172 protein-coding genes, 1 tRNA gene and 36 pseudogenes (1 of these 209 cut by a window edge) are annotated in these 230,686 nt (G+C 60.1%); 102 read left to right on the top strand and 107 right to left on the bottom strand.

Features of this window, described 5'->3' with window-relative positions; all coding sequences use genetic code 11:
- Together ACW4PC_RS11700 and ACW4PC_RS11695 are read left to right on the top strand one after the other, a co-directional pair.
- Positions 1-43: pseudogene (locus ACW4PC_RS11700) on the top strand (carbohydrate ABC transporter permease) (it extends 948 nt beyond the left edge of the window).
- 20 nt (positions 44-63) lie between these two features.
- A pseudogene (locus ACW4PC_RS11695) lies at positions 64-1,172 on the top strand (ABC transporter ATP-binding protein).
- A 6-nt stretch (positions 1,173-1,178) separates the two neighbouring features.
- Here ACW4PC_RS11695 and ACW4PC_RS11690 read toward each other — a convergent pair.
- The 4 genes and pseudogenes from ACW4PC_RS11690 to ACW4PC_RS11675 form a co-directional block, all read right to left on the bottom strand.
- Positions 1,179-3,430, bottom strand: a pseudogene (locus ACW4PC_RS11690) (glycoside hydrolase family 2 TIM barrel-domain containing protein).
- A gap of 50 nt (positions 3,431-3,480) precedes the next feature.
- A complete protein-coding gene (locus ACW4PC_RS11685; protein ID WP_455873932.1) occupies positions 3,481-4,392 on the bottom strand; it encodes an SMP-30/gluconolactonase/LRE family protein in 912 nt (303 codons plus the stop codon).
- 101 nt (positions 4,393-4,493) lie between these two features.
- Positions 4,494-5,315, bottom strand: a complete 822-nt coding sequence (locus tag ACW4PC_RS11680) for an SDR family oxidoreductase (RefSeq protein WP_455873931.1) — start codon at positions 5,313-5,315, stop codon at positions 4,494-4,496.
- Between the two features lie 191 nt (positions 5,316-5,506).
- Positions 5,507-6,694, bottom strand: coding sequence for a phytanoyl-CoA dioxygenase family protein (locus ACW4PC_RS11675; protein WP_455873930.1), 1,188 nt, complete (start codon positions 6,692-6,694; stop codon positions 5,507-5,509).
- 92 nt (positions 6,695-6,786) lie between these two features.
- On the opposite strand from ACW4PC_RS11675, the gene ACW4PC_RS11670 reads away from it, so the two are divergent.
- Together ACW4PC_RS11670 and ACW4PC_RS11665 are read left to right on the top strand one after the other, a co-directional pair.
- Positions 6,787-7,809 (top strand): LacI family DNA-binding transcriptional regulator, encoded by a 1,023-nt coding sequence (locus ACW4PC_RS11670; protein ID WP_455873929.1) that lies wholly within the window; start codon positions 6,787-6,789, stop codon positions 7,807-7,809.
- A gap of 60 nt (positions 7,810-7,869) precedes the next feature.
- Positions 7,870-9,087 carry an adenylate/guanylate cyclase domain-containing protein gene (locus ACW4PC_RS11665; RefSeq protein WP_455873928.1) on the top strand — a complete coding sequence of 406 codons (1,218 nt, stop codon included), beginning with the start codon at positions 7,870-7,872 and terminating at the stop codon, positions 9,085-9,087.
- A 2-nt stretch (positions 9,088-9,089) separates the two neighbouring features.
- On the opposite strand, the gene ACW4PC_RS11660 is transcribed toward ACW4PC_RS11665, so the two are convergent.
- From ACW4PC_RS11660 to ACW4PC_RS11645, 4 genes are all read right to left on the bottom strand, one after another.
- Positions 9,090-9,869, bottom strand: a complete 780-nt coding sequence (locus tag ACW4PC_RS11660; RefSeq protein WP_455873927.1) for an SDR family oxidoreductase — start codon at positions 9,867-9,869, stop codon at positions 9,090-9,092.
- Between the two features lie 89 nt (positions 9,870-9,958).
- Positions 9,959-10,357 carry a DoxX family protein gene (locus ACW4PC_RS11655; protein WP_455873926.1) on the bottom strand — a complete coding sequence of 133 codons (399 nt, stop codon included), beginning with the start codon at positions 10,355-10,357 and terminating at the stop codon, positions 9,959-9,961.
- Positions 10,358-10,457: 100 nt separating this feature from the next.
- A complete protein-coding gene (gene dgoD / locus ACW4PC_RS11650; protein WP_455873925.1) occupies positions 10,458-11,606 on the bottom strand; it encodes a galactonate dehydratase in 1,149 nt (382 codons plus the stop codon).
- Between the two features lie 54 nt (positions 11,607-11,660).
- Positions 11,661-12,416, bottom strand: coding sequence for a FadR/GntR family transcriptional regulator (locus ACW4PC_RS11645; RefSeq protein ID WP_455873924.1), 756 nt, complete (start codon positions 12,414-12,416; stop codon positions 11,661-11,663).
- Positions 12,417-12,721: 305 nt separating this feature from the next.
- Between ACW4PC_RS11645 and ACW4PC_RS11640 the strand changes: the two genes are divergently transcribed.
- From ACW4PC_RS11640 to ACW4PC_RS11625, 4 genes and pseudogenes are all read left to right on the top strand, one after another.
- On the top strand, positions 12,722-13,153 hold the full coding sequence (locus ACW4PC_RS11640) for an OsmC family protein (RefSeq protein WP_455873923.1): 432 nt from the start codon (positions 12,722-12,724) through the stop codon (positions 13,151-13,153).
- Positions 13,154-13,298: 145 nt separating this feature from the next.
- Positions 13,299-13,904, top strand: coding sequence for a TetR family transcriptional regulator (locus ACW4PC_RS11635; protein ID WP_455873922.1), 606 nt, complete (start codon positions 13,299-13,301; stop codon positions 13,902-13,904).
- 49 nt (positions 13,905-13,953) lie between these two features.
- A complete protein-coding gene (locus ACW4PC_RS11630) occupies positions 13,954-15,090 on the top strand; it encodes an efflux RND transporter periplasmic adaptor subunit (RefSeq protein WP_455873921.1) in 1,137 nt (378 codons plus the stop codon).
- Positions 15,091-15,117: 27 nt separating this feature from the next.
- Positions 15,118-18,262: pseudogene (locus ACW4PC_RS11625) on the top strand (efflux RND transporter permease subunit).
- 38 nt (positions 18,263-18,300) lie between these two features.
- Here ACW4PC_RS11625 and ACW4PC_RS11620 read toward each other — a convergent pair.
- From ACW4PC_RS11620 to ACW4PC_RS11610, 3 genes and pseudogenes are all read right to left on the bottom strand, one after another.
- Positions 18,301-19,240: pseudogene (locus tag ACW4PC_RS11620) on the bottom strand (ROK family protein).
- Positions 19,241-19,299: 59 nt separating this feature from the next.
- Positions 19,300-20,634, bottom strand: coding sequence for an ATP-binding protein (locus ACW4PC_RS11615; RefSeq protein WP_455873920.1), 1,335 nt, complete (start codon positions 20,632-20,634; stop codon positions 19,300-19,302).
- A complete protein-coding gene (locus tag ACW4PC_RS11610) occupies positions 20,631-21,290 on the bottom strand; it encodes a response regulator (RefSeq protein WP_455873919.1) in 660 nt (219 codons plus the stop codon). The genes ACW4PC_RS11615 and ACW4PC_RS11610 overlap by 4 nt, the downstream gene beginning before the upstream one ends.
- A 266-nt stretch (positions 21,291-21,556) precedes the next feature.
- On the opposite strand from ACW4PC_RS11610, the pseudogene ACW4PC_RS11605 reads away from it, so the two are divergent.
- From ACW4PC_RS11605 to ACW4PC_RS11565, 9 genes and pseudogenes are all read left to right on the top strand, one after another.
- A pseudogene (locus ACW4PC_RS11605) lies at positions 21,557-22,136 on the top strand (exopolysaccharide biosynthesis protein).
- Positions 22,137-22,275: 139 nt separating this feature from the next.
- The gene (locus ACW4PC_RS11600) at positions 22,276-23,229 is read left to right on the top strand and encodes a sugar-binding transcriptional regulator (RefSeq protein WP_039846186.1); all 954 of its coding nucleotides are present in this window, start codon (positions 22,276-22,278) and stop codon (positions 23,227-23,229) included.
- A gap of 144 nt (positions 23,230-23,373) precedes the next feature.
- Positions 23,374-24,684, top strand: coding sequence for an ABC transporter substrate-binding protein (locus tag ACW4PC_RS11595; protein ID WP_455873918.1), 1,311 nt, complete (start codon positions 23,374-23,376; stop codon positions 24,682-24,684).
- Between the two features lie 132 nt (positions 24,685-24,816).
- Positions 24,817-25,689 (top strand): carbohydrate ABC transporter permease, encoded by an 873-nt coding sequence (locus tag ACW4PC_RS11590; RefSeq protein WP_455873917.1) that lies wholly within the window; start codon positions 24,817-24,819, stop codon positions 25,687-25,689.
- Position 25,690: 1 nt separating this feature from the next.
- Entirely contained in the window at positions 25,691-26,521 is an 831-nt protein-coding gene (locus ACW4PC_RS11585; RefSeq protein WP_455873916.1) for a carbohydrate ABC transporter permease, read from the top strand.
- 18 nt (positions 26,522-26,539) lie between these two features.
- Positions 26,540-27,538: an ABC transporter ATP-binding protein gene (locus tag ACW4PC_RS11580; RefSeq protein WP_455873915.1), complete on the top strand. Its 999-nt coding sequence runs from the start codon at positions 26,540-26,542 to the stop codon at positions 27,536-27,538.
- Positions 27,539-27,640: 102 nt separating this feature from the next.
- Positions 27,641-29,122 carry a mannitol dehydrogenase family protein gene (locus ACW4PC_RS11575; RefSeq protein WP_455873914.1) on the top strand — a complete coding sequence of 494 codons (1,482 nt, stop codon included), beginning with the start codon at positions 27,641-27,643 and terminating at the stop codon, positions 29,120-29,122.
- 93 nt (positions 29,123-29,215) lie between these two features.
- Positions 29,216-29,906, top strand: a pseudogene (locus tag ACW4PC_RS11570) (HAD family hydrolase).
- A pseudogene (locus tag ACW4PC_RS11565) lies at positions 29,906-31,487 on the top strand (FGGY-family carbohydrate kinase); the annotation flags it as partial. The pseudogenes ACW4PC_RS11570 and ACW4PC_RS11565, both read left to right, overlap by 1 nt.
- Here ACW4PC_RS11565 and ACW4PC_RS11560 read toward each other — a convergent pair.
- Positions 31,488-32,347, bottom strand: a pseudogene (locus ACW4PC_RS11560) (MurR/RpiR family transcriptional regulator).
- A gap of 240 nt (positions 32,348-32,587) precedes the next feature.
- Between ACW4PC_RS11560 and ACW4PC_RS11555 the strand changes: the two are divergent.
- Positions 32,588-33,306: pseudogene (locus tag ACW4PC_RS11555) on the top strand (sulfate transporter family protein).
- A gap of 27 nt (positions 33,307-33,333) precedes the next feature.
- Here the strand turns inward: ACW4PC_RS11555 and nth are convergent.
- A pseudogene (nth, locus tag ACW4PC_RS11550) lies at positions 33,334-34,138 on the bottom strand (endonuclease III).
- Here nth and ACW4PC_RS11545 point away from each other — a divergent pair.
- A pseudogene (locus tag ACW4PC_RS11545) lies at positions 34,137-34,635 on the top strand (DUF2244 domain-containing protein). The pseudogenes nth and ACW4PC_RS11545 sit on opposite strands and share 2 nt — an antisense overlap.
- A gap of 70 nt (positions 34,636-34,705) precedes the next feature.
- Positions 34,706-35,582: pseudogene (locus ACW4PC_RS11540) on the top strand (methylated-DNA--[protein]-cysteine S-methyltransferase); the annotation flags it as partial.
- 272 nt (positions 35,583-35,854) lie between these two features.
- On the opposite strand, the pseudogene ACW4PC_RS11535 reads toward ACW4PC_RS11540, so the two are convergent.
- Positions 35,855-36,820: pseudogene (locus ACW4PC_RS11535) on the bottom strand (sugar-binding transcriptional regulator).
- 327 nt (positions 36,821-37,147) lie between these two features.
- Here ACW4PC_RS11535 and tal point away from each other — a divergent pair.
- Together tal and ACW4PC_RS11525 are read left to right on the top strand one after the other, a co-directional pair.
- Positions 37,148-38,128: pseudogene (gene tal, locus ACW4PC_RS11530) on the top strand (transaldolase).
- 93 nt (positions 38,129-38,221) lie between these two features.
- The gene (locus ACW4PC_RS11525) at positions 38,222-38,890 is read left to right on the top strand and encodes a DUF1345 domain-containing protein (RefSeq protein WP_455873913.1); all 669 of its coding nucleotides are present in this window, start codon (positions 38,222-38,224) and stop codon (positions 38,888-38,890) included.
- Positions 38,891-38,906: 16 nt separating this feature from the next.
- Here the strand turns inward: ACW4PC_RS11525 and ACW4PC_RS11520 are convergent, their stop codons facing one another.
- The 7 genes from ACW4PC_RS11520 to ACW4PC_RS11490 all read right to left on the bottom strand — a co-directional run bounded on the left by ACW4PC_RS11520 (position 38,907) and on the right by ACW4PC_RS11490 (position 45,775).
- Positions 38,907-39,080: a DUF1328 domain-containing protein gene (locus ACW4PC_RS11520; protein WP_022715956.1), complete on the bottom strand. Its 174-nt coding sequence runs from the start codon at positions 39,078-39,080 to the stop codon at positions 38,907-38,909.
- 108 nt (positions 39,081-39,188) lie between these two features.
- Complete coding sequence (locus tag ACW4PC_RS11515; protein WP_455873912.1) at positions 39,189-40,616, bottom strand: gamma-aminobutyraldehyde dehydrogenase; 1,428 nt, start codon at positions 40,614-40,616, stop codon at positions 39,189-39,191.
- Between the two features lie 13 nt (positions 40,617-40,629).
- A complete protein-coding gene (locus ACW4PC_RS11510) occupies positions 40,630-41,445 on the bottom strand; it encodes an ABC transporter permease (protein WP_455873911.1) in 816 nt (271 codons plus the stop codon).
- Positions 41,435-42,403: an ABC transporter permease gene (locus ACW4PC_RS11505; RefSeq protein WP_455873910.1), complete on the bottom strand. Its 969-nt coding sequence runs from the start codon at positions 42,401-42,403 to the stop codon at positions 41,435-41,437. Before ACW4PC_RS11505 ends, ACW4PC_RS11510 begins: the two co-directional genes overlap by 11 nt.
- Positions 42,400-43,386 (bottom strand): ABC transporter ATP-binding protein, encoded by a 987-nt coding sequence (locus ACW4PC_RS11500; RefSeq protein ID WP_455873909.1) that lies wholly within the window; start codon positions 43,384-43,386, stop codon positions 42,400-42,402. Before ACW4PC_RS11500 ends, ACW4PC_RS11505 begins: the two co-directional genes overlap by 4 nt.
- A 198-nt stretch (positions 43,387-43,584) precedes the next feature.
- Positions 43,585-44,745, bottom strand: a complete 1,161-nt coding sequence (locus tag ACW4PC_RS11495; RefSeq protein WP_455873908.1) for an ABC transporter substrate-binding protein — start codon at positions 44,743-44,745, stop codon at positions 43,585-43,587.
- Positions 44,746-44,866: 121 nt separating this feature from the next.
- The gene (locus tag ACW4PC_RS11490; RefSeq protein ID WP_455873907.1) at positions 44,867-45,775 is read right to left on the bottom strand and encodes a LysR family transcriptional regulator; all 909 of its coding nucleotides are present in this window, start codon (positions 45,773-45,775) and stop codon (positions 44,867-44,869) included.
- 181 nt (positions 45,776-45,956) lie between these two features.
- On the opposite strand from ACW4PC_RS11490, the gene ACW4PC_RS11485 reads away from it, so the two are divergent.
- Entirely contained in the window at positions 45,957-46,646 is a 690-nt protein-coding gene (locus tag ACW4PC_RS11485) for a hypothetical protein (RefSeq protein ID WP_455873906.1), read from the top strand.
- A 55-nt stretch (positions 46,647-46,701) separates the two neighbouring features.
- On the opposite strand, the gene lysS is transcribed toward ACW4PC_RS11485, so the two are convergent.
- The 6 genes from lysS to ACW4PC_RS11455 form a co-directional block, all read right to left on the bottom strand.
- Positions 46,702-48,198: a lysine--tRNA ligase gene (gene lysS / locus ACW4PC_RS11480; protein ID WP_455873905.1), complete on the bottom strand. Its 1,497-nt coding sequence runs from the start codon at positions 48,196-48,198 to the stop codon at positions 46,702-46,704.
- A gap of 16 nt (positions 48,199-48,214) precedes the next feature.
- Complete coding sequence (gene gltX, locus ACW4PC_RS11475) at positions 48,215-49,672, bottom strand: glutamate--tRNA ligase (RefSeq protein WP_455873904.1); 1,458 nt, start codon at positions 49,670-49,672, stop codon at positions 48,215-48,217.
- 192 nt (positions 49,673-49,864) lie between these two features.
- Positions 49,865-51,634 (bottom strand): SLC13 family permease, encoded by a 1,770-nt coding sequence (locus ACW4PC_RS11470; protein ID WP_455873903.1) that lies wholly within the window; start codon positions 51,632-51,634, stop codon positions 49,865-49,867.
- Positions 51,635-51,936: 302 nt separating this feature from the next.
- Entirely contained in the window at positions 51,937-52,686 is a 750-nt protein-coding gene (locus tag ACW4PC_RS11465) for a TerC family protein (RefSeq protein ID WP_455873902.1), read from the bottom strand.
- Between the two features lie 100 nt (positions 52,687-52,786).
- A complete protein-coding gene (locus ACW4PC_RS11460; protein ID WP_455873901.1) occupies positions 52,787-53,626 on the bottom strand; it encodes a GyrI-like domain-containing protein in 840 nt (279 codons plus the stop codon).
- A 103-nt stretch (positions 53,627-53,729) separates the two neighbouring features.
- Positions 53,730-54,404: a TetR/AcrR family transcriptional regulator C-terminal domain-containing protein gene (locus tag ACW4PC_RS11455; protein WP_455873900.1), complete on the bottom strand. Its 675-nt coding sequence runs from the start codon at positions 54,402-54,404 to the stop codon at positions 53,730-53,732.
- Positions 54,405-54,554: 150 nt separating this feature from the next.
- Here ACW4PC_RS11455 and ACW4PC_RS11450 point away from each other — a divergent pair, with 150 nt between their 5' ends.
- The 5 genes and pseudogenes from ACW4PC_RS11450 to xylA all read left to right on the top strand — a co-directional run bounded on the left by ACW4PC_RS11450 (position 54,555) and on the right by xylA (position 61,481).
- Positions 54,555-55,769 carry an efflux RND transporter periplasmic adaptor subunit gene (locus ACW4PC_RS11450; protein ID WP_455873899.1) on the top strand — a complete coding sequence of 405 codons (1,215 nt, stop codon included), beginning with the start codon at positions 54,555-54,557 and terminating at the stop codon, positions 55,767-55,769.
- A gap of 21 nt (positions 55,770-55,790) precedes the next feature.
- The gene (locus tag ACW4PC_RS11445) at positions 55,791-57,380 is read left to right on the top strand and encodes a DHA2 family efflux MFS transporter permease subunit (protein ID WP_455873898.1); all 1,590 of its coding nucleotides are present in this window, start codon (positions 55,791-55,793) and stop codon (positions 57,378-57,380) included.
- 131 nt (positions 57,381-57,511) lie between these two features.
- Complete coding sequence (locus ACW4PC_RS11440; RefSeq protein WP_455873897.1) at positions 57,512-58,537, top strand: LacI family DNA-binding transcriptional regulator; 1,026 nt, start codon at positions 57,512-57,514, stop codon at positions 58,535-58,537.
- A 16-nt stretch (positions 58,538-58,553) separates the two neighbouring features.
- Positions 58,554-60,009 (top strand): annotated as a pseudogene (gene xylB / locus ACW4PC_RS11435) (xylulokinase).
- 158 nt (positions 60,010-60,167) lie between these two features.
- A pseudogene (gene xylA / locus ACW4PC_RS11430) lies at positions 60,168-61,481 on the top strand (xylose isomerase).
- Between the two features lie 46 nt (positions 61,482-61,527).
- On the opposite strand, the gene ACW4PC_RS11425 reads toward xylA, so the two are convergent.
- Positions 61,528-62,559: a LacI family DNA-binding transcriptional regulator gene (locus tag ACW4PC_RS11425; protein WP_074069722.1), complete on the bottom strand. Its 1,032-nt coding sequence runs from the start codon at positions 62,557-62,559 to the stop codon at positions 61,528-61,530.
- A 169-nt stretch (positions 62,560-62,728) separates the two neighbouring features.
- On the opposite strand from ACW4PC_RS11425, the gene ACW4PC_RS11420 reads away from it, so the two are divergent.
- The 10 genes and pseudogenes from ACW4PC_RS11420 (at position 62,729) to ACW4PC_RS11375 (ending at position 76,029) form a co-directional block, all read left to right on the top strand.
- On the top strand, positions 62,729-64,252 hold the full coding sequence (locus ACW4PC_RS11420; protein WP_455873896.1) for a sugar ABC transporter ATP-binding protein: 1,524 nt from the start codon (positions 62,729-62,731) through the stop codon (positions 64,250-64,252).
- Between the two features lie 72 nt (positions 64,253-64,324).
- On the top strand, positions 64,325-65,335 hold the full coding sequence (locus tag ACW4PC_RS11415) for an ABC transporter permease (RefSeq protein ID WP_455873895.1): 1,011 nt from the start codon (positions 64,325-64,327) through the stop codon (positions 65,333-65,335).
- Between the two features lie 68 nt (positions 65,336-65,403).
- Positions 65,404-66,354, top strand: a complete 951-nt coding sequence (locus ACW4PC_RS11410; protein ID WP_455873894.1) for a substrate-binding domain-containing protein — start codon at positions 65,404-65,406, stop codon at positions 66,352-66,354.
- A gap of 245 nt (positions 66,355-66,599) precedes the next feature.
- A pseudogene (locus ACW4PC_RS11405) lies at positions 66,600-67,656 on the top strand (sugar phosphate isomerase/epimerase family protein).
- Positions 67,657-67,822: 166 nt separating this feature from the next.
- Positions 67,823-69,021 (top strand): annotated as a pseudogene (locus ACW4PC_RS11400) (Gfo/Idh/MocA family protein).
- Positions 69,022-69,308: 287 nt separating this feature from the next.
- A complete protein-coding gene (locus tag ACW4PC_RS11395; RefSeq protein WP_455873893.1) occupies positions 69,309-70,682 on the top strand; it encodes a GH1 family beta-glucosidase in 1,374 nt (457 codons plus the stop codon).
- Between the two features lie 427 nt (positions 70,683-71,109).
- Positions 71,110-72,183: a methionine ABC transporter ATP-binding protein gene (locus ACW4PC_RS11390; protein WP_455873892.1), complete on the top strand. Its 1,074-nt coding sequence runs from the start codon at positions 71,110-71,112 to the stop codon at positions 72,181-72,183.
- Complete coding sequence (locus ACW4PC_RS11385) at positions 72,173-72,838, top strand: methionine ABC transporter permease (protein ID WP_455873891.1); 666 nt, start codon at positions 72,173-72,175, stop codon at positions 72,836-72,838. The genes ACW4PC_RS11390 and ACW4PC_RS11385 overlap by 11 nt, the downstream gene beginning before the upstream one ends.
- A gap of 34 nt (positions 72,839-72,872) precedes the next feature.
- Positions 72,873-73,650, top strand: a pseudogene (locus tag ACW4PC_RS11380) (MetQ/NlpA family ABC transporter substrate-binding protein).
- Between the two features lie 171 nt (positions 73,651-73,821).
- Positions 73,822-76,029, top strand: a pseudogene (locus ACW4PC_RS11375) (EAL domain-containing protein).
- A gap of 2 nt (positions 76,030-76,031) precedes the next feature.
- Here the strand turns inward: ACW4PC_RS11375 and trhO are convergent.
- The 3 genes and pseudogenes from trhO to ACW4PC_RS11360 all read right to left on the bottom strand — a co-directional run bounded on the left by trhO (position 76,032) and on the right by ACW4PC_RS11360 (position 78,416).
- A pseudogene (trhO, locus tag ACW4PC_RS11370) lies at positions 76,032-76,963 on the bottom strand (oxygen-dependent tRNA uridine(34) hydroxylase TrhO).
- 78 nt (positions 76,964-77,041) lie between these two features.
- Positions 77,042-77,950 (bottom strand): CHAD domain-containing protein, encoded by a 909-nt coding sequence (locus tag ACW4PC_RS11365; protein ID WP_455873890.1) that lies wholly within the window; start codon positions 77,948-77,950, stop codon positions 77,042-77,044.
- Positions 77,928-78,416 (bottom strand): CYTH domain-containing protein, encoded by a 489-nt coding sequence (locus ACW4PC_RS11360; protein ID WP_455873889.1) that lies wholly within the window; start codon positions 78,414-78,416, stop codon positions 77,928-77,930. Before ACW4PC_RS11360 ends, ACW4PC_RS11365 begins: the two co-directional genes overlap by 23 nt.
- A 151-nt stretch (positions 78,417-78,567) precedes the next feature.
- Between ACW4PC_RS11360 and ACW4PC_RS11355 the strand changes: the two genes are divergently transcribed.
- From ACW4PC_RS11355 to ACW4PC_RS11340, 4 genes and pseudogenes are all read left to right on the top strand, one after another.
- Positions 78,568-79,206 carry a 2-dehydro-3-deoxy-phosphogluconate aldolase gene (locus tag ACW4PC_RS11355; RefSeq protein WP_074069709.1) on the top strand — a complete coding sequence of 213 codons (639 nt, stop codon included), beginning with the start codon at positions 78,568-78,570 and terminating at the stop codon, positions 79,204-79,206.
- A gap of 102 nt (positions 79,207-79,308) precedes the next feature.
- Positions 79,309-80,029 (top strand): annotated as a pseudogene (locus ACW4PC_RS11350) (tellurite resistance TerB family protein).
- A gap of 64 nt (positions 80,030-80,093) precedes the next feature.
- Positions 80,094-80,786, top strand: coding sequence for a GNAT family N-acetyltransferase (locus tag ACW4PC_RS11345; RefSeq protein WP_455873888.1), 693 nt, complete (start codon positions 80,094-80,096; stop codon positions 80,784-80,786).
- The gene (locus ACW4PC_RS11340; protein WP_455873887.1) at positions 80,783-80,989 is read left to right on the top strand and encodes a hypothetical protein; all 207 of its coding nucleotides are present in this window, start codon (positions 80,783-80,785) and stop codon (positions 80,987-80,989) included. Before ACW4PC_RS11345 ends, ACW4PC_RS11340 begins: the two co-directional genes overlap by 4 nt.
- Before the next feature lie 4 nt (positions 80,990-80,993).
- On the opposite strand, the gene ACW4PC_RS11335 is transcribed toward ACW4PC_RS11340, so the two are convergent.
- The 3 genes from ACW4PC_RS11335 to ACW4PC_RS11325 all read right to left on the bottom strand — a co-directional run bounded on the left by ACW4PC_RS11335 (position 80,994) and on the right by ACW4PC_RS11325 (position 83,698).
- Entirely contained in the window at positions 80,994-82,067 is a 1,074-nt protein-coding gene (locus ACW4PC_RS11335) for a nickel/cobalt transporter (RefSeq protein ID WP_455873886.1), read from the bottom strand.
- A complete protein-coding gene (locus ACW4PC_RS11330) occupies positions 82,061-82,702 on the bottom strand; it encodes a DUF1007 family protein (protein WP_455873885.1) in 642 nt (213 codons plus the stop codon). The genes ACW4PC_RS11335 and ACW4PC_RS11330 overlap by 7 nt, the downstream gene beginning before the upstream one ends.
- Positions 82,703-82,804: 102 nt before the next feature.
- Positions 82,805-83,698, bottom strand: a complete 894-nt coding sequence (locus ACW4PC_RS11325) for a LysR family transcriptional regulator (protein ID WP_022715917.1) — start codon at positions 83,696-83,698, stop codon at positions 82,805-82,807.
- Positions 83,699-84,223: 525 nt separating this feature from the next.
- On the opposite strand from ACW4PC_RS11325, the gene odc2 reads away from it, so the two are divergent.
- Positions 84,224-85,357 (top strand): ornithine/lysine decarboxylase, encoded by a 1,134-nt coding sequence (gene odc2, locus ACW4PC_RS11320; RefSeq protein ID WP_455873884.1) that lies wholly within the window; start codon positions 84,224-84,226, stop codon positions 85,355-85,357.
- Between the two features lie 89 nt (positions 85,358-85,446).
- Complete coding sequence (locus tag ACW4PC_RS11315) at positions 85,447-86,037, top strand: GNAT family N-acetyltransferase (protein ID WP_455873883.1); 591 nt, start codon at positions 85,447-85,449, stop codon at positions 86,035-86,037.
- An 87-nt stretch (positions 86,038-86,124) separates the two neighbouring features.
- Here ACW4PC_RS11315 and ACW4PC_RS11310 read toward each other — a convergent pair whose 3' ends face one another.
- Positions 86,125-87,081 (bottom strand): NAD-dependent epimerase/dehydratase family protein, encoded by a 957-nt coding sequence (locus ACW4PC_RS11310; protein WP_455873882.1) that lies wholly within the window; start codon positions 87,079-87,081, stop codon positions 86,125-86,127.
- 151 nt (positions 87,082-87,232) lie between these two features.
- Here ACW4PC_RS11310 and ACW4PC_RS11305 point away from each other — a divergent pair, with 151 nt between their 5' ends.
- The gene (locus ACW4PC_RS11305) at positions 87,233-88,243 is read left to right on the top strand and encodes a serine hydrolase domain-containing protein (RefSeq protein WP_455874990.1); all 1,011 of its coding nucleotides are present in this window, start codon (positions 87,233-87,235) and stop codon (positions 88,241-88,243) included.
- Between the two features lie 53 nt (positions 88,244-88,296).
- Here the strand turns inward: ACW4PC_RS11305 and ACW4PC_RS11300 are convergent, their stop codons facing one another.
- The 3 genes from ACW4PC_RS11300 to ACW4PC_RS11290 all read right to left on the bottom strand — a co-directional run bounded on the left by ACW4PC_RS11300 (position 88,297) and on the right by ACW4PC_RS11290 (position 91,303).
- Positions 88,297-89,286 (bottom strand): WD40 repeat domain-containing protein, encoded by a 990-nt coding sequence (locus tag ACW4PC_RS11300; protein ID WP_455873881.1) that lies wholly within the window; start codon positions 89,284-89,286, stop codon positions 88,297-88,299.
- Positions 89,286-90,389, bottom strand: coding sequence for a CobW family GTP-binding protein (locus ACW4PC_RS11295; RefSeq protein ID WP_239596891.1), 1,104 nt, complete (start codon positions 90,387-90,389; stop codon positions 89,286-89,288). The genes ACW4PC_RS11300 and ACW4PC_RS11295 overlap by 1 nt, the downstream gene beginning before the upstream one ends.
- Before the next feature lie 122 nt (positions 90,390-90,511).
- Entirely contained in the window at positions 90,512-91,303 is a 792-nt protein-coding gene (locus ACW4PC_RS11290) for a creatininase family protein (protein ID WP_455873880.1), read from the bottom strand.
- A gap of 81 nt (positions 91,304-91,384) precedes the next feature.
- Between ACW4PC_RS11290 and ACW4PC_RS11285 the strand changes: the two genes are divergently transcribed.
- From ACW4PC_RS11285 to ACW4PC_RS11275, 3 genes are all read left to right on the top strand, one after another.
- Positions 91,385-91,903 carry a MarR family winged helix-turn-helix transcriptional regulator gene (locus ACW4PC_RS11285; protein WP_455873879.1) on the top strand — a complete coding sequence of 173 codons (519 nt, stop codon included), beginning with the start codon at positions 91,385-91,387 and terminating at the stop codon, positions 91,901-91,903.
- 122 nt (positions 91,904-92,025) lie between these two features.
- The gene (locus ACW4PC_RS11280) at positions 92,026-93,048 is read left to right on the top strand and encodes a LacI family DNA-binding transcriptional regulator (RefSeq protein ID WP_022715909.1); all 1,023 of its coding nucleotides are present in this window, start codon (positions 92,026-92,028) and stop codon (positions 93,046-93,048) included.
- Between the two features lie 16 nt (positions 93,049-93,064).
- Complete coding sequence (locus tag ACW4PC_RS11275) at positions 93,065-94,021, top strand: 2-hydroxyacid dehydrogenase (RefSeq protein ID WP_455873878.1); 957 nt, start codon at positions 93,065-93,067, stop codon at positions 94,019-94,021.
- 4 nt (positions 94,022-94,025) lie between these two features.
- On the opposite strand, the gene ACW4PC_RS11270 is transcribed toward ACW4PC_RS11275, so the two are convergent.
- From ACW4PC_RS11270 to ACW4PC_RS11260, 3 genes are read right to left on the bottom strand one after another with little or no spacing between them, the layout of a single operon-like run.
- Positions 94,026-94,538, bottom strand: coding sequence for an N-acetyltransferase family protein (locus tag ACW4PC_RS11270; protein WP_455873877.1), 513 nt, complete (start codon positions 94,536-94,538; stop codon positions 94,026-94,028).
- 37 nt (positions 94,539-94,575) lie between these two features.
- Positions 94,576-95,349 carry a gamma-glutamyl-gamma-aminobutyrate hydrolase family protein gene (locus tag ACW4PC_RS11265; RefSeq protein ID WP_283069588.1) on the bottom strand — a complete coding sequence of 258 codons (774 nt, stop codon included), beginning with the start codon at positions 95,347-95,349 and terminating at the stop codon, positions 94,576-94,578.
- On the bottom strand, positions 95,346-95,570 hold the full coding sequence (locus tag ACW4PC_RS11260) for a hypothetical protein (RefSeq protein ID WP_455873876.1): 225 nt from the start codon (positions 95,568-95,570) through the stop codon (positions 95,346-95,348). Before ACW4PC_RS11260 ends, ACW4PC_RS11265 begins: the two co-directional genes overlap by 4 nt.
- Before the next feature lie 72 nt (positions 95,571-95,642).
- Here ACW4PC_RS11260 and ACW4PC_RS11255 point away from each other — a divergent pair, with 72 nt between their 5' ends.
- On the top strand, positions 95,643-96,749 hold the full coding sequence (locus tag ACW4PC_RS11255; RefSeq protein ID WP_455873875.1) for a TRAP transporter substrate-binding protein: 1,107 nt from the start codon (positions 95,643-95,645) through the stop codon (positions 96,747-96,749).
- A gap of 80 nt (positions 96,750-96,829) precedes the next feature.
- On the opposite strand, the pseudogene ACW4PC_RS11250 reads toward ACW4PC_RS11255, so the two are convergent.
- Together ACW4PC_RS11250 and ACW4PC_RS11245 are read right to left on the bottom strand one after the other, a co-directional pair.
- Positions 96,830-98,393: pseudogene (locus ACW4PC_RS11250) on the bottom strand (TRAP transporter large permease).
- Positions 98,394-98,414: 21 nt separating this feature from the next.
- A pseudogene (locus ACW4PC_RS11245) lies at positions 98,415-98,954 on the bottom strand (TRAP transporter small permease subunit).
- A 320-nt stretch (positions 98,955-99,274) separates the two neighbouring features.
- Here ACW4PC_RS11245 and ACW4PC_RS11240 point away from each other — a divergent pair.
- From ACW4PC_RS11240 to ACW4PC_RS11215, 6 genes are all read left to right on the top strand, one after another.
- A complete protein-coding gene (locus tag ACW4PC_RS11240) occupies positions 99,275-101,578 on the top strand; it encodes a putative bifunctional diguanylate cyclase/phosphodiesterase (protein ID WP_455873874.1) in 2,304 nt (767 codons plus the stop codon).
- Between the two features lie 142 nt (positions 101,579-101,720).
- Entirely contained in the window at positions 101,721-102,473 is a 753-nt protein-coding gene (locus ACW4PC_RS11235; RefSeq protein WP_455873873.1) for an N-acyl amino acid synthase FeeM domain-containing protein, read from the top strand.
- Between the two features lie 118 nt (positions 102,474-102,591).
- Positions 102,592-102,816 (top strand): aa3-type cytochrome c oxidase subunit IV, encoded by a 225-nt coding sequence (locus ACW4PC_RS11230; RefSeq protein WP_455873872.1) that lies wholly within the window; start codon positions 102,592-102,594, stop codon positions 102,814-102,816.
- A gap of 98 nt (positions 102,817-102,914) precedes the next feature.
- A complete protein-coding gene (locus ACW4PC_RS11225) occupies positions 102,915-104,072 on the top strand; it encodes a Re/Si-specific NAD(P)(+) transhydrogenase subunit alpha (RefSeq protein WP_455873871.1) in 1,158 nt (385 codons plus the stop codon).
- Positions 104,062-104,460 carry a proton-translocating transhydrogenase family protein gene (locus tag ACW4PC_RS11220; RefSeq protein ID WP_455873870.1) on the top strand — a complete coding sequence of 133 codons (399 nt, stop codon included), beginning with the start codon at positions 104,062-104,064 and terminating at the stop codon, positions 104,458-104,460. The genes ACW4PC_RS11225 and ACW4PC_RS11220 overlap by 11 nt, the downstream gene beginning before the upstream one ends.
- A gap of 10 nt (positions 104,461-104,470) precedes the next feature.
- A complete protein-coding gene (locus ACW4PC_RS11215) occupies positions 104,471-105,865 on the top strand; it encodes an NAD(P)(+) transhydrogenase (Re/Si-specific) subunit beta (RefSeq protein ID WP_455873869.1) in 1,395 nt (464 codons plus the stop codon).
- Positions 105,866-105,963: 98 nt separating this feature from the next.
- Here ACW4PC_RS11215 and ACW4PC_RS11210 read toward each other — a convergent pair whose 3' ends face one another.
- From ACW4PC_RS11210 to rpsU (ACW4PC_RS11190), 5 genes are all read right to left on the bottom strand, one after another.
- Positions 105,964-106,443 carry a DUF992 domain-containing protein gene (locus tag ACW4PC_RS11210; RefSeq protein WP_455873868.1) on the bottom strand — a complete coding sequence of 160 codons (480 nt, stop codon included), beginning with the start codon at positions 106,441-106,443 and terminating at the stop codon, positions 105,964-105,966.
- Positions 106,444-106,504: 61 nt separating this feature from the next.
- Entirely contained in the window at positions 106,505-108,163 is a 1,659-nt protein-coding gene (locus tag ACW4PC_RS11205) for a sensor histidine kinase (protein WP_455873867.1), read from the bottom strand.
- A 218-nt stretch (positions 108,164-108,381) separates the two neighbouring features.
- The gene (locus ACW4PC_RS11200) at positions 108,382-109,446 is read right to left on the bottom strand and encodes an NAD(P)/FAD-dependent oxidoreductase (protein WP_455873866.1); all 1,065 of its coding nucleotides are present in this window, start codon (positions 109,444-109,446) and stop codon (positions 108,382-108,384) included.
- Between the two features lie 27 nt (positions 109,447-109,473).
- Positions 109,474-110,343, bottom strand: a complete 870-nt coding sequence (locus ACW4PC_RS11195; protein ID WP_039846119.1) for a tetratricopeptide repeat protein — start codon at positions 110,341-110,343, stop codon at positions 109,474-109,476.
- 138 nt (positions 110,344-110,481) lie between these two features.
- On the bottom strand, positions 110,482-110,694 hold the full coding sequence (gene rpsU, locus ACW4PC_RS11190; RefSeq protein WP_003585885.1) for a 30S ribosomal protein S21: 213 nt from the start codon (positions 110,692-110,694) through the stop codon (positions 110,482-110,484).
- Between the two features lie 367 nt (positions 110,695-111,061).
- Here rpsU (ACW4PC_RS11190) and ACW4PC_RS11185 point away from each other — a divergent pair, with 367 nt between their 5' ends.
- From ACW4PC_RS11185 to ACW4PC_RS11165, 5 genes are all read left to right on the top strand, one after another.
- Complete coding sequence (locus tag ACW4PC_RS11185) at positions 111,062-111,271, top strand: cold-shock protein (protein ID WP_028739741.1); 210 nt, start codon at positions 111,062-111,064, stop codon at positions 111,269-111,271.
- Between the two features lie 107 nt (positions 111,272-111,378).
- Positions 111,379-111,681, top strand: coding sequence for a cold-shock protein (locus tag ACW4PC_RS11180; RefSeq protein ID WP_455873865.1), 303 nt, complete (start codon positions 111,379-111,381; stop codon positions 111,679-111,681).
- A gap of 52 nt (positions 111,682-111,733) precedes the next feature.
- Positions 111,734-111,970 (top strand): 30S ribosomal protein S21, encoded by a 237-nt coding sequence (rpsU, locus tag ACW4PC_RS11175; RefSeq protein ID WP_022715889.1) that lies wholly within the window; start codon positions 111,734-111,736, stop codon positions 111,968-111,970.
- Between the two features lie 53 nt (positions 111,971-112,023).
- Positions 112,024-112,254: a hypothetical protein gene (locus tag ACW4PC_RS11170; RefSeq protein ID WP_455873864.1), complete on the top strand. Its 231-nt coding sequence runs from the start codon at positions 112,024-112,026 to the stop codon at positions 112,252-112,254.
- Between the two features lie 180 nt (positions 112,255-112,434).
- On the top strand, positions 112,435-114,606 hold the full coding sequence (locus ACW4PC_RS11165; RefSeq protein WP_455873863.1) for a CHASE2 domain-containing protein: 2,172 nt from the start codon (positions 112,435-112,437) through the stop codon (positions 114,604-114,606).
- 4 nt (positions 114,607-114,610) lie between these two features.
- Here ACW4PC_RS11165 and ACW4PC_RS11160 read toward each other — a convergent pair whose 3' ends face one another.
- A complete protein-coding gene (locus ACW4PC_RS11160; protein WP_455873862.1) occupies positions 114,611-115,645 on the bottom strand; it encodes a FecR domain-containing protein in 1,035 nt (344 codons plus the stop codon).
- Between the two features lie 244 nt (positions 115,646-115,889).
- Here ACW4PC_RS11160 and ACW4PC_RS11155 point away from each other — a divergent pair, with 244 nt between their 5' ends.
- The 4 genes and pseudogenes from ACW4PC_RS11155 to ACW4PC_RS11140 all read left to right on the top strand — a co-directional run bounded on the left by ACW4PC_RS11155 (position 115,890) and on the right by ACW4PC_RS11140 (position 121,044).
- Positions 115,890-117,143: a sarcosine oxidase subunit beta family protein gene (locus ACW4PC_RS11155; RefSeq protein ID WP_455873861.1), complete on the top strand. Its 1,254-nt coding sequence runs from the start codon at positions 115,890-115,892 to the stop codon at positions 117,141-117,143.
- A gap of 26 nt (positions 117,144-117,169) precedes the next feature.
- Positions 117,170-117,511 (top strand): sarcosine oxidase subunit delta, encoded by a 342-nt coding sequence (locus tag ACW4PC_RS11150; protein WP_074069685.1) that lies wholly within the window; start codon positions 117,170-117,172, stop codon positions 117,509-117,511.
- Positions 117,508-120,503 (top strand): annotated as a pseudogene (locus ACW4PC_RS11145) (sarcosine oxidase subunit alpha). The gene ACW4PC_RS11150 and the pseudogene ACW4PC_RS11145 overlap by 4 nt, the downstream one beginning before the upstream one ends.
- Positions 120,496-121,044, top strand: coding sequence for a sarcosine oxidase subunit gamma (locus ACW4PC_RS11140; protein ID WP_455873860.1), 549 nt, complete (start codon positions 120,496-120,498; stop codon positions 121,042-121,044). The pseudogene ACW4PC_RS11145 and the gene ACW4PC_RS11140 overlap by 8 nt, the downstream one beginning before the upstream one ends.
- Before the next feature lie 30 nt (positions 121,045-121,074).
- On the opposite strand, the gene ACW4PC_RS11135 is transcribed toward ACW4PC_RS11140, so the two are convergent.
- The 15 genes and pseudogenes from ACW4PC_RS11135 to ACW4PC_RS11065 all read right to left on the bottom strand — a co-directional run bounded on the left by ACW4PC_RS11135 (position 121,075) and on the right by ACW4PC_RS11065 (position 145,804).
- Entirely contained in the window at positions 121,075-121,554 is a 480-nt protein-coding gene (locus ACW4PC_RS11135; protein WP_455873859.1) for an HIT family protein, read from the bottom strand.
- Positions 121,555-121,565: 11 nt separating this feature from the next.
- Positions 121,566-122,053, bottom strand: a pseudogene (locus tag ACW4PC_RS11130) (MaoC family dehydratase).
- 89 nt (positions 122,054-122,142) lie between these two features.
- Positions 122,143-124,122 carry a glycogen debranching protein GlgX gene (glgX, locus tag ACW4PC_RS11125; RefSeq protein WP_455873858.1) on the bottom strand — a complete coding sequence of 660 codons (1,980 nt, stop codon included), beginning with the start codon at positions 124,120-124,122 and terminating at the stop codon, positions 122,143-122,145.
- A gap of 10 nt (positions 124,123-124,132) precedes the next feature.
- The gene (locus ACW4PC_RS11120; protein ID WP_455873857.1) at positions 124,133-125,764 is read right to left on the bottom strand and encodes an alpha-D-glucose phosphate-specific phosphoglucomutase; all 1,632 of its coding nucleotides are present in this window, start codon (positions 125,762-125,764) and stop codon (positions 124,133-124,135) included.
- Positions 125,765-125,769: 5 nt separating this feature from the next.
- Positions 125,770-127,212, bottom strand: a complete 1,443-nt coding sequence (glgA, locus tag ACW4PC_RS11115; protein WP_455873856.1) for a glycogen synthase GlgA — start codon at positions 127,210-127,212, stop codon at positions 125,770-125,772.
- A 4-nt stretch (positions 127,213-127,216) separates the two neighbouring features.
- Positions 127,217-128,479: a glucose-1-phosphate adenylyltransferase gene (gene glgC / locus ACW4PC_RS11110; protein ID WP_455873855.1), complete on the bottom strand. Its 1,263-nt coding sequence runs from the start codon at positions 128,477-128,479 to the stop codon at positions 127,217-127,219.
- A 22-nt stretch (positions 128,480-128,501) separates the two neighbouring features.
- Positions 128,502-130,709 (bottom strand): 1,4-alpha-glucan branching protein GlgB, encoded by a 2,208-nt coding sequence (glgB, locus tag ACW4PC_RS11105; RefSeq protein WP_455873854.1) that lies wholly within the window; start codon positions 130,707-130,709, stop codon positions 128,502-128,504.
- Positions 130,706-133,168: a glycogen/starch/alpha-glucan phosphorylase gene (locus ACW4PC_RS11100; RefSeq protein ID WP_455873853.1), complete on the bottom strand. Its 2,463-nt coding sequence runs from the start codon at positions 133,166-133,168 to the stop codon at positions 130,706-130,708. Before ACW4PC_RS11100 ends, glgB begins: the two co-directional genes overlap by 4 nt.
- Before the next feature lie 272 nt (positions 133,169-133,440).
- On the bottom strand, positions 133,441-134,562 hold the full coding sequence (locus ACW4PC_RS11095) for a pilus assembly protein TadG-related protein (RefSeq protein WP_455873852.1): 1,122 nt from the start codon (positions 134,560-134,562) through the stop codon (positions 133,441-133,443).
- Positions 134,563-135,009: 447 nt separating this feature from the next.
- The gene (locus ACW4PC_RS11090) at positions 135,010-135,897 is read right to left on the bottom strand and encodes a transglutaminase family protein (protein WP_455873851.1); all 888 of its coding nucleotides are present in this window, start codon (positions 135,895-135,897) and stop codon (positions 135,010-135,012) included.
- Positions 135,894-138,314, bottom strand: a complete 2,421-nt coding sequence (locus ACW4PC_RS11085) for a circularly permuted type 2 ATP-grasp protein (protein ID WP_455873850.1) — start codon at positions 138,312-138,314, stop codon at positions 135,894-135,896. Before ACW4PC_RS11085 ends, ACW4PC_RS11090 begins: the two co-directional genes overlap by 4 nt.
- A gap of 14 nt (positions 138,315-138,328) precedes the next feature.
- Positions 138,329-141,652, bottom strand: a complete 3,324-nt coding sequence (locus tag ACW4PC_RS11080) for a transglutaminase family protein (protein ID WP_455873849.1) — start codon at positions 141,650-141,652, stop codon at positions 138,329-138,331.
- Between the two features lie 110 nt (positions 141,653-141,762).
- Positions 141,763-143,145: a sensor histidine kinase N-terminal domain-containing protein gene (locus ACW4PC_RS11075; protein WP_455873848.1), complete on the bottom strand. Its 1,383-nt coding sequence runs from the start codon at positions 143,143-143,145 to the stop codon at positions 141,763-141,765.
- Entirely contained in the window at positions 143,142-143,819 is a 678-nt protein-coding gene (locus ACW4PC_RS11070; RefSeq protein ID WP_455873847.1) for a response regulator, read from the bottom strand. Before ACW4PC_RS11070 ends, ACW4PC_RS11075 begins: the two co-directional genes overlap by 4 nt.
- Positions 143,820-143,935: 116 nt before the next feature.
- A complete protein-coding gene (locus ACW4PC_RS11065) occupies positions 143,936-145,804 on the bottom strand; it encodes a TPR end-of-group domain-containing protein (protein WP_455873846.1) in 1,869 nt (622 codons plus the stop codon).
- 118 nt (positions 145,805-145,922) lie between these two features.
- Here ACW4PC_RS11065 and ACW4PC_RS11060 point away from each other — a divergent pair, with 118 nt between their 5' ends.
- The 5 genes from ACW4PC_RS11060 to ACW4PC_RS11040 all read left to right on the top strand — a co-directional run bounded on the left by ACW4PC_RS11060 (position 145,923) and on the right by ACW4PC_RS11040 (position 150,587).
- On the top strand, positions 145,923-146,987 hold the full coding sequence (locus ACW4PC_RS11060) for an ABC transporter substrate-binding protein (RefSeq protein ID WP_455873845.1): 1,065 nt from the start codon (positions 145,923-145,925) through the stop codon (positions 146,985-146,987).
- A 308-nt stretch (positions 146,988-147,295) separates the two neighbouring features.
- Positions 147,296-148,240 carry a Bug family tripartite tricarboxylate transporter substrate binding protein gene (locus ACW4PC_RS11055; RefSeq protein WP_455873844.1) on the top strand — a complete coding sequence of 315 codons (945 nt, stop codon included), beginning with the start codon at positions 147,296-147,298 and terminating at the stop codon, positions 148,238-148,240.
- The gene (locus tag ACW4PC_RS11050; protein ID WP_455873843.1) at positions 148,237-148,728 is read left to right on the top strand and encodes a tripartite tricarboxylate transporter TctB family protein; all 492 of its coding nucleotides are present in this window, start codon (positions 148,237-148,239) and stop codon (positions 148,726-148,728) included. Before ACW4PC_RS11055 ends, ACW4PC_RS11050 begins: the two co-directional genes overlap by 4 nt.
- Before the next feature lie 11 nt (positions 148,729-148,739).
- Positions 148,740-150,257 (top strand): tripartite tricarboxylate transporter permease, encoded by a 1,518-nt coding sequence (locus ACW4PC_RS11045; protein WP_455873842.1) that lies wholly within the window; start codon positions 148,740-148,742, stop codon positions 150,255-150,257.
- A gap of 159 nt (positions 150,258-150,416) precedes the next feature.
- The gene (locus ACW4PC_RS11040; protein ID WP_022715863.1) at positions 150,417-150,587 is read left to right on the top strand and encodes a hypothetical protein; all 171 of its coding nucleotides are present in this window, start codon (positions 150,417-150,419) and stop codon (positions 150,585-150,587) included.
- 104 nt (positions 150,588-150,691) lie between these two features.
- On the opposite strand, the gene ACW4PC_RS11035 is transcribed toward ACW4PC_RS11040, so the two are convergent.
- The gene (locus ACW4PC_RS11035; protein WP_455873841.1) at positions 150,692-151,813 is read right to left on the bottom strand and encodes a DUF475 domain-containing protein; all 1,122 of its coding nucleotides are present in this window, start codon (positions 151,811-151,813) and stop codon (positions 150,692-150,694) included.
- Between the two features lie 407 nt (positions 151,814-152,220).
- Here ACW4PC_RS11035 and ACW4PC_RS11030 point away from each other — a divergent pair, with 407 nt between their 5' ends.
- Together ACW4PC_RS11030 and ACW4PC_RS11025 are read left to right on the top strand one after the other, a co-directional pair.
- Positions 152,221-152,457: a hypothetical protein gene (locus ACW4PC_RS11030; RefSeq protein WP_455873840.1), complete on the top strand. Its 237-nt coding sequence runs from the start codon at positions 152,221-152,223 to the stop codon at positions 152,455-152,457.
- A 71-nt stretch (positions 152,458-152,528) separates the two neighbouring features.
- On the top strand, positions 152,529-152,711 hold the full coding sequence (locus ACW4PC_RS11025; RefSeq protein WP_455873839.1) for a hypothetical protein: 183 nt from the start codon (positions 152,529-152,531) through the stop codon (positions 152,709-152,711).
- A gap of 44 nt (positions 152,712-152,755) precedes the next feature.
- Here the strand turns inward: ACW4PC_RS11025 and ACW4PC_RS11020 are convergent, their stop codons facing one another.
- Entirely contained in the window at positions 152,756-153,274 is a 519-nt protein-coding gene (locus ACW4PC_RS11020) for an MgtC/SapB family protein (protein ID WP_455873838.1), read from the bottom strand.
- Positions 153,275-153,501: 227 nt separating this feature from the next.
- On the opposite strand from ACW4PC_RS11020, the gene ACW4PC_RS11015 reads away from it, so the two are divergent.
- On the top strand, positions 153,502-154,125 hold the full coding sequence (locus tag ACW4PC_RS11015) for a hypothetical protein (protein WP_455873837.1): 624 nt from the start codon (positions 153,502-153,504) through the stop codon (positions 154,123-154,125).
- A gap of 3 nt (positions 154,126-154,128) precedes the next feature.
- On the opposite strand, the pseudogene ACW4PC_RS11010 reads toward ACW4PC_RS11015, so the two are convergent.
- Positions 154,129-154,606, bottom strand: a pseudogene (locus ACW4PC_RS11010) (hypothetical protein).
- Between the two features lie 194 nt (positions 154,607-154,800).
- The gene (locus tag ACW4PC_RS11005) at positions 154,801-154,998 is read right to left on the bottom strand and encodes a CrpP-related protein (protein WP_455873836.1); all 198 of its coding nucleotides are present in this window, start codon (positions 154,996-154,998) and stop codon (positions 154,801-154,803) included.
- Positions 154,999-156,204: 1,206 nt separating this feature from the next.
- Between ACW4PC_RS11005 and ACW4PC_RS11000 the strand changes: the two genes are divergently transcribed.
- The 5 genes from ACW4PC_RS11000 to ACW4PC_RS10980 all read left to right on the top strand — a co-directional run bounded on the left by ACW4PC_RS11000 (position 156,205) and on the right by ACW4PC_RS10980 (position 163,252).
- A complete protein-coding gene (locus ACW4PC_RS11000; RefSeq protein WP_455873835.1) occupies positions 156,205-157,155 on the top strand; it encodes an acyltransferase family protein in 951 nt (316 codons plus the stop codon).
- Positions 157,046-157,282, top strand: coding sequence for an SGNH hydrolase domain-containing protein (locus ACW4PC_RS10995; RefSeq protein ID WP_455873834.1), 237 nt, complete (start codon positions 157,046-157,048; stop codon positions 157,280-157,282). The genes ACW4PC_RS11000 and ACW4PC_RS10995 overlap by 110 nt, the downstream gene beginning before the upstream one ends.
- Positions 157,283-157,472: 190 nt before the next feature.
- Positions 157,473-160,442 carry a S8 family serine peptidase gene (locus ACW4PC_RS10990; RefSeq protein ID WP_455873833.1) on the top strand — a complete coding sequence of 990 codons (2,970 nt, stop codon included), beginning with the start codon at positions 157,473-157,475 and terminating at the stop codon, positions 160,440-160,442.
- A gap of 83 nt (positions 160,443-160,525) precedes the next feature.
- Positions 160,526-161,104, top strand: coding sequence for a nuclear transport factor 2 family protein (locus ACW4PC_RS10985; RefSeq protein ID WP_455873832.1), 579 nt, complete (start codon positions 160,526-160,528; stop codon positions 161,102-161,104).
- A gap of 276 nt (positions 161,105-161,380) precedes the next feature.
- Positions 161,381-163,252 carry a hypothetical protein gene (locus ACW4PC_RS10980; RefSeq protein WP_455873831.1) on the top strand — a complete coding sequence of 624 codons (1,872 nt, stop codon included), beginning with the start codon at positions 161,381-161,383 and terminating at the stop codon, positions 163,250-163,252.
- 273 nt (positions 163,253-163,525) lie between these two features.
- Here ACW4PC_RS10980 and ACW4PC_RS10975 read toward each other — a convergent pair.
- Positions 163,526-163,600, bottom strand: a tRNA-Val gene (locus ACW4PC_RS10975).
- An 84-nt stretch (positions 163,601-163,684) separates the two neighbouring features.
- On the bottom strand, positions 163,685-164,035 hold the full coding sequence (gene cpdR1, locus ACW4PC_RS10970; RefSeq protein ID WP_455874989.1) for a response regulator CpdR1: 351 nt from the start codon (positions 164,033-164,035) through the stop codon (positions 163,685-163,687).
- 202 nt (positions 164,036-164,237) lie between these two features.
- Between cpdR1 and ACW4PC_RS10965 the strand changes: the two genes are divergently transcribed.
- Together ACW4PC_RS10965 and hisN are read left to right on the top strand one after the other, a co-directional pair.
- Complete coding sequence (locus tag ACW4PC_RS10965; RefSeq protein ID WP_022715854.1) at positions 164,238-165,119, top strand: N-formylglutamate amidohydrolase; 882 nt, start codon at positions 164,238-164,240, stop codon at positions 165,117-165,119.
- A 251-nt stretch (positions 165,120-165,370) separates the two neighbouring features.
- Positions 165,371-166,144, top strand: coding sequence for a histidinol-phosphatase (gene hisN, locus ACW4PC_RS10960; RefSeq protein ID WP_455873830.1), 774 nt, complete (start codon positions 165,371-165,373; stop codon positions 166,142-166,144).
- A 12-nt stretch (positions 166,145-166,156) separates the two neighbouring features.
- Here the strand turns inward: hisN and ACW4PC_RS10955 are convergent, their stop codons facing one another.
- Entirely contained in the window at positions 166,157-167,131 is a 975-nt protein-coding gene (locus ACW4PC_RS10955) for an alpha/beta fold hydrolase (RefSeq protein ID WP_455873829.1), read from the bottom strand.
- 402 nt (positions 167,132-167,533) lie between these two features.
- Here ACW4PC_RS10955 and ACW4PC_RS10950 point away from each other — a divergent pair, with 402 nt between their 5' ends.
- Positions 167,534-168,001, top strand: coding sequence for an Hsp20 family protein (locus tag ACW4PC_RS10950; protein ID WP_455873828.1), 468 nt, complete (start codon positions 167,534-167,536; stop codon positions 167,999-168,001).
- Positions 168,002-168,071: 70 nt separating this feature from the next.
- Here ACW4PC_RS10950 and ACW4PC_RS10945 read toward each other — a convergent pair whose 3' ends face one another.
- Complete coding sequence (locus tag ACW4PC_RS10945) at positions 168,072-169,076, bottom strand: bile acid:sodium symporter family protein (protein WP_455873827.1); 1,005 nt, start codon at positions 169,074-169,076, stop codon at positions 168,072-168,074.
- Between the two features lie 93 nt (positions 169,077-169,169).
- On the opposite strand from ACW4PC_RS10945, the gene ACW4PC_RS10940 reads away from it, so the two are divergent.
- Positions 169,170-170,033 carry a LysR family transcriptional regulator gene (locus ACW4PC_RS10940; protein WP_455873826.1) on the top strand — a complete coding sequence of 288 codons (864 nt, stop codon included), beginning with the start codon at positions 169,170-169,172 and terminating at the stop codon, positions 170,031-170,033.
- A gap of 58 nt (positions 170,034-170,091) precedes the next feature.
- Here the strand turns inward: ACW4PC_RS10940 and ACW4PC_RS10935 are convergent, their stop codons facing one another.
- Entirely contained in the window at positions 170,092-170,580 is a 489-nt protein-coding gene (locus tag ACW4PC_RS10935) for a BA14K family protein (RefSeq protein WP_455873825.1), read from the bottom strand.
- 353 nt (positions 170,581-170,933) lie between these two features.
- Positions 170,934-171,986 carry a threonine aldolase family protein gene (locus ACW4PC_RS10930; RefSeq protein WP_455873824.1) on the bottom strand — a complete coding sequence of 351 codons (1,053 nt, stop codon included), beginning with the start codon at positions 171,984-171,986 and terminating at the stop codon, positions 170,934-170,936.
- 524 nt (positions 171,987-172,510) lie between these two features.
- Between ACW4PC_RS10930 and gltB the strand changes: the two are divergent.
- The 3 genes and pseudogenes from gltB (at position 172,511) to ACW4PC_RS10915 (ending at position 178,945) form a co-directional block, all read left to right on the top strand.
- Positions 172,511-177,233 (top strand): annotated as a pseudogene (gene gltB, locus ACW4PC_RS10925) (glutamate synthase large subunit).
- A gap of 64 nt (positions 177,234-177,297) precedes the next feature.
- Complete coding sequence (locus ACW4PC_RS10920; protein WP_455873823.1) at positions 177,298-177,471, top strand: hypothetical protein; 174 nt, start codon at positions 177,298-177,300, stop codon at positions 177,469-177,471.
- A gap of 19 nt (positions 177,472-177,490) precedes the next feature.
- The gene (locus ACW4PC_RS10915; protein WP_455873822.1) at positions 177,491-178,945 is read left to right on the top strand and encodes a glutamate synthase subunit beta; all 1,455 of its coding nucleotides are present in this window, start codon (positions 177,491-177,493) and stop codon (positions 178,943-178,945) included.
- Between the two features lie 190 nt (positions 178,946-179,135).
- Here the strand turns inward: ACW4PC_RS10915 and ACW4PC_RS10910 are convergent, their stop codons facing one another.
- Both ACW4PC_RS10910 and ACW4PC_RS10905 read right to left on the bottom strand, forming a co-directional pair.
- Positions 179,136-180,347, bottom strand: coding sequence for an SGNH/GDSL hydrolase family protein (locus ACW4PC_RS10910; RefSeq protein WP_455874988.1), 1,212 nt, complete (start codon positions 180,345-180,347; stop codon positions 179,136-179,138).
- Positions 180,348-180,435: 88 nt separating this feature from the next.
- Positions 180,436-181,659 (bottom strand): lytic murein transglycosylase, encoded by a 1,224-nt coding sequence (locus ACW4PC_RS10905; RefSeq protein WP_455873821.1) that lies wholly within the window; start codon positions 181,657-181,659, stop codon positions 180,436-180,438.
- Positions 181,660-181,862: 203 nt separating this feature from the next.
- On the opposite strand from ACW4PC_RS10905, the gene galU reads away from it, so the two are divergent.
- Entirely contained in the window at positions 181,863-182,750 is an 888-nt protein-coding gene (galU, locus tag ACW4PC_RS10900) for a UTP--glucose-1-phosphate uridylyltransferase GalU (RefSeq protein ID WP_455873820.1), read from the top strand.
- 2 nt (positions 182,751-182,752) lie between these two features.
- Here galU and ACW4PC_RS10895 read toward each other — a convergent pair whose 3' ends face one another.
- The gene (locus ACW4PC_RS10895) at positions 182,753-184,327 is read right to left on the bottom strand and encodes an outer membrane beta-barrel protein (protein ID WP_455873819.1); all 1,575 of its coding nucleotides are present in this window, start codon (positions 184,325-184,327) and stop codon (positions 182,753-182,755) included.
- 145 nt (positions 184,328-184,472) lie between these two features.
- On the opposite strand from ACW4PC_RS10895, the gene ACW4PC_RS10890 reads away from it, so the two are divergent.
- Positions 184,473-185,465 carry a KpsF/GutQ family sugar-phosphate isomerase gene (locus ACW4PC_RS10890; RefSeq protein ID WP_455873818.1) on the top strand — a complete coding sequence of 331 codons (993 nt, stop codon included), beginning with the start codon at positions 184,473-184,475 and terminating at the stop codon, positions 185,463-185,465.
- Here the strand turns inward: ACW4PC_RS10890 and ACW4PC_RS10885 are convergent, their stop codons facing one another.
- The 10 genes and pseudogenes from ACW4PC_RS10885 to ACW4PC_RS10840 form a co-directional block, all read right to left on the bottom strand.
- A complete protein-coding gene (locus ACW4PC_RS10885; RefSeq protein ID WP_455873817.1) occupies positions 185,466-185,921 on the bottom strand; it encodes an NfeD family protein in 456 nt (151 codons plus the stop codon).
- Positions 185,922-185,924: 3 nt separating this feature from the next.
- Positions 185,925-186,935 carry an SPFH domain-containing protein gene (locus tag ACW4PC_RS10880; protein ID WP_455874987.1) on the bottom strand — a complete coding sequence of 337 codons (1,011 nt, stop codon included), beginning with the start codon at positions 186,933-186,935 and terminating at the stop codon, positions 185,925-185,927.
- A gap of 127 nt (positions 186,936-187,062) precedes the next feature.
- Positions 187,063-188,096 (bottom strand): annotated as a pseudogene (hemH, locus tag ACW4PC_RS10875) (ferrochelatase).
- Between the two features lie 123 nt (positions 188,097-188,219).
- Positions 188,220-190,081 (bottom strand): annotated as a pseudogene (locus tag ACW4PC_RS10870) (5'-nucleotidase C-terminal domain-containing protein).
- A 207-nt stretch (positions 190,082-190,288) separates the two neighbouring features.
- A pseudogene (omp10, locus tag ACW4PC_RS10865) lies at positions 190,289-190,653 on the bottom strand (outer membrane lipoprotein Omp10).
- 168 nt (positions 190,654-190,821) lie between these two features.
- A pseudogene (locus tag ACW4PC_RS10860) lies at positions 190,822-192,275 on the bottom strand (homospermidine synthase).
- Between the two features lie 208 nt (positions 192,276-192,483).
- Positions 192,484-192,768, bottom strand: coding sequence for a YciI family protein (locus tag ACW4PC_RS10855; protein WP_455873816.1), 285 nt, complete (start codon positions 192,766-192,768; stop codon positions 192,484-192,486).
- Between the two features lie 88 nt (positions 192,769-192,856).
- Positions 192,857-193,483 (bottom strand): aminotransferase class IV family protein, encoded by a 627-nt coding sequence (locus ACW4PC_RS10850; protein ID WP_455873815.1) that lies wholly within the window; start codon positions 193,481-193,483, stop codon positions 192,857-192,859.
- Positions 193,480-194,640 carry an aminodeoxychorismate synthase component I gene (locus ACW4PC_RS10845; protein WP_455873814.1) on the bottom strand — a complete coding sequence of 387 codons (1,161 nt, stop codon included), beginning with the start codon at positions 194,638-194,640 and terminating at the stop codon, positions 193,480-193,482. Before ACW4PC_RS10845 ends, ACW4PC_RS10850 begins: the two co-directional genes overlap by 4 nt.
- A 291-nt stretch (positions 194,641-194,931) precedes the next feature.
- Positions 194,932-196,791 (bottom strand): annotated as a pseudogene (locus tag ACW4PC_RS10840) (M3 family oligoendopeptidase).
- A gap of 209 nt (positions 196,792-197,000) precedes the next feature.
- On the opposite strand from ACW4PC_RS10840, the gene ACW4PC_RS10835 reads away from it, so the two are divergent.
- Entirely contained in the window at positions 197,001-198,548 is a 1,548-nt protein-coding gene (locus ACW4PC_RS10835) for a sigma-54-dependent transcriptional regulator (RefSeq protein WP_455873813.1), read from the top strand.
- 180 nt (positions 198,549-198,728) lie between these two features.
- Positions 198,729-200,552 (top strand): DUF882 domain-containing protein, encoded by a 1,824-nt coding sequence (locus ACW4PC_RS10830; RefSeq protein WP_455873812.1) that lies wholly within the window; start codon positions 198,729-198,731, stop codon positions 200,550-200,552.
- A 109-nt stretch (positions 200,553-200,661) separates the two neighbouring features.
- On the opposite strand, the pseudogene ACW4PC_RS10825 reads toward ACW4PC_RS10830, so the two are convergent.
- The 4 genes and pseudogenes from ACW4PC_RS10825 to ACW4PC_RS10810 all read right to left on the bottom strand — a co-directional run bounded on the left by ACW4PC_RS10825 (position 200,662) and on the right by ACW4PC_RS10810 (position 203,301).
- Positions 200,662-201,484, bottom strand: a pseudogene (locus tag ACW4PC_RS10825) (alpha/beta fold hydrolase).
- 353 nt (positions 201,485-201,837) lie between these two features.
- A complete protein-coding gene (locus ACW4PC_RS10820; protein WP_003585771.1) occupies positions 201,838-202,101 on the bottom strand; it encodes a DUF2312 domain-containing protein in 264 nt (87 codons plus the stop codon).
- Positions 202,102-202,192: 91 nt separating this feature from the next.
- Positions 202,193-202,498: a DUF1244 domain-containing protein gene (locus tag ACW4PC_RS10815; protein WP_455873811.1), complete on the bottom strand. Its 306-nt coding sequence runs from the start codon at positions 202,496-202,498 to the stop codon at positions 202,193-202,195.
- A gap of 11 nt (positions 202,499-202,509) precedes the next feature.
- On the bottom strand, positions 202,510-203,301 hold the full coding sequence (locus tag ACW4PC_RS10810) for an N-formylglutamate amidohydrolase (RefSeq protein WP_455873810.1): 792 nt from the start codon (positions 203,299-203,301) through the stop codon (positions 202,510-202,512).
- 215 nt (positions 203,302-203,516) lie between these two features.
- On the opposite strand from ACW4PC_RS10810, the gene ACW4PC_RS10805 reads away from it, so the two are divergent.
- The 3 genes and pseudogenes from ACW4PC_RS10805 to ACW4PC_RS10795 all read left to right on the top strand — a co-directional run bounded on the left by ACW4PC_RS10805 (position 203,517) and on the right by ACW4PC_RS10795 (position 206,178).
- Positions 203,517-203,984 carry a DUF1036 domain-containing protein gene (locus ACW4PC_RS10805; RefSeq protein ID WP_455873809.1) on the top strand — a complete coding sequence of 156 codons (468 nt, stop codon included), beginning with the start codon at positions 203,517-203,519 and terminating at the stop codon, positions 203,982-203,984.
- Positions 203,984-205,425, top strand: a pseudogene (gene pyk / locus ACW4PC_RS10800) (pyruvate kinase). The gene ACW4PC_RS10805 and the pseudogene pyk overlap by 1 nt, the downstream one beginning before the upstream one ends.
- Before the next feature lie 117 nt (positions 205,426-205,542).
- A complete protein-coding gene (locus ACW4PC_RS10795) occupies positions 205,543-206,178 on the top strand; it encodes a LysE family translocator (protein WP_455873808.1) in 636 nt (211 codons plus the stop codon).
- Between the two features lies 1 nt (position 206,179).
- On the opposite strand, the gene ACW4PC_RS10790 is transcribed toward ACW4PC_RS10795, so the two are convergent.
- Together ACW4PC_RS10790 and ACW4PC_RS10785 are read right to left on the bottom strand one after the other, a co-directional pair.
- Entirely contained in the window at positions 206,180-206,728 is a 549-nt protein-coding gene (locus ACW4PC_RS10790; protein WP_455873807.1) for a DUF4865 family protein, read from the bottom strand.
- Positions 206,725-207,153, bottom strand: coding sequence for a tautomerase family protein (locus ACW4PC_RS10785; protein WP_455873806.1), 429 nt, complete (start codon positions 207,151-207,153; stop codon positions 206,725-206,727). The genes ACW4PC_RS10790 and ACW4PC_RS10785 overlap by 4 nt, the downstream gene beginning before the upstream one ends.
- Positions 207,154-207,268: 115 nt before the next feature.
- Here ACW4PC_RS10785 and ACW4PC_RS10780 point away from each other — a divergent pair, with 115 nt between their 5' ends.
- A complete protein-coding gene (locus tag ACW4PC_RS10780; RefSeq protein ID WP_455873805.1) occupies positions 207,269-208,186 on the top strand; it encodes a LysR substrate-binding domain-containing protein in 918 nt (305 codons plus the stop codon).
- Between the two features lie 17 nt (positions 208,187-208,203).
- Here the strand turns inward: ACW4PC_RS10780 and ACW4PC_RS10775 are convergent, their stop codons facing one another.
- Complete coding sequence (locus tag ACW4PC_RS10775) at positions 208,204-209,178, bottom strand: threonine ammonia-lyase (protein WP_455873804.1); 975 nt, start codon at positions 209,176-209,178, stop codon at positions 208,204-208,206.
- A gap of 70 nt (positions 209,179-209,248) precedes the next feature.
- On the bottom strand, positions 209,249-210,319 hold the full coding sequence (locus ACW4PC_RS10770; RefSeq protein WP_455873803.1) for a helix-turn-helix domain-containing protein: 1,071 nt from the start codon (positions 210,317-210,319) through the stop codon (positions 209,249-209,251).
- Positions 210,320-210,476: 157 nt separating this feature from the next.
- Here ACW4PC_RS10770 and ACW4PC_RS10765 point away from each other — a divergent pair, with 157 nt between their 5' ends.
- Complete coding sequence (locus tag ACW4PC_RS10765) at positions 210,477-211,184, top strand: hypothetical protein (RefSeq protein WP_455873802.1); 708 nt, start codon at positions 210,477-210,479, stop codon at positions 211,182-211,184.
- A gap of 12 nt (positions 211,185-211,196) precedes the next feature.
- Here the strand turns inward: ACW4PC_RS10765 and ggt are convergent, their stop codons facing one another.
- The 7 genes from ggt to ACW4PC_RS10730 all read right to left on the bottom strand — a co-directional run bounded on the left by ggt (position 211,197) and on the right by ACW4PC_RS10730 (position 216,876).
- On the bottom strand, positions 211,197-212,942 hold the full coding sequence (gene ggt / locus ACW4PC_RS10760; RefSeq protein WP_455873801.1) for a gamma-glutamyltransferase: 1,746 nt from the start codon (positions 212,940-212,942) through the stop codon (positions 211,197-211,199).
- 68 nt (positions 212,943-213,010) lie between these two features.
- A complete protein-coding gene (locus ACW4PC_RS10755; RefSeq protein ID WP_455873800.1) occupies positions 213,011-214,021 on the bottom strand; it encodes an alpha/beta hydrolase in 1,011 nt (336 codons plus the stop codon).
- A 66-nt stretch (positions 214,022-214,087) separates the two neighbouring features.
- Positions 214,088-214,702, bottom strand: coding sequence for a hypothetical protein (locus ACW4PC_RS10750; protein ID WP_455873799.1), 615 nt, complete (start codon positions 214,700-214,702; stop codon positions 214,088-214,090).
- A 112-nt stretch (positions 214,703-214,814) separates the two neighbouring features.
- On the bottom strand, positions 214,815-214,940 hold the full coding sequence (gene ykgO / locus ACW4PC_RS10745) for a type B 50S ribosomal protein L36 (protein WP_003582204.1): 126 nt from the start codon (positions 214,938-214,940) through the stop codon (positions 214,815-214,817).
- Between the two features lie 157 nt (positions 214,941-215,097).
- The gene (locus ACW4PC_RS10740; protein ID WP_455873798.1) at positions 215,098-216,162 is read right to left on the bottom strand and encodes a 5-(carboxyamino)imidazole ribonucleotide synthase; all 1,065 of its coding nucleotides are present in this window, start codon (positions 216,160-216,162) and stop codon (positions 215,098-215,100) included.
- Positions 216,159-216,653 carry a 5-(carboxyamino)imidazole ribonucleotide mutase gene (purE, locus tag ACW4PC_RS10735; protein ID WP_028739727.1) on the bottom strand — a complete coding sequence of 165 codons (495 nt, stop codon included), beginning with the start codon at positions 216,651-216,653 and terminating at the stop codon, positions 216,159-216,161. The genes ACW4PC_RS10740 and purE overlap by 4 nt, the downstream gene beginning before the upstream one ends.
- Before the next feature lie 19 nt (positions 216,654-216,672).
- Positions 216,673-216,876, bottom strand: coding sequence for a YdcH family protein (locus tag ACW4PC_RS10730; RefSeq protein ID WP_027508067.1), 204 nt, complete (start codon positions 216,874-216,876; stop codon positions 216,673-216,675).
- Between the two features lie 228 nt (positions 216,877-217,104).
- On the opposite strand from ACW4PC_RS10730, the gene ACW4PC_RS10725 reads away from it, so the two are divergent.
- Positions 217,105-217,278, top strand: coding sequence for a YdcH family protein (locus ACW4PC_RS10725; RefSeq protein ID WP_022715810.1), 174 nt, complete (start codon positions 217,105-217,107; stop codon positions 217,276-217,278).
- Between the two features lie 160 nt (positions 217,279-217,438).
- Here the strand turns inward: ACW4PC_RS10725 and ACW4PC_RS10720 are convergent, their stop codons facing one another.
- Complete coding sequence (locus ACW4PC_RS10720) at positions 217,439-217,699, bottom strand: ArsR/SmtB family transcription factor (RefSeq protein ID WP_022715809.1); 261 nt, start codon at positions 217,697-217,699, stop codon at positions 217,439-217,441.
- A gap of 80 nt (positions 217,700-217,779) precedes the next feature.
- Positions 217,780-218,544 (bottom strand): sulfite exporter TauE/SafE family protein, encoded by a 765-nt coding sequence (locus ACW4PC_RS10715; RefSeq protein WP_455873797.1) that lies wholly within the window; start codon positions 218,542-218,544, stop codon positions 217,780-217,782.
- Positions 218,545-218,651: 107 nt separating this feature from the next.
- Between ACW4PC_RS10715 and ACW4PC_RS10710 the strand changes: the two genes are divergently transcribed.
- The 6 genes from ACW4PC_RS10710 (at position 218,652) to ACW4PC_RS10685 (ending at position 225,446) form a co-directional block, all read left to right on the top strand.
- Positions 218,652-219,305 (top strand): thiamine phosphate synthase, encoded by a 654-nt coding sequence (locus tag ACW4PC_RS10710; RefSeq protein ID WP_194728162.1) that lies wholly within the window; start codon positions 218,652-218,654, stop codon positions 219,303-219,305.
- Between the two features lie 10 nt (positions 219,306-219,315).
- Positions 219,316-220,395 carry a tetratricopeptide repeat protein gene (locus ACW4PC_RS10705; protein WP_455873796.1) on the top strand — a complete coding sequence of 360 codons (1,080 nt, stop codon included), beginning with the start codon at positions 219,316-219,318 and terminating at the stop codon, positions 220,393-220,395.
- A gap of 196 nt (positions 220,396-220,591) precedes the next feature.
- Complete coding sequence (locus tag ACW4PC_RS10700) at positions 220,592-221,392, top strand: inositol monophosphatase family protein (RefSeq protein WP_455873795.1); 801 nt, start codon at positions 220,592-220,594, stop codon at positions 221,390-221,392.
- A gap of 114 nt (positions 221,393-221,506) precedes the next feature.
- Complete coding sequence (locus ACW4PC_RS10695; protein ID WP_455873794.1) at positions 221,507-222,601, top strand: flagellar motor protein MotA; 1,095 nt, start codon at positions 221,507-221,509, stop codon at positions 222,599-222,601.
- A 3-nt stretch (positions 222,602-222,604) separates the two neighbouring features.
- Complete coding sequence (locus tag ACW4PC_RS10690) at positions 222,605-223,636, top strand: peptidoglycan -binding protein (protein WP_183926888.1); 1,032 nt, start codon at positions 222,605-222,607, stop codon at positions 223,634-223,636.
- Positions 223,637-223,808: 172 nt separating this feature from the next.
- Complete coding sequence (locus ACW4PC_RS10685; RefSeq protein WP_455873793.1) at positions 223,809-225,446, top strand: FAD-binding dehydrogenase; 1,638 nt, start codon at positions 223,809-223,811, stop codon at positions 225,444-225,446.
- A 30-nt stretch (positions 225,447-225,476) separates the two neighbouring features.
- On the opposite strand, the gene ACW4PC_RS10680 is transcribed toward ACW4PC_RS10685, so the two are convergent.
- Positions 225,477-225,665 carry a YegP family protein gene (locus tag ACW4PC_RS10680; protein WP_039846052.1) on the bottom strand — a complete coding sequence of 63 codons (189 nt, stop codon included), beginning with the start codon at positions 225,663-225,665 and terminating at the stop codon, positions 225,477-225,479.
- A 66-nt stretch (positions 225,666-225,731) separates the two neighbouring features.
- A complete protein-coding gene (locus ACW4PC_RS10675; RefSeq protein WP_455873792.1) occupies positions 225,732-226,715 on the bottom strand; it encodes a Bug family tripartite tricarboxylate transporter substrate binding protein in 984 nt (327 codons plus the stop codon).
- Positions 226,716-226,950: 235 nt separating this feature from the next.
- Between ACW4PC_RS10675 and ACW4PC_RS10670 the strand changes: the two genes are divergently transcribed.
- Positions 226,951-228,168 carry an adenylate/guanylate cyclase domain-containing protein gene (locus tag ACW4PC_RS10670; RefSeq protein ID WP_455873791.1) on the top strand — a complete coding sequence of 406 codons (1,218 nt, stop codon included), beginning with the start codon at positions 226,951-226,953 and terminating at the stop codon, positions 228,166-228,168.
- A gap of 3 nt (positions 228,169-228,171) precedes the next feature.
- On the opposite strand, the gene ACW4PC_RS10665 is transcribed toward ACW4PC_RS10670, so the two are convergent.
- Positions 228,172-229,974 carry an ABC transporter transmembrane domain-containing protein gene (locus tag ACW4PC_RS10665; protein ID WP_455873790.1) on the bottom strand — a complete coding sequence of 601 codons (1,803 nt, stop codon included), beginning with the start codon at positions 229,972-229,974 and terminating at the stop codon, positions 228,172-228,174.
- Positions 229,975-230,166: 192 nt separating this feature from the next.
- On the opposite strand from ACW4PC_RS10665, the gene rpmE reads away from it, so the two are divergent.
- Positions 230,167-230,388 carry a 50S ribosomal protein L31 gene (gene rpmE / locus ACW4PC_RS10660; protein WP_027508080.1) on the top strand — a complete coding sequence of 74 codons (222 nt, stop codon included), beginning with the start codon at positions 230,167-230,169 and terminating at the stop codon, positions 230,386-230,388.
- The last annotated feature ends 298 nt before the right edge of the window (positions 230,389-230,686 follow it).

Here is a 230,686-nt window from a genome sequence, read left to right as displayed (position 1 = left end):
CTATTTCGTGCGCGGCCTGATGGCCGGCGCCGTCAAGGGGTAGCCTCATGCCGTTTCCTCGAAATCTCCGGCCTGCGCAAAACGCTACGGCGCCGCTCGACATCCTCAAGGGCATCGATATGGAGCTCGAGAAAGGCGGATTCCTCGTGCTCGTCGGCCCGTCCGGCTGCGGCAAGTCCACGCTTGCTCAACACCATCGCCGGCCTTGAGCCGATCACCTCCGGCGACATCGCGCATCGACGGCCGCACCGGTCGACGGGCTTGGCATCCCTCTCAAGCGCGACATTGCCATGGTGTTCCAGTCCTACGCGCTCTATCCGAACATGACGGTCGCGGGGAACATCGCCTTCGGCATGGAAATCCGCGGCGTGCCGAAGGACGCGCGCGCAAAGGCGATCAAGGAAGTGGCCGACATGCTGCAGATCGGCCATCTGCTCGACCGCAAGCCAAGCCAGCTTTCGGGCGGTCAGCGCCAGCGCGTTGCGATGGGCCGCGCGCTGGTGCGCAATCCGCAGGTCTTCCTCTTCGACGAGCCGCTGTCGAACCTGGATGCCAAGCTGCGCGTCGATATGCGTACCGAGATCAAGCGCCTGCATCAGCGTATGAAAACGACGATCGTCTATGTCACGCACGACCAGATCGAGGCGATGACGCTGGCAACCAAGATCGCCGTACTGAAGGATGGCGTGCTGCAGCAGTTCGGCACGCCCGCCGAAATCTACAATAGCCCGTCCAATATCTTCGTTGCCGACTTCATGGGATCGCCGGCGATGAATCTCCTCAACGCGACGCTGGAAAACAGCGCCGGCGGCCTGCAGGTTTCACTCGACCGGCCGAACGCCGAAGCCTTAAAGCTGCCGGTTCCGGGCGCAAGCGACAGCCTGGCCTCCTATGCCGGCAAGAAGGTGATCTTCGGCATTCGCCCGGAAGCGCTGACCGATCCGGACGGCGCCGACCGCAAGGCAAAGTCGCTGGTGGAAGGCGACTGTGCGATCGAGGTGGTCGAGCCCGCAGGCTCGGACACTTTCGCCGTGACGAAGCTCGGCGGCAAGTCGGTCATTGCGCGGCTGCGCGCCGATGCCGGTATTCAGCCTGGTCAGAGCACGCGCCTTGCCTTCAATCTCGACAAGGCGGTGTTCTTCGATCCGGAGAGCCAGCTCCGGATCGCATAGCGTCCGTCAGACGGCCGTTACATGCAGGGTGACAGGTGCAAAGCGGGACGAGACTGCCTCGACCGTAATGTTGCCGGTGAGGCCGGTTGCTTCCAGCCAGAAGCCAGCCGTGCCGCCCTGCAGCGGAATGGTAGAGGGGCCGACGATCTTGGCCGGACCATCGACGCGCAGTGTCACGCTATCATGCAGAAAGGCAAGTCGCTGGCCATATTGGTCCAGCGCGCGAATGATGACGCGCGTCGTGTCGCGCTCGCGGGCTTTCAGCGATCCGCTGTCGGCCACCACGTCGAGCGTCGTCGGCAGCGGATCGGCGAGCAAGCCGCAGATCTGGCTACGGGCTGGCTGTCGATATAACCCGTAAAGCTCGCCGTCGAGCCACTCAAAACCCCAGGTGCCAAGCTCATCGGCTCGTGAAATGCCGATGGTCCAGCACGACGGGCGGGTGGGGTAGGTGTGGGAAATTTTCACGATCCGGACCGACGCGCTTGGTGATCGAGCCGTATTTCAGCTCGACCTCGTCGCAGTTCGTAAGAATGATCAGAGGCAGAACGCCGCCGATGTTGCGCTCCCCGCGCGCCCAGAAGGTCACCGGCTTCATGACGATCTCGTCAGACGGATCGCACTGGCTGGCATAGGCATAAGGCGGCGAATTTCGGCTCGCGGAACATGTCGAGCACACCGTGATAGCAGATGCGGTCGCCGGAGCCGAAATCCTTGTGGGTGTTGTAGTCGAACATGCACCAGCCGATCGCGCCGGAGATTTCCGGATCGCCATAGGCGGCGTTCAGCACCTCAAGGTGACGACGCACATGCTCTGCCTGGCGCTGCCTCCTGGTCGTAGATCTTAGTCGGATGCATGTGGCCATTGAACTCGGTGATGAGGTACGGCACCTTTCGATCAAGACCGGTGTTTTCCTGCTGGCTGCGAAGCGCCGTGCGTGGGCGATTGGCGCCGGGCAGTTCCTCGTTGCCGAGGATGAAATCGTTCATCGTGTAGACGTCTTCGAGCAACTCGCTTTCCGTGATGTAGCGCACGCCGCCGGTGTTGCGGGTCGGGTCGAGCTCGCGAGCGAGCCGGTTGGTTTCGGCGTAGAAGTCGTGGCTATCCTGCGATTCGTTGATGCGCACGCCCCATATGACGATCGACGGGTGGTTCCAGTCGCGTTCGATCATGCGGCGGACGTTGCGGATCGACTCCTGCTGCCATTCGACGTCGCCGATATGCTGCCAGCCGGGGATCTCCTCGAAAACCAGCAGACCGATGCGGTCGCACTGGTCCAGGAACCATTTCGACTGCGGATAGTGCGAGGTGCGGACGATATTGCACTTCAGCACCGATTTCATGATATCGGCATCACGCTCCTGCGCCGAGCGCCCGGCCGCGTAGCCGACATAGAGGAAATGCCTGGTGGCGGTTCAGGCCGCGCAGTTTCAGCGGCTTGCCGTTAAGCAGAAAACCATCCGGCGTGAACTCGGCGGTGCGGAAGCCGAAATGCGACGACAGCCGATCCGAGCCGTGGCTGGTTTTCAGGTCGACGGTGATTTCATAGCGCGCGGGGCTGGAAAGGTCCCAAAGCGAAATGTCTGTAAGGCCTTCGAAGGAAAGCGTCACGTCTTCGCCCGTCGTATCGCCGCTCGCGGTCGCGATGACGGTGCCGGATGTGTCCTTCAGCGAAGCCGCAACGGTGCCAAGAAACGCGGCATTTTGCGGGTTGGCGAGATCGCAGCGGACGCGAACGGATTTGACGTCGGAGAGTACATTTGCGGTTTCGATCTTGATGTTGCGCGATCGAAACCGCGTCGGTGACTTTAAGCCAGACATCGCGATAGATGCCGGCATAAGTGAGGTAATCGATACGGCCCCCAAAGGGCGGGATTGCGGGGTTCTCGCTGCCGTCAACCTTCACGGTGATCAGGTTGTCGCCCTTAACAAGCTTGCCGGTGAGGCGGGCCTCGAAGGGCGTGTAGCCGTCCTTATGAGCGATGATCTCTTCGCCGTTCAGGTAGACGACGCTATCGGCCATGGCGCCATCGAAGACGATCGATACTTCGCGGCCTTCGAATTCGGGCAGCCAGCGCAAGACTTTCTGATAAGTAAAGGCGCGCTGATAGCGCTTCTCGTCGAAATAGTTGAAGGGCAGCTCGACGGCGGTGTGCGGCAGGCTGACGCTCGTCATGCCGTCGAAAGCGTCGAGAAACTGCTGGCCGAAGCCTTCGTGGAAACTCCAGGATTCATTGAACGAGACGACGGACCGCATCCCGGACTCCTCTTTAAAGCATGTCTGATTGGCGCGGCCGGCAAAGCCGCTTACGGATACTGTGCGCCATTCGTCGCCGTGTAGATTGAATAGAGCGACTGTGTTGCGGTGATAAACAGGCGGTTTTTCTTCTGGCCACCGAAGGTGACGTTTGAGACGGTCTGCGGCACCTTGATCTTGCCGAGCAAGGTACCGTCCGGGGCGAAGCAATGCACGCCATCGGCGGCGCTGCTCCAGAGATTTCCGCTGGTGTCGAAGCGGAAGCCATCCGGTATGCCGTTGTCGAGTGAGCAGAAATAACGGCTATTGGCGAGCTTCTTGCCGTCGATGACGTCGAAGGCGCGGATATGGCGCGGCACGTCATGATCGGCGGAGCCGGAATCGGCAATGTAGAGCTGCTTTTCGTCGGAAGTGAAAGCAAGGCCATTCGGCTGGATGAAGTCGGTAACCACCGCTTCAACCACGCCGCTCTGCGCATCGATGCGGTAGACGTTGCGCGTCTCCTGTTCCGGCTCCGACTTGTGGCCCTCGTAGTCCGATTTGATGCCGTAGCTCGGGTCCGTGAACCAGATCGAGCCGTCGGACGCGACGACGACGTCGTTTGGCGAGTTGAGACGCTTGCCCTGATAGCTGTCGGCCAGCACCGTGATCTTGCCGTCGGGCTCCGTACGCGTGACGCGACGGCCGCCGTGTTCGCAGGAGATCAGGCGCCCCTGACGATCACGGGTGTTGCCGTTGACGTAATTCGATGGCGAACGGAAGACCGAGACGCCGCCATCCGGCACCCAGCGCAGCATACGCTCGTTCGGGATATCGCTCCAGATCAGGCAATTGAGATCAGAGAACCAGACAGGGCCTTCCGCCCAGCGGCAGCCGCTATAAAGTTCCTCCAGTCTGGCGCTTCCCGCAATCAGGCTGCGGAAGCGGTCGTCTCGAATGTCATAGAGGATATCTTGCGACACTGATTGGCTCCTCCCCAAAGCGATATGACGTTCTTCGTAAACATAAACGGCGATGCGTGCCAGAGCCCGGTGCGGCAAATGCGCCGGGCTCTGGCGATTTTTCAAAGGGCTGCCGCCGGATGCGGTGATCCGTCATATGCGCCCCATATCGACTGGTCGAAGCAGATGACCGAGCCAGTCATCAGGCCGGATTCGGCAGACGAGAGATAGGCGCAGGCGCGGGCAACTTCTTCCGGATCGACGAGGCGGCCGAAGGGCTGGCTTGCCGCGGCCTTCGCCAGCCAGTCGTCGGACGCGTCGTGATATTCTCTCTGGATGCGGTCCTCGCCCTCCGACGCCATCCAGCCGATATTGAGACCGTTGACGCGGATACGGTTTCGAAGCAGCGCATAGGCCGTGTTCTTCGTCAATGTTTCCAGCGCACCCTTCGATGCGCAATAGGCGGCAATAAAGGGCTGGCCGGCCTTGGCAGACATCGAGCCGATATTGACGATCGTGCCCTCGATTTTCTCGCGACGCATGACCTTGACGGTTTCCTGCATCAGAAAGAATGGCGCGCGGACATTGACGGCGAACATGGCGTCGAAGAGTTCCGGGCTTGTATCGAGGATCGTTCCGCGATCGGTAATCGCCGCTGCGTTCACCAGCGCATCGACGCGGCCGAAGGTCTGGTCGCAGACATGGACGACATTGCGCGCGTCCTCGACCGTGCCGAGATTGGCTTTGACATAGACGACCTTGGAGCCGGTTCTCGATGAGATCTCCTCCGCATTCGCCTTGCCCTTCTGTTCATTGCGGCCGCAGATAACGATGCCTTTTGCGCCGCGTTCCGCAAAGAGCCGGGCGATCGTCGCGCCGAGCCCCTGCGTGCCGCCGGTGACGATCGCGATCTTGCCGTCGAAACGGCCATGGTCTGTGGTCATGTGGTTCCTCCCTTGATGTGTGGCGATGATATGCGAATGGCCGCCCGTTGGGCGAGGGCCTCGTTTGCTGTCAGTGCGGACGCTCGCCCCTCATCCGCCTGCAGGCACCTTCTCCTCGGCGGGAGAAACGTGCCGACGATGGTTTGCCCGGAGGATCGGATGAAGGTTAGGCTTGCTCCGGCCTAACCTCCCTAGCTCAACTTCCTCTCGGCCTGTTCGGCCAGCGCCGTCACCAATGCCTCGTCGCTCCAGCCTTGCCTCAACGCCTCATGCATGAGCTGCGATTGCGTCTTCGGGGCAAGGCCGCCGAGGGGCGGGTCACGGTCAAGATTGGTGGGGAAGGAGTATCCCTCGGCGCAAGCGGCCACGGCATTCGCGATTTCTGCGTCGGAGAGCCTGCCCTTCAGCGCCTTTAGAGCCGGGAACAGCTTCGCGCTCATCCGTTCACGGTTTACCGTTTCCATCGCGCGGCCGAAGGCGGACGACACCTGCAGAAGATTGGCGACACGCCTGATATTTGCCGAGCGGTTGGTGCCTGCGGCATGGAAAAGGGCGGGATTGAAGAAGACCACATCGCCCTTTTCGAGCGGCAGCTGGACGTGGTTTTCCTCGAAATAGTCCCTGAACTCCTGCCGTTTCAACGCGAGGTAGCCGGGCACATAGGTCTGGCTGTGTGGCAGGAAGAGCGTCGGCCCGCTTTCGAGCGGCATGTCGCAATGCGCGACCGCGCCCTGCAACGTCAGCACTGGAGAAAGCCGGTGCACATGCGCCGGGAACTGCTCGATTACTTTCGAAGCCTGGAAGCCGAGGTGATAGTCGCGGTGGGCGGATTGCGCTGCACCGCCCGGGTTTACGCGGTTGACCTGGGCCGTCATCTGGTAGCACGGTCCGAGCCAGGCTTCGCTGGCGATGGCGACAATGGCACTGCCGTAATATTTAGCGAAATTTGCCGGATCAGCGAGACAATGCTTTTCCAACGAATTCCAGATGCGGTCATTGGCGCCGGGCTTGGCGAAATGGTCGCCGCCGGCGGTCGAGGTGCGATGCTGCTCCTCGATAAGGTCATCGAAGATCCTGCTGGCGCGATCGATAACGCTCGTGTCCTCATAGGCGTGCTTGAAGACGACCACGCCCGGACCTTCGCCGAAAGCTTCGCATATCTCGGCGAGAACGGCGCGGCGGCCATGCGGATCGGCGATCGCGGCGATAACCTTGTGGCTCTCGTAGATCAGCACGTTCTTGTCGATCCTGTCGGCCGTCGGATAGTCGGCGAGCAACGTGGTCTTCTCGGCGAGTGCACGAAAATCGCCGAGATCGCAGGCATCCTCGGTCAGCCAGACACGATCGGCACGGAATTTCTGTGGGTTATCGGTTTTCATCAGGCGGCTCCTCCATCTCTGATGATGGCACTATACGCCGAGGATGAGTGTGTTATAGATCAGAAATCCATCAAAAAACCATCAGTGTGGGCATGGCGCATATATTCCTCGTCAAGGATATTGCCTTTCAAGCGGGGTTGAGTACCGCAACAGTCGATCGCGTCTTGAATGGACGAGGCGGCGTACGGCGCCAGACCGAGATGCGTGTCAGGGCTGCCATCGGTGAACTCGAGAAGCAGCAGACCGGCGCCGAGACCGCGGGACGAAAGTTCGCGATCGATATCGTCATGGAGACGCCGGACCGTTTCAGCACTGCCGTGCGGGCGGCGTTCGAGGCCGAGGTTGCGACATTCCTGCCGACGGTTTTCCGCTGCCGCTTCCATTTTGCCGAGGTGATGAAGCCCGCCGAGCTGGTCCTGCTTCTCGACCGCATCAGGCTTCGCGGAACGCATGGGATCGTGCTGAAGGCGCCCGATGTCCCCGAGATCGTCGCGGCCGTAGCGCGCGCGGACGAAGCGGGCATTCCCGTTGTCACATTGGTGACGGACCTGCCGAATTCGCTGCGCGCCGCTTACGCGGGCGCAGACAACCGGGCAGCGGGACAGACGGCTGCCTATCTGATTGGCGAGCGCTTTTCCGGCGCTCCCGGCCAGGTGCTGGTGACATTGTCGAGCGGCCGCTTTCGTGGCGAAGAAGAGCGGGAGATCGGCTTTCGCCGCCTCATCCGGGACCGCTATCCGCAGATCGGCATTACAGAAATCAGCGAGGGACACGGAACCGATGCGGCGACCGGTACGCAGACGGCACGCGCCATCGCAGACGATCCGGCGATCAATGCCGTCTATTCGATCGGCGGCGGCAACAAGGCGGTTCTGGCGGCCTTCGAGGCGATGCAGCGGCGGATCCTGATCTTCGTCGCTCATGATCTCGATGCCGATAACCGGGCTCTGCTTGCTGCGCATAAGATCGGCTTCGTGCTGCATCACGACTTGCGCATGGACGCCCGCTCTGCCTTCCGGACCATCATCGGCCGCCAGCTTTCGGGCCATCCCGCGGCGCCTTCGCTGTCGACCGTCGAAATCGTGACACCTTACAATATGCCCGTACCTGGCTGAGTTTGTCTTTCCTTTGCCGGCGAAATCGGGGTACAGGTTTCAACAGTGAGGATCGGCGAAATGGAATACAGCGACGTCGGAACGGTGGCCGCATGGCTGACGGAACAGGGATTGAAGGGTGCCTCCGAAGCCGAGCTTTTGACCGGCTTTTGCAATTCCTGCCGCGAATTCGGCCTGCCGCTCGATCGCGGCATGGCGCTTATGGATACACTGCACCCGGTGCATGAGGGCCGTGCCTTCCGGTGGGACAGCCAGGAGGACATAGAGACCGAATTCGAATACGGTCCGACCGGCGAAGGCAGTGCGCGGGATAACTGGCAGCGTTCGGCCTTCTACTATCTCTGGTCCGGCAAAGAGAGCGAGGTGCGCCGCCGCATCGGCTTCGGCGACCCGACGGATTTCGTCATGCTCGACGAGATGGCCGAAGCGGGCCATACCGATTTCGTCGCCATGGTACATCGCTTCGCCAAAGCTGGTACGATCGGCGAGATGGATTGCTTTTTCTCGCATTTTACCACCCGGCATCCGCAAGGCTTTTGCGACCACGACCTCGCCATCCTGCGCAAGCTGGTGCCGGTCCTGGCGCTGGCAATCAAGTGCATCGCGCTCGGCCGCATCGCGCGCACGATCGCCGAGGTCTATCTAGGCGAGGATGCAGCGAAGCAGGTGCTGGAGGGCAAGATCACGCGCGGCAAGTCCGAGCGGATTTCGGCGGCACTCTGGTTTTCGGATCTTCTGAATTACACTAAGATATCGGATAGCGCGCCGCCGGAAGAAATTCTGCCGCTGCTCAACGCCTATAGCGAAGTGGTAATTTCCGCGATTCATGAGGCAGGTGGCGACGTGTTGAAGCTCATCGGCGACGGCGTGCTTGCGATTTTCAAGGATGAGGAGCAATCCGAAGCGTGCCGCGCGGCATTGCGCGCCGAGGGTCTGTTGCGCAAGAGGCTTTCGACGCTCAATCAAGAGCGCGCCGCCGATGGCAGGCCGACGACCGACGTTTATCTCGGTCTGCATATCGGTGATGTCTTCTACGGCAATATCGGCAGCCAGGAACGGCTGGACTTCACGGTCATTGGTCCGGCGGTCAACGAGGTCAGCCGCATCGCGTCGATATGCCGGTCGGTCGATCTCAACGTACTGATGTCATCGGATTTTGCAGCTGCTATTCCCGAGGCTCAGCGCAGCCGCCTTGCCTGCATCGGCCGTTATGCGCTGCGCGGCGTCAAGCGGCCGCAGGAGCTTTATACGCTGGAAACTGCGCGGCTCGGCGGCTGACCCTAGCGCAGCAGCCCTTGGCCGCCGTCGATCCAGATCGGTGTGCCGGTGATGTGACGCGAGCGCTCTGTCGCAAGAAAGAGGATGGCTTCGGCGACATCCGCGCTATGCCCTGCCTCGCCGCCGCTGATCGGAATTTCGCCGTCCGGCCAGACGACCGGGATTTCCGTCTCCTCGCGGTGGCGGCTGCGGGTATTATCGCTGATATTGGTGTCGATGGCGCCCGGGCAGACGGCATTGACGCGGATTCCGTGCTTGCCGAGTTCCAGTGCCAGCTGCTGCACCATCGCCACCTGGCCGGCCTTCGTGACGGTATAGGCGGTCGCGCCAGGCGTCGTGAAGGTTCGCGTGCCGTTGATCGAGGAGACGACGATGATGGAGCCGCCGTTCGATTTCATATGCGGGACGGTGAGATGGAGGGTGAGGTAGGTACCGCGCAGGTTGACGGCCATGGTCTTGTCCCACTCCTCCGGCTTCAGGTCGTCGATCGGCGCCCAGACGCCATTGATGCCGGCATTGGCAACGACGATGTCGATGCCTCCGAACTTGCCGAGAAGCGTTGCAATTGCGTCGCGCATCAGGCCTTCGTCGCTGGTGTCGGCCGTCAGCGAGATCGCCTTCCCGCCTGCGGAGCGGATTTCGTCGCGGGTTTGTTTCGCCTCGCGGCCGGTGCGGCTCAAAACGGCAACCCTGGCGCCTTCTGCGGCGAACTTTAGAGCGGTCGCCTTTCCGATGCCGGAACCCGCGCCGGTGACCAGCGCAGTTCTTCCCTGAAGTTCCATTTCCCAATCCCTCGTTCGGTTTTGCGTTAGGGCAATGTTCGAATGGGGGCATGGTTCCGGCGCGGCGGCGAGTTATCGGGCTTGCGGCCTTAAAGTCTCACCAGGCTGCGGCGGATCGCCCACTTCTCCGGCCCGTGCACGGCGGCAAATAGAAGTCCTGCGAAGAAGCTGAAGTGGTCGATAAAGAAGCCGAATTCCGCCTGGTTATCCGTCCAGCGTGACGGGCCATGAAAGGCGAATGCCAGGAAGACGACATAAGTGCCGGCAAGCAGGCTTGCCTCCGTAAAGAAGAGGCCGGTTATCAAGGCTAGCGCCAAAGCCATCTCGAAGAAGGCCGCGACCCATGCCAGGAAGCCGGCTATCGGAAAACCGGCGGAGGCGATATAGGTTGACGTGGCGCCCATGTCGGCAAACTTGAAGCCAGCCGCCATGAAGAAGATGAAGCTGAAGATAATGCGTGCGACGATCACTGCGATTGCTCTGGTCATCTGAAATCTCCTCCTGTGAGCTTTCACTATGACGGATGGCGCGCGCTGCCTCCTACACGGTGCAACAACAAGGGCCGCTCGACGCGACCCTTGTTGGTTCTCACCACTCGGCGAAGCTGCCGTCGGCATGACGCCAGATGGGATTGCGCCAGCGGTGGCCCTGCTTGGCGCGCTCGATGACATAGGCCTCATCGACCTCCACACCGAGACCCGGCCCTTGGGGAATGCTGACAAAGCCGTCGGCGTAATTGAAGACGTCCTTGTTGGTGATGTAGTCCAGGATATCGTTGCCCTGGTTGTAGTGAATGCCGAGGCTCTGTTCCTGGATGAAGGCGTTGTAGGAAACCGCATCGACCTGCAGGCATGCGGCAAGCGCGATCGGCCCGAGCGGGCAATGCGGGGCAAGCGCCACATCATAGGCTTCCGCCATCGCCGCGATCTTGCGGCACTCGGTGATGCCGCCGGCATGCGAAAGGTCCGGCTGGAGGATGTCGACATAGCCGTCGGAAAGGACTGACTTGAAATCCCAGCGCGAGTAGAGCCGCTCGCCCAACGCGATCGGCGTGGAGCAATGATTGGCGATCTCCTTCAGCGCTTCCCTGTTTTCGGAAAGGACCGGCTCTTCGATGAACATCAGTTTGTAGGGCTCGAGTTCCTTGGCCAGAACCTTTGCCATCGGCTTGTGGACACGGCCGTGGAAATCGACGCCGATACCGATATGCGGGCCGATCGCCTCGCGGATGGTGGCGATGGTCTCGACGGCCTTTTCGACCTTCTCGTTGGTGTCGACGATCTGCATTTCCTCGCAGCCGTTGAGCTTGATCGCCTTGAAGCCGCGCGCGACGACATCCTTGGCGTTGCGCGCGACGTCCGACGGGCGGTCGCCGCCGATCCAGCTGTAGACCTTGATCCGGTCGCGCACCTGGCCGCCGAGCAGCGAATGGATCGGCTGGCCAAGGGCCTTGCCCTTGATGTCCCAGAGCGCCTGGTCGATGCCGGAAAGCGCGCTCATGTGGATGGCGCCGCCGCGGTAGAAGCCGCCGCGATACATGACGTTCCAGTGGTCCTCGATCAGGAATGGATCCTTGCCGATCAGGTAGTCGGCAAGCTCGTGCACGCAGGCTTCCACGGTCAGAGCCCGGCCCTCGACCACCGGCTCGCCCCAGCCGACAACGCCCTCATCGGTCTCGACCTTCAAAAACAACCAGCGCGGCGGAACGATATAGGTGGTCAGTTTCGTGATCTTCATCGCTTCAGGCCTCATTCTTCTCGTGGTGCTCTACGGCTCGGCCGCCATTTCCAGTCATGATTTGGTTCTGCTGGCCGCCTTCTTGACGGCTGCAAGATCGCGCACTGCAAGATCCAGCACCCGGTTGGCGCATTCGCGTGCCCTTTTACGGTCGCGCATCCTGAGTGCCTCGACCAGTTCGCCGTGAACGGCAACTGCGTCCTTGCGGTTTTTAACCGCGACATTCGAGGCGTGCAGGGCATATTTCACCGCGGCGTGAATGGCGCTCGAAAGCCGCCGGAACACCTGGTTGTGGCTCGCGGTTAGCAGCACCGAATGGAACATGATGTCGGCATCGGTGAAGCTTTCCGGATCGTTGGCGCAATCGCGCATCTGTCGCCAGGCGCTGTCGAGATCGGCAATCTCCTGCGCCGTTGCGCGTGCGGCTGCGTATTCGGCGGCCGCAGGCTCGATGGTGCGTCGGGCTTCGAGGATGCAGCCGAGCAGGTCGAAATCCTCGATATGCCGTCCCATCCATTCGAGCACGTCGGCATCGAGGATGTTCCAGTCGTCCTTGTCGCAGACCGTCGTGCCGATACGCGGCTTGCCGCGCACGAGGCCTTTGGATTCCAGGATTTTCAGGGATTCGCGAACGACGGTGCGGCTGACGCCGTAGATTTCGCAGAGGTCGTTTTCGCGCGGCAGCGGCAGGCCTGCCGGATAACGGTCGGAACAGATATCCTGCGCGATCGAGGCCATGACGTTTCGGCGCACGCGCGGGCGGCGCTCGCGCGGGTTTTCGCCCTCACCCTGCTGCTCGATGGAGTCCACTGACCTCTAAGCCTCTCACCTGCGAAGCAAACCGAATCCTAGTGGAAATTCGGTTTTCCATGCGACGCCTCCTCGGCGCATGTACACAATCCTATACTGCAATCATCATACAAAGGCAATTTCCTGGTATGATGATTTGTCGCGCGGTCAGGCGACCACAGGTCTTCTACGGGACCGATTTTCTGATAGCTGTCGTCTTCTGCGGATAGAGCCTTATATTGCCGTTCGGGGAGGCTTTGGCCTCTCTGCGGCGGGAAGCGGCAAAAGTCCTTTCCGGATGAGTCCAATCGAAACAGGAGGACGGCATGCAGATCAATCGTACAGGTTCGGCTCAATGGTCCGGCGGCCTCAGGGACGGCAAGGGACGGATATCGACGCAGAGCGGCGCGTTGAAGGAGTATCCCTATGGTTTTTCGAGCCGCTTCGAAGGTATTCCAGGCACCAATCCGGAAGAACTGATCGGCGCGGCCCATGCCGGCTGCTTCACCATGGCGCTGTCGTTGATTCTCAGCGATGCGGGGCTTACGGCCGAAGACATGGAGACTACGGCAAAGGTAACGCTCGAGAGCGTCGAAGGTGGCTTCGCGATCACCGCGATCCATCTGTCGCTGACCGGCAAGGTTCCCGGCGCCGACCAGGCGGCGTTCACCGAGCTCGCCAATAAGGCGAAGGCGGGGTGCCCGGTTTCCAAGGCGCTTTCCGCCGTGCCGATCACACTCGAGGTCAAGCTGGACTGATTTCCGCAATGATTGATTTTAAATGCCGCGAGTCGATGCCGCGGCATTTTTTTGGCGGCGGCAGAATATTGACAAATGATGCTTGATGTTTTACGACTGACGAAATTCAAAATTCGTCAGTCGTAAGTAAGGCTTCTGAAAACGCATGAATGACACCGCACAAAACATACCGGACAGTACCCGCCAGGAAAACGTGACGCGCATTCTGGATGCGGCAGAGCGGATGTTCCGCCACTATGGCTACGGCAAGACGACGGTTGCCGATGTGGCCCGTGACCTCGGCATGTCGCCGGCCAATATCTACCGCTTCTTCGCCTCGAAAGTGGAAATCCACCAGGCGATCTGCGGCCGCATGCTGGCTGCCAGTTACAAGCAGGCCTACGACATCTGCCACCTGCCGATCAGCGCCTCGGAGCGCCTGCGACGATATGTGTATGGCCAGTATCAGATGACGCTAGACACCATGCTTGATGAACAGAAGGTGCACGAGATGGTCGTCGTCGCAATCGAACGCGACTGGCATGTCATCGAACGGCATATCGACAGCATTCAAGAACTGATCGCCGGCGTGATCCGCGAAGGGATCGCAGCCGGGGAATTCGCCGAGCAAGATGCAAATGTTGCTTCACGCTGCTTCGGTGCGGCCACCGTGACGCTCTGCCACCCGCAGATGGTGGCGCAATGTCTTGCCAAGACCAACCGCGCGACGGTTGACGAACTCATCGAGTATTCGATCAAGGCATTGAAATAACAGCATGGCCAGGCCGTCAGAAACACACGAAACGATCAGGAGTGCGAAGATGGTTTCGCTCAAGACACGCAATCTGCCGTCCGTTTTCAGCTTCGCGTTTGTCGGCATCATCAGCCTCGGCCTTGCCGGCTGCAGCGAGGAGGAGAAGGCAGAGACGAAAAAAATCGTCCGCCCCGTGAAGGTCGTGGAGATTGCCATGGCCGGCGAAACGCGCGCCCTCGACTATTCCGGCGCTGTAAAAGCACGCATCGAGATGAATCTCGGGTTCCGAGTTGCGGGCAAGATCACGGAGCGACTCGTCAATATCGGCGATCGGGTGAAGCCTGGGGATGTGCTCGCGCGCATCGACTCCACGGATTATCAGCTCGCGGTGAAGACGGCTGAAGCCAACTTGGCGGCGGCCGAGAAGGGCGTGCAGACGGCAGATCTCGCCAACAAGCGTGCCGGGCAGCTCTTTGACAAGAATGCCACACCGAAATCGCAGCTCGAGCAGGCTTCGCTTTCCTATGACCAAGCTGTTTCGACGCGCGATGCTGCGATCTCCTCGCTCGATCAGGCGAAGAACCAGGTGAGTTACACGGATCTGAAGGCCGATCAGAACGGCATCGTGACCGCAGTCAGTGCGGATACGGGTCAGGTCGTCGCCTCCGGTACGCCTGTCGTCGCCGTTGCCATCGATGGCGAGAAGGAAGTTCAGATCGCGGTGTCGGAAAACGATATTGCCGAATTCAAGCCGGGCAAGACGGTGAAGGCAACTTTCTGGTCGGATGACAAGCTGGTGCTCGACGGCAAGGTGCGCGAAGTCTCAGGAAGCGCCGATCAGCAGTCCCGGACCTTTTCCGTCCGCGTCAGCCTGCCAAATGATCAGCGTGTTCTGCTCGGTATGACGGCGACGATCGAGGCGGATGTTACGAATTCCGATCCCTATGTCGCAGTGCCGTTGAGCGCGCTTGCCGAGAAGGATGGGAAGAAGATCGTCTGGGTCGTCGACCGCGGCGCGGCAACCGTGCACGCACGCCAAATCCACGTCGGTGATTTCACCGGCGACGGCGTCAACGTCACCGATGGCCTGAAGAGCGGGGATCTCGTTGTTGCTGCCGGAACGCAATTCATGACCGAGAACCTGAAGGTCTCGGTGCCGGGCGAGCAGTCGGCTTCCGCCGAGCCCGCCGGCACCGTTCGATAATTGCTGTCCAGGAGAGGGAATACTGTCATGGACAACTCGACCACCGAGAAACGCCCCTTCAATCTGTCGCGCTGGGCAATCGGTCATCCCAGCATTGCACGCTTCCTCTTCGGTTTGATCATCATCACCGGTGCGCTCGGACTGATGCGCATGGGCAGAGGAAGATCCGGATTTCACCTTCCGTGTCATGGTCGTGCAAGCTATGTGGCCAGGCGCCTCGATCCAGGAAATGGAGGATCAGGTCGTCAACAAGATCGAGCGCAAGTTGCAGGAAACGCCGCACCTCGATTTCGTTCGCTCGTACACCCGTGCCGGCAGCGCGATCATTACGCTGCAGGTGAAGGGCGACACCAACTCCGCGGAAGTGGCGGATGCTTTCTATCAGGTGCGCAAGAAGGTCGGCGATATTTCGAACGAGCTGCCGGAAGGCCTGCTCGGGCCCTATTTCAATGACGAATTCGGCGATACCTTCATCACACTGCATTCGATCAGCGGCGACGGCTACTCCTATCCGGAACTGAAGAAATTCGCGATCCAGGCGCGCGACATGCTGCTTTCGACGCGGGGCGTCGAAAAGGCCGTCATCATCGGTGACCAGCCGGAAAAGATCTACGTCGACGTTTCCTCCAAGGCGCTTGCCGAACGAGGGCTTACGATCCTCGACCTGCAAAATGCCATCAAAGGCCAGAACACAGTCGATCCTGCCGGCTCTGTCGATACCGGGCTGCGTTCGGTGCGTATTTCCGTCGAAGGCGATGTGAAGAAGGCCGAGGATATTCGCGAACTGCGCCTGCGTTCCGGCAACCAGGTGACCCGTCTCGGTGATATTGCCACCGTTACCTCCGGGCTCGAAGACCCCTATCAACGCAAATACCGTTTCAACGGGCACGAAAGCGTGCAGGTCGGCGTGGTCATGGCCAAAGGCTTCAAGGTCACGGATGTCGGCAAGGATGTCGAAGCGACCTATCAGCGCTTCGATGAATCTCTTCCCTACGGCGTTTCCGTCGACCAGATATCCAATCAGCCGGATGTCGTGACCGACGCCATCAGCGAATTCATGCATGCGCTTGGCGAAGCGCTTATCATCGTGCTGATCGTCTCGTTCCTGTCGATCGGCTGGCGATCGGGCCTTGTCATCGCGATAGCGATTCCGCTTGTGCTGGCTGCGACCTTCGCCATCATGTACGAACTCGGCATCGACCTGCAGCGCATCTCGCTCGGCGCGCTCATTATTGCGCTTGGACTTTTGGTCGACGATGCGATGATCGTCGTCGAGATGATGGAACGAAAACTGGAAGAGGGCCTCGTGAAGATCGAGGCGGCGAGCTTCGCCTATTCCTCGACCGCCTTTCCGATGCTGACCGGTACGCTGATCACCACGGCAGGCTTCATTCCCGTTGGCTTTGCAGAATCGACGGCCGGCGAATATGTGCGCTCGCTCTTCTATGTGGTCGGCATCGCGCTCGTCGTCTCGTGGTTCGTCGCGGTCTATTTCACGCCGTGGCTGGGTTACATGATCCTCAAGCAGCGCAAGCACGCCGGCGAGCATCATGATGTCTTCGACACGCGCTTTTACCGCCGCCTGCGCACCACCGTCGCATGGGCTGTGCGTCATCGCATCATCGTGCTGGCTGCCACGCTCTTCACCTTCGCGACGAGTCTCTGGGCGTTCCAGTTCATTCCGCAGAACTTCTTCCCGCAATCCTCGCGTCCGGAAATTCTCGTCGATCTCTGGCTGCCGGAAGGCACCAGCATCAAGGAAGTCGAGACGCAGGCAAAGATGCTCGAAGCCAAGATGATGGATGACAAGGACAAGAAATTCATCGCCACCTATATCGGCGAGGGCGCACCGCGCTTCTTCTTGCCGCTCGACCAGCAGCTTCGCAATCCAAACTTCGCGCAGTTCCTGATCATCGCAAATGATGAACCCGCCCGCGAGCGGCTGATCGTCAAGCTGCGCAGCATCCTTGCGGACGATTTTCCGTCGATCCGCGGCAAGGTCGACCGTCTCTTCCTCGGTCCGCCGACGGGTTGGCCCGTGCAAATGCGCGTCATGGGACCGGATCGCCAGGAGGTCCGCCATATCGCCGATCAGGTGAAGGCGAAGTTTGCCGAAAATCCGCAGCTCGGCGCCGTCCACGACGACTGGCTGGAGCCGGTGCCGGCCATGAAGCTGGTGATCGACCAGGACCGTGCCCGCGCCCTCGGCGTCACTTCGCAGCGCGTCCGCCAGACGCTGCAGACCGCCGCGTCCGGCACGTCGCTTGACGACTTCCGCGACGGCGAAGAGACGGTCTCGATCGTGGCCCGGGAGCCGGATTCCAGCCGTTCGCTGCTGTCGGCGGTCAATTCGGTCTATGTCCCGACGGACTTTGGAGGTTTTGTTCCGGTCTCGCAGGTCGCCAAGGTCATCCCTGTCATGGAACAAGGCGTCGAATGGCGGCGTGACCGCCTGCCGACGATCACCGTCCGCGGGACGCTGCCAGATGGCATCCAGCCGAATGACGTGGCGATGAAGATGTATGCCGACATGCAGGGCCTGCGCGACAGCCTGCCTGCCGGCTACAAGATCGAGATCCAGGGCGGTGCGGAAGATGCCGCTGAAAGTCAGGCTTCGATCGCCGCCAAGGCGCCGATCATGCTCGTCGTCATCGTCCTGCTGCTGATGGCGCAGCTGCAGCATTTCGGCAAGGCGATGCTGGTGCTCGCAACCGGCCCGCTCGGCATCATCGGTGCCTCTGCCGCACTGCTGATCAGCGGCGCGCCCTTCGGCTTCGTCGCGATCCTCGGCGTGATTGCGCTGCTCGGCATCATCATCCGCAACTCGATCATCCTCGTCGACCAGATCGACCAGGATATCAAGGCGGGCATGGACCGGCAGGAGGCGATCGTGGGTGCGGCCGTGCGCCGTTTCCGGCCGATCATGCTGACGGCGCTGACGGCAGTTCTCGCCCTTATCCCGATCTCCCGCGGTGTCTTCTGGGGGCCGCTCGCCTACGCGATGATGGGCGGCATTCTGGTTGCGACCGTGCTGACCATCCTCGTGCTGCCAGCGGGTTATGCCCTCTTCTTCGGCCGCGAGCCGAAGACGAAGGACACGGAGACCGAATATGCCAATGCCAACCAGGAAGAGGCGGATGACCATCATCCGCCGGCATTGGCAGCAGAGTGAAAATGGCGGGTGAAAGCCCCGCCATTTTCATTTTCCAGTCAACTCACTCGAAAAAATGCTCTCAAGCCGCTTCCCGCTTTCAGGCCCAGAAGAGCCGCGCCGATGAGGCCCGGCTCTAAGCGGCATTCGCTGCGCACGATCAGCGGCCGGTCGAACCTGCGCAGCGTGCGGCCTCGTACGGCCTTGTCGAGTTCGGCAAGCAGCGGCTCGACATTGGAAAGTCCGCCGCCGACCGGGACGATGGTCGCGCCGGTGATATTGATCAGTGAGTGCCAAGGGCGAGGCGACGAGATCGGTATAGACGTCGATCGTGCTCGTCGCCTTTTCCTCACCCCGTTGCCATTGCGCGATGATTTCCTCGCTTGGGAAGTCGAGGTCGTGCAGCGTCTTGTGAAGCCGCTCGAGGCCGCGGGCGCCGCCGACTGTATCGACGCAGCCCTTCTGGCCGCAGCCGCAGGGAAGGGCTGGGATCTGTCACGGGCGGATTGCCGGCTTCGCAGGCGAGGACTCGGGCCGTGACCCCATTCGCCGGCGAAACCGCCCGAGGCGTTGACGAGCCGGCCGTCGGAAACGAGCCCGCCGCCGACGCCAGTGCCGAGGATCGCGCCGAAGACGATGCGGTGACCGCGCCCGGCGCCGAGTTCGGCTTCGGCCATCGCGAAGCAATCGGCGTCGTTGGCGATCAGGACCGGAAAGCCAAGTTCGGCCTCCAGATCAGCCGCAAGGCTGCGGTTGTGAATGCAGGGAATGTTGGCGCATGTCAGCCGTTGCGTATCCGGGTCGACGACGCCGGCAATCGAGAAGGCAAGGTACGAAGGTGTTTCGCTGGTCTCTGCTATGAAACTGCGGATCGTCTCGGCGAAAGCAGCAAAATCATCCTTGGGCGTCGGACGGCGACCCATAGGAACGATATCCGTTTCCGAGCGTGGCGATACCGCCTTTGATCGCCGAACCGCCGATGTCGAGTGAGATGATCATGCTTGTCTGCCTCGAAAGTTTCCGCGTCTGCTCGCACCCTTCGGGCGGATTTGCAAGTCCTATGCCGGCAGGTTCACCTTCGCCTCGAAGCCGGAAGTCTCGTCGCTTGCCGGGGAGAGGAGTTCCAGCGTGCCGCCCATCTGTGCGACGATGCGGTCGGCGATCGCAAGGCCCAGGCCGGAACCGGATGCGCTGGTCGTGCCGCGCCGGAAGCGTTTCTTGAGGCCAGTAAGATCGACTTCCGGGATCGCAGGGCCGCCATTGACGACACGGATGGTCCCGGCCTTATCCAGGCTGACCGTGGCGGGCCGATCCTGGTCGCCATGAAGAAGCGCGTTTTCGATGAGGTTGCGCATGACGATGCCGAAGGCATCCATGTCGGCATAACGGACAAGCGTTGCTCCGGCGTCGGGCACATAGTTGACGCGCCCCTTGGTGCGGCTGTCGCGCTCGTAGTCGCTGACGATCATCTCCAGCACCTTGCTGAGGTCGGCGGCTTTGTCGCTGGCACCGATGCCGGCTTCGGCGCGTGAAAGCTGCAGCAGTTTTTCGGCAAGGCGGCCGAGATCGACGAGCGAGCTTTCGACCTGCCGCGCCCGCGTCCTGGCGGCACCGGCCGACAGTTCTTCGGCCAAGCGCTGGGTCTGTGCCAGCGCGCCGGCAATCGGCGTGCGGAGCTCGTGAGCGCTGTTAGCGGTAAATTCGCGTTCCGCTTCAAGGGCCGACCGGAGACGAGCGAGCAGAAGATTGACCGAGCGAGCGATCGGCTTGATTTCTTTCGGCAACTCGTCGCCATGAATGGCTGCCATATTGCCGCTGTCCTTGGTGGCGATGTCCCGGCGTAGCGTTTCGATCGGCTTCAGCGCCCGGCCAAGGATGAGCCAGATGGCCAAGATACTCGCCGGGATCAGCATGATCAGTGGAAGCAGCAGCGTGACGGCGCTTTCGCGCACGGCTTCGCGACGATTGCCGAGGCGATCGGCGACCTGAATGAACAGGGCGCCGTCAGCGGTCGCTTCGGTATAGATGCGTTGGCGATCGTTGTTGTGAAAACCGCGGACGAGTGGCGCATCGAAAGGTTCGGGCGAAGCGTCATTGGAGCGGAGAACGACATTTCCGTCCTTGTCGCGGACTTGATAGGTCAGATATTCGCGGCTGGCTGGCGTTTTCAATATTGCGACGCCGGAAGGGTAGGTTTCGGCGCGCTGGTTCAGGTCCTCGACGATCAGCGCCAATAGGCGCTGGGCCGTCTCCTGCTGGGCGCTGTCGAAAAGCTCGTCGAATTCGTGCTGCATCACCTGGATGCCGAGCCCGATCGCGGCGAGCCAGAAGATGACCATAGAACTTGTGAGCGCCAGAATGAGCCGGCGCGTGATGCTCGGTTCGCGTCTCATGCTTCCGCCAGCGTGTAGCCGATGCCACGGGCGGTCTTGATCCTGTCGCGACCGATCTTCTTGCGCAGCCGGCTAACATAGACTTCAACCGTATTGCTTTCGATCTCCGAGCCGAAGGCATAAAGGGCTTCCTCGATCCGGTCCTTCGACACGATTGCGCCCGGACGGGCGATGAGCAGATCGAGCACAGCCCATTCGCGGCTGGTCAGCACGACCGGCTCGCCGGCGATGGCAAGTCTGTGCTGCGGCCGGTCGATCTCGATATCGGCAATGCGGATGATAGTCCTTGGATTGGCGTCGTAGCGGCGCGCGACAGCCATGATGCGGGCCTGCAATTCTCCGAGATCGAACGGCTTGACGAGGTAGTCGTCGGCGCCGGCGTTCAGTCCTTCGATACGATCGGAAATCTGGTCGCGCGCAGTGAGGATTATTACCGGCATTGCCATACCGTCGTTACGCAACCGTTTCAGCAAGTCGATGCCTCTGCCGTCGGGAAGCTGCAGATCAAGCAGGATCAGACCGTAGTCGACGGAGCCTGCAGCGGCCTCGGCATCGCCGATCGTACACATCCAGTCGATCGCGTGAGCGGCCGCTGCAACGTGATCGCGCACCGCTTCCCCAATCATCTTGTCGTCTTCAACCAAAAGAATGCGCAAGCAATCTCTCCTTGCCAAGAGCAGTAGCGCTGCTTTTTGCTAAGGGTCAAGCGAAGGGTGCCGGCGAAAAATCGCCATGCAATGGCCGTGATCCAGAACCCGCGCGGCCATGATGGCGGCGCATTCGACAGAGGAAGATTCACATTGGCGATGGTATCAGTCGCGAACCGACGAGCCGGGATGCTATGACAATCGAGGAAATGGAGACATCACGCAGGCGTTTTATCAGGAGTCCGCGCCCGAGGGGCCGACGGCTTTCGGCCATCCTGAGGCAGCTTGCCGGTGACAGGAGCCGTGAGCGCATTTCGATCGGCGATCTTTTCGAGGTGATGGGCGACCGTGCGACCGGTGCGCTCATGCTGGTCTTTGCCATTCCCAATCTGGTGCCGACGCCGCCGGGAACCTCCGCAATCCTCGGCGCGCCGCTACTCTTTCTTGCAGCGCAGCTGACATTCGGGCTGAAGCCATGGTTACCGAAGGTAATTGCCGGCCGGTCGATGAAGCGCGAGGATTTCGAGGCGATCGTCTCGCGCATCCACCGGTGGCTCGCCTTTGCCGAGCGCATGCTGCAGCCGCGGCTTTCTTTCCTCGTCGAGCCGCCTGCCGAATACCTTGTGGGCTTTCTTTGCCTAGTGCTTGCGGTCATCCTGACGCTGCCGATCCCGCTCGGCAACATCCTGCCGGCTTTTACCATCTGCCTGTTTTCCTTCGGCATATTGGGCAAGGACGGTCTCTCTCTCGGCGTTTGGAATGGTCATGGCCGGTATTTCACTGACCGTCGTTGGCGGCGTGATCTACGGCCTTATCAAGGCTGCGATCTTCTTCGTCACAAACTGGCTTGCCTGAGCGAATATTCGCCCATACGGCCGTTGCATTTTCTCAATGCACTCGACTTTTGCTCAATTTTGTTCTGATCTGGCGCGGCACAGACTCAAAGACATTCGTCCGGCAGAAAGCCGGCCCATTTTACGCGCGGTAGACCTCAATGGCGAAAAGAACCGAGACACCTGGACGGCTGGACGACGCAGCGCGTGCGGGCTGGCTTTATTACGTGGCTGGGCGCACGCAGGACGAGATTGCATCGGCGATGGGTATCTCGCGGCAATCAGCACAGCGCCTGGTGTCGCTGGCCGTCGCCGAAAAACTCATCAAAGTGCGGCTCGATCATCCGATTGCTGCCTGCCTCGAGCTCGCCAACCAGCTGCGCAAGAAATTCGACCTCAAGCATGTCGAGATCGTGCCGAGCGATCCGGGGTCTTCATCGAGGACGGTCGGCATTGCCGAAGCGGCGGCTGCTGAGATCGAGCGATGGCTCAAGCGGCCGGATCCGATCGTGCTCGCCGTTGGTACCGGCCGCACGCTGAAGGCTGCCGTCGATCAACTGCCGACGATCGAATGTCCGAATCATCGCATCGTTTCGCTGACGGGCAACATCACGCCGGACGGTTCAGCCGCCTATTACAATGTCATCTTCAGCATGGCGGATGCGGTGAAGGCGCGGCACTTCCCGATGCCGCTGCCGGTGCTCGTCACTTCGGCCGAGGAGCGTGAATTGCTCCATGGCCAGCAACTGGTGCGCTACACGCTTGCGATCAGCGCCCAAGCCGATGTGACCTTCGTCGGTATTGGCGAACTGGGCATCGACGGCCCACTCTGCGTCGACGGCTTCCTGGAGAAGGACGAGATGATGGAGCTGATGCGCGAGGGGGCCGTCGGCGAAATCTGCGGCTGGATTTTCGACGAGGAGGGCAGGCTTCTCGATAATCCGATCAACGAGCGCGTCGCGTCGGCCTCGATTCCTTCACGCGAAACCTCGACAGTCATTGGAATCGCCAAAGGCAAGCGCAAATTCAAGGCGATACGGGCCGCAATTGTTGGCCGTCAAATCAATAGCCTGATCACCGATGAACAGACTGCCGATTTTTTGCTCACTTCCTGAGCAAAAAATATCATATTTAAAATCAATCGGATAGCTTGTCATTTCGCAAGTGCAGCAACGATTCCAATTGACTTTGCACGTTCTCTAGTGAGTAATTGCTCACGAGCAAAGCGAATGCTCATACCCATCTTCTGGGAGGAAGATATGACATTGAGAACTATTCTGCTGGGCGCCTGCTCAGCATTGGCGTTTGCGGGCATGGCTTCGGCTGAAACGCTGACGATCGCGACCGTCAACAACGGCGACATGATCCGGATGCAGAAGCTGACGGATGACTTCAAGGCGAAGAATCCCGACATCGACCTTGAATGGGTTACCCTCGAAGAGAACGTTCTACGCCAGAAGGTCACGACTGACATCGCGACCAAGGGCGGCCAGTACGACGTTCTGACGATCGGCACTTATGAAGTCCCGATCTGGGCAAAGCAGAGCTGGCTCCTGCCGCTCGACAACTTGGGCGCCGACTATGACGCCGACGACCTGCTGCCGGCCATTCGCAGCGGCCTGACTGTAGACGGCAAACTCTATGCGGCGCCGTTTTACGGTGAAAGCTCGATGGTCATGTATCGGAAAGACCTCTTCGACGCCGCCGGTTTGAAGATGCCCGACGCGCCGACCTGGGACTTCATCGCCGACGCTGCGAAGAAGATCACCGACAAGGACAAGGAAATCTACGGCATCTGCCTGCGCGGCAAAGCCGGCTGGGGCGAAAACATGGCCTTCCTGACGGCGATGTCGAACTCCTTCGGCGCCCGCTGGTTCGATGAGAGCTGGAAACCCCAGTTCGACCAGCCGGAGTGGAAGGACACGCTCACCTTCTACGTCGACCTGATGAAGGAAGCCGGCCCTCCCGGCGCTTCGTCGAACGGCTTCAACGAAAACCTGGCGCTCTTCCAGACCGGCAAGTGCGGCATGTGGATCGACGCCACCGTTGCGGCCTCCTTCGTCAGCAACCCGAAGGAATCGAAGGTTGCCGACAAGGTCGGTTTCGCACTGGCTCCGGACAAGGGTCTCGGCAAGCGTGGCAACTGGCTGTGGGCCTGGAGCCTTGCCATCCCGGCGAGCTCGCAGAAGGTCGAAGCAGCTGAGAAGTTCGTCGCCTGGGCAACGAGCAAGGACTACACCAAGCTCGTCGCCGAGAAGGACGGCTGGCTGAACGCACCTCCCGGCACGCGTACCTCGCTCTATGAGAACGCGGAATACCAGAAGGCTGCGGCTTTCGCGAAGATGACGCTCGACTCCATCAATGCGGCTGACCCGACCAAGCCGACCGTAAAGCCGGTTCCCTATGTCGGCGTCCAGTTTGTGGCCATCCCCGAATTCCAGGGCATCGGCACGGCCGTCGGCCAGCAGTTTTCCGCGGCTCTCGCCGGCCAGGTCTCGGTCGACCAGGCGCTGCAGAGCGCGCAGCAACTGACGACCCGCGAAATGACCAAGGCTGGTTACATCAAATAATAACCTCCTGAGACGGTGGGATCGTTGACCTCCCACCCCTCTGGGCCGCCGAATGCCCGAATAGCGTCGGCGGCCCCTTTTTCTTAGCTGCCCTGCAGCCAGACGCCTCTCGAAACAGGATCGGTCATCGCCATGGCAACGTTACACACCCGCTCCGCAGCGCGAATGATGATCGCACCGTCCGTCGTGCTTCTCTTCGCGTGGATGATCGTCCCGCTTGCGATGACGATCTACTTCTCGACTTTGAACTACAACCTTCTCAGCCCGGGAATGGAGAGCTTCGTCGGCTTTCTGAACTACAGCTACTTCCTGTCCGATCCGGCCTTTTTCGCAGCACTCACCAATACGCTGCTGCTGGTGCTCGGCGTGCTGATCATCACGGTGGTCGGCGGTATCGCCTTCGCCTTGCTGCTCGACCAGGACATCTATGGCCAGGGCATCGTGCGCATCCTGGTGATTGCGCCGTTCTTCGTCATGCCGACGGTGGCAGCGCTTGTCTGGAAGAACATGTTCATGAACCCGGTCAACGGGCTCTTTGCGCATCTTGCCAAGGCGCTCGGACTGCAGCCCTATGACTGGCTGGCAAACGCGCCGTTGTTCTCGATCATTCTGATCGTCGCCTGGCAGTGGCTGCCGTTTGCGACGCTGATCCTGCTCACGTCTCTGCAGTCGCTGGACGAGGAGCAGAAGGAAGCTGCCGAAATGGATGGCGCCGGCGCGATATCGAGATTCATCTATATCATTTTGCCGCATATGGCGCGCGCCATCACGGTGGTGATCCTGATCCAGACGATCTTCCTGCTCTCGGTCTTTGCCGAAATCCTGGTTACCACCAACGGCGGCCCGGGCACGCAGAGCACGAACCTGACCTACCTCGTCTATGCGCAGGCGCTTCTTCAGTTCGATATCGGCGGCGCTTCGGCGGGCGGTATCATTGCGGTCATCCTCGCCAACATCGTCGCGATCTTCCTTGTCCGCCTTGTCGGCAAGAATTTGGAGGCTTGAGATGGCTAGAAAAGTCACAACTCAACGCAAGGTGATCACGACGGCGATCGCCTGGACGCTGGCGATCCTGATCTTCTTCCCGATCCTGTGGACGTTTCTGACGAGCTTCAAGTCGGAGGCCGACGCGATTGCCTCGCCACCGCAGTTCCTGTTCTTCCACTGGACGACGGAAAGCTACGCCGAGGTGCAGAGCCGCTCGAACTATCTCGGCCACTTCATGAATTCGGTGATCATTTCCTTCGGCTCGACGCTGATCGGCCTCATCATCGCGATCCCCGCCGCCTGGGCCATGGCATTCTCGCCGACCAAGCGGACCAAGGACGTGCTGATGTGGATGCTGTCGACGAAGATGATGCCGCCGGTCGGCGCGCTCATTCCGATCTACCTGATGTTCCGCAATTTCGGCCTGCTCGACAGCCGGATGGGGCTGGTGATCGTGCTGACGCTGATCAACTTGCCGATCATCGTCTGGATGCTCTACACCTACTTCAAGGAAATCCCTGGCGAAATCCTCGAGGCGGCGCGCATGGACGGCGCATCGCTCGCCAAGGAGATCATCTACGTGCTGACGCCGATGGCGATACCGGGCATTGCCTCGACGCTGCTCCTCAACATCATCCTGGCCTGGAACGAAGCCTTCTGGACGCTGAACCTCAGCGCCTCGAAAGCCGCGCCGCTGACGGCATTCATCGCCTCCTACTCCAGCCCCGAAGGTCTGTTCTACGCCAAGCTTTCGGCAGCATCGACAATGGCAATCGCGCCGATCCTGATCCTCGGCTGGTTCTCACAAAAACAACTCGTCCGCGGCCTGACCTTCGGCGCGGTGAAATAAGACATCAGGGAGAGAAACATGGGCAGCATTACCCTTCAGAGCGTTTCGAAGGTCTTCGGCGAAGCCAAGGTCATCCCTTCGATCGATCTCGACATCCAGGACGGCGAATTCGTCGTCTTCGTCGGCCCGTCGGGCTGCGGCAAGTCCACGTTGCTCAGGCTGATCGCCGGGCTGGAGGACGTTTCCGGCGGCAAGATCGTCATCGACGGCAAGGACGCGACCGAAAAGGCGCCATCCGAGCGCGGGCTTGCGATGGTGTTCCAATCCTATGCGCTTTATCCGCATATGAGCGTGCGCAACAATATTGCCTTCCCATTGAAGATGGCGGGCATGAACAAGACCGAGATCGACAGGAAGGTAAGCGATGCCGCACGCGTCCTGAACCTGACGGATTATCTGGAGCGCAAGCCGCGCCAGCTTTCCGGTGGCCAGCGGCAGCGTGTCGCGATCGGTCGCGCCATCGTGCGCCAGCCATCGGCCTTCCTCTTCGACGAGCCGCTATCGAACCTCGATGCCGCACTTCGCGTCAACATGCGCATCGAAATCAGCGAACTGCACCAGCAACTGAAGACGACGATGGTCTACGTCACCCACGACCAGGTGGAAGCCATGACAATGGCCGACAAGATCGTCGTGCTGAACCGCGGCAACATCGAGCAGGTGGGCTCGCCGCTGGAGCTCTACAAGAGCCCACGCAATCTCTTCGTTGCCGGTTTCATCGGCTCGCCGAAGATGAATTTCATCACCGGTCAGAATGCGGCTGCGCTGAATGCGCATACGATCGGCGTGCGTCCGGAGCATGTGCTGCTTTCGACCGAAAGCGGCGACTGGAAGGGCAGGGTCATCGTCGCCGAGCATCTCGGCTCCGACACGTTCCTGCATATCGACGTCGATGGTATCGGCTCGGTTACTGCACGCGGTGGCGGCGATTTCCCGGCGAAGGCCGGGGACACCGTCTACCTGACGGCGGACAAGACGCGTATCCATAAATTCAACGAGGGCGGCCTCGCCATCTGAGGCAAATGCCGGACGGGGTGAGAATGCCGGCCGGGCAAGGCGTCCGGTTTGCTGAGAGCAGAGCGGCGGACCCGCTTGGCAAGACCTCAAGAGGACTGAAACATGACGTGCAAATTATCGCTGGCAACGCTTACCGATGCGGCTAAAACGGCCGAAATCCCGGCTTATGACCGAGCGTCGCTTACGGCCGGCATCGTGCACTTCGGCGTTGGCAATTTCCACCGCGCCCACCAGGCTATCTACCTCGATGACCTTTTCAACCAAGGAAAGGATCACGACTGGGCCATCATCGGTGCAGGCATGCTGCCTTCTGATGCCGCGATGCGCGAGAAGCTTGCCGCGCAGGACTTCCTGACGACGGTCGTGGAGCAGGACAACAACAAGACGGCGGCGCGTGTCACGGGGCCGATGGTCGACATCCTGCCGGTCGGCGATTCCGGCGCTATCGTCGCCAAGCTCGCAGATCCTGCAATCCGCATTGTCTCGCTGACGATCACCGAGGGCGGATACTTCATCGACGCGTCCGGCAAATTCAATCCATCGCACCCGGCGATTGTTGCGGACGGAAAAAACCCGTCCGAGCCGAAAACCGTTTTCGGCCTTATCGTTGCCGGTCTCAAGGCGCGCAAGGAGAAGGGCATCGTGCCCTTCACCGTTATGTCCTGCGACAACATTCCGCACAACGGTGCCGTCACCAGAAACGCCGTCTTGGGCATGGCGGAGCTTTCCGATCCGGCGTTTGCCGTGTGGATCAAGGCGAATGTCGCCTTCCCGAATGCCATGGTCGATCGCATTACGCCGGCAACGGGCCAGCGCGAGATCGATTTGCTGACGGATACTTTCGGTATTGAAGACAACTGGCCGGTCTATTGTGAAGAGTTCAAGCAGTGGGTGCTGGAAGACAAGTTTACGGCCGGACGGCCAGCGCTCGATAAAGTTGGCGTCACCTTCGTGCCGGATGTCACGCCCTACGAGCATATGAAGATACGCATCCTCAATGGCGGCCACGCGGCGATCGCCTATCCGGCGGCGTTGATGGACATCCATTTCGTGCATGACGCGATGGAAGAGCCTCTGATCCGCGCCTTCCTCGCCAAGCTCGAAAACGACGAGATCATCCCGATCGTGCCGCCCGTGCCGAATACCTCGCTCAAGGATTACTTCGCGCTGATCGAACGCCGTCTTCTGAACCCGAAGATCGCCGACACGATCCCGCGCCTGGCGCAGGACGGTTCGAACCGTCAGCCGAAATTTATCCTGCCATCCACGCTCGACAATCTGCGCCAGGGCAAGGACGTCGTCGGCCTTTCGCTGGTTTCGGCTCTCTGGTGCCGTTACTTCGCAGGCACGACCGACAGCGGCAAAAAGATCGTTTTCAACGATGCTAGTGCCGACCGGCTCCATGCCGCCGCGCTGAAGGCAAAGGACGATCCGGCGGCGTTCCTCGTCTTCGACGACATTTTCGGCGAGGTGTCGCAATCCGAGTTGTTCTGCAAGCGTTTTGCGCATGCCCTGAAAACACTGTGGGAAAGGGGGACCCGCGCGACCTTGCAGCTCTATCTCGACGGCAAGCTTGCAGTATAGGAAATCAACGTGGCGGCAATTCCTGCCGCCATTGATCCGGCTTGCGCATGCGCGAGCCGATAACGCGCCCGAACCGAACTCTGGTTGGTCTTCATGGCTACTTCTGAAACACGCCTGGTCATTTTCGATTGTGACGGTGTCCTCGTCGATAGCGAGCCGATCTCCGTCAGCGTGCTCGTCGAGGCGATGAACGACCTCGGAGTGCCGATCACCGAGGAAGAGGTCTATGGGCGCTTCCTCGGCAAGAGCCTCGCGACCGTCATCGCAACGCATGAAGAGCGAATATCAGGTGCATGCCGGCGACGAGTTTCTCGAGCGCATCCGCACCAATCTCTATGCGCGATTCAGGAAAGAACTGAGGCCGATCGAAGGCATAGGTGCGACAATCGACGCGCTCGACATCCCGTGCTGCGTCGCTTCGTCGAGCCAGGTCGAGCGCATCAGGCTGTCGCTCACCGTCACCGGCCTTATCGACAAGCTACCGAACATCTTCAGCGCCTCGATGGTGAAGAATGGAAAGCCGGCGCCGGACCTCTTCCTGCATGCGGCCCGCGAAATGCACGTCGATCCGAAGAACTGCGTCGTAATCGAAGACAGCCCGGCGGGGATCGAGGCAGCCAAGGCCGCAGGCATGACGGTCTTTGCCTTTACCGGTGGCTCACATGCCAATTTTGCAGGTTATCGTGCCGAACTCGAGCGGCTTTCGCCGGAACGCGTGTTTGACGCAATGCCGGATTTGATACACCTTATCCAGAAACAAAAGCTGGATGGGGCCTACCCTTGATGCATGATCATGTGGTTGCGGTGGATGTCGGCACCGGCAGCGCGCGTGCCGGTGTGTTCGATGCCCGCGGTCGCCTGCTCGGAAAGGCCGAACATCCGATCATCATGAATAGGCCGCGTGAAAATCATGCCGAACATGATTCCGAAAACATCTGGTCTGCGGTCTGCATCGTCGTTCGCAAGGCGATGGAACAATCGGGCGCAGCTCCTGCGTCTGTCGGTGCGATCGGCTTCGACGGCACATGCTCGCTCGTCGTCCGCGATGTCGATGGTGGGCAGATCAGCGTCTCGACTGGGGGCGAGAGGCGCTTCGACACGATCGTCTGGCTCGACCACAGGGCGTTGAACGAAGCTGATTTCTGCACGGCAACCGGCCATGCGGTTCTCGATCATTCCGGGCATTTCATGTCGCCGGAGATGGAGATGCCAAAGCTGATGTGGCTGAAGAAGAAACTGCCTGGCACCTGGATGAATGCCGGTTATTTCTTCGATCTTGCCGACTTCATGACATGGAAGGCGACGGGCTCGCTTGCCCGTTCGCGCAGCACGCTGACGGCGAAGTGGAATTATCTGGCGCACAAGGAAAAGGGCTGGCAACGGGATTTTCTCGCGCAGATCGGTCTGGAAGACCTGCAGGAGCGCGGCCGTTTGCCCGACGAGACGGCACCGGTCGGCACGAGCGTCGGCACGCTCACCCAGGAGGCCGCATCGGCACTCGGGCTGACGACGGATTGCCACGTTTCGGCAGGCCTGATCGACGCCTATGCGGGCGCGCTCGGCACGCTTGCCGGCTATGCGGCCGACCCAGCGCAGCTTGAGCGTCAGTTGGCGCTCATTGCGGGAACCTCGAGCTGCATCATTTCGTTCTCCCGCGATCGAAAGCCAAGCCATGGCATGTGGGGACCTTACTACGAGGTCGTCTTTCAGGAATTCGTGGCTTGTTGAAGCCGGTCAATCGGCGACGGGTGCGTTGCTCGAGCATATCGTGCGCATGCATGCTGCCGGGGGCGAGCCGACCGCCGCATTGCATCAGAAGATCGTCTCCCGCATTGCGCAATTGCGTGCCGAAGAAGGCGACGCGCTCGGCTCGCGCATCTTCGTGCTGCCCGATTTCCACGGCAACCGGTCGCCTCTTGCCGATCCGCACGCCGTCGGCACTATCAGCGGGCTGACGCTCGATACGTCATTCGACGGACTTTGCGCGCTCTACTGGCGTACGGCCGTCGGCATTGCGCTCGGCATCCGGCATATTCTCGAAAAGATGAAGGAATACGGTTATGTGCCGGACACGCTGCATGTTGCGGGCGGGCATGTGAAGAACCCCGTGCTGATGGAGCTTTATTCGGATGCGACAGGCTGCAGGGTCGTCGTTCCGAAGATGAACGAGGCGGTGTTGCTGGGCACTGCGATCGGGGCTTCTGTTGCCTGTGGCTTACATAAGGATCTCACGACGGCCGGCGTGGCAATGTATCCGGGGGGTGAAGAGCGTGCGCCGGACGCGACAAAGCAGGCTCTGTATGATCGCGAATACCGGCGGTTTCTCGCGATGTATCGCCATCGCGCCGAACTGGACGCGATTCAGCTAGCGATTGCCGCTTTCTCCGAGAATGGTGCCGAATTCCGACATTCGCCGCCGGCGTTCGAGCGCCTCTTCGCCTGCGGCGGCAATGACGGATTCCGACAGACAGTCGAGAAGCGCGATCAATGGAGGAAGGTTGTCCTCGTCGGGCGAGCGGGCAGGCGGAAGCGCCAGCATGACGTTGGATTGGTCGGGCAGCCAGTCGCTGTTTTCCGTTGTGATCAGCACGACCTTGTAGCCATAGCGCCGCGCGGTTCGCGCCAACAGACGCGCTTTGCCGAAGCGTCGGCAATCGATGATGATCGAGGAGGGCGCCTTCGCCACTCGGGCGAGCGAAGAGTTCGGCGAAGCGGTTTGTCGAACCGTCCAGATGCGTGGACGCCGTCGCGGGACTCGTGTCAGCCGGCGGGCGAAATGCGTTGCGAAGCCCGCGAGCCGTACATGCGTTGCAATGAAAACTTCGCGCGCCATGCCAATCATCGCGACGGCTTCGGCCCAGTGCGTCTGTGCGGTCAGATGGTAGATGTGGTGCAGCGCCTGGATCTGCTCGGTGACGAGCAAGGCAAGCGATTTTCCTTCCGAGGCATCGGTCTGCAACTCGTTGAGCGAATTTTGAAGTTGGACAGGAGAGGTCGACCGCGGTTTCACGGAATATCGACTTCGACGCTGTCGAGACCCTGATAGCCGAGGGCGCGCAGAAAACGGCCAACGGTCATCGGGCTTAGATCGAGCCTGTCGGCCACGGAGGCAGCGGTCTCGAAGGGAAGGTCGTTCAGGTGCTCGGTAAAATACTTCGCAATTCTGCGCTCGGCCGGCGTGCCTGACTTCACATAGTGTCTGAGCTTCTGAACAAAGTCTTCCACATCAGCCTCCCTGATCTTCCCAGAGGCGATTCGCGGATGCGCTATTGGCGAGCACTTGCCGTTGCAACTATTTCCGGAAGCTGCGTCCTCAGGCTCAAGTTTATTATCGAATACTATAGACTATTATATTAGTGTGTTATTTTAGACAAGTTTTCCATCGTTGCATGTAGTTTTATTCTCGACTTGCCGTCGGGCGTTGCAGATTCCTACATGCGCAGATATAACCTGGAGATGCGAAGAATGATCCTCGATGCCGCGCGCCTTGCGTTTTTCAACCTTTTTGCACGGGAAACCCGGTCTGTTTTCTGGAAGGTGCTGGGGCTTACGATCCTGGTTCTCATTGGGCTCTGGTTCGTGCTGCGAGGCCTGTTCATGACTTTCCTGTTTCCGTGGATCGCGGGCTTCTTTCCCGGAAATTCCCGATTGGGCTGGCTGGCTGAGCTTCGTCTTCGTCATTCTCGCCGGCATCGGCCTTGCCTTGGCGCCTGGCGCTGCTCCTGTCGCCGGTGACGGCGTTGATTGCCGGCCTGTTTCTCGATGACGTCGCCGAAGTGGTGGAGAAGCGGGACTATCCCGAAGATACGCCCGGGAACGGCGATGCCGATCGGTCCGGCAATCGCGAGTTCACTCAAGTTCCTGGGCGTGGTGATCGCCGGCAATATTGTCGCTCTGCTCCTGCTCTTCATCCCGGGCGTGAACCTGATTGCCTTCTTCCTGGTGAACGGTTATCTGCTCGGCCGGGAATTCTTCGAATTCGCCGCCATGCGCTTCCGTTCGCCGGAGGAGGCCCGGCTCTTCAGGGCAAAGCACGCTTCTACCGTCTTTCTCGGCGGATTGGTGATCGCCGCCTTTCCTGGCCATCCCCTTCCTCAATCTGCTGACGCCGCTTTTTGCGGCCGGGCATGATGGTTCATCTCTACAAACTGATTTCCCAACGGGATCTCGGTTTTCACCGGTAGATCAGTTTGAAGAGGCCGATTGTTCGGCTATTCGACGGCCTCGCCGATCACCTGCGGCGGCAGCTCGACCAGCGGCGCCGGTATGTCGCAGCTCTTTTCCGGCGATTTGCACAGATCGGCGATCACGCAGCGCTCGCATTCCGGGCGGCGCGCCTTGCACGTGTAACGGCCGTGCAGGATCAGCCAGTGGTGGGCATGATAAAGGTAGTGACTCGGGGATCACCTTCATCAGGCGGTCCTCGACCTCGTCCGGTGTCTTTCCCGGCGCCAGCTTGATGCGATTGGCGATGCGGAAGATGTGCGTGTCCACCGCCATTGTCGCCTGGCCGAAGGCCATCGACAGAACCACGTTCGCTGTCTTGCGGCCGACGCCCGGCAGGCGCACGAGTTCCTCACGCTTATGCGGAACTTCGCCGCCGAATTCATCGACCAGCATTTGCGAGAGCGCCATGACGTTCTTCGCCTTGTTGCGGTAAAGGCCGATCGTCCTGATGTGGTCGCGGAGGCGTTCCTCGCCGAGCGCCAACATCTTCTCCGGCGTATCTGCCACCTTGAAAAGCGCCCGCGTCGCCTTGTTGACACCGGCATCCGTCGCCTGGGCGGAGAGTGCCACGGCAACGACGAGCGTGAACGGATTGGTGTGTGCCAGCTCGCCTCTGGGTTCCGGCCGCTGGATCGAGAAGCGGCGGAATATCTCCTCGCGCTCGGCTTGCGAATACGCAGTGCGCACCGGGACGGCCTTGCGGCGGGTGATCACTTTCGAGTTTTGCGGTGTTTTGCGGACGGATTTGAGTTTCGGATCGGGCATCGACAATCTATACTCATCAGCCATGACGGAAAGCAACGCCGGGCGGGCGAACGAACAGCCTGTTTTTGCAGCCGAACTTTTCCCTTACCGGTCGCTCGGCCGCAAGGGTTTCAGGGTGCTGCTGCTGATTTCCGGTGCCGTCTGTTTCATCTATGGGATATTCTTCGTCGTTACCGGTGCTTGGCCGATCGGCTTCTTCTTCGGGCTGGATTTTCGCGTTGCTCTACGGTGCCTTCTGGCTCAACTATCGCTCCGGCAGGGCGCGCGAGGAAGTGACCGTTTCGCGCACAGATGTCGCAATCCGCAAGTTCGCGCCTTCCGGACGCATGGTGGAGCATCACTTCAATCCCTTCTGGGCGCGGTTCCTCGTCCGCCGCCACCAGGAAATCGGCATTCTTTCCATGCATATTTTTGGCGAGGGCCGGCGGACGGATATCGGCTCCTTCCTCAATCCGGATGATCGCGAAAGCTTTGCCAAGGCCTTCAAAGGAGCGCTTGCGACAGTCAAGCAGCGTATTTGAGACGTTGCGCAAGAAACGGGTGGCTTGCGGTCCTCCCCTTGACTATCTCCTTGTTACAAGGAGAAGAACGATGAATATGATCGCCAATCTGAACAGAGACTCCACGCCGGAGGGTCCGGACTACGAGACCGTCCGTCAGGTCATCGAACTTATCACCGAGGACTATCGCGACCAGCCGTCGCTGGAGGCGATTGCCGCGCGGCTCAACCAGTCGCCGACGCAGCTTGCAGAAGACCTTCACCCGCTGGGCCGGGCTTTCGCCCAAGGCCTTCCTGCAGGCCGTCACGCTCGATCATGCCAAGCGGCTGCTGCGCAAGGAAGATCATGCCGCTGCTTGAAACCTCGATCGAGGTCGGTCTTGTCCGGGCCGAGCCGTCTGCACGATCTCTTCGTCACCCATGAGGCCATGTCGCCCGGCGAATGGAAGGCAAAGGGCGGCGGCCTGACGATCCGCTACGGCTTCCACGCAGTCGCCCTTCGGCGTCGCGCTGGTCATGGCCACCGATCGCGGCCTTGCAGGCCTGTGCCTTCAGCCGATCTCGGGCGACGAGAGCCGCCTGTTTCGAAGACATGACCTGCCGCTGGCCGAATGCCCACTATGTCGAAGATCGCGCAGGCGACCGCGCCCTATGCAGCCCGCATTTTCGAGCCCGGCAAAGTGGTCTGCAGACCAGGCCGCTGCGCGTCGTGCTGCATCGGCACGGATTTTCAGGTCCGCGTCTGGGAGAGTCTTCTGAAAATTCCGCTTGGCAAAGCCGATCACCTATTCAGCACATCGCCTAACGATATCGGTCAGCCGACGGCATCGCGCGCCGTCGGTGCTGCGAGTCGGACGCCAATCCGATCTCCTTCGTCGTGCCCTGCCACCGCGCCGCTCGGCAAAAACGGCGACGCTGACGGGCTACCATTGGGGCCTCACCCGCAAGCGGGCGATGCTCGGCTGGAAACGGGGAAGGTGTAGTTCGGTCGACCGTTCGAGCCCGCAACAAAACGCACTAAAGAAGATGCGTTGCCGGAAGTTCGTTACTGCAGAAGAGATCGGCGTTGTTTCGAGCAAATATGCCAAGGCATGAAATGCCCGGAGTTCTCGCGTGTCGTCATCCTCGGCCCTGTGCCAGGATCTGATCACGGTTCGTAGATCCTCGGGACAAGCCCGAGGATGACGCCGGAGGTTGGATGACTGCACGCGAATTGCCCGACGAGGCTTAAGCCGGTTCCGTCAACGCCCGGGCGCTGCCTCGTCCGTTATCAGCGTATTGCACCCGATGCGCTTGATCGTGGCGCGGATGGCGATGGCGCGGTGGGCGCCGCCGGAGGTCAGCACGATGTGTTTGGCCTTGCGCAGCGTATCGAGATCGATGGCCATCGCGCGCTGATTGATCGAGTGATCGACGGAGTTGCCATCCTTGTCCATGAAAGTTGAACATCGTGTCGCAGACGCAGCCGGCGTCGATCAGCTCCTGCAGCGTCGGCCTTGGAAATCCAGCCCTCCGACAGCGAGGTCGAATGCGGGCCGATGTCGCCGCAGCTGACGATCGCAAGATCCAGGTCTTCCGCCAGCCGGTAGATCGTGTCCAGCCCGCATTTCTCGATCAGATTGCGCTTCGGTCTCGACCGAATCCACGAGCAGCGGCGAGAGGAACATGTAGCACTCGGCGCCAAGTTGGCTTGCAAGCCGCCACGTATAGTCGATGCGGGTTTGTCTGGTGCACGGCGACGATGCCGCCTAGCAGCGAGACGACCTTACAATTGGTGCGCCGCGGCGGCCGGAAGCTCGAAAGCGAAGCCGTCATCGTGCGCCCCCAGCCGACGCCGATCGTATAGTCGTCGGGGATCGCCTCGGAGAGGAACTGGCCGAGCGCGAGCCCGACGCTCTTTGCCGAGACTATCGACGTCAAAACTGACGGGAGCGGGGACGACGATTGCCTCGTCGAGCCCGTAGGCGCGCTCCAGCTTCACGGAAAGCTCGACGCAGTCGCCGATGCGAATCGTTGATCCAGATCTGCACCTCGCTGCGCTTCATCGCCTCGTCGAGCAAGCGGATGACTGTTGTGCGGCTTATGCCGAGCTGCTCGGCGACGTCCTTCTGCGTCAGGCCTTGATTGTAGTAGAGCCACGCGGCGCGTAGCCTCAGCGAGGAGGCTTCTGAGTAAGCCGTGTGCGTGCCGCGTTTCAGCTTGACCACATCTTCTCCTGCTTGAGTTTCACCCTACTTGCATCCGGAGGCGGAAAAAACAGGGCCATTTTCCTTGTTCCGAGCGATAATGACGGGCGTGACACTTATGTCAATTGAAATGCACAAATGTCCTTGACTTTCTCATTTCGGAATGGCGATAGTCATTCCCGACACAGTCGCTTGTCCGAGGAGGACAATGTGCGACACATGGGAAGGCACGCGTTTTCGGCCTGCAGCAAACTCATCTGTCTTTAGACTACCTTATTGCCGGAGCGGAGCTCGACGCCGGTCCGCAGCTCAAGTTAGCAGTTCGAGTTCACAAGGGATTATTCGACCATGACATCCAAGCTTGACCAACTCCGCGACATGACCACGGTCGTCGCCGATACCGGCGATATCGAGGCTGTCGCCCGCCTGAAGCCGGTGGATTGCACCACCAATCCGACCATCGTTTTGAAGGCGCTCGGCACGCCGACGTTTGCCGACGCAATCAAGGAAGCCGTCTCCTGGGGCAAGAAGCAGGGCGGAAACAGTCCGATGCGGTTGCCGCAGCCGTCGCCGATCGTCTTGCCATTTCCGTCGGCGCCGCGCTTGTCGAAGCCTCGTGCCGGGCCGCGTATCGACCGAGGTCGATGCCGACCTTTCCTTCGACACTGAAGCATCGATCGCCAAGGCGCGCGACATCATCGCCGCCTACAAGGAGCGCGGCATCGAGCGCGACCGCATCCTCATCAAGCTCGCCTCCACCTGGGAAGGCATCCGCGCCGCGGAAGTGCTGCAGAAGGAGGGCATTGACTGCAACCTGACGCTTCTCTTTTCGCAAGGCCCAGGCCATTGCCTGCGCCGATGCGAAGGCTTTTCTGATCTCGCCCTTCGTCGGCCGCATCCTCGACTGGTACAAGAAGTCGACCGGCAAGGATTACACTGCGGAAGAGCGATCCGGGCGTTCAGTCTCGGTCCGTGACATCTACAATTACTACAAGGCGCAATGACATCAAGACGATCGTCATGGGCGCCTCGTTCCGCAACGCCGGTGAAATCGAAGCACTGGCTGGTTGCGACCGCCTGACCATCAGCCCGGCGCTGCTCGACGAACTCGACAAACGATCAGCGGCACGCTGGTCCGCAAGCTCTCTTCGGACAACGAAGAAGGCCGAGCCGAGGCAGTCGAAATCGACGAGAAGACCTTCCGCTGGATGATGAACGAAGATGCGATGGCAACCGAAAAGCTCTGGCGAAGGCATTCGCGCCTTCGCCAAGGACCTGACGGCGCTTCGCACGATGGTCCAGAAGGAATTGCAGCTCGCTGCTGCCTGACGTCTTCATAGAAAACGGCTGAAAGGCGCGGTTGCCAATGGTGGCCGCGCCTTTTTCGTGCTGATATCAATGGCATAAAGCCTGAGGAAAGACATGGCGGATGACGATCAGCGCAGTTCGATAATGACCTATGCCGTCCGGCATCTGAGCATCATCATTGCTTTCATCGCGGGCTTGGTAGTTTTCCTGCTTCTCACCTCCCGGGATGTGAACGCCAAGAACGTGCTGGTCGGCTGGAACGTGACGGCCATCGTCTTTACATGTATCAGTTGGCGAAGGATGCTTCGGGCGACAGTCGCGGATATCAGGAAGCGAGCGGAAGATCTGGATTTTTCAGACACCTTCATACTCTTCCTGTCGATCGCGGCGGCGCTCGCAAGCATTGCTGGCATTGGGCTCGAGCTGCATTCCGTGAAAGAAGCGCCACCTGATGTCGCCTTCGCCAGGGCCTGCGCGGCGGTGGTCACGATCCTGGTTTCCTGGGTTTTCCTCCACACGCTCTTCACCATCCACTACGCCCATCGATTCTACGGCGGACCTGACAAGGGTGAAGGCCTGATTTTTCCGGACAGGATCGAAGAGCCCGTCTATTGGGACTTCCTCTATTTCTCATTTACGATCGGCGTCGCGGCGCAGACGGCTGATGTTGCCGTCTCCACCATGACAATGCGCAAGATCGCGCTGCTTCACGCAGTGCTGTCGTTTCTCTTCAATACGACGATCCTCGCACTCGCGATCAATGTCGGAGCGAGCCTGCTCTAGGCAAGCCACGCTGTCCTTAGAGAACCGCTTGGCCGGCGATCAGCGCCAGGATCAGGAAGATCAGGAAGATGACGAGGGCGATGCCGAAAAGGACGCGCGCGATCGTTGCGGTGGCGGCGGAGATGCCGGAAAAACCGAAGAACCCGGCAACCAGCGAAATGACGAGAAATATGAGAGCCCATTTGAGCATGGATGTTTCCTCTGCGTTGGATACGGAAGAGGACGCAGGAAAGACCAAATTGTTCCGCCGCAGTTGTCTGCGACGGTCTTGATCACAACTGATACTGGTCGGAATTACTCAACCATGATTGATCATCACGTGCCGGACGGCGGTGTAATCCTCTAGCGCATAGACGGACATGTCCTTGCCGTAGCCGGATTGCTTGAGACCGCCATGCGGCATTTCGTTGACCAGCATGAAGTGCGTGTTGATCCAAGTGCAGCCATATTGCAGGCGCGCGGCCGTCTTCATGCCACAGCTGATGTCCTTGGTCCAGACGGAGGAGGCAAGGCCATAGTCGCTGTCGTTCGCCCAAGCGACGGCATCCTCGACGTCGGTGAAGCGCGTCACGGAGACGACCGGGCCGAAGACTTCGCGGCGGACTATCTCGTCGTCCTGTGTGGCTCCGGCGATGACGGTTGGCGTGAAGAAGAAGCCCTTGTCGCCTGAGGTCTTGCCGCCGGTAGTAATTTCCATGTGCTTGTGCTCGGCAGCGCGGGTGACGAAGCTTTCGACGCGGTCGCGCTGGCGCTTGGAGATCAGCGGGCCGATCTCGTTTTCAGTGTCCTCGGCCTGGTTGAACTTAATCGAGGAAACCGCCGAGGAGAGATCGGCGACGAACCTGTCGTAGACCTTGGCGTCAGCATAGATCCGGCAGGCGGCGGTGCAGTCCTGGCCAGCGTTGTAGTAACCGAAGGTGCGGATGCCTGCGACGACCGCATCGATGTCGGCGTCGTCGAAGACGATGACGGGGGCCTTGCCGCCAAGTTCCAGATGCGTGCGCTTGACGGACTTGGCGGCCGCCTGCAGCACCTTCTTGCCGGTCGCAACATCGCCGGTGATCGAGACCATGGCGATCTTCGGGTGGTTGATCAGCGCATTGCCGACACTTTCTCCGCGACCGAGGATGACGTTGACGACGCCCTCGGGCAGGATGTCAGCGAGCAGTTTCGCCATCTTCAGAGCCGTCAACGGCGTTTGTTCGGAAGGCTTGAAGACGACGGTGTTGCCGCCGGCGATCGCGGGTGCCAGCTTCCAGGCCATCATCATCAGTGGATAATTCCAGGGCGCGATCGAGCCGACGATGCCGATTGCGTCGCGGCGGATCATCGAGGTGTGACCAGGCAGGTATTCGCCGGAGACCGGACCTTGCAGGTTGCGGACAGCGCCCGCGAAGAAACGGTAGCAATCGACGATCGCCGGGATTTCATCGTTGAGCACGGCGTTGATCGGCTTGCCGCAGTTCAGTGCTTCGAGCGTGGCAAAGCCCTGTCCGTCTTTCTCTATGGCATCGGCGATCTTCAGCAGATAGCCGGAGCGTTCGGCAGGTGTCGTCTGCGACCAGCGCTTGAAAGCCTTCCCGGCGGCTTCCACAGCGGCATCGATCTGGCCGAACGAGGCTTCCGGCAGATTCAGCACCGTCTCACCCGTCTTCGGGTTCAGGATGTGCTCTTCCGTTTCCGTGCCCGTTTCGAAGCGGGATCCAATCAGCATCTGGGTGTCCATGATGTTCTCCCTTTTATTTGCCGGCTCCGGCGATCTGGTCGCCGTCGCGGGTGAGGTAGTAGGCTGCCAGGATCGGCAGGAAGGTGACGAGCACGACGGCCATGGCGACCACGTTGGTGACCGGGCGCTGGCGCGGGCGGATGAGTTCTTCGAGCATCCAGATCGGCAGCGTCGATTGCTGGCCGCCGGTGAAGGTGGTGACGATGACTTCGTCGAAGGAGAGCGCGAAGGCAAGCATGCCGCCGGCAAGCAGCGCGGTGCCGATATTCGGCAGGATGACGTGCCGGAAGGTCTGGAAGCCGTCGGCGCCGAGGTCCATCGAAGCTTCGATCAATGAACCGGAGGTGCGGCGGAAGCGGGCGACCGCATTGTTGTAGACGACCACGACGCAGAAGGTGGCGTGGCCAAGCACGATCGTCCAGACCGAGAACGGGATGTCGAACAGGCTGAAGGCCGAGCGCAGCGCAATGCCGGTAATGATACCGGGAAGGGCGATCGGCAGAATGACGAGTAAAGAGATGACCTCGCGGCCGAAGAACTTCGTCTGGCTGACGGCGGCAGCACAAAGCGTGCCGAGCACCAGGGCGATAGCGGTGGCGATGCAGGCGACTTGCACAGAAAGGCCGAGGGCTGCCCAGACGTCAGGCCGGTTCCAGGCCACGACGAACCACTGCGTCGTCAGCCCCGGCGGCGGCCACTGGTAGCTCTTCTCCTCGGTGGTGAATGCATAGACGAAGATCAAAAGGATCGGCAGATGCAGGAAAAGCAGGCCGCTCGCGGCTGCGATCTTCAGGGGGAGAGGAGATCGGTGTCCTCGGTCAGAGCGCATCGAAGGCCCCCTGTTTTTTTGCAAGCCAGAGATAGATGGCCATGATGACGATCGGCACGACGGAGAAGGCGGCGGCGAGCGGCACGTTACCGGCGGTGCCCTGCTGCGCATAGACCGCCTGGCCGATGAAGAGGCGGGAAGAACCGATGATCTGCGGGATGATGTAATCGCCGAGGGTCAGCGAGAAAGTGAAGATCGAGCCGGCGACGATGCCGGGCAGCGCGAGCGGGAACAGCACCGTGCGGAAGGTCTGGCCCGGCGTGGCGCCGAGATCGGAGGCGGCCTCGATCAGGTTTGCAGGCACGCGCTCGAGAGCGGCCTGCGTCGGCAGGATCATGTAGGGCAGCCAGATATAGACGAAAACGACGAAGGTTCCGAGATAGCTCACCGAAAGCGAATTGCCGCCAACGACCGGCAGCGTGAGAATGGCGTCGAGTAGCCATGAGAGATGCAGGTTGGCGAAAATCCAGGTGAGGATGCCTTCCTTGGCGAGGATCAACTTCCAGGCGTAAACCTTGACGAGATAGCTCGACCAGAGCGGCAGCATGACACCGAGATAGAAAAACGCCTTCCACTTTCCCTGCGCATAGCGCGCGGCGTAGTAGGCGACTGGGAAGGCGATGACGGCGGATGCGATCGTCACCATGACCGCCATGACGACGGTACGGACGATGATGTCGAAATTGGCGGGGTTCAGAAGCTCGGCATAGGTCGCGAGCGTGAACTCGTAATTGATCAAGCCGGAAAAATCGTCGATCGAGAAGAAACTCTGCAGCAGCAGTGCGATCAGCGAGCCGATATAGATGATGCCGAGCCACAGCAGTGGCGGCGTCAGCATCAGCAAAAGCAGTAGCTTCGGATGGCGCCAGAAAGCGTCCGACAATCCACCGAAGAATCCGCCGCGGCCGGGCAAGATGGAGGTCGTAACGCCAGGCTTTGTCAGGGCGAGCGCTGTCATGCCGCACCGTCCATGTAATGCACGTCGGCCGGCTGCCAAGCGAGGCGCACGCTGGCTCCGATATCCGGCACATCGGCACCTGCGGGTAGTGTGACATGCAGGCGTGTGCCCCTCATGCCGACCGTCAGGCGAGTCGCGGCGCCAAGGAAACTGGTGTTTTCGACCGCCGCCTCCATGCCGTCGCCGGAGAGATGGATCGCCTCGGGGCGCAGGCTTGCCCAGCGCTTTTCGCCGCCCAGCGACGTCATTACATCTGGCGCGATGACATTCGAGGAACCCACGAAATCGGCGACGAAGCGTGTCCTCGGACGGCGGTAGATATCCTGCGGCGTACCCTCCTGCACGATGCCGCCGTTGTTGAAGACAGCGACGCGGTCTGCCATGGAGAGCGCCTCGCCCTGATCGTGGGTGACAAAGACGAAGGTGATGCCGAGTGCGCGCTGAAGGCTCTTCAATTCTTCCTGCATCTGCTCCCGCAGCTTCAGATCAAGCGCGCCAAGCGGCTCGTCGAGCAGCAGGACCTTCGGCTTGTTGACGAGCGCGCGGGCGAGTGCCACGCGCTGCCGCTGGCCGCCGGAGAGCTGGCCGGGGCGGCGGGCGCCGTAGCCCGGAAGTTTCACCAGTTCCAGCGCCTGTTCGGCCGCCTTGCTGCGCTCTGCCTTCCCGATGCCCTTGACCATCAGCCCGTAGGCAACGTTGTCGAGGATGTTGAGATGCGGGAAGAGCGCGTAGTCCTGGAAGACGGTGTTGACGTTGCGGCGGTAGGGCGGGACACCGTCTGCCGTTTCTCCGAAAATCTCGATATGCCCATCCGTCGGCTGTTCGAAGCCGGCAATCAGACGCAGGCAGGTCGTCTTTCCGGAGCCCGACGGACCGAGCATCGCGAAGAACTCGCCCGGTGCGATTTCGAGATCGACACCGTCGACGGCGCGAACCTGGCCGAAATGGCGCGAAACCTGCTGGAAACGGACGGCGGGGGTCATTGGGGTCTCCGAGTTATACATGATGCCCCTCATCCTCCCTGCCGGGCACCTTCTCGCCGCAAGCGCGCTGCAAAGGGGACTCGCGGCGATGCTCTCGCCCCTCGGGGCGTTTCGGATAGCGGCGAGAGGTCTTGGGGCATGTCCCCTCGCCCTGCGTGTGGGAGAGGGTGAGTGGCAATCATTCTGCCTGGGTGTTGACTACCGCCCGCCGATCACGCCGATATAGTCCGACACCCAGCGATGATACGGCACGCATTCACTCTGCGTCGTGCATTTGGCAACAGGTGTCTTCCAGAATTTGATCTTGTCGAAGTGGTCGAAGCCGTTGGTGGTGCAGCCGGTATCGGTCAGCAGTTGGTTGCCCTTGCATGCTGCCGGAACGGAGGGGACGGCACCGAACCAGGCGGCGGCATCACCCTGGACCTTGGCGGACAGGGAATGGTCCATCCACATATAGGCGCAGTTCGGATGCTCGCTGTCGGCATGAAGCATTGTCGTGTCGGCCCAGCCGGTGACGCCTTCCTCGGGGAAGGTCGAGGCGATCTTCTGCTTGTCGGCCTGCATCAGGTTCACCTGGAACGGCCAGGAGCCGGATGCGACGACGCCTTCGTTCTTGAAATCGTCGATCTGGATCATCGCGTCATGCCAGTAGCGGGAGACGAGCTTGCGCTGGCCGCGCAGCAGATCGAGGGCTGCCTTATACTGGTCTTCATTGAGTTCGTAGGGATCCTTGATACCGAGATCAGGCTTGTGGGCCATCAGATACATGGCAGCATCGGCGACGTAGATCGGCCCGTCATAGGCCTGGACGCGGCCCTTGTTGGACTTGCCATCAGGCAGCGTTTCTTCTTCGAATACCACCTTCCAGCTGGTCGGGGCCTTATCCTTGAAGGCATCGGTGTTGTACATCAAAACGTTCGGCCCCCACAGATAGGGCACGCCGTAGTGGACGCCCCCGACGGTATGCCACGGGGCGCTCTGGAGGCGTTCGTCGAGGTTTTTGAAGCTCGGAATGAGATCGGTATTGATCGGCTGCACGCGCTTGCCCGCAACGAGACGCAGCGAAGCATCGCCCGAAGCGGTGACGAGATCGAAGCCACCTTCGTTCATCAGCGCCACCATTTCATCCGAGGTCGCCGCCGTCTTCACGGAAACCTTGCAGCCGGTCTTCTTTTCAAAATCGGTGACCCAGTCGTAATTCTTGTCGGTTTCGCCGCGCTCGATATAGCCGGCCCAGGCGACGATGCTGACCGCACCCTCACCCTTGTCCAAGGCCTTCAACGGTTCGGCAGCAGCCACCTGCGTCACGAAGCTCAAGCTTGCGAGGGCAGCAGTGCACGATTTCAGAAGGTACTTCATCGTCTGTCTCCCGGTTTGTGCCGCTTGTTGCGGCATTTTGTTCCCTGCTGAAAGGTGCGCTGAAATATCCGGTTTCGCAAATTCATTTATCAGAATGACGATATCGGAAATTCCGATATCGTCATCGCGCACGGCCCGATCGCATCGCTTCCGCAATGCCGATGAAATCTCGCGCCGCTTGCGGCAGGCTGGAACCCTTGCGCCAGACCATGCCGACCTGGACGACTGGCAATGAACCGGAGACATCGCGGCTTTCGATCCGGTCGCCTTCCAGCGACCAGGGGCGGTAGACGAGATCGGGAAGCAGCGCGACGCCGGCGCCTGTTGCGACGAGACTGCGCACGGCTTCCACCGACCGGGTGCGGAAGGCGACATGCGGGCGGGCGCCGAGCGCTGACAGCAGCTTGCCGGTGTTCTCCTCGATCTCATCGACCGTCAGCATGATCAGCGGCTCGCGGGCAATGTCGGCAACCGAGATGATGTCGGCCGAAACCAACGGGTGGCCCATCGGCAGCCAGAGACGATAGGGCGAGGTTTCGAGGATCTCCGCCTGCAGCGCCATGCGGTCGCGCAGGTTGGAGATTACCATGACCGCGACATCGAGTTCACCGCCGACCAAGAGATGCTCCAGATAGCCGCCATTGTCTTCGATTGCACTGACCTCCACACCGGGGCAGGCACGGCGGTATCGCGCCAGAAGATCGGAGAGAACATAGCCTGCGACGAGCGAGGTGACGCCGATATTCAATGTTCCGGAAAGAGCGCTTTGCAAGCTGGAAAAACTGGCGCGGGCATCGGAGACGCTGGCTAAAATTTTTGTCGCATGTCGGAGGAACTGGTGACCGTTGTGCGTGATCGTCAGGCCGCGCGGGTGGCGTTCGAAGAGTTCGACGCCGAGGTCGGTTTCCAGCTCCTTCAGCGCTTCTGTGACCGAGGATTGCGAGATGGAAAGGTTCTGCGCGGCGCGCGTCACCGAACCCTGCTCGGCAACGGCGACGAAATACTGGATCTGGCGAAGGGTGAAGGCCATGCGTGTTTTTAGAGCACGGCCAAACGGATCATAGCAAGCACCTCGGGTGGTGGACCTTTTTTGGTCTTTAGCCCGAATTGGTATGTTTCTCGAAAGACCACTTAAGCATTCCGAAACGTCGTTTGACTAGCTTCACTCGCATGTATTGCGTTGGAGTTTTTTCGATGGCGGAGCAGTTGGCGTGAAGGCCTTACTGCACATCTTCCGGCCCTCCCGGAAATTGGTGATCGTGATCGGCGGAATGGCCTTGTTTATAGGCGCTTCCGGCGGTGTTGCCCTTTATATCGGCAAAGACAACATCATCGGCCAGGTGTTGGAAGAGGCGAACGGTGTCTCCTGCACCGATGTCAACCTGGTGACCATCAAGAAGCAGGATCGCGTCTGGATTCGCAAATACATCAAGACCGAGCCGACGGACGGCATGACACGGGTCAAGACGGCGCTCCGCGTGGCGCAAGCCATTTACGCGCAAGAAAGGCCCGATCTGGTACAGGTCGTGGTCCTCGATGAAAACGGTCCAACGCTGCGTTCGGATATTCGCGGCAGGGCGATCGGCGCCGATGTGGTTTATATCCCGCATCCCGACCAATTGGTCGAAGGGCTGAACGGCAAGCCCTATACTGCCCGCTATTACGATGGTCAGGCGAGCGAGAACGGCCTGTTTTTCGGCGAGCGCATCGATTTGCCGGACGACGAAATCCAGGCGCTGAACGCCTCGTTCAAGCAACGCTCCGATTGCATTGATCCGACGGCTGTCGCTGCAACCGCAGGCGAGGGCAACGAAAAAGCCGGCGAAGGGGATGCACCACCGGAAGGCGAAGGCGTTTCTCCGCCAGAAGGCAGCAAGGCTGCTCCTGCCTCCGGCCATTGATCATTGGGCATGCGAAAGGCGGACGACCATCGGCCGTAGGCCTTTTGAATTCTGCTCAGTCCGCCTTACTGCGGCGGGCCGGGAAGAGGATGATGTCGCGGATCGAGGGGGAATTCGTGAGCAGCATGATCAGCCGATCGACGCCGATGCCGAGACCGCCGGCGGGCGGCATGCCCTGGTCGATTGCGTCCAGAAATTCCTCGTCCAGCTGTTTTTCCTTTTCGCCGCGCGCGTGAGCCTGCTCCAGCTGTTCGACCATGCGCTTGCGCTGCTCTTCTGGATCGTTGAGTTCGGAGAAGGCGTTGCCGAGTTCCCAGGCGTTGCAATAGGTCTCGAAACGCTCGACAAGGCGCGGCTCGCCCGGCACTTCCTTGGCGAAGGGCGAGATGTCCTTCGGGAAATGCGTGACGTGAGCGGGCTGGATCAGCGTGCTTTCAACCTTCTCCTCGAAGATGAAGGCCAGGCATTCGCCCCAGGTTGCGTCCTTCTCGATTTCGAAACCGGCGGCCTTCGTGGCGGCGCGGGCTTCCTCGTCGGTCTTGATCGCCAGAAAGTCGATGCCGGTCGCTTCCTTGACGGCGTCAGGCATCGGCACACGGCGGAACGGGCCTTTGAAGGAGATCTGCTTGTCGACGAAAGTGAATTCCGTGCTGCCATGGACCGAAATGGCAAGCTCGGCGAACATGCGTTCGACGAGGTCCATCATGTCCTCGTAGTCGGCATAGGCCCAGTAGCACTCCATCATGGTGAATTCGGGATTGTGCCTTGTCGAGACGCCTTCGTTGCGGAAGTTGCGGTTGATTTCGAAGACCTTGTCGGTGAGACCCGAAACCAGCGTGCGCTTCAAGAACAGTTCCGGCGCGATGCGCAGGTACATGTCGAGCTTGAGCGTGTTGTGATGCGTCTTGAAGGGTTCGGCCGTCGCACCGCCGTAGACCGACTGCAGCATTGGCGTCTCGACTTCCATGAAGCCGTCATTCTCCATGAAGCGGCGGATGCCGGAGACAATCTTCGAACGCTGCTGGAAACGGAGCTTCGATTCCTCGTTGGTCATGATGTCGAGGTGACGCTTGCGGTAGCGCAGCTCGATGTCGGAGAGGCCATGCCACTTCTCGGGCATCGGCAAAAGCGACTTGGTCAGCATGGTGATCTGCTGTGCGTTGATCGTCAGTTCGCCGCGCTTGGTGCGGCGCACCACGCCGGTCACACCGATGATGTCGCCGATGTCGATCATCGGCAGCAGGGCGCGCGCCTCTTCCGGCGTCGTGTCCTTGTGGCTGAAGATCTGGATCTTGGCCGAAGCGTCATGGATGTCCATGAACATGCCGGAGTTGCGCGAGGAATAGACGCGGCCGGCGACGGTGACGACATCTTGTGTCTCGGTGTCCGGCTCCAGGCCCTCGTATTTCGCAGCGAGTTCGGCATTGGTGATCGTCCGGTGGAAATGCGCCGGATAGACATCGCCGACCTGTTCGCGCAGCAGCTTCAGCTTCTGGGCGCGGACTTCCGTTGCGTCGGAGGAAAGGGTCGCTGTTTCGGTCTTTTCAGTCATGATGCAAACGTCCGGTTCAATTCTTCGGGCCGACGAGGGAGGCGACCGCCTGGGACGCCAGTTTCAGGCGCTGGCGTACGACGGCGCGGCCGAGGATCGCCATGGAATCGAAGAGCGGCAGCGAGCGCGATGAGCCGGAGACGGCGACGAAAAGCGGTGCGACGACTACCTTCAGCTTCTTGCCCATGCGATCGGCAACGGCGCGCAGCTCGGCTTCGATCAACTCGACGTTCCATTCAAGGATCTTTTCGAGGTCCGGCTGCACCGTGTTGAGGATTTCCAGAATCTCTTCCGGCGGCGACTTGATCTTGACGAAGGCGGATGGATCAAGGTTCAGGTCCGACTTGAACAGGAAGCCCGTGAGGTCCGGCAGTTCGCCAAGCTTGGAGATGCGCGACTGCGAGAGCGCAAGACCGGCCCTCAGGCGATCGTTTTCCATCGCCCACTGCAGGACGCGATGCTGGAACTCTTCTTCCGAAAGCTTCTCGCGGATCCAGCGGCCGTTCAGCCAATCGAGCTTCTGGATGTCGAAGATCGCGCCCGCCTTGGAGAGGTTCTCCGGATCGAATTTTTCGGCGAGCTCGTCCATCGTCATCAGCTCGTCGCCTTCAGCGATCTGGACGAAAAAGAGGCCGAGGAAGTTCATCAGCGCCTCGGGGATATAGCCGAGCGCGGTGTAATAGGAGATCGAGGTCGGGTTCTTGCGCTTCGAAAGCTTTGACTTGTCGGCATTGCGCATCAGCGACAGGTGCATGAACACCGGTGGCTCGAGGCCGAGATACCGGTAGATCAGGATGTGCTTTGGAACCGAAGCCAGCCATTCCTCGCCGCGGGCGACATGGGTGATCTTCATCAGGTGGTCGTCAACGACGTTTGCCATGTGATAGGTCGGCATGCCGTCGGCCTTCAAGAGGACTTGCATGTCGACCGCATCCCACGGGATTTCCACGTCGCCATAGACCCCGTCGGTGAACTTGCAGGAGCCTTCGGCGGGGATCTTCATGCGCACGACAGAGGGTTCGCCTGCCGCGATGCGCGAGGTGACTTCTTCTGCCGAGAGGCTCAGGCAGTGGCCGTCATATTTTGGCGGCAGGTTTGCGGCGCGTTGCGCCTCGCGCATCTTTTCCAGACGCTCCGGCGTGCAGAAACAGCGGAAACCGTGGCCGGCAGCAACGATCCTTTCGACATACTCGCCGTAGATATGCTTGCGGTCGCTCTGGCGGTACGGGCCATAAGGCCCGCCGATGTCGGGGCCTTCCGACCACTGCAGGCCGCACCATTTCAGCGCATCCAGGACCTTCTTTTCGAATTCCGGGGTCGAGCGCGTAGCATCGGTATCCTCGATGCGCAAAATGAACTCGCCGCCGTTTTTCTTGGCGAAAAGATAATTGAAGAGAGCGATGTAAGCGGTCCCGACATGCGGCTCGCCAGTCGGCGAGGGAGCGATTCGGACGCGGACGCCGGAAGCTGTCATTTTATGTGCCCGTCAAATGAATGCCGGACGGCTTTCCTGCGAAAGCGACGTTCGGCGGGAAGAATGCAGATCACTGGATCAGGAAACCGGCCGGATAAGGGCATTCTGCCCACTTCATCCGCCGATTGTCCGTTTGGCTGGCCTTAAGGCCATATTCGACCGCGCACGTCAAGGAAAATGGGCGCCGGGCACTCAAAGCGCAGGCCAAACATTAAGAAGCACGGGCACGCTCACCACGATGATGATGAAGGATAGCGGCAGGCCCAGGCGAGGGTAATCGCTGAAGCGGTAGCCGCCGGGGCCGAAAACCAGCGTATTGCATTGATGGCCGATTGGCGTGAGGAAGTCGCAGCCGGCGCCAATGGCAACCGCCATCAGGAAAGCTTCCGGTTTGTAATGGAGGGCCTCAGCGAAACTCGCCGCGATCGGTCCCATGACAAGGACTGTGGCGGCATTATTGAGGAATGGCGTCACTGCCATGGCGGTCACCAGCATCAACGCCAGCGCGCCGAATGGCGGCATCTGGGCAGCGAAATCGCCGAGCCATCCGGCAATCAGATCGCTGCCGCCCGTGGTCCGGAGCGTATCGGATACCGGGATCAGTGCTGCAAGCATGATCAGGATCGGCGCATCGAGCGACTTATAGACATCGACGAGCGGGATCACGCGAAAGACGACCATGGCCAGCGCTGCGCAGAAAAAGGCGACCGAAACCGGCGTGAGGCCCGCGGCAGTCACGCCCATGGCGGCGGCGAGGATCAGAAGGGGCACATAACCTCGGCGTGGCGTGCCAAGCATGATGTCACGTTGGGCAAGCGGAAGGCAGGAAAATTCCTGCAGAAAGGCAGGCAGGTTCCTGCGGCTTCCCTGAAGTAGGAGAACGTCGCCGGCCCGAAGCGTCACCTCGCTCAGCCGCTCGGTGAGCTTGTGGCCCTGGCGACTGACGGCGAGCAGGTTGACCCGCCGCCGGTTCCACAGCGAGAGCTGGCGCGCGGAAAGGCCGATCAGCATCGATTCCGCGGTAATGACGGCCTCGATCGACACGAGATTGCCTTGCGCCCGCGCTTCCGGGATGGGCTTTCCGGAGAGCTTCAGCTTCGCATGGGTCACCACGCGATCGAGTGCATCCGGCACGCCTTCCAGCAATATCGTATCACCGGCCTTCAGCATCACGTCGGGAAAAGGCGACATGCGGGAGTGGCCGCGCAGGATCGCCGTCGCCACGACTTCGCCGTCGCCGAGTTGCAGGAGTTCGTTCAGCTTCTTGCCGTCGAAGCTCGATCCTTCGACAACCGTCGCCTCCGAAAAATAGGTTTTGAGGTCGAGCGCCTCCTCGAGCGACGGATTCTCGTTCTGCCGTTCCGGCACCAGCCAATGGAAGAAGATCAAGAAGACGACGCCGACAAGGGTCAGGGTCGCGCCGACAGGCGTGAAATCGAACATGGTGAAGGGCGCACCGGTGATCTCCTCGCGCAATCGCGATACGACGATGTTGGGCGAAGTGCCTATCTGCGTCATCAAGCCGCCGAGCAGCGCAGCAAAACTCATCGGCATCAAATAGAGCGATGGTGATTTGCCGGTTTTCCTGGCGAACTGGAAGGCGACCGAAATCATGATCGCCAAAGCGCCGATATTCTTGATGAAGGCAGAGAGCACCGCAACAACGATAAGCAACAGGGCGAGTTGGAGATGCGGCTTGTCCAGATTGGGAAAGAAGCGCTTGATCGCCATGTCGACGATCCCCGAGCGGGCGACCCCGGTGCTGACGACGAGGGCGCTGCCGACGATGATGACGATGTCGTCTCCGAAGCCGGAAAATGCCTTGCCGAAAGGAACGAGACCGGCTGCAACCGCAAGAACGAGGGCGCAAGAGGCCACAATGTCGTAACGGAACCGGTCCCAGATGAAGATTGCCATCATCAGGCCGATCACGCCGAAGGAAAGGATCTGTTCGGTCGTCATACCGGTCCGGAAGTTTGGGCTGATTGCCGGATGATACTTGTACGCTTTCCTGGACCAATCAATGTCATGCAGGATGCAAAGTTCCTATCCGTCACCTCGCCGGGCGCAAATGGTCATTTCCAGCATCTCGCCGGAGGTATCGTTCGATACGCGCCCATTCGGGCGGGCGCCGCCCGTTTCGCGCCGGACATCACGGGAGACGATCAGCGGCTGGTTTCGGCGATCACAGGGAACTCGCCAGGGGAGCGGCCTGAACAAAAAGCAAAGGGCGCGTTTTTGTCGCGCCCCCCGTTTAAATCTCGTCAATGCCCGCTGGCTTTCTTCCGCATTCGGGCGTTTCTTGCAAACATGTTCAGCACTTCAACCAGCGCCGAGAAGGCCATGGCGGCATAGACGTAGCCCTTCGGTACATGGAACCCCATGCCGTCGGCGATGAGTGTGGTGCCGATCATCAGCAGGAAGGCCAGCGCCAGCATGACGATCGTCGGGTTTTTCTCGATGAAGTTTGCAAGCGGCGTCGCGGCGAACAGCATGACGGTGACGGCGGTGATGACGGCGATGACCATGATCGGCAGGTGCGGGGTCATGCCGACGGCGGTGATGATGCTGTCCACCGAGAAGACAAGGTCGAGCAGCAGGATCTGGCTGATCGCCGCCGCAAAGCCCGTCGTTGCCGAACTCGCGATGAAATCCTCGTTGTGATCTTCCGGATCGACACTGTGGTGAATTTCCTTGGTGGCCTTCCATACGAGGAACAGGCCGCCGGCGATCAAGATCATGTCCTTCCAAGAGAAGCCATGACCGAAAGCCTCGAAGACAGGTGTGGTGAGCTGGACGATCCAGGCCACGGTACCGAGCAATGCAAGACGCATGACGAGGGCGAGGCTGATGCCCACTTTGCGAGCTTTATCACGATGCTCGACCGGCAGCTTGTTGGTGAGAATGGAAATGAAGATCAGGTTGTCGATGCCGAGGACGACTTCCATGACAACCAGGGTCACCAGAGCCACCCAGGCTGCCGGATCCTGAACGAGCATGACGATATCTTGCATAAGCTATTTTCCCTCGCGCCATAGAATCTGACGCCCGCAATTTAAGGTGAAGGCGCCAAGAAACAAGCGCGCAGGGGAATATACGAAAGCGGGAAGGCTTTTATTCCTTCACCGGTATCCAGATTTCCGTGATGCCCGTGCCGGTATGGGGATCGAAACGCTCGTCGTAGCGTTCGAACATGTCTGGCATCTCGGCGTGCTGTAGACCCGAGGAGGGGAGCCATGTCCCGAAGATATGATGCATCGTTGCCGCAATAGCGGAGATGTGGCCGCGATGGGTGAAGACAGCGTAGCGCTGACCGGGCACTTTCAGCGTCGTAAAACCGTCCGGCAGGTCGCCGGCATCGGTGACTTCGGCACCTGCCATATAGCGGAACGTTTCGGTTTCTCCTTGGATATGTGTGCAGATGCCATAGGCGGCATTGCCGCGCTGGCCGGAAATATTGCCGAAATAAGAGTTGAATTTCTGCCAAAGTGAGGGAATCGCGGCATTGCCGCCGTAGCCATAGGCCTCTTGCAGTCCGGCAAAAAGCATTGGCGGCAGGGTTTCGAAGCGGGGTTCTTCAAGTTCGTCGAGGCGTGCGGGGTCCATTTTGATCGGCTCCACTAAAGCGATGTTGCGGACGTGCCCCTGCTTGCGAATCGCGTCCGGCGTGATGCCGAACTGGTCGCGAAAGGCACGGGTGAAAGCCTCGTGCGAGCCGTAACTCGCGCCGAGGGCAACCTCGAGGATGCTCGATGAACTGCCGATCAGGGCCAATGCGGCGGCACTCAGACGACGTCCGCGGAGATAGCCGCTGATCGAGTGGCCGGTGACGAGCCCGAAGACGCGCGACAGATGATAGCGCGACAGACCTGCGGCATCCGAGATATCATCTAGCGAGATATCGCTGGCGGAATGGCTTTCAATAAACCAAATCGCCCGTCCAATGGCACTCATGCACACTTCCTTGGTTGCGGTCTCCTGATTAGAGTAAAACCGGCAAGCAGGTTTGATCGCTTTTGCTGGATTTTAGTGCAACGCCAAAAGAAATCGAAGACGTTCAGGCTGGCCGGTTCTGGTTAACGCCATAGGCGGCAAGGAAGACGCGGATCGCACCGCGGATGATGCGGCTCATCTCCTCCTCGGAGGGAGGACCCGCCATGTCGCCCAAGAGGCGCAGCTTGAAGAAGCCTCCGCCGCAGAGTTCCAGGAACTGGCGAGCGGCAAGCTCGACATCCTCGATGACAAAATGCCCGGCGGCGACCTGCGCCTTCAGATAGTCGGTGAGGACGGTCCGGATGTTTTCGGGACCGGTAAAGAAGCGTTGACAAAGGTGCGGCATGCGGTCGCGCACTCCGATGACGGTGCGTATGGCATTGATGACCTTTTCTTCGGTTGTGTGCCGGACGAAGGTCATGCCGAAATCGTAAAGAGCCGTGTCTGGATCGGGATTGGCATTGAGAGCCGCACGCACGCTGGCGACAAAAGCGGCGCGCTCGGTCTCCATCATCGCAGTAAAAAGCTCTTCCTTGTTGGCGAAGTAGACATAAAGCGTTCCTTTCGAAACACCAGCCTCGCGCGTCACGTCGTTCATGCTCGCGGCATCGAAGCCGAGTTTCATGAAGACACGCTTCGCCCCTTCAAGGATCTGCCTGCGCTTTGCCGGATCCTCTCCTGCCGCCCATCGGCCGCTTGCGGCCGGGGCTTCGACCGTATCTTTGAAGATGTCTGTCATTGTCTCCTTAACCACGTTCGCAGCTGCGAACATTACAAAATCGAACCGCCTGGTTCGATATAACTTGATATGACTTTAAAAAGGCCTTATGTCAACTGAACCGAACCGTTCAGTTCGATCAATGTCACTCGATTTACCCGGTCTTTGCTCATGTCGTCCAACCAGAAAACGAATGTCGCCCGCATTGTCAGCGATTCCGCAAGGGACGAGACGGTGCCGGACGCCGTTGTCACTGCCGAACCGGCGACTGCGGAAGCGCCGCGTGCCCCTCAGACTGCTCCCGATACGCAGACCGCTCCGGCTGAAAAGAAGAAGCGCCGCAGCCTGGTGCTCCCGATCGTGGCGCTCGCTATTCTTGCCGGCGGTGCGTCATACGGCTACGAGTGGTGGACGAACGGCCGTTTCATGGTCTCGACCGACGACGCCTATATCGAAGGCGATATCGCAACGATCTCGCCAAAGGTCACCGGCTATGTCGCGAAGGTGAATGTCGTCGCCAACCAGCAGGTGAAGGCCGGGGACGTGCTCGCCACGCTCGACAACGGCGATTATCAAAATGCCCTCGATCAGGCCGAAGCCCAGATCGCTACGGAGAAACTGTCGCTGAGCCGCATCGACGCGCAGATCGAAGGAGCCAAGGCAGCACTTGCTCAGGCCCAGGCCTCCAAGGTGGCTCTCGAGGCGGCAGTCCGTGGCGCCGAGATCACACAGAAGCGCCAGGCGGACCTCCAGGCGAAGTCGGTCGGCACTACGGCCGATCTCGACACTGCCAATATTGCTCTCGACCAGGCCAAGGCCAATCTCGTCGGCGGTGACGCCAACATCAAGTCGGCGGAAGCAAACGTCACCATCCTCGAGGCGCAGCGCAGGGAGGCGGAAGGTTCGGTCCGCACGCTCGAGCTTCAGCGGGACAAGGCAGCCCGCGATCTGTCCTTCACAATCCTCAAGGCACCGTATGATGGCGTCGTCGGCAACCGCTCTGTTCAGGAAGGCGATCTCGTTTCGCCCGGCCAGCGCCTGATGGCACTCGTTCCGGTGCGTCAGCTCTTCATCGACGCCAACTTCAAGGAAACGCAGATCCAGCACCTGGTTCCGGGCTCGAAGGTCAATGTACATGTCGACGCTTATGACGACCATCCGATCGTCGGCACCGTCGAGTCGATTTCGCCGGCCTCCGGCTCCGTCTTCTCGCTGCTGCCGCCGGAAAATGCGACGGGCAATTTCACCAAGATCATCCAGCGCGTCCCGGTCCGCATTGCGCTGCCTCAAGATGCGCTCGACAGCGGCCGCTTGCGCGCCGGCCTGAGCGTCGTCGTCGATGTCGATACCCGCACGGCCCCCGGTCGAGAGCAGGCAGCAAAGTGATCAGCCAGCCGGAGTAGGCCAATGGCTACCACCGCTACAGCAGGCGCCCTTCCGGTCGCTCCTTCCGAAGAGCGAATGGACCCGCGTAAGCTCATCGCATTCTTTGCGATGGTGCTTGGCATGTTCATGTCGATCCTCGACATCCAGATCGTCTCCGCATCGCTCGCGGAAATTCAAGCCGGCCTTTCCGCCGGCTCGGATGAGATCGGCTGGGTGCAGACGTCCTACCTGATTGCGGAAGTCATCATGATTCCGCTGTCGGGAACGCTCGCTCGCATCATCTCGACACGCTATCTTTTCGCTATTTCGGCTGCTGGTTTCACGCTGTCGAGCGTGCTCTGCGCAACGGCAACGAACATCGACCAGATGATCGTTTACCGCGCCATCCAGGGCTTCATCGGCGGCGGTATGATTCCGTCCGTCTTCGCGGCCGCCTTCACCATCTTCCCGTCGTCGAAGCGCAGCATCGTCTCGCCCATCATCGGCCTGATCGCCACCCTTGCGCCGACCATCGGCCCGACCGTCGGCGGTTATCTCAGCCACGCCTTCTCGTGGCACTGGCTGTTCCTCGTCAACGTCATTCCCGGTATCCTGGTCGCCACCATCACCTGGAATTTCATCGACTTCGACAAGCCGGAACTGTCGCTCTTCAGGAAGTTCGACTGGTGGGGCCTTATCTCCATGGGCGTTTTCCTCGGTGCGCTGGAATATGTGCTGGAGGAAGGCAATTCGAACGACTGGTTCAACGACAGTTATATCGTCGCCGGTGCTGTGGCTTCCGCGGCAGGCGCGATCATCTTCTTCTATCGCGCTTTCACCGTGGACTTCCCGGTCGTCGACCTCAGGGCCTTTACCAACAGGAATTTTTCCTTCGGTTCGGTGTTCTCATTCGTCATGGGCATCGGGCTATACGGACTCACCTATATCTATCCGGTCTATCTGGGGCGCATCCGCGGTTACGATTCGCTGATGATCGGCGAGACCATGTTTGTCTCCGGACTTGCGATGTTCCTCACTGCGCCGATTGCCGGCCGGCTGTCGACGAAGATGGATCTTCGCCTGATGATGGTGATCGGCTTTACCAGCTTCGCGGCCGGCACCTTCGTCATGACCCACCTGACGGAAGACTGGGATTTCTACGAGCTCTTCATCCCGCAGATCCTGCGCGGTTTCGGGCTCATGATGTGCATGGTGCCGATCAACAACATTGCGCTCGGCACGATGCCGCCTTCACGTATACGTGGTGCCTCCGGTCTGTTCAACCTCACTCGTAACCTCGGCGGGGCAGTCGGCCTTGCGGTGATCAACACCGTTCTCTCCAACCGTCAGGACGTGCACTACGAGCGGCTGCGGGAAAACATGGATTGGGGTAATCCGGCTGCGATCGACCAGATGAACAACCTCACTGCCAACTTCAACTCCTATGGCTTGGACGGTGCTTCGGCCGCGATCAAACAGATGGTCGGGCTTGCCACCAGACAGGCGATCATTCTCTCCTTCAGCGACGTATTCCTGATCCTGACCGTACTTTTCATGGCCATGATCCTCGGGGTCGCGATGATCAAGAAACCGGAACCCCAGGGCGGCGGCGGTGGCAGCGGAGGCCACTGAGCGTTCGAAGGTTCGAAATGACGGCCGGCTTGGGAGACCATGCCGGCCTTTTTATGGGTGCTCGACAGCCGTTTGAAATTTTTGATTTACGTACATCAAATTTGGCGATAATGGTTTCATCAGGAGGAGCGATGAGGCCTACAGTTCATGATATCGCCGCTGCGGCGGGGGTCAGTCTGGCGACCGTTGACCGCGTGCTGAACCAGCGCCCCGGTGTCCGCCGCATCACGCGCGAAAAAGTGGAAACGGCAATCCGCGAGATCGGCTATGTGCGCGATGTTGCCGCCGCCAACCTCGCCAAGGGCCGCACCTATCCGCTGGTTTTCATCCTGCCCGCCTCGGACAATTCCTTCATGCACGGGCTGCACGCCGAGATCCGCGAAGCGATGATCCGTTCGCCGTCCGAAAGGACGAGTATTCGCACAGTGGAGGTTGCCGCCTTCGATCCGGCCGCCCTGGTTACGGCGCTCGAAAAGCTTGCCGATGAACGTCCCGCCGGGATTGCGCTTGTCGCCACCGACGCACCTGAGGTCGTCGCTGCGGTTGACAGGCTCGTGGCCGACGGCATTCCTGTCGTCACGCTGGTTTCAGACCTCACCGGCTCGCGCCGGCATCATTATGCGGGTGTCGACAATATCGCCGCCGGAAAGACCGCAGCGCGTCTTCTCGGACGCTTTCTTGGCGATGCCAAGGGCGAGGTGGCGGTGCTTGCCGGCTCCATGCTGGTGCGCGACCATCGCGAGCGGCTGGAAGGCTTTGCCGCGCTGATGGCCCAGGAATTTCCGAAGCTCTCCATCCTGCCGGTCCTCGAAGGCCGCGACGATCCGGAACTGGCGCATATGCTGGTCGCCGACGTCTTGTCCAAGCATGAACGGGTGATTGGCGTCTACAGCCTGGGCGCCGGCAACCGTGGCCTTGTCAGGGCGCTGAAGGCGAGAGCCTCAAGCCGCCCGCTGACAGTCGTCGCCCATGAATTGACCGTCCATACGCGCGCAGCCCTCATCGACGGCACGATCGATGCGATCCTCAACCAGAACGCCGGCCATGAGGTCCGCAGTGCGATCCGGGTTCTCAAAGCAAAGGCCGACGGGCTTGCCGTCATCGATGCGCAGGAGCGGATCCGGCTCGACATATTCCTGAAAGACAATCTGCCGTAACGGCAAGGAGAATGACATGTATCTGGGTCTCGATCTCGGAACCTCGGGCGTCAAGGCGATGCTCATCGACGGCGATCAGAAGATCATCGGCTCGGCGAATGGTTCGCTCGATGTTTCGCGGCCGCATTCCGGCTGGTCGCAACAAGAACCGTCGCATTGGATTCGCGCAACGGAGGAGGCTGTTGCGGGCCTGAAAGCGAAACACCCCAAAGAGCTTGCGGCCGTCAAAGGCGTCGGCCTTTCCGGCCAGATGCATGGCGCCACGCTGCTTGATGCCGACGACAGGGTGCTGCGTCCCTGCATTCTCTGGAACGATACGCGTTCTTATGTCGAGGCAGCGGCGCTGGATGCCGACCCGAAATTCCGCAAGCTGACGGGTAACATCGTCTTTCCCGGGTTTACCGCACCGAAACTTGCCTGGGTCGCCAAGCATGAGCCCGGAATTTTCGCCAAGGTCGCCAAGGTGCTGCTGCCGAAGGACTACCTGCGGCTCTGGCTGACGGGCGAGCACATTTCCGAAATGTCGGATTCTGCCGGTACGTCCTGGCTCGATACAGGCAAACGCAAATGGTCGTCTGAGCTTCTTGCCGCGACGGGTCTCGACGAAAAGCAGATGCCGGCGCTGGTCGAAGGCACCGCGCAGGCAGGAAAGCTGCGCGGCGAACTCGCCGCCAAGTGGGGTATTGCGGGCGACGCTGTCGTTGCCGGCGGGGCAGGGGACAATGCAGCGTCTGCCTGCGGCATGGGCACGGTCAGCGATGGCGCGGCCTTCGTCTCGCTCGGCACGTCCGGCGTTCTCTTCGCGGCGAATGCCGCCTACCTGCCGAAGCCAGAGAGTGCGGTCCATGCCTTCTGCCACGCACTACCCAACACCTGGCATCAGATGGGCGTCATCCTTTCGGCCACCGATGCGTTGAACTGGCATTCGAACGTCACTGGTCAAGTCCGCTGCCGATCTCACGAACGAACTCGGCGAGACGCTGAAGACACCCTCTGGTGTCACCTTTCTTCCTTATCTTTCAGGCGAACGCACGCCGCACAATGATGCCGTCATCCGTGGCGCCTTCATCGGACTCGAGCATGAGAGCAGTCGGGTTGTGCTGACACAGGCGGTGCTCGAAGGTGTGTCTTTCGCAATCCGCGATAATCTCGAAGCGCTGCGTTCGGCAGGCACCGATATATCCCGCGTCACTGCCATCGGCGGCGGCTCGCGCTCGCGCTATTGGCTGGCGTCGATCGCAACGGCGCTCGGCGTTCCGGTCGATCTGCCCGCCGACGGCGACTTCGGCGCGGCCTTCGGGGCGGCGAGGCTTGGGCTGATCGCGGCAACAGGCGCCGAGCCGGTTTCAGTCTGCACGCCGCCGAAGACGGCAAAAACGATCGAGCCGGTCGCGGCTTTGAGCGGTGCCTATGAGGATGCCTACAGGCGCTATCGGGCGCTTTATCCGGCGATCAAATCGCTGGCGCATTGAGATCGAGGCTGCCCTCATCCGCCTGCCGGCACCTTCTCCCCGTTGGGGAAAAAGTACTTGCGGCGGCGCCCTGTCCCCGCTCTCCCGGCGGGGAGAGGGTAGGGTGAGGGGCGCCCGGCTGCATAACCAACAAGAGTGAAACCCAAGGAGACGACACCATGAGCACCGGATTTTTCGGCGATATCCAGAAAGTGAAATATGAGGGCCCGGACAGCACCAATCCGCTGGCCTTCCGCCACTACCAGCCAGACGAAATTGTCATGGGCAAGCGCATGGAAGACCACCTGCGCTTTGCGGTCGCCTACTGGCATACCTTCACCTGGCCGGGTGGCGACCCCTTCGGCGGCCAGACCTTCCTGCGTCCCTGGTTCGAAGACACGATGAAGGCAGCGAAACTGAAGGCCGATGTCGCCTTCGAATTCTTCTCAGCTGCTCGGCACGCCCTATTATTGCTTCCACGACGCCGACGTTCGCCCGGAAGGCAACAGCTTTGCCGAGAACACGAAGAACCTTAACGAGATCGTCGACTACTTTGCCGAAAAGCAGGCTGCGACCGGCGTCAAGCTGCTTTGGGGCACGGCGAACCTCTTCTCCAACCGCCGCTTCATGTCGGGTGCCGCGACCAATCCGGATCCGGATGTCTTTGCATTTTCGGCTGCGACGGTGAAGACCTGCATGGATGCGACGCAGAAGCTCGGCGGCGAAAACTACGTGCTTTGGGGTGGCCGCGAAGGCTATGAGACGCTGCTCAACACCGACCTGAAGCGCGAGCTCGATCAGCTCGGCCGCTTCCTCAACCTCGTCGTCGAATACAAGCACAAGATCGGCTTCAAGGGCACGATCCTCATCGAGCCAAAGCCGCAGGAGCCGACCAAGCACCAGTACGACTACGACGTCGCGACCGTCTACGGCTTCCTGAAGAGGAACGGCCTGGAAAATGAGGTGAAGGTCAATATCGAGCAGGGCCACGCGATCCTCGCCGGCCATTCCTTCGAGCACGAGCTGGCGCTCGCCAACGCGCTCGGCATCTTCGGCTCGATCGACATGAACCGCAACGATTACCAGTCCGGCTGGGATACCGACCAGTTCCCGAACAACGTGCCGGAAATGGCGCTGGCCTATTACCACGTCCTGGCAGGCGGCGGCTTCAAGACCGGCGGCACGAACTTCGATTCCAAGCTGCGCCGCCAGTCGCTCGATCCGGAAGACCTGCTGATCGGCCATATCGGCGGCATGGATTGCTGCGCTCGCGGCCTTAAGGCGGCGGCCAAGATGATCGAGGACGGGGCGCTCTCCAAACCGCTCGAGGATCGCTATGCCGGCTGGAACGCCGCCGAGGGCCAGAAGCTGCTTGCGCGGCGAATACTCGCTGGAGCAGATCGCAGAGTGGGTTGAAGACCAGGAACATCAACCCGCAGCCGAAATCCGGCAAGCAGGAACTGCTGGAAAACGTCGTCAACCGCTACGTTTAAGCAATGCGGGACGGCTGCAGCTTTCATTCGGCTGCCGCCGTCCTTCTTACTTCCTTGTCCAGTTGCGCGAGGGCGCAGAGACCGAGTTGCGGACCACCAGATCGGGTCTGAGCAGGATTTCCGTCTCGGCGGGCTGACCGTCTGACAGGAGCTCGAGCAGCAGCGCCATGGCATGCTTGCCGATGGCAGTGCGTGGCTGGCGGATCGTCGTCAGCGAGGGCGACATGAAGACGGCTTGAGGCACGTCATCGAAGCCGGTCACGGAAAAATCCCGAGGAATATCGTAGCCGCGCGCGCCGAGGCCGATCATCACACCGATGGCGGTCTGGTCGTTGACGCACATGAAGGCCGTCGGCAGGGTATCGCGCATAAAAAGCTGTTCGACCGCCAGCCGGCCGCTTTCGATCGTGCCGTCGCCTTCGAAGACGATCCGAAGGTCGGGACTGACGCCAGCGGCATCCATTCCGGCCTCATACCCCATGCGCCGCCGGCTGTAGGCGAGGCGGGTGCGCGAATCGCCGATGAAGGCAATCTTCCGATGGCCCTCGGCAATCAAAAGGTCGACGGCCTTGCGGGCGCCCGCGATGTCGTCCACGCCGACATAGGGAATGCCGCCGTTGAAGACCGGCTCAAAGACGCCGACGCTGGGCGGCAGGCGCGCGGTCATGGTCTGGTGGCCGAAGGGCAGGATGCCGGTGAAGAGGATCAGCCCGGCCGCCTGATTGGAATTCAGGAACTTCAAATATTCGAGGCCGCGCTGCGCATCGTTCTGCGTATGGCCGATGAGAATGCCGTAGCCGTGCGCGCGGGCTTCATTTTCCAATCCGACCAGGATGTTGGAGAAATTCGGGTCGCCGATGTCGGGCGCGACGACGAGGATCATGTTCGAGCGGCCGAGCCGCAGGCTGCGCGCCATCGCATTCGTCGTGTAGCCGGTGATGGCGATTGCCTGGTTGACCTTGAGGCGTGTCGAGTTCGCGACCTTCTCGGGCATATGGATCGCGCGGGAGACCGTTGCAATCGAAACCTGGGCAATTCGGGCGACGTCTTCGATTGTTGCGGGAGTGGAATTCGACACTGCGCTCTGCCTTGGGTCTCGTCTTGACCGGGACACTACACAGACTTCCCCGAAGGTCAAAGGCGACGCTGAAAAATTCTCATGTATGCAATGATGTAAACCTTTACATCGCCAATGTAAAGGTTTACACAGTCGCATAAAGCGGACGGGAGCCGTAGGGGAGGGAATAATGGGTCCGGAGACCGTCGAAGGTGCGGTGCTGCTGTCTGCAAGGCGAATTAGCAAATCGTTCAGCGGCGTGCAGGTGCTCTTCAGTGTCAATTTCGACCTTCGCGCCGGCGAAATCCATGCGCTGATGGGCGAAAACGGCGCCGGAAAATCCACCCTCGTCAAGATCCTTTCCGGTTTCGAAGAGCCAAGCTCCGGCGAAATCCTGCTCGACGGCGAACCTGTGAAGCTGCCACCCAATGGTGCCGCAGAGGCGCTCGGCATCGTCATCATTCACCAAGAATTCAATCTCGCCGAACATTTGACCGTCACCGAGAGCCTTTTTCTCGGCCGCGAAGTCACGCGTTTCGGCGTCCTCGACCGCAAGTATATGCGCGCCGAGGCGCGGCGCGTCCTTAATCTCCTCGGCTCGCATGTCGACGTGAATGCGCAGATCAGTACGCTGTCGATCGCCGACAAGCAGATGGTGGAGATCGCCAAGGCGATCAGCCGCAATGCGCGGATCGTATTCATGGATGAACCGACCGCGGTGCTATCGCGCGAGGAGATCAACTTCCTGTTCAAGCAGGTGCGCAAGCTTCGCGACCAGGGAACGAGCTTTGTCTTCGTTTCCCATAAGCTCGACGAAGTCATGGAACTGACCGACCGGGTGACGGTGCTGCGCGACGGCCAATGGGTGAAGACCTCGCCTACCTCGATCCTCGACGGCGAATCGATCGCTCAATTGATGGTCGGGCGGGAACTCTCCAGCCTTTATCCCGCCAAGAACGAGCCCGATGTCGACGAAGAAGTCGTGCTCAGCGTCAATTCCGTATCGACCCACTATGTTCGTGATGCCAGTTTCGAGGTCCGGAGAGGCGAGATCCTCGGCTTTTCCGGCTTGATCGGATCCGGCCGTACCGAGCTTATGGAGGCGATCATGGGTTTGCGCTCGCGCGCATCGGGTGAAGTCACGGTCAACGGGCAGTCCGTGCCTCCGCACGACGTTCATGCCGCAAATCGCGCAGGCCTGGCCTACATGACCAAGGACCGCAAGTCCAAGGGACTGCTTCTCAACTCCGGCATGATCGCCAACCTTACGCTGCAATCCTTGGACAAGCATGGCCGGTTCGGCTATCTGAGCGCTGCGAGCGAAGCCTCTGCGATGGCAAGGGCCCGGCGCCGCTTCGACATCCGCGTCCGGGACGGCAATATCATTGCCGGCCGCATGTCCGGCGGCAACCAGCAGAAATTGCTACTGGCGAAAGTCATGGAGATCGAGCCGCAGATCATCATCATCGACGAGCCGACCCGCGGCATCGATGTCGGCACCAAGCAGCAGATCTATCATTTCATTTCGGCACTGGCCCGCGATGGTCATTCGATCATCGTGGTTTCTTCGGAGATGCCGGAGGTGATCGGACTTTGCACGCGTATCGCCGTAATGCGCGAAGGCCGGATCGTCGGCATTCTGGAGGGCGATGAGATCTCCGAACAGGAAATCATGCGCTACGCGGCGGGATTGAAAAAAAAGATTGCTGCCTGACCAGGCGAAATAATCCGGTCGAGGCGTAGCGGCGAATTCCCAGGACAATGGGACGGGAGGTTGGTTTTGAACATGAGTATAAGCGAGGAAAGCAGCGAAAAGGAAAGCCGGCGCCGTTCCTGGCGCGACGTCGATCTTCGGGCAGTCGCGCCCTTCGCGGCGCTGGCGTTGCTTCTCGTGGTCGGGGCGCTGGTCAATCCGAATTTCATCGGCATCACGAACCTTGCCAATGTTGCGACGAGAAGCGCTTTCATTGCCATCATTGCCGTGGGCGCGACCTTCGTGATTTCGGCGGGTGACTTGGACCTTTCCGTGGGGTCGATGGTCGCTTTCGTCGCCAGCCTGATGATCCTGTTCATGAATTCCGGCGCGATCGCCGATCCGGCGCTGATGCTGACGGCCGCCATCGTGCTCACGATCGTGATTGGCGCGTCATGCGGCCTTGCGAACGGTCTCATCACCACCGTTGGCAAGATCGAGCCTTTCATCGCAACGCTCGGCACCATGGGCGTTTATCGCGGTTTGACCACCTGGCTTTCGCAGGGCGGCGCCATCACGCTGCGCGAGCCCGAACTTCAGTCACTCTACCGCCCGGCCTATTTCGGCTCCATCCTTGGCATGCCGGTTCCGATCGCGGTGATCCTTGCCGTCACCGGCGTTGCAGCCTTCGTCCTCTACCGCACCCGCTATGGGCGGCATGTCGTGGCGGTCGGCTCCAGCAGCGATGTGGCGCGTTATTCCGGTATCGCCGTCAATCGCGTGCGCACCATCGCCTTCGTCATCCAGGGCCTGTGCGTCGCCATCGCCGTGCTTCTCTACGTGCCGCGGCTTGGCTCGACCTCGGCGACGACGGGCATCCTTTGGGAACTGCAGGCGATCACCGCCGTGGTTGTCGGCGGCACGGCGCTCAAGGGTGGCGCGGGCCGGGTCTGGGGCACGATCTGCGGCGCCTTCATTCTCGAACTCGTCGGCAACATCATGCTGCTTTCGAATTTCATCAGCGAGTACCTGATCGGCGCCATCCAGGGGGCGATCATCATCATCGCCATGCTGGTTCAGCGGTCGCTGGTGCGTAAATCGTGAATAGCCGGGTTTATGGGTCGCCCGGTCCTCGATCGACTAGGCCCAGTCATTATTTGGGAGAGAGAAAAATGCGTAAAAAATTTTTGGGGCTGGCCGTCGCCGCCATGGCGGTCCTCACGGGCGTCTCGTATGCCCAGGACAAGAAGGTAACGATCGGCGTTTCCATTCCCGCAGCCGACCATGGCTGGACGGCCGGCGTCGTCTTCCATGCAGAGCGCGTGGCAAAGCTGCTGATGGCCGAACATCCGGGCCTGAACGTCATCGTCAAGACCTCGCCAGATGCCGCAAGCCAGGCAAACGCCGTACAGGATCTTGCGACACAAGGCATCGATGCCCTGGTCATCCTGCCGTCGGATCCGGATCCGCTCGTCAACGCCATCAAGGAAATCAAGGACTCCGGCAAGTTCGTGGCGCTCGTCGACCGTGCGCCGAGCAACAACGATGATTCGGTTCGCGACCTCTACATCGCCGGCAACAACCCGGCGCTCGGCGAAGTCGCCGGCAAGTACATCAAGGAAAACACGCCGGATGCAGAGGTGGTCGTCATCCGCGGCCTGCCGATCCCGATCGACCAGCAGCGCCAGGACGGCTTCGACAAGGGCATCGCCGGTTCGAACGTCAAGGTTCTCGACCGCCAGTACGGCAACTGGAACCGCGACGACGCCTTCAAGGTCATGCAGGACTATTTGACGAAGTACCAGAAGATCGACGTCGTATGGTGCCAGGATGACGACATGGCCGTCGGCGTGCTGCAGGCCATCGAGCAGGCCAAGCGTACGGACATCCAGTATGTTATCGCCGGCGCCGGCTCCAAGGACATGGTCAAGAAGGTCATGGACGGCGACAAGCTGATCCCGGTCGACGTTCTCTATCCGCCGGCGATGGTCGGCACGGCGATGGAAATGACGGCAGCAAATTTCTACGATCAGGTTCCGGTGCGCGGTACCTATATCCTCGACGCGACGCTCATCACCAAGGATAACGCCAAGGACTTCTACTTCGCCGATTCTCCGTTCTGATCATCCGACTGCAATGCGCCCATTCGCAAGGATGGACGCATTTTCTTTGCTTGCGCACGCGCTGCGGTCAAGAATGCGGCACGTACCTCTTGCGGCCTCCAGACAGGCATGATTAGTTCGCTTCGGTTTGACTTTCGGCTTTTCAGCTGCATCTGCCGCAAGGGCGTGGGCGCCTTGCTCCCGCCAAACCGCGTGCTAGACGTCATCATAAACGTTTACGGTCGATCATCAGGGAGGATTCCGACATGAAAACGATCAAGGGACCCGGCCTATTCCTCGGGCAGTTTGCGGGCGATGCCGCGCCTTTCAACTCATGGGATGCGATCACCAAATGGGCGGCTGATATCGGTTACAAGGGCGTGCAGGTTCCGACCTGGGCCGGTCAGTTGATCGATCTGAAGAAGGCTGCCAGCTCCAAGGATTATTGCGACGAGTTCGCCGGCAAGGCGCGGCGAAAACGGCATCGAGATCACCGAGCTTTCCACCCACCTGCAAGGCCAGCTGGTGGCCGTGCATCCAGCCTATGACGAGGCGTTTGACGGCTTTGCTGCACCGGAAGTGCGCGGCAATCCGAAGGCGCGGCAGGAATGGGCGGTCGAGCAGGTGAAGATGGCGCTGACCGCCTCCAAGCATCTCGGCATCAAGGCACATGCGACCTTTTCCGGTGCGCTTGCCTGGCCCTTCATCTACCCGTGGCCGCAGCGTCCGGCCGGTCTGGTCGAGACCGCCTTTGACGAGCTTGCCCGCCGCTGGAAGCCGATCCTCGACCATGCCGACTGAGTAGCGGCGTCGACGTCTGCTATGAAATCCATCCCGGGCGAGGATCTGCATGACGGCGTCACCTACGAGATGTTCCTGGAGCGGGTGGGCAACCATCCGCGCGCCAACATGCTCTACGATCCATCGCACTATGTCCTGCAGTGCCTCGATTATCTCGACAACATCGACATCTACAAGGATCGCATCAAGATGTTCCACGTCAAGGATGCGGAGTTCAATCCAACCGGGCGTCAGGGCGTCTATGGCGGCTACCAGGGCTGGGTCGATCGCGCTGGCCGCTTCCGCTCGCTCGGCGACGGCCAGGTGGATTTCGGCGCCGTCTTCTCGAAGATGACGGCCAATAATTTCGACGGCTGGGCCGTTGTCGAATGGGAATGCGCGCTGAAGCATCCGGAAGACGGTGCCCGCGAAGGCGCCGAATTCGTCAAGGCACACATCATCCGCGTCACGGAGAAGGCCTTCGACGATTTTGCCGGCAGCGGTACGGACCAGGCGGCGAACCGCCGCATGCTCGGGCTCTGAGCCTTGCTTCTTTCTTCTCCCCAGCGGGAAGAAGATGTCCGAAGGACAGATGAGGGGGCGCAGCGGAGCGATGTCTTGAGCACAAAGCGAAAGACTACGTCCGCCGCACCACCTCATCCGGCTACCGCGGCACCGTCGGCAAACACTCATTTCTTTGGAGGAATCTATGGCAATTGAAGGATCAACGGAACAGGCGCGCGAGCCGCGCATCCGCCTCGGCATGGTCGGCGGCGGAGCGGGCGCTTTCATCGGCGCCGTGCATCGCATAGCGGCTGCGCATCGACGATCAATTCGAGCTCATCGCAGGTGCGCTGTCGTCGACGCCGGAAAAGGCGATCGCATCGGGCCGCGATCTCGGCCTCGACCCGTCGCGCACCTATGCCAGCTATCGAGGAAATGGCGATCCGCGAGGCGAAGCTGCAAGAACGGCATCGAGGCGGTCTCGATCGTCACGCCGAACCATGTGCACTACGATGCGGCCAAGGAATTTCTGCAAGCCGGGGCATCCACGTCATCTGCGACAAGCCGCTGACATCCAATCTTGCCGATGCCAAGAAGACTGAAGAAGGTCGCCGACGAGAGCGGCGCGCTCTTCATCCTGACGCACAATTACACCGGCTATCCAATGGTCCGTCAGGCGCGCGAGATGATTGCCAATGGCGAACTCGGCGACATCCGTATCGTGCAGGCCGAATATCCGCAGGACTGGCTGACGAGAAGCCTGTCGAGCAGACCGGTGCCAAGCAGGCCGTCTGGCGCACCGATCCGGCGCAGTCGGGCGCAGGTGGTTCGACCGGCGATATCGGCACGCATGCCTATAATCTCGCCTGCCTTCATCACCGGCCTCGAACTCGATAGTCTCGCGGCCGATCTCGATAGTTTCGTCGAAGGCCGTCGCCTGGACGACAACGCTCACGTGCTTCTGCGCTTCAAGGCGAAAGGCAAGGAGAAGCCGGCCAAGGGCATGCTCTGGTGCAGCCAGGTGGCGCCCGGCCATGAGAACGGGCTGAAGATCCGCGTCTACGGCACGAAGGGCGGCTTCGAGTGGACGCAGGCTGACCCGAACTATCTCGTGGTACACGCCGTTCGGCGAGCCGAAGCGGCTGATTACCCGCAACGGCGCCGGGTTCCGGTGCCGCCGCTGCCCGCGTCTCACGCATTCCGTCCGGCCATCCGGAAGGTTATCTCGAAGCCTTCGCGACGATCTACACGGAAGCGGCGCATGCGATCAATGCGCACAAGAATGGCAAAGCGGTCGCCAAGGCCGTGGTCTATCCGACCGTCGATGACGGCGTGAAGGGCGTTGCCTTCGTCGAGGCCTGCGTTGCGTCGTCGAAGCGGAATGGGGCTTGGGTCAAGGTCTGAGAACCAGGTCTTGGGCGAGCCCCTCATATGGCTGACGCCACCTTCTCCCCGCGCGCGGGGAGAAGGGTATATGTCGCATCGCTTCATTAGAACGTTCGCTTTCGTGAGAGACGTTCCCTCGCCCCGTTTGCGGGGAACGTGATGGGCGGCGCCTATTCTGGCAATACCGTTAGGTCCGCTATCCGTCTGCAACGTTGCAGGATTGACATTTCCACTCTGTACAACGCCGGTTCCTTTGGTTAAACCGCCGCTCGAACGACCAGTCCAGTACCAGACGGGGTTTTCAGATGATCGAGCCTAAGACACTCGCCGCCCGCTTTCCGGGCGATTTCACCTTTGGCGTCGCGACGGCTGCCTTCCAGATCGAAGGTGCCAGTAAAGCGGATGGGCGCAAGGCGTCGATCTGGGATGCCTTCTGCAACATGCCGGGCCGTGTCTATAACCGCCATAATGGCGATGTTGCCTGCGATCACTACAACCGGCTCGAACAGGACCTTGACCTGATCAAGGACATGGGTGTCGAGGCCTATCGCTTCTCGATCGCCTGGCCGCGCATCATTCCGGATGGCACCGGGCCTGTGAATGAAGCCGGCCTCGATTTCTACGACCGTCTCGTCGACGGTTGCAAGGCGCGTGGCATCAAGACCTTCGCGACGCTTTATCACTGGGACCTGCCGCTGCTGTTGGCAGGCGACGGCGGCTGGACGGCGCGCTCCACGGCCTACGCCTTTCAGCGCTACGCAAAGACCGTCATGGCGCGTCTCGGCGACCGGCTCGACAGCGTCGCGACCTTCAACGAACCATGGTGCATCGTCTGGCTCAGCCATCTCTATGGCATCCATGCGCCGGGCGAGCGCAACATGCAGGCAGCGCTTCACGCCATGCACCACATGAACCTTGCGCACGGGCTTGGCGTCGAGGCGATCCGCGCCGAGGCGCCGAAGGTGCCAGCCGGCCTGGTGCTGAATGCGATGCCCGTCATTCCGGGGTCGCAGAGCAAGGCGGATATTGCAGCCGGCGAACGCGCGCATCAGTTCCACAACGGCGCTTTTTTCGATCCGGTCTTCAAGGGCGAGTATCCGAGCGAGTTCGTGGAAGCGCTCGGCGACCGCATGCCCATCATCGAAGATGGAGACATGACGATCATCAGCCAGAAGCTCGATTGGTGGGGCCTCAACTACTACACGCCGCTGCGTGTTGCCGACGACCCGGCGAAGAACGGCGATTTCCCCTGGACGGCCGAAGCGCCGCGTGCCAGCGACGTGAAGACAGATATCGGCTGGGAGGTTTATGCGCCCGGCCTCAAGCACGTCGTCGAAGACCTCTATCGTCGCTATGAACTGCCGGAATGCTACATCACCGAAAACGGCGCCTGCTACAACATGGATGTGGTCAACGGCGAGGTCGATGACCAGCCGCGCCTCGATTATTACAGCGATCACTTGGCGGTCGTTGCCGACCTCATCAAGGACGGCTACCCGATGCGCGGTTACTTCGCCTGGAGCCTGATGGACAACTTCGAATGGGCGGAAGGCTACAAGATGCGTTTCGGCCTCGTGCATGTCGATTACGACACCCAGGTCCGCACCGTGAAAAAGAGCGGCAAGTGGTACCGGCAACTGGCAAGCCAGTTTCCGGCGGGCAATCACAAGGCGGGTTGAAGCCCGAAAGGCCGGATGAGGGAACCGTATGGGAGACCCGACCTCCTTGCTGTCCGGTCGTTCGGTCGTTTGCTCCTTTCGTCGCTCACCCTCATCGCCTCGCTGACCGCCGGCATTTCTCCCCGCTTTGGAGAAGAAGCAAGCGGCGCGCGTTTCGTGACCCAGACAATTGCACGATGGGTGGTTTTTTGCCGCGCTGACCGATTCAAAGAAAAAATCTCTCTGTCAATCGTGACTGGAACTCCGCCATAAAGCATTACATCCCTGCGCATGGCAGCCATGCGCCGATCAAATTGAATCTTCCGGTTGTGCGATGATAAAGACTGCCTCTCTGTTCCGAATGCGTTGCCGAATGCCGGCCTGATCAGGCGCGCCGCGTCCCCAGCCATTCAGCGATTGCGGACTTTTTTGAACATCGAGAGCATCCATGCATTCCAACTCTTCAAGCGCGGCCAATGCCGCAAATACCGTCCTCTTCGAAGACGTATCGAAACGCTTCGGCGCCGAGAACAAATCGTTTACCGCACTTGATGCGGTCGATTTCGCCGTCGCACGCGGCTCCATTACTGGCATCATCGGGCGTTCCGGCGCCGGCAAGTCGACGCTGATCCGTCTTGTCAACGGCTTGGAACGTCCGACGAGCGGCAAGGTCATCGTCGATGGCGTCAACGTTCCCGATCTGGACGAGGCTGGCCTGCGTGCGCTCCGCCGTTCGGTCGGCATGATCTTCCAGCATTTCAACCTTTTGTCCTCGCGCACCGCCTTCGGCAATGTGGCGCTGCCCCTGGAAATCGCCGGTTTCGAAAGGGACGCCATTCGCACGCGCGTCGAGCCGCTGCTCGATCTCGTCGGGCTTTCCGACAAACGAGACCGCTATCCGGCAGAACTTTCCGGTGGCCAGAAACAGCGCGTCGGCATTGCCCGCGCGCTCGCCACGCAGCCGAAGCTTTTGCTTTCCGATGAAGCGACCTCCGCGCTCGATCCAGAGACAACCCAGTCGATCCTCGAGCTCGTGAAGCGCATCAATGCAGAGTTGGGGCTCACGGTGCTTCTGATTACCCACGAGATGGAGGTCGTCAAAGCCGTGACCAGCGACGTCGCGGTGATCGACAAGGGTATCATCGTCGAGCGCGGCCGCACCTTCGATGTCTTTACCCGGCCGCAACATCCGACGACGCGCGCGTTGCTTTCCGGTTTGCCGGGCTCGAAGCTTCCGGCAGCGCTCGCATCCGGCCTGCGGCCGCAGAAGACACAAGGCGGGCGCGTTGCCGTGCGCATCACATTCTTCGGGCGCACTGCGGAACAGCCGCTGATCTCGCAGCTTATCCAGACGTTGGGTTCGGATATCAACATCATCGCCGGAACGGTCGACGAGATCGGCGGCGAACCCTACGGCTCGCTTATCATCGCCTATGCAGCGGATGATGCGACTTCCGCGAGAGCGGATGAATTCTTCAAGGCGAACGGTCTCGTTGCGGAGGTGCTCGGCTATGTCTCCTGATCTTCTGCTTCTCATAGGCAAGGCAACGCTCGATACGCTGCGCATGGTGGCGATCGCCGGCTTCATCGGCTCGCTGATCGGGTTGCCGATCGGCGTGTTCCTGGCGACTAGCGGCCGCGGCGAGCTCTTTCCGGCGCCTTCCGTGAATCGTGTCGTTGGACTGATCGTCAACGCGACGCGCTCGACACCTTTCATCATCCTCGTCGTCGCGATCATCCCGTTCACGCGCCTCGTCACTGGCACGTCGATCGGCACCAAGGCAGCGATCGTACCGTTGACGATCGCGACCATTCCGTTCTTCGCACGGCTCGTCGAAGCCGCCATTCGCGACGTCGACAAGGGCCTGATCGAAGCCGCCCGCGCCATGGGTGCGACCCCGATGCAGATCGTGCGCAAGGTGCTTCTTGCCGAAGCGCGTCCGGCGCTGACACTGGCGCTCACGATGACGCTGGTCAGCCTCATCGGCTATTCGGCAATGGTCGGCGCCGTGGGCGGCGGTGGGCTCGGCGATCTCGGCATCCGCTATGGCTACCAGCGCTTCATGCCGGATGTGATGCTGGTCGTCGTCATCGTCCTGATACTGCTCGTCCAGGCCGTGCAGAGCGCCGGCGATGCGCTTGCCCGCAGCTTCGACAAGCGATCCCGCAAGAATTGATCGAATTGCCCTATAACCCAAGGAGAGAAAACCGATGAAGAAAATCATCCTCGCGGCCGCCTTCGCAGCGGCCTTTGCGACTGCTGCCGCGGCCGAAACCATCAAGATTGGCGTGACGCCGGGTCCGCATGCACAGATCATGGAGAAGGTGAAGGAAGTTGCAGCGCCCAAGGGCCTCGACATCGAGATTCTGGAATTTTCCGACTATGTCGTGCCGAACCAGGCGCTTGCCGATGGCGAGTTGAACGCCAACTCGTTCCAGCACAAGCCCTATCTCGACAACCAGGTCGCCGATCGCGGCTTCAAAATCATTGACGTCGCCTATACGGTCAACTTCCCGATGGGCGTCTATTCCAAGAAGGTGAAGAGCCTGGACGAACTCGCTGATGGTGCTACCGTGGCGATCCCAAACGACCCGACCAATGGCGGCCGTGCTCTGCTGATCCTCGCCGATAAGGGGCTGATCAAGCTGAAGGATGGCGCGAGCCTGAAGGTCGGACCTGCCGATGTCACCGAAAATGCCAAGAATTCTGAAGTTCGCCGAACTCGATGCCGCCCAGCTGCCGCGTTCGCTGGACGATGTAGATGCCGCTGTTATCAACACCAATTACGCGTTGGAAGCCGGCCTTGATCCCTCGAAGGATCCGATTGCCCGCGAAGGCGAAAAGGCGCCCTATGTCAATATTCTGGCGGTCAACGAGAAGGACAAGGATCAGCCTTGGGTGAAGACGCTGGTCGAAGCCTATCACAGCGATGCCGTGAAGCAGTTCATCGCCGATACTTTCAAGGGCTCGGTCATCGCCGGCTGGTAAGCGGCGGCCAAAACCGTTATGAAATCAATCCCTTCCCGTTCCGCGGGGAGGGTATTTCAATGCCCAGTGATTTTCATGGAGAAAAATCACCCGGATGAAGTCTTGTACCGTTCGCTTTAACCGTTTTTGAAGCCTTGACTGGCAAAGTCCCCCGTTATCGGGGAGTAATGTATGCCTGCGTTCTTTAGGCAAAAAAATCAGCCTTCGGGGATCGGCCGCCACGCAACTGTTACGGGTGTGCTTTTTTCCTTTGCGGTTATGGTCGCGGTCGTTACCGTCATGGTGCTGACGGCGCTGTCGCGCGTCACCGATAACGCCAATATTCTCGACGACGAACGTTCGCGTGAAACCACGGCCGGGGCGCTCAAGACATTCGAAGCGCAACTCGGCGCGACGCTGAACGACTATGCCGCCTGGGACGATGCGGCCGCCAATGTCTATGCCAGAGATGGCATGGCATGGACGATCAGCAACTACGGCGAAATGTCCTCCAACAGCGCGCTTTTCGACGTGGCGATCGTCATAGATGACGACAAGAAACCGCTGATGGTCTATCGCGACGGCCAGCCGATGGAGGGCGCGCTTGACGATTTCTTTGCGCCATCGTTCTGGACGTTGTTCGACAAAGTGAAGGCCGCCGGGCTTGAATCACCGGAAGCCGTGGGTTTCGTCGGCACCAGGAGCGGCATCGCGGCGGTCGGCGTTGCGCTCGTGCGGGAAAAATCCGGCACGCTGAATGCACCTGCGGGGCAGCGCCGCTATCTGATTTTTGCCCGCCATCTGAACGACGAGACGATCAGGAGCCTCGGGGAGACCTATGTCATCCAGGGATTGAAGCTGGTGCCAGCCGCTTACGACGCGCAATATTCCGTGGCGATCGATGATGCCGCCGGCAAGGCGCTCGGGAAACTGTATGGATTTCGCGTTCGCCGGGCGACATCAGCTATGCACAGGTGCGCCCGACGGTTGTGAAGGCACTCGGTCTCGTCGGGCTGTTCTTCGCCGGCCTGCTCGTCATAGGCTGGCTCGCCGGACGCCGGCTCAAGGCGGAGGAAAACAATGCCCGCGAGGATGCGCTCCGCGATCGCCTCAGCGGGCTGTCGAACCGTGAAGGCCTTGGGATTGCTGTCGATGACGTCGTTGCCAAGGCGAAGCAGACCGGTAAGAACGTACTGCTTCTCTATCTCGACCTCGACGGTTTCAAGGAAGTCAACGATAGCTACGGGCATGGCACCGGTGATCAGTTGATCCGCGCGGTGGCTGCCGGCCTCAAGGTGCTGATCCCAAAGGGCGCGGTTCTGGCGCGCATTGGCGGCGACGAATTCGCGATTGCTTTCCTGTCTGAAGGTGGCAACGCCGATGCCCTGCAGCTTTCGGAACAGATTCTGGATTTCCTGGCGGAGCCGCTCGAGATCGGCCGGCGCGTCGTCGTCATCGGCGCCAGCATTGGCATCGCGATGGCTGCTGGCGGGACGATCGGTCGCGAAGAATTGGTCCGCCGTGCCGATCTTGCGATCGTACAAGGCCAAGGAAGCGGGCCGGGCCCGCATGACGCTTTACGATCCCGCGATGGATGCCGACCGCGAGGAGCGCAACGCGCTTGAACTCGATCTGCGCGTTGCGATCGAAAGCGGCGATCTGACGCTTGCCTATCAGCCGCTGATCGATGCTTCTACACATGAGATGAACGGCGTCGAAGCGCTGGTGCGCTGGAATCGTCCCGGCCACGGACCTGTATCGCCGGACGTATTCATTCCGATCGCCGAAACAAGCGGGCTTATCGAGGCGCTCGGTCTCTTTGTGCTGCGCAAGGCCTGCGAGACCGCCAAGCAATGGCCGGAGCTGCGCGTTGCCGTAAACGTTTCCCCCGGCCAGTTCCGGAATCCGGCCTTTACCGACTATGTTCGCTACGTCCTGAAACAGACGGAGATCGAGGCGGAGCGCGTAACGCTGGAGATCACCGAAGGATACATGATCCAGAATCCGCAGCGCACCCGGCAATCGATCGAGCGGCTGAAGACGCTCGGCGTCAAGATCGCGCTCGATGATTTCGGCTCGGGCTTTTCGTCAATCGGCTATCTCCGCCAATTCGGTTTCGACCGCATCAAGATCGACCGTTCGCTGGTCGAGGGCGTGACCGAAAGCGACAGCCAGCGCGAGATGTTGCAGGCAACCGTCGCGCTTGCCCGCTCACTGGATATTCCGGTGACGGCCGAGGGTATCGAGACAGAAGAGCAAGCGCTCGCCGTTCGCCTCTTTGGTTGCGATTGCCTGCAGGGTTATTTCTTCAGCAAGCCGGTGCCGGCAGACAGGATCACCGAAATGCTTGAGGCACGCCGTGCCCTGGACGCGATGCCGCGCCAGATAACCGCTGCCTGAACCTAAGTCCCGATGTGCTTCTGGCCGCGTTTCTTGGCAAGCGCGATCTGCATGTTGCCGCTGGCGGTAGCGCAGCCGGTCGTCTTCAGTGCGCGTGTGGTAGCAGCTGCTGCAGGAAACGCCTTCCTCGTAAAGCGGCGACGTCATCTCTTCTGCGGTGATCGGATTGCGGCAGGCATGGCAGAGCTTGTACTCGCCTTCCTTCAGTCCGTGCTCGACCCATACCCGCTCGTCGAAGACGAAGCAGGCGCCGTCCCACAGGCTTTCCTCCTGCGGAACTTCCTCCAGATATTTCAAGATGCCGCCCTTGAGGTGGTAGACCTCCTCAAAACCCTGCTCCTTCATGAAAGCCGTCGCCTTTTCGCAGCGGATGCCACCGGTGCAGTACATGGCGATCTTCGGCTTGTTGTGCAGGCCGGTGTTCTGGCGCACCCATTCCGGAAATTCGCGGAAGGTCTTGGTTTTCGGATCGACGGCGCCACGAAAGGTGCCGATCGCCGTTTCGTAGTCGTTGCGCGTGTCGATGACGATGGTGTCGGGATCGGATATCAAGGCGTTCCAATCCTGCGGCATCACATAAGTCCCAACCACCTTGTTGGGGTCGATATTCTCGACGCCCATCGGTGACGATCTCTCTTTTGAGTTTCACCTTCATGCGCAGGAAAGGCATTTTGGATGCGCGGCTTTCCTTGTGCTCCAGGGCGGTGAATTCCGGCTGCGCCCGCAGGTAGGCGAGCACCATTTCGATGCCAGCATCCGGCCCGGCGATCGTCCCGTTGATACCTTCATGCGCCAGGAGCAGCGTTCCCTTCACGCCGTTTTCATCGCAAAGCGTCTGCAGCGGCGCGCACAGGCTTTCGAAGCGCGGCACGGAAACAAAATGATAAAGCGCCGCCACGAGGAACGGGGTGGTGTGATTGATGCTGTCGGTCATGCGCGCTGAAATACAGTCTGGAGCGTTTTCACGCAAGCGTTGCCATTGCGGCCAGCTAAGGATCGACACTTGTCGAATTCAGTTCCGGCTCAACTGCCAGAGGGCTTCAATCCGGTTTGCCTCGTGTTGCGGTTTGTCGGCAAAGACGCGGCCGGCGTCGGCGAGCGCACTTTGCCGCTCTTCCTGCTGGCGGAAGATGATGGCATCGAGCAGGTGGGCGAGATCTTCATTGCGCGTAAAGAGCTGCGGCTCGGCCTCAACCAGTTGCGAAAGCACCGAGAGATCGTTGACGTGGCCGAGCCGTTCTGCGAGATCCTTGGCTGCATCTTGCTTCGCCTTCATCGCGGCGGGCCACAGATTGTGCAGCAGCGCGTGATAGAGCCGGTAGTCATAGGTCCGCTTGCGCAGTTCATGAAAATCCTCGACCGCTGCCGTATCGTGGCATGCATCGCGCGCTGTCCGCCCCCTTCGCAAAGTTCGCTGCCAGCTTTTGGCAAGCATGCGGGCGTTTCTACGCGGGTTGCTCTTGAAAGAAACCTTATCGACTGCGGCGATCGCGTCCTTTAGCAAGATGGCCGTGTCGTGAAGCTTCTGTTCAAGGCCGCTTTCGGCCTCCGCCATCCAGTCACGCCGTGCTTGCAAAATGGTGACGACGCGGCTGAGCGCCTCGCTCTCTGCGTCGCTGCGGGCGCCTTTTTGCAAATATTCGGCAGTGCCGATCAGGGCTGCTGCGTCCCGGATCGATGAAAGCGATTTTGCGGTGTCGCGCAGCCTGGCATTTTGTCGCTTCTGAAAGTCCGGCACCTCTTTCGCCACGAGCCGGTAGAGAGAGCGCAGCCGCTTCACGTTCTTGCGAAAATCATGGACCGCCTCATGCGCGCCGTCCGGCCGCTCCTCGAGAACGGCAATGGCACATTCAAGCTGTTCCGTTGCCACTCTTCGGAACTCATCGGTGAAATCGAAATCAGGCCGTATGCGAAAGGGCATCCTGATCGTACTCGAATTCGGTCGCGAGCGCTTGGTTGGAATAGCGGAAATCGCCGGTCACTTCACGGCCAAGCCAGGCGGGGCGGGAGGGATCGTCATTTTCGGACTTCATCTCCACCTCAGCAATCACCAGGCCGCGATGCGCACCGGCAAAGACATCGACTTCCCAGACGAAGTTGTCATGCGGAACCCGGTAACGCGTCTTTTCGATCACCAGGCCAATGGTGCTCTGCATCAATTCTTCGGCGTCAGAAACGGGGATTTCGTATTCGAACTCGTCGCGGGTGACGGTACTGCGGCCGATCTTGATCGTCAGCCGCGCGCGCTTTCCATCAAGTATGCGCACACGCACCGACCGGTCGTCCATCGAGGCGATGTAACCTTGTCTGAGGATCGATTTCGTCTCGGCCCTCGCGCGCCAGCCGTCGTCGCGTACCAGAAATTTCCGCTCGATCTCTTTCGCCATTTCAGTGAACCTTTTGTGACGATCGCCGTACCGTAACGTAAAACCCCTGGGAGGGATACCCATCTTCGTGCCGCATCTGTTTTGTCTCGACAAAGATGGTCCAGAGAGGTATTCGGGAGCCCAATTCAATCGTTTAAGGAACCGTGCGGCCATGGGCGAGAAGACAGAAAAGCTCCTTTCCATCCTCAAACTCCAGCCAGTTGTTCCGGTGCTTATCGTCGATGACGTGAAGTCCGGCGTTTCGCTGGCGCGTGCGCTGGTCGCCGGCGGCCTGAAGGCGATCGAGATCACCATGCGCACGCCTGCAGCACTTGATACGGTCCGTGCCGTTGCGCAGGAAGTCGAAGGTGCGGAAGTCGGCGCAGGCACGATCCTGAATGCCCAGCAGTGGGACGCGGCAATTGCTGCCGGCTCGAAGTTCGTCGTCAGCCCGGGGGCCACGCAGGAACTGCTCGATGCCGCTTCGGCATCGCCGGTTCCGCTGCTGCCGGGCGCTGCGACGGCAAGCGAAGTCATGGCGCTTCGCGAAGAAGGCTACCAGGTGTTGAAATTCTTCCCGGCCGAACAGGCGGGCGGTGCCGCATATCTCAAGGCGCTCTCCTCGCCGCTCGCCGGCACCGTTTTCTGCCCGACTGGTGGCATTTCGCTCAAAAACGCCAATGATTACCTGTCACTGCCGAACGTCATCTGCGTTGGCGGATCCTGGGTGGCGCCGAAGGAACTCGTCGCTGCGGGCGATTGGGACGGCATCACTAAGCTCGCCTCGGAAGCGGCTGCGCTGAAGGCCTGACATTATCCTGATCGCTTCAGGATGCCGGCGGCTTCGCCGGCATTTGTATTTGTCGATCCGCTTCCTATCTTCAGGTCTGCCTCAACAGGGAGACGATGAAGGATGTTCGACGCGAAGAAGCTTCTTGACCAGTTCCTGGGATCGCAAATACCGGGCGTCGGCGGAAGTGTCCGCAACCGGGCCGGCGATGCCGTCCAGTTGGCCAAGGATAATCCGTGGAAGGCCGGAGCGCTGGCGACTGTGTTTCTCGGAACGAAGACGGGCCGCAATATTGCCGGCAACGCGCTGGCAATCGGCGGGCTCGCAGCTATCGCCGGCCTCGGATACCAGGCCTACAAGAATTACCAGGCGGGCCAGGCACCTGCCACGCCTTCGGACGCCCCTCCGCCCTCGACGCCGGTTCTTCTGCCGGCACCCGCCGATTCAGGTTTCGGTCCGGCTTCGCCTGCTGGCAGCAACGAATTTGCCCTCGCGCTGATCCGCGCCATGATCGCGGCAGCCAAAGCCGACGGGCATATCGACGACGCCGAGCGAGCGCATGTCATGGACAAGATAAAGGCCGCCGACGTCAGCGGCGAAGCCGCGTCCTTCATCGAGCACGAGCTTGCCTCGCCGACCGATCTCGACGCGCTGGTCGCCGCCGCCACTACGGAGGAACAGAAGGTCGAGCTCTATACGGCTTCGCGGCTGACGATCGAGCCGGACTCTGCGGGCCGAACGCGGCTATCTCGATCTTCTTGCCGGCCGTCTTGGCCTTGCCGATGCGCTTGTGGACCACATCGAAGCAACGGTTTCCTCCGCCAAGGTTTCCTTGTCACGGTGACATGCAGGCTGGTTGCCTTTCCAGGGCGGCTGGCCTATCCACTCTTCCGACGAGAGGAGTGAGCATGCGCGATCTATCGAATTTCAAGGTGCCGGCACCTGATTATGTGACACTGAAGGGGCGCTACGTGACGGTCGAGCCCTATGTTCGCGCGGAGCACCTTCAGGCGCTCTGGGACGGCCTCGGCGGCATGGGCGTCAACCCGCTGCTTCTCTACTTCGCGCAGGATGATTTTGCCGGCATCGACGATTTCGCCAAGTGGCTTGAGAACGCCTATACCAAGTCTGGCTGGCTCACCCACATCTTCCGCGACACCTCCACCGGCATGATCGTCGGCATGGCCAATTATATGCGTGCCGACCCGGCCAACGGCGTCGTCGAAATCGGCGGCGTGGCGCACGGGCCGGATATGAAGCGTTCGCCGCTTTCCACCGAAGCGCACTACCTGATGGCCAAGCACGTCTTCGAGGACCTCGGGTACCGCCGCTACGAATGGAAGTGCGACAACAACAACGAGGCCAGCAAGACGACGGCCGCGCGCTACGGCTTCAAGTTCGAAGGTGTCTTTCGTCAGCATATGATCTCCAAGCGCCGCAACCGCGACACGGCTTGGTTCTCGATGATCGACAGCGAGTGGCCGCTGATCAGCGAGGCTTTCGAGACCTGGCTTTCGCCGGAGAACTTCGACGCCCAAGGCAAGCAGCGCCGGCGCCTGCAGGATATCCGTTCCGATCTTGAAAAGGAAAGGCTCGCATGAGCCCCGAAAGCCGTTCTCAGGCGATCGCCGCCGCGACCATCCTCATTTGCGCGGGACTGGTCATCTATTTCCTGCCGACGCTCGTTCTTTGGATCGGCAGCTATTCTCCCGCGCTTGCGGTCATTGCCGGCGCGGCGCTGCTGCTCGGCTTCTTCGCGATATTCTGGCTGAGGGCGCGCTATCAGCGAGGCAGGGGGAAATAAGAGCCTACCCCTGAAGCGAGGCGCCCAGCAGCAGCACGCCCATGCAAATCACCAGGACGGCGCCCAGGATTTCGATCGCGTTGCCAATCCAGATCGATCTCGCTGAGCCACGGCCGGAGATGCGGACGGCGGTGCCCTTGGCGGCGACGGCAAGGATCGCGAGGATGGCGACCGTGATGGCCGTGCCAAGCGACATGGCGAGGACAGAAAGAATGCCGCCGAGGTAAAGGCCATTCAGCAGCGAAAAGGTCATGACGAGCAGCGCGCCGGAGCAGGGGCGAAGGCCGACGGCAACGATCGCAGACCAGGCTTCCCGGATACTGAATTTGTCGCCGCCCAGCAGCGACGGGTCCGGCGCATGAGAGCGGCCGCAGGTTTCGCAGGCCATCCCGGCGATGAAGTTATGTCCCGCCTTGCGTGCCTGCTTCTCGCCGAAGGCATAGGCTTCCCTGCGGCTTTCGTTGTCCTTCCAGTCGAGCATCATGCTGACCGGACCGGCAGAGGTCTCCACGACTTCACGCTTTGGCAGGCCGCTGATCATCGAACGCAATTTGCGAAAGAGCAGCCAGCCACCGAAGGCGATGACCATGACGAAGCTTGTGATCTCCATCGCATTCGTCGCCTGCGTCAGCGTTATGCCGCTGCCACGCAGGATGAGCCAGGCACCGCCGACGAGCGCCACTGCCACTGCACCCTGAATGAAGGCTGAGATGAAGGAGATCACTACGCCGCGCTTCAGCTCGATTTCGTTGGCGATCATGTAGGAGGAGATCACTGCCTTGCCATGCCCAGGACCGGCCGCATGAAAGACGCCATAGGCGAAGGAAAGGCCGATCAGCGACGAAAGCTGCCACGGGTCCTCACGCATTGCCTTCAGGGCATCCGTCAGCGCGCGGTAGAAGGCCTGCTGTTCGTAATTGATGTAGGCAAGCAGCGGCGCCAGCGGTCCGCCTGTCGGCTGGAAACTCGGCTCCGCAGTTCCAATCCCGAGCGGCGATTGCGCATGCGCCACGTTCATCAGCGCAAGCAGCGCGAATGCGGCCGTTGGAAGGAACAGCAAAGTGTTCCGTTTCAGCATGAAACCTCCAGCCTGGTGGCAAAGAGCTTGGACATGTCGGTGCCGGTCGGATCGTTGAAGAAGGCGTCGGTCAGCGACTGCTTGTTTTGAGAAATCACCTGATCGGCGTCCGGCCGCAGCACATCATGCTTGCAGTTCTTGAAGCCGTCCCCGACTGTTGCCAGCTCCTTGTCCGTCGGGAAGTCGATCGAGGTGTAGAGCGTGGGGTCGTAGACGCCGAAGGTGAGTTTGCCCTTCAGTGGCATCTTCTCCGAGGGCTTTACCGCGAAGAACATCAGAAGCTGATCTTCCTTGTAGTCGACGTGAATGATGTCGGGCTTCTGCACGGTCACGTTCTTCCCGTCGATCGTCAGATTCATGTAGTAGTCGTAGTCCGAGAGCGATTCCCGGACAGTCTTGCCGACTTCGGCGAGCTCGTTCGGCTCCAGCTTCAGATCGGTGTTCTTGTCGAAATCCATGACGACGGAGGAGGAGAACACCTCGTCGAAACGCCAGACGTTTCGCAACTCCTGAACGCTCCCGTCGGGCGCTGCCACGACTTCGAGCCGAGCTTCCACGAAAATATGCGGGTGTGCCATGGCCGCGGCCGGCGCAAGTAAGATCAACGCGGTCATCAGGTAAGTGGATTTCTTCATGTGTCGGGTTACCGCTCTGCCCAAATCGGTTGATGTCTTCTTGCCGGAGAATGGGACGGAATTGGGACCTGCCTCAAGGTGGCAAAGTGAATCAGGCCGGCTTCAAGCCTGCTTCTTGAACCAAGCATGGAGGTAATCCACGAAGATGCGGACCTTTGCCGGCAGGTAGCGCCGATGCGGATAAACGGCATAAATCCCGCGATCGGTAGGTATGTAGTCGTTGAACAGCGTCACGAGCCGGCCGTCCTCGATCGGCTTACGAGCGATGAAGTCCGGGATGACCGCAATGCCGATGCCGGAAAGAGCCGCGCGCAATGTCGCATGCGGGCTGTTCACCTCGATCGGTCCGGAAACCGCGACGGCGAAGGACGTGCTGTCCGGATTGTAGAAACGGACGCTTGCCTGCGTGCGCGAGTTCGTATCCACGATGAAGGGAACGTTGGAAATGTCCGTCGGATGTTCGAGGTTCGGATAGCGCTCGAGAAACTCCGGCGTGGCGCAGACGTGGACGCGGAAATCCGAGATCTTTCGCGCGATCATTCCCGAATCTTCGAGCTTCGTGACGCGGATCGCCAGGTCGAAACCTTCTTCGATCAGATCGACGAACCGGTCGTCTGCGGCGATTTCCAGCTGCAGGTCCGGGTTCTCCTTGGCAAAATCGATCAACGACTGACCGACATCGGCATCGACAAAGGTGCGCGGCACCGAGATCTTCAGCCGGCCTTTGAGTTGCGCGTTGTTCTCGCGGACCAGATCGGCGAGGTTGTCGATCTCCTTCAGGATGTCGGAGGCGGTGCGGTAATAGGTATGCCCGGCCTCGGTCATCGAAAACTGCCGGGTGGTGCGATTGAGCAGCAGGGCACCCAACTCGTCTTCCAGCTCGCGCACATATTTGGAAAGCAGCGCCTTGGAGCGGCCGGTGCGCCGCGCTGCGGCGGAAAAACCTTCCGCTTCAACGACATCGATGAAGGCGCGTATGCGCGTCAGTGTGTCCATGGCCATCTCCCGTTGTTACGAAAGATTGAACAAATTGCGCGCAGTTGTTCAATTTATTTTTTTGAGCGAGGGACAAAAAAATTCTTGATTATGACTGCGAATATTCTTATCTCGTCCTCAGCCCAAAGTCGCACGTGCCCATGGGTGTCCGCCGACCCTCGATTAGGTGAGGTCATCGGTAAGGTACCTGGAACTAACCCCTCCAGTCGCTATTCCGGCCAACCGGGAAATGCGAGGACGCCTAAGCAACGACGGTGCGGGCCTTTCTGGTGTCTTCCGGCTTTCCATCAGCCGGGGTTACTGAAGAGGCACACCTTCATTGCCGGAAGTGCGGTTGGGATTTTCCCTCCAATCCATGGCAGACAAAGCCGAACTATGCCGCTGTCGTGGCGTTGGTTCAATATTTGCGCATCGAGCGCTTGCTATGGTTCCGGGGTCTCCACCGGCTGGTTCCAATGCGAGCATTCGTATGCCCTTTGTCCTCCGGTTTTTGCCGGAGCTCTGGAATTGGAAGAGGGAATCGATATGACCACCCAGCGCATCCGCGACTTTCTCGCAACCCGACGTCCCGACGGTCCTTGCCTCGTGGTCGACCTCGACGTCGTGCGCGACAATTTCAACGCCTTCCGTCATGCGATGCCGGACAGCGCGATCTATTATGCTGTCAAGGCAAACCCGGCGCCGGAAGTGCTGAAGCTGCTGGCTTCCCTCGGCTCCAATTTCGATTGCGCGTCTGTCGCTGAAATCGAAATGGCACTGGATGCCGGTGCGACCGCTGCCCGCATCTCCTACGGCAATACGATCAAGAAGGAGCGCGACGTCGCCCGCGCCTGGGCGCTCGGCGTCAGCCTCTTTGCGGTCGACAGCCACGAGGAAGTCGAGAAGATCTCGCGCGCCGCTCCCGGCGCCCGCGTGTTCTGCCGCGTGCTTACGGATGGCGAAGGCGCCGAATGGCCGCTATCGCGCAAGTTTGGCTGCGTCCCGCAAATGGCTGTCGATGTTCTTGTCTATGCCCATCAGCTTGGCCTCGAATCCTATGGCGTCTCGTTCCATGTCGGTTCGCAGATGACCAAGGTCGATGCTTGGGATTCGGCTCTTGCCGATGCCAAGCGCGTTTTCGTGCAGCTTGCCAAGCAGGGCATCCATCTGCAGATGGTCAACATGGGCGGCGGCTTCCCGACGAAATACCTTCGTGACGTTCCGTCGGCCGAGGCTTATGGCCGTTCGATCTACCAGAGCCTGCGCGATCACTTCGGCAACCAGATCCCGAAGACGATCATCGAGCCGGGCCGCGGTATGGTCGGCAATGCCGGCGTCATCAAGGCTGAAGTGGTGCTTGTCTCGAAGAAGTCGGACAACGACACGGCGCGCTGGGTATTCCTCGACATCGGCAAGTTCGGCGGTCTCGCCGAAACGATGGACGAGGCCATCCGCTACCCGATCCGCACCGAACGCGACGGCGACAAGATGGAGCCTTGCGTCATCGCCGGCCCGACCTGCGATTCGGCCGACGTGCTCTACGAGAAGAACCTCTACCCGCTGCCGGTGAGCCTCACCATCGGCGACGAGGTTCTGATCGAAGGCACCGGTGCCTATACGACGACCTATTCGGCGGTTGCTTTTAATGGCTTTGAGCCGCTGAAGGCCTACGTCATCTGATCCAGCCGGCCCCGTAGCCAATCGGGGCGGCACCTTCGCAATTTTCCTTTCGACACCGTCTGAAACGGTTTTGAGTTCGGGAGGCCAAGATGGCCGCTGTTCTTGATTCTGTCCGCGCATTCTTTGCGCCCTCCGTCTTCACCATCGATTCCGAGAATCCGTCGGATGTCGTACCGCGCGAGAACCTGCTCGATCGCGCCATGGGCCCGAACCGCCGCAAGAAGTCGTCGGAGAAGATCCGGCGCGGCCGCATCCCGGCAGATGGCTTGGCACTTGTCGCGCGGGACCGCGACGGCCATCTCATCGGCACCGTCCGCCTCTGGAACATCGAAGCTGGCGTCAACACCGATGGTACGTCCATCAATGCGTTGCTGCTCGGCCCTTTGGCCGTCGATCCGACCTTTGAGGGCAAGGGTGTCGGTTCGGCGCTGATGCGTGCGGCGATTCTCGAGGCCAAGAACCGCGGACATGGCGCGATCCTGCTCGTCGGAGATGCTGCCTATTACGAGCGCTTCGGCTTCTTTGCCGAGAAGGCTTGCCATCTCGTCATGCCCGGCCCGTTCGAACGCTCGCGCTTCCTGGCGATGGAATTGAGGGAAGGCTGGCTTGACGGCGCAGCCGGCATGGTTGTTCCCTCGGGGCGCATGCTGGCCAAGGCGCCGCTCCGGAAGGCCGCCTGACGGGTCAAGCCTCTCCCTGAAATGAACTGACCGAAAGTTGGACAACAACCTTCGGGGTCAGTTCAGAAACGGGAGGCGCCTTTTCTTCTAAGCCCTTATGCGCCCTTGCGCGACAAGCCACTGGACCGACTCCTGCACAGCCTGGAGGGAGCTGTGGCGCGGCGTGAACCCCAGCAGACGCCTTGCCTTCTCCATTGAGCAATTCGGGCTCCGGGCGATGTGCTCCCACGTCGCCCTTGCGTCCTCGGTGCTTTCCATTTTCGACCATTCGTCATAGGGGAAAAACTCAAGCTTCGGCTCATGACCGAACCAGCGAAACATCGCTTCGGCATATCCTCTCAGCGTCAGTGCCTGGTCGGAAACCGCGTGGAAGCTTTCTCCGGTTGACGCTTGCCAATTGCTGATCGCTGCCATGAACATGCCTGCCACATCGTCAGCGTGAACGTGATGAACGGTCTCCAAACCGAGATTCGGCAATCTCAGCGTCTCGCCGCGCGCAATCGTCGAAAAGACGGAAATGTTGAAATGTCCGACGGGGTTGAGTGGAGGCCAGCCCGGTCCAACGATATGGCCGGGATGGATGAGGGTTGCCGGAAAGGCCCGCCGTCGTGCCTCGCCTAGAAGATAGTCCTCGATTGCCTTCTTCTGCTCGCCATAGTCTCCAAAGGGCGTTTTCGGCGCATCCTCGCGCGTCGGAACCGAAATGGAATGGCCGTGCGTCCAGATAGTGCCGGTGTGCAGAAAATGGCCGACATGGCCATCCAATACTCCCGCCAGATGGCGAGCGCTCTCCAACGTGAAGCAGATCATGTCGATGACGATATCGGGCCTCAGCGCGCGGACGGCGGGGCCGAAGCTGCCTTCTTCCTCCATCTGCGCCCTATCCATCTGCTGCCGTTCGACGCTCTGCCATGTTGCGTGGGGACAGTAGGGGTCCGCTTTGCCGCGGCTGATTGCAACGACGTCATGCCCCGCCTCGACAAGACGCGGGACGAGATATGTGCCGACATGGCCAGTTGCTCCGATCACGATTACGCGTGCCATCGTTTTTACGCTCCTGCGGTGTGTTGTGCTGGTCCGGCCAGTATGTTGGGCGGCCGGTCGATAGGGCAAGCAGGATCATAAACTTTCACGTCCGCGTGAATCGGCGCTTCGGACGGATGAATTCTGCGTGGGATTGCGCTAGCTCATGGCGATGACCAGAGCCTTCGTCATATGGTTTGCCCTTTTCCTTTGCGCCGCGCCGGTCTCAGCCCAGCAGGAAAACGATCGCCTTGCGTCGCTGCTCGACAACTTCGCTTCCCGCGAGGAACTGAAATCGCTGAAAACCATCATCATTTCACGTGACGGAAAGATTGTTGCCGAGCGCGGCTATCGCGGACATACAGCGTCGGAATCGACCAATATCAAGTCCGCTTCGAAAGCGATCATCTCCGCCCTTGTCGGCATCGCCGTCAGCAAGGGTGTGCTCGAAGGACCGGATCAGAAGATTGCCCCGATCCTGAAGGCGGATCTGCCGCAATCACCCGATCCGCGGCTGAACGAGATCACCATCGGAAACCTGCTGTCCATGCAGGCGGGATTGGGCCGTATGTCGGGACCGAACTACGGACGCTGGGTTGCAAGCCGAAACTGGGTGCGTTTTGCACTCTCGCAACCCTTCGACGATCAGCCCGGGGGCCGAATGCTGTACTCGACCGCCTCCACGCATCTCCTGTCTGCAATCCTGACGAAGGCGAGCGGTAAGACAACCCTTGCCTTGGCACGGGAATGGCTCGGGCCAGTGAAAGGCTTTCGGATCGGCGCCTGGGAGCGCGATCCACAGGGCATCTATCTCGGCGGAAACCAGATGGCCATGAGCGCCCGCTCGTTGCTTGCGTTTGGCGAGCTCTATCGCAACGGCGGCAAGACGCGGGAGGGGCGACAAGTCGTTCCCGCCGAGTGGATTGCCGCGTCCTGGCAGCCGCGCACCAACTCGCGCTTCTCGGGCGATGCCTATGGCTACGGATGGTTTGAGCGCAATCTCGGCGGCGAGGACGTGCATTTCGCATGGGGCTACGGTGGGCAGATGCTCTACATCGTGCCGTCGCTCAATCTGACCGTGGTGATGACCTCGCAGGAAAGCGGGCCATCGGCCCGCAACGGCTATCGCGATGCCTTGCACGGCGTGCTGGGCGAGATTGTCGAAAATGCCCGGACATCCTGACCGGAAGGGATGGCGAAGGCACCCAGCCATCACCATCGGATGAGTTTGAGCGGTCAGGCCGAGATATCGACAACGCCGCAATCGCCTGCTTCCGAGCCAAAGGCGAGCAGCTTGCCGTTCTTGCTCCAGCTCATCGCGGTGATAGCGCCCTTGCCGGGGCGGCGGATCAGCGCCTCTTTACTGTCTGCAATCCGCACGGCAAGGATCATGCCGTCGATGAAACCGATTGCAAGGATGTCCTCAGCCGGATGGAACTTGACCGCGGTCGCCATGATGTTGGCGCGCGTGCCGAGCTCCAGCGGCGCCTTGCCCATCGGACCGTCCTTGCCCTGGAAGGGCCAGACGATCGCTGCTGGCGCGCCAGATGAGGCGAGCCACTTGCCCTTGGCGGACCAGGAGAGCGACTTCACCTTGGCCGGATAACCGGTCATGCGCATGTGACGCGCCTCAGCCCCCGGCTTGGCGTCAAGCTTCCAGCCGTGCAGGGCGTTTTCCTGCATGGTGGTCACGAGGAAGTTGCCGTCGGGCGAGAATGTGACACCCGTATGCGCGCCCTTCCATTCCAGATCGACCGGCTTTGCGTTCATGCCAACCCAGTGCAGCGATACTCCGTTGTAGCGCGCTGCAGCGATGCGCATGCCTTTCGGTGCAAAGGCAAGGCCTTCGACCGTCCGCTCCTCGGTGAATTCCTTGATGTCGCCATTCGAAAGACGAATGAAGGCGCTCTTTCCATAGGCATAGGCGACGGCACCGTGCGGGCCGGCCGCCACCTGCGAAATCCATTTGCGCGGCGCGTTAGCGATCTCGCTGACGCCGGCGTCGGCCGCAATGCGCAACACCTTGCCATCTTCACCGCCGGAAATCAGGCTTTCGCTATAGGGATCGCGGATGCAGGTGAGCATGCCGTGATGGGCTTCGCAAACCTTCTCGCCGCCATCCAGCCGGTGAAGCGTGCCGGCGGCATTGGCGAAGAAGGGGACATCACCTAAAAATTCGACGGCCAGAATGTGGCCGTCGAGATCAAGCGGGGCAACTGTTGGCATCAGGCCGCGGCCTCGCATGCCTTGAAGGAAGCTTCGAGCTTTTCGCGGTCGAGTTCGCGGCCGATGAAGACGAGCCGCGTCTCATGCTTCTCGCCATCCTTCCAGGGACGCTGGTGGTCGCCCTCGACGATCATGTGCACGCCCTGGACGACATAACGCTCGGCATCGTCCTTGAAGGCGATGATGCCTTTAAGGCGCAGGATGTTCGGACCCTGCGTCTGGGTGATTTTCTGGATCCAGGGGAAGAAGCGCTCGGGGTTCATCTCGCCGCCGCGCAGCGACACCGACTGCACCGTCACGTCGTGGATCGGCGACACCGCGCCGTGGTGATGATGGCCGTGGTCGTGATCATGGTGGTGGTGATCATGGTCGTGATCATGCGCATGGTGATGGTGGTCGTGATCGCAATCCGGGCCACAGACGTGATCGTCGTGATCCTGCTCCAGGAAGTGCGGGTCGTTTTCCAGCGCGCGTTCAAGGTTGAAAGCGCCCTGATCAAGCACGCGGGCGAGATCGACGCCGGAGCGGCTCGTCTTGTAGACGCGAGCCGACGGGTTGATGGCCCGGACGATATCCTCGATCTGCGCCAGTTCTTCCGGCGAGACGAGATCAGTCTTGTTGATGAGGACGACGTCGGCAAATGCAATCTGGTCTTCGGCCTCGCGGCTGTCCTTCAGGCGCAGCGGCAGGTGCTTGGCATCGACAAGGGCGACGACGGCGTCGAGCTCCGTCTTGGCGCGCACGTCGTCATCCATGAAGAAGGTCTGGGCGACCGGCACCGGATCGGCAAGTCCGGTCGTCTCGACGATGATGCCGTCGAAGCGTCCGGGGCGGCGCATCAGGCCCTCGACGACGCGGATCAGGTCGCCGCGCACGGTACAGCAGACGCAGCCGTTGTTCATCTCGTAGATTTCCTCGTCCGACTCGACAATCAGGTCGTTGTCGATACCGATCTCGCCGAATTCGTTGACGATGACCGCGTATTTCTTGCCGTGGTTTTCGGACAGGATGCGGTTAAGCAGCGTCGTCTTGCCGGCGCCGAGATAGCCGGTGAGCACGGTGACGGGGATGGGCTTCTGCTGAGTTGAAATTGCGTCGGTCATGAGAACCTCGAAGAATGGGCTTGCCGCCGAGGGGGCTCTAACGGTCGGTTCCATATAAGGATTTGGACGCGTCAGTTCAAAGGTTTTATAATGTTATAAGATCACATTGTTTTCGGATCGCTCTATTTGAGATCGGATGTGTCAAACGCATCCACATCCTGCAGCAGATCGATCAGCCCCTTAACCGCATGGCCGACCAGCGCTTCGCCTTTCTCGAGCGTTGCGGCAGCGGCGTTTCCGGCCGCGCCTTTGACGTTCAGGTCGAGCATCTTCCAGCCGAAGGCGTGCGGCCCGTAGGCCCGTAGATGCTTGAAGCGCCTGGAAAATTCCAGCTGCCTTGAAGCGAAGTTCTCAGCCTTGGACATGGCGACCCTACCGGGATGCAGCGCCAGCATGACCGAGGTTTCGATATCGCCGCCGTGGATGTCGATCGCCTTGTTTTCAGCTGAAATCACCTCTTCCGGCACGCCGAAACGGGTCCAGCTGGTCGCAACGGCCAGCATGTTGAACTTCACCCGCGCTTCGGTTGCGACGATTGTCATCAGCGGTGAATTTCCGCCGTGGGCGTTCAACATCACCAGTTTGCGGCAGCCGAGATCGCGCAGCATTCCGGCAATTGCGAGCCAGCGGTGGATCGCTTCGCTGTAGGTCAGCGTCTTCGTACCTACGACATCCATGTGTTCGATCGAGTAGCCGACCGGTTCTGTGGGCAGGAAAGTGACCGGCAATGTTGAGGGGAGGGCAGCCTTTAGCCTTTCGACGATGCCTTCGGCAATCAGCGTATCGGTTTCGAAGGGAAGGTGCGGGCCGTGCTGCTCATGCGCGCCAAGCGGCAGAACCGCGATCCAGTTCCGGCGATCTTCGGCCGAAAGGGCGGCATCGTTGTCTGCGAAGTTCCGGGCAGGCGCTGTCATCCGGTTTCAATGCCCCTTGTTTATGACGTGAACCTGCGCAATGTCATAACGCAGCGTTGTCACGGCTTAAAGATCAAAGGGATGGCGATGGGGAAGAAGCACAAAGACGGCAAGAAAAACAAGTCCAGGAAAAAGGACCAGACCGAATATACGCTTGCCGATCTTTCGCCGGCTTTGACGCAGGCTGCGCGGTCGATGCGCACGGTCCTCTCCCGCAGTCTGCTTGAAAGCGGCCTTTACGCCGGCCAGGACGGCGTCATTCTTTCGCTTGCCGAAACCGACGGGATGACGGCAGGCGGCCTTGCTCAGAAACTCGGCGTCAAGGCACCAACGATGACTCGCACCATCGGCCGCATGGAAGCCCAGGGCTTCCTGGAGCGCAAGCCGGATGCGGAAGATGCGCGGCTGACGAAGGTCTACCTCACCGAACTCGGGCGCGGCAGCGTAAAGGCGATCGAGATGGCGGGGTCGGCCTGCGATCGGACGGCTACGCTTGATTTTTCGGAGAAAGAAATCCGCAACCTCGTGCGCCTTCTAAAGGCGATCGACAACAATCTCCAGGCAGAAGCAATGCCGTTCGAAGAACCCGACGAAATTTGACGGTCGAGCAAAATTCGGTTTGCCTCTCCGCGTTTAATCTTTTAATTAAACATTTTAAGGGGCGCTCTTTTTCCGGTTCCGCGATGCGCTCCACCATCTCGCGCGTTGCCTGGGGAGGATGCGTGGCTCAAAAGATCAAACTTTCGACAATTGCCGAAACACTCGGCATTTCAACGGCAACGGTATCGCTAGCCTTACGCGACAGCCCGCTCGTTGCGGGCAATACGCGGGAAAAGATCAAGGAACAGGCGCGCGCGCTCGGCTATATCTACAACCGCCGGGCCGCAAGCCTGCGTACGTCTCGCTCGGGCATCGTCGGCGTCGTCGTGCACGACATCATGAACCCGTTTTACGGGGAAATCCTGAAGGCGATCGAGAGCGAGCTCGATCGCAGCCGTCATACCTTCATCCTGTCCAACCACTACGATTCGGTCGAGAAGCAGCGCACCTTCATCGAGACGCTGCTGCAGCTCGGCGGCGATGGCGTCATCATGTCGCCCGCAATCGGCACGCCGCCGGAGGATATGCAGCTTGCCGAGGCCAACGGAATGCCGGCGATCCTTGTCGCGCGCTCGATGGAGGGGATGGACCTGCCGACCTATCGCGGTGACGACAGCTACGGCATCTCGCTTGCCACCAATCACCTGATCGGGCTCGGCCACCGCTCAATCGCCATGATCGGGGGAACGGATCAGACCTCGACCGGTCGCGACCGCTATCAGGGCTATGTCAATGCGCTGCGCAAGGCGGAGATCGAAGTCGATCCCAACCTGCGCATTCCCGGTCCGCGCTCGATGCAGGGCGGGTTCGAGGCGGCCGTGCATTTCCTGTCGCTGCCGCAAAAGCCGTCGGCCGCCGTCTGCTGGAACGATCTCGTTGCCATCGGGCTCATGAACGGCATTGCCCGTGCCGGTCTTGTGCCAGGCAAGGACATCTCGGTTACCGGCTATGACGATCTCGAGGAAGCCTCGCTCTCGACACCGGCGCTGACGACGGTCTGGAATGGGCAGGCTGAAGTCGGCCGCCTTGCCGCCCGGGCGCTTCTCGATCGCTTGGCCGGCAGTCACGAGCCGGACGGCATCCACCTGATCAAACCCGAGATGCGCATCCGCCAGTCGACAAGCCCTTACAGACCCCGCCAGTAAGACAAGAGGAAAAGCCATGTCCCGCATCGCCATTCTCGTTCCCGGGAAGATACACGAGCGTGTTCTTGCGACCTTGAAGGACCGTTTCGAAGTTGTCGCCGTCGAAAAAAGCGAGACGTTGGAACTCGACGCCGAAACCGCAAACCGCATTCGCGGCGCGGCCGTCAGCGGCGCGTTTCCCGGCAGGTGGATGGATCAGCTGCCGAGCCTTGAGGTGATCGCGAGCTTCGGCGTCGGCTATGACGCCGTGGACGTCAAGCATGCTGCGGAAAAAGGACTGGTCGTCACCAACACACCGGATGTTTTGAACGACGAGGTCGCCGATACGGCGATCGGCCTGCTGCTCAACACCGTCCGCGAACTGCCGCGGGCGGAGAACTGGCTGCGTGAGGGCCACTGGACGCCGGGTTCGGCCTATCCATTATCGCGCTTTTCCTTAAAAGGACGGCATGTCGGTCTCTACGGCCTCGGCCGCATCGGCCAAGAGATCGCCAAGCGCCTCGAACCGTTCAAGGTGAAAATCAGCTATCACACACGCACGATCCATCCAGATATCGCCTATGATTATCACCCGACGCTGAAAGGTCTCGCCGACGCTGTCGATACGTTGATGGCAATCGTTCCGAAGACGCCTCACACCCACAAGACGATCGATGCGGAGATCCTTTCTGCGCTCGGCCCTGACGGCATTTTGATCAATGTCGGCCGAGGCTGGACGGTGGACGAAGCAGCGCTGGTTTGGGCGCTGAAGAGCGGCGCACTCGGCGCTGCGGGCCTTGATGTCTTCTACGGCGAGCCGGTGGTCCCGGCCGAACTCTTCAGCTTGCCGAATGCGGTGCTGCTGCCGCACGTCGCCTCCGCCTCGATCCCGACGCGCAACGCGATGGCCGATCTTGTCGCCGGCAATCTGATCGAATGGTTCGAGAAGGGCAGGCCGCTAACCGCGGTGCCGGAGACGCCTTCGGCAAGGTAGGGGCTCAGTCAACGATGCGCCGCGCCATAACGACATCATCGATTTCCTCGCCGTCGTGAATAATTCCGCCGGGAATTCGCCCGACTTGGCTGAAGCCCTCGCGCTCGTAGAAGCGGATCGCGGGCGGGTTCTGCGCGCTTACGGCCAGCTCCAGCTGTCTGATGCCGACCTCTCGAGCGTGCCCGGTCAGTCGTTCCAGTAGTGCTGAAGCGGCGCCCAAACCGCGAAAGCTCTTATGCACGTAAACCATAATAATCGTGGCACGGTGGGCCATCTTGCTCGATTGCTGCCGCATCAAGCCCATCATGCCAACCGGTTTTTCTCGGTGGAATGCGACGAACACTGCATTGTTCGTGAGGCGGTGATGCCATTCATCGTGTGTTAGGCTCTCCCAATCGGCGGCGGTGCTCGCATAGGCCGCGGGTTCGGTCTGCAGCGCCTCCAAGCGGATTTGCCGAAAAGCCTCAATTTCCTCGGGACCGAGGAGCCGTATATTGATCTGCCCACCGTGAGCCACTGTCGATACCTGTCGTTCTGTGGTGCAACCGGAGCGCCTAAGCCTTAACCTTCATGGAGACATTCTTAGTCGCCGCATATTCCCTTGCCGCATCTCCGAAGGCCGCAAAGATCTGGTTCGAGGGCTTGTCGGTTTCGGCCCAGTATTCCGGATGCCACTGCACGCCGACGGCAAAAGCTTTGGCGTCGATGACGGAAACGGCTTCGATCGTCCCGTCTTCGGCGATCGCCTCCACCTGTAGGCGAGGCGCCGTCTTGGCGATTGCCTGACGGTGCAGCGAGTTCACCAGGACTTCGCCCGGACCGATGATGCGGGCGATGCAGGAGCCTTCCTTGACGAAAACGCTCTGGCGGATAGCATACATTCCGTCGCGATCGACATCGGCTGGCTTTCTGTGGTCCCAGATGCCCTCCTGCTCGTGGATTTCACTGGCAAGGGAACCGCCGAGCGCGACGTTCAGCTCCTGTATGCCGCGGCAGATCGCCAGCAGCGGGATGGCTCGATCGATTGCACGGCGGATGAGGGGTATGGCCGTTGCGTCACGCGCGGGGTCGAAGGGGCCATCGCTCTCGCGAGCTTCGGCAGCGTAGAGCGATGGGTGGACGTTGCTCGCCGAGCCCGAAACCAGCAGTCCATCCACTCGGTCAAGGATTGCGTCCGTGTCATAACCTTTTTCGAAGGCAGGAATGATGAAGGCCATGACGCCCGCAGCGTTCAGCGCCGCGCGTACATATTGATGCTGGACGGCATGCCAGTCGGCGCCATCGAGGGTGCGGGTATCGGCAGGAACGGCGACGATCGGCTTCATCATTTTTGGTCCGGAAAGCTCTCGATTTTTCTATTGTGAAAACCGAGATCGGCTTGAAAGTCAACTTCTCGGCGCAATGGCGGGCCAAATTGCGGCGATCTGCGCCATTCAAGCATAGAGGGCTTGCTAAACTGCTGATTTTTGATGGAAACACGTCGTTCGCCAAATTGCTGCCGTGATGCCAAAGTCTGATCGACTAAAGCTTGAAACACACGCGGCCGCATGCTTAGCTCGCCTCCATTGCTGCGGGCAGGGATGAAATTGTCCGCGCATGCCATCTATACGGGAGGTTTTTGATGGATCGTCGTTCGTTTATTAAGAAGGCTGGAACTGCGGGGGCAGGTGCGGTTGCGGCAAGCGCACTCGCCGCGCCGGCGATCGCGCAGGAGAATCCGAAAATTTCGTGGCGCATGACCTCTTCGTTCCCGAAGAGCCTGGACACGATCTTTGGCGGTGCGGAAGATATCGCCAAGCAAGTCGCCGACGCGACCGACGGTGCCTTCAAGATCCAGCCTTTCGCAGCCGGTGAAATCGTGCCCGGCCTGCAGGCGGCCGACGCCGTGAGCTCGGGTACCGTTGAATGCTGCCACACCTGCTCGTACTATTTCGTCGGCAAGGATCCGACCTATGCAATCGGCACGGCCATTCCCTTCGGCCTCAACGCCCGTCTCACCAACGCCTGGTTCTTCGAGGGCAATGGCATCAACCTGATGAACGAATTTTATGCCACGCAGGGCATATTCGGTCTACCGGCCGGCAATACCGGCGTCCAGATGGGTGGCTGGTTCCGCAAGGAAATCAATACGCTGGACGACCTCAAGGGCGTCAAGATGCGTATCGCCGGTCTTGCCGGGCGCGTCATGGAAAAGCTCGGCGTCATCCCGCAGCAGATTGCCGGTGGTGACATCTATCCGGCGCTCGAAAAGGGCACGATCGACGCGTCCGAGTGGGTCGGTCCCTATGACGACTTGAAGCTCGGCCTGCACAAAGTCGCCAAGTACTACTACTATCCGGGCTTCTGGGAAGGCGGTCCGGCGATCCACGCTTTCTTCAATCTCGAAAAGTGGAACAGCCTGCCGAAGCACTACCAGACGATCCTCGCCGACGCCTGCACCTATTCCAATACCAGGATGATGGCGAAATACGATATGAAGAACCCTTCAGCGCTGAAGCAGCTCGTCGCCGAAGGTGCGACGCTGCGTCCCTTCAGCCAGGAAATTCTGGAAGCCGCGTTCCAGGCTTCAACCGGTCTCTATGGCGAGCTCTCGGCTTCGAACCCATCTTTCAAGAAGATCTATGACGACCAGACCGCATTCAAGCGCGATGCTTACCTCTGGATGCAGCTTTCGGAATATACGTTTGACACATTCATGATGATCCAGCAGCGATCGGGCAAGCTCTAGGCGGGTTGGAACCCGTCTGCGCGTTCATCGCATCGCCAACAGAAGCCCCGGATGGAAATCCGGGGCTTCTTCATTTGCATTCAATTGATCTTTGGAGGTTGGCTGAGATCGGGTGGCGGTGCTGGTTGTGCCGGATTGGCCGGCGCGGGCGTCGCAGGGGCTGGCTGCTGACCGGGCAGACCGTTCAGTGGCGGCAGGGTGAGACCCGGGATCTGTGGTGCACTGCCGCCGCCGCCAGGCGTGGGCGGCAGTGAGAGCTGGATTGCCGCCGAAGCCGGGTATTTCGATCTTGATCGTGTTGAGGTCGACGGCCGGACCCTTGTTCAGCCAGTAGGTCACGGATTGCGGCCAGAAGATCACGATCGCGACGAGGATGAGCTGCATGACGACCCATGGGATCGCGCCCATGTAGATATCCCGTGTCTTCACGTCACGGCTGGCGATGGAACGCAGATAGAACAGCGCGAAGCCGAAGGGCGGGTGCATGAAGCTCGTCTGCATGTTCACGCAGATAAGCACGCCAAACCAGATCAGATCGATACCGAGCGCCGAAGCGACGGGTGCCAGCATCGGAATGACGATGAAGGCGATTTCGAAGAAATCGAGGAAGAAGGCGAGGACGAAGATGAAGAGGTTGACGAAGATCAGGAAGCCGACCGGACCGCCCGGGATGCCGGACAGCATGTGCTCGATCCAACGCGAACCATCCATGCCCTGAAAGACGAGGCTGAAGCAAGTCGAGCCGATCAGGATCATCACCACCATCGAGGTGATGTGCATCGTCGATGTCATGGCTTCGCGGACCAGCGGCCAGGTCAGGCGGCGGTGGAGCGCTGCAAGCACGATCGCGCCCACGACGCCGAGGGCGCCGGCTTCCGTTGGCGTCGCAAGCCCCATGAAGATCGTGCCGAGCACGAGGAAGATGAGGATAATGGAAGGCACCATGCCGGCCAGCACCTTCATCAGCAGTGCCCAGTTGAACTCGCCGCGCACCTCCTTGGGCAGCGGCGGCATCAAGCCTGGCCGGAAGATGGACAGGAACAGGATGAAGCCAAGGAAGATTGCGACCTGCAGGATCGAAGGGCCGATGGCGCCGAGATACATGTCCCCGACTGATCTGCCGAGCTGGTCGGCGAGAACGACGAGCACGAGGGAGGGCGGGATGACCTGGGTGATCGTGCCCGACGCGGCGATGACACCGGTCGCCAGCCGCGGATTGTAGCCGTAGCGCAGCATGATCGGCAGCGAGATCACGCCCATGGTGATGACCGATGCCGCGACCGTGCCGGTGATGGCGCCGAGAACAGCGCCGACAAGGATGACGGCGTAGGCGAGACCGCCAGGAACGGCGCCGAAGAGCTTGCCGGTTCCCTCGAGAAGATCCTCCGCAAGGCCACACCTTTCCAGAATGGCGCCCATGAAGGTGAAGAAGGGTATGGCGAGCAGCAGGTCGTTGGAAACGATGCCGAACACGCGAAGGGGCAGGGCCTGCAGGAAGGCCTCGCTGAAATGGCCGGTTGCTATGCCGATGACCCCGAAGAAAAGGCCGACGGAGGCGAGCGAAAAGGCGACCGGAAAGCCGTAGAGCATGAAGATGACCATGCCCAGAAACATCGCCGGCGGAATGATACCGAAGTCAAACAAGTCCGTTCCTCCCGGAGAGCTTTATTGCAGGGGCTTTTCGTATTTCGTTTCGAGCTGGATGTAGCCGCGCACCGCGGCGATCCTCTTGATGAGTTCCGAAATGCCCTGCAGCACCAGGAGTGCGAAACCTGCGAAAAGAATAAGCTTGACCGGCCAGCGGATGAGCCCTCCGGCATTGGCGGATACCTCGCCCTGCTGGAAGGCGATCACGAAATAGGGCCAGCACAGGAAAGCCAGGAAGGAGCAGGCCGGGATCAGGAAGACGATCAAACCGATGATATCGATCCAGATTCTGGCCTTGTCGGAAACCGATCCGTAGATTAGGTCGACGCGCACGTGCTCATTGTTGCGTAGCGTATGAGCCGCCCCGAGCACGACGACGTAGGCAAAGAGATACCATTAAATCTCCAGCCAACCATTCGAGCTGTAATTGAAGAGATAGCGGACGATTGCATTGCCGGCGCTGATGAGGCAGCACAAAAGCACCATGTAATCCGCGATTTTCCCTATGAATTGGCTGATGCTGTCGATCAGCCGGCTGACGCTTAGAAACGCCGGCATGCCTTTCCCCTTACTCTGCCTTTGCGGCAAGTTCTCACTTTTGAAATTTGTGTAAACTACGGTTTCCGAAATTGAAAGAATAAACGGCCGTATAGGATTTTAGTCGTAGACTTTGGATGCGGCAGTTTAGATGCTGGCTGTACAACCAGCAACTTACGCGCGGATCATTTTTCCATGAACTTCACTTCATAGCTGTGAAATTCGCCATTAATCTTGAAATTCTCTCTTGGGTTTTAGAAAAAACAACCAAATAGATAGGGTCAAGGCAATCAATTTTTAAAAGGTTCCCCGTATCATCCCGGCGCACAGGGAAAGTATGGATGAAACCACATAACCCGAACAGGGTCCCTATCGACGTGTATCTGTCGTTTGTGAGTTCTCTTTCGGGGAACCGCATGACGCTGCTCGCCGGCGTCATCGTGCATGTCGCGACTTTCCTGGCGGTTGCAGCCAAAACACAGTCTTCCATCTATGTGCTGCTGTCGGCTGCCGCCCTCCTGGTCTTTTGCGTCCGCATGATCACCTTCCGGCGGTTCGATCGCGTGGAAAAAGAGAAACTGTCGCGCGCCGGCATCGAGCGCTGGGAGCGTGTTCTCGTTGCTGGTGCTGCCTGCACTACAGCCATCCTCGGCATCGGCAGCGGCTATGCCATCTTCGTCGTGCATGATTCCTTCGCGGAGCTTGCCTGCATTTCCGTCACCATGGCGACCATGGTTTCCGTCGTCGGCCGCAACTACGGCTCGCGGCTGGCAGTTGACCTGCAGACTTTTTCTTGCTGCCTGCCGATGATCGTGTGCAGCCTGATGGCGTTGGATTTCTATCGCGGCATCCTCTCCATCTTCCTTATTCCCTTCTGGCTGACGACGCGGGCGATGGCGAACGGCGTGCGCGAGTTCCTTTATGAGAATGTCATCGCTCACAGGCAGATCTCGCTGATTGCCGATCGTTTCGATACCGCGCTCAACAATATGCCCCACGGTCTCGTGATGGTCGATCCGTCGAACCGTATCCAGGTGATCAACCGGAAGGCCTGCGAGCTTCTCAAGATCGGCGATCCGGACCGGTTGAAGGATCGCGACCTCGGTGCCGTCCTGCGTTACGGCGCGCGCTACAGCTTCATGGATGCCTCGCAACCGGAATTGATCCTGCGGCAGCTGACACAGGTTGCCGAGGAGGGCCTATCGCGCACCCTGATCCATTTTCCTGAAAGCCTATCGCTGGAATTTTCCGCGAAGCGTCGTGCCGACGGCGGCGCCGTTCTGATCTTCGAGGACGTGTCGAGCCGCGTGAAGGCGGAGCAGAAGATCCTGCATATGGTCCGCTTCGATGCTCTGACCGGTTTGCCGAACCGAGAATATTTCGGTCATCTCGTAAAGGAATATATCGAGCGCCACCCAAAAAGGCGCGGGCCGCTTGGTTTCATGGTCCTCGACATCGACGAGTTCAAGCACGTTAACGACATGCGCGGCCACATCACCGGCGATCACCTGCTCTGCGCGATCGCGGCGCGGATCAAGGACGAAGCAGGCAATGCCATCATCGGCCGCCTCATGGGCGACCAGTTCGTCATCTTCTTCCCGCATGCCAAGAACAACGAAGCGCTCGATGCCGAAATCCGCCGGATGCATGCCGACATTCAGGGCAATTATGAAGTGGATGAGGTCACCTTCCTGGTGTCGCTCAGCGCTGGCTACGCGATCCTGGAAAGCAATGCATTTGCAATGGAGGAGTGGAGCATCAAAGCGGACCTCGCCCTCTTTGAAAGCAAGTCACGACTGCGCGGCGGCATCACCGGCTTCGAACACGAAATGGATGGCCGCTACATCGAGCAGCAGAAGCTGAAAGCGGACTTGCGCGAAGCGGTGGCTGCGGGCGCGCTCAGCGTCGCGTTTCAACCGATGTTCAAAGCCGATGGGACACGCATCGAATGCGCCGAGGCGCTGGCGCGCTGGGTCCACCCGGAAAAAGGCGCCATTCCGCCGGACGTTTTCATCCACCTCGCCGAAGAGATGGGCATCATATCGGACATTACGCGGTTCATCCTTTTCAAGGCCTGCAGCGAATGCATGACCTGGCCCGACCACATCGCGATATCGGTCAATCTCTCGGCGCGCGACCTGCGTGACAACGATATACTCGCCGTCGTTTCGGAAGCGCTTTCAACATCCGGCCTCAAGGCGTCGCGGCTGCATCTGGAAATTACAGAAAGTTGTCTCATCGACGAGCCTGCGGCGGTGCGCGCCATCCTCGCGGAATTGCGCTCCCACGGCATCACCATAGCGATCGATGACTTCGGCACGGGCTTCTCCAGCCTTAGCTATCTCGACACGTTGCCGCTCGATATCGTCAAGATCGATCGCTCCTTCGTTCGCAATATCGCGGAAGACACGCGCCGTCTGAAGCTTTTGTGCGGTACTGTCAATCTCGCCCGCGAGCTCGGTCTCAAGATCGTCATCGAGGGTGTGGAAACTGTTGAGCAACTGGCATTGCTCAACAAGCATCGCAGCGCGGATCTCGTGCAGGGCTATGTCTTTTCTCCGCCGGTCCCCTCAAAGGAGATCGGCATCCTTTCGCAAGCACTCAGCCGTCGCGTCACCCAGCGCCGCCGCAGCAAGGTCGCCTGAGCCCGGATTGCCGCCTCGCAACAAGAACCCAGTTATTCGGGTCTGTTAACCTTAATAATTCAAATACGTCGGAAACTTTTGATACTTCTTGCTCTTTGCGCCCCCAGATATGATTAATGGCCCGTTAACGGCGGGAACATCAATGGCGTCAATCCCTTTGAATACAAGTGACTTTTCAAGAAAGCTTCTCGAAATTCTGGACCATGTCGAATATCGCCGCATCGAAAGCAGCGAGGACATGGAGGATGTCGAACGGTTGCGCTGGAAGGCCTACAAGGCCCATGATGTGCTGGCGCTCGCCCCAAAAGGGCTGTTGGACGATACCGACTTCGATAGCCATGCTTATGTCTTCGGTCTCTACTATTACGGCGAACTGGTCAGCACGGTCCGACTTCACTATGTAACGCCGGACCATCGCGTCAGCCAGTCCGCCGGCGCCTTTCCCGAGGCGATCGATTCGCTTCTGGATGCAGGGCTGACCCTGATCGATCCGGCGCGCTTTGCGGCCGATCCGGAACTGACCGCCGACCTGTCGTGGATTCCCTACCTGACGCTGAGGCCAAGCATCGTTGCGGCGGCGCATTTCCGTGCCGACCGCGTTCTTCAGTTTTGCCGGCCCCCGCATGCCGCTTTCTACAAGCGGGTCTTCTATGCAGATACCATCGTGCCCGGCCGGCTGGCGAAGAATTACGGAATCGACATGACGCTGATGGCGACGAATGTGATCGAGGTTGGCCGAAAGCTTCTGACGCGCTATCCCTTCTTTATTTCCAGCGCCAGCGAACAACGCATGATGTTTTCCCGCGGCCCCGACAGCAGGCTGCCATCGCTCACCATCATCCCAACCGCTCGCTTCGTGCCGGAAGGCCAGTTCGGCACCGATCTGCCGCTCTGAAGCCGCGCTCATGAAATGCCGCAGAGCGTACCGGCTGCGGCATTCTCATGCATTGCGCTTTTCCCAGGCTTTGTGTAAGCCCTGAATGGGATCATGGCATTCAGGGAGACGATATTTCATGGCCGAAGAACACAACGGACCCGTCGAAGTCGGCGCGCCGATGGACTACAAAGAACATGAACAAACCTACAATCTGTTCATTTCGGCTGCGAAATACGGCTCGATGTTCCTCATTGCCCTGCTGCTTGGCATGACGGCCGGTTTTTTCACCAGCAGCGGCTTTCTCGGCGGCCTCCTAGTTTTTCTCATCATCTTCGTTGCCGGCATCGTCCTGCTGCGCTGACCTGCAGCAGGCAAGCAGCGGCATTTCCGAATTTTTGAATAGGTGCTTGGCCTGAGCGGTGAGCCGCGGTGGTTTGGCTGACCCGGAGGAGGGGGCAGTTGGGCAGTATCGTTTTCATTACAAAAGAATCGATCGGTTCCGAGACACGCGTTGCGGCGTCTGCCGAAACTGTGAAGAAGATGAGGAACCTCGGCTTCGACACCGTGGTCGAGGCAGGTGCTGGCGTTTTGTCGCGCATGCCGGACAGCGAATTTGAGGCTGCAGGGGCGCGGATCGGCTCGGCTGGCGATGCGGCAACCGCGGATGTGGTGCTCAAAGTGCGCCGCCCGACGGAGGCGGAGATTGCCGGCTACAAGAGCGGCGCGGTCGTCATCGCGATCATGGATCCTTACGGAAACGATGAGGCGATTGCGGCGATGGCGAAGGCAGGGCTTTCAGCCTTCGCGATGGAACTGATGCCGCGCATTACGCGCGCCCAGTCCATGGATGTTCTTTCCTCACAGGCAAATCTCGCCGGCTATCAGGCTGTCATTGAAGCGGCGTCCGTCTATGATCGCGCCCTGCCGATGATGATGACGGCCGCCGGCACCGTTCCGGCCGCCAAGGTCTTCGTGATGGGTGCAGGCGTGGCAGGCCTCCAGGCGATTGCGACGGCGCGCCGCCTCGGCGCTGCGGTCTCGGCCACCGACGTTCGCCCCGCCGCCAAGGAACAGGTCGCCTCGCTCGGCGCCAAGTTCATCGCCGTTGAAGACGAGGAGTTCAAGGCAGCGGAGACGGCGGGCGGCTACGCCAAGGAAATGTCCAAGGAATACCAGGCGAAGCAGGCAGCTCTCGTTGCCGAGCATATCGCCAAGCAGGACATCGTCATCACCACGGCACTGATCCCCGGACGCCGTGCGCCGAAGCTGGTATCGCGCCAGATGCTGGCTTCGATGAAGCCCGGCGCCGTTGCCGTCGACCTTGCGGTCGAGCGTGGCGGCAATATCGAGGGCGTGGTTGCAGACGAGGTCGTCGATGTCGAAGACGTCAAGGTGATCGGTTTCGCCAACCTGCCGGGCCGGGTCGCCGCCAGCGCTTCGGCGCTCTATGCCAAGAACCTCGTCACCTTCCTCGAGACGATGCTCAACAAGGAGACGAAGAGCGTCGTCCTCAACCTCGACGACGAACTCATCAAAGCGACCATGCTGACCTATGCAGGCGATGTCGTGCATCCGGCATTCGGCGGGACGAAGAAGGGGATAGCTGATGGCCAGTGAAGCAATGGAAAAGGCGCTGGAGCAGCTTGACCAGGCGGTCAACGCAGTCGTGGCGGCGGCCGCGCAGGCACCGGAAGCGGCAAGTGCGGCAACGGGCGGGGCGATCGATCCCTTCATTTTCCAGTTCGCGATCTTCGTGCTGGCGATCTTCGTCGGTTATTACGTCGTCTGGTCGGTGACGCCGGCGCTGCATACGCCGCTGATGGCCGTCACCAACGCCATCTCTTCAGTCATCGTCGTCGGCGCGCTGCTTGCCGTCGGCATTTCGGCAAGCGGGCTTGCGACCGGTTTCGGCTTCGTCGCGCTCGTTCTCGTCTCGGTCAACATCTTCGGCGGTTTCCTCGTCACGCAGCGCATGCTGGCGATGTACCGCAAGAAGGACAAGTGAGGCCGGACGAATGACCAATCTCGCAGCTTTCCTCTATCTCGTCTCCGGCGTGCTTTTCATCCTGGCACTGCGCGGCCTCTCCCATCCGGCCACCAGCCGCAAGGGCAATCTCTACGGCATGATCGGCATGGGGATGGCGATCCTCACGACGCTGGTGCTGGCAACGCCTTCTTTTGCCGGCTTCGTGCTGATCGTGCTCGGACTGGCGATCGGCGGCGGGGCGGGCGCCTATATCGCCCGCGTCATCCCGATGACCTCGATGCCGCAACTGGTGGCGGGCTTCCACTCGTTGGTCGGCCTTGCCGCCGTGCTGGTTGCTGCGTCTGCGCTTTATACACCGGCCTCCTTCGGCATCGGCGATATCGGCTCGATCCATGGCGAGGCGCGTATCGAGATGGCGATCGGCGCTGCGATCGGGGCGCTTACCTTTACCGGCTCGATCATCGCTTTTCTGAAGCTTGACGGGCGCATGTCCGGCAAGCCGATCCTGCTTCCCTTCCGGCATATCATCAACATCGCGCTTTTGGTGCTGATCGTCTTCTTCATCGTCGGGCTTGCGGCAACCGAAAGCCATTTCGATTTCTGGGCGGTCGTGGCGCTTTCGCTGGCGCTCGGCGTGCTGCTGATCGTGCCGATCGGGGGCGCCGACATGCCGGTCGTCGTCTCCATGCTGAACTCCTATTCGGGGTGGGCGGCAGCCGGTATCGGTTTCACGCTCGGCAATCTCGCTCTGATCATCACCGGCGCGCTGGTCGGCTCTTCGGGTGCGATCCTGTCCTACATCATGTGCAAGGGCATGAACCGCTCGTTCATATCCGTCATTCTCGGCGGCTTCGGTGGCGAGACCTCTGCAGGGGCTGCGGACAATTCCGACAAGACCGTCAAGCTCGGCTCGGCAGAGGATGCCGCCTATCTGATGGCGAACGCTTCCAAGGTCATTATCGTGCCGGGCTACGGCATGGCGGTTGCCCAGGCGCAGCACGCGCTTCGCGAGCTGGCCGACAATCTCAAGAAGGCCGGCGTCGAGGTCAAATACGCAATTCATCCGGTCGCCGGCCGCATGCCCGGCCACATGAACGTGCTGCTGGCCGAAGCGAACGTGCCTTATGACGAGGTCTTCGAACTCGAAGACATCAACTCCGACTTCGGCCAAGCCGATGTCGCTTATGTCATCGGTGCCAACGACGTCACCAATCCAGCGGCGCGCGATGACAAGACCTCGCCGATCTACGGCATGCCGATCCTCGACGTCGACAAGGCCAAGACCTGCCTCTTCGTCAAGCGTTCGCTCGGCTCCGGCTATGCCGGCATCGACAATACGCTGTTCTACAAGGATGGCACGATGATGCTGCTCGGCGATGCAAAGAAGGTCACCGAGGAGATCAACAAAGCGATCGGCCACTGAGCCAAGGCCCGGCTCCGAGCCGGGCTTTTATTGTAAGCGATGCCAGCCGAAGAAAAAGGCCCGCCTAAGCGAGCCTTTTCCATCTCCGCCAACCTTTGTCAGGTAGCAGCGGGCGCCAGCGTCATTTTCTCCACGCCGATCGCGAGATTGAGTCCCTCCTGGGCCTGAACATTCAGCGGCTGCAGCATGAAAGCCTTGTTGGTGCCACCGGCGATTACCTTGGCACCGGCACCTGCGCCAAGGCTGGCATCGGCGCCGATCCCGTAGTATTCACCGGCAAGTGCAAATTCCGGAATGTTTGTGCCGGTCTTGGCAAGAACCTGCCAGATCATAACGCTTTTGCCGGTCTCGCCGATATCCAGGCCAAATTTCTCGATCTTGCCGGCATAGACGGCTTTCGGGCCGCCTCCGGCAGGCGTGTAGGTGCAGATCAGATTCTTCTGCGAAGTGATAATCAGCCCCTGACCGCCTTCCGATCCGCAGACCAGACGGCCGACGCTGATATAGTTTGCAGCGCCTGCCGGGCTTGCAAAGACTGCTGCCGCCGCCGTTGCTGCGATCATCATGTGCTTGAACATGGCCGTTCTCCTTTCGGATGACCTATCGGAAACGAATTGATCCTTTTGATTGTTCCGGCCGTTATTCGCGCTCGAGCGCGCTGCGGGGTGCTGTCAGGGTCCAGATCAGGCCCTGCGGCAGGTAGTCTACCTGCACCGATCCGCGGAAGGCTGCTGCAGCATGCGTCTTGATGACAGTGGTTCCAAAACCGGAGCGGGACGGTGTAGTGACCTCGGGACCGTTCCGTTCCTCCCAAATAAAACGGAGCATTGCCTCGGACTGATCCTCGACCTGGATATTCGACCAGGAGAAGGAGACGCGGCCCTGTGGCACCGAAAGCGCACCGTATTTTACCGAATTGGTAGCCAGTTCATGCAGCGTCAGGCCGAGGTTCTGGACCGCTTCCGGCTTGACCACAAAATCCTCTCCGGAAATCTCAAGCTGTTCTGCCGCCTGCGGGAAGGCCTCCAGGTGAATGTCGATGACCCGGCGGAGCGAGGCACCGGACCATTGTTCGCTTGTCAAAAGCTCGATCGAACGGACGAGCCCGTCGAGGCGATTGGAAACGGCCGACTGGAAGCCTTCGACGCTGTCGGCCTGTTTGGCGAGTTGGCGCATCATCGCCTGGGCCAGCGTGAGCAGGTTCTTCGTTCGATGCACGAGCTCATGCATTATGAAATGCAGACGGTCTTCCGTCTGGCTGCGATCGAACGAGGCGTTGGACAGAGCAACGGCGACCTGGTTTGCCTCGATGACGCTGGTATCGATCGGCGCCACGATTTGGCCCTCGCCCATGCTGCTTGCCATGTCGGCTATATCGCGGATCGTAGTGCGCACCTGCCGCGCCACGGCATAGGCCGCGAGCACGGCGACCAGAAGCAATGCGATGCCGCCGACGATCAGGAAACGCCATGTCGTGAGGATCGATGCCTGCGCCGTGGCAACCGGTCCCCAGACCACCGTTTTCCAGGACCAGCCGGGAATTTGGGCATAACCGAGGAGTTGGTTCGGCAGAATATCCTCATCCTCGAAGACGCCGCGCGAAGCGATGAGCGACGGCAGGATGCGCGTGTCGAACGGCGTTCCGGGGGCAATGCTTGCCATGCCGCTCGAAGCCACCACATGGCCGCCCTGATCGATCACCGCAGCCGACCAACCCGACGCAAGCCCTTCGGTCGTGACAAGTCTGGCGAGGTCCTTGGCGTTCTGGGTGACGATCAGGGCCGCGACTTGGCCTGCATCCAGCGGCATCGTGACATTGTAGACCCACTCGCCGCTTGTCGCTCCCTTGAAGACGTCGGATGCTTCGATACGGCCGGACTCGATGGCCGATTCCATCGCCGGGATATTGGCTGTTTTGCTGAGCGGCGTGCCGAAATCACGGCGCGTGTTCAGTAGCTGCTGACCGCTTCGGTCGACGGCGATCACGTAGAGTGTATCGCCGCGCAGGGCCGTTTCGGTCCGCTCATGAAACGAGGCGAAGTCGTTGTTCTCGAGTTCGGGCGAGGTTGAGAGCAGACGAAGTGTCGTCGCCATGTCCTGTAACTGCCGGTCAATAGAGCGAGACAGGGTCAGCGCGTCTTGCGCCGTCTCGCGCCGCAGCGTCGTGCGCTGATTGTCCTCGAGTTGCAGAAGCAGGAGTGTGACGAAAGCAAAGATCGGCACGGCGATCGAGACCGCCATGGCAACCAGATAGGTGCCGATCGAAGCCTTGGGAAACAGCCGCGTGCGCAGACTCATGGGCATAATCTTTGCAGGCTTTCGAGAGCGAATGGCCCGGCCGGATTTTCGCAAACAGTTACGAAAGCAAAAAACTGCATCGCCGTCAGTGCCCTCAACGCGTTCGGATTCCCGATAGCCTGCTATCGAAGCAGCGACATGTTAGGGGCAGGGGAAAGTGGTTGCAACACACTAAAACATGCTGACGGAAGAATTGTAATGGTCATACAATTGTGCCGTCAGGCGAACCGGGAGAGCCGAAATGATCGGAGGCTTGCCTCAGTTGCGCCTGACAGAATCTCGTTTGCCGCCAGCGTGCCGACCAACGGAGCAAGCGTCACGCCGGAATGCATAACGGCGATGTAAAGGCCGCCGATGCCGCAATTGCCGATGATCGGGAAGCCGTCTCGCGGCGTCGGGCGATATCCGACAGTGACGAAATCCATTGTCAGTGCGTCGCTTTCCAAAAGGCTGGCTTTGACCTTTGCAAAGAGAGCGGCCGCGGTCGCCTGACGGTCTTCGCCCGGATCGCTGCCGCCGAAGTCGCTGCCCGCGATGATGCGCCCTTCGGTCGTCTGGCGCATATGCAGTTCCGTCGCAATCACCAGGCCGTTCAGCCGTTTCTCGAACGGGCGGGAGTGGACGATCAGGCCGGGCGGCGCGTCAATCGGCAGCGTGATCCCGGCTGACGCGGCTATGGGAACGGATCCTGCGCCGCAAGCGAGGACGACATGATCGGCATCGATCAGACCTTGCGACGTCACGACGCCGGCAATGTGATCTCCGCTACGGATGAGGCTGCGAACGGCAGCGCCGATGAATTTCGCGCCTCGCGCTTCGGCATCCGCCAGCATCATGCGCGCGGCTGCGACCGGCTCGACTGCGCCTTCCTCAGCGACAGCGAGGGCGAAATCGGGTGCATTACTGAGATAGGGTTCGCGGCGGGAGATCTCACTGCGCTCGATGCGGTTGATTCCGTAGCCCCAGCCGCCGTGCTCCTTGGCGTAAGCTTCGAGTTGATCGCGGGGCAGGTCCCAGCAGATGCCGCCGCACCAGGTAAGTGGCAGGCCCGGAAGCTCCGCAGCGAGCCGCTTCCACTCCGCCATCGAGCGGCGCCGGAAATGAAAGTAGAATTCGGGGTTGCCCCAGCTGGCATTGATCCAGGCGAAGGAATTGGGTGTTGCGACGCCGCCGGTTTCTTCGGCGATGACCGTCACAGCAGCACCGGCCTTCGCCAAATGCCAGGCGATCGAGGCGCCTATGATACCGGCGCCGACGACGATCACATGCCGTTTCGCCGCCATCGCCGTTTTCTCCGTGATCTGCAGGTATCAGCCGCTGGTTGCAGCGCCGACGCGGGCCAGGCCGTCGCGGGCCGGCTGGTATTTCGGGTCGAGGCCGATCGCGTGGCGATAGGAACGGGCCGCCTTCTCCTTGTCACCGCGGCGCTCATAGACGAGCGCCTGGTTGGCCCAGGATTCGGCGATGTTGCCGTTGAGCTCGATCGCATGGTTGAAGTCGGCGAAGGCATTGTCGTCGTCGTTTAGCGCGATATAGGAAATGCCGCGACCGTTATAGGGCTCGGCCGAATTCGGTGACAGCGAGATCGCCTTCGAGAAATCGTCGATCGCTTTGTCCTGCTGATTGCGCTTTTGGAAAATCAGGCCGCGATTGTGATAAGCGCGGCCATCTGTCGTGCCGAGCTGGATCGCGCGGGCGAAATCGTTGAATGCCGCATCGTCCTGGCTGGCCTGGCGATAGACGTTGCCGCGGCCGATATAGGCAACGTCGTAGCTCGGGTTGATCTGCAGCGCGGCGTTGTAGTCGGCGATCGCCTGTTGCTGCTGGCCCATGTTGCGATAGACGAGCGCGCGGTTGGCATAGGCCTGGAAGAAGCGCGGATTGATCTGCAGGGCGGTATTGAAGTCGTTCAGCGCGGCCTTGAACTGACCGGCACGGCCATAGGCCGAGCCTCGGACGTTATATGCTTCCGGATCACGCGGATTGGAATTGATCACCGAGGTCAGCGAGGCAATGTTCTCTTCGGAACCCTGAGCCTTGTCGAGGCGGATCACAGCATCGGAGGTGTTGTCGGTCTGGCAACCGGCAAGGCCGATTGCGGCAAGGACTGCAAGCACCGGCAGCAGCGTCGCTTTCGGCGCGCGCAAGGACCGGAGCGAAGTGAACAAGAAATCAGCCATTCGTGCGCTTCCCCCATGCGTCATATCCGGGGGCAATCGGATATGCGATCTTCAGCAGCAAAAATAAAAAGGCGGCGGCGACACGTAATCGCCCCCGCCAACATGCATCTGAAAACGTCGAAATAACGACGGCACCGTTTAGCGTGCGACCAGACCTTCGCGCTGTGCCCGCTTGCGAGCCAGCTTGCGAACGCGGCGAACAGCTTCGGCCTTCTCGCGGGCGCGCTTCTGCGACGGCTTCTCGTAGTAGTCGCGCATCTTCATTTCGCGGAAAATGCCTTCGCGCTGCATCTTCTTCTTGAGAGCGCGGAGAGCCTGATCGACATTGTTATCGCGGACGAGTACCTGCACGAGAATCACGTTCCTTTGGTTTTGGTTGACACCAGCGGCGGCACAGCGCCAGGGCAAAATTATACGGTTCGCGCGGCCGGAGCCTTGCGATTGGTGATGCGGGATAACAGATCGATGACACGAAGTCCAGACTGATATGGCGATCTGCGGAAAAAATGGCGGATAAGCCTTCCGCCCTGCTTGGCGGATGCGGGGCCCAGAAATGCATTTGCTATTGCGGTATGCAGAAATACCCCTATATATGAGCCTATCGAATATTGCTTGTGACCTTTGTCACGCGCTGAGCGCTCTGTCAGATTTCCTCTCAACTCTCGATAAGAGCCGGCGAATATTTCCCGGCAGTGCAGCGATTGAAAGGAGATCGTTCATGAATTCAGGCACAGTTAAGTGGTTCAATAGCGCAAAGGGCTTTGGCTTTATTCAGCCGGACGATGGTTCGACCGACGTATTTGTTCACATTTCCGCCGTGGAGCGTGCCGGCATGAGCGCGTTGTCCGACGGGCAGAAGGTACGCTACGATCTCGTCCGGGACAAAAAGTCCGGCAAGAACGCAGCGGATAATCTTCAGGCCGCGTGATTTGTCATTTGCCACGGCTGACCACGGATGTACTGGCAGCAGGCTGAGTGACGGGAAGAGGTCGGGTAAAACGCCCGGCCTTTTTGACATTTTGAAAGAGCACCGTGATGCCAAAGCCGAACTATAAGGCAAAGCCGACCTATAAAATAGGTGACTTTGTCGTGCTGAAGTCCGGTCTCACCCGAACGGCCGCTGCCGACAGGCGATGCGAGGTCGTCGGCATCCTGCCGAACGACCATGGACATGTACAGTACCGTGTTCGGTTCGAGGCCGAAAACTTCGAGCGCAGGATAACAGCGCTTGATATCGATGCGACCGAATCCCCGCCGCGGATTTCAGGCGCTCAGGTCGCCCAAACTTCCAATGCCGAGCCTTGGCTGAAGACGTCCAGCATCAAGGTTCGAAAGTAACGCCTCCCCTCGTTAACGATACGGCATGCCATTGCCGCGAAAGGATAAGATTTTGCAGGTTCTCGTCAGGGACAACAATGTCGACCAGGCTCTTCGCGTTCTCAAGAAGAAGATGCAGCGCGAAGGTCTGTTTCGTGAAATGAAGGCGCGCAGCGCCTATGAAAAGCCATCCGAGAAGCGCGCCCGCGAAAAGGGCGAAGCTATCCGCCGTCAGCGGAAACTTGCGCGCAAGAAGATGCAGCGCGAAGGTTTGCTGCCGATGCCCAAGAAGGCCGCAAACACACGTTGAGTGTCGCTTGCGACCGTGGTTTTCAAAATCGCGAACCATCCAAGGAAAAGTGAATGACTGCCACAAAGGACGCATTCTTCAACGCCACGAAGATGTCGGCCCGCGACAAGGCGGAAGCCACGGATCACACGGCGCGGGCGATTATTGCAGACGAAGCAAAACTGCGTGAAAAAAAGACGGAGAAGCTGAAAGCCCTCCGTCTGCAGCGGCAGGCCGAAGCTGAGCCCGAAGTTCCGGCTGCGAAAAGGAAGCGCAAGGTTTCAGTCAAATCGGCCGGCCAATAGGTCTATTGCAAAACGTGGTCCTTCCCCGGACGGCGTCTGCCTGTCCGATTCCCACGCGCTCCAACACAATCTCTGTTTATGCTGCGTGCCAGTTCTGCGACAGGATGGCGTTCGGCGCTAAAGCGGCGTAGCCTTTCTTCGCTGCTCAGCGGCTTGCAGCGTAGGGGGCGCCATCGGTTCATGACACGCGCGCAGCAAATCGGTGTCATCATCGGCTTGGCGATTGTTGCCGTGCTCACGCTGCTGCGGGCCAGCGATCCACAGCTGCTGCGATCGATCCGCGATGTGACCTTCGACGAATACCAGCGCGTATCGCCGCGGTCCTTCGAAGAGCTGCCGGTTCGGGTCATCGATATTGACGAGGCATCGCTGCGCGAATTCGGCCAGTGGCCGTGGCCGAGAGACAGGCTGGCTCTGCTCGTCGACAGGCTGTCCGAGATGGGTGCGGCGGCGATCGCTTTCGACATTCTCTTTGCCGAGCCGGACCGGCTTTCGCCACGGACTGTCGTCGGCAATGTGCCCGGCATCGATCCGTCGCTGCTGTCGCAATTGCCGGACAATGACGAGATTTTCGCCGATACTATTGCCGACAAGCCTGTCGTGCTCGGCTTCGGCTTGACCAACGAGGGAACCTATCGCCCGTCCGTCAAGGCAGGCTTCGCCTTCACCGGCGAAAGTCCCGTCGGCGCACCCCCGCATATCAATGCCGCAACGCCGTTACGTCCGCGCCTTGAAGCGAACGCCGCCGGCATCGGTCATATCAGTCTCAATCCGGGCAGCTCTTCGTCGGTCGTGCGGGCAGTTCCGCTGTTTCTGACGGATGGGGAGCAGCTTTATCCAAACCTGGCGTTGGAGGCACTGCGTGTTGCGCAGGGTGTCTCGACCTATGTGCTGGCGGGCGCTCCGGATGCAGCCGGCGTCATGGTCTCAGTCAAGACAGGCGATTTTGTCGTCCCCGTGACGGCGGCCGGCGAGCTGTGGCTCTATGTCAGCCCCGACCGTGCGGAGAGATATGTCTCCGCGCGGCATGTGCTTGCAGAAAAAGGTGCCTCGGCCGAAGTCAGCGCGGCGATAAACGGTAGTATCGTCTTTATCGGCACATCGGCCGCGGGGCTGCAGGATATCCGTGTCACGGCGCTTGGAGAGAATGTGCCGGGGGTTTCGCTGCACGCGCAGACCCTCGAGCAGATATTGAACGGCCGCTATCTGTCGCGGCCGGATTGGGCGGATGGCCTGGAGATATTCGCCATTGCAGTGCTTGGGAGCCTTTTGGTGATACTGACGACCTTCGTCAGCCCGGCGGTGGGCCTGGCCTGTGGTTTGGCGATTACTGCGCTTGCTGTTGTCGCCTCTTGGCTCTGCTTTTCCTACGCCGGGCTTCTTTTCGATCCGCTGGCTCCGATCATCAGCGGATCAGTGACGCATTTCGCCGCGACGTCGTTCCGCATCCTGGTGATCGACCGGGAAAGGCGCGAGGTTCGCCGCGCCTTCGGGCAATATCTGTCACCATCGCTTCTCTATCGTATCGAGCATACGCGCGACGCACTGCGCCTAGGCGGCGACGATCGGCAACTGACGGTCATGTTCGTCGACGTGCGTCATTTCACCGAAATCAGTGAGCGGCTTGCGCCGAGGGCCGTCGTCGGATTCCTGAATACTCTGCTCGACGCGCTGAGCCGCCATGTCGTCGCCAATGAGGGCACGCTCGACAAGTTCATCGGCGACTCGATCATGGCCTTCTGGAATGCGCCGGTCGATGTGGCCGATCACGAGACGAAGGCGGTACGCGCCGCTCTGGCCATGCGGGAAACGCTTGCCGAGCTCAATGCTGCCGATGCCTTCGGTTTTGGCAAGGATCAGCCGGTGGGCATCGGCATCGGCATCCATACCGGCGTTGCCTGTGTCGGAAATATGGGCGCCGAAACGCGCTTCAATTACTCGGCCGTCGGCGATGCCGTGAACGTTGCTGCGCGGATCGAATCTTCGTGCAAGGAAATCGGCTTCGATATTCTGATTTCGGAGGACACCGCGCGGCTGCAGTTAGGTGCTGCGCTGCTTGAGGCGGGCACCATCGGCCTGAAGGGAAAGAGCAGCCGGACGCGCCTATTCGCCGTCGTCGGGGACGAGCGCGTGACGCAATCGGCCGAATTTGCAGAGCTGCGGCAGCTCCACCATCGGCTTGTCGAGGCATTTCGCTCGCGCTCGCCCGACACGCGCAGGATCGTCAGTGCCATCAGGTTGAAGACCAAAATGATCGCTCCCGGCCTGGCAGAATTTTATCGCCGGATTTCCCGCAGGGCCGATCATTTCCGTGATGAACCGATTTCTGAGGAAGCGCGCCCAGCAGAATGACGTTTCAGCGATGGTGGTTCCGTTCGCCGCGATCCCTATCGCGGTCCTTGCCATGATGATGGTCGCCCTCGTCGCGGTCTCTGTCGTGATCGCCCCGGTGGTGATCATGTGATTTATGCGGCCTGTCGTGGTCATGCGGCTTGTCCGGCTTATGCGGCCTGTCGGGCCTGTCGGGCTTGTCAGGCTTGTCAGGCTTGTCAGGCTTGTCAGGCTTGTCCGGCTTATGCGGCCTGTCGGGTTTGTCGGGTTTGTCGGGTTTGTGTGGTCTATCGGGCTTATTCGGCTTGTCAGGTTTATTCGGTTTCTCCGGCTTCGGCTCCGGAGGCGAGACGGCCGGCGCCTGGCGCTGAAGGTTATCGGGCCGCTGCAGTGCCGCCGTCAATCCGCAGCCGCCGCCCATCATGCCGGAAAGCGACTGACTGCCGGAAAGGAATGGGAGGGCGCGTGGCGTTCCCAGTCTTCGAAGGACGCCCTGGTTTACGGGCGCCACATCCGTCATGTTGCCGTTGGGTGTCGCAACGACACAGTCGCAACGACGTGTCAGTTGCCGGCAGCCGCCCGGGCCGCAAAACTGGGCGGCGCCATTCAGCATGACGACGGCCGTGGTTCCATCCGGGCCGACATAGAAATCGAAGGCGGTGCCACGCACGCCAATCGTGCCCGCAGGTGTCAGGATCTGGTAGGCGGATGATTTCGAACTGCCGCTGATCCAGCGGAAGGTTCCCTTCGCTGCGCGGATGCTCAGCTTTTTCACCGATTGAGAGTCATCGAAGATGTATTTGTCGATGACGACTGACGAACCCCAGCCGACCGCAAGCTTGGTGCCGTCACGGAAGAGAAACTGGCCGAGGCCGGATTTCGATGTACGAATGCGCTCGTCGCGATGGACTGCGGCATTTACGGTCAGCGGTCCCGTTTGACCGGTCACTTCCGTCTTGATGTGGACCGCCTGGCCAACCTGCTCGGCTGCGGAGGCCGGCATGGAGCTGGAAAGCACCGCGCTGAGCACCGTGGCTGTGGCAAGACGGACATACGACATGGAAACACCCTAAGAATAGGAATATTAGCATGTTATTTCGCGTCTCGTCTTCCTGCCCTCTTGGGTTAGTCGGACTAATCCAGTGCGGGCGGGCGGATGCGGCAACCTCAGTGTCACCAGCACTTGTTCCAACCATGTCAAACAAAAGCCCGTCCGCGTCGCAAAAGAAACGTTGTGCCGCATTTCGATTTGCGATTTGTATGGCCACGAAGAAAATGCCTTTCCCTGAAGGAGATGAAGGCGGATGCGGAAATACTCGGTTTTTGCCGTGGCACGGGAAGCGCTCAGAGGCCACAAGGGCTGGGAGAGGCAGTGGACTTCGCCGGAGCCGCGTGCGCAATACGACGTCATTATCATCGGCGGCGGCGGGCATGGTCTGGGAGCAGCCTACTACCTTGCCAAGGAGCACGGCATCACCAACGTCGCGGTGTTGGAAAAGGGCTGGCTCGGCGGCGGCAACACCGGCCGTAACACCACCATCATCCGCTCGAACTATCTCTATGAAGAGAGCATGCACATCTACGAGCATTCGATGAAGCTCTGGGAGAACCTGTCGCAGGATCTGAATTACAATGTGATGTATTCGCCGCGCGGCGTGATGATGCTCTCGCACAACATCCACGATCAGCAGTCCTTCAAGCGGCATATCCACGCCAACCGGCTCTATGGCATCGATAATGAATGGCTGACGCCGGAGCAGGCGAAGGCTTATTGCCCCCCGCTCGATATTTCGGCAGCTGCGCGTTATCCGATTAACGGCGCCGCCTTGCAGCGCCGCGGCGGTACGGCGCGCCATGATGCGGTCGCCTGGGGTTATGCCCGTGCGGCGTCGGATCGCGGCGTTCACATCATCCAGAATTGCGAAGTCACCGGCATCCGCCGCGGACCGGACGGGCGGGTTGTTGGCGTCGAAACCAATCGCGGCTTCATCGGCGCGAAGAAGGTCGGCGTCTCCGCGGCCGGCCACTCGACGACCGTCATGAAGATGGCGGACGTGCGCGTGCCGCTGCAATCGAGCCCGCTGCAGGCGCTGGTTTCCGAACCACTGAAGCCGATCTTTCCCTGTGTCGTCATGTCGAACACGGTGCATGCCTATATCTCGCAGTCCGACAAGGGCGAGCTCGTCATCGGCGCTGGCACAGACCAGTATAATTCCTATTCGCAGACAGGCGGCCTGCAGATCATCACGCATACGCTTGATGCGATCTGCGAGCTCTTCCCGATGTTTCGCCGCGTGAAGATGATGCGCTCCTGGGGCGGCATCGTCGACAATACGCCGGACCGTTCGGCGATCCAGTCGAAGACGCCGGTTCCGGGGCTCTATGTCAACTGCGGCTGGGGAACGGGCGGCTTCAAGGCGACGCCGGGTTCGGCCAACCTCTTTGCGCACCTGATCGCCCGCGACGAGCCGCACAAGTTCAATGCCGGATTGACGCTGGAGCGCTTCCGCACCGGACGGCTCATCGACGAAGCGGCAGCCGCCGCCGTCGCGCACTGACCACGCACTTCCGACAAGGGAATCCAATGCTACTGATCTACTGCCCATACTGTCAGGAAGAGCGCTCCGAGCTCGAATTCCGTGGCGCTGGCGACGCGCATATTGCGCGGCCCCAGAATATCGCTTCGATTTCCGACGAGGAATTCGAGGCGTATTTCTTCCTGCGCGACAACCCGAAGGGCCTGATCTTCGAACGCTGGCGGCACATCCACGGCTGCGGCCGTTTCTTCAATGCGGCGCGCGACACCATCAGCGACAAATTCATCATGACCTACAAGGCAGGCGAGCCAAAGCCTGAAATCGGCGCTGCCAGCGTCCCGCACGCCCCCGTCGAAACCTATGAAGCGACGGAAGGAGAGGCGAAATGAGCGGCGCGAACCGAATTCCAGGCAAGGGACGCCTGACGCCGGCCAGAACCGCCCGCTTCACTTTCGACGGCAAGAGCTATACCGCGCTCGAAGGCGACACCGTCGCTTCGGCGCTGATCGCCAACGGCGTGCATCTTGTCGGCCGCTCCTTCAAGTACCACCGCCCGCGCGGCATCCTTTCTGCCGGTGCGGAAGAGCCGAATGCGCTGATCGACGTTGCCCGAGACTCGGCGCGAAAGCAGCCGAACGTGCGCGCCACAGTTCAGGAAGTCTTCGACGGTATGATCGTCAAGTCGCAGAACCGCTTCCCGTCACTTGCTTTTGACGTCGGTGGCATCAACGATCTGCTTTCGCCGTTCTTTGCGGCGGGATTCTACTACAAGACCTTCATGTGGCCGAAGGCCGCCTGGAAGCATGTCTATGAGCCACTCATCCGACGTTCCGCCGGTCTCGGCGTCGCGCCGACGGAAGGCGATCCGGATCACTACGCAAGCCGCTATGCGCATTGCGACGTGCTCGTCGCCGGGGCGGGCGTTGCCGGTCTCTCCGCTGCCCTTGCCGCGGCTGAGGCGGGCGCCCGCGTCATCATTTGCGACGAGCAGGCGGAATGCGGCGGTGCCTTGCGCTTCGACTGCGGCGTGAAGATCGACGGCATCGATGGCTACGTCTGGGCGCAGCAGGCGGCTGCCAAGCTGAAGGCGATGGACAACGTGCAGGTTCTGACCCGCACGACGGCCTTCGGCTACTACAACCATAATTTCATCGCTCTTGCCGAGCGCGTGACCGACCATATCGCCAAACCAGGCCGTGACCTGCCGCGCGAGCGTCTCTGGCAGGTCCGCGCCAAGCGGGTGATCCTCGCCAGCGGTGCAATCGAACGGCACATGGTATTCCGAAACAACGACCGTCCGGGCATCATGTTGGCGTCTGCCGCGCGCATGTATCTGAACCACTACGGGGTCGCCGTCGGAGCCAAGGTTGGTGTCTACACCGCCCATGACTCGGCCTATGAAGCCGCTTTCGACCTGAAGCGTGCCGGCGTGGCAATCGCTGCGATCGTCGATTGCCGCCAGACGCCGGGGGCTTCAGTTCTTGCCGAAGCGCGTTCGCTTGGGATCGAGGTGCTGGCTGGACAATCGGTCATCAATACTTCGGGCAAGCTCCGCGTCTCATCGATGACCGTCGCCCGCAACGGCGGCGGCTCGCCGCGCAAGATTGCGGTCGACGCATTGCTGGTTTCGGCCGGCTGGACGCCGTCGGTGCACCTCTTCTCGCAGTCGCGCGGCAAGGTGAAGTTCGAGCCGGAAAGCCAGCGCTTCCTGCCCGGCACCTATGCGCAGGACTGCCTGTCGGTCGGCGCCTGCAACGGCACGGACGGCCTGCAGCAGACGATCGAAGAGTTCTCTTGCGGCCGGCGAGCTGATGGCGCAAGCCGTCGGAAACTCGGGCAGTGGCAAGATCAGCATCTCGGCCGAGCAGGCCTATGACTGGACCGGAGGTATGATCGGTGCTGCCGAAGGTGCCGGCCCGGAGACGAGCGCCAAGGCCTTCATAGACTTCCAGCACGATGTCTGCGCCAAGGACATCCGTCTTGCGGTGCGCGAAGGCATGCACTCGATCGAGCACATCAAGCGCTTCACGACGAACGGCATGGCCTCCGACCAGGGCAAGCTCTCCAACATGCACGGTCTGGCGATCGCCGCCGAAATGCTCGGCAAGGAAATCCCGCAGGTCGGCCTCACGACCTTCCGTGCGCCCTATACGCCGGTCACCTATGGCACGCTGATCAGCCATTCGCGCGGCGAACTCTTCGATCCCGCGCGTAAGACGCCGATGCATCAGTGGGAAGCGGCGCATGGCGCTGTGTTCGAAGACGTCGGCAATTGGAAGCGTGCCTGGTTCTATCCGCGCGCCGGCGAGACGATGCATCAGTCAGTTGCCCGCGAATGCAAAACGGCTCGCGATATCGCAGGCGTTTTTGATGCCTCGACGCTCGGCAAGATCGAGGTCGTCGGCCCGGATGCGGCCGAGTTCATGAACCTGATGTACACCAATGCCTGGGACACGCTGAAACCCGGCAAGTGCCGCTATGGCATCATGACCCGCGAAGACGGCTTCGTGTACGACGACGGCGTTGTCGGGCGTCTTGCAGATGACCGTTTCCATGTCACGACGACGACCGGCGGTGCACCGCGCGTTCTTCATCACATGGAAGACTATCTGCAAACGGAGTTCCCGCACCTGAAGGTGTGGCTGACCTCCGTTACCGAGCAATGGGCTGTGATTGCCGTGCAAGGTCCGAAGGCGCGCGAGATCGTCGCGCCGCTCGTTGAGGGGCTCGATATTTCCAACGAGGCCTTCCCGCATATGAGCGTTGGCGAGTGCAAGGTCTGCGGCGTACCTGCGCGCCTCTTCCGAGTGTCGTTTACTGGCGAAGTCGGCTTCGAAATCAACGTTCCAGCCGATTTCGGCCAGTCGGTGCTGGAAGCTGTCTGGGCAAATGCCGAGCCGCTCGGCGCCTGCGTCTACGGCACCGAGACGATGCACGTCCTTCGCGCCGAAAAGGGCTATATCATCGTTGGACAGGATACGGACGGCACGGTTACGCCGGATGACGCAGGTCTTTCCTGGGCCGTTTCCAAGAAGAAGACGGATTTTGTTGGTATTCGGGGGCTGAAGCGTCCCGATCTCGTCAGGGAAGGCCGCAAGCAGCTTGTCGGTCTCCTTACGAAGGATACGAAGCTGGTGCTCGAAGAAGGCGCACAGATCGTCGCCAATCCGAACGAGCCGAAGCCGATGACCATGCTTGGTCATGTGACCTCGTCTTACTGGTCGGAAAACCTCGGCAAGTCGATCGCCTTCGCGCTGGTCGCCGGCGGCCGGGCGCGCATAGGCGAGAACTCTTTATGTACCAATGCCCGACAAGACGATTGCCGTTGAAGTGACGGACATGGTGTTCTTTGACAAAGAAGGAGGCCGGATCAATGGTTGATGTGGCAATTCGCAAATCCGCTCTTTCCGGCAACCACGGCGGTTCTGCCACTGTGCGGCTGACGCCTGCGCCTGCGGCGAGCCGGGTGGCGCTGCGGGCGCCGGCAGCTTCGCTCAAAGCTCTTTCATCGGCTCTCGGCGTCTCGATCCCGGATGCGCCGAAAACATCGGGCCGCGAGGGCAAACGCTCAGTGCTCTGGCTCGGCCCCGACGAATGGCTGGTGATCGATGAAGACGGCGCGGATCTGATGACCCTGTTATCAGGTGTCAGCCTCCTTCATTCGGCGACGGATGTCTCCCATCGCAATGTCGGCATCATCGTCTCTGGCCCCGGCGCCGAAGCCACGCTTTCGGGCGGCTGCCCGCAGGACCTGTCGATCGGCACATTTCCGGTCGGCGCCTGCTCGCGCACGCTGTTCGGCAAGGCGGAAGTCGTGTTCTTCCGCACCGAGGACGATACGTTCCGGATCGAATGCTGGCGGTCGTTTTCCGACTATGTCTTCGGTCTGTTGGCCGAGGCGGCAGATGACGCGGGGCACTGACGGGCTGGCCGTGAAATCGCGCGAGAGCGGCTAAGGACGCAGGGCCGCTTTCAGCAATTCAATGGCCGCTGAAACGGAGGAGCCCTTGATCGCGGGCGGAACTGCGCGTTCGCAAAATTCCCGCCATACGAACAGCGTTAACTCCGCGCCATCAGTGGTCTTGGCGGGATATTCGGCAAGGTCCTCAAGGACCCGATATCGGGCATCCTCCCAGAAGAGTGTCTCCACCCAATCATAAATCGGAATCATGTGGAAATGGATCGGGTAGCCCGGGGCGTGTCCATATCGGCCGATATAGACGCGCCGCGCCTGCAGAACCCGTCGCAGAGCGTCCTCGACCTTTGCCAGTAGCGGGCCGAGTTCTCCAAGCGCGCTGGCCTGTAATCCGGAAAGTTCACTTGCAGGCGTCTTGGAACCGACCATAAGATAACCCGGAAACGCCGAATTCATCCTGTGGTTTACAATCCAGCTCCCGGTTTCGAGGATATTAAACCGCGCGGGGATTTCCAAAGAGCCTGCTCTCAGGTTTCCTCCGGCCGGTCCTTCGGGTCGAACTGGATGATGGTGATCCAGTTCGCAGTAAGCGCGGGTTTCTTCTCGTTCTCGATCTCGATGGACACTTCATATGTGGTCATCAGCATGCTGGCGCCGCGGAAGCGTGCGTCAGCGAGGACGAAATGGCCGCGGATGCGGGTGCCGGATTTGACCGGCGCCATGAAGCGCACCTTGTCGAATCCATAGTTGATGCCCATCGTCTGCTCGCGGATTTTGGGCAACGCATTGTAATTCATTGTGGAAAGCAGAGAGAGCGTCAAGAAACCATGGGCGATCGTGCCGCCGAAGGAGCTTTCGGTTGTCGCGCGGCCGGGTCGGTATGGATGAACTGATGGTCGTTGGTGGCGTGCGCAAAAGCGTCGATCATCGCCTGATCGACAAGAATCCAATCTGAAAGCCCTGTTTTCGTGCCAATGAGCCCGCGGACTTCCGCGAGCGAAATTTCCCTGCCCATAAGTTCCCCATGAAAAAAGCCGCCTGCTCAATTGCTTACAGTGGATTTATGACAATTACGACAACGATTCACATTCGTTGTGGCTTGAATCAATTCCCGACGCAAAAGATGACCGACCGCGGCGGTACGATCACGGCCGCGCCAAGCTTCCCGGAGTTGCCGGACGGGCTCAACAGCCGCCACGCGGCAGTGTCTGGGGGCGGGAGGACGAAGTCCGTCGCATTGTTCGATCGGTTGAAAAGCACGGCCAGACGCACTTGTCTGCGGCTGTCGTGGTCGCGCGTTGTGAGCAGCATGCCGAGCGTGGAAAAATTCGCAGTCTCCCACTCTCCAACGGTCATCGGATTGCCCGAGGAGGATATCCATTCGACATCGCCGTTGCCGTCGAAGAAGCCGGATTCGGAGAAGACGGAGAAGCGCTTTCGCAATGCTGCCACGAAGGCGGTGTGGGCGATCAATTCTTCATCCAGCGCCTCCCAGTCGACCCAGGTGATTTCGTTGTCCTGGCAATAGGCGTTGTTATTGCCGCGCTGTGTTCGCCCGCCTTCATCACCCGCCGTCAGCATGATGCTGCCGCGGCTGGCAAAGAGCGTCGAGATCAGCGCCTTCAGATCGCCACGGCGCTTCTTGATGATATCGGGATAGCGCGTTTCGCCCTCGATGCCGTTGTTCCACGAATGGTTCTCGTTGTGGCCATCGCGGTTTTCCTCGCCGTTCGCTTCGTTGTGCTTATGACTGTAGGCAACGAGATCCTTCAGCGTGAAACCGTCATGGGCAGCGAGGAAATTGACGCTGCGCGTCGCCGTTCCGCCGTTTCGCAAGAAAATGTCGGAGGAGCCGGCCAGTGCTGTCGCGAGCGGCCCGGTCTTCCAGTCGTCGCCGCGCCAATAGCAGCGGAGATCGTCGCGAACGCGGTCGTTCCATTCGAGGAAGGGAGCTGGAAAATTGCCGAGTTGATAGCCGCCCGGACCGATATCCCAAGGCTCGGCGATCATGATGCGCTCGGCGAGCACGTTATCGTCGAGGATCGCGGAGAGTGTCCCTCCATGGGCCTCGAAGCCGTTTGCCGTGCGGCCGAGAACAGGCGCCAGATCGAAGCGGAAACCATCGACGCCGGCGCCGAGGACGAAATGTCGGAGGCTATCGATGATGAGCTGGCGGACATAGGGATGATCGCAGGCGACGGTATTGCCGGTCCCGGTGTCGTTGACAAGCTCGCCGGGCCGGCCGGGCAGATGCCGGTAGAAGGAGAGATTGTCGAGGCCGCGCAGCGACAGCGTCGTGCCGTAACGGTCGCTCTCGCCGGTATGGTTGAAGACGAGGTCAAGAATGACGCCGATGCCTTCGGCCCGGAGCTTCGCAACCGTATCGCGCAGTTCGGCCATGCCGCCCGGCGCGAGGCGCGGATCGAGCGCCATGAAGGCAACGGGATTGTAGCCCCACCCGTTCGCTAGTCCGAGCGGCGGCAAATGGCGCTCGTCGATCCAAGCGGTGATCGGCATCAGCTCGACGGCATCGACACCGATCCGCTTGAGATGAGCGATCACTGAGGGATGGGCAAGGGCGGCGACGGTGCCGCGCTGCGTCTCGGGAACGTCCGGGTGGCGGATCGTGAAGGGTTTGACCGCGACTTCATAGATAAAACCGCCTGGCTTGAAGAGGGGTTTCTCCAGCGTCACTTTCGTATCGCGGGTCACCATCGCCTTCGGCATCAGGTTCTGCGTGTCTTCGCCGAAGATGCCGAGACGCGGATCATGGCGGAACGGCCGGTCGAGCTGTTTGGCGTACGGGTCGACCAGAAGCTTGGACGGATCGAACCAGAGACCGTTTTCCGGAGCATAGATGCCGTCGACCCGAAAGCCGTAACAGGCGCCTTCCTTCAGACCGTCGACGAAAAGGCGGTGCACATGGCCGTTTTCGCGCGCCATCGGCAGGCGCGCGAGTTCCTTGTTGCCGGTTTCATCGAAGAGGCAGAGCTGGATCTCTGCGGCATGCTGCGACCAGACGGCGAATTCGACGCCGGCTTCGAAAAGGATCGCGCCCCCTTTAGCCCTGTTGTCCGCCCGCATGAGCCTCCGATCAGGTGATCACCGAAGGTGCATCACGGCCCGTGCGCTTGCGGATGTCCGCGATGCTTTCCGCGGCGGCGACCAGGTCGGCCAACGCCTCCTGCGTCTCGATGTTGTGCCGGGTCGAATCTGGCTCGTAACGCTCCAGGTAAACGCGTAGCGTCGCACCGGACGTCCCGGTGCCGGAGAGGCGGAACACGACACGCGAGCCGCCCGAAAAAAGAATGCGAATACCCTGATGTTCGCTGACCGACTTGTCTATCGGATCGTGATAAGCGAAGTCGTCCGCTGTTTCGACGGTCAAGCCGCCGACGGTCTTGCCCGGCAGGGCTAGAAGCTGGCTGCGCAAATTATCGATTAGGCCGTTTGCAGCGTCGGTATCCACGCCTTCATAGTCATGGCGGGAATAGTAGTTGCGGCCATAGGTCTGCCAATGCTGGGTAACGACGTCCTGAACGCTTTCGCCGCGGACGGCAAGGATGTTCAGCCAGAGGAGTACGGCCCAGAGGCCGTCCTTCTCGCGGACGTGGCTGGAACCGGTTCCGGCGCTCTCCTCGCCGCAGATCGTTGCCATGCCGGCATCGAGCAGATTGCCGAAGAATTTCCAGCCGGTCGGCGTTTCGTACATGCCGATGCCGCGTTTTTCGGCGACGCGGTCGGCAGCACCGCTGGTTGGCATGGAGCGTGCGATGCCTGCCAGGCCGCCGGAATATCCCGGCGCGAGATTGGCGTTTGCCGCAAGGATCGCCAGGCTGTCTGAAGGGGTGACGAAGATGCCGCGGCCGATGATGAGGTTGCGGTCGCCGTCGCCGTCCGAAGCGGCGCCGAAATCGGGCGCGTCCTCGCCCATCATCTCGTCATAGAGTTCCTTGCAGTGGACAGGGTTCGGATCCGGATGATGCCCGCCGAAATCCGGCAGCGGCATGAAATTGCGCACCGAGCCGAGCGGCGCGCCAAGACGGTTTTCGAAGATTTCCTTGGCATAGGGGCCGGTAACGGCGCTCATCGCATCGAAGGCGATGCGGAAGCCGAGGCTGATCAGATTGCGGATCGCGCCGAAATCGAACAGCTCCTCCATCAGCGCGGTATAGTCCTCGACCGAATCGATGACCGAAAGCATCATGCCGCCGGGCAGTTCTTCCTTGCCGATGCGATCGAGGTTCACGTCCGGGAAATCGGCGATCTTGTAGCTGTCGATCACCCGGGTGCGCTCATAGATCGCGTCGGTGATCTTTTCCGGCGCCGGCCCGCCGTTGTTGACGTTGTATTTGATGCCGAAATCTTCGGTCGGGCCGCCCGGATTGTGGCTGGCGGAAAGGATAATGCCGCCGAAAGCCTTGTATTTACGAATGACGTGCGAGGCAGCCGGGGTCGAAAGAATGCCGCCTTTGCCAACGATGACCTTTCCAAAGCCGTTGGCGGCGGCCATCTTGATCGCCTTCTGGATGACCTCGCGATTGTAGTAGCGTCCGTCGCCGCCAATGACGAGGCACTTGCCCTGATAGCTTTCCAGAGAATCGAAAATCGATTGGATGAAGTTCTCAGCATAGTTCGGCTGCTGGAAGACCGGGACCTTCTTCCTGAGACCCGACGTGCCGGGTTTCTGGTCCTGGTAGGGCGTTGTGGATACAGATTTGTTCATTTCTGTCACTTGCCTTTCGGGGCGAGGCTTGAATAGAGGGCAGCGTAGCGCTCGGCGCTCTTCTCCCACGAGACATCCGATTTCATGCCCTGCTTTTGCAATTGGGTCCAGACTTTTTGGTCCGCGAAGAGATGTAGTGCACGCCGGATTGCCTGCAACATACCCTCTGCGGTGACGGGAGAAAACTGTATCCCCGTTGCGACTTTCGCTGCAAGCGCGGCGTGATTGGCATCGATCACGGTATCGTTGAGACCGCCGGTGCGCGCCACGATCGGCACGCAGCCATAACGCAAGCCGTAAAGCTGGGTGAGGCCGCAAGGTTCGAAACGCGAGGGAATGATGATCGCGTCGCAGCCGGCCTGCATCAGGTGCGACATCGGCTCGTTATATCCGATCGAGACGCCGATGCGGCCGGGATGACGGGCGGCTGCGGCAAGCAGCGAGCCTTCAAGCGCTGGATCGCCGGAGCCCAGGACGGCAAGCTTGCCGCCGAGGGCGACGATTGCGTCGGAGGTCGCAGCGATCACGTCCATTCCCTTTTGCCAGGTCAGGCGGCTGATGATGCTGAAGATCGGCGCGCCGTCATCATGCAGGCGGAAGAATTCGGCGATCGATTTGCGGTTCTCTTCGCGATTTTTGAGTGTCGTGACGCCGTAGTGCGTGTGGACGACCGGATCGGTTGCCGGATTCCAAACTTCAGCATCGATGCCGTTGACGATGCCGTGCAAAACGTCGCGACGGCTGGCGATGACACCTTCCAGCCCCATGCCGAACTCGTTCGTCAAGATTTCCTCGGCATAGGTGGGGCTTACGGTGGTGATCGCGTGCGCGGTCTGAAGGCCACCTTTCAGGAAGCCGATATGGCCGTAATATTCGATGCTTTCGGTCGAGAACGCATGCGGCGGCAGGCGCAGGCTCGGGAAGATGTCGGCGCTGAACTGGCCCTGGAATGCCATGTTGTGGATTGTCAGAACGGTCGGCAGCTCGGGCGTCGGATAGTAGCGCATATAGACCGGCGTCATGGCGGCTTGCCAGTCGTGGGCATGTACGAGGTCCGGCCGCCAGTCCGGCATCAGGCCCGCGGCGATTTCGGCAGCCGCCAGCGATAGCGCCGCAAAACGCCGCCAGTTGTCGGCATAGTCCTTGCCCGTGTGGTCGAGATAGGGACCGCCTGCGCGATCGTAATATGCAGGGGCGTCGAGAACGAGGATATCGAGGCCTTCATATTCGACTTCCAGCACGGTCGCGGGCGCTCCCAGCAGATCATCGAACTGCAGGCGAACGACCGGATCGCGAATGACCTTCATGACTGCCGGGTAGCCGGGCATGAGGGTCTTCGTCTCAATGCCGAACCGCTTGAGTGCGATTGGCAGGGCGCCGGCCACGTCGGCAAGGCCCCCTGTCTTGATCAAAGGGAAGACTTCGGACGCAACCGAAAGAACTTTCATATGTCTAAAGATCCAACTTATCGATCATCGGTTGGGTAATCAGGCAAATACCGCTTTCCGTCCGCCGGAACCGCTTGGCGTCGAGTTCCGGATCCTCGCCGACGACAAGGCCCTCCGGAATGACGACCCCATGATCGATCACGACGTTTTTCAATTGCGCGCGCCGGCCGACCTTCACGCTCGGCAGGACGACGGCTCCCTCCAATTTCGAATAGGAGTTAGCGCGAACACCGGTGAAAAGAAGGCTTTTGTGAAGCGTGGCGCCGGAGATGATGCAATCGCCGGCGACGACCGAGGAAGTGGCCGAGCCACGGCGGTCTTCGTCGTCATGGACGAATTTTGCCGGCGGCGAGATTTCCGCATAGGTCCAGATCGGCCAGGATTTGTCATAAATATCAAGTTCCGGAACGATCGCCGTCAGATCGATATTCGCCTGCCAGTATGCTTCGATCGTTCCGACGTCGCGCCAATAGGGTTCGTGTTCGAAATCCGAGCGGACGCAGGACTGGCCGAAGCGGTGGGCGACCGCCTTACCGTTCTTCACGATATAGGGGATGATATCCTTGCCGAAATCCTTGCTGGAATTCGGATCGGCTGCATCGCGGCGCAATGCATCGATCAGGAACCTGGTGTGGAAGACATAGATCCCCATGGACGCCAGCGCGAAATCCGGTTTGTCCGGAATGCCTGGCGGATTGGCGGGCTTTTCGACGAAATCGATGATCCGGTCGGCCTTGTCCACATGCATAACGCCGAAGCCGACGGCTTCCATGCGCGGCACTTCCAGGCAGCCGATGGTGACATCCGCGCCCGAATCGACGTGCTGCTGCAGCATCCACTCGTAATCCATCTTGTAGACGTGATCGCCTGCAAGGATGACCATGTACTCGACGCCGTAATCCTCGATGATGTCGATGTTCTGATAGACGGCGTCGGCAGTGCCTTCGTACCATTGCGTTTCCGAGACGCGCTGGCTGGCCGGCAGGATGTCGAAGCTCTCGTTTCGCTCGGGACGGAAGAAGTTCCAGCCGCGCTGCATATGGCGGATCAGAGAGTGAGCCTTATACTGCGTCGCGACGCCGATGCGGCGGATGCCGGAATTCAGCGCGTTCGAAAGTGCAAAGTCGATGATACGTGATTTGCCGCCGAAATAGACCGCCGGCTTGGCGCGCCGGTCGGTGAGTTCCTTGAGGCGGCTTCCCCTGCCGCCGGCCAGAACATAGGCCATTGCGTCGCGGGCAAGTGGCTGAATGCGCTTTTCTACCATTGTCTACTCCTCCCACCAGTCTTCAAGTCTCAGGTTCAAGCATGATCGTCGCCAGCGGCGGCAAGGTGATCGACGCAACGATGCTGCCGCCGGCGTTGACGGCCTGCACGCGCCCGCCATTTCCCTTGCCGCTGCCGCCGTAGATATCGGCATCGGTATTCAGGATTTCCCGCCAGCGGCCTTCGAGCGGCAGGCGGATGGAATAGTTCTCGCGGTAAGCCGGCGTGAAATTGGTGATGACGGCGATCGGCTTGTGATCCGGTGCCTTGCGCAGCCATGCAAAGACGGAGTTTTCGTGATCGTCGGCGATCAGCCATTCGAAACCGTCGCCTTCGCAATCGCGCGCGTGCAGCGCCGGCTTGGAGCGGTAGGTGAAGTTGAGGTCGCGTACGAGGCGGCGCATGCCTTCGTGCATGCGGTATTGCAGCAGGTTCCAGTCGAGCGAGGTTGCCTCGCTCCATTCGCTCCATTGCGCAAATTCCTGGCCCATGAAGAGCAGTTTCTTGCCGGGATAGCCCCACATGAAGGCATAGTAGGCGCGCAGGTTTGCGAATTTCTGCCAGTCGTCGCCAGGCATCTTTGCGATCAGCGAACCTTTGCCGTGAACCACTTCGTCATGGGAGAGTGGCAGGACAAAGTTTTCCGAATAGGCGTAGAGCAGGCCGAAGGTCAGTTCGCTGTGGTGATGCCTGCGATATATCGGATCACGCTTCATGTAGCTCAGCGTGTCGTGCATGAAGCCCATGTTCCACTTGAAGCCGAAGCCGAGGCCGCCTTCATGCACCGGCTGCGAGACCTTCGGCCAGGAGGTCGATTCCTCGGCAATGGTCATGACGCCAGGGTGCTCGGCGTAGATGCGGGTGTTCATGTCCTGAAGGAAGCGGACGGCCTCGAGGTTTTCGTTGCCGCCGTATTCGTTCGGAATCCATTCGCCGTGGTTGCGCGAGTAATCGAGATAGAGCATCGAGGCGACGGCATCGACACGCAGGCCGTCGAGATGGAATTTCTCCGCCCAATAGAGCGCGTTGTTGACGAGATAGGATTGAACTTCGGTACGGCCGAAATTGTAGATCGCCGTATTCCAATCCGGGTGGAAACCTTTGCGCGGATCCTCATGCTCGTAAAGCGCGGTGCCGTCGAACCAGCCGAGGCCGTGTTCGTCGGTGGGGAAGTGCGCGGGCACCCAGTCGAGAATGACACCGATGCCGACCTTGTGGCAGCCGTTCACGAAACGGGCAAAACCCTCCGGTTCGCCGAAGCGGGCGCTCGGCGCGTAAAGCCCGGTGGTCTGGTAGCCCCATGACGGATCGTAGGGATGTTCGGTGATCGGAAGGAATTCGATATGGGTGAAGCCCATGTCGACGCAGTAGGGAATGAGGCTGGAAGCAAGCTCGTCCCAGGAGAGGAAGGAACCATCCTGGTGGCGCTGCCATGAACCGGCATGCACCTCATAGATCGAGATCGGCTGGCGGCGCTTGTCGGTCTCGCTCCAGTGTTTGAGGTGGTCTTCGTCCTGCCATTCCTGCAGAAGCTCAGGCGCCACGACGGAGGCCGTCTTCGGACGAAATTCGCTGCGCCGCGCATAAGGATCGGCTTTCAGCGGCAGGAGAACGCCGTCATGGCCGCGGATCTCGAACTTGTAAGGGACGCCCGTCGGGACATCCGGCGCAAAGATTTCCCATATGCCGGCGCTGGCGCGAAAACGCATCACATGTCGGCGTCCGTCCCAATTGTTGAAATCGCCGACGACGGAAACGCGCTGGGCATTCGGCGCCCAGACGGCAAAATGGATTCCCTGCGCGCCTTCGTGCTTGATCCAGTGCGCCCCCATCTTGTCGAAGAGGCGGAGATGCGAGCCTTCACGCGCGTAGTAATCGTCCATCGGGCCGAGCACGGGGCCGAAGCTGTACGGGTCGGTGACGGCCCATTCCGCATCGTCGCGCCGGGCGCGGTAGCGCACCGGCTGCCGTTTCGCCAGCGCGACCGGGCCAGCGAAAAAGCCATCCGGATGGAGCTGCGTCAGTTCGCCAATGACGCTGCCGTCGAGCGTCAAGGCGGTGACTTCGTCGGCGCCTGGAATGAAGCAGCGGGCAGCGTAGCTGTCACCTGCCTCATGCGTGCCGAGCACGGCAAATGGATTGGCGTGCGAGCCGGCAAGGATTGCCGTTATTTCGTCTGCCGAAATTTCCCAGGGACGCTTTACTTCAAGGGCGGCTTTCGGCGTTTTCATCCGGCTCTCCAGATTTCATCGGCATACTGCCGAATCGTGCGGTCGGAGGAGAACCAGCCCATTCGCGCGGTATTGTTGATGGTCTTGGCATACCAGGAGGATGGCTTGTTCCAGATCTGGTCCACGTCCCGTTGGGCGGCTGCATAGGCGTCGAAATCGGCGGCGACCATGAACCAGTCGTGCGAATAAATGCCATCGATCAGCTGGGCGTAACGATTGCGGTCATCCGGCGAGAAGACGCCGCCGGCAATCGAAGCCAGTGCCTGCGACAGTTCCCGGGAGCTTTCGATGATGGCGCGTGGGTTGTGTCCATCGGTGCGGGCATCGGCGACTTCATCGGCGCGCAGCCCGAAGATGACGATATTGTCGGCGCCGACATTGTCGCGCATTTCGACATTCGCCCCGTCCAGGGTGCCGATCGTGAGCGCTCCGTTCAAACCGAACTTCATGTTGCCGGTGCCGGAGGCTTCCATGCCGGCCGTCGAAATCTGCTCGGAGAGGTCGGCGGCGGGCACCATGACCTCGGCAAGCGAGACATTGTAATTGGGCACGAAGACCACTTTCAGGAGGCCGCGGACAGCCGGGTCGTTGTTGATCGTGCGGGCGACGTCGTTGATGAGCTTGATGATGAGCTTGGCATTGTGATAGCTCGGCGCCGCCTTGCCGGCAAAGAGCTTCACCCGCGGCACCCAGTCGAGTTCGGGATGCGAGCGGATCTGGTCGTAGAGAGCGACCGCCTCGACAATGTTGAGCAATTGGCGCTTGTACTCGTGGATGCGCTTGATCTGAATGTCGAACATCGCGGAAGGATCAAGCTTCACGCCCATGCGGCTGGCGACAAGATTGGAGAGCGCCACCTTGTTCGCGCGCTTCACGGAGCCGAACTTTTCCTGGAAGCTCGGATCGGTGGCGAATTTTTCGAGCGGCTTGAGCTTTTCGGCGTCATCCATGAATTCGTCGCCGATCGCCTCGCGGATAAGGCTGGTGAGCCCGGGGTTGCATTGCTGCAGCCAGCGGCGTGGCGTGATGCCGTTGGTCTTGTTGTTGATGCGGTTCGGATAGAGCTTGTGCAGGTCCGCAAAGACAGTGACCTTCATGAGTTCGGTATGCAAGGCGGATACGCCGTTGATCGAATGCGAGCCGACGAAGGCGAGATTGCCCATCCGCACCCGGCGGTCGCCGCTCTCGTCGATCAGCGAGATCGCCCGGATTTCGGTGTCGGTGAAGTTCTTTTCCCTGCGGGCCTCAAGCAGAATCTTGGCATTGATCGCGTAGATCAGCTGCATGTGACGCGGCAGCAGCCGTTCGAAGAGCGGGATCGGCCAGGTTTCGAGAGCTTCCGGCAGGAGCGTGTGGTTGGTGTAGGAAATCGTGCGGCGGACGATATCGAAGGCCTGCTCGAAATCCATGCCGTGAACGTCACAGAGCAGGCGTGTCAGCTCGGCAACCGAAACGGCGGGGTGGGTGTCATTCAGCTGGATCGCCACCTTGTCCGGCAGCGACGTGAAATCGTCATACTGCTGCAGGTGACGGCGCAGGATGTCCTGAAGCGAGGCGGAGGAGAAGAAGAATTCCTGGCGAAGGCGCAGCTCCTGTCCGGCGGGCGTCGCGTCTGCCGGATAGAGCACGCGCGTCAGACTTTCCGCCTTGTTGCTTTCGCGCAGAGCACCGATATGGTCGCCGGCATTGAAGGCGTCGAGCAGGATCGGGTCGATCGGCTGGGCCGACCAGAGACGCAGCGTGTTGACGCGTTTGCCGCGCCAGCCGACCACCGGTGTGTCGAAGGCAGCGGCGATGACGCGCTCTGCCGGCTTCCAGACATAGCGCGGCTCGCCTTCGGCGTTGTTGGCGACGTCGACGGTGCCGCCGTAGCCGATTTCATAGGCGCTTTCGCGGCGTTCGAATTCCCAGGGGTTGCCATGCGCGAGCCAGCTTTCCGGCAATTCCACTTGCCAGCCGTCGGCAAGCTGCTGACGGAAGAGGCCGTGGACATAACGGATGCCGTAGCCATAGGCCGGCACTTCGACCGTTGCCATGCTTTCCATGAAACAGGCCGCGAGGCGCCCGAGGCCGCCGTTGCCGAGAGCAGCATCCGGCTCGAGGCCGGCGATCACGTTGACATCGACGCCCAGGGAGGCGAGCGCATCGCGCACCTGCTCCATCAGGCCCATGTTCGTGACGGCATCGCGCATCAGGCGGCCGATCAGGAACTCAAGCGACAGGTAGTAAACGCGCTTGTCGCCTGTCGCGTAGACCTTGCGCGTCGACTCCATCCATTTGTCAATAATGCGGTCGCGAACGACGAGGATAGTCGCCGTCAGCCAGTCATGCGGCTTGGCAACTTTTGCATCCTTGCCGATGCGGTAAGTCAGGCGTTCGATGATTTCTTCGGCTAGAATTTCCGGGCGGGAACTGCGCGGGGCGGGAGAAGGGATGGTCGGCTTGGAAACGGGGTTCATCGTCATATCTCGCCAAATTTGATTTAGTTTTAGTGCGTTACGTCTGACGAAGCCGACTTTGCACGCACGCCGGTCACGGCAGTTTATGCATCGTTACCAAGCACTTGCAACAAGGGATTTAGCGAAAGCAAAAATTTGCGAAACCGTCGTGGTCACCGGTATAATGGACTTGATTTCAATTGGTTTTCCCATTCTGATGCGCGAGATCCTGAACGAAAAGCCGCCCCGGTTTGTTCCGGAGCGGCTTTTCCTTGAAAGGATGAGCGCCGAATTTATTGGGTGAGGCGTATGCTCTGTTTGGCGGCCGATGAGCCGATTATCTTAAAGGCCGCGACGAGCGAGGCCATGTTCTCGGCTGCGAAATAGGTTGAAGAGCTCGTCGCGCAGTAGCTTAGCAACGCCTTGCCGCGATCGGGAGCCATGAACGCAACCGTATAGACCGTGATATTTTTGTCGCGCGCCAAGTCGCACCATTTTTTGGTTTCAGTATCGGCTACAGTGTAATTGTTGTCGCCGTCCGTCATGAAGACAATGTATTTGTCGGGTGTCAGGCCGTTCTTGTTCAGATGCGCTGTATTCTCGGCCGGGTCGATAAGCTTGCCATATGCCGTGGCAAAGGCATCGCTTGAATCTGTCCCGCCTGTCGCGGTCAGAGCGTTGACGTAGGTTGACACGGCAGACGTTCCCCAGGCCAGATTCAACGCCGACTGCATTTGGATATTGTAAGAGACGCTGCCGGTGCGGACGTATTGCAGATTGGGATCGGCGCTATTCAACTGGGTCAGCAGGCTCGAAACGGCCAGTTTCAATGCCTCGATCTTGGTGTAGAAGTCCGTCACGGTTTGATCGCAGGTCTTTGGGTTCCTTTTCGAGCCACAGTTGTAGCTTTCCGTATACGTATGCGAGGTCGTAGTATCCTCGGCCATCGAGCCCGAACGGTCGAGCACGAGATACATCGAGAGCGAGCTCTTTGTGACGGTGTTTTCGGTGCTGCTCTCCGTCTTGGACAATGAGCCGATTTCCGTGCTTTCCTTGCCCAAGACGCGCATCAGGGCGCTATTGTCCATGTTGTAGGCAGTTTTGACCTCGACTTTATAAGTCTTGCCGCCCGAACCGGATGCGGTTTCTGTGACAACAACAGACATTGCATCCTTTAGGGCCGCGATGGTGTCCGGATCGTCAATGTAGTTTGACATCTGGCCGATGACAAAGTTCTTGGCAAGCTCCTTGGCACCGTTCACGTCGACCTTTTCGGCGACGAGCGCGGAGGCTGCAGCCAGAGCAGCCGAATCGGAGGCTTCCTGCAACTGACGTTGCGAAAGCATCATGTTGGATACATCGACGGCGAGCCCGGCGGCGCCAATCGCGACTGGCACCAAAATCGCCGTCATCATGGCGAAATTGCCGGAACGATCGCCGAAGACGCGCGCAATATTGGCGCGCAGAAAAGATATGGGAGACATCATGTCACCTGCAGCAAGAGAGGATTTATGCTGGTTCGATATCTATAGCGCGGTTGTTACCACAGGTCTTAAGGTAATCGTTAAAATTGCAGGTATCATGCGATTTCGGGACATGATCTACTGCGTTTGCGGGATAACCTTCTCGCCAAGAGGATAGCTGGCGCTTTTGCGCGTTAACGTCTGTGGCGGCGGGTTCTGGTTCAGTCCTACACACTTTCCCTCGCCATTGGCACATTCCGGCACAGAGGCCAGGAAGACATGCGGATGCTTCCGCCAAGGTCGGTTGATTTCGGGATTGAGGCAGGCAAAAACATATGAGACAGGGGTTGTTTTGCTGGTCGCGAGCGCCAGGAAGCAACGGCTATTCCTGTCTTCCGATCACTTGATCGGAATAACGTCGACGGCCTGCACGGCGCGATGGCCGCCGTAGCTTTTCAGGACGCCGATGACAGGGGCGACGTCGGAATAGTCGCGGCCATAGGCAACGACGATGTGGTCGGTGCCGGCGGGCATGTCGTTGGTCGGGTCGAGTTCGATCCAGCCCAGCGTTTCACCGCACCAGACACGGACCCAGGCATGCATGGCGTCAGCGCCTTCGAGCCGTTCCTTGCCGGGCGGTGGGATGGTCCGCAGGAAGCCGGAGACATAGCCTGCCGGGATGCCGAGGCTGCGGAGCGCCAGGATCATCACATGGACGAAATCCTGGCAGACGCCGCGTTTCAGGGTAAAAGCGTCGAGAGCCGTGGAATCTACCGTCGTCGCTTCCGTATCGTAGGTGAAATCCTTGTTGATGCGGGTGCACAAGGCAGTGGCGATCTGCAGCACGGTAAAGCCGGGCAGCACGCAGTCCCTGGCATAGTCCGAAATGGCGCGGGTTTCCGTGAGACGAGGGCTGCTGGCGAGGAAATGATGCGGAGAGTCAGGCTCCAGCGACCAGACGCCGGTGACCTCCTTCGGCAGGCGGTCGAGGTCCGGCGAGAAATCGGCGGCGATCGAACGGCTATCGACCTGCACGCGGGCCTGCATGCGGATATCCAACGTCTCGTGCGGCGAGCGCAGCAGGATGGATGTTGCCGGATGGAGGAAGAAATCGGTGAAGTGCGATTGCTCGTCCGGCGACGGAGATATGGTAATCGAGCCTGCGACCAGCCGCTGCCGGTCGGGCAGCGAAAGCGGCATCAGCCGAATGATGTGACGCGCGCCGGAAGCCGGCGTGTCGTAGGTGTATCCCATGTGCAGGGTGAGGTCGTAAAGCACGGCGGTCACCCGAGGTAGGTCTGGGCGAGAAGGTCGGACAACTGCTCGAGCTCGCGTTCAAACTTCTTGTAGAACTCGCCGGTCATCGTTTCCGGTGTCATGACGGCGAGGCCGGAATGCAGGCGCATGGCCTCGCGGTAGAATGGCGACATCTGGCCGTTGACGAAGGCGTTCGGCAGCTGCTCGACCTCGCGATGGATCTCGTTCATCTGGAAGAGAACCGAACGTGGGTTCAGCGGGTCGAGCGCCAGAAGGTCCGTGACGGTCAGGCGGGCGGTGTTGACGTTGTACCGGCGGCGGTGGGTCATGACGCTATCGCCGATTTCGAGCAGCATATCCAGCGCGCCATCAGGAGCATCGGGGCCGGACATGTGGCCGAGAAGACGGGTCATGTGCAGGCCGCGCTCGATATAGCGACCGAGCGAGAGGAAGCGCCATCCGGTGAAGCGATACATGTTTTCATGCACGAGACCTGCGAAGCCCGCGAGCTTGCGCAGCAGGATCGTCATGGCATGGCTGGCGTCATCGCCTGCCGCAACGCTGACATGAAAGCGGTGCGCGGTCTTAGCTAGGTCGTTCAGGGCCAGCCAGCCATCCGGCGAGAACCGGTCGCGGATATTACTGGCGGAATAGACGGCGCTGTCGATGTTACGCAGCAGCGTTTCGGGCACGGCTTCTTCCGTGTCGATGTCGACGGCGGCGAGATATTCCGAAACATCGGCAAGCAGCGGCTGACTGGGATCGGCAGCTTCGGCGTAACGGGCGTGCCAGGCGCGAAGGATGCGCAACGCTCCTTCGGCGCGCTCGATATAGCGGCCGAGCCAGAAGAGATTGTCGGCCGCCCGACTTGGCAGGCTGCCCGGCATGTTGCGGGTGAAGCTTCCTTCGGCAGGCAGAAGGGTATGGCGCTCGACCGGCTTGTCGCTGACGATCCAGACGTCTGCCGCCGCACCGCCCGACTGCATGGCGATCGCAGCGGCGTCATCGCCGGCGCCGATGCGGGCAAAGCCGCCCGGCATGATCTGCCAGCCCTTCGCCGTGCGGGCGGCGAAGACGCGAAGCGACATCGGCCGCGGCGTCAGCTTTCCGTCTACCCAGGCCGGCGTCGTCGACAGCGTGACGACTTCCTGGCCGACGAGTTTCGGGCCGTCGGAGTTCAGCCAGTCGGTGATCGAATCCTTTGCCGTTGCGCGCAGCGACGAGCCGAGGACGGACTCGCCGCTATCGTCGAAGAAGGGAGCGCGCGAATAGGCGGGACCGATCACCATCTTCTCGATGTTCTTCGCGACGTGTTCGCGCTCCTCCTTCTGCCCGCACCACCAAGTGGCGATCGACGGCAGGTGCAGTTTTTCGCCAAGCAGGCGGCGACAGATCGTCGGCATGAAAGCGAGCAAGGCGCGCGTCTCGAGGATGCCGGTTCCGAGAGCATTGACGATCGTCACCGATTCGGCACGCAGTGCCTCGACCAGACCGGGGGTGCCGATATGCGAATTCTGGTTCAGCTCCAGCGGATCGGCATAGGCGGAATCGAGGCGACGCCAGAGGACGCCGATCGGCTTCAGGCCGGCCACCGTGCGAACCATGACGCGGCCGTTGACCACCGTCAGATCTTCGCCTTCGAGCAGCATGAAGCCGAGATAGCGGGCGATATAGGCGTGTTCATAGTAGGTTTCGTTTGCCGGTCCGGGGGTCAGAACGCCGATGCGGTCGTCGCCGGAATGTTTCATCGTCTGCAACGCATCGCGGAAGGCGCCGAAGAAGGAGGCAAGACGGTGAACCGGGGTTTCGGCATAGATATCGGAGAAGGCGCGCGTGGTGGCAACGCGGCTTTCAAGCGCGAAGCCTGCACCTGACGGCGCTTGTGTACGGTCGGCCAGAACCCACCAGTTTCCGTCCGGGCCGCGGCCAATCTCGAAGGCGCAGAAATGCAGGTAGTGGCCGCTCGCGGGCTTTACGCCTGCAAGCGGGCGTTGGAATTCCGGGTTGGCGGCGATCAGGCCAGGCGGCAGGAAGCCTTCCTCGACCAGCTTGTTGTCGCCATAGATATCGGCAACGATCGCCTCAAGCAGATCGGCGCGCTGCACCAGGCCGGCGGAAAGCGCCTGCCATTCGCGCCCGTCGATCAGGACCGGGATATGCGACAGCGGCCAGGACCGCTCGCCGGTGCCCTTGCTGCCATAGGCGCGGTAGAATACGCCGGCATCGCGCAGATAGCGGTCGGCTCGGGCGAAGCGCTCGGTCAGTTCCTTTTCGGGAATTGCTCCGAAGCCCGCAAGAAAGCGCTGCCAGACCGGGCGGATGGCGCCGTTGTTGTCGACCATCTCGTCGGCATTGCCGGGCAGGGGCGCATAGCCGAAGGCCGCATCGTTGCCGCCGCGGCTTGGAACCTCGTCCCTACGTTTCTCCATTGCTGGTTTCTTGCCCATTAAAACCTAGCTCGTCAAATGCCTGCCGGCCTGCGGAGATCCAGCGTCAGCGGGAATTCCGGCGAACCCATCTCGGCGCGCGGAATGAAGCCGCCTGCCGTATGTCCCCACGGTTCGAATCGGGAGAGCCGCCTTGCTTCCGCTTCGTTGCCGTTTACCGGGAAGGTGTCATAGTTGCGCCCGCCCGGATGGGCAACATGATAGATGCAGCCGCCGATCGAACGCTTCGACCATGTATCATAAATGTCAAATGTCAGCGGCGTATTCACCGGCAGGACCGGATGCAGGCCCGAGGCCGGCTGCCACGCCTTGAAGCGGACGCCGGCGACGGACACGCCGGACGTCCCTGTCGGTGTCAGCGGCACGGTTCGGCCGTTGCAGGTGACGGTGTAGCGTGAGGAATTGCTGGTTTCGAGGCGAACCTGAAGTCGTTCGACCGAGCTGTCGACATATCGAACCGTGCCGCCAATCGCGCCTTCCTCGCCCATGACGTGCCAGGGTTCGAGCGCCTGGCGAAGCTCGAGTTTCGAGCCCTCGTATTCCACTTCGCCGCAGAAGGGGAAGCGGAATTCGAGTTGTGCCTTGAACCACTCCGGGCTGACCTCGAAGCCGTTTTCTTTGAGATCGGCAAGCACATCCAGGAAATCGGCCCAGACGAAATGCGGCAGCATGAAGCGATCGTGCAGGGAAGTGCCCCAGCGCACGAACTTGCCGTCGGCGGGATTTTTCCAGAAGCGGGCAATGAGGGCGCGGACCATTAATTGCTGAGCGAGCGACATGCGCGCATTCGGGGGCATTTCGAAGCCGCGGAACTCCACGAGACCGAGACGTCCGGTCGGCCCATCCGGCGAAAACAGCTTGTCGATGCAGATTTCGGCACGGTGGGTGTTGCCCGTCACGTCGATCAGGAGATTGCGGAACAGGCGGTCGGTCAGCCAGGGAAGTGGCGACGGGCCGCGGCCGGGTGCGGGCACCTGGGCGAGGGCGATTTCCAACTCGTACAGGCTGTCGTGCCTGGCCTCGTCGATGCGCGGCGCCTGGCTGGTCGGCCCGATGAACATGCCGGAGAAGAGATAGGAGAGCGAGGGATGCCGCTGCCAGTGCAGCACGAGGCTCTTCAAGAGGTCGGGCCGGCGCAGAAACGGGCTATCGTTCGGATTGGCGCCGCCGACGACGACATGGTTGCCGCCGCCCGTGCCCGTGTGACGGCCGTCGATCATGAACTTGTCGGCGCCGAGACGCGTCATCCGCGCTTCTTCGTAGATCGCGGTGGTGATTGCGACGCAATCCTGCCAGTTCGAGGCGGGGTGGATATTCACCTCGATGACGCCTGGATCCGGTGCGACACGAATGACATTGATGCGCTCGTCCTGAGGCGGCGAATAGCCCTCGATATGGACGGCAAGCCCAAGTTCGGCCGCGGCGTTTTCGGCGGCTGCGATGAGTTCGAGATAGTCTTCAATGCGCTCGACGGGCGGCATGAAGACGCAAAGCCGGCCGTCGCGCGGCTCGACCGATATCGCTGTGCGAACCGCGCCACCGATTTCGCCGAGCGTCTGTTCCACGCGGCTCTGGCCGCTCTCGTCGCGCTGGAAGGAGGCCTCCGGCATGGCGCGGCCGGCGGGCACGAAGACTTCGGGCAGGGGCTGGCGCGGGATCGATGGGTCGGCGATGTGGATATAGGGATATTGCGATGGCGGCACGTAAGGGAGCGTACCAAGCGGCAGACGGTATCCGACAGGGCTGTCGCCTGGGACGAGGAAGATCTTGCCGCGCCGGGTCTGCCATTTCTCGCTGATCCAGCGGTGCCCTGATGCCTGAGCATTCCAGGCTTGAACGGGAAGGATATAACCTGTCGGAACCGTCAGGCCACGTTCGAAAACGCGGGCGATGCGGTTGCGCTCTTCCGGATCCTTCAGCTTGGAATTCGACGGATCGACATTTTCGGGAAGGCTTCCCTCCTTGACGATCCACTCGGCGGGATCCTCATAGGCCGGCAGCACCATATCAGGCGTAATCGCCAGCTCGCGCGCGATGCCGGTGAGCAGCCGCTCGGCGTCTTCCGCCTTGGCGACGGTGTCAGCGCCTTCTACTGCGATCAAATCCAGATTCTGCCAGATCGGCTTTCCGTCCTTGCGCCAGTAGAGTGAGAAGGTCCAGCGCGGCAGGCTTTCGCCGGGATACCACTTGCCCTGTCCGTAATGCAGGAAGCCGCCCGGGGCGAAGCGCTGGCGCAGCCTGCGGATCAGGCTGTCCGCTTTCTCCCGCTTGGTCGGGCCCACGGCGGCGGTATTCCACTCTTCGGATTCGAAATCGTCGATCGACACGAAAGTGGGCTCGCCGCCCATCGTCAAGCGCACATCTTCTGCCTTTAGGATACGATCCACTTTTTTGCCAAGTGCGTCGAGTTCGTTCCAGCTCTCCTCGGAGAAGGGCTTGGTGATGCGCGGATGTTCTGCGACACGGGCGACCTTCATGTCGAAGGCGAACTCGGTATTGGCTTCGCCGAAATAGCCGCCGGAGATCGGGGCGGCGTTGCTATAATGCGGGGTTGCGGCGAGCGGGATGTGGCTTTCGCCGGTGAGCAGCCCCGACGTCGGATCGAGGCCGACCCAGCCGGCGCCTGGCAGATAGACTTCGGCCCAGGCATGCAGGTCGGTGAAATCGACCTCCGTACCGGAGGGGCCGTCAAGGGCCTTCAGGTCGGGCGTCAACTGAATGAGGTAGCCGGAGACGAAGCGGGCGGCGAGGCCGAGGTGACGGAGAACCTGAACGAGCAGCCAACTGGTATCACGGCAGGAGCCTCTGGCGCTTTCAAGCGTGTCCTCCGGCGTCTGGACGCCGGCCTCCATGCGGATGACATAGCCGATCTGCTGCTGCAGGCGGGCGTTGAGGCCGACGATCATGTCAACGGTCGGCTGGCCCGGCGAATAGTCGAGGGTTTCGAGGAAAGCCTTGAGCCGCGGGCCGGGGGCCTCCGGCTTCATGTAGATCGAGAGGTCTTCCTGGATCGTCTGCGGATAGTCGAAGGGCCATTTGGTGGCCTCTTCTTCGACGAAAAAGTCGAAGGGGTTGTAGACCGTCATGTCGGCGACGAGATCGACCTCGATCTTGAATTCGGTCACCGGGTCGGGAAAGACATAGCGGGCAAGATAATTCCCGTAGGGGTCCTGCTGCAGGTTCACGAAATGGTTCGACGGGGTGACCTTCAGCGAATGACTGAGCACGTGCGTTTTTGAATGCGAGGCGGGCTTGAGGCGGATGACCTGCGGCCCAAGGCGGACCGGCCTGTCGTATTTGTAGTGCGTCAGATGATAGATACTGGCTTTGATCGACATATTTTGCCTTGTCCGACGCCACATCGTTATGCGGCATTTGCTGTTCCCGACGCGATAGTGTGCAATGCAACGAAAGAAAGCAAGGCGGAAAGGTTAACGCCGCGAAGCCTTTACGACACTTTTGCAAAGGCGACGGCGGCTTTGAGCCCCTTGCCGCAGGTCGCAGGCGAGAGCGTGAGCGTCGCATTGAAAAGATTGGCGATTTCCTCGACGATCGGGAGGCCGAGGCCGGCGCCCGGCGCCTCGGAGTCGTTGCCGCGCGAAAAGCGGCGGCGCACGGCGTCGAGCTTTTCCGGCGCGATACCGGGACCATTGTCTTCAACCTCGAGGCGTACGGTTTCGCCATCCTGCGCAATCCGTACGGTAACTTCGGCGCTCTTGCCGGCATATGCGATGGCGTTGCCCGCAAGATTGCGCAGCAGCTCGCCGATCAGCAGGGGTTCGGCGCGGATCATCGCATGTCCATCGCCCTCAAAGCCGAGATCGATACCGGCCTCCGCGGCTTGAGGGATCAGTTCGCCGGTAATCTCCTGGGCGATGGCGGCGATGTCGATCGTCGAGGCCGCCAGGGCCTCCTTGGCTGTTGCGGCGTCGATCTTTGCCATCAGCAGCAGCTGGGCGAGAATGCGTTCGGCGTGCGCGACGGCCTGGTCCCCTTTCAGGGCCGAGTCCTGCGCTTCAGGCAGCGTTGCGGCGCGGGCGGAAAGTGCGAGCTGAGTTCGGATGATGGCAAGCGGTGTGCGCAATTGATGGCTGGCATTGCCGGTGAAATTCCGGAGCGCATCAAGGGCTGACTGCAGGCGCACCATGAAGCTGTTCACCGTATCCACCAGTGGCTGCACCTCGCTCGGCACCGATTGCTCGATCGGATGCAAGTCGTCCGGGCTGCGCTCGCCGATCGCGTCCCGGAGCTTGTAGAGCGGGCGGAGCGCGACCGTGACCGAGATCCAGACGATCACGGCTGCACCGGCGATCATGAAGGCAAGGCGGACAGCCGAACGGAAAAGGATCGCGCGTGCCAGCTGACGGCGGGCGATCGTCGTTTCCGCGACCGTGACAACAAAGGGAACCGAGCGGATGCCGGTTGAGGCAGAGCGCTCCAGCGTCGCGACGCGGATCGGCTCGCCGCGGAAAATATCGTCTGCGAAGACGGCAGCGTCGCCCTTGGTTTCCTTGAGAACCGGAAGCGCCTGGTAGCCGGTAATGAATTTTCCGGGCGGACCATCGACGCGGTAGAACACCCGGTCCTGAGCGGCCGATGTCAGCATTTCCAGCGCGACATAAGGAATGTCGACTTCCAGAGCGCCGTCTTCTGCCACGACGACGCGCTCGGCAATGGCGAGCGCCGAACCGGCAAGCACACGGTCTGAAACAATGTTCGAGGTCTCGACCGCCTCCCGGTATGTGTCGGCGAGCGCCAGCGTGCCGATGATGGCGGTGGAGATCAGCAGCCAGAAAAGCAGCCGGCGCCTCAGCGAATAGGCGGCTTTCATGGGGCCTCGGGAAGCTTGTCGAGATAGTAGCCGATGCCGCGCGCGGTCTTCACGGTCAATCCATGCGGTGCCAGGCGCTTGCGCAGCCGGCTGACATATTGCTCGATCGCATTGGTGGAAATGTCATCGTCGAAGGCCGTCAGCGACTGGGTGATTGCCTCTTTGGACACGACTTTGCCGGCACGCATGAAGAGGATTTCAAGCAGTCCGACTTCGCGAGCGGGAATGTCAAGCTGCATATTGCCGGCGGAAAACGTGCGGGACTTGAGGTCGAAGGACACGCAGCCGTACATCACCGTCGCCGAATGCAGGCCCGCCTGGCGCCGCAGCAGCACGCGCACGCGCGCCTCGAATTCGGTAATGTCGAAGGGCTTGATAAGGTAGTCGTCGGCGCCGAGGTCGAGGCCTCTGACCCGCTCCTCCGGCGCTCCGCGTGCAGTCAGAATTAGGACGGCCGCCTGGTTCTGCCGGGCGCGCATGCTGCGCAGGACGTCCAGCCCGTCCATCTCGGGCAGGTTGAGGTCGAGGATCACGAGATCGAAATTTTCCGCCGCGATGACTGCATTGGCGGATGCGCCGTCGTGGACGACATCGACGGCATGCCCCGTACCGCGCAAGATCGCGGACAGGCCGTCGGCCAGCGCGATATTGTCTTCGGTGAGGAGAATGCGCACGGGTGGTTTCCTGTTGTTCAACAAAGAAGATTACAGCCCGTGAAGGGGGATGTCATCAACGGCAAAAGAAAACCCGGCGTCATTCAATCAACGAGAGTTTGGCGGTCTTAATTGCTCTATTCAGCGACCTCCCGGGGTTGTTCCTCCTGCGCTGCCAGCAGGAGTTTCTGGAAGCGCTCGTCGCTGCGGATGTTATCCAGATCGGAGTCGTTATCGAACCATTTGATGTGGTAGACCGAGCTTCGCGGCATCAGCCTCTCCAGAATATCAATCGCTTCGTCCACGTCGCCGAGGACGGAATAGACGCAAGCGAGATTGTATTGTGCAACGATGTCGTCGGGATCGATCGCGATGGCGCGGGCGGCCCAATCCCTTGCTCTCGCCCTGTCTCCGAGATGCGCCAGCGCCAAGGCGCCGCGATGGGCCGGTCCTGAATTTTCCGGACTGAGGTTCAGTGCGCGTTCCGCTCGCAGCAGCCCGAGCTTGGCCCAGTTTTCCGTATCCGACATGCGCCCCAGCGAGCGGTGGGCGCTCATCAAATGAATGGGTGAGACATAGTCGTCCGTGCGGATGTGCGCCGCGCGCGTGAAGTAGCGGACGGCATTGGCGAAATCACCGCGCATGAAGAAGAATCGCGCATAGTGGAAGTTCGCCTCATAAAGATTGGGTTCAAGTGCAAGTGCCCGCTCGAAGGCTAAAATGGCCAGCTGATCCTGCCCGTTCTGATGCAAGGCCAGACCTCGGGAGGCATGCGCCTCCGCGAGATCAGGATCGAGTTCGAGGGCGCGGGCACTCATCTGCAGGATGTTTTCGAGAGGGACATTTTCCGGGTCCCAATCGCGTATGGCCGCATCGCAATCGGCAATACCCGCATAGGCGCGCGCATAATCAGGATCCAGCTCGACAGCCTTGCAGAACATCCTGCGGGCAAGCTGCAGATACGACTTCGTCCAGGTATGCGATAGCTGGCGGCCTCGCAGGTAGTAGGTATAGGCCTCGATATTGGCCGTGGGTTCGGCGGCGATGGCCTTCTTCTCGGCCGGCAGGAGCCGGATCTTGAGCTGGCCGACGATCGAATTGGTGATCTCGTCCTGGATCGCGAAGATATCGGTGAGATTCCGGTCGTAGCGATCGGCCCACAGATGGTCGCCGTTCGCCGTATCGATGAGATGGCCGGATATGCGCACACGCGCGCCGGCGATGCGGACGCTACCCTGGAGAACGTATCGCACGCCGAGTTCGTGGGCGAGCTGCTTTACCTTCAGCGAACTCCCTTTGTAGGTGAAGACAGTGTGCCGCGGCACGACGTGTAGACTCGATATCTTGGAGAGGTCGGTAATGATGTCTTCCGTGATGCCGTCCGCGAAATACTCCTGCTCAGGATCGCCGCTCATGTTGGTGAAAGGCAAAACGGCAATAAAGCAGGTATTGCGGGTTTGGTCGTCCGACGCACCGGCCGTTGCAGAAGGGGGATCGAGGAGAACGGTGAACACCGACACATTCTGCTTGATGTTCTTCAGGGATTGCTCCCCCTGGAACGCGAAGCCGATATTGAGGCGCGTGCCGACCTGATCGCGAACCGAGCTGGAAACGACAATGCCACCCGGCGAAGCAATGCGCTCGAGCCGAGCAGCGACGTTTACGCCGTCGCCGAAGACGTCGTCGTTCTCGATGACAACATCGCCCAGATTGATGCCGATCCGCAACTCGATGCGCTGATCCTGTGGGACGTCTTTGTTGCGCACAGCCATCTCGCGCTGGATTTCGACAGCGCAGGCGACAGCGTTTACCACACTTTGGAATTCCGCGAGCATTCCGTCGCCGGTCAGCTTGAAGATGCGCCCTTTGTAGTCGGAGATCCTGACATCGATCAGTTCGCAGCGGTGGCGGTTGAACGCCTGCAGGGTACCGGTCTCGTCGATACCCATCAGACGGCTATAACCCACCACGTCGGCAGCGAGTATGGCACTCAGCCGTCGTTCCAATATCCCCTCCATACGGTTGTCTAAATTAGCTTAGCGTCTTTTAATGCTCTTGTCGCGTTGCGAGACAGCGCAATCACTCGTCCTTGCCCGGCGAAGCGTGGTGATGCATTCTGCGCTCATGAGGAGACTTCTTGTTCTGCTGTTTCTGCTCTGTCCCGGTTTTGCAGCCGCGGATCAGGCCTTTTATCCCGCGAAATCCGGCAAGGCGGATGCGCGGGTGCTGACGGTTTATTCCTCGCTCGACGAGCCTCTCGCCCAGCCGATGATCCATGGCTTTCAGGAAGCCAATCCGGATGTCGCCGTGCGTTATGAAGACATGCTGACAGGCGAGATTTATGACCGGATCGTGCGGGAGACGGATGCCGGGAAGAAAACGGCGGATTTCGCCTTTTCATCGGCGATGGACCTGCAGGTCAAGCTCTCCAACGACGGCTATGCGCAGGTCAGCAATCTGCCGATGAGCGGACAATGGCCGAAATGGGCAAACTGGCGCAACACGGCCTATGCTCTTACCTTCGAGCCGGCCGTCTTCGTCTATCACAAGCCGAGCTTCTTGCATGAACCGGTGCCAAGTTCACGGGCGGAATTCGTCGATTACCTGAAGCGCAAAGGCAACGCGGTTTACGGCCGCATCGGCACCTATGACATCGAACGCTCCGGCGTCGGCTTTCTGTTCATGGCGCGCGACCAGGAGCAGTTCGGGGACATCTGGTCGGTGATCCGGGCGATGGGGGCTGCGGGCGTCAAGCTCTATTCGACGAGTTCGGCGATCCTGGAGAGGGTAGCCGACGGGCGCTTCGTGCTCGGCTACAACATTCTCGGCTCCTATGCGGCGGACTGGGCGTCGCGGCACCCCGATGTCGGCATCGTGCTGCCGAAGGATTATACAGTCGTGATGTCGCGCATCGGGCTGGTGCCGCAGGCTGCCGCGGAGCCGGAACTCGGGCGGCAATATCTCGCCTTCTTCATGTCGAAGGAAGGACAGACGATCATGGCCCGAAAACTGCAGATCCCGGCGGTCAGCCCCGAGGTTGCGGGCGAGAATACAGCTAACACCCTGCAGGAGCTTCTCGGCGCCCAGCTCAGGCCCGTTCCGGTCAGCCCGGGCCTGATGGTCTATCTCGACCAGGTCAAGCGCGCGCGGCTGATTGCCCATTGGAACGAGGTGCTGCGGACACAGTAGGTGGATAGCGTTCGCACCTACCTGCTTTATTGGAGCGGATTTGGGATGCACGACAGCGACATAACCGGGCGCACATGCCTGAATTACGGCAAAAAAGTGGCCTTGGCGCTGGATATCCTGCCGATGTCAGCTAAATGACAGCTTGATGTGGTGCGGTTCTGGTACTTCTCTTCGTGGAGGCGGAGAGTAGACGTTTCGGGAGGAGTCTCCGTCGCTATTGCGGACCATCAAAGTCCGCTGCCCGGCAACGCTTCTCGATTCCCTTGAGAACAATACGCGGCGCTCACCGCGATCACGGAGGACACATCGTGAAGCATACTTTCCTTGCTACGCTTTTCGCAGCCGCTATCGCGCTGCCGGCCTATTCGGCCGACTACACCATCATGGCGCCTGCCGCACCCGGCGGCGGTTGGGATCAGACGGCCCGCTCGCTGCAGACCGTCATGCAGAAGGAAGGCATCTCTGGCAATGTTCAGGTTCAGAACGTTCCGGGCGCCGGCGGCACCATCGGTCTGGCGCAGTTCGCCAGCCAGAATAGCGGCAATCCGAACGCCCTGATCGTTGGCGGCTATGTCATGGTCGGCGCGATTCTCACCAACCAGTCACCTGTCACGCTAAAGGACGTCACACCGATCGCTCGCCTGACCGGCGAGTATGAGGCCATCGTCGTTCCGGCATCGTCCGACATCAAGACGATGGGTGACCTCGTTGCCAAGCTTAAGGCTGATCCAGGTTCGGTGTCCTGGGGTGGCGGCTCGGCCGGCGGTACCGACCATATCGCGGTCGGTCTCATCGCGAAAGCCTCCGGCGTCGATCCGACGAAGATCAACTATGTCGCCTTCTCCGGCGGCGGTGAGGCGCTTGCCGCTATCCTCGGCGGACAAGTGACGGCCGGCATTTCGGGCTATGGCGAGTTCGAATCGCAGGTGAAGGCCGGGCAGCTCCGCCTGCTCGCCGTCTCGAGCGATACGCGCATTGACGGTGTCGACGCTCCGACGCTGAAGGAATCTGGCGTCGATGTCAGCGTGCAGAACTGGCGGATGGTCGCCGCCGCTCCCGGCCTGACGCCTGAGCAGACGGCTGCGGTCACCGCTGATTTCGACAAGCTTTCCAAGTCGGCAGGCTGGCAGGAAATCCTAAAGACGAAGGGCTGGGCCGACACATACCTCGCCGGCGATGCCTTCAAGGCGCAGCTCGAGAAGGACGTTTCCGCAACCGAAAGCATCCTCAAAGAGATCGGGCTTGTTAAATGAGCAGGGGCAACGCACCCTTGGCAACGAAGCGCCGCCCGGATTGGGCGGCGCTGATCATTGCTATCTGTCTTTTCGTCGTTGCGGCCGTCATGCTTTGGGACGCCACGCATATGAGAGCGATCGCCCAATATGCTCGCATCGGGCCGGCTACCGTGCCCAAGGTCGTGGCGTTCGGGTTGATCGGCCTCGGCATCTGGACCGTCTTCGAGGCGTTGCGCAATGAGTTTCCCGAGCGGGAACATCAGGAAGTCGCTCCCGTCATCTGGATTGTTGCCGGTCTTGCAGCCCAAATGCTGCTTCTGAAGACGGCCGGTTTCTCGATTGCCACAGGCATTCTCTTTGCCTTCACGGCGCGCGGCTTTGGGCGTCGCAAGCTTTGGCTTTCGATCCCGGCGGGCATCGTCTTCAGCTTCGTCGTCTGGATCATTTTCTCGCAGCTGCTGCAGCTTACGCTGCCTGCCGGACCGTTCGAGAGACTCTTCTTCTAGGATTGGATGCGATGAGCACCTTCGAATTCCTCTTCCAGGGCATCCTGGTCGCCATGCAGCCGATGAACCTTCTTTACGCGTTCGTCGGTGTCACTCTTGGCACTGCGGTCGGCGTTCTGCCGGGCATCGGCCCGGCGCTGACCGTTGCCCTTCTTCTCCCCGTCACCTACAAGCTCGACCCGGCCGGTTCGCTGATCATGTTTGCCGGTATCTACTACGGCGGCATGTATGGCGGCTCGACGACCTCCATCCTGCTCAATACGCCGGGTGAAAGCGCCTCGATCGTGACTGCGCTCGAGGGTAACAAGATGGCGCGCGCGGGTCGCGGCGGTCCGGCGCTGGCGACAGCGGCGATCGGTTCGTTCGTCGCCGGCCTCATCGCCACGCTCGGCCTTGCCTTCATCGCGCCCTACATCGTCAAACTGGCGCTGATCTTCGGGCCGCGTGAATATTTCGCTCTGATGGTACTCGCCTTCGTGACCGTTTCGTCCGCTTTCGGCGATTCGGCGCTTCGCGGGCTGACATCGCTTTTCATCGGCTTTGCGCTGGCGATGGTCGGCATCGACCAGCAGACCGGCCAGGCACGTCTTTCCTTCGGCATTCCAGATCTTCTGGACGGGATCGAAGTGACCACGCTTGCGGTTGCCATGTTCGCGATCGGGGAGACGCTCTATATCGCAGCCCAAGGCAATCGCGGCGAGGACAAGGTCGAAGCGGTCAAGGGTTCTCTTTGGATGACAGCCCAGGATTGGGGCCGCTCCTGGAAGGCATGGCTGCGTGGTACCTTGATCGGCTTCCCGATCGGTGCAATGCCGGCTGGCGGTGCCGAAATCGGCACGTTCCTGTCTTACGCGACCGAGAAACGCCTGGCGAAGAACCCCGAAGAATTCGGTCACGGTGCGATCGAAGGCGTAGCAGGCCCGGAGGCGGCAAACAACGCATCGGCAGCCGGTACGCTGGTGCCGCTCCTGACGCTCGGCCTGCCGACGACGGCAACGGCGGCGATCATGCTCGCCGGCTTCCAGCAATACGGCCTGCAACCCGGTCCGCTGCTGTTTGCGAACAATCCGCAGCTCGTATGGGGCCTGATCGCCAGCCTGCTCATCGCCAATGCCATGCTGCTGGTTCTGAACCTGCCGCTGATCGGGCTTTGGGTCCGCCTACTGACGATCCCGAAGCCCTGGCTTTATGCCGGCATCCTGCTGTTTGCGACGCTTGGTACCATCGGCGCCAATCCCTCGGTGTTCGAGCTCGGCATGCTGCTCGCCTTCGGCGTCCTTGGCTATATCATGCGGCTCTTCGGCTATCCGATCGCCCCGGTAGTTGTCGGCTTGATTCTCGGGCCGCTTGCCGAACAGCAGCTTCGCCGGGCGCTCGCCATCAGCCAGGGCGATGTGACGACGCTTGTCACGTCGCCGATCGCAGCCGGGCTGCTGATCGTTGCGGCTGCGGCCTTCATCATCCCGTTGATCTTGAGACTACGCGGCCGCGGCGAAGTTCTTTCGCAACTTGCTGCAAGCGAAGACTAAACAAGAAAAATACTGCTCGAACCCTTTCTTGCGGCCGGCCCTGAAACATGGGCCGGCCGCTTGTTTTTGCATGGCAGGCCTGAAATCCCGTCACTTGTGGAGAATGCTGCAGCGCATCATATATGAGGTGTCAATAATGAAGCCAAAGCGAGAAAGACAATGTCCTCCTACAGCAAGTCCATTCGGGAAGGTTTCTTCGGCCGTGCCTTCGCTGTCATCGGCGCCGCAAATGCTGTAAGCGCTGCATTCGAAGCGGGTCGCCGTCCGAAGCCCCGGGACCTCAAGGTTCTCGGTATCGCACCGGACGCCTTCGACCATATCGGCCGTTAATTTCCCGATACACCACGCATGAAACAGCCCGCAACCGGTTGGTCGCGGGCTTTATTTTTGTCCGTCAGGCCGCAACGCATGCAAACGCTGCGGCCTGGGAAATGTCAGGCCTCCAGCCGCTCGCGGGCAGTTGAATGGACTTCGGCCTGCGCCTTCGCTTGTGCTTTCGCACGGGCTTCCTTCCGCTTGTTGTGGCGGATCGAGGACCAGAGCGAGACACCGATAAGCGCTGCACCGCCGAGACCGGTGACGACTTCCGGAATGTGGAAGAGGGTCTGGACGTACATGATGATCGCAAGGATCAGGATCGCGTAAAACGCGCCGTGCTCCAGGTAGCGGTAATGCGTCAGCGTTCCGTTTTCGACGAGCATGATCGTCATCGAGCGTACATACATCGCGCCGATGCCCAGACCGATGGCGATGATGAAAAGGTTCTGCGTCAGGGCGAAGGCGCCAATGACGCCGTCGAACGAGAAGCTTGCATCCAGAACCTCAAGATAGATGAATGCGCCAAGCCCACCGCGTGCCGCTTCTGCCATGGCCTTTTGCGAGGCGTCCAGCAGTGCGCCAATTACTTCGACCACCAAAAATGTGACAAGACCGTAGATCGCGCTGTAGACGAAGGTCGTCGATTCCTGGCCTTCAAGCAATGAAGCGAAAGTGAGGATCAATAAGAGAACGAAGGCGATTTCGATGCCTTTGACCGTCGCACCGCGCGACATCAGTTTTTCAACAGAGACGATCCAATGGACGTCCTTCTCAGGGTCGAAGAAGTAAGAAAGCCCGACCATCAGAAGAAAGGTCCCGCCGAAGGCGGCGATTGGCAGATGGGCTTCGTTCATGATGCGCGCATATTCAGCCGGTTGCCGTGCGGCGAGGATCACGGCGTCGATGGGGCCGATACGTGCGGCTATCGCCACGATTGCCAGCGGAAAGACGATGCGCATGCCGAAGACGGCAATGATAATGCCCCAGGTCAGGAACCGATGCTGCCAGACAGGCGTCATTTCCTTGAGCTTGTTGGCGTTTACGATCGCGTTGTCGAAGGAAAGGGAAATCTCCAGCACGGCCAAAACCGTGCAGATAAAGAAGATAGTCGCCATGCCGCTGATCGTGCCGGTGGACTGCCAGCCCAGCAAAGCGCCGAGCGCCAGGCCAACGGCCGTGATGATGAAAGCCCAGCGGAAATAGCCGAGCGTGGATTGATGGCTGATGGGTTGCTTCATGGCCGCACCTCTTTGATGCGGACATCGTTCTTGGAGGATGATGTGAGTGAAAAACGCGGCATATCGTAAGGGATATGCGCGTGAGGCATTGTGAGCTTTTTCATCGTGTGAAAATCCGCCGGCTGTTTGCAGGCGGTACCGACATCACGAGAGCGCCGTAAAAACTCTCGCCAGAGGGGCCCGGCACCAGTGTTTGTCCGGAGCCGATGCTTTTGCACGGGGGGCAACCATGCGCATCGTTTTGGCCGCGGATCAGCCTTCTAGGTAGTCAACCTGTGGCGCCAGTCAAGCCGGCCGCAGTCTGCGCCGAAGCTTTTCTTTGGAACCATGCAGTCGCCCGCCCGTTAGGCTCTGGTTGAGGCAATGGAACGTCATCGCCGGCGCGATAAAAAAAGGAGGGACCACGTATGCAGACTTCGAACCATTCTCCCGACAAGCGTACGGAAGCGGCAGACCGCATGAAGCGGGCAAAGCCGAACCGTATGCAGAAGGTGCAGGTGCTGCCGCCGCACCATGTCGATCTGACGCTGCCGCAGACGCCGATGGACGACATTCATGTTCCGGCTCATGTGACCGGCGGCGATCTTTCAAAAGGCGGTCCAGACCTTGCAACGTCCAAAGGCCGCAAACGGCGCGCCTCATGATTTTTCAGGCGGCGCGGGAACCGACGTCGGGGCTTTTGCATTTAAGGCCCGGACAAAGATGTGAGGAACCCATGACGACTGATCTCGTGCCGCAGGACATCTATCTGAAACACGAAAACGAATGGCAGGCTCTCAAAGAGGCCTCCGAGAACGGCATTGATCTCCAGAAGCGCGAAACGGCATCCGGAATTCTTGCTCATGGCGAAACCAGCGCGCCTGGAAACAAGGACAGTTCAAGAGGCAAGACTGGCTAATTCTCATCGCCGATAAAAAGCGCGCCCGGCATGCCGGGCGTTCTTTATGAGTCGGCATCGTCTTCCGGCGGCGGCTGCTTTGCGGAATTCCCCTCCAGGCGCTGCTCCATTTTGCCCAGAGCAAAGAGCACGCAGACTGCCGCCGCCGTCGCGAAGAAGGCGACCGGCCAATAGCCGAAGCCTATGGCAAGGCCGATCGCGCCTGAGAGCCACATGCCTGCTCCCGTCGTCAAGCCCTTCACCCTGCCTCTGGAAAAGACGATCATGCCCGCGGCTAGAAACGCGACGCCCGCCGTCACGGCCTCGATGACGCGCAGCGGGTCGATGCGGACCTGCTGATCGTTGGCAAAGCCCGGCATATGCACGGATTCGATGGAAATGATGCCGAAAAGCGCTGCCGCAAGACTCACCAGAATATGGGTCCGCAGACCCGCCGCATGGTTTTGCGCCTCGCGTTCGAAGCCGATGATGCCGCCCAGCACAATCGCGCCGATGAGCCGGGCAAAGATCACCGGGTAATGAATACGGGATTCAGGGAACATGTCGGCAAAAACGATATCCATGGAAAAGGCGCTCCCTTCGGGTGAACATTTCTTCGCGGGGGCTAACGTCTTCTGCGGCTCTTTGTTCGTCCGTTTCGACGTTGCTGCTCCATGCCAACCTTTCGGAAAGGATTGGGAGGCGATAATCGGCCCATCACGGGATTCTGGACCAGATGGCTAGAACTGCACCTCGCGGCCGCCGCCGCAAATCATCCGCAAAATCGAAGAGCAGGGGCCATGGTGGAGCCTTGCCCTGGCTCTTCGCCGGTGTCGTTGCCGTAGGCAGTATCGCGCTTTACGACAACTGGAAGAGCGTGCGCCCGATTCTTGCCTCACGGGCGCCGGACACAGCTGCGATTACCGCCGCAATCAAGGCAGACGCGCCGAAAGCGGCTATTGCCAAGAGCGCGCCGAGGCAGGCCAGTGCTTCGCAGCCGCAGCGTCCCGTGCCGCCCGAAGCCGTTCCTGTTCCTGCCGCGCAGCCTGTGAAGCTCTCCTCAACGGCGACATCACCCGCCGGCCCGCAAAACGCGCGCGCCGCGTTCGGCTATTGCGGGCAGGGTGAGCATATGAACTGCGTCGGAGACGGTGGGATATTCTGGTACAAGGGCGAGAAGATCCTGGTCGCGGACATGGTCGTGCCGGATGTCGGCGCCGCGCGTTGCGAAGGCGAGCGGAGGATCGGCTTTGCCGCAAAATCGAGGCTGCTCAAATTTCTGAATGCCGGGCCCTTCATCATGAACGCTGCCGGCAGGCCCGCCAGTTCCGGTGCGCCGCACGTGATTTCGCGCGGCGGCCGCTCCCTGGGCACTCAACTGATTACCGAGGGTCTTGCCCGCAAGCCTGGCGCCGCCGGTGGGTGGTGCGCCTGAAGTCTATTTCTGCTTCGGAGCCTTGCCGCTGGTGCGGAAGCTGCCGGTAAAGGCCGTATCCTTGCTTTCCGCGGAGCATTCGATCACGACCGGCTTGCCGCCGTAAGGGTTGCCGAATGTGCAGGTGCCTGCCACCTTGACCTGGCCCGTCATCTTCTCGCCGACGCCGGTTGTCACCATCTTGAGCAGGAATCCTGGCATTGCCATTAGATGCCGGCTTGATCGCGGTGCCATCGCCCTGGAAGCCAAGCATCTTCCCGCCTGAGGTGAAGATGAAGGTCACCTGGCCGTTCGGCAGTCCCACGCTGGCGAGTTCGCCCTTGCACCCCTTTGTTGCATCCACGTTGCCAACGACGAGCTTTGCGCATTTGCCTGTAAGTGTCGAAACGCCGGCGCCTGGAAAGTTCTGGGAGGCGGCGTTGGCGCCGGAGGCGTAAGCTGCGGCGGAAAGCACCGCAGCTGCAATCACTGTCAGTCTCATCTGTTCAGGGAATCCTGTCATGCTGGTTTACCGGACGGGGGTCGCATGTTTCTGTGTCCGAAATTTGCCGCGCTCAAAGAAAACGGGCCGCTGCAGGGATAGCGGCCCGTTCTGGGAAGCGTGGCCGTCAACCGCGACGGCCGGCCTCTGTATCCGACCTCTTGCTTGCGCGGGGCCTTCGCCCATTCAAACGCTCAGTGGCGCCGGCTGGCGTCCTCGACGGCCCAGCCGAAGCGCCATGCCTCGTAGCGGGCGTACCAGACTTCAAGCTCCCAAGCATCACGGATCGGCATCAATTCCGGTCGGGACATGGGATTGTCGCTTAAAGCGTAGCCGAGGATCCGGTCGCGCATTCCGCACTCCTGCATGTCGAGCAGTTCTTCGATATTCATCGCTTGCCCCCAACCGCCGGCCCCTCAGCCAGCCTTCCCAGGCAAACATTTCTCGTTGCTAATGTCCAGGTGGCCGGCGTCGATTCCCGCTATTCACAGGATTAGCTCGAATGGAGCAATACCTCCTTCGCGATCAAAAAACCTCCTTCTTCCGGCTTATAAGCACCCGCGGGAAGAGGAGAGACTCTCCAAAATGTGTTGTAAAAATATCGTTAAAATGCCCCGTCACAAGTTTTTGTTCATCTCCCGTTCAGAAAAGGGTTTGGGAAAACCCCGATATGGGTCAAGCTGTCCTTGTGAATAAGGAGATACTGAATGATTCGATTGACCGCGGTGCTGACGTTGTTCTCAGTTTATGCGTTCACGATGTTTTTCATCGCAGCAATCCCTGAGACGCCGAACTTGCAAACCGCAGCAACTCTATCTGAAGACACCACGCTTACGAAGTAAAGTATTTGATGGGGTTTTGGCTGGCTTGTGTGACCGTGTTGGGCAAGGGCGCAGTTTTGCGTTGTAACGCACGACTCTCACGTCCTGAAAGATAACTCGTCAATCAGCGGTTTGACGAAGTCCTCTTGTAATTTCAAGAGGATAGAATGGTGCGCGACAAGGGTCGAACTTGTGCGCCTTACTATGTCAAGGAAGGGCTTTGGAGCAAAATCCATAGCCTCGATCGTTGACCGGCATCTGCAAACGCGCATGTATCGGCGGCTCTTCACGGCGGACCAACAGCAAGGTAACGTCGGCTTCAGCCTGCTCCGACAATACCACCCGGCAAATTCGAGGAAGATAGCAAGAGATATCCGCCCTTCTTCGTTTAGCGTGCGAACAGGCGTTGCCTGGGGGGCGCCACGACTATCTGGCCTTCGACAGCGAAATCCGCATGCAGCTGGGTACCGTCACGACTTTTCGGAAAAATATCTGGAAGTGGAACATCACCCAGATCCCATGGGTTGGTGAGCGCATAGCACCCCATGGCGACTGGATCAGATAGCGCGTGAAGGCCCACTATAGTCGAGGAGCACGATCAAACGCTGAAATGTCTTTGCGGACGCTGACGCGACGACTCCTGTCGCATTCTTTTGCTGACGCAATGGCCGGACATAAGAAAACCCACCGGCGTCTTTTCCACAATTTTCAGCTGCTTGGCACGAGGAAATGCGGCGACTTTGCAGTTACGTCGGCTGAGTTTTGCAGGACTAACCGATGAAATACCGCGCAGAAATTGATGGCCTCAGAGCCATCGCCGTCCTATCGGTGATCCTTTTTCATTCAGGAGTTTCCTTCCTGCCGGGCGGCTTCGTCGGCGTCGATGTCTTCTTCGTCATCTCAGGATATCTGATCACGGCGATCATCATCGGCCAGATGAAGGAACAGACGTTCTCCGCGGCCGATTTCTACCTTCGCCGAGCAAAGCGGATTTTGCCTGCTCTTTTCGCGATGATGTTCGTAACGGCCCTGGTGGGTGCCGCACTTCTCACGCCTCCAGCATTCGGGCGGCTGATGCGGAGCATCGGCGAGGCCAGCCTGTCGATCTCCAATTTCAGTTTCGCCAGGGCGGCCGGATATTTTGACGAGGGCACCGCCTGGCGGCCGATGCTGCACACTTGGTCTCTCGGTGTCGAGGAACAGTTCTATCTTTTCCTGCCGCTCTATTTGTTCATTGCCCGCTCCCGAACCAGCTGGTCATGGCAGCGGATCGTCTCCCTTCCGATGGTCATCTCGTTCGCAATTGCCGTCGTCATGGTCCGGCATTGGCCGACGGCCGCCTATTATCTTCCGTTCGGCCGCTTCTGGGAGCTGCTGGTCGGAAGCCTGCTGGCGACAGGAACCTTTGGCGCCATTCGGGACGACCGTAGGCGTCAAGCAGCATCGGCCGCCGGGCTCGCTCTCATCGCAATTCCTGTTCTCTTCTATGGAGAAAACACGACGTTCCCGGGCGAGACGGCACTTCTTCCCTGTCTCGGAGCTTTCCTGATGCTGCATTCGGCGCGGTCCGGACGAAGTTTTGTCTCAACAGCCCTGGCTTCTACCCCGCTCGCGTGGTGTGTCGAGGGATGTGTTCGAGGAGCGGCAGAAAATCGTCAGGCGGCTGTTTTCGAGGCCCAACCTCGCGAAGGTGACGCTGATCGATGCCACGCCATTCTTTTGCAATGATGAAACCTGCCCCGTCCAAGACCAGGGAATTCCGGCGTTTGTCGACGACAATCATCCAAGCACGTCCAAGGCGCTGTCCGTCAGCGCAATGTTCGCGCCGGCGTTCGTCACCCGCGGCATGCTCTAGAGAATTCAGCAGCCGTATTGCCGGAATTGCACCACCCGAGCATGTTTCAAACGATCTATGACATTGACGGTAACTACTTCTGGTTAAGCCAAACCGGTGAGATTGAGTCTTGGTTGATTTGGGCGCAAGCTTGCGCATCGGACGACATTCCCCGACGCCAGAAAGCCGGTCCGACGACGGAGGGATAGTCATGAGGCGTATTTTCACGACAATCTTGACTGTTACCGCAGTTGCAATTCTGCTCCTGAATCCATCTTCCTTTACCAGCGCTGCGGAAAATGAGACAGTCTTCGTCCAGGACGACGAGACATATCCAGCGCACATAGTGCCGGGCCGCATCGCATTGATCCTCTCCGATACGGCGATGGCTGACGCTGACCGCTATCAGAAAACGCTCGATAGCCTCGGCGGTCGGCGTATTCCGACACTTCCCGACGCTATCGTCGAGGTCGAAGCGCCCCATGCCAAGGATGCGAAGAGCCTCAATGCTGCTGCTCGAGACCTGATGAAGTCGTGGCCCGACCTGGTCGTGGATTTAGGCATTCTGGTAACAATCGGCAACTCCGATTTACCCTACGTATTGACCGACAAGATCGTCGTGCAGATCGCCGACGACGCTGACGTCGGCCTCATCCAAACCATTGCCGAACAATATCATTGCGAAATCCTGGGAAACAATCCGTTCGACAAGCGGCAGTTTGTGATCAGGCTATTGCCTGATAGCGCGAAGAATACCCTTGAGGTTTCCAACGCACTGAACCGCCTTTCGGGCGTAAAATTCGCGCATCCGAACTTCTACCGACCGATTGAAAAGCGCCAGGCACCGCCAGCCCCGAATGATCCCTTTTTTCCAGATCAATGGCACCTGAACAACACCGGTCAGGCGATGGGCACACCCGACGCCGACATTGATGCTGATGGCGCGTGGTCGCTCGGACCGATGGGATCGGGCAATCCCAATATCGTGATTGCAATTATCGATGATGGGCTTGAAGCGAATCATCCGGATCTCGCCGACGGCCTGTGGACGAACCATGCCGAGCAGATAGGCAGCCCAGCTGTGGATGACGACGGCAACGGTTTCATCGACGATCTTCACGGCTGGGATTTTACACCCTGTATTACGCCGGTTTCCTGCGGGGACAACGATGTTCGCCCACGGCTGGACCAATTGCATGGAACAGCCGTTGCGGGCGCGGCCTTGGCGCGCGCAAACAACAGCGTTGGCGTGGTCGGGACATGCCCGCGTTGCAGCTTCCTGCCGATCAGAGCTCTTGACGGTACGGACTACGCTGAAAGCCTCGCAATCGACTATGCAAAGATGATGGGTGCCGACATTATTTCACTGTCTTGGGGATACGCTTCCGGCGTCGTGCTTCCTACAAATGTCGTTAACTCGATCAACAGCGCCGCGACAACCGGTCGTGTCCAGAACGGCGTCAGCAAAGGCATGATTGTTGTCGTTGCCATGACGGATACCGTCGAGGACAATTGCGACGGCACTCCCGACCTTTCATCGCTTGCCAACGTGATCGCCGTCAGCAGTGCAACCAATCAAGACCAAAGGCTACCGGCCGGCTTGGGCACATGCATGGATCTACTCGCTCCGACGCATGGCGGCACGTTGGATGCGGTGACGACGGACAGGTTCGGAGACATCGGCTACAACAATCGCTCGCCTGTTTCGCCCTGCGCATCCGTGGAACCGGCACCTCCGCCACCTTCAAACCGGGACTACACTTTTTGTTTCGGCGGCACGTCTTTCGCCGCCCCTGTCGTTGCCGGTATTGCGGGCCTGCTCCTGTCGCATGACAATTCGTTGACCCGGTTGCAGGTTCAAAGACTTCTTCAGGATACCGCCGACAAAATATCTCCTTCCAGCGGAGCTTATTCGGAGCAGACGGGTTCTTCGGCACCGGTCGGTGGCTTACCGACCCACGGTTTCGGCAGGGTCAACGCCTTTGAGGCGGCACGCACGGTGGCTGGACGGGACATTTCCGGGCGCGGAGGAGTGGATGTCTACGTGCGCGACAACAGCTTGGATTGGGGTAACACGGAGCAGCCATCAAATGTCACATTTGAGCAGACCCGTGGATTTATACCCCATTGGCAAAGCGTCGATATCAAAGTCGATGCACCCCCCTATCGCGCAACGCAGCCGATATCCTCGACAGAATTCGACGCGTTCATCGACGAAAACCCGCTTTCGAATACGCTCAATCGCGTATATGTCCGCATCCATAATCGCGGAACGCAAACTGCAACCGATGTTCAGGTAAAGTTGCACTGGGCCTTTGCGGGAGCTGGTCTCCCCGCTCTACCCGCCGACTTCTGGCCAGCTTTTCCCGCAAACTCGACCGACGTTTCGATTTGGCATCCCTTGCCGGCTCAAACGATACCGTCGCTGCCCTATTCCGGTGCTTCCGTGGCCGGCAACAGCAATGACAATTCCATTGTGCTGTCGTTCGATTTTCCCGCTCCCGTCTACAATGCGTCCGTGAACAATCCGGATCACTTCTGCCTGTTTTTAGTTGTCACGGCACCCGAGGATCCGGTCTCCACGGTCTCGGTCGGTACCCAGGTGCCGGACTTGATCACTCCAAGCGACAACAACGTGACGCAAAAAAACCTGCACCTTATCGATTCCGGCAATTCGAGTGGATTGAGGTCTCAGCTCATTGTTTCAAATCCCTTCGATTACCCAATCAACACCCGGCTGGTCGCCTGGCGCCCCAAGGATTGGAATGTCGAATCCAGCGGAGTCGAAATGGGCAAGCGCATTGAATTGGGCGCCAAGGAGAGCCTGCCCGTCGAAATCTCGATCATATCCCATGGACAGCCATCGGCCTCGATAAACATCGTTCAGCTCTACCAGGCATCGGACATGAAAGAGGAAAGGATCCTCGGCGGGATGATGTATGTTGTGGCGCCGGGCGCTCAGCCAGCCGACGTTCCCAGTCCAGGGTACATCGAAAACGTCGGCGCGCAGGAGAAGTTGATCGCGGAATATTTGAAGCTTGTCGCCGACACCATCTCCAAGCCTGACGTCCGCGGCGAGGATAGAACGCTTTTGCATAGGCTTAGCATACTCATTGAAGAACAAAGCAAATTGCTTGCAGGGGTGGAGGCCGCGCGGAAGGCTTCCCGCTCGGATCATTGATCAAATGATCGGCTTCTCCAACAAGCCAACTGCCCAAGGTAACACCAAAGGAGGTTATGATGGTGAGACTTTATGCGAGGTGGATGAAGAGCACGCCAAAAATATTCACGCTTCTATTGGGGTTTGGCGTCATGTTCGGCGGAACGGCGATGGCGGCAAGCTGCGTCGATAAGGTGAATCCAAACTGGCTGCCGCCACGCGCCAATGTCGTCAATCCTTCGACGGCCGACAGGCAGGCGATAATGGATCTGATTCACAGCTATAATTGGGCTCTGGATGACAAAAACGCCGCCGCATTCGCGCAATTGTTCACCAGTGACGCACAATATGAGGCATGCTCCGGCGGCGGAGCCCTTCAGCTTATCAGAACGACGGTGACGTCCGAGTTGCAAGAATATATCGCAGATATTCTTAGCGATCTGGGGTCAAGGCAGGCGCGACACTTTGAGAGCAATACGCTGCTGCACCAAAACAAAGATGGGAGTGTCAACGGAAAGACGACGCTCCTGGTGACGCTTCAGTGGCCAGATAGGGAAGTTCCCGAGCTGGATTATACGGCCGTCATGCAAGAAACCTTCGTAAAAGACAATGAAGGTCTTTGGCGCTTCTCGAAGCTGACACTGATCACGGACACGCCAGGAGTTCAAGCAAGAGCTCGTTGACCGGCTTTGGTCCGAAAACGAGGGGCTTGGAGAGGGTCTTGCTGCATGGCTGCAAGAGGCTTTGTATCTATCATCGGGGTTGTTGCGGCAGTTGTTTCCGTCAGCGGTTCATATTGGTTTTCACCCTTTGGATCCGGACCAACGGAGATTTACCGTTTCGGCTCACGAATGGCGACTACCGCGCTACAGAGCGGTGGCGGATCAACTTGTGAACAGGGCGGCAGGTGTGACGCCCTAACAGGTTGCATCGCGCCTGTGCCCCCTCCGGGCTCTGCCGTGAAGGTGCTTCCTCAAGACAAAGTTTATGAGCGCTATGTGCAGCAGCTTCGGATATTTGAAGCCTGCAGGGAAATAGTTCGTTCGAAGAAGAGCCAGAGCGAGAACGATGTTCTGCGTGTCAATCTTGCCTCCTCTTCGCTTGAGGCTGAGGCGTTCGCTGAAGCGGTTCTTCGCCTTGAACGCGATATTCTCTGGGCACCGGCTTCAGCAAGCAACAGCACCGTCACCCAATTCGGCGACGAGGCACGCGCTGTGTTTGGACCAATTCCGGATGCGGACTGTGCTAATGACGCTAAGACAATGCCGATCGAGGTCGACGGCAACATTGTCGAGTTGAAGCCCAACTTCACCAGGCCCGATCACCCATTGGAATTCGAGCATCGCGACGCTTCCGGCAACGTGATCGCGTGGACCAGCGGGATTGAGAAATGCGACAAACCCTCGCTAGCCGGAAACGTCGCCTATTGCGCTCCGGGCTCGCGCCTGAAGCGTGTGGTCAAAGGCAACGTGGAATGGTTAACATTGTGTCGCAAGTCGACGTCGAATCTCATGGTGAGCTCAAATCCCTATTGGCAGGCATCCAATCCCCACTTCGCCCTTCTAGGCACGGTCGGATTTAACCGCATCACCGGCGAGATTGTGTTTTTTGACGGGCGCAAAGACCGAAGCGAGTTTGATTGGTCCCGATCATTCGTCCCGCCAGGAGGGCATTCTTACTCCGATAGTTCGGGAAGAGCGTCCGCCGAGGCGCTATACGATCCGACCTTTCAAATTCAATGCCATATCTGTCACGACAACAAGAGCCCCTATGTCATCAATCCACATGCCGCGCAGGCGCGTGTGGGATATTTCGATGGCGAGCAGGATTTGCGAGCAATAGCGTTCAGTCTGGGCGGCTACCTGCCCGAAAGGCCGCGTACCGAACAAATGCCATTTCGCGTCATCGGCTCCAGCTACACCGCGATCCACGGCGCCGACCTCGCCCGCGCCAAAACGGTCCGAGATCCGACGGGAAGCTGTACGGCCTGCCATACTTTGACGACACAGATCACGGGCCAGCGGTTTGCCGCGGATGCAGTGGGTCGGGAACCATGGATCGCCAAGCCGACATGGGACAAAGTCATGGAGCTGCAAGAAGAAAAGAAGAAGATCGCACGGATCGACAACCGGCGCACGGACTGGGCGCTCCGGTCCGGCGCCGGCAAGATCCATCCCTGGATGGTGCCCGGTAGGGGAAACGACTTGTCCGCGTTGCAGCGGCCGATTAGCGCTACAGACTGGCAAAAACTAAGCAATTGTCTTTGGGATGCCGGCGGGGCCGAGTGCGGTTATCGACCGCTTTACACGGCCTGCCTTGCGCCGGGATCAGGCCCGCAAGAGGACGGCTCCGCACCGACGGATCTGTCGATCGAGGTAATTCCGCCGTCGTCAGGCGAAACCGAAACGGACCATAGGGTACGGTTGCGCTGGAAATATCTTAACAGCTACGGCGGCGTTCCAGAGAGGGATGATGTCCGGTTCAACGTCGCAGTCAGGGCGGCAGCAATCCCGCTGACGCAGGAGCCTCCATCTCTAAGTGACTACCCCTATTTGAATGAAACAAACGGCAAAAAAATCACCGTCATCAATGAGAATGTCGAGGCCTCTGATGATACAATCCTGATCAAAAATGTCTCCTACGTTGGACACTCCAGGTTCACTGACCCAACCCCGTCGATAGTGCCACGAGACTTTAAGCTGGATATCCCGGCAAAGTGCAACAGGCGATATCTAGTTCGCCTCGCCCCGAAAAGGTTCTGTTTCGATCAGAATGTTATGGCGTATAGCGCAACAAATTATCTGCTCTACGGCGACACCGTATGCGACTAAATCGTGTGGTTCATTCGCGCTCGGATCGCTGCTGCTGAGGCAGGCAAGATGGCCTAATCATCCGACGCTCGGTGCACGAGTTTAGCACCGACAGAGGGCCAGTGATGCTGGTGAAACGGGTCGCAAACGGGAAGGCCGGTACGGTCCTGATGAAAGTGCATTTCCAGGTTATCGGATGCCAAACGTGGCAACTTTTCATCACCGAACTTGGCACCATTTGGCACCAGAAACCAAAAAGGGCTGGGCGGTTTCCCGCTAAGCCCTTGAAAAGGATGGTGGGCGTGACAAGGATCGAACTTGTGACCCCTACGATGTCAACGTAGTGCTCTCCCGCTGAGCTACACGCCCATCCGATGGCGGCGCATAGATCACAAAACCTTGGGAGCCGTCAATAGGCTTTTTTGAAGTTTTGTGACCCGCCGCCCGCAAGCCTTATGCGGCAAGCATTTTGTTCACTTCATCGACGAGATCGCGAAGATGGAAAGGCTTGGAAAGCACCTTTGCATCCTTCGGCGCCTTCGAATCAGGGTTCAGTGCAACGGCCGCAAAACCGGTGATGAACATGACCTTGAGGTCCGGGTCGAGCTCGGTCGCACGGCGTGCGAGTTCGATGCCATCCATTTCCGGCATGACGATATCGGTCAGGAGCAGGGAGAAGGGCTCTTCCCGGAGCCTGTCATAGGCGCTTGCGCCGTTATCGTAGGAAAGAACCTTGTAACCGGCCTTTTCGAGCGCCTTTACCAGAAAGCGGCGCATGTCGTTGTCGTCTTCGGCGAGCAGTATCTTCTAAGTCATTATCCAGACCGATTGGTGAATAGGTTTTTGGTGGGAGGCGCCAGCTATTTACACTAGACTTTAGCCGGTAAACAACCGGTGAATTGCCTGCCCAAGGCTGTCATCCCCGCTACATAGTATGGACTTGCGGTGTGGCAACTGGCAACATGGGCGAAGCAGCGGTCCTGTGACATGGTTAAGAGGGAAAAAGGTGCCGGAAATTCGCGAGTACGAGCTTTTTGAGATCCGTGAGCCCGTGTCGCAGACCATTCCCTTCGTTTACAATTCTCCCCACAGCGGCCGTATTTATCCACCGGAATTTATCGCCCAGTCGCGGCTCGAAGGCATTTCCATCCGCCGGTCGGAGGATCACTATGTCGACGAGCTCTTTTCAGCCGCCAGCCTGCTTGGCGCCCCCCTGCTTCTCGCCAATTTCCCGCGCGCCTATCTGGATGTGAACCGCGAACCTTACGAACTCGACCCGCGCATGTTCGATGGCCTGTTGCCGCCTTATGCAAACATCAATTCGCTGCGCGTGGCAGGCGGGCTCGGCACCATTCCGCGCATTGTTGCCGAGAATATGGAAATCTATGCCCGGCGGCTGCCGGTGCAGGAAGGGCTCGATCGGGTCGAGAGCATCTACAAACCCTACCACGCCGCGCTGCGCCGGCTGATTGCGCGCACCCACGTGCAATTCGGCTTCGGCGTGCTGATCGATTGCCACTCGATGCCGGGCAATGTCCGCGTCGCAGGCAGCAATGCGCGGCCCGACTTCATCATCGGCGACCGGTATGGTACCAGCGCATCGGCCGAACTTTCGCGTACGGCGATCAGTATTCTCGAGGAGATGGGTTTCACCGCCATCCGCAACAAGCCCTATGCCGGCGGCTTTATCACCGAGCATTACGGCCGGCCGGCGCGCGGGCTGCACGCCCTGCAGATCGAGGTGAATCGGGCGATCTACGTGGACGAAGTGACGCTGGAAAAGCACACGGATTTTCCGCTGATCGTCAACGCCGTCACAGGCTTCATGCGGCAGATGGCCAGCTACGTGGAGCAGTTTGCAACCGATACGGCGCTTGCTGCCGAATAAGCTCCCGGACAGTCACTCAAAAAAAGAACCGCGCTGTTCAGCGCGGCTAAGTCTAGGGAGGAAACACCCAAGGAGGGTATTTACAGTCAGAAGACTGTATGACGACGCTACTGCTGCGCTGCACAATTGTCAATCATAATTTTGCAATGCAAAATATTTGGGCAGATATCGAGAAAATGCCTGGTAGATTTGCATTCGAACGCAATTCCGCTAAGAAATGCGTGCCACACGGCCCAGAAAACGGATCATCCATGCTTCCTGACCGCTCGTTCTTCAATCGCCTGGCGGAAGCCGCCAAGGCCGAGACACTGCCGCGATTCCGATCCGGCCTCGATGTGACGAACAAGCTTTCGAGTGGCTTTGATCCCGTTACCGAGGGCGATCGGGCAGCGGAAGCGGCAATCCGCAAGCTGATTGAAGAGCATTTTCCCAATCATGGCATTCTTGGCGAGGAACACGGCAATGTTGGCCTGGACCGTGATTATGTCTGGGTCATCGATCCTATCGACGGCACGCGGGCCTTCATTTCCGGCGTGCCGGTATGGGGAACGCTGATCGGGCTACAGAAGAACGGCCGGGCGATCATGGGCATGATCGAGCAGCCCTTCACCGGCGAGCGCTATTTCGCGGATCAGAACGGCTCGATCTATTGCGGACCGGAGGGTGAACGGCGCTTGAAAACACGCGATTGCGGCATGCTTTCGAACGCGATCCTCTTCACCACTTCGCCGCATCTCTTCACCGGCTTGGAAATGGAGAAATATCGCGAGATCGAACGCCAGGTCCGGCTCTTCCGCTATGGCACAGATTGCTATGCCTACGCACTTCTCGCGGCCGGCCATGTCGATCTCGTGATCGAAAACGGCCTCAAGCCCTACGATGTCGGCGGGATCATTCCGGTGATCGAAAATGCGGGCGGCATCATCACCACCTGGGACGGCGGGCGGCCAGAAAACGGTGGCTCGATCATCGCTGCCGGCAGCCGTGCTGTTTACGACCAGGCACTTGCGATCCTGCAGCGCTAAGTCGCCATCCGTTTAGACGCCGAATCCTTCGACCTCTTCAGCGGCCTCGGCGTCGCTGCCGGGAATAAACGCATGGAACGCGGCGAGTGCTGCGGCGCGGTAGGCGTCGCGTTCCTGAAAAATCTCGTGCCGCGCGCCATTGATGGGCACGAGCTGGGCTGCGCGGAAATAGCGCGAAAGCCGTTCCTGCGCGATATAGGGCACGACGCCGTCGCGGGTCGGGGCAATGACGATCGTCGGGATGGTGATTGAAAAGAGGTGGCTCGGCATGAGTACCTTGTCGATCGCCTTGAAGGATTCATGGACCCAGCGCGCGGTCGGCGGGCCGAGCATCAGTTCCGGATGCTCCCTCATCATTGCAATGTTGCGCTCGAAACGCATCTCGTCCGATGTCAGCGGATTGTCCTGGAAAGGAAGCTCCAGTAGCTTGCGGCTCAATGGCAGCGAGCCAAGTCCGAGCGAGCAAGCCGTGGCGGCCAGGCGGCGGATGGTCGATGCGGACGCTGCCTGGCCGATCAGGCCGATGAAGGGCGCGGAAAGCACCATGCGTTCAATGCGTGTTGCAAGATAGGGGGCCGCCGAAAGCGCAATGAGGCCACCGGTCGAATGGCCGAGCAGGTAGAAGGGCAGGCGGGTGTCGGGCAGCACCACCTTTTCCAGAAAGGTGTCGAGGTCTCGCTCGTAATCAGCAAAGCGCCTCACATGGCCATGCTGTCGTTTCTTGATCAGCCGTGGCGAACCGCCCTGGCCACGAAGATCGAAGATCGCAACCCAGAAGCCCTTCGCCGTTAGATCGCGGATCGTCTCGAAATATTTCTCAATGTATTCGTTGCGTCCCTGCAGGATGACGACCGTGCCTTTGGCAACGGGGGCATCGGAGCGGAACACCGCATAGCGCAGCTTCCAGCCGTCATGCGTCTCGAAATAGCCTTCGGTACGGTTTTCCGGGACCGGATTGTCAGGTGTCGAAATAAGGACGCTGTCCATGAGCCGCTGCTTTCGATGCCGCCTTGAGTCTAGGGGATAATGCACGGAGACGGAAAATCAACTGTTAAGCGCGGGGAATAAAAAGAGACCGGCGGGGCGATTTGAGGGGTGCCCGGCGCCGGCCGTAAAATCGGACTGAAGAAGAAGGGACGATGCACTTCAGCCATCGGGCGGTTTAATCACCCGACAGTTACTACTTCTACAGAGGTGCTGCTGAACGCATGCCGAACCTCGCGTTCATGCCCTGTTCACCTGGTTTCAAAAGGGTCTTGAACTGCTCAAAGTCGATCACCATCTGAATTCTGCGGGTGCCAAACGGGTCCGCTGAACCGTCCCGAAGCTGCCGAATATGGGGTTTTAGGGGCATTTATCGCAACACGTCGCTTCCTTAAGGAGGACATCATGCGTCACGTCGACTTTTCTCCACTTTATCGTTCGACCGTCGGTTTCGACCGTCTCTTCACCATGCTCGACAGCCTGGCTCAGCCGGATCAGGGCAATACCTATCCGCCCTACAATATCGAGCGCACCGGTGAGAACACCTACCGCATCACCATGGCCGTTGCCGGTTTCGACGAAAGCGAAATCTCCATCGAGGCTCAAGCTCACGCGCTGACCGTCAAGGGCGTAAAGAGCGAAGAGAACGGCGAGGGCAGCGAGTTCCTCTATCGCGGCATTGCCAAGCGCGCCTTCGAGCGCCGCTTCCAGCTTGCCGATCATGTCGAGGTGACCGCCGCTTCGCTAAAGAACGGGCTGCTTCATATCGACCTTCTTCGCAGCATCCCCGAAGCCATGAAGCCGCGCAAGATCGCGATTGCCGCAGAGCCGGTAAGCGCGCCGAAGGCTATCGAGGCTCAGGTCGCCAACTAACCGATCCCTCCCAGGATAGGAAAAGACAGGCGGCGCTCCGTTGGGGCGCCGCCTTTTTGTTGGCTGCAGATCAGGCTGGGCTCGCAGCCTCTTCGGCTTCCTCTTTTGTTATCCGATGCGCAGCCGCTGCGGCATATTTTTGCGCGATCACCGCGCAGACCATCAGCTGGATCTGGTGGAAGAGCATCAGCGGCAGAACGATGGCACCGATCGACTGGCCGGCGAAGATGACGCTTGCCATCGGCACGCCACTTGCCAGGCTCTTCTTCGAGCCGCAGAAGGTGATGGTGATCTCGTCGGCCTTGTTGAAGCCGAAAAGGCGGCTGCCATGCATGGTGAGCAAAAGGACGATTGCGAGCAGCAACATGTCGAGCACGACGACGACCGCGATGTCTCTTACCGAGAATGTATGCCACAGGCCCTCGACGACCGCCGTGCTGAAGGCGAGATAGACGACCATCAGGATCGATCCGCGATCGACCGGCATCAGGATTTTCTTCTTCGCGCGGATCCAATTGCCTATCCAGGGCTGCAGGATCTGGCCTGCCACGAAGGGAGCAAGCAATTGCAGCAGGATCTGCTCCAGCGCGGCCCAGGAAAAGCCGCCATGGCCGCCGACGGAAAAGAGCAGGCCGACGAGAAGCGGCGTCAGGAACATGCCGAAGATGTTGGAAGCGGAGGCCGAGCAAATGGCGGCCGGCACATTGCCGCCTGCCATCGAGGTGAAGGCGATCGAGGATTGCACTGTGGATGGCAGGACGCACAGGAAAAGGATGCCGAGGTAAAGCGGCTGCGGCAGGATCGAATCCGGGATGAGGCCGAGCGCCATACCGAGCAGCGGAAAGATGACGAATGTCGTCAGAAGAATGACGAGGTGCAGCCGCCAGTGCAGGATGCCTGCAATGACGACGTCGCTGGATAGCCGGGCGCCATGCAGGAAGAACAGCAGGGCGATGGCAAGTCCGGTGGCGAGGCCGAAATAATCCGCGAAAATGCCGCTTGCCGGAAGCAGCGAGGCAAGAATGACGGTGCAAACGAGCAGGATCGTGAAGGTATCGGGCAAGAAGCGACGCATGATGCTTTCTCGGCGTTTTCAAAATTTCGTTGTTTTGTCTCCCATTATAAATCAGGATGCAAGGAATAACAGTTATCGCGAATTGGAATGCCAATGCTTGATCTGACGCAATTGCGCAGCTTCGTTGCCGTCGAGCAGATGGGCAGTTTCACGCTCGCTGCAGAGCGTTTGGGTCTCGGCCAATCGACCGTCAGCCAGCACGTCCAGCGGCTGGAAACTACACTCGGGCGAAGGCTTCTCGCGCGCGACACCCACAAGGTCGTGCTCACCGGAGATGGCGAGGCGCTGCTTTCGCATGCGCGCCTGATGCTTTCGATCGAAGGTCAGGTTCAATCGCTTTTCAAGGAGAACAGTCTGCGCGGCCGCCTCCGCCTCGGCGTCTCGGAAGACTTTGTGACCAGCCAGCTCCCGGCCGTGCTGGAGGATTTCGTGCGGTCGCATCCGTCGGTCGATCTGGAGTTGACAGTCGCGTTGTCGGGTGCGCTTTACGAGATGCAGGACAATGGCGAGATCGATCTGGTGCTTGCCAAACGCCGGCTCGGCGATGCCCGCGGCCGGCTTGTCTATCGCGAGCCGCTGGTCTGGCTGGCGCGCGATCCCGACCATGTGCTCGCACAAGGGCCGCTGCCGCTGATCGCCTTCCCGCCGCCCAGTGTGACGCGCAGCATTGCGCTCGAGGCCCTCAGCCGTATGCAGGTGCCTTGGCGGATCGTCTGCACCTGCGGCAGCCTGAGCGGGCTTACGGCCGCGGCGCGGGCAGGAATGGGAGTACTGGTGCAGCCGCGCAGCATGGCCCCCTCGGGATTGAAAGAGATCGGCACGGCAAGGCTGCCGCTGCTGGAGGATGTGGAATTCGTGCTCGTGCCGCGCAAAGGGGCCGATCAGGCGCTGGTGTCGGCGCTTTCGGAAGACATTCTTGGGAAGGTGCGGGGTCTGCGATCGGGCGCACAAAAATAGAAACCCGCCGGGCGGCGGGTTTCGGTTGCTTGCCGATCAAGTTTAGGTTGCTTGCCGATCAATAGGGCGAAACACACTGCCGGCGCGGGCCATAGTACGGTTGGAACGTATTATCCCAGGCCCTATAGGAGCGATATCGGCTGTAGCACCAGCTCGTATGACCGTTGCCGCCATAAGCATAGGAGGACGGGGCGCCATAGTAGCCTGGCTGAGCTAACGCGCCGCCGACGATCGCGCCAAGCGCCAATCCGCCGATGATTGCGGCGGCGTCGTTGTCATTGTCATAATCGCGGTACCGGCGGCCATAATATCTGTTGTAGCGATAACCACGAGAACCGCCATAGTATGCGCCGCGATTGCTACGCATACTCTTAAGATAGCGGCGCCTAGCAAAATTGCTCCATCCGCTCCAGTCGCGATCCCGAACCTGCTCTATGTTCGATACGACTTTCGGCTTTTCGACATTGATCGCAGGAAATGCCTCGGCAGGCGGAACACTGGTCAAGGCAGTCACAGCTGAGATGAGCACGACAGCTAACTTTTTCATGGCATTTCACCTTTCTAGCTATCAATGAAGTTGTTCCTGAAAAGTTCCAGCAGCAGCGGACGAATTTTAAACGAGGGTCGCTGTCGGCGGTTAACCGGTCGCCTGCCATTTTAAGCCCCTCTCAACCTTGTCGCTTAGCTATTTGGTTAGATTCCGGCTTCTACGTTAGGACCCAATCTGGTCGTCGTTCGGGGCAAGAAAGGACGGACCGATGATGTATGGCGCACTATTCGTATCCGGGCTGGTGGCCTGTGTAATGATGATCCTTGTGATAGGGCACGAAGCGGAAAAGGCGGATCAAGGTGCCCCGCAATCCGCCGTCTATGGCCATCAGAACTAGGTGCTGCCGGGCTTTATGCCGCCAGGCACTTCAGGAAGCCGTCGACATCTGCTTTTGTCGTGGCGAAGCTGGTGACGAGGCGGATCAGCGTCTCGTTGTCGTCGACGAGGTCAGGCGTTGCGGCCGGAATTGGCCACTCGTAGAACGTCGCCCCCCTATTTTCAGCAGTTCTCGCCGCGCTCTTGGTGACGACGGCGAAGACTTCGTTGGAGGCGGTGGGCCAGGCGAGCCTGGCGGAATTGCTGGCGCCGATGCCGCCACGCAGGCCATCGGCCATACTGTTCGCATGGCGGGCAAGATCGAGCCAGAGATCGTTGTCGAAATACGCGTCGAACTGGGCGGCGATGAAGCGCGACTTGGAGAAGAGCTGTGCCGCACGCTTTCGGATAAAAGGCATCTCTTTGGCCTGGTCCGGATGAAAGTAGACGATCGCCTCCGCGCACCAGCAACCGTTCTTGGTGCCGCCGAAGGAAAGCATGTCCACCCCGCGTTTCCATGTCATTTCGGCAGGCGTTGCGCCAAGCGCGACGAGCGCATTCGCGAAGCGGGCGCCGTCCATATGAAGAGCCAGGTTCCGCTTCTTTGCGATGGCTGAAATCTCGCCGATTTCCGGCAACGTGTAGACCGTACCAATCTCGGTTGCCTGGGTGATGGTAACGGCACTGGCGCGGCCGTGATGCACGGCATCCTCAGGGAAGCCTGCGATCTTCGCCGAAAGCGTTGCCGGATCGATCTTGCCGGACGCACCGGGCACGGCAACAAGGCGGGCGGAGCCGGAGAAAAATTCCGGTGCGCCGCATTCATCCTCGATGACATGGGCCTCCGAATGACAGAAGGTGACGCCGCCGGGGCGCTGGACGCTGGCGAGCGAAAGGGAATTCGCAGCCGTACCGGTCGCGACAAAGAAGACGGCGACTTCGCGCTCGAAGACCTCGGAAAAGCGTGCCTCGACTTTTTTATCGAGATCGCTGGTGCCGTATGCGGACGCGAAGCCGGCGGAAGCTGCGAGCAGCCGTTGGGCAATAAATTCATGGGCGCCAGCCCAGTTGTCGGAAGCAAAATACATGGAAGAACCGTTAGGGAAATGTGGGGTTGGCAAGTTCGGCAGGGACATTACGCCAAAGCTTCACGCGATCAAACATCTCAGTCGCAATGCATCACAAAAATTGAATCCCGCAATCAATAAACAAAATAGTGCGGCGCTGTGTAATTTAATTTCGTCATTTTCGTCGGTTTGGCAATCTTCCGTCGCAAATCGACGATTTTTTAATCGCGCGCTCTTGCGGAGCGCATAGGTTTCTGGCATAGAACTGATGAATTAGGACAGTGTTGCTGTCCTATTTTGGCCTTTGCGGCCGAAGAGGCGCCGAAAGCCCTGACCTTTGCAGGGTTTCACGCTATAGTCCACTCGAGCGCAGCCTTGGCAGCGCTGCGGCGACTGGCAGGCGCGGAGCGCGGCGGCTCGCTTTTGGCGGGCCAACGCGACCGGATCTTCGATAATGCAACAGCGCTGTCACGCGCCGAACCCCGTATCAAGGGACGGCGCGCGACAAAGAGACGCCCACTCGCGGGCTTTGACAGGAGGGAAAGATGACGAAGACGCCATCCACGGGTTTTGACCAGTTCGCAGCAGCAGACGTGCGCGCAACGGCCAATACGCGTAAATCCGCCTCCGGTTTGCCGCGAAAACAGGGTCTTTACGATCCGCGCAACGAGCATGACGCCTGCGGCGTCGGCTTCGTCGCGCATATGAAGGGCCAGAAGTCGCATCAGATCGTCAAGGACGGCCTTTTCATCCTCGAAAACCTGACGCACCGCGGTGCCGTCGGTGCTGACCCGCTGATGGGCGATGGCGCCGGGCTTCTCGTGCAGATTCCCGACCGTTTCTTCCGTGAGGAAATGGCAAAGCAGGGCGTCATCCTGCCGAAGGCCGGTGAATACGGCATGGGCCATATCTTCATGCCGCGCGACGAACAGCAGATCGAGCACTTCAAGAAAGTGATCCAGGATGTGATCACCGAGGAAGGCCAGGTCTTCCTCGGCTTCCGCGACGTGCCGGTCGACAACTCGTCGCTCTCCAAGGCGCCGGATATCGCCGCCACCGAACCGCATCATGTTCAGGTCTTCATCGGTGCCGGCGAGGATGCCGCGACGAACGACGAGTTCGAGCGCCGCCTCTTCACGCTCCGCAAGGTGATCTCCAACCGCATCTACGACGAGTTCGAAGGCGAGGAGAGCAACTTCTACCCGGTGTCGCTTTCGTCATCTACCGTCGTCTACAAGGGCATGTTCCTCGCCTATCAGGTCGGCGCTTATTATAAGGACTTGTCGGACCCGCGGTTCGAAAGCGCGGTTGCCCTCGTGCACCAGCGGTTCTCGACCAACACCTTCCCGTCCTGGAAGCTGGCGCATCCCTATCGCATGGTTGCCCACAACGGTGAAATCAACACGCTGCGCGGCAACGTCAACTGGATGGCGGCGCGTCAAGCGTCGGTGTCTTCGCCGCTCTTCGGCGAGGACATTTCCAAGCTCTGGCCGATCTCCTACGAAGGCCAGTCGGACACAGCCTGTTTCGATAACGCGCTCGAATTCCTCGTGCGCGGCGGCTATTCGTTGTCGCATGCGGTGATGATGCTGATCCCGGAAGCCTGGGCCGGCAACCAGTCGATGGCGGCTGAGCGCAAGGCATTCTACGAATACCACGCTGCCCTGATGGAGCCATGGGACGGGCCGGCTGCTGTGGCCTTCACCGACGGCAAGCAGATCGGCGCGACGCTCGACCGCAACGGCCTGCGTCCGGCGCGCTATCTCGTCACCAATGATGATCGTGTCATCATGGCGTCGGAAGCGGGTGTGCTGCCGGTTCCGGAAGAAAACATCGTCCAGAAGTGGCGCCTGCAGCCCGGCAAGATGCTGCTGATCGATATGGAAGAAGGCCGCATCATCTCGGATGACGAGGTGAAGTCGCAGCTTGCGACCCAGCATCCCTATCGCAGCTGGCTCGACCGTACTCAGCTTATCCTGGAAGACCTGAAGCCGGTCGAACCGCGTGCGCTGCGCCGCGATGTTTCGCTGCTCAACCGCCAGCAGGCCTTCGGCTACACAACTGAAGACACGAGAATCCTGATGTCGCCGATGGCGACGACGGGTCAGGAAGCGATCGGCTCGATGGGTACGGATACGCCGATTTCGGCGATGTCCGACAAGTCGAAGCTGCTCTACACCTACTTCAAGCAGAACTTCGCCCAAGTCACGAACCCGCCGATCGATCCGATCCGCGAAGAACTTGTCATGAGCCTGGTTTCCTTCATCGGGCCGCGGCCGAACATCCTCGACCATACCGGCATGGCGAACGCCAAGCGTCTCGAAGTGCGCCAGCCGATCCTGACCAACGGCGATCTCGAAAAGATCCGCTCGATCGGTCACACGGAAGACCGGTTCGATACCAAGACACTCGACTTCACCTATGATGTCGAGCGTGGTGCCGAAGGCATGCCGGATATGCTTGACCGTCTCTGCGAGCGCGCCGAAGCGGCAGTCAAGGGTGGCTACAACATCATCGTGCTCTCCGACCGTCAGATCGGGCCAGATCGCATCGCGATCCCGGCGCTGCTGGCGACCGCTGCCGTCCACCATCACCTGATCCGCAAGGGGCTTCGAACGTCGGTCGGTCTTGTCGTCGAGACCGGCGAGCCGCGCGAAGTCCATCACTTCTGCCTGCTCGCGGGCTATGGTGCTGAAGCGATCAACCCGTATCTCGCCTTCGACACGCTGCTCGACATGCATGCCAAGGGCGAATTTCCGAAGGAAGTGGACGCCAGCGAAATCGTCTACCGCTACATCAAGGCGGTCGGCAAAGGCATCCTCAAGGTCATGTCGAAGATGGGCATCTCGACCTATCAGTCCTATTGCGGTGCGCAGATCTTCGATGCGATCGGACTGCAGTCGGCATTCGTCGACAAGTATTTCTTCGGCACCGCAACGATGATCGAAGGCGTCGGGCTGGAAGAGATCGCCACCGAAACCGTTGCTCGCCATACGGCCGCCTTCGGCCGCGACCCGTTGCTTGCAAGCACGCTCGACATTGGCGGCGAATATGCCTTTCGCATGCGTGGCGAAAGCCATGCCTGGACGCCGGACGCTGTTGCAGCCCTTCAGCATGCCGTTCGCGGCAATGCCGAGGATCACTACCGCGAATTCTCCGAAATGGTGAACACCACGGCGCTGCGCATGAACACCATCCGCGGCCTGTTCAAGGTCAAGAGCGCAGATGAGCTCGGCCGCAAGCCGGTATCGATCGACGAGGTCGAACCGGCTGCCGATATCGTCAGGCGCTTCTCGACGGGTGCGATGTCCTTCGGCTCGATCAGCCGCGAGGCGCACACGACGCTCGCAATCGCCATGAACAAGATCGGTGGCAAGTCGAACACCGGCGAAGGCGGCGAAGAGTCCGACCGCTACATGCCGCTGCGCGATGGCTCGATCAACCCGGAACGCTCGGCGATCAAGCAGATCGCTTCGGGACGCTTCGGGGTGACGACCGAATATCTTGTCAATGCCGACGTGCTGCAGATCAAGGTCGCGCAGGGTGCAAAGCCCGGCGAAGGCGGCCAGCTGCCGGGTCACAAGGTTGATGCGACGGTCGCCAAGACCCGTCATTCGACGCCCGGCGTCGGGCTGATTTCGCCGCCGCCGCATCATGACATCTATTCGATCGAAGATCTGGCGCAGCTGATCTACGACCTGAAGAACGTCAACCCGACGTCCGACGTCTCGGTCAAGCTCGTCTCGGAAGTCGGCGTCGGCACGGTCGCCGCCGGTGTTGCCAAGGCGCGCGCCGACCACATCACGGTTGCCGGCTTTGACGGCGGCACGGGTGCGTCGCCGCTCACGTCGCTGAAGCATGCCGGCAGCCCTTGGGAAATCGGCCTCGCCGAAACCCAGCAGACGCTGGTGCTGAACGGGCTGCGCTCGCGTGTCGCCCTGCAGGTGGACGGCGGCCTGAAGACCGGCCGCGATGTCATCATCGGCGCGCTGCTGGGCGCCGACGAGTTCGGCTTCGCGACCGCGCCGCTGATTGCCGCGGGCTGCATCATGATGCGCAAGTGCCACCTCAACACCTGTCCGGTAGGGGTTGCGACGCAGGACCCGGTTCTGCGCAAGCGCTTCAAGGGCACACCCGAGCACGTCATCAACTACTTCTTCTTCGTCGCCAACGAAGTGCGCGAAATCCTGGCCTCGCTCGGCTTCACCAAGCTCGATGACATCATCGGCGCTTCGGAACTGCTTGAGAAGGACGAGATGCTGGCGCACTGGAAGGCCAAGGGGCTCGACTTCAGCCGCATCTTCCACAAGGTTGATGCAGCAAAGGAAGAGACTTACTGGACGGCGCGTCAGAAGCACCCGATCGACGACATTCTCGACCGCAAGCTGATCGAGAAGGCCGAGCCCGCGCTCTCCTCGAAGAAGCCGGTCGCCTTCGAAGTCGATATCAAGAATGTCGACCGTTCGGCGGGCGCCATGCTCTCTGGCGAGGTTGCGAAGCGCTACAACCACCGCGGCCTGAAGGACGACACGATCAACGTCACACTCAAGGGGACAGCGGGTCAGTCGTTCGGTGCCTTCCTCGCGCGCGGCGTCACCTTCACCCTCATCGGCGACGGCAACGACTATGTCGGCAAGGGCCTTTCGGGCGGCAAGATCATCATCCGGCCCCCGGAGAACTCGAGGATCGTCGCCGAAGATTCCGATCATCGTCGGCAACACCGTGCTTTACGGTGCGACTGAAGGCGAGTGCTACTTCCGCGGTGTCGCGGGCGAGCGTTTCGCGGTGCGCAACTCAGGCGCCATTGCCGTTGTCGAGGGCGTGGGCGACCACGGCTGCGAATACATGACGGGTGGCGTGGTGGTCGTGCTCGGCGCAACGGGCCGCAACTTTGCGGCCGGCATGTCCGGCGGCGTCGCCTACGTACTCGACGAGGCCGGCGACTTCGCCAAGCGCTGCAACATGGCGATGGTCGAACTCGAACCGGTTCCCGAAGAGGATGACATGCTGGAGAAGCTGCACCATCACGGCGGCGACCTCATGCACAAGGGACGCGTCGACGTCTCCGGCGACATGACGCGTCACGACGAGGAGCGCCTTTACCAGCTGATCTCCAACCATCTGCACTACACGGGCTCGACCCGCGCCAAGCAGATCCTGGACAACTGGGTCGACTACCGTCCAAAATTCCGCAAGGTCATGCCGGTCGAGTACCGTCGTGCGCTCGAGGAAATGGAGCGGAGCCGGATGGGGATCGCTGCGGAGTGAGTGCTCTAAATCGCTAGATCAGCCACTGCTTTGACGAGCGGCATGGAGGATGCTGGAAAGAACGATGATGAAAAATCGGTTTTCGCTGCTTCATTCCTTCATCTCTCTGTGCCTCGCCGTTGCAGTTTCCGCCGGAACCTCTTTTGCGGGCGGCGGCCTTGAAACGGAATTCGTAGCCCTGGGCGCAGTCATGGGACTGGCCTACTGGTACTGGGGACCTTCGGGTCTTGGGCTTTAAGATGATGAGGGACGAAAATATGGGTAAGGTCACAGGGTTTCTGGAAATCGACCGGCAGGTGGCGAAGTATCAGCCGGCGTCGGATCGTATCCGACATTTCCGCGAATTCACGATCCCGATGTCGGACCAGGAAGTGCAGAAACAGGCCGCGCGCTGCATGGACTGTGGCATCCCCTATTGCCATGGCCCGACCGGCTGCCCGATCCATAACCAAATTCCGGACTGGAACGACCTCGTCTACAACAACAATTGGGAAGCGGCGATCCAGAACTTGCATTCGACCAACAACTTCCCGGAGTTCACCGGCCGTGTCTGCCCGGCGCCCTGCGAAGAAGCCTGCACGCTGAACCTCGAAGATGCGCCGGTTGCGATCAAGACGGTCGAGCAGGCAATTGCCGACAAGGCTTACGAGCTCGGCTTCATCCGTCCGCAGCCGGCAACGGTCCATACCGGCAAGAAGGTTGCGGTCATCGGCTCCGGTCCCGCTGGTATGGCGGCTGCCCAGCAGCTTGGCCGCGCCGGCCATGAGGTCCATGTCTACGAACGCGAAAGCCGTCCGGGCGGCCTGCTACGCTACGGCATTCCCGACTTCAAGATGGAGAAGAACTTCATCGATCGCCGCGTCGAGCAGATGAAGGGCGAGGGCGTTACCTTCCATTGCGGCGTCAATGTCGGCGTCGACGTGAAGGTCGAGCAATTGCTGTCCGATTACGATGCCGTGCTTTACTGCGGCGGCTCCGAAACGCCGCGCGAAGCCGGCATTCCCGGTATCGAACTTGCCGGCGTCCATGACGCGATGCCCTATCTCGTGCAGCAGAACAAGCGTGTCGGCCGCGAAAACATCGACAGCGTCGGCTGGGCGTCGGACCCGATCCTGGCGGGCGCCAAGCATGTGGTCGTCGTCGGTGGCGGCGATACCGCTTCGGACTGCGTCGGCACGGCGTTCCGTCAGGGCGCTGTGAAGGTTACGCAACTCGACATTCGTCCGCAGCCGCCGGAGAAGGAAGACAAGCTCGCCGTTTGGCCGTTCTGGGCAACCAAGATGCGCACCTCTTCGTCGCAGGCCGAAGGCGCCGTCCGCGAGTTCCAGGTGGCGACGCTGGAGTTCATCGGCGAAGACGGCGTGCTGACAGGCGTCACGTGCTGCGAAGTCGACGAGCGCCGCAAGCCGGTTGCCGGTACGGAATTCGTCATCAAGGCGGATCTCGCCTTTATCGCCATCGGTTTCCGCGGACCGTTCACCGACAGCGTGCTCAAGGAACTGGACGGCAAACTGACGCTCAACACCGACCGCCGTGGCTCGACCAATGTCGTTGCAAACGACCACGACTACAAGACTTCGGTCGACAAGCTATGGACGGCAGGCGACGTTCGCCGCGGCCAATCGCTGGTCGTCTGGGCGATCCGCGAGGGCCGCCAGGCAGCGCGTGCCATCGATGAAGCGCTGATGGGCTCGACGGTTCTGCCGCGCTGAATGTTCTCGCTTAAAGCCGAACAGAACGCGCTGCTCGCAAGAGGTTGCGGGCGGCCGATCGATTGATCAGTCTGTATGGCATCTGCTCAAGGGTTTCGAAAGGCGAGGCTCGACCGCCTTCGAGTTCGAAGGCGAGCGTCACGAAAATTTCATCTCCATGCGCACGGTCGCTCGGGCAAAGAACTGAAGCTTATTTGGCCGAGACCTGCTTCGGCTCTTTCGGGGCGGGAAAACTGTAGTCGTCCACGCGTCCTGCAGGCGCCGGCTCCATCTTGCCCTCCTGCACGAGCATGTCGCGTGGCGAGTTCGCCAAAGTGGCCGGAGGCTGCCTGCCGCCGAGAAGCTCAGCTCCTCCATCGAGATTGGGGTCCGAAAGACTGATCGGCTGCGTATGCGCGACCGGGTCCGATGGCAGACCGAGATGGGGCAGGTTGCTGGTGTCGAGGCGCACAAGATCGGGACTTGCCTGCGTGCCGAGAAGGCGGCGGGCCGGCTTTTCAACATAGAAGGCGACCTTGCGGCGTCCGGCCTGTGTCAGATTGATGCCGTCCGAGGTGCGCAGGCGCACCTGCTGACCGTTGATGTCGGAACCGGTAACGACGAACTGTCCGTTCTCGTCCACGAAGCCATCCCAGATGTCGACGAATTCGCCGCCGATGCTTTCCACCTGCTTGCGATAGAGCTGGTTCATCTGAACGGCGTCGGCCGTCATCGAAGGCGATTCGAAAGCAGGCAGTCCGACCCAAAGCAATGGTATCTTGCGGTTCGTTATTTCCTTGCCGAAGTTCAGCACACGCTTCTGATATTCGCCATACCAGGCGTCGGTGCGGAACTTCTCCTTGGCGCCGCCGATGACCATCTGCTGCCGGTCGTTGGCGCCGATCATGACGACGACCATCGCCGGCTTCAGTTCGTCCATTATCTTCAGGAGCTGTTCGGGCCAGTCGTAATAATCGTCGCGCACCAGGCCCGAAGAGACGTTGCCTCGGGCCTCTACGATCACGCCGGGCGAAGTCTTGAATGCTTCCGTCATGCCATCGCCCAGGCCGCTTGCGAGAAAATCGCCGACGATCAGGATCTTTTGGGCATTCTCGAGTTTCTGGACCACCGGCTCCTGAAGGACGGGCGCTACAGGCCGCGCAGTGGCGACGGTTGGGGGTTTGGGCGCAAGCGGCGTCCGTTTGCGCTGACGCTGCGGCGGGCGCCGAACCTCGGGCGGCGGCGCATAATCTTCGTTGATGTAGCGGCGGCCGGTGAAGAAATCGAAGATCGAGCGGCGGTAGTAATAGCGCTCCTGCGCGTCGGCAAAATCAACGGGCGCGGTGATGCCGAAGGAAAGCACCAGACCGGCGGAAATCAGCGTCCTCCAGCCCAGTTTCAGCCTGTCACCCGATCTACGCATCGTCATGCCCCACATCTCGCGACATTTTCGCATGGAGGGGACACACACGTCCACTCTCCATGAAAGCTATGTCGCGGATTTCTCCTTTCTAGCGCCGGAGCGCATTCAGGAGCGGGAGCGAGGGTTTGCCATCGGCCTGCATGCCGAGACGTTCTTGAACCGCCGAAATTGCGGCTTTCGAACCTGAACCGAAATTGCCGTCGACCTCGCCGTTGTAATAGCCGAGCGTCTTCAAGCGATTTTGCAGCTCGAATTTTTCCTTCATGTCGAGCGTGCCCTCCGGGCGCGGCCAGCGCTGTTTCATGCCACCATAACCGGCAATTTCATCGGCAAGCAGGCCAACGGCGAGCGCATAGCTGTCGGAAGCGTTGTATTTCTTGATCGTGAAAAAGTTCGCGGTCATCAGGAAGCCGGGACCGCCGGCGCCAGCCGGCATCTTCAGCACGGCCCTTGTTGAACCGTCTCGAAAACCCTTGCCGTTGGGGCGGGTGACGCCCATCGCTGCCCATTTTGCGATCGTATGTGTCTTGCCTACCTGTTTTGCGAGGCTCGCCGGAACCGAGACTTCGTAGCCCCACGTCCTGCCGGTGTCCCAGCCGTTCTTTGCGAGAAGGTTGGCAGAGGTCGCAAGTGCATCCGGCACGGAATTCCAGATGTCGCGATGACCATTGCGGTCGGCATCGACGGCATAAAGCAGATAGCTTGTCGGGATGAACTGCGTATGGCCCATGGCGCCTGCCCAGGATCCCGTCATGCCATCGGCAGAGATATCACCGTTCTGCAGGATCTTCAGCGCAGCGACGAGCTGCTTCTTGGCATAGTTGGAGCGGCGGTCGTCCGCGTAGGCAAGGGTTGCAAGCGCGCGTGGCACATAGTGCAGTCGGTCGTCCTTTGTGAGGACTGCGCCGTAGTTCGATTCCATCGACCAGATCGCCAGTATGATGTTCCTGTCGACGCCGAAATGCCGTTCGATCGCCGTCAGGGTCGACGCATGCTTTGTGGCCATTTTGCGGCCAATCTCGGCTGTGTAGGGGTTCACGCGGGAGTCCACATAGTCCCAAATCTTGGTCGTGAATTCCGGCTGAAAGGTCGCCTTTTCAAGGACTGTCGGGTCCGGTTCGGTCACGCCTGCGAAAGCTTTCCGATAGGTTGCCTTGCTGATGCCATTTTGCGCGGCAGTTTGATAAAAGTCCGCGATCCACTTCTGGAACCGCTGGTCGGCCGCCGCGCTATCGGGAGCCAGACCTGCGGAAGCGGTCACCATGAGGGCGAGAGCAAGACCACGAAGGGAGTATTTGCGGTTCTGGGTCATCGGCAGTCGTATCCGTCATCTTCGTTGCACGTGCGGCGGAGTTGCAGTTTCCGGCCAAACCCGACACTACCGGAACGGAGTCAACAAATTCTTTACCATGACCGGCTTCTCCCGTCATCCTTTGCAAAACGGTAGCGATTCTAATCTAGTTCACCCTAAATAGCTTGAGTGTAAAAGCGATCCAGCCCCTCTAGGAGGTCTAAGTGGGACAGCAGAAAAAAGTTCGTAAAGCGGTATTCCCGGTTGCAGGTTTGGGGACACGCTTCCTCCCGGCCACCAAAGCCGTTCCGAAGGAAATGCTGACTGTCGTCGATAAACCGATCATTCAGTATGTGATCGACGAGGCTCTCGAAGCCGGCATTGAACACTTCGTTTTCGTGACCGGCCGCAACAAGCACATCATCGAAGACTATTTCGACATTCATTTCGAGCTCGAGCAGACGCTGCGCGAACGCAGCAAGCAGGCGGAAATGACGCTGCTCGCCAATCAGCTTCCGAAAGCAGGAACGGTCAGCTTCACCCGCCAGCAGGAGCCACTCGGCCTCGGCCACGCCGTATGGTGCGCCCGTGAGATCGTCGGCGACGAACCTTTCGCGCTGCTTTTGCCGGACATGATCATGAAGAATGAAGGCAAGGGCTGCATGAAGGGCATGATCGATCTCTATGCCCAGAGCGGCGGCAACATCATCGCGGTCGAGGAATGTGCTCCGGATCAAGCGCATAAATACGGCATCGTGGGAGCCGGCGAAGCGATCGGCGAGGGCTTCCGCATCACCGGCATGGTCGAGAAGCCGGCCAAGGGGACGGCACCTTCCAACTTCTTCATCAACGGCCGCTACATCCTGCAGCCGGAGATATTCAAGATCCTCGAGACGCAGGAGCGCGGCGCCGGCAACGAAATCCAGCTGACCGACGGCATGCTGAAGCTGCTCAAAGAACAGGATTTTGCAGGCTACCACTTCCGCGGCACGACCTATGACTGCGGCGCGAAGGATGGCTTCATCCTTGCCAATGTTGCCTTCGCACTCGAACGTGCAGATATCCGCCCGACCGTCGAAGACGGTTTCAAGGCATTGCTGAAAGGCCTTTGAGCCTAGCGTTTCAGCTTGAGACCGACGCCGGCTCGCCATTGCTGCGAGTCGGCGCCCACATCGCGCGTCGTCAGCTCGTATCCCAGCGTGCTGGTGAAATCGAGATAGCGGTTGATGTTCCAGGTGAGCCCGCCGCTCGCCGTATAGACCGTCTCGTCGCTGCTGCCGCCGGACGGATAGTCCCGCAAAGTCACCCCACCCAGCACCGTTGCCTGGAGATTGTCGCGCAGCTGATGCGTGACCGCCGTTGTCAGTACGTGCGAGATATAGCCGCTCTGACCAGCTGTCGTTGAGGGTTGGATGCTGGTCGATAGATCAAAACGAACCTCGGTTCCACGCAGCGGCGACCAGAGGAGGTTTGCATCGACGGTTGCGGTATCGATCGAATCGAGGCGGCTATCGTCAAAGGTTGCGGTTTCGTAGCCGAGACCGACTTCACCTTTCAACTTTTCTCCCAGATCGACCTCGACGCCAGCTTTGGCGCCGTAGCTGTTGCCGGAGCGCGCAAAACCCGCCGAATCCCGGGTTTCGTCGTAGACAGTCTTACCGACCGAGGCCTCGACGAAGGGAATGAGGGCCGGCGAAAGTTCATAGCCGACACGGGTCCGAAATGTGCCGGACGTCTGGTCGCGGTCGCTGAGCGAGATCCTCGTGCCGTTCGAAAGCACGGCGTCGGAGTAGATGGTCCGGGTCAGATCGAGTGCCGCAGTACCGCGCAGGATGCCGAAATCGCGTTCGACGGATGCGCCTGCTGAGAACTCCTGTACATCCGATTGCTGCTCGGCATCGGCGATTGCGTCAGGATCGTCGGTATCTTCCCGATAAAACCGGTATCCGCCCTTGATATGAGCGACCGTATCGTCCGGCAGGTCGAGGCGAAGGTCCCCGTCGATGTCGAAGGCGGGCTGTTCTTCGCCGGTACCGCTGACATTGCGCTGCCAGGTGCCCTCACTCGTGACGATCAGTTGATGGAGCGCCCAGTCGGAGGCAAGCGTCGCGTGGGCGTCGGTTTGGAGGAAAGCGCGCGTCTCCTTTGTCTCTCCGTCCTTCGTCGTTTCGGTGTTGATCGACTGGGTAACGGAAGGGCGCAGCACGAAGGTGCCGATGCGGATGCCCGGCGTCTCCTGACCTGAGAGGTTTTCCTCCGGCTTGCGTGGCGCCCTTCTGTCATCGATTGCCGGTTCGCGGGTATTCAGCCGACGAATGTCGTCATCGAGAATGGAGCCGGTCGTCTCGCCGGACGGATCCTGATCAGTCGTTCCGGTTGCCATCGTTGTTCCGGCTTGTTGGTTTGAGCTGGGCGGTGTGCCGCTCATTCCATCGGCTGAGGGATTTGCGATATCGCTACCGCCGGCTACGCCATCGGCGGGCAACTGCTGTGCATTCGGCCAACTGCTGTAGGACTGCGAGCTAGATGCAGACGAATAGCCGGATGTGCCGCTGCCGGTGCTGTTTTGCGCGGACTGTGCAAAACCAGGGTGAGGCGGAAGAAACAAAGCGAAACAAGCGATAGAAGACACGGCAAAGCGCGCCGCGCAGAGCGGCGTCAAACTGCTCGTCTCTCTTTCCTTGGCCATCCGGATTCCGCGCGTGGCATGCTTCAATTCGTTACCCGAACGTAAAGCCTCGTGGTTAATCATTCGTTGCGGCCGCGAGGCTCTGTTCACAGGTTGCAAAGCGACGTGGGTAGACACCTCAAATGAAAAGCGCTAACGCAGGACCATGAGGAAAGCAGTCAAACTTGTTGAGAACGGTGTGCTCGAATCCGCCAAACGGACGATCGAGACGGAGAGACGCGGACTGGAAGCGCTGGAGCGCGCCTTGAGCGACGGTCTGTCGGGGCCGTTTTCTCAAGCGGTGGAGACGATCGGCAGTATCAGCGGTCGTGTCATCGTAACGGGTGTCGGCAAAAGTGGACACATCGGAACGAAACTGGCTGCTACCTTTGCTTCGACGGGCACGCCTGCGTTTTTCGTTCACGCTGCGGAAGCCAATCACGGCGACCTTGGGATGATCGCGAGCGACGATCTTGTGCTCGCCATATCCAAGGGCGGCGAAAGCGCGGAACTGCGCAGCATCATTGCCTATACGCGCCGATTTTCCATTCCCCTCGTCGCGCTCACGTGCAGCATACACTCGTCGCTGGCGACGGCATCCGACATCGTACTGCTGATTCCGAACGAGCAGGAAGCATGCCCGAACGGCCTTGCGCCAACGACATCGACATTGATGCAGCTCGCCCTCGGGGATGCGCTCGCGATCGCGCTGCTTGAAGCGCGCGGCTTCACGGCGCGGGATTTCCATGTCTTCCATCCAGGCGGAAAGCTCGGTGCCAGCCTGATGCATGTCGGCGACGTCATGCATACCGGCGACCGCGTCCCGCTGGTGGCGAAGGGGACACCGATGCCGGAGGCGATCCATGTGCTGTCGCGCAAGCATTTCGGCTGCGTCGGCGTTCTGGACGAGGACGGGCGGCTCTGCGGCATCGTTACCGAAGGTGACATTGCCCGGAACCTGACGCGCAACCTGTCCGAGCTTTGCGTCGACGACATCATGACGCGCACGCCGAAGACGGTCAGGCCGACGGCGCTTGCGACAAGCGCGCTGGCATTGCTGGAACAGTATCAAATCGGCGCACTGATCGTCATCGATGACGATAACAAGCCGGCCGGCCTGGTGCATTTTCACGATCTCTTGCGGATCGGCGTCGCCTGATCAAAGCGGCTCGACCGTCAGGTCGCGCCCGTTGCTTGCGACCACTTTCACCTGCGTTCCGATGGGGAGGTTGGGGCCTGTCACCCGCCAGATCGTATCATCGATGCGAATGCGGCCGCGGCCTTCGGCGATCGGTTCTAAGAGAGTTGCCGTCCGGCCGACGAGACTTGCGCCCCGCTGATTGAGGAAGGGTTCGTCGGTCGCATCATGGCGAAGCGTCAGCCGGCGGCCAAGGAACGTCGCAGCAACGGCCAGGATGGCAAAAACGATGAGCTGCGTTTCCCAGATCCAGAAGGCGGCATTCCAAAGCAGCAGCGACAGAACGCCGACGGCGAGCGCGGCAAGACCGATCCAGACGAGGAAAAACCCCGGCACCATCATTTCGGCGGCAAGCAGCGCCAGGCCCACAATCCACCAGGTCCATGGTCCCAGTTCGGCAACGACGCGTGTCAGCATTCGTTAGCGCTCCGGGGCCTGGTTGAAGGGATTGACCGGCGGGGTCGTGCGCGGCGGCACTTGACGCGGCCGCGGCGAGGAGGGCGGGCTATTGCCGTCGCCGAAGACCTCCTTAGCGATTGCACCGATACCACTCAGAGAGCCGATAATGGATGTGGCCTCCATCGGCATCAGGACAATCTTGGAATTGCCGGCCGTACCGATGGCAGACAGCGCCTCTGTATATTTCTGAGCGACGAAATAGTTGATCGCCTGTATGTCGCCGGCGGCGATCGCCTCGGAGACCATCTTTGTCGCCTTGGCTTCCGCCTCGGCCAGACGCTCTCGGGCTTCCGCTTCGCGGAACGCTGCCTCGCGCTGGCCTTCCGCCTCCAGGATCGCCGATTGCTTGGCACCTTCGGCGCGAAGGATCTGAGCGTTGCGCGAACCTTCGGCTTCCAGAATTTGGGCACGCTTCTCACGCTCGGCCTTCATCTGCCGCGCCATGGCGTCGACGAGATCGGTCGGCGGACGGATGTCCTTGATCTCGATACGGGTGACCTTGATGCCCCACGGCTGCACGGCATCATCGACAACCCGCAGCAGCCGGTCATTGATCTGATCGCGGTTGGACAGAAGCTCGTCGAGGTCCATAGAGCCCATGACGGAACGGATATTGGTCATCGTCAGGTTAAGAACGGCGTTTTCGAGATTGGAGACCTGATAGGCGGCCTGCGCGGCATTCAGGACCTGATAGAAGGCGACAGCATCGGCGGCGACCGAGGCGTTGTCCCGGGTGATGACTTCCTGGGTGGGGACGTCGAGCACCTGCTCCATCACGTTCATGCGGGCGCCGATGCGCTCGATGAAGGGCGTGATGATGTTGAGGCCCGGCTCCAGTGTGCGCGTATAGCGGCCGAAGCGCTCGATCGTATAGCGATAGCCCTGCGGCACCGTCTTGATGCCTGCAAAAAGCACAAGGATGACGAAGGCGACGAGAGCAATAACGACGATATCGAACCCGCCTAAAATCATCACTCTTTCTCCTTCACCGCCTATGATCGCGGCGATCCTATTCAACGAGCTGGATATTCACAAGCGCACGCCAAGGTTTTAGACAGCAGGCCGAAGACCCGGGCGCGGCTGGCAGCAGACGTCCGTCTCAGACCCAACCCAGCAGTTCGCGGCGCACGACAACTTCCAGCACGCGCATCCCGTCCTCACTGTCGTTGAGGCATGGAATATGCGCAAACTTCTCGCCTCCGTTCTCATGAAAGGAATGGGCCGCCTGCTCGGCAATCTCTTCCAGTGTTTCCAGGCAGTCGGAGACGAAACCTGGATTGAGAACGGCGATGCGTTTGACGCCGTCCTGCGCCAGCTTTTCGACGGTCTTGTCGGTATAGGGCTGCAACCATTCTTCCGGCCCGAAGCGGGACTGGAAGGTGATCATGAACTTCTCCTTCGCAAGCCCGAGCGCTTCGCGAAGCAACTGCCCTGTCTTCTGGCATTGGAAGAAGTAGGGATCGCCCTGCTCGGAATAGGAGAGCGGGATACCGTGAAACGAGGCGAGGATCACCTCCGGTTCCCAGTCGAGCCCCGCAAGATGCTTTGTCACCGAACTGGCGAGCGCTTCGATATAGGTCTCGTCGTCGTGATAGTCCGGCACCGTGCGCAATGCCGGCTGCCAGCGCATCTTCAAGAGATGCTGGAATGCCTTGTCGTTGACCGTGGCGGTCGTCGCTGCCGCATATTGCGGATAGAGCGGGAAAAGAACGATGCGGTCGCAGCCTTCGTCTTTCAGAGCGTTGATGCGCGAAGCGATCGAGGGCGTGCCGTAACGCATAGCCCAGTCTACCCTTACATTCGGCAGGTCCTTCAGACGCGCGGCCATGAGATCGGACTGGTTGCGTGTATAGGTGCGCAGAAAGCTCTCGTTCTTATCCTTGTTCCAGATCGTCTCGTAAGCCTTGCCAACCTTCTGCGGGCGGGTGTTCAGGACGATGCCGAAGAGGATCGGATACCATTTCAACGGTGACCATTCGATGACGCGCCTGTCGGTCAGGAATTCGCGCAGATAGCGCCGCATCGACGTGTAGTCGGTGCCGTCGGGCGTGCCGAGATTGACGAGAAGGACTCGACCTTGCCGAATTTGACCGGAGGATGCTCCGCCGGAAGGTATGAAGGTGCAATGGTCATCTTGGCCCCAACGTTTGATCGTCCCTTCCCGCTCATAGGCAGCCGGCGCGGTGGTTTATCCCTATAAGTGGAAAAACCGGCCCGGGGAACCCCGGACCGGTCTTCAACATCCAGACAATTGCCTTACTTCGCGGGAACCTGCAGCTCCTTGCCGACCATCAGGCGACGCGGATCGGGATTGCCGTTGGCTTCGGAAATTTTCTTCCAGAGCTCGCCATCGCCGTAAAACTGCTTGGCAAGATCCCAAAGGGTATCACCTGCGGCGATGACATGGCTTGCCGGCGTTGCCGCAGCCGGCGCGCTGGCAGCTGGCGCAGTTGCGGCTGGAGCTTGAGCGGATGGAGCAGCCGGCGCGGCAGGTGCAGCGGTTGCAGCCGGGGCGGCTTGCGCTATGCGGCCGTCGGTGTAGGGCTTGTAAGGGTTATGGGCTGCCAGATATTCGACCGTCACGTCGGCGAGATCCGGACCGAAGTCATAGGCATTCTTGCCGGCTGTTTCGAAGATCGAATAGCCATCCCCGCCGGCGCGCATGAAATTGTTGGTGACGACGCCGTAGGTCTTGGCCGGATCGATCGGTGCGAAGTTGTCGCCCTCCTTGACCTCAACGCCGCTGACGCGGCTGCCCGCCGGCTTCGACTTGTCGAAGCTGTACTTCAGGCCAGCGACCTGCGCGAAGCGGCCGGCGCCCTCGTCGATCTGGCTGACACCGTTTTCTAGCGCCGTGACGATGTCTGCGCCCGTCAGCTGGAAGGTGGCCACCGTGTTCTGGAACGGCAGCACGGTGATGACTTCGCCCTGGGTGATATCGCCGCCGTCGATCGAGGCGCGAAGGCCGCCGCCGTTCTGGATGGCGATCTGTATGCCCTGGTTCTTCGTGCGGTCGAGCATGGCATCGGCAACGAGGTTGCCCATCGAGCACTCCTTGACGCGGCAAACGGTGCGGTCGCCCTCGATCGGGGCCTCGGACGAGCCGATGACCTTCTTGCGGAGTTCTTCGATCGGTTTTGCCAGTTCCTGGATACGGGCAACAAGGGCCGGGTCAGGCGTGAAGGAGGAGTCGATCAGGATCGGATCGCCCTTGGCACTCTTGACGACGCCGCTGTCGTCGAAGTCGACGACGAGATCACCGAGATACTTGCTGTAGGATGCCGCCTGCACGACGGGCACCTTGTAGCCGCCCGGATTGTCCACCATCGTCGGGTAGGGGCCTTCCGCCTTCGGATCGGTGTTCGAAAGCAGGCTGTGCGAGTGGCCGCCAACGACGACATCGACATCCGCAATCTTGGCGATGGCTGCGAGATCGCGCGGATAGCCGACATGGGTGAGCGCGATGATCTTGTTGATGCCCTGGGCCTTCAATTCCTGGACGGCCGCGCTGATCGTCTGGACGTCCTCGGCAATCATCACTTTGGGGCCTGGAGAGGAAAGCTCTTCGGTATCATTGGCCGACGGCGCCGACGATGCCGATCTTCTGCCCGCCGACATCGAGCACCAGCGAAGGCTTGATGCGATCGCCGAGCTTCGAGCCGTCGGCGGCAAGGACGTTTGCGGAAATAACCGGGAACTGGACCTTGTCGAGGAAGGCGGCGAGGCCGTCCTCGCTGTCGTCAAATTCATGGTTGCCGACGGTCATGACATCGAACTTCATGGCATTCAGCATCTCGGCTTCCGCAGTACCTTTGTAGGTCGTGTAGAAGAGCGAACCCTGAAAGTTGTCGCCAGCGTTCAAAAGCAGGACGTTCTGGCCGGACAGCGCCTGGCGGCGCTGGTCGATCGCGGTCTTCAAGCGGGCGGCGCCCCCGAAGCACGCGTTCTTGCCTTCGTCCTCCGCCGAGCAGGTGGAATCGAACTTATTGATCGGTTCGATGCGTGAATGGAAATCATTGATATGAAGAATATTGAGCTGGTAGTCCGCGAAGGCTGCGCCAGCGCTAACCGCCAGCATCGATGCGGGTCAACAGACCGAAGCTAAATGACTTGGTCATACTGTTCTCCTGATTTAATGGCGAAGCCCCGTACCCCTGACTTCGTCCTTCCCTTAATCGTTTGGCGGCTACCCGGCGTGCGGATGTTTTCATCAACGATGACCGACCGCAAGTACAAAAAAAGCTGTTGTTCTCGGGGCGTTTCCAAGAGGCAAGAACGAAAAAAGCTCCCGCAAAGGAGAGCTTCTTCTTGAAAGTCGGGGGAAATTACATGCGGCGCGTCAACGTGAATTGCGAACCTGCATCCGAGGTGCAGTTCAGCTGACTTTGGTTGACGAGCGCGCAATTGACCTTCGACTGCGTCTTGCGCAACCAGCGATGTCATGCTGATTTCGACCAGTGACGGTGAGGTGTTGATATAGGTGCCGGACGCGAGCAGCTGGTTGCTGTCGGTCGTGCGGGTGGTGAAGGTGCCTGCCTGGAAGGTGGAAATGATACCATTCGGATCGGCCCAGGAACCCTCGACGCCGCTCGGCGCGGCGCGTGTCGCTACCGGCATGGGGCGGTCTGAGACGCAGGCGGACAAGCGCTGCTGCTGCACCCGCAAGGACGAGAATGTGTCTGAACGTCATATGGTTCTCCCGGCGATTCGGAGCGGACTTTATCCGCGAAAGTCTTGAAAACATGGCGCGAGCCCGCCGCCATGGCAAGCCTCCTGCAACGATGAAGCGAAATTACGCGGCAGGCGTTACAAAAATGCCCGCCTTTCGGCGGGCATCGATGCGGATTTGAATGCCCGGTTACGCACGAACCAGGATGTTTTTGAACTGCCAGGGATCCTTGGTGTCGATGTCTTCCGGGAAGAGGCCCGGACGACCATTAAGCGGCGTCCAGTCGGTGTAGTGACCTTCAACCGGGCCGAGATAAGGCAGCTGCACTTCGAGGCAGCGCTTGTAGTCGATCTCGTCGGCTTCGACGATACCGGCCTTCGGATGTTCGAGAGCCCAGACCATGCCTGCGAGAACGGCAGAGGTCACCTGCAGGCCGGTCGCATTCTGATAGGGCGCGATGCGGCGGGTTTCTTCGAGCGACAGGCGCGAGCCGAACCAGTAGGCGTTCTTCTCGTGGCCGTAGAGGAGCACACCGAGTTCGTCGATGCCGTCCTCCAGTTCGTCTTCGTCGAGAACGTGGTGGACCGGCTGCGACGTGCCGCCGTTACCGAACATCTCATGCAGCGACAGGATCGCATCGTTGGCCGGATGGTAGGCATAGTGGCAGGTCGGGCGGAACGTGACTTCGCCATCCTTGTCGCGGACCGTGAAATAATCGGCGATCGAAATCGACTCGTTGTGAGTGACAAGGAAACCGTATTGCGGACCAGGCGTCGGCACCAGGTGCGCACGCGGGTATTGGCGCCCGGCTGCTCCAGATAGATCGCGGCCTTGCAGCCCTTTTTCTGCTTCTTGGCGTTCTTCGGCATCCAGTTTTCATGGGTGCCCCAGCCGAGCTCTGCGGGCTGCATGCCTTCGGAGATGAAGCCTTCGACCGACCAGGTATTCCAGAAGACGTTGAGTGGCTTCGGATGCTTGGTGCGCTGCGTGTCGCGTTCGGCAATGTGGATGCCCTTGACGCCGACCTTCTTCATCAGCTTCGCCCAGCCTTCACGGTCGTGCTGATCCGGCTCGTCGAACTTCACGCCGATTTCGTTGGCGAGGTTGACGAGCGCCTGCTTGACGAACCAGGACACCATGCCTGGGTTTGCGCCGCAGGTGGAAACGGCGGTAGCACCGCCAGGGTTCTTTGCCTTTTCCTTGCGGACGGTTTCGCGCAGCGCATAATTGGTGCGGTCGGCGTTCTTCATGTTCTTGTCGAAATAGAAGCCGAGCCAGGGTTCCACGACGGTGTCGATATAGAGTACGTCGAGCTTGCGGCAGAGCTTCATGATGTCGAGCGAGCCGGTATCGACCGAGAGATTGACGCAGAAGCCTTGACCGCCGCCTTTGGTCAGAAGCGGCTTCAGGAGATCCTTGTAATTGTCCTTCGTCACGTATTCTTTGATGTGGAGGACACCGTACTTCTTCAGGATCTCCATGTCGGCCGGCTCGTCGCGCGGGTCGATGACAACCATCCGGCTCTTGTCGAATTTGAAGTGGCGCTCGATCAGCGGCAGCGTGCCGCGGCCGATGGAGCCAAAGCCGATCATCACGATCGGACCGGTAATTTCGGCATATACCGGGTGGGTCTGTTCCGTCATTCTTTTCTCCTATGGAAGGTGACGAAGGCGATGAACCTTTAAGAATTCTTCTGAAATGGCGCGAGAATGCGAGGTGACCGGCTCTAACCATAAATCGGCGTCACAATAAAGAGCGTTTGGGCCGGAAATGGATTTATCAGCGAGCGAACATGGGCAAGCTCCGTAACGAGCGCGGCCTTGTGCAGCGTCAGCCCCTTTGCATGAAACTCTAGTTTTTCAGGATATCCAGCCCCGCGGCCACCGTCGTCACCGCGACTTCTGTGATCTCATATTCTGCAACGCCGTGAACCATGAATGGATCGGCGGCGACATAGGCCTCGATCTCGGCACGATTGCCGATAGCGAGGATGACGCCGCCGGTGCGGGGAACCTTGCGGCCGGAAGCAAGGAACCAGCCTTTGGCATAGCCTTCCTTGACCCAGGCCATATGCGGCTCCATGTGCTTATCGGCCTCTTCGTTCGGCTTCACATAGGTGAGCGCCAGCATGAACATGGCAAAATCCTTCCGGCCTACCGTTGCGGATCTGTTGAATATTCGATTGGAACGTTGCCATCCATCTTCTTGTTAGGATTTTCGCGGCTTAGATGACAAGCCGTGCAGGGATGAGGCCGCGAAGCGAATTTCCAACGTAGATCTGGCCGTTGTTCAAATCGTCCAGCCGGATGCGACCGACGCGCGCTTTGCGCTGACAGATCAACTCGGTGCGCAGCACGCCAGCCAGCAGGCCGCAGGAAATCGGCGGGGTGCGAAGGATGCCGGAACCATCGCCGAGGAAGACTGAAGTGATCGTGCCTTCGCAGACGTCGCCACGTTCGTTCAGCATCAGCACTTCGTCCGCCTGCTGCGGCGCGTATTCGGCGCGGGCGGCTTCGTAGACCGTGCGGCGGGTGGTCTTGATCCGCAGCAGCTTGTCGGCGCTGTCGAGGCGGGTCGAAGCGATGCGGATGTTCCACACCGTGCCTGGCGCAAGCGGTGTGAAAGGCGCGGTCGTGACTTCTATGCGGCCCTGCGCATCGAAGGTCAGCCGGATGCGCAGAGCGCCCGTCGCGCCTTGGACGGAGGCATTGAGCTCATCGAGCGCATGTCGCGGCTCGGCAAAGCCGATCCGCCGGGCCGAGCGCGTCAGACGGGCAAGATGCAGCCGCAGGCGCATGAAGCCGGTCCCCGGTTCAAACCGCAATGTCTCAATCAGCGAGAAGTCGCTCATCGCGCGATTTCCTGGTCGCCGATCGCAAAACGCGCCTTGAGCAGGCATTCTTCATATTCGGCCTCCGCAGTGGAATCGAAGACGATGCCGCCACCGACATTGAAGATTGCCCTGCCATCCTCAAAAAGGCTGATCGTGCGGATCGCAACCGAAAAGCGCATGGCGCCTGCCGGAGAGATCATGCCGATCGCGCCGCAATAGGCGTCGCGTGGCGTGTCTTCGAGTTCGTGCAGGATGTGCATGGCGCTGAGCTTCGGTGCGCCGGTGATCGAGCCGCAGGGGAAGAGGGCGGCGAAGATATCGCGGATGGAAAGGTCGGGAAGAAGTTTCGCCTGCACATGGCTTACCATTTGGTGCAGTGTGGGGTAGGTCTCGATCTCGAAGAGCTTCGGAACATCGAGCGTACCGACCTCCGTGATGCGCGAGATGTCATTTCGAAGCAGGTCGACGATCATCCGGTTTTCGGCTTGTGTCTTTATATCGTGCCGCATCGCCGCGACGATGGCGGCATCTTCGGCCGCATCGGCGCCGCGCTTGGCGGTGCCTTTCATCGGATGCGTCTCGATCCAGCCTCCCTCGTCCGTTCGGAAGAAGAGCTCGGGAGAGCGGGACAGGATGACGGGGCCGCCGAGATCGACGAGCGCACCGTATTTCACCGGCTGACGTTCGATCAACGACCAGAAGGCGGCGCGCGGATCTCCATTCCAACGTGCTTCGATGGGCATGGTGAGGTTTGCTTGATAGCAATCGCCCTGGCGCAGATACCGATGCAATCGCTCGAAGCGGTCTTTGTATGCGGGGAATGCCCAAGCGGCTTTGGGCGCTGTCAGGAATTCCTCGTTGTCGAGACGCTGTTTCGGCTGCGCGAGCGGACGACCGTCCTTGTGCGGGGCGTCGAAGATGCCGAAGCAGAGCAACGGCGTCTGCCTGTTCTCTTCTACGAAGCCCGCCAGTTTTTCCTCAAAGAGATAGCCCGCTTCGTAAGACAGATATCCTGCCAGCCATTTTCCTTCGGTCTTGGCCGTCTCCATCCGCGCGAGGCCGGCGAAAAATTCGGCACGCGTCCGGGCGATGATGATCTCGGCGGGATCGGCAAAGAGCATGACTTCGCCGGTCGTGTCGTCGCGGAAGAGGATGCAAGACTGAGAAATTGTCATCCGCGCTCCCGTTTGCGGAGACCGGTCGCTCCGGATTTCCTCATTTCGGTGCTTGTCACAGGGTTCCAGCCACGGCGCATCCGCGTCGCGAATGACTTTTTTCGTTTCAAAGAATCTCCCGCCCCCAAGGCCTTGGGCGCACTGGATTCCTGTGACAAGCACAGGAATGAGGGAGAAGGGGTTGCCTTCATCGTTCCTCGTAAGCGTTGCACAATGCCGCCTGGCTGCTTGCACCGACGGCCGAAGCTCAAGGTCAGGGCTTTCGGTTAGCCCCTGACCTTGAGTTGCGTCTTAAGCCTTATCAAGCGCTTCCAATTCATCGATCAGCCCCTCAATCATCGACAGACCCTTGCTCCAGAACGACGGATCGGTGGCGTCGAGGCCGAAAGGCTTCAGGAGTTCAGAGTGATGCTTGGTGCCACCGGCCTTCAGAAGCTCGAAATATTTCGTCCTGGAAGTCCTGTGTCGGCTTTCCGGTAGACGGCATAGAGCGAGTTCACCAGGCAGTCGCCGAAGGCATAGGCGTAGACATAGAAGGGCGAGTGGATGAAGTGGGGGATATAGGCCCAGTAGGTCTCGTATCCCTCGGAGATCCTGATCGCCGGACCAAGGCTTTCCGACTGAACCGAAAGCCAGAGTTCGCCGATATCCTCGGCGGTCAGTTCGCCTGCCTTGCGGGCCGTGTGCAGCTTGCGTTCGAATTCGTAGAAGGCGATCTGGCGCACGACCGTGTTGATCATGTCCTCGACCTTTTGGGCGAGCATCGCCTTGCGCTCGCGCTGTGTCCGTCGTCTTGTCAAGCAGTGCGCGGAAGGTCAGCATCTCGCCGAAGACGGATGCGGTTTCGGCAAGCGTCAGCGGGGTCTGGCACATCAGCGCGCCCTGTGCACCGGCCAGCACCTGATGAACGCCGTGGCCGAGTTCATGGGCAAGCGTCATCACATCCCGCGGCTTGCCCATGTAGTTGACCAGCACATAGGGGTGCGCTGAGGGAACCGTGGGGTGAGAGAAGGCGCCGGGCGCCTTGCCGGGACGCACGGGCGCGTCGATCCACTGCTCGTCGAAGAAGCGCTTGGCGATGGCCGCCATTTCCGGCGCGAAATTGCCGTAGGCCGAAAGAACGGTCTCCTTCGCTTCGCCCCAGGAAATCACTGCATTGGAGGTTTCCGGCAAGCGGCGCATTGCGGTCCCAGAAATCCATCTGGTCCATTCCAAGCCACTTCGCCTTCATCTTGTAATAGCGGTGCGACAGGCGCGGATAGGCCTGCTTGACGGCAGCTGCCAGCGCATCGACCACGTCGCGCTCGACGCGGTTCGCCAGATGACGGCTGTCGGCGATATCTTCGAAACCGCGCCAGCGATCGGAAATATCCTTGTCCTTGGCAAGCGTATTGGTGATCAACGTGAAGGTGCGGATATTCGCCTTGAAGGTTTCGGCGAGCGCCATTGCCGCCTTGCGGCGCGCTTCCGGATCCTTGTCCTGCAACAAGATTGAGCGCGACTTCGAGCGGCACTTTCTCGCCGTCGATATCGTAGCGGAGCTCGGCCATGGTCTCGTCGAAGAGGCGGTTGAACGCAGCCGCACTCGTCATCGACTTTTCGAGAAAGAGCTGTTCCAGCTTGTCTTCCAGCTGGTAGGGCTTGTCCTTGCGCAGGTCGATCAGCCAGGGGCGGTAATGGCCGGCCTCGGGGTCGTTTGCCATGCATGCGTCCATCACCGCGTCGTCGATGCGGTTCAGCTCCAGCGCGAAGAAGAGAAGGTGGCCGGAGAATTCGGTGATCTTCGCCTGGACGTCGCCGTAGAGCTTGCCGTTTACCGGGTTGGTCGTATCGGAGAAATAGGTGAGGCCGGCAAAAGAGCCGAGACGGCCGATGAGATCGTCCAGCGCCTCGTATTCCTTCAGCGCCGTCGCCGATGCCTCCAGCGCCCTTCTTGGCCGCTGCATCGGCAAGCTTGCCCTTCCATTTTTCCTCGAAGGCGAGCGCGTTGCGGCCTGCCTTTTCCATGTCGCTGGTGAAGGCGGTCGAGGTGGCGGAAGGGTAGAGATCCTGCAGCTTCCAGATCGGGAGGTCGCCGAGCGCCGGATCAGCCGCGGCCGAGGCAACTGTTGCCGAAAAATTAAGACCGGCGCCGGGGAGCACGAAATTCATGGCTGGGTTCCTCTTCCTCATTTCGAACAGTGTCTGACTGTCTAAGCGCCGGAAGGCCCCGTATCAAGGGGCTTTCGGGATGCCGGAGGCCCCGCTTCGATACGGATTCGGTATCGCCACAATCGTTAAAATGCAATTATTTCTCAAAACTGGATGTTCAAGCCTTTCTGCCAGAGTGCGCCGCAGGTTTCGCATGAAGTGAGGCGACAATGACCGGTTATAGTGAGCTCAAGGGTGCAGGGCAGATTCTCGTGGTCGAGGACGACCCGGTACAACGCCGTCTGCTGAAGAACGCAATCGAGCGTCACGGGCATGTCGTCCATCAGGCTGAGAACGGCCGCATCGGCCTGGAGATGGTCAAGCGCGACAGTGGTCTCTTCAACGTCATCCTTCTCGACCTGATGATGCCGGAAATGACCGGCCTCGAATTCCTCGAAGCGCTCCATGAACTCGGCACGCAGATCCCGGTGATCGTGCAGACCGGGCAGGGCGGCATTGAAACGGTGGTGCAGGCCATGCGTGCCGGCGCCTTCGATTTCGTGGTCAAGCCCGTTTCACCCGAGCGCATCGCAACCTCGATCGCCAACGCAATGAAGCTGGACCAGCGCGAAGTGCGGGCCCGCTCGGGCCGCCGTTCGCGCTCCGGCCTTGTCGGTTTCGACGACATTGTTTCGGCAAGCCCGGCGATGATCCGCGTCATCGATCTGGCGCAGCGAGCGGCGCAATCCAACATTCCGGTCGTGCTCGAAGGCGAGTCCGGCGTCGGCAAGGAGCTGGTTGCGCGTGCCATCCAGTCCGGCGGCGACCGCTCGGGTAAGCCCTTCGTCACGGTGAACTGCGGCGCCATTCCGCACAACCTCGTCGAGAGCATCCTCTTCGGCCATGAAAAGGGCGCGTTCACCGGTGCAACCGAGCGCCATATGGGCAAGTTCATGGAGGCTGACGGCGGCACGATCTTCCTCGATGAAATCGGCGATCTGCCGCTCGACGTGCAGGTCAAGCTGCTGCGAGCCGTGCAGCAGGGCGAAGTCGAGACCGTCGGCGCACGCACGGCGCACAAGGTCAATGTCCGGCTCATTTCCGCGACGAACAAGGACCTGATCGAGGAAGTGAAAAACGGCCACTTCCGCGAAGACCTCTATTATCGCCTCAATGTCTTTCCGATCACCATTCCGGCGCTGCGCAAGCGCAAGGAGGACATTCCGAATCTGGTGCGCGTCTTTGCCGACCGCTTCTCGTCCGAACAGAAAAATGGCCATCGCATGACGGTCAGCGCGGGTGCGTTGGCATTGCTGACGGCCTATGACTGGCCGGGCAACATCCGCCAGCTCGAGAACGCGATCTTCCGCGCCGTCGTGCTTGCCGAGGGCCACGAGCTCAGCGAAGCGGATTTTCCCCAGATCGCTGCCCAACTGCCGCAATATGACGTGGTCGATCATCTGGCGCTGGTTGCGGACAATACGTATCGCGAGCACGAGGTGGAGTTTGCGGAATTTCACGTTCCGCAGGTTTCTGCAAGCGAGTCGCGTGGGCACCACGAGGAGATGCCGGAGAATGCGATCGCAAGCGTCAATCCGGCCGGCGAGGTGCGCAAACTTGCCGATGTCGAGGAAGAATTGATTCGATTCGCGCTGAAATTCTATCGCGGCCAGATGAGTCAAGTGGCCAGAAAACTCGGCATAGGACGCTCAACGCTTTACAGAAAGCTCAAGGATTACGGCATCGATCCCGACAATCCCCAGAAAGATGCGGCATAAGCGGCGTTCCATTAATATTCCCGCAAGCATGTTTTGTTACCCGATATAAACCACTTGTTAGTCGATCGTTGACTATGTAAAGAAAAGGTTGATCGTGTGTGGCATTTTTGCCATCGTGTCACCGCAATTGACAGTCATTGGGACAGTTCGGGGACCTGGGCAGTCTGACGGGGATTGAGTTTGCCGGATCTGAATGAGAACACCAAGCCTTCGCGCTTGAGCTGGCGTACGGTGTGCGCCGACATTGGCGGAAAGGCGGTTAGGACGGCCACGGCTGTCCTTCTCGCACTCGCGGTTTCCTCACCAGTATTCGTTGGCACGCCGTCCGAGGCAGCGGGCGAGACGCGCAGTCTAAAACTCTACTTCATCCATACCGGCGAAAAGGCTGTCATCACCTACAAACGCAATGGCAGGTTCGACCCGAAGGGTCTTGGGCAGCTGAACCGATTCCTTCGCGACTGGCGCAAGAACCAGCCGACGAAGATGGACCCCCATCTTTTCGATCTTATTTGGGAAGTCTACCGCCAGAGCGGTTCCAGGGACTACATCAACGTTGTCTGCGGCTTCCGTTCGCCCGCCACCAATTCAATGCTCAAGTCCCGTTCGCGAAATTCCGGCGTTGCGGAAAAGAGCCAGCATATGCTCGGCAAGGCGATGGACTTCTTCATTCCGGATGTGAAGCTTGCAAAGCTGCGTGCGATCGGCATGAAAATGCAGGTCGGCGGCGTTGGCTTCTATCCGAAGTCCGGTTCTCCCTTCGTGCACATGGATGTCGGCGGCGTTCGCGCCTGGCCGCGCATGAGCCGCCAGGAACTGGCGCAGCTTTTCCCGAACGGCAACACCATTCATATCCCGTCGGACGGCAAGCCCCTGCCGGGCTACCAGCAGGCGATGGCCGATTATAAGCGCCGGGTAAGCACCAATCAGCTTGTCATGGCAAGTGGCGGCGATGCCGAGACGAGAAAGCCGAAGACATTGTTCGCTGCACTCTTTGGCGGCGGCGCAGACGAGGAAGAGGATAGCGCGGAGGATTCCGCTCCGGTCGCCGTTGCAAGGGCAACGCCGCCGAAGGCCGAAGCGCCTGCTGCCGCGGCTGAGCCGCAGCCGACTGAGGTTGCCGCCGTGAATGCACCGGTGCCGCAGGTTCGTCCAGCCTTTGCCGGTCAGCTTGCCGGCGGCGAAGTTGCAAATGCCCTCGTTTCGCCGAATTCCGGCAATGCTGCACAGCAGGCACTTGCCGCTGCCACCGAAGAGCAGGGCCAGCCGCAGCAGTTCGCCGATCTCAGCGCCTATCACGTTCCGGTTCCCTCGCTGCTTGGCCCGCGCAACGCGCCGGGTGATGCGGAAGTCGCATCCAACGATCCGATGGTTCCAACCCCGGCCGAACGTCCGGCGGTCGCCGAAAATCTGCTTGCGGCGGCAGCAATCGATCCGCAAGCGGATGCGGACGAAGCCGAAGCGGACCGGCTTTCTCCGGCACTGGCCCAAGCGCTTGATCAGAACAATGCAGTCGATAGGCGAGTGGCTGCCCTTGCGCCGGCCACCGTCGAGCAGGCCATCAGCGCAGCGATGCCTGCGGCCAAGCCGGCTGAGAATAAGGCGCCGGTGCAACTTGCCGCACTCGCTCCTGTCAAATCCGCAAGCTTCGGCGACGCCTTCGACCTACAGCAGACGTCCGAAGACTCCACTGCCAATGGCGTTGCAACCAAGGGCGGGCGCCCAACGAAGGAGGCTGCTGCCGCTGCCGACGCAAGCCGCGCGACGGTCCGTACCGAGCCGAAGCTGACCCAGAAGATTATTTCGCAGTGGGCGCTGACCAATTCGCGCATGGAGATGATCACGAAGCCGGTCAAGGCACCCCGTTTCGTCAGCCAGACGCTTCGCGCCCAGCCGACCGCCGTCTACGCCGAAGGCTTCAACGTCAAGACCGCTTCCATCGATCCGGCGCGCTTCAGCGGCTCGGCGGTGAACTTCATGGAAGTGCGCAAGTTCAATACGAACTGAGCGAATCATCAAAATGAACGACAGGCCGCCGGAGAAATCCGGCGGTCTTTGTTTATGCGCCGGGCACATCCTCCCGCACTGGAGGCGGGAGGATTGATGGCCCGAAGGATCAGGCCTTCAGGAAGTCGAGTACGTCCTTGTTGAAGCGGTCGGTATGCGTCTCAGCAAGACCGTGGGGAGCGCCCTGGTAGACCTTGAGAATAGAGCCCTCGACGATCTTCGAGGACTCCAATGCGGAAGCACCGATCGGCACGATCTGATCATCGTCGCCATGAATGATGAGCGTCGGCTTGTCGATCTTCTTGAGGTCGTCGGTGTAATCGACCTCGGAGAATTCGTGGATGCAATCCAGCTGCCCCTTCAATCCGCCCATCATTCCCTGCATCCAGAAACTGTCGCGGATGCCTTCGGAGAACTTCGCGCCATCGCGATTATAGCTGTAGAAGGGCGTCACGAGATCCTTGTAGAACTGCGAGCGGTTTTCGAGCGTGCCCTTGCGGATGCCATCAAAGACTTCAAGCGGTAAGCCGCCGGGATTCTTGTCCGTCTTGACCATCAGCGGCGGCACGGCGCCCACCAGCACGACCTTGGCGACGCGGCTTCGTGCCGTGGCGGCCGAGGTAATGCGTGACTTCGCCGCCGCCCGTGGAGTGGCCGATCATGATCAGGTCCTTGAGATCGAGCGTCTCGATCAGTTCGGCCAGGTCGTCGGCGTACTGGTCCATGTGGTTGCCGTCCCAGGTCTGGCTCGAACGGCCGTGGCTGCGACGGTCATGCGCGATGACGCGGTAGCCGTTATTGCCGAAGAAGACCATCTGCGCATCCCAGGCATCGGCCGAGAGCGGCCAGCCGTGGGAGAAAAGAATAGGCTGGCCCTTGCCCCAATCCTTGTAGAAAATCTCCGTTCCGTCCTTCGTGGTAATCATCGACATGATTTGAGTTCCTCTTGAGCAGGGTTGATTTTCGCTTCGGCTTTGATCTCGGCGCCGTGCGAAGCACCGGATGGGAGTGAGCGAAGCGCGGCTTCGCGCATGTCTGAATAGGAATGCATGCATTGTGTAACGCGACGCGCAGCTATTTTGAGAGAAAAACCGGCAGCCGCTTGCTACAAGTAAGCCAACTAACTGAAAATTAAGCGGAACCGGACGCGGTTCCAGTATGCGACGGAGGGATATTATCGCGCCGGATGCAAACCACAATGGGAAAACGCCGGGCTAATTCCAAAGCATGATGCAAAAAGCCGCCGGGGTAATCCGGCGGCTTTGAAAACTGGCAACGGCAATCCTCAGCCTTCCGGCGGGGACTCGATCATGCCGAGCGCGTGCAGATAGGTATCGAGGATGGCTTCCTCTTCCATGCGCTCTTGCTCGTCCTTCTTGCGAAGGGCGACGACCTTCTTCAGGATCTTGGTGTCGAAACCCATGCCCTTTGCTTCGCCGTAGACGTCCTTGATATCGTCGGCGATGGTCTTCTTTTCTTCTTCCAGCCGTTCAATGCGCTCAATGAAAGCGCGAAGCTGATCGCGGGCGACGCCATGAGCATCGGACATCGTGTTCTCCTGATTTTTCTCGTCTTGAATTCGGTGGGGAGTGACTGCCGCGAAGCTGCGCCGCGGTCAAGTCCAATCGGGCGTCATGAACCTATTTGTGCGGCTTGTTCAGTTCAAATGCAGTTTTTTGTGCGTCCGAGGCCTCGTTCTGGTGCAGGTTTTTCCAGTCTTCGTAGGGCATGCCGTAGATGATCTCGCGCGATTCGTCCTTCGACAGCGGCACGCCCTCAGCCTCGGCGGCTTGGCGATACCAGTTCGACAGGCAGTTGCGGCAAAAACCCGCGAGATTCATCAGGTCGACATTCTGAACGTCGGTCCGTTCGCGCAAATGCGCGACAAGGCGGCGGAAGGCGGCAGCTTCGAATTCGGTCTGCTGTTCCTTGCTGAGTGCGGTCATCTCGCTCTCCTTCATACGTAAGGGCCGGTGCGCGACACATGGACATCGTATTCGTGTAGCGCCGGGTCGGCATTCATGGCCGCGAAGATCGGAGCCAGGCGTTCGGCCCATTCGCAAATGCCGGCCTCGTTTCCGATCAGGTCCTGACGGATCTCGAGCAGCGCATGCGGTATGCCGGTGACCATGCAGTGCCGGTACATCGTATCGCCTTTGAGCGCGCCGTCATACGGCTCGTTGTCGCCAACCATGAGATCGGGATCGCGGCTCAGCATGTCAAGCAAAGGGGCGACGGCGCGGTGGTCACTGTCCCAGAGGACGGCGGCATGCCATGGCCGCGGCACGCCTTTCCAGGCAGGCGTGTAGGAATGAAGCGAGAGAACGAGCGGCGCCTTGCCGGTCGCGTTGGCGACCTTGTCGATCGTCTTGGAAACGGCACTGTGATAGGGCCGGTGGAACGCCTCGATGCGATAGTTCCACTCCTCATCCGTGATCGGATGATTGCCAGGAATAATCGCTCCGTCGGAAATTTTCATGATCAGCGTCGGGTCGTCCTCGCCGCGGTTCGGGTCGATTAGAAGCCGCGAGAAGCCGCCAAGAACGGCCGGAACCCCCAGCCTCGCGGAAAGCTCCCGCACCAGGCCTTCGATGCCTATGTCATAGGCGATATGGCGAAAGAAGGCGGATTCGGCAAGCCCGAGCCTACCATAGCGTTGAGGCAGGCGGTTCATCGCGTGATCGCCCAGAATCACCATGCCGCTGTCATGATTTCCAGATAGAATTTCGAAGGATTGGAAGGGATTCATCAGGAATTGCCGATCGTCATTTGGCGCTCGCCGTCACTGATCGCATGCACATGCTGCAGGTTCAAGCGCAAGCGCACCAGCCCGCGGTAAGTCAGTGATCACGAGCAGGTTAGAAAGGAATATAATCGATTAGCATCGCGTTGACATTCGTTTGATGGCGGCGCAAGAAGGCACGGACAACGAATAACCGTGGGAGCCATTCGGAAGCCGTGTTGATGCAAGCCGCGCCAAGTTTCCTCACCCGGTCCGGGATTGCCCGTTTCGCCTTATTTGCATTCGCTGCCCTCTCACCGTTTTTCGCTGCCGATGTTGCGCGCGCCGATTTCCGCGTCTGCAACGGCACGCAGAACCTTGTGGGTGTGGCGATCGGATACCGTGCCAAGGACGGGTGGATCACTGAAGGCTGGTGGCAGGTCCCGGCAACGACCTGCGCGACGCTGATCGAAGGAGAATTGCAGTCGCGATACTATTACCTTTACGCAGAGGATGCCGCCCGGGGGGGACGTTGGACGGGTGACATCCAGATGTGCGTAGCGGAAAACGAGTTCAAGATCGGGGGCGTGCAGGACTGCTATGCCCGCGGTTATCAGAGGATGGGATTCAAGGAATACGACACGGGCCGCCAGGGCAGCTGGATGGTCCAACTTTCCGACACTCCCGGCACGCAAGAAAGTCCGAATTGATGAAGCGTAACCGCAAAGTGAAAATCCTCGCCACGCTCGGCCCCGCCTCGAGCGAAGAAGCGATGATCGAAAAGCTGCACGAGGCCGGTGCCGACGTTTTCCGTATCAACATGAGCCATGCAAGCCATGACGTGATGCGCACTCTGATCCAGCGTATTCGCGCCGTCGAGGCCCGCTCCGGTCGTCCGATTGGCATCCTGGCCGATTTGCAGGGACCGAAGCTTCGTGTCGGCAAGTTTGCGGAAACCAAGGTTGAACTAAAGCCGGGCCAGACCTTTACGCTCGACAACAATGACGCACCCGGTGATGCAAGCCCGTGTCTTCCTGCCGCATCCGGAAATTCTTGAAGCCGTCAAGCCCGGCCACCGTCTGCTGATCGATGATGGCAAGCTCGCATTGCGCGCCGAAAAGTGCGACGGCAAGAGCATCGTTACGACGGTCATTTCCGGCACGAAGCATATCGGACCGGAAGGGCATCAGCCTTCCCGACACACTGCTCGGCGTCGGTGTTCTGACGGACAAGGACCGTATCGATCTCGATGCCGTTCTGGCGACCGATGACGTCGACTGGGTCGCGCTCTCTTTCGTTCAGCGCCCGGAAGATCTCGCGGAGGTCCGCAAGATCGCCAGGGGTCGGGTCGGCCTGATGTCGAAGATCGAGAAGCCGCAGGCAATCGAGCGCATCGAAGAAATCATCGAACTCTCGGATGCCTTGATGGTCGCCCGCGGCGATCTCGGCGTCGAGATGCCGCTGGAATCCGTTCCGGGTATCCAAAAGCAGTTGATCCGCGCCTGCCGCCGCTCCGGCAAGCCGGTCGTCGTCGCGACCCAGATGCTGGAATCGATGATCTCCGCGCCGGTGCCGACACGCGCCGAAGTCTCGGACGTCGCGACCGCCGTTTTCGAGGGCGCGGATGCCGTCATGCTTTCGGCTGAATCCGCCTCGGGCGACTATCCGGTCGAAGCCGTTGCGACGATGGCGTCGATTGCCAGTGCCATCGAGCGCGAACCGCATTATCCGGGCATCATCTATGCCCAGCGCGCCCAGCCGGAAGCAACCGGTGCCGATGCGATTTCTCTCGCCGCCCGCCAGATTGCCGAGACGCTGAAGCTTTCGGCGATCGTCTGTTACACCTCGTCGGGCACCACAGGCCTGCGCGCTTCGCGCGAGCGCCCGCAGGTGCCGGTTCTGGCCCTCTCGCCGATCATCAAGACAGCCCGCCGGCTGGCGATCGTCTGGGGCCTGCACTGCGTCGTCACGCATGACGCGACGGATCTCGACGACATGGTGAACCGGGCCTGCCGCATCGTCGCCCGCGAGGGTTTCGGCAAGCCGGGCGACCGTATCATCATTTCGGCCGGCGTGCCGCTCGGGACGCCGGGCGCCACCAACATGCTCCGCATCGCCTATATCGGCTCGGACGGCCAAAGCGGCATGTGATCTTTCGCGTTTGCTCGAACCAGCTCGCTGCCTTGGAAGGAAAAGGGCTTTTCGTTTTCGGCTTGATCGCGGTCCCGGCAAATGCAAGCTTCCGATATCCGAGCTCTGGAGGGACTTATGGATATCGTCACGCTTCTTGCTTTCGCTGCGGTTTCTTTTGTCGGTATCGCAACGCCGGGGCCGACCGTGCTCCTGGCGCTGACCAACGGTTCGCGTTACGGCACTCGCCGGGCGATTGCCGGCATGCTGGGTGCCGTGCTTTCGGATTTCGTTCTGATCGGTGCAGTGGCGATCGGCCTCGGCGCGCTGCTTGCGGCCTCCGAATTCTGGTTCTCCGTGCTGAAATATTTGGGTGCCGCCTATCTTGCCTTTCTCGGCATCATGATGCTGCGCTCTCAGGGGACGATCGAAACGGCAATGAAGGTGGAAAGCGCCGGCAGCGCCGCTTCAGCCTTTGCGATCGGGCTGAAAAGCTTCATGGTGGCAGTCACGAATCCCAAGGGCTACCTTTTCTTCTCGGCCTTCCTGCCGCAGTTCATCGATCCTGCGCTGCCGCAGCCTGCTCAGTATTCGGTGCTTGCCGTCATCTTCGCCTCGATCGATTTCGTGATCATGTTCGGATACGCCGCCTTCGGCGCGCAGGCTGTCCGCCTGCTCAAGAATTCCGGCGCCATGTGGCTTGACCGTATCAGCGGCGGCGCACTCATCGCGCTTGCCGGGTCATTGGCATTTTATCGGCGCGCGACCACCTGACCTACGGCAAGGAGACATGGCCGACGCGATAGATCTGGTCTCCGTTGGAGATCAACGGCATGTCGCGAAAAAGCGTGAAGCGCACAAGGCTCCAGCCGGACGGCTCGAAGGCGGATATCGAGGCCAGCACGCCACGTCGCGCCGCTTCAGCATGTGACCGCGTGACCTCCTCCTTGCGGATTTCGGCAAGCTGCGCGTAGGCAGGGATCGGCAGGATATCGCAGCTTGCAAACTTTGCGGCTCGCAAGTCCGCGACCTCGGCATTCCATACCATCCAGTGCCTTACCTTGGGCCAGCCGAAAGACTGCGTCAGCGCTTCGAAACCGGGCCCGGTGAGGAAATCGCTGGCGCCTTCCGGCTGCTTCCAAAGATAGAATGGAGCATAGAGGTTCTCCCGGCTGCCGAATTCGCCCTTGCGGGCGCTGAGGTAGGCCTTGAATCCAAGATTCGAAAAGCCGTCCAGCATTGGACCCTTGTCGCGGATCCGGCGATCGATGATCGTCATGTCGTAATCCGCCGGCAGCGTGAAGCCATATTGCATGGCGATCATCGGGATGGCTCCATCGGCGCGAGCGCTCGGATTTGCCAACCTGGTTCCGTCATCGAGGCTTCGCCATTGGCGAAGGACCATTCTTCCGGAGAGGTGGTATTGACCACAATCATCACATCTTCAGGTCTCAGGCCCGGAGACTGTCCAAGCAGATCGGCCGCACGCCGGTAAAAGGCCTTGCGCATCCCGGTCGTGCGGGGCTTGCCCGCGGTGATGGAAAAGAGCACGAAATCGTCCGAACGCGGGCCCCCGAGATAGTGGCGGTCGAAGATCAGTTCACCAGGCTCATGCTGATGAATGACCTGAAAGCGGTCATTTGCGGGGACGTCGAACGTCTCGACCATGGCACGATGAATGTTGTCTGAGAGCGCACGGAGATAATCCGGCGACTTGCCTTTCAGCAGAGAGATTCGAACGAAAGGCATTTGGAGCCTCCTTTTCCTTGCTAATCCAACCTTGACTTCATGATCCTCGCACGCCACGATGATGCTGAAAATCAGAATTTTATGGATCAATTGTCCTGAAAAATGGGATTAAGCGATGCGTAGGATGGTCTTCGACCTCGATGTGCTGCGAACCTTCGCGACTGGAATGGAACTCGGGAACTTTGCAAAGGCGGCGGACCGGCTTGCGCGCTCCACCTCGGCCGTCAGCGCACAGCTCAAGAAACTAGAGGAGCAGGCCGGTACGCCGATTTTCCGCAAGGCGGGCCGTGGCTTGGCGTTGACGGAGGCGGGCGAGACGATGCTCGCCTACGCCCGGCGGCTGCTTGACCTTAACGACGAAGCGGCAGTGGCTGTCCAAAACGTCGAGTTGGAAGGTTGGGTGCGGCTTGGCCTACAAGAGGACTTCGGCGAAAATCTGCTTCCCGATGTTCTCGGCCGTTTCGCCCGCGCCCATCCGAAAGTGCGGATCGAGGCGCGAGTCGTCCGCAACGCAGAACTGCTCGAGCGGGTCACAACGGGGAAACTCGATCTGGCGCTCGCTTGGAGCGATGCAACCCTGACCGCTCATTGCGAAAAGATCGGCGAGGTGCCGATGCGCTGGATCGGTCCTGCCGCAGGTGAGCCCGGCTGGAATGCCGCAAGTGGAGAGCCGCTGCCACTCGCCTCGCTGGAGGCGCCCTGTCTCCTGCGAACCGCTGCGACGAATGCGCTGGACAGGGCCAATATTGCCTGGCGGCTTGCCTTCGTCAGCCCGAGCCTCGGCGGACTGTGGGCTGCGACCGCGGCCGGGTTGGGCGTGACAATACGCACGCCGATCGGCTTGCCGGCAAAGGTCAGGCCGCTGAAGCCTGCGGAACTGGGATTGCCGGAGCTGCCGTCGTTGGGCCTCGTGCTTCACCGCGCCGAAGCTGACCCTGATCCGGCGACGGCACGGCTCGCTTCGATCTTGCTGCGGGCGGTAGGTGAGGCGATCTCGGACTTCATGCCGCAACGGGTATCGGAGAATGCGTAGGCGTTAACTTCGCTGGGTTACCCGTATTTCTCGAGAGCGGCGGCAAAGATATCCGCCTCGACATTGCCGCCTGAGGTCACGGCGATGACGTTGTCGCTTTCCAGGGCCTCGCCATGGAAGAGCGCAGCGGCAAGCGCAACCGCCCCGCCGGGCTCGACGACGATCTTCAGCCGTTTGAATGCGAGCGCCATGGCGCGCAGCGCCTCTTCGTCGGTGACGACAATGCCCGCGCCTGCGAGCCGCTGCAGGATCGGGAAGGTGATCTTGCCGGGTTCCGGTGTCATGATTGCATCGCAGATCGTGCCCGTCATCGCCGCGTTGCGTTCGATCCTGCCGGAGGCCAGTGAACGCGTGGTGTCGTCGAAGTCTTTCGGCTCGCAGGGCCGCACGGTGAAGCCCGGCGCGCTTGCTTCGAGCGCGAGCGCGATGCCGGACGTAAGACCGCCGCCGCCGCAGGGAACAAGCACTTCTGCCGACTTCACGCCTTCCTCTTCTGCCTGTTCGGCAATTTCAAGCCCGGTCGTGCCTTGGCCGGCAATCACCAACGGCTCGTCGAAAGGCCTGATCAGAGTGAGGCCGCGCTCAGCCGAAAACCGGGCGCCGATCGCATCGCGATCCCCATTTGCGCGGTCGTAAAGCACCACTTCGGCACCGAAAGCGCGGGTATTGTCGATCTTCAGCGCCGGCGCGTCGGACGGCATGATGATAACGGAGGGAATGCCGTGAAGCTTTGCGGCAAGGGCGACGCCCTGCGCGTGGTTGCCGGACGAAAAAGCGATAACGCCTTTGGCGCGCACTGTAGGATCAAGGCCGGAAACCGCCGACCAGCCGCCGCGGAACTTGAACGAGCCCGAATGCTGCAGACATTCCGCCTTCACGAAGACATGCCTTCGGGCGATCTCGTTGAGGAATGGGGAAGAAAGAAGCGGCGTTCGCCGTGCATGGCCCCGGAGACGGGCGCGAGCGGCGACGATCATTTCAATGCTGGCCATTATGAGCTCTTTCGGCTGATAGTTCATCCATGAATATGATGCCCGCCTTCACTTGTGAACGCAGACTTTGTCACCGTGACACAAAAGCCGGCACTTTCGCATCAGCGGTGTCAGCCATGCCGATGATGCGCCGGCGCCGGAAGTCGGTCGGACTCGTGCCGGTCACGCGCAGGAACTCGCGATTGAAGTTCGATTTGCTGATGAAGCCGGAATCGAACATCACGCGCGTCACCGGTTCATCCGTCTTGATCAGTTGATCGCAGGCCGAACGGATGCGGAACTCATTGACATATTGCGAGACGCTGACGCCGTGGATGCGGTTGACGGCAATCGATACGCGGCGGGCTGGCAGGCTCATCTTTCGCGCAATGCGGTTAAGGTTGAGCTCGGGATCGCGATAGATCTCGCGGGATTGCATCAGTGCATCGAGGGAGGCGGCAACTGTGCCGTCCTCTTCCGTCGGCATTAACGGCGGGGTGGGGGGTGTTTCCAGGCTCTGCTCCTCCGCCGGTTGGCCGCCGCTGGCGATGGACGCGGCGCCCCCGAGAACGAGGAGCGTGATGACGTTGCCGAGCGCCACGATGGCACCGCCATGTGTGCCGCCGGTGCGGTCGAAATCCAGGCTGATGTAGATATCGGCGACCGCGGCAGCAATGAGCGCCGCTGCCGTGATCAGGAGCGAACGATAGGAAAGTAGCGCGCCGTCCAGCCGCGATGCGATAAGTCCGTCCGGGCCATGGCGCGCGAGCCAGAGCAGGGCCGCTCCATAGCCAATGAAGATGAGGGTCAAGGCAACGCCCATCGGCTCGCGCCAAAATACCAGCAGGGCGGCGATCAGAACCGCTGGAAGGGCATGAGGCCACAGGTGAGCAAATGAGCGCGGCCCCTCCAGCGTCAGGCTCCGGAAGCTGACCCAGGCGAGTGCGGCAATCATCGCTGCCAGAATGGCTTGTGCCGGCATGATCGCGAGGACGTCGTAGCCCCAGCGAATTCCGATCAGCACGGACTGCAGCGCGTAGATGCCGATGAGAAGCAGGAACGGCCGCTTTTCCGGCGCACGCCAGTCCTCCTGCCGCAGCAGGCGGATCTGGACGATGAAGAGCAGCATTGCAACGACGAAGGGAAGCGGAACAAAGATCATGAGGCGGTGTCCGGGTTCGATGGTTCGATATCAGCACGAGAATGGCCTCGATCGCAATTGCAGGCGACCCGGATCATGATTCAGGTCTCAACAACGAGAACTGGAAGGCAACCTGATATGGCCGGTCATTTCGACGGCACCATCAAGGAAAAAGCCGATGTCGATAGTCCCGTCCATTCCCCTGTTTTTCATGATGCTGATATCCAGTTTCGCTGATGTGAGGCCGCTCGGAGTGACCTTTGATGTTTCCAGCATCCGCACGATCGTGATCATTGGCGATGCAAGCTCAATCAACATCACCACGAAATCGGATGAGCCCTATCGTGCAGCAACCAGCGGCCGCCGGAACGGCTGGTTTTCATTCTGGCATTCGAGCTGGTTCTTCAATATCTGCAAGGACGAGAGCCGGGCAGAAATCGACGGAGCGACATTGACGATCGACGTAGCGATGTCGGCCTGGAGCGACATTGCCGATTGCTCGCCGGAAGTATCGGCGAATGTCGCGCCCGGCAGCGCCGTGCGCATCGAGCAGCAGGTATTCGTGGCGAAACTGAACGGCGACTTCGCAAGTCTTAGCACGTCGGGAATGGCGGCGGACATCACGCTCGACGGCCATGCTTCCAGCGTCGATATCTCCGGCGCCGCCGTTCGCGCAAACCTCACCTACGATGCCGTCAAACACGACGAAACGATCGAGATCGCCGCACAGTCGCTCGATGCCTATCTCGAATTCGGCAAGGATGTCCCGGTCGATTATACCGTGACCGCCAAGGCGTCCTACATTGACAGCCTCGTTCCAAGCGTCCCGGGCACGCGCCCGCTGGTGAACATCAAAGGAGATTATGTACGCGCCCGGATCCGGTAGCCCAGCCGGCGCTTAATATCCCTTTGCCGCACCCTCGGTGGCGCGGCTATCCATCGCACCGTAATAGCGCGCGCCGCCACCCTTCTCGATATCGGCAAGGCTCTTGCCGCCGACAAGGATGCCGGCCGCCTGGCCCCATTGGGGCGGACCACTGCCATCGTCGAAGCTGTAGCCCATGGCGGCGAGCGTCTTTATCGTATCCGGAGAAAGGGTATAGGGTTCGAGATAGATCTTGTCCGGCTGCCATTGATGATGGATGCGCGGTGCATTGACGGCCTGGCTGATGTCCATGCCGAAATCGATGACGTTCAGGATCGCTTCCAGAGTGATGGTGATGATGCGCGAGCCGCCGGGGCTGCCGATCACCATGAAGGGCTTGCCGTCCCGGGAGATGATCGTCGGGCTCATGGAAGAGAGCGGCGTCTTCTTCGGCGCGATGGCGTTGGCCTCGCCCTGGACGAGCCCGTAAAGGTTGGGCACGCCCGGCTTCGAGGTGAAGTCGTCCATTTCGTTGTTAAGCAGGATACCGGTGCCGGGGGCAACCACGCCGGCACCGAAGGAACCGTTCAGCGTATAAGTGACGGCGACCGCGTTGCCCTCGTCGTCGATGATCGAATAATGGGTGGTTTCAACGCTTTCCTTGGCGCCGAGCGGCTTCAGGTCGACGGATTCACCGGCCTTGTAGGGATCGATCTTCCCGCGGATTTCCTTGGCATAGCCTTTGTCCAGAAGCTTCGAAACCGGGTTGTCGACGAAGTCCGGATCACCAAGCGCGGCGTTGCGGTCGACGTAGGCGTAACGCATGGCCTCGACCATGGCGCGGACTGTCTCGGACGAACCATAACCCATGTAGGAAAGCGGGTAGCCCTCCAGCACGTTCAGGATCTCGCAGATGATGACGCCACCGGAAGAGGGGGGCGGCGAGGAGACGATGTCGTAGCCACGGTAGTTGCATTCGACCGGCTTTAATTCGCGCACGCTATATTGCTCGAAATCTTCCTTCGCGAGAACGCCGCCTTTCGCCTGGCTTGCCTTTACGATCGCCTCGGCAGGTGCGGCCTTGTAGAAGGCGTCCGTTCCCTTCTCGGAAATACCGGACAGCACCGCGGCGAGCTCGGGCTGCAGGAGTTTTTCTCCCGCGGAATAAGGTTTGCCATCCGGCTTTAGGAAGATCTTTGCGGCAGCTTCATCTTTTGCGAGGCGCTTTGCGCTTGAGGCGAAAGTCGCAGCGTCGCCCTGTTCCAACGTAAAGCCGTCCTTGGCAAAGCGGATCGCCGGCGCCAGCAACTCGGCGCGGGGTTTGGTGCCATATCGCTCACGCGCCGTTTCGAAGCCCATGACCGAGCCTGGCACGCCGACGGCGAGATAGCCGTCCAGGCTGGCGCGCGGAACGACATCGCCTTTGGCATCGAGATACATGGTCTTGGTGGCGGCAAGCGGTGCGCGCTCGCGAAAATCGAGGAAGGTCGTCTTGCCGTCCTTCAGCCGGATCGTCATGAAGCCGCCGCCGCCGATATTGCCCGCCGTCGGATAGACGACTGCCAGCGCGTAGCCGACCGCCACTGCCGCATCCACGGCATTGCCGCCGCTCTTCAGGATCTCGACACCGACATCCGTCGCCAGATGCTGTGCGGTCACGACCATGCCATGTTCGGCTTCGACGGGCGCAGGCGAGGCGGCGAAAGCCGGTGCGAGCGGCAAGACGACAAAGGCAAAAGCGGCAAATAGCGAAATGGCTTTAATGCGCAGGCGTGCCATCACTTCCCCTCCAAACCATCAGATTATTCGGAGGGATATGGTTTCGTTTTGGCGGCGCGCAAGTCCGTTCAGGCGGCAATTGCGCTGCCGCCTGACAACCTTTCTTCGGCAACGCGCACGGCGGCCTCAAGATCGCGCGGCATTCCGGCGATATTTTCCAGTGCGGCGATGGCGACATCGGTTGCGAGATAGTCAGGCTTATGGCCGACGCCCTTGATCTTCAGCAGTTTGGAGCCGGCGATGTCGCGGGCAAGGCCCTGGGAATGCAGGTGCTCCCAGACGATGCCGTCGCTGTCGCCGGTAATGATGACGGTCGGCGCCGTGATGCGGGTATAGAAGGGCGATTGCGCCTTCAGATATTCAAGCAACCTGATGAAATCGGTGGCGTTGGCATGGAAGGTCTTCGGCCGCAACACCAGGGACGGCCCAGTCTTTGAGATGTAATCAGCCGGGCGCGGATTGGGCCGGAAGACATTAAGTGTAACCTGCTCCAGCCGCCACAGGCCCAGCGGTACGACAACAACGCGACTAAAGAGCCAGCCGATCAGCGGCACGGTCGCGATATGATAGTACCAGTCGATGCCGCCCGGCCACGGATGCGTCGCCGGGGCAAGGAAGAGGAGACCGGCGGTTTTTTCCGGATGGTGCACGCCGAAGGACGCGGCGATCGCGCCGCCGAAGGAGTGACCGACGATGATCGCCTTTTCAATCCCGCGCTTTTCCATGAGCTTTGCGATCGCATCCGCTTGGCCGGAGGGAAAAGCATTCTCCGGTCCTCCGCGTTCCGAATAGCCATGTCCGGGACGGTCGACGAAGAGCATTTCCGCGCGCCCTTCGAGCGGCAGTAGGAAGGCGCCGATCTGGTCGAGCAGATTGCCGCTCGCGCCGTGGATAAAGACCAGGGGCGGTAGGTCGGCGGTGTCGGGGCGGGGGATGTGGACGGCGTTCATCCTGTAGCCGTCGATATCGACCAGTTCGCCGATATTGGGAAATGCTTGTTCAAACTGCCGGGCTTTATAAGACGAATAGCCGATTGCGGCAGCGATGGGGAGGAGAATGGCGGAAATTTCGGCAAGCATGGCTTTGAACCGGCAACAGTTACGGCACCAATCCGTAAGATTGCGCATGCCGGTTCGGCGTCAAGATCAGGTCCGGCTTCCGGCGAGTTTTTCGGAGAGGGTATTCGCCTGCTGCTGCGCTACGCGGTTTGCGGGGTAGACCTCCAGGAAGCGCTCCCAGGCTTTCAAGGTGAGTTGGTCATTGCCCGACATATTGAGAATCGTCGCCAATCCCGAGAGTGCACCGAAGTGGCGCGGCTCGAGATCGAGCACGTGCTCTATGTCGGACATCGACTTCCGGTAGTTGCCCATGGCGTAATTCAGCGTTGCGCGGCGGTTCCAGCTTTCGGCGTAGTCAGGCATCAGCGCAATCGCCTGATCGAGGAAATCAAGGGCTGCAGGATTGCGCTTTTCCTCGATCGCCTTGTCGGCCCACTGCATCAGCAAGTTCACGGTGGCGCTGCCGGAATTATTCCACTCGAGGCGGATTTCCTCCGCAATGCCGCTCGCTTTGTCCGGATCGCGCTCGCGCTTCAGCTGGGCATAGAGATTGTCGAGATGCTGTTTCGGAGAGGGGTTGGCATCGCGCTGCTCGACAATAACTTCCTTTTCCGCAGCAGCGGCAGGGAAAGCAGGAGCAAGGAAACCGAGAGCAAGCGGCAGCGCCGCGCAGGTCAAAGCAAAAAAGCGCATGGCGGACAATGTAGCCCGCCAGCGCCGAAGATCAAAGAAAATTTGATGTGATCACCGAAGCGACCCTACCGGAAAAGCCCGCAGCACATAAACGCCAGGCGTAATCCGGCTCACGCCATGATCAGCCCTGACGAGCCTTGTAGCGCGGGTTGAGCTTGTTGATGATGTAGATGCGGCCCTTGCGGCGAACCAGACGGTTGTCACGGTGGCGAGCCTTGAGCGACTTGAGCGAATTCTTGATCTTCATTTTTCTGATCCGCGATCTCTGTGGGGGAATTTCACATTCGCCCGTATCTTTTAAACAATCAAAAAGCGCGTCTGTGCGCGCTCTTTAGGTTGGGCGTGCAGATAACCCGGCCTCCTGTCTGTGTCAACCACGTGAAGGCGTTTTCTCGGGCAAAAACCTAGGCTTTCCCCGTCAGTACCGTCACATGCCCCATCTTCCGGCCGGGGCGGGATTCGGTTTTGCCATAGAGGTGGACGAAGGTATCGCGGCGTTTCAGCCATTCCGGCAGGCTCAAGATATCGTCACCGATCAGGTTCTGCATCACGCATTCGGAATGACGGTCCGCGTTGCCGAGCGGCAGGCCGCCGACGGCACGGATGTGCTGCTCGAACTGCGAGACAACGCAAGCTGCCTCGGTCCAGTGGCCGGAATTATGGACGCGCGGGGCCATTTCGTTGGCGATCAGACTGCCGTCTGCGAGCACGAAGAATTCGATCCCGATGACGCCGACATAGCCGAGCGAGGAGAGGATTGCTTCCGCCGCGTGGTGTGCAGCCGCGGCGGTCGCCTCTGAGATCGACGCGGGCACCGTCGAGGTGTGCAGAATGCCATTGCGATGGACGTTTTCCGCCGGATCGAAGGCGACGACGGTGCCGTTCGCCGCGCGGGCGGCGATGACCGAAATCTCGCGCTCGAAGGCGACGAAGCTCTCCAGAATCAGCGGCACGCCGCCGAGGCCGGCATAGACGCCTTGCGTGCTGTCGGCGGCGGAACGGAATACCTTTTGGCCCTTGCCGTCATAGCCGAGGCGGCGCGTCTTGAGCACGCCCTGGCCGCCGAAGTCCTTCAGCGCTGTGTCAAGCTCGCCTTGGCTGTCGACGGTGTGAAAGCGCGCGGTCGGGATGCTGCATTCATTGATGAAGCGCTTTTCGACGAGACGGTCTTGTGCCACTTCCAACGCCTTAGGCGGGGGGTAGACGGGAACATCCCTTGCCAAGGCCTCGGCAGCGGAAACCGGCACATTCTCGAATTCGTAGGTCACAACGTCACAGGCCTTTGCGAGTTCGGCCAGCGCGGCGGGATCGTCATAGGCAGCAACGATCTGGCGGCTGGCGGCCTGCGCGGCAGGACAATCGGCCTGCGGTTCCAGGATGATCGTGCGGAAGTTCAGCCGTGCTGCGGCCATCGCAAGCATGCGGCCGAGCTGGCCGCCGCCGATGATGCCGATCGTCTTTGCCGTCATAGGTTGTCCATGGGATATTCGGCAATCGAGGCGCTTTGCCGTTCGCGGTATTCATCGAGACGCTCGGCGATATCCTCGTCCGAAAGCGCAAGAACGGCTGCGGCCAAGAGTGCTGCGTTGATTGCGCCTGCCTTGCCGATCGCAAGAGTGCCGACCGGAATGCCACCTGGCATCTGGACGATGGAAAGAAGGCTGTCCTGGCCGGACATCGTCTTCGACTGGACGGGAACGCCGAAAACCGGAAGCGGCGTCAGCGCGGCCGTCATGCCGGGAAGGTGGGCGGCGCCGCCCGCACCGGCGATGATCACCTTGAAGCCCTCGTCGCGCGCGGTCTTGGCAAAATTCACCATGCGCTCGGGCGTCCGATGCGCCGAAATAATGCGCGCTTCATACGGAATTTCCAGCGCCTCCAGCGTGTCGGCGGCGTTTTTCATGGTCTCCCAGTCGGACTGGCTGCCCATGATGATGGCGACGGGCGGTCTGTCTGTCAGCGTCAACGGCATTACCCTTTCAGGCGATGATATCCGGAATGATCTGGTCTTCCAGCTTAGTCAGCTTGTCCTTGATGGCGAGCTTCTTCTTTTTCATGCGCTGGATGCGCAGCGCGTCGCATCCCATGGCAATCATGGCGTTGATCGCGGCGTCGTAATCCTCGTGCTCCTGACGCAAGCGCGCTGCCATGAGCCTGATTTCCGCCTGTTCCTGATCGGCCATTCGTATTCCCCATAATCGTCTTCGGACGTTGTCCGGCCTGCCGATGATTTCCGCAAGCTCCTATCACCAAATAGCGGCAGCGGCTAGTTGGTGCTGATCATGAATTTGCCATGGACTGAGCACGTTTTCGCCTTCGACAAGGATGTAAAAATGTGTCACATTCCAAAAGTTGACGCCTAGAACTCCAGCGATGGATGGCTGGGGAAGGCAAGAGGAAGGAAGGGTCAAATGACTGTTCAAGCTCATCTTGAGTCACTCGAAAAAAAGCATGTAGCTCTTGAGGAGGAGTTACATTCGCTGATGGCATCCCCCTCCAGAAAAGACACCGACATTGCGGATTGCAAGCGCAGAAAGCTGCGCATCAAAGACGAAATCCAACGTCTGAAATCATCCGTTCACTAAGCGATAATGCCGATTGCCGGCGCGCTGATCCTGCAGCATAAAGAGGATAAAATCCAATCTTTCAAATGGGTTAGTTAATAACCGGCGATTTTTGAAAAATCATGCGCCAGTCCCAAAAAGTGCGGAGTTGGGCTGGCGCATTTCTTTTGAACGAAGGCGTTCACGCCCAGAATTGATCAAGCCACAGATTGAGTTTGTCGAAGCCGCGGTTGTTGACCGCATAGATGCGCCTCGTGCCTTCGGAGGTTACCGACACGAGGTTGCTGTCAAGCAGCGCCTTCAGATGCTGCGAAACCGCCGGCCGGCTGATCGGCAGGCTTTCGGCGAGCTCGTTGACCGTTCTCGGCGCGCGCCGCAACTGCTCCAGCAGGAACCGCCGGTTCGGATCTGATATCGCGGCGAAAGGGTCGGTGGTCGACATGGCGAAAAGCTACGTTAAAGGCAGCCTCCGGGCAAGGAAATTGTGCGCCGCAACCGAGCGGCGCTTGCCGGCGTCAGGACCTACAATCCAAGCCCTTCGTGAATGATCAGAAACGCTGCGATCAGTGCCATCGCATACATGAACGGATAGAATATCTCCGGCTTCATGCGCTTAACGCACCAGGCGCCAGCAATGGTCGCAAGCGGGGCGAAAGGCAGCAATGTCGCCGATGTTACGAGATTCTTGGTATCGAGCTGGCCGAGCGCAAAATAAGGAATGAGTTTCACCGCGTTCAAGATGGCAAAGAAACGCACGCTGGTGCCGATGAATTCGCGTGGCGGCAGTTTCAAGGGCAGGGCGTAGATCTGAAACGGCGCACCGCCGGCATGGGCGACGAAACTGCCATAGCCGGAAAGCGTGCCCCAGGCGCTCGCAAGCAAAGGCCGCTGGCCGCGCGGCAGGACCACCCTTCCTGCACCGGGGCCGAAATTGTCCCAGAAATAGCGGGCGCAGAAGAGTACGGTGACTGCACCGATGACCACGCGCAAGACATTGCCGGGCACCAGTGCGGATGTTGCCCAGCCGACCGCGATGCCAAAGAGGGCACCCGGCAGCATGATCTTCAGCGTCGTCCCGTCGCCGTGCTTGCGCCAGACAACGAGCGAGATCATGTCCATGAAAATCAGGATCGGCAGCAGGATGGCGGCTGCTTCGACAGGCGAGACAACCAGGGCCAAAACAGGAACGCCGATCAAGGCCAGTGCGTCGCCCATGCCGCCCTTGGCGAGGCCGACGAGCAGCACGGCCGGCACCGCGGCATAAAAGAATGACAGTTCCGGCAGCATGCTTTTCAAGTCCTCCCCTTGCCAGCCCCGTCTAACGGAATTACTCACACAAAACGAGTGTGGATTTGCCGCCTGCTGGCGAAACCCGCTGAAAATGGAAAGAGTTCATGACCGGACCGGAAAACCGCTGCCGCCTTGTCCTGATCGTCCCGGACATCGCGGATGCCGACGAGCAGGCAAATATTGTCGCCGACGCACTGAAGGGCGGCGACGTTGCCTCGGTGATCGTGCCGCAATACGGGCTCGATGCCGGCGCGTTTCAAAAACATGCCGAGAAACTGGTTCCGATCATCCAGAATGCAGGGGCAGCGGCGCTGATTGCGGGCGACAGCCGCGTCGCCGGACGCGCGAAGGCAGACGGTTTGCATTTGACGGGTTTAGCCGCCGAAATCGCCGAGGCGATCGACAAACATGCCGGCAAGCTGATCATCGGCGGCGGTAAAGCGACCGACCGCCACACGGCTTTGGAGATCGGCGAGGCACGGCCGGACTATATTTTCTTCGGCAAACTCGACGGCGACATCAAGCCGGAGGCGCATCCGAAGAACGTGGCGCTCGGCGAATGGTGGGCCTCGATGATCGAAATTCCCTGCATCGTCATGGGCGGGACCGATCCGGCTTCTGCCCTTGTCGTCGCCGAGTCCGGTGCCGAGTTCGTGGCATTGCGCCTGGCGGTGTTTGGCGAGCCGGGGCTGGCCCCGTCGGTCGTCGCTCAGGTCAACGCACTTCTTGACGAAAAAGCGCCACGGTTTGGGGATTGATATCGCGGCCATGCCGATCCTCTCCGCCTGTTTGCGCCGATCCCTCCTGTCTGCCGCCGTTTTCGCGGCTGTTTTGCCGTATGGCGCTTCGGCGCAGACGGTCGACAACGTCGTGACACGTCCGCTAGGTTCGGAAGCTGAACCGTTCAAGACCAATCGGCCGGCGGAAGGAGCGCAGCCCTCGACCGGTCTCGGCGTGCTGGATCGCATGGGCGCCAAGCTGCCCGACCTGCCGCCGGAGAAGGATTACAAAGGGCCGATCGATGCGGCTTACGGCGCCTATCAGCGCGGTTATTACCTGACGGCAATGCAGCTGGCGCTGCCGCGCGCGCAGCTTGGGGATCCGGCAGCGCAGACGCTCATTGCGGAAATGCAGTATGCCGGGCTCGGTGTTCGCCGCGATCTGAAGAGCGCAGCATTCTGGTACGGCAAGGCCGCCGAAGGCGGCGATGTGGCGGCGATGTTCAAATATTCGCTGATCCTGATGGCGGGAGAGCTCGTGCCGCGCGACAAGGCGAAGGCGGACGATTACATGCGCCGGGCGGCCGACGGCGGCAATCCTTCAGCGCAATTCAACTGGGGGCAGTTGCTGACGACCGATCATCCCGGCCCCGAAGGACTGAAGCTCGCGCTTCCCTACTATGAAAAGTCCGCCCAGCAGGGTATTGCCGACGCCCAGTATGCCGTGGCACAAATCTATTCCGTGCTTGCCGATCTGCCGAAGCAGAAAAAGAAGCTGGCGCGCGAATGGCTCGCCCGGGCCGCGCGCGCAGGTTACGACACCGCGCAGCTCGATCTCGGCGTATGGCTCGTCAATGGCACAAATGGACCGCGGGACTTCGTGAAGGGCTTTCAGTGGCTGAAGCTTGCTGCCAATCGCGGTAACGTCGCGGCGCAGAACAAGCTCGCACATCTTTATATCGGTGCGCTCGGTACCAAGCCGGACCCGGTCGAAGCGGCGAAATGGTACGTGCTCTCCCGCCGGGCAGGGTTGACCGATCCGGAGCTTGAGGATTTCTATCTCGGCATCGAGGACGCTCAGCAAAAGCAGGCGATCGACCGGGCAAACAAGTTCCGCCGCCTGCCCTGAGGTTCACAACAGTGCGTCGGCGAAGCCTTCGGTGCCGGCGACCTCTTTCAGCGTCTGCAGCGCTCTCCCCTTGAAATTTGCCTGATTTTGTGGTCTTGAGGCCGCCATCTAATTAAGAGCGCTGCCCTTTCCGGCGATCAGGGACCCTTCCCGCCCTGACAGCGCACCCCGTACCAGTTCCAAGGAAAATGCCCCAATGGCCCGTTCTGCTCTTCTCAATGTCATGGTTCAGGCTGCCGTCAAGGCAGGAAAGTCGCTGGGGCGTGATTTCGGAGAAGTGCAGAACCTGCAGGTTTCGGTGAAGGGGCCCGGCGATTTCGTTTCCAATGCTGACCGGAAAGCCGAAAAGATCGTCAGGGACGAGCTCCTGAAGGCGCGCCCGACCTATGGGTTCCTTGGAGAGGAGAGCGAAGAGATCAAGGGCACGGACGGGGCGCACCGCTGGATCGTCGATCCGCTCGATGGCACGACCAACTTCCTGCACGGCATTCCGACCTTTGCCGTGTCGATCGCCCTTGAGCGCAATGGCGAAGTCGTTGCGGGCGTCGTCTTCAATCCGGCGATGGACGAGCTCTATACTGCCGAGCGCGGCGGCGGCGCCTTCTTGAACGACCGCCGGCTGCGCGTCGGTGCGCGCCGCGTTCTTTCGGATGCCGTCATCGGCTGCGGCGTGCCGCATCTCGGCCGCGGCAACCACGGCAAGTTCCTCGTCGAGCTTCGTCATGTGATGGGCGAAGTGGCCGGCATCCGTCGCATGGGCGCTGCCTCGCTCGATCTGGCTTATGTCGCGGCTGGCCGCTTCGATGGCTTTTGGGAAATGGGATTGTCGCCCTGGGACATGGCAGCCGGCATCCTGCTTATCCGTGAAGCTGGCGGTTATGCGACCGATTGGAACGGCGGCACGGATATCCTCGATGGCGGCGCGATCGTCGCCGGTAATGAATATATTCACAAGGCGCTGATCGAGACCATCAAGCGCCCCATCCCTGCGAAGTGAGACACGTCGGAAACCGACTGTTGTAAAGACACGGTTTTCTCTGCCTGCGCACTTCAATTCGGCACAATGTTGATCTAGTCTTCGGTTGCAAGCAATCCGGAGGGCTGCGCAACCATGGAAAATGTGAATGCGGCGGAATTCGGCTCGACCGAAAAACCGAGCAGCAACTATGTCTATAAACTCTCCAGCCCGATGCCGTTCCTCTGGACGATGCTGCTGTTTCTGGTCATCGTCGGCTTCATCGCCGCCATCCTTTTCCGGCAGACGCAGACAGCGTTCATGCACAATCCGGGCCTCAACGGCCTCATCGTCGGCGTGCTTGCGGTCGGCATCATCCTGGTCTTCAGCCATGTGCTGTCGCTTCGTCCGGAGGTACGCTGGTTCAATTCCTTTCGCGCAGCCGGCAGTGCGGACAAGGTAAACCGCAATCCGAGACTGCTTGCCCCCATGCGGGCGCTGATCGGTAATCGTAAGTCAACGGCGACGCTTTCGACCACCGCGCTACGCTCTATTCTGGATTCGATCGCCACCCGCCTCGATGAATCGCGTGATACGTCGCGTTACCTCATCGGCCTTCTCGTCTTCCTCGGTCTTCTCGGTACCTTCTGGGGTCTCATCGGCACCATCGGCTCGATCAGCGGCGTCATTCAGTCGCTTGATGCAGGCTCGAACGGCACTGGCGACGTGCTGACCACGCTCAAGGAAGGTCTGTCCTTGCCGCTTTCCGGTATGGGCCAAGCCTTCTCGTCTTCGCTGCTCGGCCTTTCCGGGTCGCTCATTCTCGGCTTCCTCGATCTTCAGGCCGGCCGGGCGCAGACTCGCTTCTACACGGAACTCGAAAACTGGCTTTCCTCGGTGACCGATGTCGGGTCGGATATTGCCGTTCCGGCGCTCGACTCGGGTACATCTTCCGAGGACCTTCGCGCGATGTCGGACTATCTGAAGAAGGTTGCCGAAGAAGGCGGAGCCGGCAGCCAGCGCTCGGTTGCCGCGATGGCAAGCCTTGCCGAAGGCATCCAGGGTCTCGTCAAGAACATGCGCAACGAACAGCAGATGCTGCGCGACTGGATCGAAGCGCAGCAGGACGAGGCAAAGGCCATGCGTCGCACGCTGGACCGGCTGGCCGAACGCGTCGGCGCGCAGGAAAAGCAGAGTGGCGCCGAGAGAAGCCACCGGGTCAGCCAGACCGAAAAGAGCGAGGGCAAGTAAGCCATGGCGCTCGCCCGAAACCGCCGCCGCCACGGCGAAATGAACTACTGGCCGGGTTTCGTCGACGCACTGTCGACGCTGCTGATCGCCATCATGTTCCTGCTGACGGTTTTCGTCGTCGGCCAGTTCATTCTAAGCCGCGAGATTTCCGGTCGCGACGAAGTGCTGACCCGCCTCAACAGCCAGATCAACGAACTGACGCAGCTGCTCGCGCTTGAGAAGGGCAGCAAGCAGGATCTTGAGGATTCCGTTGCCAATCTCCAGGCATCTCTCGCGACCGCTGAAGGTGACCGCTCGCGGCTGCAGGCATTGCTCGATGCCGGTTCCGGCGGAAAGGATGCGGCACAACAGCGCATCGGCGGCCTGACAAAAGAACTCGACGAACAGAAGCAGTTAAGCGACCGGGCGCTCAGCCAGGTCGAAATTCTCAACCAGCAGATTGCGGCCCTGCGCAGCCAGATCGCAGCCGTCGAGGCGGCGCTTCAGGCATCGGAGCAGAAGGACCAGAGTTCGCAGGCGAAGATCGCCGATCTGGGCCGGCGGCTGAATGTCGCGCTGGCGCAGCGGGTTCAGGAGCTCAATCGCTACCGTTCCGACTTCTTCGGCCGCCTGCGCGAGATCCTGTCCGACCGCGAAAACATCCGCATCGTCGGCGACCGTTTCGTCTTCCAGTCAGAGGTTCTGTTCCCTTCCGGCAGTTCCGATCTCAATCCTGAAGGCACGACGGAGATGACGAAACTTGCCACTGCGCTGCTTGATCTGTCTAGGGAAATACCGCCGGAAATCAACTGGGTGCTCCGGGTCGACGGCCATACCGACAATGTGGCGCTTTCAGGGGCCGGCCGCTTTCGCGACAACTGGGAGCTTTCCTCGGCGCGTGCCATCTCCGTCGTCAAGTACCTGATTTCGCAGGGCGTGCCTTCCGACCGCCTCGTTGCGGCAGGTTTTGGTGAATTCCAGCCGATCGCGCCCGGCGATACGCCAGAAGCCCGCGCCACCAACCGCCGCATCGAGCTCAAGCTGACCGAGAAATAGTTGGTGATGGGCACGCCTGCCCTTTCCAGCCGCAAGGGGCGGGCGGCCGCACCAAGGGCTCTGCCACCCATTCGAAACCACCGATGAAAAATTCGCGATGGGAAGTCCTGTGGTTGCATTGACGTTTACGTGTGCGTAATTTCATGCCGATGGATGCGGGGAGGCGTTCGGGATGGAATATGACGTGCTGGTCGTTGGTGCGGGTCTTGCCGGGCTTGTTGCTGCGGCGGAATCGGTAGATCGGGGACGCAAGGTCTGCATTCTCGACCAGGAGGGCGAACAGAGCCTCGGCGGGCAGGCCTTCTGGTCGCTGGGCGGCCTTTTTTTCGTTGACAGTCCCGAGCAGCGCCGCCTGGGCATTCGCGACAGCCTCGATCTGGCCAGGCAGGATTGGGCGGGTTCGGCAGGCTTCGACCGGCCCGAGGATTACTGGCCGCGGCTTTGGGCGGACGCCTATCTCGATTTTGCGGCGGGCGAGAAACGCTCCTTTCTGCATCAACAGGGCATGCGCTGGTTTCCGGTCGTCGGTTGGGCGGAGCGCGGCGGCGGCATGGCTCATGGTCACGGCAATTCCGTGCCGCGCTTTCATCTGACCTGGGGCACGGGGCCTGCCGTGCTTACACCATTTATCCGGCGCGCTCGGGAGGCAGAGGCGAGGGGCCGCGTCACATTTGCCTTCCGCCACTGCGTGGACGAGCTCATGGTCGAAAATGGCGCCGTCTGCGGCGTGCAGGGGACGATCCTCGAGCCCGATGCTGCGCCGCGTGGCAAGGCAACGGTTCGCAGGGCTGCCGGAACATTCGAATTCCGTGCGGGCGCCGTCATCATCACTTCCGGCGGCATCGGCGGCGACCACGATCTCGTGCGCCGGAACTGGCCGGTAGAGCGTCTTGGTCCTGCGCCTGCGTCGATGGTTGCGGGCGTTCCCGCCCATGTCGACGGCCGCATGTTGGCGATCGGCGAGCGTGCCGGCGCGAGCATCATCAACAGCGACCGCATGTGGCACTATACGGAAGGCGTGAGGAACTGGGATCCGATCTGGGCGAACCACGGCATCCGCATCCTCCCCGGTCCGTCGTCCTTCTGGTGCGATGCCGACGGCAAACGTTTTGCTCCGCCGGCGATGCCGGGCTTTGACACGCTTGCCGCCTTGGAGGCGATTCGCGCCAGCGGGCATGATCATAGCTGGTTCATTCTCACCAAGGCGATCATCAAGAAGGAGTTCGCGCTTTCGGGTTCGGAGCAGAACCCCGACATCACCGGTAGGGATATTCAGTTGCTTTTGAAACGGCTCGGCAAGAACCCGCCCGGGCCGGTGCAAGCCTTCATGGAGAAGGGAGAAGATTTCATCGTCCGCAAGACGCTCGAAGAACTGGTCGAAGGCATGAATGCGCTGACCGGAGAAAACCGGCTCGACATTGCGCATCTGCGTGGCCAGATCGAGGCGCGCGACCGGGAAATCGACAATGCCTATTCCAAGGATGCACAGATAACTGCCTTTCGCGGCACCAGAAATTATATGGGCGACAAGCTGTTGCGGACGGCAAAGCCGCACCGGCTACTGGATACCAAGGCAGGGCCGTTGATCGCCGTGCGGCTGCATATCCTGACACGAAAGTCGCTAGGCGGTCTGCAGACGGATCTTTCGGCGCGGGTGATCAGTATGAATGGTGATGCGGTGCCGGGTCTCTATGCCGCCGGTGAGGTCGCCGGTTTCGGCGGAGGCGGCATGCACGGCTACAAAGCGCTTGAAGGAACTTTTCTCGGCGGTTGCATCTTTTCGGGCCGGGTGGCGGGAAGAGCCGTATGAGGCGGCGCCTTTCGAGCGCCGCCAGTCTCGTTAAGCCGTTGCCTTGGTCTGGTCGTCGACCGTTGCGTCGGGCGCATTCTTCTTGATGGATTCAATGGCGCTCAGCGCGGACGCCTTGGCCTTGTAGCCCTCCGAGTTGAACATGGATTCGCCGTTCGAAGCCTTGAAGCGGAAACGGAATTCGCCAGCCTTATCCTTGTACACTTCAAACTTATACATCGATTATCTCCCAATTATCAGGAAGTTGCCTCGGTAACGGGAGCCAATCTAGTGCAAAAGTTGAGTCTATTCCATCTGGATATTCGCACCCTTGACGATGGGTCCCCACTTGGCCAGTTCGGCCTTCACATGTGCGCCAAGTTCCTCCGGCGTGGAGCCCACGATCGTGGCGCTGAAGTCTTTCATCCGCTCGGCAACGGCCGGGTCCTTCAGAGCCTTGTTGGCGGACGCGTTGAGCTTTGCCACAACATCCGCGGGCGTATTCGCCGGCGCGAAGAGCGCGTTCCAGGTATAGGTCTCGTAACCCGAAACGCCGGACTCAGCGATGGTCGGAATATCCGGGAAGGATGGAGCACGTTTCGCAGTAGTGACCGCCAGCGCCCGCAGCTTGCCGGATTTGATGTGGCTGGACGACGACGGCAGGTTATCGAACATGATCGATACCTGATTGCCGAGCAGATCGGTCAGGGCCGGGCCTGCACCCTTGTAGGGGATGTGCTGCATCTTGACGCCGGCCATCGAATTGAACAATTCGCCGGAAAGATGAAGCGGCGTGCCGTTGCCGGAGGAAGCATAGCTCCATTTGTCCGGCTCGGCCTTCAGCAGCGCGATTAGTTCCTGGACGTTCTTTGCAGGCAGCTCCGGATTGACGACGAGCACGTTGGGCACGATGACGAGCAGTGAAACCGGCGCGAAATCCTTTTCCGGATCGTAAGGCGTGGATTTAAGGATCAGCGGGTTCAGCGCGTGCGTCGCGACCGTTCCCATCAAGATGGTGTAGCCGTCAGGTTCCGCGCGAGCCACGTTGCCCGCACCAAGATTGCCGCCCGCACCGGCGACGTTCTGGACGATCACCTGCTGACCAAGGTCTTCCGACATCTTCTCGGCGATGATGCGCGCCACGACATCGGTCGACCCGCCGGCGGCAAAGGGAACGACGAGCGTAACCGCGCGCTCGGGAAACCCTTCGGCATGCGCAGCTCCAGCGCCCAAGGCCGCAAGCAAGCCAAGGCCGAGTGCCATGCGGCGGGTCATATTAAAAAGTGCCATTCGATTTTCCTCCCGGAATTCAGCGATGATGTCGCCCTACTGCATCAAATCGGGCAAAAGGAGGGTAGGGCGGAGGCGGATAAAAGCAACCGAAAGCGGCCGCATGGAATTGCAACTTTAGTCGCTGAGGTAAACTATCCGACTATTGATATTACAATCCGTCCTCCGATAACCATCTATGCGAAAGACGCAATCGAATGTGTACGCTTGGTGGGACGAGATGGTGGAGTTTGACATGCAGCCGGTATCCAATCCATTTCCGGCAGTTGAGAACGAGGAGAACGGTCTTTGGCCGGTGCGCCGGCACAAGATCCTCGACTGGTTGATCAATGAAACGCGCAACCAGCGGTTCATCGACAATATCTTGGTGGAGATGTGCGAGCGGCTGCAAGCTTCGGGCGTTCCCGTCGCGCGCGCGACGATGCATTTCCGGACGCTGCATCCTCAATGGCTCGGCGCGCGCATCCTCTGGCGTCCCGGCTTGCAGGAAGCAAAGATCACCACCTTCGGCTACGGCGTCGAGACAACGTCGCAGTTCCTGAACAGCCCAATCAACGAGATCTTCAGCGGTGGTAGGGAAGTGCGGCAGAGCCTCGAAGGCGAAGTTGCTTCCTATCCGCTCTATGGCGAGTTGCAGGGTGAGGGGCTGACGGACTATGTGGCCTGGCCGATGGAGCACACGCTCGGAAAACGGCACGTGATTACCTTCTCAAGCGACACGCCAGGCGGCTTTAAGGAAGACCATCTGATTTTCCTCAAGGATCTTTTGCCGGCGCTCACGCTTGTCACCGAAATCCGGATCAAGAACATTCTTGCCCGAACGCTGCTGGAGACCTATGTCGGGCCGCATGCCAGCGAGCAGATTCTTGCAGGCGCCACGACCCGCGGCAGCGGCGCAACAGTCGGCGCAGCGATCCTCATCTGCGACTTGCGCGACTTCACGACGATCTCCGACTTATGGCCGCGCGACGATGTCATCGAATTGCTCAATGCCTATTTTGATGCCATGTCGGAGCCAATCGAAAAGCACGGCGGCGAAATCCTGAAATTCATGGGCGATGGCTTGCTCGCCATATTTCCGCTGACCGATCCGGATGCCTGCATCAATCTTCTGCGGGCGATCAAGGAAGCGCAAGCGGCAATGACCGAGCTCAATCTCTTCAACGCGGAAAGGGGACATGTGGAGCTGCGCTATGGCGTCGGCGTGCATGTGGGGGATGTCATGTACGGCAATATCGGCTCGCGCAAGCGGCTCGATTTCACCGTCATCGGCCCGGCCGTCAACATTGCATCGCGGCTGGAAAGCCTGACCAAGGAAATTAAGCGTCCTGTGCTGCTGTCGAAAGCCTTCGTCGAAATGGCAGGGTGCGAAAGCGACCTGGAAAGCCTCGGATCCCACTCGCTGCGCGGCTTGGATGAGCCTGTGGATGTCTACGCGTTTCCTCAGGAGTAGCGTCTATTTGGCGGAAGCCAGGAACTCTTCTGTACCTGCATCGAACTGCAGCTTCGCCAGCTTGGCATAAATGCCGCCGTGGCGGATCAGGCTCTGATGCGTGCCTTCCTCGACGATGCGGCCCTGATCCATGACGAGGATGCGGTCGGCTTTCAAAACGGTCGCAAGGCGATGGGCGATGACGAGCGTCGTGCGGCCGTGCATGAGACCGTCGAGCGCCTTCTGCACCAGCGTTTCACTCTCGGCGTCAAGGGCCGACGTCGCTTCATCGAGTAGGAGGATCGGGGCGTTCTTTAAGATCGCGCGGGCGATGGCGATACGCTGGCGCTGGCCGCCGGAAAGGGTAATACCGCGCTCGCCGACCTCGGTGTCGTAGCCCTTGTCCAGCCTCGCGATGAATTCATCGGCCTGGGCGGCAATCGCTGCGGCGCGTACGTCCTCGCGCGTCGCGCCGGGGCGGCTGAAGGCGATGTTGTCGTGGATTGAAGCGGCAAAGATGGTGACGTCCTGCGGCACGATCGCCATGCGTTCGCGCAGATCGCCGGGCGTTACTTCGCGCGCATCGACGCCATCGATCTCGACGCTACCCTGCTGCGGATCGTAGAAGCGGAGCAGCACAGAAAAGACGGTGCTCTTGCCGGCGCCTGAAGGGCCGACAATGGCGACGGTCTCGCCCGGCGTCACATTGAAGCTTAGGCCATGCAGCGCCGATTTTCCGGGGCGTGACGGATAGGCGAAGTGCACGTTCGAGAATTCGACGCGTCCTAGGGCCGGAACGGGCAGGGTCTCGGGCTTTTCCGGTGCTGCGATCGTCGAGACTTCGTCCAGCAACTCGGTCAGCCGGTCGGCGGCGCCTGCCGCTTGCGAGAGTTCTCCCCAGACTTCCGACAAGGCGCCTAGAGAGCCGGCGGCGATGACCGAATAGAGCAGGAACTGCCCGAGCGTGCCGGCCGACAGCGTTCCCGTCAGAACATTGTGCGCGCCAACCCAAAGGACAGCAACGACGCTGCCAAAGATCAGGGTGATCGCAATGCCTGTCAAAAGCGCGCGCGAGCGGATGGCGGAGCGTGCTGCCTCATAGGCGGATTCGACGGCAGCGCCGTAGCGGCTTGCGGCCGCATCCTCGCCGTTGAAGGCCTGGACGGTGCGCGTGGCAGCAATCGTCTCGTTGGCGAAGGCGGAAGCTTGGGCGAGCGTATCCTGCGCGGCACGAGAGCGCTTGCGCACGGACCGCCCGAAGCCGACGAGGGGGAAGACGATCAGCGGGATTGCGCCGAGCACAAGACTTGAAAGCTTCGGCGAGGTCACGATCATCATGCCCATGGCACCGAGACAGAGGATCAGATTGCGAAGCGCCACCGAGGCGGTGGCACCGACAGCCGATTTGATCTGCGTCGTATCGGCCGTCAGGCGTGACACGATTTCGCCGGACTGGTTGACATCGAAGAAGGAGGGAGAAAGCCGTGTGACATGCGCAAAGACATCCCGACGCAGATCCGAGACGATGCGTTCGCCGAGCGTGATGACGAAATAGTAGCGAAAGGCGCTCGCGCCCGCGAGTATTACGGCGATGACCAACAACATGGCAAAGTAGCTGTTGATGAAGGTGCCGTCAGCTTGCGTGAAGCCATGATCGATCATGCGGCGCACGGCAAGCGGAAGTGTGAGCGATGTCACGGCGGCAACGATAAGCGAAACCAGCGCGCCTGCGACGATGCCGCGGTAACGCTTCACATAGGGTGCCAGCCTTCCGAGCGGCTTCAAGGAACGCGACTTCTTTTCCGCGGTCTGCACTGCGTTTGCCAAATCATCTCCAATCGCCCCAATACCGCTGATCAGCGGTTTGTAGGCCCTTGTTATCCGGGCGGCCTTCATGTATAGGCACCGCATCCGAATGGGAAGCCGTAGCCTTAGCGACTGCGGCTTCATTTATTCAATCGGTTCTCTTGCCGCAATGACTTGCGTCAAATTGGACCCTGGCATCGCAGGAAGATTGTTATGAAGGCTGATATCCATCCCGACTACCACGTCATCAAGGTGGTGATGACCGATGGCACCGAATACGAAACCCGCTCGACCTGGGGTTCGGAAGGCGCTGTCATGAACCTCGAAATCGATTCCAAGTCCCATCCGGCCTGGACCGGCGGCAACCAGCAGCTCATGGACCGCGGCGGCCGCGTGTCCAAGTTCAACAAGCGCTTCGGCGGCCTCGGCCTCTAATCGCTTCTGCGGTACGGAATTTGAAAAGAGCCCGGTTTCCGGGCTTTTTTATTGCCTCTGAATGAGTGCCGGGGCATGCAAGCTGCAGTTCACGATCCTCGATGAGATACAGCGGCAACCAATCGCCGCGACGGATGATCCGAGTACTCTGCACCTGTTCATTGATCATGAAAAGCAGGCATCCTTTAGCTTGCAAATATCTTGCCGTGCTTTTCCATGCGCTGGAGGTCCCGTTTGAACTCTCCGGATTGAACAGGCGTCAGCACAGATCAGCGGCCAAGGTCGTCGAAGAGGGCGC

It is taken from the genome of Rhizobium yanglingense (assembly GCF_977109285.1).
The sequence above is the reverse complement of the archived record's forward strand: the minus strand, read 5'-3'. Positions and strand labels throughout refer to the sequence as shown.

What these genes read in the sequence shown, in the direction of transcription:
- ACW4PC_RS11100 (WP_455873853.1), bottom strand. Translation starts at nt 133,168, where the DNA reads ATGAACCCCGTTTCCAAGCCGACCATCCCTTCTCCCGCCCCGCGCAGT.
- ACW4PC_RS11180 (WP_455873865.1), top strand. Translation starts at nt 111,379, where the DNA reads ATGCCAAAGCCGAACTATAAGGCAAAGCCGACCTATAAAATAGGTGAC.
- ACW4PC_RS10740 (WP_455873798.1), bottom strand. Translation starts at nt 216,162, where the DNA reads ATGACGGCAAAGACGATCGGCATCATCGGCGGCGGCCAGCTCGGCCGC.
- ACW4PC_RS11120 (WP_455873857.1), bottom strand. Translation starts at nt 125,764, where the DNA reads ATGAACAAATCTGTATCCACAACGCCCTACCAGGACCAGAAACCCGGC.
- ACW4PC_RS11205 (WP_455873867.1), bottom strand. Translation starts at nt 108,163, where the DNA reads ATGAGTCTGCGCACGCGGCTGTTTCCCAAGGCTTCGATCGGCACCTAT.
- ACW4PC_RS11600 (WP_039846186.1), top strand. Translation starts at nt 22,276, where the DNA reads ATGGCGAAAAGAACCGAGACACCTGGACGGCTGGACGACGCAGCGCGT.
- ACW4PC_RS11035 (WP_455873841.1), bottom strand. Translation starts at nt 151,813, where the DNA reads ATGAAGCAACCCATCAGCCATCAATCCACGCTCGGCTATTTCCGCTGG.
- glgA (WP_455873856.1), bottom strand. Translation starts at nt 127,212, where the DNA reads ATGAAAGTTCTTTCGGTTGCGTCCGAAGTCTTCCCTTTGATCAAGACA.
- ACW4PC_RS10810 (WP_455873810.1), bottom strand. Translation starts at nt 203,301, where the DNA reads ATGAATCCCTTCCAATCCTTCGAAATTCTATCTGGAAATCATGACAGC.
- lysS (WP_455873905.1), bottom strand. Translation starts at nt 48,198, where the DNA reads ATGACTGAAAAGACCGAAACAGCGACCCTTTCCTCCGACGCAACGGAA.
- ACW4PC_RS11495 (WP_455873908.1), bottom strand. Translation starts at nt 44,745, where the DNA reads ATGAAGTACCTTCTGAAATCGTGCACTGCTGCCCTCGCAAGCTTGAGC.
- ACW4PC_RS10815 (WP_455873811.1), bottom strand. Translation starts at nt 202,498, where the DNA reads ATGACCGCACTCAGCAAGGAACAGCAGACCGAATTCGAAGCTGCCGCC.
- ACW4PC_RS10775 (WP_455873804.1), bottom strand. Translation starts at nt 209,178, where the DNA reads ATGGCCAGCATTGAAATGATCGTCGCCGCTCGCGCCCGTCTCCGGGGC.
- ACW4PC_RS11295 (WP_239596891.1), bottom strand. Translation starts at nt 90,389, where the DNA reads ATGACCGACGCAATTTCAACTCAGCAGAAGCCCATCCCCGTCACCGTG.
- ggt (WP_455873801.1), bottom strand. Translation starts at nt 212,942, where the DNA reads ATGGCACGCCTGCGCATTAAAGCCATTTCGCTATTTGCCGCTTTTGCC.
- glgC (WP_455873855.1), bottom strand. Translation starts at nt 128,479, where the DNA reads ATGGTAGAAAAGCGCATTCAGCCACTTGCCCGCGACGCAATGGCCTAT.
- ACW4PC_RS11640 (WP_455873923.1), top strand. Translation starts at nt 12,722, where the DNA reads ATGCAGATCAATCGTACAGGTTCGGCTCAATGGTCCGGCGGCCTCAGG.
- ACW4PC_RS11305 (WP_455874990.1), top strand. Translation starts at nt 87,233, where the DNA reads ATGACCAGAGCCTTCGTCATATGGTTTGCCCTTTTCCTTTGCGCCGCG.
- ACW4PC_RS11265 (WP_283069588.1), bottom strand. Translation starts at nt 95,349, where the DNA reads ATGATGAAGCCGATCGTCGCCGTTCCTGCCGATACCCGCACCCTCGAT.
- ACW4PC_RS11075 (WP_455873848.1), bottom strand. Translation starts at nt 143,145, where the DNA reads ATGAAAGCCGCCTATTCGCTGAGGCGCCGGCTGCTTTTCTGGCTGCTG.
- ACW4PC_RS11310 (WP_455873882.1), bottom strand. Translation starts at nt 87,081, where the DNA reads ATGGCACGCGTAATCGTGATCGGAGCAACTGGCCATGTCGGCACATAT.
- ACW4PC_RS11240 (WP_455873874.1), top strand. Translation starts at nt 99,275, where the DNA reads ATGAAACCACATAACCCGAACAGGGTCCCTATCGACGTGTATCTGTCG.
- ACW4PC_RS10780 (WP_455873805.1), top strand. Translation starts at nt 207,269, where the DNA reads ATGCGTAGGATGGTCTTCGACCTCGATGTGCTGCGAACCTTCGCGACT.
- ACW4PC_RS10755 (WP_455873800.1), bottom strand. Translation starts at nt 214,021, where the DNA reads ATGCTTGCCGAAATTTCCGCCATTCTCCTCCCCATCGCTGCCGCAATC.
- ACW4PC_RS11680 (WP_455873931.1), bottom strand. Translation starts at nt 5,315, where the DNA reads ATGACCACAGACCATGGCCGTTTCGACGGCAAGATCGCGATCGTCACC.
- ACW4PC_RS10890 (WP_455873818.1), top strand. Translation starts at nt 184,473, where the DNA reads ATGAGGAAAGCAGTCAAACTTGTTGAGAACGGTGTGCTCGAATCCGCC.
- ACW4PC_RS11420 (WP_455873896.1), top strand. Translation starts at nt 62,729, where the DNA reads ATGGGTCCGGAGACCGTCGAAGGTGCGGTGCTGCTGTCTGCAAGGCGA.
- ACW4PC_RS11630 (WP_455873921.1), top strand. Translation starts at nt 13,954, where the DNA reads ATGGTTTCGCTCAAGACACGCAATCTGCCGTCCGTTTTCAGCTTCGCG.
- odc2 (WP_455873884.1), top strand. Translation starts at nt 84,224, where the DNA reads ATGACCACCCAGCGCATCCGCGACTTTCTCGCAACCCGACGTCCCGAC.
- ACW4PC_RS11360 (WP_455873889.1), bottom strand. Translation starts at nt 78,416, where the DNA reads ATGGCGAAAGAGATCGAGCGGAAATTTCTGGTACGCGACGACGGCTGG.
- ACW4PC_RS11215 (WP_455873869.1), top strand. Translation starts at nt 104,471, where the DNA reads ATGACCAATCTCGCAGCTTTCCTCTATCTCGTCTCCGGCGTGCTTTTC.
- ACW4PC_RS10940 (WP_455873826.1), top strand. Translation starts at nt 169,170, where the DNA reads ATGCTTGATCTGACGCAATTGCGCAGCTTCGTTGCCGTCGAGCAGATG.
- ACW4PC_RS10850 (WP_455873815.1), bottom strand. Translation starts at nt 193,483, where the DNA reads ATGAGCGACTTCTCGCTGATTGAGACATTGCGGTTTGAACCGGGGACC.
- ACW4PC_RS11325 (WP_022715917.1), bottom strand. Translation starts at nt 83,698, where the DNA reads ATGGACACACTGACGCGCATACGCGCCTTCATCGATGTCGTTGAAGCG.
- hisN (WP_455873830.1), top strand. Translation starts at nt 165,371, where the DNA reads ATGCTTCCTGACCGCTCGTTCTTCAATCGCCTGGCGGAAGCCGCCAAG.
- ACW4PC_RS11460 (WP_455873901.1), bottom strand. Translation starts at nt 53,626, where the DNA reads ATGAGTGCCATTGGACGGGCGATTTGGTTTATTGAAAGCCATTCCGCC.
- gltX (WP_455873904.1), bottom strand. Translation starts at nt 49,672, where the DNA reads ATGACAGCTTCCGGCGTCCGCGTCCGAATCGCTCCCTCGCCGACTGGC.
- ACW4PC_RS11025 (WP_455873839.1), top strand. Translation starts at nt 152,529, where the DNA reads ATGACGACTGATCTCGTGCCGCAGGACATCTATCTGAAACACGAAAAC.
- ACW4PC_RS11195 (WP_039846119.1), bottom strand. Translation starts at nt 110,343, where the DNA reads ATGGCTGATTTCTTGTTCACTTCGCTCCGGTCCTTGCGCGCGCCGAAA.
- dgoD (WP_455873925.1), bottom strand. Translation starts at nt 11,606, where the DNA reads ATGAAGATCACGAAACTGACCACCTATATCGTTCCGCCGCGCTGGTTG.
- ACW4PC_RS11235 (WP_455873873.1), top strand. Translation starts at nt 101,721, where the DNA reads ATGGCGTCAATCCCTTTGAATACAAGTGACTTTTCAAGAAAGCTTCTC.
- ACW4PC_RS11285 (WP_455873879.1), top strand. Translation starts at nt 91,385, where the DNA reads ATGGCGATGGGGAAGAAGCACAAAGACGGCAAGAAAAACAAGTCCAGG.
- ACW4PC_RS11615 (WP_455873920.1), bottom strand. Translation starts at nt 20,634, where the DNA reads ATGAGACGCGAACCGAGCATCACGCGCCGGCTCATTCTGGCGCTCACA.
- ACW4PC_RS11005 (WP_455873836.1), bottom strand. Translation starts at nt 154,998, where the DNA reads ATGAATATCGAAGAACTGCTCGACATGCAGGAGTGCGGAATGCGCGAC.
- ACW4PC_RS10820 (WP_003585771.1), bottom strand. Translation starts at nt 202,101, where the DNA reads ATGTCCGATGCTCATGGCGTCGCCCGCGATCAGCTTCGCGCTTTCATT.
- ACW4PC_RS11670 (WP_455873929.1), top strand. Translation starts at nt 6,787, where the DNA reads ATGGCGCATATATTCCTCGTCAAGGATATTGCCTTTCAAGCGGGGTTG.
- ACW4PC_RS11080 (WP_455873849.1), bottom strand. Translation starts at nt 141,652, where the DNA reads ATGTCGATCAAAGCCAGTATCTATCATCTGACGCACTACAAATACGAC.
- ACW4PC_RS11315 (WP_455873883.1), top strand. Translation starts at nt 85,447, where the DNA reads ATGGCCGCTGTTCTTGATTCTGTCCGCGCATTCTTTGCGCCCTCCGTC.
- ykgO (WP_003582204.1), bottom strand. Translation starts at nt 214,940, where the DNA reads ATGAAGATCAAGAATTCGCTCAAGTCGCTCAAGGCTCGCCACCGTGAC.
- ACW4PC_RS10905 (WP_455873821.1), bottom strand. Translation starts at nt 181,659, where the DNA reads ATGACCCAGAACCGCAAATACTCCCTTCGTGGTCTTGCTCTCGCCCTC.
- ACW4PC_RS10695 (WP_455873794.1), top strand. Translation starts at nt 221,507, where the DNA reads ATGGAAAATGTGAATGCGGCGGAATTCGGCTCGACCGAAAAACCGAGC.
- ACW4PC_RS11510 (WP_455873911.1), bottom strand. Translation starts at nt 41,445, where the DNA reads ATGCGCTCTGACCGAGGACACCGATCTCCTCTCCCCCTGAAGATCGCA.
- ACW4PC_RS11390 (WP_455873892.1), top strand. Translation starts at nt 71,110, where the DNA reads ATGCATTCCAACTCTTCAAGCGCGGCCAATGCCGCAAATACCGTCCTC.
- ACW4PC_RS10720 (WP_022715809.1), bottom strand. Translation starts at nt 217,699, where the DNA reads ATGTCGACCACCGACCCTTTCGCCGCGATATCAGATCCGAACCGGCGG.
- ACW4PC_RS10985 (WP_455873832.1), top strand. Translation starts at nt 160,526, where the DNA reads ATGAAGAGCACGCCAAAAATATTCACGCTTCTATTGGGGTTTGGCGTC.
- ACW4PC_RS10700 (WP_455873795.1), top strand. Translation starts at nt 220,592, where the DNA reads ATGGCCCGTTCTGCTCTTCTCAATGTCATGGTTCAGGCTGCCGTCAAG.
- ACW4PC_RS11155 (WP_455873861.1), top strand. Translation starts at nt 115,890, where the DNA reads ATGCGGAAATACTCGGTTTTTGCCGTGGCACGGGAAGCGCTCAGAGGC.
- ACW4PC_RS11340 (WP_455873887.1), top strand. Translation starts at nt 80,783, where the DNA reads ATGAGCCCCGAAAGCCGTTCTCAGGCGATCGCCGCCGCGACCATCCTC.
- ACW4PC_RS10855 (WP_455873816.1), bottom strand. Translation starts at nt 192,768, where the DNA reads ATGTTCATGCTGGCGCTCACCTATGTGAAGCCGAACGAAGAGGCCGAT.
- ACW4PC_RS11220 (WP_455873870.1), top strand. Translation starts at nt 104,062, where the DNA reads ATGGCCAGTGAAGCAATGGAAAAGGCGCTGGAGCAGCTTGACCAGGCG.
- ACW4PC_RS10930 (WP_455873824.1), bottom strand. Translation starts at nt 171,986, where the DNA reads ATGTATTTTGCTTCCGACAACTGGGCTGGCGCCCATGAATTTATTGCC.
- ACW4PC_RS10990 (WP_455873833.1), top strand. Translation starts at nt 157,473, where the DNA reads ATGAGGCGTATTTTCACGACAATCTTGACTGTTACCGCAGTTGCAATT.
- ACW4PC_RS11140 (WP_455873860.1), top strand. Translation starts at nt 120,496, where the DNA reads ATGGTTGATGTGGCAATTCGCAAATCCGCTCTTTCCGGCAACCACGGC.
- ACW4PC_RS11655 (WP_455873926.1), bottom strand. Translation starts at nt 10,357, where the DNA reads ATGACCAGAGCAATCGCAGTGATCGTCGCACGCATTATCTTCAGCTTC.
- ACW4PC_RS10895 (WP_455873819.1), bottom strand. Translation starts at nt 184,327, where the DNA reads ATGGCCAAGGAAAGAGAGACGAGCAGTTTGACGCCGCTCTGCGCGGCG.
- ACW4PC_RS11095 (WP_455873852.1), bottom strand. Translation starts at nt 134,562, where the DNA reads ATGATGACGGCGATTTTGGTGCCAGTCGCGATTGGCGCCGCCGGGCTC.
- ACW4PC_RS11580 (WP_455873915.1), top strand. Translation starts at nt 26,540, where the DNA reads ATGGGCAGCATTACCCTTCAGAGCGTTTCGAAGGTCTTCGGCGAAGCC.
- ACW4PC_RS10910 (WP_455874988.1), bottom strand. Translation starts at nt 180,347, where the DNA reads ATGCGTAGATCGGGTGACAGGCTGAAACTGGGCTGGAGGACGCTGATT.
- ACW4PC_RS10950 (WP_455873828.1), top strand. Translation starts at nt 167,534, where the DNA reads ATGCGTCACGTCGACTTTTCTCCACTTTATCGTTCGACCGTCGGTTTC.
- ACW4PC_RS11440 (WP_455873897.1), top strand. Translation starts at nt 57,512, where the DNA reads ATGAGGCCTACAGTTCATGATATCGCCGCTGCGGCGGGGGTCAGTCTG.
- ACW4PC_RS11230 (WP_455873872.1), top strand. Translation starts at nt 102,592, where the DNA reads ATGGCCGAAGAACACAACGGACCCGTCGAAGTCGGCGCGCCGATGGAC.
- ACW4PC_RS10680 (WP_039846052.1), bottom strand. Translation starts at nt 225,665, where the DNA reads ATGTATAAGTTTGAAGTGTACAAGGATAAGGCTGGCGAATTCCGTTTC.
- ACW4PC_RS11675 (WP_455873930.1), bottom strand. Translation starts at nt 6,694, where the DNA reads ATGAAAACCGATAACCCACAGAAATTCCGTGCCGATCGTGTCTGGCTG.
- ACW4PC_RS11445 (WP_455873898.1), top strand. Translation starts at nt 55,791, where the DNA reads ATGGCTACCACCGCTACAGCAGGCGCCCTTCCGGTCGCTCCTTCCGAA.
- ACW4PC_RS10675 (WP_455873792.1), bottom strand. Translation starts at nt 226,715, where the DNA reads ATGGCACTTTTTAATATGACCCGCCGCATGGCACTCGGCCTTGGCTTG.
- ACW4PC_RS11635 (WP_455873922.1), top strand. Translation starts at nt 13,299, where the DNA reads ATGAATGACACCGCACAAAACATACCGGACAGTACCCGCCAGGAAAAC.
- ACW4PC_RS11290 (WP_455873880.1), bottom strand. Translation starts at nt 91,303, where the DNA reads ATGACAGCGCCTGCCCGGAACTTCGCAGACAACGATGCCGCCCTTTCG.
- ACW4PC_RS10790 (WP_455873807.1), bottom strand. Translation starts at nt 206,728, where the DNA reads ATGATCGCCATGCAATATGGCTTCACGCTGCCGGCGGATTACGACATG.
- ACW4PC_RS10730 (WP_027508067.1), bottom strand. Translation starts at nt 216,876, where the DNA reads ATGGCCGATCAGGAACAGGCGGAAATCAGGCTCATGGCAGCGCGCTTG.
- ACW4PC_RS11000 (WP_455873835.1), top strand. Translation starts at nt 156,205, where the DNA reads ATGAAATACCGCGCAGAAATTGATGGCCTCAGAGCCATCGCCGTCCTA.
- ACW4PC_RS11150 (WP_074069685.1), top strand. Translation starts at nt 117,170, where the DNA reads ATGCTACTGATCTACTGCCCATACTGTCAGGAAGAGCGCTCCGAGCTC.
- ACW4PC_RS11040 (WP_022715863.1), top strand. Translation starts at nt 150,417, where the DNA reads ATGTCCTCCTACAGCAAGTCCATTCGGGAAGGTTTCTTCGGCCGTGCC.
- ACW4PC_RS11365 (WP_455873890.1), bottom strand. Translation starts at nt 77,950, where the DNA reads ATGCCCTTTCGCATACGGCCTGATTTCGATTTCACCGATGAGTTCCGA.
- ACW4PC_RS11520 (WP_022715956.1), bottom strand. Translation starts at nt 39,080, where the DNA reads ATGCTCAAATGGGCTCTCATATTTCTCGTCATTTCGCTGGTTGCCGGG.
- ACW4PC_RS11660 (WP_455873927.1), bottom strand. Translation starts at nt 9,869, where the DNA reads ATGGAACTTCAGGGAAGAACTGCGCTGGTCACCGGCGCGGGTTCCGGC.
- ACW4PC_RS11260 (WP_455873876.1), bottom strand. Translation starts at nt 95,570, where the DNA reads ATGCGGCCGCGTGTGTTTCAAGCTTTAGTCGATCAGACTTTGGCATCA.
- ACW4PC_RS11085 (WP_455873850.1), bottom strand. Translation starts at nt 138,314, where the DNA reads ATGGGCAAGAAACCAGCAATGGAGAAACGTAGGGACGAGGTTCCAAGC.
- ACW4PC_RS10845 (WP_455873814.1), bottom strand. Translation starts at nt 194,640, where the DNA reads ATGACAATTTCTCAGTCTTGCATCCTCTTCCGCGACGACACGACCGGC.
- ACW4PC_RS11590 (WP_455873917.1), top strand. Translation starts at nt 24,817, where the DNA reads ATGGCAACGTTACACACCCGCTCCGCAGCGCGAATGATGATCGCACCG.
- ACW4PC_RS10945 (WP_455873827.1), bottom strand. Translation starts at nt 169,076, where the DNA reads ATGCGTCGCTTCTTGCCCGATACCTTCACGATCCTGCTCGTTTGCACC.
- ACW4PC_RS10765 (WP_455873802.1), top strand. Translation starts at nt 210,477, where the DNA reads ATGTCGATAGTCCCGTCCATTCCCCTGTTTTTCATGATGCTGATATCC.
- ACW4PC_RS10785 (WP_455873806.1), bottom strand. Translation starts at nt 207,153, where the DNA reads ATGCCTTTCGTTCGAATCTCTCTGCTGAAAGGCAAGTCGCCGGATTAT.
- ACW4PC_RS11385 (WP_455873891.1), top strand. Translation starts at nt 72,173, where the DNA reads ATGTCTCCTGATCTTCTGCTTCTCATAGGCAAGGCAACGCTCGATACG.
- ACW4PC_RS11450 (WP_455873899.1), top strand. Translation starts at nt 54,555, where the DNA reads ATGTCGTCCAACCAGAAAACGAATGTCGCCCGCATTGTCAGCGATTCC.
- glgX (WP_455873858.1), bottom strand. Translation starts at nt 124,122, where the DNA reads ATGCGGGCGGACAACAGGGCTAAAGGGGGCGCGATCCTTTTCGAAGCC.
- ACW4PC_RS11345 (WP_455873888.1), top strand. Translation starts at nt 80,094, where the DNA reads ATGCGCGATCTATCGAATTTCAAGGTGCCGGCACCTGATTATGTGACA.
- ACW4PC_RS10835 (WP_455873813.1), top strand. Translation starts at nt 197,001, where the DNA reads ATGACCGGTTATAGTGAGCTCAAGGGTGCAGGGCAGATTCTCGTGGTC.
- ACW4PC_RS11210 (WP_455873868.1), bottom strand. Translation starts at nt 106,443, where the DNA reads ATGTTCAAGCACATGATGATCGCAGCAACGGCGGCGGCAGCAGTCTTT.
- ACW4PC_RS11470 (WP_455873903.1), bottom strand. Translation starts at nt 51,634, where the DNA reads ATGACGACCGAACAGATCCTTTCCTTCGGCGTGATCGGCCTGATGATG.
- ACW4PC_RS11255 (WP_455873875.1), top strand. Translation starts at nt 95,643, where the DNA reads ATGGATCGTCGTTCGTTTATTAAGAAGGCTGGAACTGCGGGGGCAGGT.
- ACW4PC_RS10690 (WP_183926888.1), top strand. Translation starts at nt 222,605, where the DNA reads ATGGCGCTCGCCCGAAACCGCCGCCGCCACGGCGAAATGAACTACTGG.
- ACW4PC_RS10715 (WP_455873797.1), bottom strand. Translation starts at nt 218,544, where the DNA reads ATGCTGCCGGAACTGTCATTCTTTTATGCCGCGGTGCCGGCCGTGCTG.
- ACW4PC_RS11465 (WP_455873902.1), bottom strand. Translation starts at nt 52,686, where the DNA reads ATGCAAGATATCGTCATGCTCGTTCAGGATCCGGCAGCCTGGGTGGCT.
- ACW4PC_RS11585 (WP_455873916.1), top strand. Translation starts at nt 25,691, where the DNA reads ATGGCTAGAAAAGTCACAACTCAACGCAAGGTGATCACGACGGCGATC.
- ACW4PC_RS11330 (WP_455873885.1), bottom strand. Translation starts at nt 82,702, where the DNA reads ATGAAGAAATCCACTTACCTGATGACCGCGTTGATCTTACTTGCGCCG.
- ACW4PC_RS11490 (WP_455873907.1), bottom strand. Translation starts at nt 45,775, where the DNA reads ATGGCCTTCACCCTTCGCCAGATCCAGTATTTCGTCGCCGTTGCCGAG.
- ACW4PC_RS11525 (WP_455873913.1), top strand. Translation starts at nt 38,222, where the DNA reads ATGGCGGATGACGATCAGCGCAGTTCGATAATGACCTATGCCGTCCGG.
- ACW4PC_RS10915 (WP_455873822.1), top strand. Translation starts at nt 177,491, where the DNA reads ATGGGTAAGGTCACAGGGTTTCTGGAAATCGACCGGCAGGTGGCGAAG.
- ACW4PC_RS10670 (WP_455873791.1), top strand. Translation starts at nt 226,951, where the DNA reads ATGCAGCCGGTATCCAATCCATTTCCGGCAGTTGAGAACGAGGAGAAC.
- glgB (WP_455873854.1), bottom strand. Translation starts at nt 130,709, where the DNA reads ATGAAAACGCCGAAAGCCGCCCTTGAAGTAAAGCGTCCCTGGGAAATT.
- ACW4PC_RS11200 (WP_455873866.1), bottom strand. Translation starts at nt 109,446, where the DNA reads ATGGCGGCGAAACGGCATGTGATCGTCGTCGGCGCCGGTATCATAGGC.
- ACW4PC_RS11275 (WP_455873878.1), top strand. Translation starts at nt 93,065, where the DNA reads ATGTCCCGCATCGCCATTCTCGTTCCCGGGAAGATACACGAGCGTGTT.
- ACW4PC_RS11030 (WP_455873840.1), top strand. Translation starts at nt 152,221, where the DNA reads ATGCAGACTTCGAACCATTCTCCCGACAAGCGTACGGAAGCGGCAGAC.
- ACW4PC_RS11665 (WP_455873928.1), top strand. Translation starts at nt 7,870, where the DNA reads ATGGAATACAGCGACGTCGGAACGGTGGCCGCATGGCTGACGGAACAG.
- ACW4PC_RS10710 (WP_194728162.1), top strand. Translation starts at nt 218,652, where the DNA reads ATGACCGGACCGGAAAACCGCTGCCGCCTTGTCCTGATCGTCCCGGAC.
- ACW4PC_RS11300 (WP_455873881.1), bottom strand. Translation starts at nt 89,286, where the DNA reads ATGCCAACAGTTGCCCCGCTTGATCTCGACGGCCACATTCTGGCCGTC.
- ACW4PC_RS11515 (WP_455873912.1), bottom strand. Translation starts at nt 40,616, where the DNA reads ATGGACACCCAGATGCTGATTGGATCCCGCTTCGAAACGGGCACGGAA.
- ACW4PC_RS11455 (WP_455873900.1), bottom strand. Translation starts at nt 54,404, where the DNA reads ATGACAGACATCTTCAAAGATACGGTCGAAGCCCCGGCCGCAAGCGGC.
- ACW4PC_RS10770 (WP_455873803.1), bottom strand. Translation starts at nt 210,319, where the DNA reads ATGATCTTTGTTCCGCTTCCCTTCGTCGTTGCAATGCTGCTCTTCATC.
- ACW4PC_RS10920 (WP_455873823.1), top strand. Translation starts at nt 177,298, where the DNA reads ATGATGAAAAATCGGTTTTCGCTGCTTCATTCCTTCATCTCTCTGTGC.
- ACW4PC_RS11020 (WP_455873838.1), bottom strand. Translation starts at nt 153,274, where the DNA reads ATGGATATCGTTTTTGCCGACATGTTCCCTGAATCCCGTATTCATTAC.
- ACW4PC_RS10885 (WP_455873817.1), bottom strand. Translation starts at nt 185,921, where the DNA reads ATGCTGACACGCGTCGTTGCCGAACTGGGACCATGGACCTGGTGGATT.
- ACW4PC_RS11500 (WP_455873909.1), bottom strand. Translation starts at nt 43,386, where the DNA reads ATGACCCCCGCCGTCCGTTTCCAGCAGGTTTCGCGCCATTTCGGCCAG.
- ACW4PC_RS11185 (WP_028739741.1), top strand. Translation starts at nt 111,062, where the DNA reads ATGAATTCAGGCACAGTTAAGTGGTTCAATAGCGCAAAGGGCTTTGGC.
- ACW4PC_RS10685 (WP_455873793.1), top strand. Translation starts at nt 223,809, where the DNA reads ATGGAATATGACGTGCTGGTCGTTGGTGCGGGTCTTGCCGGGCTTGTT.
- rpmE (WP_027508080.1), top strand. Translation starts at nt 230,167, where the DNA reads ATGAAGGCTGATATCCATCCCGACTACCACGTCATCAAGGTGGTGATG.
- ACW4PC_RS11505 (WP_455873910.1), bottom strand. Translation starts at nt 42,403, where the DNA reads ATGACAGCGCTCGCCCTGACAAAGCCTGGCGTTACGACCTCCATCTTG.
- ACW4PC_RS11045 (WP_455873842.1), top strand. Translation starts at nt 148,740, where the DNA reads ATGAGCACCTTCGAATTCCTCTTCCAGGGCATCCTGGTCGCCATGCAG.
- ACW4PC_RS10805 (WP_455873809.1), top strand. Translation starts at nt 203,517, where the DNA reads ATGCAAGCCGCGCCAAGTTTCCTCACCCGGTCCGGGATTGCCCGTTTC.
- ACW4PC_RS11575 (WP_455873914.1), top strand. Translation starts at nt 27,641, where the DNA reads ATGACGTGCAAATTATCGCTGGCAACGCTTACCGATGCGGCTAAAACG.
- ACW4PC_RS11050 (WP_455873843.1), top strand. Translation starts at nt 148,237, where the DNA reads ATGAGCAGGGGCAACGCACCCTTGGCAACGAAGCGCCGCCCGGATTGG.
- ACW4PC_RS11395 (WP_455873893.1), top strand. Translation starts at nt 69,309, where the DNA reads ATGATCGAGCCTAAGACACTCGCCGCCCGCTTTCCGGGCGATTTCACC.
- ACW4PC_RS11165 (WP_455873863.1), top strand. Translation starts at nt 112,435, where the DNA reads ATGACACGCGCGCAGCAAATCGGTGTCATCATCGGCTTGGCGATTGTT.
- ACW4PC_RS10935 (WP_455873825.1), bottom strand. Translation starts at nt 170,580, where the DNA reads ATGAAAAAGTTAGCTGTCGTGCTCATCTCAGCTGTGACTGCCTTGACC.
- ACW4PC_RS11170 (WP_455873864.1), top strand. Translation starts at nt 112,024, where the DNA reads ATGACTGCCACAAAGGACGCATTCTTCAACGCCACGAAGATGTCGGCC.
- ACW4PC_RS11160 (WP_455873862.1), bottom strand. Translation starts at nt 115,645, where the DNA reads ATGTCGTATGTCCGTCTTGCCACAGCCACGGTGCTCAGCGCGGTGCTT.
- ACW4PC_RS11410 (WP_455873894.1), top strand. Translation starts at nt 65,404, where the DNA reads ATGCGTAAAAAATTTTTGGGGCTGGCCGTCGCCGCCATGGCGGTCCTC.
- ACW4PC_RS11355 (WP_074069709.1), top strand. Translation starts at nt 78,568, where the DNA reads ATGGGCGAGAAGACAGAAAAGCTCCTTTCCATCCTCAAACTCCAGCCA.
- ACW4PC_RS10955 (WP_455873829.1), bottom strand. Translation starts at nt 167,131, where the DNA reads ATGGACAGCGTCCTTATTTCGACACCTGACAATCCGGTCCCGGAAAAC.
- ACW4PC_RS10880 (WP_455874987.1), bottom strand. Translation starts at nt 186,935, where the DNA reads ATGATTTTAGGCGGGTTCGATATCGTCGTTATTGCTCTCGTCGCCTTC.
- ACW4PC_RS10705 (WP_455873796.1), top strand. Translation starts at nt 219,316, where the DNA reads ATGCCGATCCTCTCCGCCTGTTTGCGCCGATCCCTCCTGTCTGCCGCC.
- ACW4PC_RS11595 (WP_455873918.1), top strand. Translation starts at nt 23,374, where the DNA reads ATGACATTGAGAACTATTCTGCTGGGCGCCTGCTCAGCATTGGCGTTT.
- ACW4PC_RS11415 (WP_455873895.1), top strand. Translation starts at nt 64,325, where the DNA reads ATGAGTATAAGCGAGGAAAGCAGCGAAAAGGAAAGCCGGCGCCGTTCC.
- ACW4PC_RS11060 (WP_455873845.1), top strand. Translation starts at nt 145,923, where the DNA reads ATGAGGAGACTTCTTGTTCTGCTGTTTCTGCTCTGTCCCGGTTTTGCA.
- ACW4PC_RS11335 (WP_455873886.1), bottom strand. Translation starts at nt 82,067, where the DNA reads ATGCTGAAACGGAACACTTTGCTGTTCCTTCCAACGGCCGCATTCGCG.
- ACW4PC_RS10795 (WP_455873808.1), top strand. Translation starts at nt 205,543, where the DNA reads ATGGATATCGTCACGCTTCTTGCTTTCGCTGCGGTTTCTTTTGTCGGT.
- ACW4PC_RS10725 (WP_022715810.1), top strand. Translation starts at nt 217,105, where the DNA reads ATGACTGTTCAAGCTCATCTTGAGTCACTCGAAAAAAAGCATGTAGCT.